This is a genomic window from Exiguobacterium alkaliphilum (assembly GCF_018138125.1).
GTDB lineage: Bacteria > Bacillota > Bacilli > Exiguobacteriales > Exiguobacteriaceae > Exiguobacterium > Exiguobacterium alkaliphilum.
Window position 1 is genome coordinate 1846380 of the sequence record NZ_CP073101.1, and the last position, 230686, is coordinate 2077065.

Consider the following 230686-nt stretch of genomic DNA (forward strand, 5'->3'; position numbering starts at 1 on the left):
AAAAAATGTCTTCCGGGTGGAGGGTTTTTCGTGCGCCAACTGCGCTGGGAAATTTGAGAAGAATGTCAAAAATCTTCCCGGAGTCCAAGATGCGAAAGTGAACTTCGGGGCTTCTAAAATTGCGGTTTACGGCGAGGCAACGGTCGAGGAATTGGAAAAAGCCGGGGCGTTCGAGAATTTGAAAGTTGCACCGGAAAAACCGAAACGTCAGTCGCTCCCGGAAGTGAACGTGGCTAAAGAGGACAAAAACGTTTTCCGGGTCGAAGGCTTTACCTGCGCCAACTGCGCCGGGAAATTCGAGAACAACGTCAAGCAGCTTCCCGGTGTCCAAGATGCCAAAGTGAATTTCGGCGCTTCAAAGATTTCCGTTTACGGGGCAGCCACCGTCGAAGAATTGGAGAAAGCCGGGGCGTTTGAAAACCTGAAGGTCGCTCCTGAAATTACAGGTCGGCCAGCTGGTTCGAAAACGGAAGCCGAAAAAGTGACAGTCAAAAAAGAGGACAACGTGCCGTTCTACCAAAAACATAGCACTTTGCTCTACTCCACCCTGTTGATCGTTTTCGGGTACATTTCCCAGTACGTTAATGGAGAAGAAAATTTGATAACCTCCCTCCTATTCGTGGCAGCCATTGTCATTGGTGGGTACTCGCTCTTCAAAGTCGGTTTCCAGAATTTAATACGCCTGGATTTCGACATGAAAACCCTCATGACCGTTGCCGTCATCGGGGCGGCTTTTATCGGCGAATGGGCGGAAGCGTCTATCGTGGTCATCCTCTTTGCGATCAGTGAAGCACTGGAACGCTATTCCATGGACCGTGCCCGCCAATCCATCCGTTCGTTGATGGACATTGCCCCGAAAGAAGCACTCGTCCGGCGGAATGGCCAGGAACAGCTGATTTCGGTGGACGACATTGTGGTGGGCGACACCATGATTGTCAAACCCGGACAGAAGATTGCCATGGACGGCACGGTGACCAACGGCTATTCGGCGGTCAATCAGGCGGCGATCACCGGGGAATCCGTGCCGGTCGCCAAAACGGTGAACGATGACGTCTTCGCGGGCACGCTGAATGAAGAAGGCTTGCTCGAAGTCAAAGTCACGAAGTTGGTTGAAGACACAACCATTGCGAAAATCATCCACCTGGTTGAGGAAGCACAAGGCGAACGGGCTCCTTCGCAGGCGTTTGTCGATAAATTTGCCAAATATTATACACCGATTATCATGGTCGTTGCTGCGCTTGTAGCCATCGTTCCTCCCCTTCTGTTTGATGCCAGCTGGGAAACCTGGGTCTACCAAGGATTGGCTGTGCTAGTCGTAGGCTGCCCGTGTGCTTTGGTCATTTCGACTCCGATTTCGATTGTATCTGCTATCGGGAACGCAGCGAAAAAAGGCGTTTTGGTAAAAGGCGGCGTGTATTTGGAAGAAATGGGCGCGCTGAAAGCCATCGCGTTTGACAAGACCGGCACCTTGACCAAAGGGGTTCCGGTTGTCACGGACTTTGAAGTGCTGAACAAGGGAATCAGTGAAAAAGAGCTGCTTTCTATCGTCACAGCACTGGAGTACCGCTCACAGCATCCCCTTGCTTCGGCCATCATGAAAAAAGCGGATGCAGAAAATATTTCTTATTCTTCGGTCTTGGTCGAGGACTTCTCATCCATTACCGGCAAAGGGATTAAAGGAACCGTCGAAGGAACCACGTACTATATCGGCAGCCCGATCCTCTTCAACGAGCTGGGCGCCGCAAGTGCCGATGAGAACTTGGAACAAAATGTAACAGCCCTTCAAAATCAGGGCAAGACAGCCATGATCATCGGAACGGAACAAACTATCCTCGCGGTCATTGCCGTGGCGGATGAAGTCCGGGAATCCAGCAAGGAAGTCATCCAGAAGCTGCACGACATGGGCATCAAGAAGACGATCATGCTGACGGGTGACAACAAAGCGACCGGTCAGGCCATCGGCCGAGAGGTCGGCGTCACCGAAATCCAGGCCGAGCTGATGCCGGAGGACAAATTGAATGTCATCAAACGCTTACGGGCCGAGTACGGCAAGGTGGCGATGATTGGAGACGGCGTGAACGACGCGCCGGCACTCGCCGCTTCTACGGTCGGGATTGCCATGGGCGGAGCCGGAACGGATACCGCTTTGGAAACGGCGGATGTCGCTTTGATGGGCGACGATTTGAGCAAGCTGCCATTCACGGTGAAATTGAGCCGGAAATCCCTGAATATCATCAAAGCGAACATTACGTTCGCCATCGGCATCAAGTTGATTGCGCTGCTGTTGGTCATTCCGGGCTGGCTGACCCTTTGGATCGCCATCATGTCCGATATGGGCGCTACCCTTCTGGTTGCACTCAACAGCTTGCGGCTGATGCGCGTAAAAGAGTAACGAAAAGAGCTTTCCAGCCAACTGGAAAGCTCTTTTCTGAAATACATAGTAGGGCACTGTAGACGTCAAGTTGAATTTGACACTTTTTGCTCGTTTGCCTTTTACACTTCTGCCGAAAACAATGATTTCCGGTTCCTCATCCGATGACTGTCGTCATCACTATGTATGATTGATTATTGCATTTAAAATGAGCCACTTGTGCATTCTTCTGAGCCACCGAGTGTGGACAACTGAGCCACTCAGTGCGGACACTATACCACTTATACGCTTGATGCCTTTTCTCCCCTATACTTGAGATGCATGCCGTCGGCATGACATTGAAGTATGGGGGTTTTGTTTTGATTGATGGTCGCAAGATACTGGAACTTCATTTTGATGGGATCAGTCAACGCACGATCAGTGCGAGCACCGGACATTCGAGGAACACGATGAGCGATGTGATTCAACGGGCCACAGAGCGTGGCATCGACAGCTTGAAAGACAGGATGACAAAAAAATGGCTGTATGAGTTCTTGTTCCCTGAGCGTGAACCGATGGAAAAGAGGCTGGGACATAACTCAGTAGATTTATAACAAAGAGGCCACCTGGAGCGACTTGTTCGCTCCAGGTGGCCTCTTGTCATTTTTATGGGTTCGTGCACGCATTTTGGACTAAACAGATAGGGGCGACCTCTGATAAAGTTAAAGTGACCAAACCATAACTTTGGAGGTGCCCCTATGTACAAAGAGTATACCATGAACCAATTGGTTTTGCCCCTAGATTTAGAAGTCCGTCTCCAGGAAAACGATATCGCCTTCGCTGTCCACGACCTTGTCGAACAGATCCCCGACGAGGCCTTCGAGCCGTTCTGGATGGGCTACACTCAATTGGACATAAATGAAGAGGTCGATTAGACTGAAACAAATTATGAACACGAGGAGAACATTAGACATGACAAAGAGAGCGCACCGCGTTTACACAGATGAATTTAAAGAACAGGTCGTCCAGCTCTATCTCAACGGGAAGCCGAGGATCGATATCGTTCGCGAGTACGATTTGACACCATCGGCACTGGGACGTTGGATCAACCAGAGCCGTACGACCGGTTCGTTCAAGGCAGAGGACAACCTGAGCGACGAGGCCCGTGAACTCCGTGACCTGCGCAAGCAAGTGAGGCAGCTCGAGATGGAGAACGACATTTTAAAGCAAGCCACGCTGATCATAGGACGAAAGTAACTGTCATCAAGAACAATATGCACAGATACTCGGTATCAGCAATGTGTAAAGTCCTGAAACTATCAAGAAGCACCTTCTACTACGAATCCAAGAGGCGACCGGCGGTCGACGATGTGACCGGTGATGTCATCGAGATTTTCCGCCGCAGTCGTGACAATTATGGGACGCGCAAGATCAAGGTCGAGCTACAGCGTATAGGGAAGCGTGTGTCACGCCGACGCGTCGGACGCATCATGAATGAGCAGGGGCTCGTGTCCTCCTACACCGTCGCACAATTCAAACCGAAACGAAGCAATCCTAACGAGTCCACGGTGAAAAACGAGCTGAATCGTGAGTTCCGTCAGGAAAAGGAACTGTCGGTCATCGTGAGCGATTTGACATACGTCAGGGTCCAAAACAAATGGAACTATGTCTGTGTATTTGTCGACCTATTCAATCGGGAAATCATCGGACATAGCGTCGGCGAACGCAAGGATGCGGACCTGGTGGCCCGGGCGATCGCAACATTTCCAGCTGACCTCCGTCGGGTGGGCATGTTTCACACCGACCGTGGGAGCGAGTTCAACAACAAACTCGTGAGCGACACGTTGCGTAGCTTCGGGATCCGTCGTTCGCTCAGTGACAAGGGGTGTCCTTACGACAACGCAGTGTCAGAGGCGACGTACAAGGTTCTCAAAATCGAGTTCGTCAAGAAGCAGACTTTCCCGAATCTGACGGTTCTCGACCGTGAATTACGTGATTACATACATTGGTTCAATAACATCAGAATCCATGGGACATTAGGTTACCTGACACCGAAAGAATACAAAAAAAGAGACCTCTTAAAAAATGTCTAGTTAAGTGTTGACAATCCAACCATCGTTCCACCGTCGTGTAAGGTAATCCGTATTCACGCGCTACATCTGAGATCGTCCTACCGTGGCAACGTTCTGCGATGCCTTTCCGGAACACCTCGGTGGAGGTGCGGACGAGCCCGAGACCGTAGTCATACACGAACGTCAAATCACAAGAGAAGCATCTTTGACGTGGGACATCCAGCTCAATCCAGAGTATACCGACGTTCCATGCGTGACCGTGTCGGAAGCGACGTCGCCTTTTCGAATGCAGGACTGTCTTTCTCTGGCAAAGCGGGCAAGGGATGTCGTGTCGATCCGGGATGACCGGGAAAACGTTCGGTTCTTCGTCTGAAGACATCTGGATCTGAAAAAGGTCTGGAAGTGGAAGAATTGACACTCCCACAGCTAAAGCAGTGGGATTCTGAAGTGCTCGTGCGAGCGCAGTCCATTTCTGTTTTGCTCAAGCCTTCAGATGAGGGTGTGCCATCACCCCTCCTGAGACAGACCCTATAGGTTCTCAGGCTGATTGACTGTTACTATCAACCACAGGTCGTTACAGGTGTGTCCACCTGATGTTTTAGCGTCTTTTGCATGACGACAGGCATCGTTTTACCGGTCACATGGTTTCGTGACCGAACCGGATACGATTCTCAAGGAGCGATGGACACGGGCGTTTTAGAGACTTGTACTTGTCTATGGGATATATATACCCGAATGTCGGATGTTTTTCACATCCGAACTCACGTTCATCCCATGCCTAAAGGCGGGCTATGCCCGGTATGGGCTTTCCTGCTCGTATAATCTGTAATTTGATAAACTGTTGGGACAAAGCGAAAACTCCAATCGTGGTTTGTCTAGGCAACAATTACGATACCGGGGTTTTCGCTTTTTTTCTATGTTCAATTCAAAATCTGATGGATTTTATGTGTCAACCACACCTTATGGTGATGAGCCTAATCATTTCAATCAATATCCAATTTATAACAAGAAGAAGAATTTAATTTGCGCATTTGTCTGCTAGGCATTTTATCGTTTGTGGCATGGATTTATATCCTCAGTCGTCAGTATTTGTATATAGAGACTGTCCTAATCGATCAAGACTATTTCATCATTGCGCTCATCGAACTCGAGACTTTCATGTATTTGCCCTTCCTCACGATGTTCTCCGTGATTCCACTCACTAGCGCAATCATTTCAGAATACACGATTCGCTATTTCAAGAATCGTGACAACCCGCGCCTATTCGGTTTACTCGCTGTCCTTTATACACTTGCGACGATTCATATGATGTGTGTGGTTTGGACGTTTTTTACGACTCCAACTTACTAAAGCTCATCAATCTTCCTTTCAAGTTGCAAGACCCATTCATCCAGATCCGATTCATCATGTAAGTAACCGCTGTCTCCGTCGGGTAAATCGATCCCGTTTAACCAGACAAGTGAATCAGTCGTCATGCCCACAATGAGGTCGTCATCTGACTGCTGAAGCACACGTCCGGCCCAATCGGATACGTCTTCCCGCGTCACTAAGCCCTCCTTCACATACAAAACCCATTTGATCATCTCTTCGAACGTCGGGGTATAACGTTTTCGAGGAAGTTCTTGTTCAGACAACTCTCCGCGCTTTAAACGTTGCGTCAAGAGCGATAGTCGCTCTGTAGTCGGGGCCCAGTTCATAACCGTTTCAATCGGTGTGCGAATCACATCACTCGGTCTCTATTCGTCGTTACAAAAAAATAGCTCCCCGTTGCCTAAATCGATAGTTAGCCAATTCCCATCGCTATCGTAACCAACGCGGATGAACCGCAAATCGGTTTCTTGTAAAGCACGAAGTTGTGCAGCGTCGGCCCTCGTTAACAGCGTTGCTTTTTTTGAAGCACCGACTATCGTGAACATCTGAAGTTCCATTTCCTCCTCACCTAAGGATGAAATGATGACTTGTTGCTCAAACAATGGCTCGCCCACCTTACCGTAACCAATCCTTGACGGAAGTCGACAACATCTCATCCACTTCGAACGTCTCATGACTGACGATGATGACGTAATTCGACTCGATGTTCACACCAATGGGGTCCCTAAAAAGTCCCCATACCCGATGATATAAAGCCCGTCCGGCCATGACTCCTCGTCGTCCTGATACTCCTCCTGTACTTCCTCGAAACGTTCACGCTCGTTAACGAATGCGAAGCGCGGCAATCCTTCCACATCTTCGAGTTTGATTTCGACTTCTTCTATCGGCAATAGTGCTTTCAATTCCTCTTTTGTCATTATTGTTCCACCTTTCTTTTTTTAGTCTAACTCCACCTGTTCATCTTGACACACTCTCCCTTTAGTGTAAAATTACACTTGTAAGTAAATGTAAATATAACCCTCATCAAGAAAGGGGTTCAGAAATGGCTAATTCAAAGAAATGCCTCGTCGTCTTGTCATCGGTCTATATACTCGCGTTCATCGTGAACTAATTCCATCCTTCATGTTTCCTGATGCAGAGATTCACCCAATTCATGCTTTCGCATCCGGCTTACTGCTCGTTTGCATGCTTGGGACGTATTTACTTCGAAACCGTGCCGCAAAACTGTTCATCATGGCTATTTTGTTCGCAAGTGTCACTGTCTTCACATTAAATAGCTTCGAAACATATATGTATGACATCGTGGTGTTGGACGCCTTGTTTGCGATTCAGTATCCGCTCTACATTCTTTTCGTGGCACCGCTGTTTGGACTCAATTACTTCCTGAACGTCAATCCGGAATACGTTGCTTTGCTTGTCTTTTTCATCGCGATTTTGTTGCTTATCGTTCATGAAGTAGCGGTGACACGATTCGATCGAGTCAAACAATGAACGGAAGTCATGTGACGCATCGTTTTCCAGCGGTGATGATTAGCGGCACGAGCCTTTTCATATCCATCGTTTACGTTTTGTTCTCTCCGAATTGGATTGGGCCAGGAGTCGTGTGGATACTTGGAACGGTAATATTATGGACAATCTCTTCAATCGGATTAACGGTTCACCTTGCCAAACATCGAGATTGGCATCTGTTGAAGTCCATTTTCGTTGGTATCGGCATACTCTTGATGTATGGATTCGTCTTCCTTTTCATGTTGTGGTGGTTTGTTGCCTCCAATATGAATCAAACGACATGACATATACTAGGAGGACTCATATGAACTTCTATATCGGCTCACGCTTCGCAAACATCGAACGAGTGAGAGCGCTGCGTGATCGCCTATTCTCGCAAGGTCACGCGCATGCATATGACTGGACGACGAACGACCGTGCCACGACACTTGAAAACTTGCGAGCCATCGGTACGAGTGAGTCTGAGGCCATCATGACGTCGGACTTGTCATCGTCTTACTGTCGGCCGGCAAAACAGCAGCCATTTCCAGCTCGGCATGGCTCTCGGTGCAGGTGTGACGGTGTTCATCCATGATGCCACGAATCGTTTCGACGATATTGAGATGACGAGCACGTTCTATCATCTACCTCATGTCGTCCAATTGACGGGACCGCTCGAGGACATGCCTCGGGCTATCACAGCCCATTTCGATGATACAGTGCGTTAAGTCGTCTTACCGCCCCGATTCAAAAAACGAGCCCATCGTCTCAATACAATGTTCTATAATGAATGTATATGACACCTTTGGTTGGTTATTCACCACAGATAGCGGGTAATTGAGGAGGTGGCTCATCTAGAGCCGATTCGAGACAGATGGGGGGATGAAAATGAAGCAATGGACCAATGAATCAATTTATTTATTCGGGCTCATCGCTTGTATGATTGTCGGCACGATGGCGTACACCGTCCTTTTGTCCGAAAGTAACACCGGCTTTCTCGGCTATTTGATTTTACCTGCCATCGTCTTATCTTCCCTCATCTTCGGGATGCGGGCCGGGCTGACCCTGTCTGTCACGCTTCTCCTCTTTTTATTCATCTATTTCCGATGGTTCTCATCCATCTATGAAGCAGGAAACGTTCAGTTTTTTAACGCCAGAGGTATCAGTTTTACGATTCTGCTGCTCGTCATGTCCATTTTGTCCGGCCTCGTTCATCAACTCGTGAAAAACGTGCAACTGTCACGGATCGAGTTAGAGGAACGGGCTCGACAGCTCGTAGCCGTCGATCCTGAGACATGGCTTGATAACGCCGAACGGTTTCGAATGGACTTGAGTGCGGAACGAGACCGTCTCATTCGCCACGGTGGCTCATTCTCAGTCTCGTTCATTCAAATCCATGAGCTGAGACAGTTCGAGGAACGGTTTGGACGGACCGAGTATGAATGGTTCTTGAACTACTTCAGCGACGAGCTCCATCTGGCCACAAGACGAACGGATCATAAGTACCGCGTCGCCCTAGACACGTTCGCCATCATCTATCCTCACACGTCCCCTGAGGCCGCCCGCGTCGTCCATGACCGGATTCGCCCGTTACTCGAACAGTACGAACTCCAAAGCGGTGAACGCGTGTCGTTGACTCATGAACATACGTTTTATGATGTGAATCGAGAAAATTGTAATACGGTCGTTGATAAAATCGTTGCGAAGGCATCGTCGACTAGTTGAGAAATACCTGATAATAAAACCTTGAATGATCGATACTTAATAAAAGTGCGCATTCAAGGTTTTTTGTGTCATCATATCGATTTCCCCCCACATTTAGCCGTTTCGATTCTCCATCACGACTGCTGTCTGTAACGTCTATCCAAGCCCATCATACGTAAACTCAGAATATCCATTTGGATACAGCATCAAATCCATCACAGAGTTAACCCAATTCAATTTCTTACCTAAATCGCTCTAGATGTTGCTCCATCTAGGTTGCCCGAAGAGCATTTTCATATGTATCGTTCGACCTTTTATCACTTCAGTTTATTATTGTTAATCGTTTCATCTCGTTACATTTCCGACTAAATGGAGAGGTTCCTTCCTTTGAATCGCCTCGATCACGCCTCCGGCAATCTCTTTATGCGTCAACCAGCGGCGCTCCCCCTTCACGACTTGAAAACCGAGTTGCACTTGGTGATAACGGACGTCTTCAGTGATCGTCAGCCCGTTTCTCACACCGCTCGAGTTGGCGCGGCTACCGAGAACATGGAACACGTCCGTTCCCCCTCGTAGTGCTGACAACACACACGTTAAGGCGTCAGCTGCGTCCGAATGAATCCAGGCAACGACCAAGTCGAAATCTCCATGATCCGCAATCGAACTTCGCAGCGCTTCTTTGAGACGCAAGTTGTCCCGATAGTCGACCAATACGGCAGACAGTCGGGCGGGCGCTTGTTCGGTCAACCGGCTCATTTTCTCGGCATCCCGTCCGATGATGGACACGTGATAGTCAACCTCTGCCAACCAAAGGACCGTCCCCGCCAGCATCCCGCTGCCGCCAATCACTAGCGCATGTTTCACGATGTATCTGTCCCTTCTGTACGTATATATGTGTGGAAAGGAATCCTGACTTACGAGAGCGAAATCTACATATAACATCCCCTCAAGGAGGCATGATTCCCATTCCATCGACCATCTTTTCCATCAAACCAATCGAGTCGCCACACGAACTCGATGAATCGTTCCCAGTCATGAACCAACTGCGCACCGACTTGACGCTCGACACGTATCGTGAGCTCGTCGCCGCCATGCGACCACAAGGGTATGAACTGTATGCGTTATACGCCGACGATGCGATTGTATCGCTTGCAGGGATTGAGCTCCGCGTCAATCTATATCTCGAGAAACACGTCTTCATTTACGACCTCGTGACGTGTGTGAACCATCGCTCGAACGGAGACGGCGAGATGTTGCTTCACTTCGTCCACGAATACGCACGCGACAGTGGTGCCAAATATGTCGCCCTCGAGTCAGGACTGACCCGGACCGAGGCGCACCGTTTTTATAAGGACAAGATGGATTATGCCATCACGAGTTATTCGTTTCGTAAACAGCTTTGAATTCTATGTAACGAAAAAGGAAGAGCCGAACGCTCTTCCCGTCTCTATTATATCGCGATTCTCGAACCAAAAACAGACTGTCTTCTCCTAAATTCATCCACTATACTGTGAAGACAACCTGACTGATGGAGAGATGAAGCATGACCGATGACATGAGACCGCTCGACCCCGGGCCGTTTTTCCACGGCACGAAAGCCGAACTGAAACTTGGGGACTTGCTTGAACCGAAGCGACGCTCGAACTATCAAGACAAGCAGTCGAACTACACCTATTTCACGGCCACCCTCGACGCCGCCAAATGGGGAGCCGAACTGGCGAGCGGTGAGGCTCGTGAGCGCATCTATCTCGTCGAACCGACGGGTCACTTCGAGAACGACCCGAACTTGACGGACAAGCGCTTCCCCGGCAACCCGACCCGGTCGTACCGGTCGAGCGCCCCGCTCAAAGTCGTAGCCGAACTCGGGGCGTGGGAACGCCACCCTGACGATGTGATCGCGCATATGCTCGACTCACTTGAGAAACTTCGACAAGCTGGAGAAGATGTGATTGACGACTGACACGAAGTAGAAACACCTTAAATAAATCATACAGGAAGCGCTGATATTCAGGAAAAATCGATTATGACAAACTTGATTCACGGATGGATCGAGTCAAACCACAATCTGAAGATTAATTTATCATGGGTTTCTCATAATATTGAGCGAATTCAATCACTATGACTGGCTGACCATCTTGATGAAAAGAAAGTAAAAATCCCACTCGCGATGGCTGAGAACACAATTTTAAAAAGAGAGTTGTGAGTAAAACCACCAATCACATATCCCTTCAGCTTTTGCAATAAAGCGGCTTCCGGAATCCAATCAATCACATAACCGATTCCTAACATTGAAGGAAGACTCATTAACAAGTACACCGAGACAAAAACGAGCATAAACGACTTCGTGTTCACCATCTTTACCTCCTTAGTTTTACGATAATCAAGTACTAAAAGAAAGCGGATGACATCAGTGTGTGATGCCGTCCGCTTTCTTTTGATTCATCTTTTGAAATGAGCCATCCGCATGCACAAGTGTGAACGGATCGGCCAGTGACGCTGCCGCCGCCTCAGCTTGAGACATCGTCTCTTCCGTGAGGACCGCTTCTTGTCTCCGTAACCGGAACGCCCGCTCTAGCCGACTCGTCAGCAAGTTACTAAGGAAGACGAGCAACGAGAGTCCCAGGGCCGGAACGAGGAACATATGGTTCGTCATCCACGTCGTCGCGGTGAACTGTGTGAAATAAAAACCGAACATCGATGACCATTCAAACAGTGTCGGTCGGACCCCTTCAAACAGAAAGACGGTCCCTCCGAAAAAGACGCCGAACAACGATATATGGATGAGCAACATCAATGTTTGTACGAATTGCTGCATGAAGACGATGACCAATGTTGGAACGAGATGCGGCCATAAGTGTCTCCTTGTCCGATGCCACACGCTGCCGCCTAACGTCTCGGCGACAATCATAAACTCTTGTTGGAGCAACTGCCGGATTTCTGTAATCAGGTACAGCGTGACGGCAGGTAGACCGAGAAACACGAAGACCGTCAATTGAAGCGTCACGCGATCAACTAGCGGTGGCACCATCGTCGAGTCTGCGAACAACAGGGACGAAAACAGCATCATCATGGCAAGAAGGGAAATCGGTAGAATCAAAAACCCATCTAACAGCATTTTGAAAATTCGGTTCAACCGTGCCCCGCGAAAGGCGAGCGGAATCCCGACTACTAATCCAAGCGCCATCCGTCCGAGCGCCACGGTCGCACAAATACCGACCGTCCATTTAAACCCTTCGATCATCATTTGAAACAAATCATTCCCAGCGCGGTCGGTTCCGAGCCACTGATCTTTGGACGGTTCGAGCGGTGGAATGCCAATCAACCGTCCCTCATCGGAGTAACGGTTCGGGAATTGATCGACTTGACCATCTCGAAAAATCGTATTTCCGATGCTTAACAATAGCAAGCCCATCAATATCGTAAAGACGATTAAGAAAACTGGGTCACGTAGCAGCGTACGACGCATCAAATCTCCCCTTTCCATGCTTTCGGGATAAGCCACTCCGCCAGTAAATCCAATATGAAGATTGGGATGTAGACGACCAACAAGATCACGAGTAGGATTGGCATCACAGGATTATAGACGACAAAACGGAAAATCCCTTGTACGTTGAACAAATATTCGATGATCAGGAGACTCGATAGCACCGTGATCAAATTCGAGCGGAAAAAGAGATAGAAGCGATACACCAAATTCGGAAGCAAGTGTTTCCAGAACAACCCTGCCGGCCGGACACCTTTGGCCCGCGCCAGCTCGAGAAACGGTGTCGCCTCCTCCTCGAGGATATGTTTCGTCAACCATTTGAGGAAGAAGAATAGAATGGTTAGCGTCAACGTCAAAATCGGTAGAAAACGTATGTATTCGGCAAATCCGCCAGCGACTTCAATTCGATCAAATCCGGTCGTCTTATGAATCGTGATCGCAAGATATTGTGAAAAAATGAGCCAAAATAAATCTGGAATCATCTCGAGCGTCTGGCTCGTTTGTTGGAGCACCGTGCGCACACGCTTCCCGCTCCGATAAAAGAAATAGGCGTACATAAGGGCGAACACAACTGAGACAACAAGTGATGTCGTAAAGATAATAAGCGTCTCTTTCATGAACGGACCGAGATCTGGCAATAACGGTAACTCGCGTTGCGCTGTGACGTTGAAGTATGTAATCTCATCGAGTTTCGCCAACTGACTGAATTGTTGTTGAATCCCGTACCAATAATTCGATGGCACGAACTCGAGTTGCACGACGAGCGACGGCAAAGCACTGATTGCTATCAATACGAAAATGGTGATGAAAAACTGAGCCGATTTTTGAGCAATCCAGTTCATTACGTTCTCCCCCTTTCAAAATATAAGTAGATTCTCATAACCGTTTCGAGCTTGCTTGTAGATCATAAACTATTGATTCCAAAGAGCCGATTCCAAAATAAAGCATATCCCTCATCCCAAAGTAAAATTTCCCCATTTACACTGTTATGATTTTATCATAATCATTTATGAATAAAACAATATTCCGAAAATTTCAGTAATTTAAATAGTCATTTGCTTCGACAGCTTCCACATTGAAATCGGCATTCTTTACAACTCAACGATATCCATTGCATTCACCCTATTGCTTTATCGAAAAAGTAGATTTCAAATAATAATTGAATTCATAGGATGAATGGCAGAAAAATCATTAAAAAAGTATCCTTCTAATCAGAAGAATACTTTAGTATGTTGAAAAGAGCGGATCGCCGTCTTTCGACTTCAACACATAGTCAACTCCAGTCGAATTCACTTTCGTCAACGTGACGGTACAATCAAACAACGTGCCCGGTCCATATGCGACGTCCTCCGGTATGTCTGGAAAATCGTAAGACTCCCCTTGAAACCAGAGTGTCACGCCGCCTTGTTTCGACTGATTGTCAACGACATAGCAACTCCCAGTTTCCGTCTCATAACGGCCAAGCGCGCGATCATATGTATCTGGTGCGGCAATCATAAAACAAACGATAGCTATGAAGACACTAAATATGGCTCCCAGCAATTTCATCAGTTTGCGCTCATTCCGCCATTGTGATGCATACATAAACGTCGAGAACACACACATGAATCCGACAAACCAAAACATAAATAATTGTGCCAACCTGATCACCTCTTTCACATTATACGAACATTGCCGAATAATGTTCCATCATCCTATCAGATTAAGGAGTCCTATATGGTCCACTTCCTCAAGTTACAATCTATCTCCATTTTGCTCGCGGTGCTGCTATTAGTGAACATTCAACTGCTCGCCAACAGCGGACGGCTCTATTTGATCATGGGTAATATTTATATGATGGTCATCACCGCTAGCGGTCTTGTTTCACTCGTCTTGTTCACGCGAGTCATCATCAAACGTGTCAGGCAACTCGCCACCTCTACTTGGAATCTATCGCTCTACGTCCTATGGATCCCTTATTTGGCGCTGTTCACCTATGTCTGGACACGAGTCATCCCTGCCCCTAGTGAAGCGGCATGGCCAGGTCCGGCCGTCGGACTAGTAATTATCGCGCTCACGTTCACGTTCCCACTCTATGTGTTTATCGTCCATATGATTGCCCGCTCCAAACAACGAACGACGTAACCAAAAAACGTGTGCAGCCAACGACGGTTGCACACGTTTTTCATGAGAGTTCCCGTCTTCGCTTCTGCCACGCCACAAGCAAGATGCTGATAATGACGAGCAGGAACCACGACGACAGCTTGCCAAGGTCGACGAGTGCCCAGCCGCTCAACTGGTTCGGATACGCCCAACCGTTATAGAACGTGACGATATTCTCGGCGAACCAGATAAAGCAAGCAATCAAAAAGAAAGCAACGACGACGGGCATCGTGAAGCGACGGTCGTCGAGCCGATACGTGACGAGGGCCCGACCGAAGACGAGAAAGACGAGCCCAATCAACACCCAGCGCAAATCGAGCCAAATGTGGTGCCAAAAGAAGTTGAAGTAAATCGCAATCCCGAGGCCGAACGCAATGAGCGGCGGTGGCATCTTGAGAAATTCCAAATCGAGTCGACGCCACGACTGGACGACGTAGCTACCGACGCTCGCATACATGAATCCCGCATAGAGCGGGACGCCGAACCATTTCGTCAACGCCTCGTCGGGATAGCTCCACGACCCCATTTGGACTTTGAACAGCTCGAGACCGAGCCCGATGACGTGGAACCAACTGATCACTTTCACTTCTTCCATCGTCTCGAGCCCGGTCTTGACGAGCACGACTTGGACGAACAGACACCAGATGAAGAGAACGTCGTAGCGCGGAATCGGAAAGTCGAACCATTTCGTCAACGCGAGTGCCCCGAAGATGGCGACCGGGAAGATACAACTGAGTGCTTGTTTGTAACCGAAAATGAATAAATACCGGAGACGTCGCACGGAATCACCTACAATTCGATGTATTCATAAAGGAATGACGACTCGCCGTCAAAGAAGCGCGGGTCATATAAACCGAGCCGCTCGTCATCCTCGACGACGACCACGAACGGCGACCACTGTTTGAGCGTGAGTGCCTCTTTGTTTTCAGCGAAGAGCGGATTCAAATCGGCATCGTCCGCACTCGTCAACTCGTATTGGACTTTGGGCTCTTGATAGACCGAGTCACTGTAAATTGACACCGACTCATCGGTCTTCGTGATGACGGTGAACTGGGTCGGGATGAACGAGGCCGACAGCGCCACCTCGTCGTGATTTGCGGCATACGACTGATACAAGTACGCGCCTTGTGCACTTTGAACCAATACGTGCACGACAATCGCGGACCAGGCGTAACGATACACCGTGTGACGGACGTCCACTCGACGTGCGATGAGCCAGGCAACGAAGAAGATGCCCCAATAGACGAAATCAACAATCGGGATGACGCCGAACGTGACCCGGACATCCGATAACGGTTCGAAGTAGCCCGTCCCCCAGGCGTTGAACAAGTCCGCCGTGTTATGGATGAACACGGACAAGAGTGCCCACCAGAAGTAACGGATATCGGTCACCTTGAACAAGACTCGTACGAGTATGTAAATGAGTAGCGCGAACAACGGGACGAGGAAAATCGAATGGGTGATGCCGCGGTGCCACATCTGATACATTCCTTCCGTGTCCCAAAGTCGCGAGATGACGTCACTGTCCGGGATTTGACTCCCGACGAGCGTCGTGACGAACAAGGCCCGTTTTTCGTTTGTTTGTAAGTCTCGCTTGTCGGCCGCCCCGTAGAGCGTCAGACCGAACAGCGTATGGGTGATGGTATCCAAAGGTCTCCTCCTTTTGGACGGAAAAGACATCCCCTCATGACGAGAAGGATGTCCGTCCTAGCTTATTTCTCTTGGTCCATTTTCATGGCGCGTCTTGCAACGACGGCGACAAAAATGACAGCGACAATCGGAATGATTAATGGCATCCAATCTAACATCCGCCTGTCCCCCTTCTACAAGTGTCGCAAGCAGTATATCATATCTTCAATTCAACCGTTTCAGTGAATGCTCGCTTTCGCATATCGGCTTGCCATCGATTCGATCGTCTCACGCATATGGTCACGGAGCGTCACCGGCTCGAGCACCTCGACTTGATTGCCGAGCGACAAGAGCCAAAAGACGAACCCGTCCGATACGGCCGCATCGAAACGAATGTGGAATCGATCGTTCACTTCCGTGATCGACACATCTTCCCCAAGTTTGTCGAAAATGACCGGGAGCACCCGTTCGTCAACGGCCAAGACGACTTCTTCATCGAGCCCGTTATACATATTGAACGACTTTTGGAAGTAGTCATCCGGCAAGTGATGTTTTTGACGCGGTGAGTCGTCTTCGACGATCTCTGAGTTGACGATTCGGTCGACCCGATAGTTGCGAATCTCCCCGATCGATTCGTCGATGCCGATCAAGTAATACTGCTCGTGGTTCCAGTGCAAATCGATCGGATTGACGACGTACCGTTCCCCGTCACGTCGAAGCGGGAACGTCCGCTTCGCAACGTCGAACCCGACGACGTCCGTATATTGGAACGAGATGGCTTTTTGTTCTTGAATCGCCCGTTGAATCCGGTCGATATGGTATGGAATATAGTTCACTTTCTTCTTCGGCGTCTTGATGATGGATTGGAGCGTCTCCGCTTCCGGGATGCTCGTCAAATTGCGGAGCTTGTCGACAATCTGCTCGGTCACGTCCTCAGAGATGAATTTAGCGGCGACGATCGCATCGACCATCATCCGCAGCTCATGGCTCTCGAACAAGCGGGCCGAATGCCAATATTTTTTGGCAAGACCGTTCTTCTCGAGCTCATCCTGCACCTCGAACCCCGAATCGGTCAATGCTTGGATGTCGTCTTTCACGGATTTTTTTGCTAACTTAGAAGTATCACCAATCGTAGATAAGTAGGCAAGCAGGTCCTCTAACGTCTTCGGATGATTGTCGTCCGTATGGCGTTCAAAGAACCGTCTTACTTCGAGTAACCGCTCTCGGTTGTTCACGGTATGTTCCCCTTTCACTTCTGTATATATAATATGTATAAAGAGACATTATCATGTTATTTCCATGAAATAAAGTTATTTTCCATTACATTTCGTTTAAGGAGGCAATCGTCGCTGTGAAACATTACGCCCACGTCAACGGCACGAAAATCGAATACATCGACCGCGGTCACGGTCCTGTCGTCGTTTTGATTCATGGTACCCAATCATCGAGTCTCGAACCGTACCATGTGGACCGGCTCGTCTTGTCTGGTTTCCGGGTCATTGTCCCATCTCGACCCGGTTACGGTGAGACTCCGTACTCATTTTCGGCGACGCCGCAAGCGTTCGCCGAGAACTTGCGCCAACTCATGCATATCATGAACATCGGCGCTTATCATGTGTACGGCATCTCCGCTGGTGGTCCGACTTCGATCGAGCTTGCCTCACGAAACGACCGGGCCCTCAGTCTGACGCTCGCTGCCGCCGTGACAAGTGAGGTCGACTTCCCTTATCGTCGCTGCATCAGTCGAAACATCGCCCAGCCGCTCTTCATCGCCGCCCAGTTCACGATGAAACAGTTCGTCTTCCGCGCGATTCAAAAACAGCCATTCGAGGCGACGGCCCGCATGATTCAGTCGACGAGCCTGCTCGCGTTAGATGCGATTCGCGATGAAGTGACACCGTACGACATCTTCCTATTGAAACGCGTCGCCAGTCAGATGGCGTTCGGACTCGGGGCGCAGTTCGACCTACGTCAACGCGTTCCGGACGAGGCGCTGCTCGGTGTGACGTGTCCGACGTATATCGTCCATTCAAAAAATGATAAAGCTGTGCCGGTGCGACACGCCCATCACGCCAAACGGCTCATCCCGCATGCACAGCTCACGATTTTGAACAGTCCGGGCCATTTGATTTGGATTGGTCGTCAAGCCAGGAAGAGCGAGCAACAAATCGAGCGTTTCATTCGTTTTAATTCGTAAGGCACCTGTTCAGGTGTCTTTTTTAGTCTGCTTCGAGTAGTTCAATCAGTCGATTGGTCACGTCTGCCGGAATGAGGTAAGCCGTGTCTGTATCGTCAGCATCGTAAAGGCTGCTCTCACCGTCCAGTTCATTGAGCCAGAGGTAATAGCGGTCAGTTTCCTCGTCCTCGAAGCGGACTTCGATATCGTATTCCGGCCCGACCACGTTGGCGATCCCCGGAATTCTCTCTGCCTCACGAAGCATATCTTCGAATACTTGAATCGCTTTCGGTTCGTCAAACGTGATGAAGTCATCCGTTTGGAAGCGGTTAAACCCATCCGATTCCGAGACGGTCACCGCTTTAATTCCGTCCGTCCGAAAATCGTTCGAGCCACAACCTGTCAACATGAACACTACCAATACTGGCGCTACGATTCGTTTCATTGAAAGCTTCACCATCCATCCCCTGTTCACTCATGCTCCAGCAGTCGAATCAGCTCGTCCGTCACGTCTGCCGGAACGAGATACACCGTATGCGTATCGTTCACATCCATAATGCTCGTCGGCATGCCTAACTCGCCGAGCCAGACGTAATAGCGGTCCACCGTCTCGTCTTGATACTGGACTTCCACATCATATTCAGGCGTTGCCATATTCACGATGCCAGGTTGTTGTTCCGCATTGCGAATCATGTCCGCGAACACTTTGACGTCTGCGAGCTCGTTATACGTGATGACATCGTGATCGTGGAACCGCCCGAAGTCGACCGACTCGGCAATTCTCACTTCTGTGACATCTTCTGCGATGAGCTCATTCGTGTCACATCCTCCGAGTAAGCCGACGGTCAAAGCGGCAATCCCCGTTATCCACTTCCCCTTACGTTTCATCTGACTTCACCTCCTTAAGTTGTCGACTTTCAATACGTAAAACTAGTTTCAAGGACCATGCTAGGTCAGGCGTCCACCTGTAGCGTCACAATTAAGCGGCCCGTGATGTCGGCCTCCACTTTATAGAGGCGGTGTGACTCGCTGACGTTCGAAAGGACACTCGGTGTCCCGTTACGCCCGAGCCAAAGTTGATAGCGTTCCACAGCATCGGCTTTATAGTGAATCTCGAGATCGAAATCCGGTTCACGCTGAACTGTCGTGTCCATCAACTCGTCCGCGTTGCGAAGCATAACCGCGAACACCTTGATGTCCTGCAGTCGATTGTATTCGACGAGGAACTGGTCGTTGAATCGGGGCCCTTCCACCGATTCAGCGACTTTCACATGATTCATCTCTTCAGCTTCAACTGCCTTGAATCTTTCTCTGCCATACCCATACGGTAGCGTAATTTTTCTCACTTCACTAATGAAATTCAACAGTCTACCCATCATATTCGACCTCCTATCTGTCTGATCATTTTACATACGCAAAACGTGTACAGAACGTTTCATTAATATCACTTTAAGCTTTTGACTTCTGCTTCTCCTTAGGCCGTTCTAAAAAGATTGGTAGCACGTTCAGTCCGATTGAGATGCTTGTCAGAACCCACCACGCTCGCCCCATGCCTGGAATGACGTCTGCCAACGCCGCCCAGTCTTCTGCTTCGACCCAAACCGCCAAATGGCTGTAGTCTGCGCATACCGTCAATGCAGTCAAAGACAATGCGACCGCCATCGTTAGCCTGTAGTCTTTCCCCACGCTGAACGTGTACAAGTTGAATAACGTCGCACCAATTGCCAGTAAACCAAATATAATCCACATCAGAGCATCACTCTCCATTATTTATGCAATTAATTACCTATTTTTACAGTAGCATAAGCAAAACGTGAAATCGTTACATTTCGGAACAACAAAAAAGCCGAGCCGAAGCTCAGCTTAATTATTCGTACGTCCAACCAATCAAGCTCGCAGTCGCCCCTTCATAGCGCAACTGTTTGTCGAGCTCGCTCGGGAACACGCGGAGCGTGGCGACGGCTTCACCGTCATTGACGAAACATTCGACGCTCGACGAATCGACGAAGAGATGGAGGGACGTGACGTCCATCACGTTCGTACGCGTCGTGCCAAATTCGGTCGCGAACGGCTCACCGGCGTTCGTCCGGTCAATCGTCAACTCACGATTCGACGCGTCGTACCGGATGACGAGCGACTCATCTCCGACTTGAAGCAGTTCGAGCGTGAAGTCCGATCCGTCCGTCGTCAGTTCGAGTTCGTAACGGTTCGGTGTCGAAGCACCCACCGCAGTCCCGGAGACGTTGACGAATTCGGCTTGGCGTAACTTTGTCATCGCTTGCACGGGACGTTGCTTGAGCATACCGTCCTCAATCGATAGTTCGCGCGGTAGCGTCAAGGCGTGTGCCCAACCGAACCGGTCCGTCGGATAGTCGATCTCCGGCAAGCCCATCCAACCGACGAGTAAGCGACGTCCTTCATGTTCGGTCGTCTGCGGAGCATAGAAGTCGAACCCGAAATCGAGTTCTTCGAACACACCGTGCTCAAACGTCAACGTCTCGAGGTCTAGCTTTCCGATGACGAACCCCGATTGATAAATGTTGTGATAGCGATGACCGTCTGGCTCGATGCCTTGTGGTGAGAAGACGAGGACGTGCTGACCGTTCAGTTCGAACATGTCCGGACATTCCCACATATAACCGAACGGGTCGAGACCCGTCTTCACTTCTCCGAGGAACGTCCAGTCGTTCAAGTCGCTCGAACGGTACAAGACGACACATCCGGTCTCGTTCTCACGCTGGGCGCCGACGATCGCATAGTAGGACCCGTTCTCAAGCCATACTTTCGGGTCACGGAAATGCTCCGTGTAGCCAGCCGGGACGTCCGGGATGGCGACGTTCCGTCGTTCGATTTTCCCGTCGCGTAACACGCCGATCAGTTGCGAGGCGTGACGCGTCCAGTCGTCCGTCCGGTGGTTACCCGTATACATGACGTGGAGTTCACCGTCAGCGACAAAGCCGCTGCCAGAATAGGCGCCATGCGAGTCTTCGGTCGTCTCTGGGACTAACGCCACCCCGCGATCGGTCCACGTGACGAGGTCCGTCGATGTGACGTGATACCAATGTTTCAGACCGTGTACCGGTCCGAGCGGGAACCACTGATAGAACATGTGATATTCCCCGTTAAAGTACGTAAAACCGTTCGGGTCATTGAGGAGGCCTGTCGGCGGTTGGATATGATAGCCGAACCGCCAAGGCGAGGCCGCCGTTTTCGTGCGGAGTGTCTCCATGTCGAGGGCACTCACGTCACGCAGCGAACGATAACGTTCCGCCTTCGTCCAAGTCATTCAAATCACTCCTTTGTTTTATGCGGCTTGTTTGACCGCGTCTTTTTTCGCCTGGCGCTTCGCGAGGACGAACGTCAAGCTGAAGGCGACAGCGAACGAGATCGCCATGCCGATGATATACGATACGATTGATGCCGGTGCGATCGAGATGATCCCCGGAAGACCAGCCGCACCGAGTGCGACAGCGAGGACTTCACGACCGACGATGAACGCCGAGGCGATTCCTGAACCGATGATGGCGGCGATGAACGGGTAGCGGAGTTTCAAGTTGACCCCGAACATGGCTGGTTCGGTGATCCCTAGAAGTGCCGAGATACCTGACGCAGAAGCGACACCTTTCATTTTCTTCTCACGTGTCAAGAAGAAGACAGCGAGTGTAGCCGCGCCTTGGGCGACGTTTGACATCGCAGCGATCGGGAAGATGAATGACCCGCCCGTCCGTGCGATATCGGCGAGAAGTTGCGTCTCAATGGCGATGAAGCTGTGGTGCATCCCTGTGATGACGATCGGTGCGTACAAGAGACCCATGACGAGACCGCCTAAGAAGCCGAGTGAGTCGTACGTCCAAACGAGACCATCGATAATCAAGTTCCCTGCTTCACGCGTGATTGGTCCGACAAAGGCGAACGTAATGAACGCTGTAAAGAGGAGCGAGAGAAGCGGTGTGAGCAGGATGTCGAGTGAGGCCGGCATAAATTTACGAATGTTGATTTCAAGCTTCGATAAGATATAAGCCGATACGAGTACCGGTAACACTTGACCTTGGTAACCGAGCTTCTCGATTTCAAATCCAAGGATGTTCCAGACCGGGATATCGCCGACTGTCGCTTGCGCGTAGGCGTTGACGAGATCCGGGTGAACCATGATCATCCCGAGCGCGGCACCGAGATACGGGTTGCCCCCGAACCGCTTGGCCGCGGAGAATCCGATTAGGACGGGCAGGAAGACGAAGGCGGCGTTGGCGAACGTATTGATCATTGCGGCGAGGTCGGCGATGCCAGGGTACTGGTCGATGAGCGAACTGCCGTCGAAGAACAAGTCCGGTGCTGTGAGCAAGTTATTGATCCCCATCAAGAGACCACCGGCGACGATGGCCGGGATGATCGGTACGAAAATATCAGATAGCATCTTCACGAACTGTTGGAGCGGGTTGCCTTTCTTCGCGCTCGCCGACTTGACGTCGCTCGTCGACATGTCGCCGAGTCCTGTCAATTGGGTAAACTCGGCGTAGATTTTATTGACCGTTCCTGTCCCGATGATGATTTGATACTGTCCGCCCGTCGAGAACGTCCCTTTGACGACGTCTAACGCGTCAAGTTTCTTCTCATCAACTTTCGACTCATCGTTCAAGACGAGGCGGAGCCGGGTGGCACAGTGGGCCGCTGCGGCGACGTTGTCTTTGCCGCCGAGCGCCTCTAAAATCGCTTCTGCTTCTTGTCTGTAGTTCATTCAGGTTTCCCTCCTAACAGTTGTTGAACACGTTGTGGTGATGGTATGGCTGGAATCGCGCCGTAAGCGGTGCATGTCAAGGCGCCGGTCACGTTCGCATATTCGATATCCTTCTGTAAACGCATATCATCGACGCCGAGCGTGGCGAGACGATACAAGTACGCGCCGACGAATGCGTCACCGGCCCCCGTCGAGTCAACGCTTTCAATTTTCACCGACGGGATGATGTCACGTAACTGACTCGTCGCAATCAATGTGCCGCGTGAACCGAGCGTGATGGCGACACGGCTTGCGCCGAGTTTGAGTAGTGCGTCGACCGCCTCGTCGAGCGTCTCGGCTCCGGTCAACAAGTGCGCTTCTTCTTCGCTCAATTTGACGAAGTCGGCCTCAGCGATGAAGTGGAGCGAGTCTTGTTTGAACGCCTCGAGGTCCGTCACGAGTGCGTCGCGATAGTTCGGGTCGAACGAAACGAACAGCCCATCGCGTTTCGCGAATTGCAGCAACTTGAAGTAGGCGTTCTTCAATTCACCGTCAAGGAGTGCCGTCGCCGAACCGAAATGGACGATATCCCCTGACTTGAACTGAGATAAGTCGATCGCGTCGAACGCATAATCGCCGTCACTGCCGCGTCGGAACGTGAAGTCACGCTCCCCGTCCGCTTGAATCGAGACGAACGCGAACGTCGTGTCGCCTGCTTCGACCAAATTGTCCGTGCCGACACCGTTCGTTTGGAGCGTCTCTTTCAAGAACTGTCCGAACGGGTCCGCCCCGACTTGTCCGAGGAAGCTCGATGCGCCCCCGTGCTTACTGACGACGGCCGCCACGTTCGCCGGCGCACCGCCCGCTTTTTTGACGAAAGTCGTGCCGTTGACGAGGTCGCTCGACGCGTCCTCGCACACCCAGTCAATCAATAGTTCACCAATGCAATGTACGGTATTCATCCGTCCACCTCCATAATCCTTCTGTCATCGTTCATTTATCGAACCGGTTCCAAAGTAAGATAAAAAATGTTGCGGAACCGGTTCCGCAACACAAATGTAATCCATTTAATTAAAAATGTCAACGCTTTCGCGCAGTTTTATCTCGAAATTTGTGAACGTTTTCATTGCGATGACATCACCTGTTAACAACTGGAGAATCATGTCAGCCGCTTTCGCTCCCGTCCTGCGATATGGAAGGTGTACTGTCGTCAGGGACGGATGCAATACCTCGGTGAAATCATAGCCACCAAATCCGCTCACCGAGACGTCATTCGGTACGGTCTTGCCGCTGTTGGCGAGCCCTTTCAATACACCGAGGGCGATATTATCGGTCGCACAGACAACGAGTGACGCCGCTTGCTCATGACCGATTTGTGCCCCAATCGGAATCGCATCCTCAATCTTGAACGTCGTCGTATACGTCTTGACGCTCGCGCCCGATTCGCTAAAGGCACGTAAAAATCCGTCGCGTCTCGCTTGGCCGACGGCGATATCATACTCCTCGACACCTACGTAGATAACGTCCCGATGGCCCCAGTCCATGAACTGCTTACCGAGTGCGTATGCCGCCTCATAGTCAGGATAAACGAGACTATGCACTGTCGCATGTTCCTGACCGATTAACAGTACCGGAATTTGAATCGCCTCGATCGCATGTAAATGACGTGGGGTCACCGTCGTCCCGAGCCAGATAATGCCGGCGACTTTCTGTTTTGCCAAGTTGTACAATTGCTCGATCTCGCGCTCGGTCTGTTGAGCCGTGTTCACGACGAGCATTTGATAGCCGCGTTCGGTCAACCGCTCGTCGATCCCCATCATCGTGCGAGAGGCGGCGTACGAGTCAAGACGCGGCACGATGACGCCAATCATCTTCGTCTGTTTCGATTTCAAACTTTGCGCGAACTGGTTCGGTTCGTAGTTCGTCTCTTGAATGACCCGCTCAATCTTCTCCCTTGTCGCCTGTCCGACCGAGCCTCCGTTTAAATAACGCGAGACCGTACTCTTTGCGACGCCTGCTAGCTTGGCGATGTCGTTGATCGTTACTTGTCTCATCTTCAAAACCCCCATACGAAAAAACTGACGCGTCAAACGCCGTCAGTTTAATGGTTTACTACATATCGTTTCTTAAAGTTCAAATAATAGAGTCCGTTCCGTTTCTCGAACCCGTTCTTCTCGAGCACGCGGCGCATCGCTTCTTGATGCGGGCTCGTCGGCGGGATCCCGGCACGGACGGTATGTCCGTCTTTCAAATCTGACTGTTCGAGCGCGAGACGTAACCCTTCCGTCGCATAGCCTTTGCCTTTGTATGGGTCGAACACCATCAAATCGAGCTGATACACACGTGCGAGCTTGAGCAAAAGTACTTTTCCTACGATCTTTCCATCAACGAGGATATCAAAATAAAAATCTTCCCCGTAGCTATGGTCAACGGCAGAATAGACATGTTCGGTGCCCATCTCTTCAAAGATGCCTTTCAGCTCCTCAGCTGAAATGCCGTATGAGCTCTGCCCATATTTCTGAAAATGTTCATATTCAATCTCATCAATTTGACGAATAGGTTGACGCACGATGTCCATCCCGTGCCCTCCTTAACAGTTATTCCGTATTCTTTCCACACTCATTATATACGAACTGCGACTTGATTCGCAAAAGATAACCGAAACGTCAAGCAGGTTCAATGTGAATATGAACCGAATCGACGGCATGCCGCTCATCGAGTTTTCTTTCAATCTCATCGCAAAGGTCATGCGCCTCGTCAACCGTCAACTCTCCATCAACCGCAATGGTGACGTCGAGCATAACATGGTTCCCGAGATGCCGACCCTTGATTTCACGCACTTCCTTCACCGATTCGAACTCGCCAATCGTCTCCTCGTACGCGTTCACGAGGTCCGGGGGGAACCCGTCCGACAGTTGATGCGTCGCATCTAAGAAGATTTGAATGGCCGTGCGGATAATCATCCCGGCAATCAAGACGGCGAGCACCGTGTCCATCCATGGCAGTTTGAAGTATGCGAACAAAACACCGAGCGTCGCCCCGATTGAGATCATCGCGTCGGCGAGATTGTCTTTCGCGGCGGCCTTCAAGGCAAGCGAGCGCGTCTTTTTAGCCAAGCTCGAGTTGTACGCATACACACCGAACATGACGAGCGCACTGATAAAGGCAACGACCGCTGCGAGCGGGTTCGGCTCAATGTATTCCCCCCGAAGCAAGTTCGCGACACTGTTCAGTAGGACGAACACCCCGACGGCGACCATGATGAGCGAAGCGACGAGTGCGGCGAGCGTCTCCATCTTGGCATGGCCATATTTATGTTCGGCGTCATGAGGCAACGCCGCAATCCGAATCCCGATATAGACGGCGATTGAGGCGATAATATCCGTCGTGTTGTTGAAACCGTCCGCAAGGACGGCCTCTGAGTTATAAATGATTCCGAAGACGACTTTTAATATAGATAGAATTAAATACGTCGTAATCGATAAAATCGCGCCTTTAAGCGCTTTTGGTGGATGATTCGTTGTGCCCATCCGCCCACCTCCCTTTTAGCCTAGTTAGTATATCAGCTGGGGTTTGAGTGGGTATAGAGAAACATTGTTTCCCATTCGCAAAATAAATGGAATATATTCCCGGTAGTTTCGTCTTACGAAAAATATGGTAAAGTAAACAAGAAGAGACCCTTGTGGTTACAACGCAAAAGAGGTGAAACATATGTTTACAGAACGTGATGGGATTAAATTAAGACTGGAACAAATTGACAGATTGTTGTCGGATTTGAATCGTGAGGCGAAGCAATTGATGGCACGTCTACGTGAACTCGATGCGAGTGGTGAAAACCCGCAGGAAGTGTCACTCAAACCTGAAGACCGTGACACGCTCAAATCATCAATTGACGAGACGCTCGAGGCACTTCAAAGCCGCTCGAAACGTCCAATCAATCCGAACGATGAAAAGAAAAAAGAATTGGCGACGCACAAAGCACTCATTGACGAATTGTCTGATCTACTCAGCAAGAAAAAGTGAGACGCGACCCGCGTCTCTTTTTCATGAAGGAGCGTTTTTATGTATATTGTCACGACTTGCCTGCGACCGACCGATTCGGTACGTGAACACGCTACACGCCACGCCACAGAGTACGGTGCGCGTTTCGTCGAGCGGAAGAAACAATCGATCGAGGCGCTGATGAATCGTTATGAGAAAGGCGTCCTCGTTTTTGATAAGCGGCGCGTCGAATATACGTCGCTCGGGACGACCGAACCGTTCTTTTTTCATCCTTCCAGCTCGGTCTTCCGTATTAAACAATTGCTACGCGGCGGACCCGACCCGCTCGTCGACACGGCCAAGCTCAAAAACGGCGACCGTGTCCTCGACTGTACGCTCGGCCTCGGTTCCGACTCAATCGTCATGAGCCATGCCATCGGACCAGACGGTCGCCTCACCGGACTCGAAAGTGAGTTCGTGACGGCGATGCTCGTCAAGGAAGGACTCAGCGTCTGGGTCGAGAAAGAGGATGCCATCAATCAGGCGATGCGCCGAATCGAGGTCATGCATGCAGACGCCCTCGCCTATTTGAAGACATGTCCCGATGACTCGTTTGACGTCGTCTACTTCGATCCGATGTTCGAGAAGACGATTTCAGAATCGGTTCATTTGAACCCGTTACGTTCACTCGCGAACACCGCCCCGCTAACAGACGAACTCATTCGAGAAGCGCGGCGTGTCGCCAAAAAACGAATCGTCCTAAAAGCGCATTTTGAGAGTGAATGGTTCAACGAGTACGGTTTTACGAGGATTATCCGAAAGACGTCAAAACTGCATTACGGATATATCGACATGGAGACAGACATCCTTTAGGGCTTATTGCCCAAATGGGACGAAAGTCTCTTTTTTTCGCTACCCATTTTCTGAATATTGACATTAATCAGACACAAGTCTAATGTTTACCCTAAGCTCACACAATTTCCCATTATTTACACAGGAGGTTAGTCCAGATGAAAAATCGTTCCATCCGCCGCACGACACTCGCGGCCGTCCTGACGTCAGCGATGACGGTCAGCGCCATCCCGGTCGCTGCAGGACCAACAAATGTCGCACCGGCCTTACCGTCGGCTAGCGAACACGCCCCGTTCGATCATCACATCATCGATGAGGAACGTCTCGCCAAAGCACTTGAGAATCGTGGCGTCATCAAGAAAGGCTTATCGGCTTCAGAACGCACGAAAGCGGTCGAGGCATATATCGCCAAGAAGCAAGGTGCGGCGCAAGACCCGCATAAGCATGACTTGAATGACAAAGCAGCCGCTGCCAAAGAGAAGATACATAACCAGTTCGAAAAAGAATCGAACCGTCTCCTCGACAAAGCGAAAAAGGGACAAGCGAACTATCGTAAAGGCAAGCCGAACGGTCAAGTCAAAGTCGACCCGGCGAAACAGGCTGGCTATAACGGCGCTGTGCGCGAAGACAAAGTACTCGTCTTACTCGTCGAGTATAGCGACTTCAAACATAACAACGTCGTCCAAGAGGAAGGCTATCTATATAGTGACAATTTCAGTAAAGAACACTATGAACAGTATATGTTCGGCGACGAGTCATTCGAACTGTTCAATGGTGATAAAGTCCAGACGTTCAAACAGTATTATGAAGAACAATCAGGCGGCAGCTACACTGTCGATGGAACGGTCTCAGAATGGTTGACCGTCCCGGGTACGGCGAAAGACTACGGCGCCGACCGTCCGACAGGCGGACATGACAACGCCGGGCCAGGACCACGTCAACTTGTCAAAGACGCGTTGAACGCGGCTGTGAAGAGCGGCATGAACTTGGCTGAGTTCGACCAATATGATCTATATGACCTTGACGGTGACGGCAACTTCAACGAGCCGGACGGCTTAGTCGACCACTTGATGATCATTCACGCGGGTACCGGCCAAGAAGCAGGTGGCGGTGTGCTCGGTGACGACGCAGTCTGGTCACACCGTTGGGTCGTCGGCAACAGTCCGTATCGCATCGCCGGTACAGAGGCAGCTGTCCCGTATTGGGGCGGACAAGTGGCCGCGTTCGACTACACGATTCAACCAGAAGACGGTGCAGTCGGCGTCTTCGCGCACGAATACGGTCACGACCTCGGGCTCCCAGATGAGTATGACACGCAATACACAGGTCAAGGCGAACCGGTCCAATCATGGTCAATCATGAGTGGCGGTAGCTGGGCCGGGAAGATCGCCGGTACTGAACCGACAAGCTTCTCTCCACAAAACAAAGAGTATTTCCAAAAGTTGATGGGTGGCAACTGGGCCAACATCACGGAAGTCGAACTCGATGATATTAACGCGCAAGGTTTCGTCTCTCAAATCGACCAATCAGTGACGAAATCGAACAACCCTGGCATCGTGAAAATCAACTTGCCAGATAAAAAGGTTAAAGGTATCGAGCCGAAGTTCGGGAAGTATTACTACTACTCGACTAAAGGCGACAACTTGCATACGGAATTGGCAATCCCAAGCGTGAAACTCGGAGCTGACGGGCAACTTGCCTTCGATACACGTTTTGAAATTGAATACGATTATGACTATCTCTATGTCAAAGCGCTTAGCGGCGGTAAAGAAGTCGTCCTCGACGTTTACGGTGACGACAACACAGGTAACGATGCAGAATCGACGAACGGTGAATGGGTCCGTAAGTCATACGACTTGTCACAATTCGCCGGACAAGACGTCTCGATTGTCTTCGAATACGTGACTGACGGTGGCCTTGCGCTTGAAGGCTTCGCACTCGACAACGTCTCGATCACGTCGGGCGGTGCAACATTGTTCTCTGACGACGCAGAAGGCGCGGAAGCGGTCAAGTTGAACGGTTTCGTTAAGTCGGACGGTTGGGATGAGAAGCCGCACTACTACTACTTGGAGTGGCGTAACCATGCCGGCGCTGATACGGGTCTCTTAAACGGCCGTGGCGTCAAATACAATACAGGTCTCGTCGTCTGGTATGGAGACGATTCGTTCTCAGACAACTGGGTCGGTGTCCACCCTGGCGAAGGCTTCATCGGTGTCGTCGATTCGCACCCTGAAGCATTGATTGGGAAGTTGAACGGCAAAGACACGGTCGCAGGCAGCACGCGTTACCAAATCGCGGACGCGGCGTTCAGTCTCGACAAGACGATTCCATGGTATATCAACTCACCGAGCCGTGGCATCTACGACTACAAAGCACAACCTGGCGTGAAACAATTCAATGACGCCAACACGTATATCAACTCGCTCATCCCGGACGCAGGTAAGAAATTGCCTAAGTACGGTCTCGTCGTCGACGTCGTCGGCGAAGCGAAAGACAACTCGGCCGGTGCCGTTTGGATTCGCAAACAATAACGACCCTGCCCCGCGCCGAAATGGACGCGGGGTCTTATTATTCTAAAAAAGCTTGAAATTGCTGAATGAACTGTGTAACATAATACGTGTAACGCCTCTGTAGGTTAGTGGCAGACCTCAGCAATGGTAATGCTGCAGCACGAGTTCGATTCTCGTCGGAGGCATCAAAAACACCGCTCAACCAAGCGGTCCAGAGCACTTCCTGTTTATGACAGGAGGTGCTTTTGTTTATTCGTGCACAGTTTGTGCCCAAAAGCGGTTTATCAGACGATTTTGATTGATTTGAATAAATCAGATATCTCTGACAGATTATCCGTCCATCGATGCCATAGCCTATCAGTCTTCTGGTTTAAAGCGACATCGTGATTTACTCATGCGTGACCTCTTTGTGACTTGAGGTCACATATTGAATCGTAGCCAGGAGTGTAACTTTGATAGACGACAAAAAACGCCCCGGAGGACGCTTAGATGCCCGTACTCAACTGAATTACCTGTCATCAATTATGAAGGGTATCGCTATCAATCTGAGTGGTGTATGACCACATCCCAATCAGATGAATCGCTCTCATCCAAAACTCGGGTGAGAGCTTTTCCATTCAGTCATGGAAACTGTCTTGACACGGTTTCCGTTCCTCTATAAACTTGAAAAGTTAAAAGTACCTATTGATTCGGAAGGAGCAACGTCCCAATGCTTAATGAATGGTTATGGATTCCTTCTGCCTTGCTCACGCTCGGCCTGCTCGTCCTCAGCTATAAGCTGTTCGGACGTGTCGGGCTGTTCGCCTGGATCGCGATGGCCTCGATCGTCGCCAACATCCAAGTGACGCAGCAGATTGTAATCGGCGGTTTCATCTTCACACTCGGGAATATCGTCTACGGTTCCCTTTATTTAGCGACAGATATCTTGAACGAGAAATACGGTCGTCATACGGCGCGTAAAGGCGTCTGGCTCGGTTTCTTCATCTTGATCGTCTCGACGGTGCTCATGCAGTTCGCCTTGCTTTATGAACCGTTCGAAGAAGCGCTCTTCATGCATGAGAGTTTCGAGGCGTTGTTCTCGATGCTCCCGCTCATCACGCTCGGTAGTCTTGCCGCGTATCTCGTCTCGCAGCTGTTCGACGTCTTCATCTACTCGAAGATTCGCGCGAAGACCGGTGAGAAAAAACTATGGCTCCGGACGACCGGTTCGACCGTCGTGTCACAGTTCATCGATACGCTCACGTTCTGTACAATCGCCTTTTGGGGCATGGAATGGGGCATCTGGTGGAATATTTTTATCACGACATACGTCGCAAAGTTCGTCATTGCCTGGATGGCCACACCGTTCATGTATTACGCGAAACGGACAAAGCCGCAAGAAGACGAAGCCGAAAAGGCAGCATAATGAAAAACGCCACGAAGAAGTCGTGGCGTTTTATTTTGCCCGAATCTTGAGTCGGACTGCATATGGTCTTGCATCTTCGACGGTAGACGTCTCTCGACAGACGGCGAGCGCAACGTAGGCGTCGATGGCGAGTGCTTCAATGGTATCTTCGGTCGTGCTGACCTCGAGTATGGTGTAAGGTGGCAAGCGTTCCATCTTGACCCACTCCCCGCGTTTTTTCACATAAACGACGGGCTCGTCGATCGAGTAACGTGTCAGTAACTCCTTGACGTTCACACGATTCCCTCCTTCGACCCAATCCTTGCCTCAATTATAGAAACTCGTTGCGTTTCTGTAAACCGTGCCTCCCGGAAATTGTCGCCCCTACCCTTCAACTTTTGGTTGGTTCAGCCGATACATGGAGTAGAGAAATGAGGTGAATTGATGCGTTATCGACGCCAAGAGACTTTTCGCTACATCCTACCAAATCCTCGTTTTATCCCGTACCGCCTCGTATGGGAAGACAAAGAATTGCATGACGGCGAAGCGATGTTGTTGAACATCAGCTCCCACGGTATGAAATTGCGTTGTGACTACCTCTTCCCTTTGTCTGAAGGGTTGAAAGTGACCGTCACCCTCGACCTCGTCCCGATGCTACAAGCAATCGAAGTGACGGGCCATGTCCGGCACCGCAGTCAAATGGGCAGCCTGTATGATTACGGCATTATGCTTGAATCGAGTGACGAAGAAGCGCAACAGCTCGTGACGATGATTAAATCCTATGCACGCGAAAACCAATGAGAGAGTGTCAAATCGACACTTTCTCATTTTTCGTTCTTTGAAAACGGGGTATACTAGTTGAAACAGGATTAGACGTGAGGTGTTGGCATGACGAGAAAGTTTTTATTGATTCCTTGGGGCGTGGCGATTGCCATCGCCGTCCTCGGACCGAACGAACCGTTCTCGAGCAGGTTCTTGCTCGATTTTCTGACGTATAACACGGACGTTTACGAAGGGTATTCCTTATCCTTATTCAGTATTTTGGGCGTGTATCCGCTCGCTTTATTCCCACTTATGTGGTCAGAGGTCAATCAATTACGTCCAAACCCGCTCTTACCGGCAGCGACCGGCTTCGTCGTCGGTGGTTTTATCATCGCGCCTTACTTGGCCTTCGCCCGGCAGTCGCCTTATCCGACACCAATCAAGCCGCTTCCGACACGAATCCTCGGCGTCGTCTTGCTCGCCGTGACGATCGGGTTATTCATCGCAGCCGCGACGACCGGTGATGTGAAGACATACTGGACATACGTGGAACAAAATCAGTTCGTCCGGACGATGACAGTTGACTTTTTCTTACTTGCCTTCATTCAAATCACGCTCATGAACCGTGACGCGAAGCGATACAAGATGAGCCTCTGGCCACTCCCTTACATCCCGCTATTCGGGTTGTTGTTTTGGCTCATCATTCGCCATAAGCAGCCGTTCAACGAAGCGCCAACAAGGCGCCCCCGGCACGCATAAGACACGGACGCCCGACGCGTAGATTACGTTATAGGGCGTCCGTGTTTCTTCTGTTGTTTGATTAAGGTATGATGGACGTTGAGACAAAAGCACTTAGAAAAGTGCAAGAGAAAGTGGGAATGAAACGATGCGTTATTTTAAAGTCATGACACATACGAACGACAAGCAAGAGGAAGTCATCCTCAGCGAATACCATAAAGTGCCTGAGAAAAAGGTCGACCAATTTTTAAAAGACATGCTCGAACTCGACATGTATGAAGAGAACGTCAGCTTAAAGGAGTGCCAAGTCGCCAAAGACCGTTGGGAATGCCCGGTCGGTGACTTCGTTATCGTCGAGTACTTCAACGAAAAAGAGTTTGACCGCATGAATGAGTTCAAGGCTGTCAAGAAAAAATGAACGCAAAAGGAGAGGACCTGATCGAAGGTCCTCTCCTTTTTGTTATTCGTTATCTTCTTCCGGGTCCGGGTCAGGATGTTGGGTCGGCGCCGGTTTTTTAGCTGGATCGGATTGTTCGTCTGGCTCCGGGTCTGGATGGACCCCTGGCTGAGATTCGTCACGTTTCATCAAGCAACCCTCCTTTGCGATAATTCATTCTTTCCACCGCGTCAGACTTCTGAAACGTCAGTGAATGTTTTTGTTGCCAATCACGCGACGCGAGATGGCTTTCTCGATTTCAACGATGACAAAGACGATGAACCCGAAGACGACGGGGAAGAACCAGTCACTAAGCTCGAGCGCGGCTGTTCCGAACAACGTATGCATGAACGGCACATACGTGATGAACAGTTGAAGCGCGATCAACAGGCCAGAGACGAGAAACGCAATCTTGTTATCGAAGAAATGGCGATTGAACGCTGGCGCGAGTTCCGTCCGACAGTTGTACAAGTGGAACAACTGGGCCATGACGATCGTGTTGAGCGTAATCGTCTGCAACTTCGCCGTCGAGAAATCATAGTCGGCGAGTAAATAGTTGATAGCGAGGCTCCCTCCCCCAATTAAAATCGAGACGAAAATGATTCGGAAGACGTAATACTTACTCAAGAGCGGAACGTTCGCCGGGCGCGGTGGGCGTTTCATCGTGCTCTCCTCAAGCGGCTCGAAAGCGATCGCGAGCGAGAGCGTGATGGCGACGACCATGTTGACCCATAAAATCTGAACCGGACTAAGTGGCGCGGAAGCCCCGAGCAAAATGCTCATCGCGACGAGGAGCGCCTGTCCACCGTTCGTCGGTAAGAGGAACAAAATCGTCTTCTTCAAGTTGTCGTAGACGCGACGCCCTTCACGGACGGCGTTGTAAATCGTTTTGAAGTTGTCATCGACAAGGACCATCTGCGACGCTTCTTTTGCGACCTCCGTCCCTTTAATCCCCATCGCAACCCCGATATCGGCCCGTTTCAGAGCCGGGGCGTCATTGACACCGTCACCGGTCATCGACGTGATGAGCCCGTTCTGTTGAAGCCCTTTGACGAGACGCAGTTTGTCGTTCGGGCTCGTGCGTGCGAAGACGTCGTTATGAACCGAGGCTTCTTTAATCTCCTCGTCGGACATGTTCGTCAATTCTTTCCCTTCGAGTGCCCCTTCGACTTCCATCCCGAGCTCACGGGCGATGGCGACGGCGGTGTCTTTATGGTCACCGGTAATCATCTTGATTCGAATCCCTGCGTCACGACAAGCCGCGACCGCTTCAATCGCCTCTGGGCGAGGTGGATCGACGATTCCGTACAGGCCAAGGAACGTGACTCCGTCCTCGACGTCTTCATGGTCGACCGTCTCTTTTGAAGAATCGACACGTTTGAAGCCGCCACCGAGTACACGCTGACCGCGGTCGGCGATCTCTTTCCGTTTCTCATCCCAATACGTACGGTCGAAATCAGCACTCTCCGCCATATCAAACAGACGATCCGGGGCCCCTTTGATGAAGATCATCCGCTCGTCTTTATAGTCGACGAGGGTGGCCATATATTTATATTCTGAGTCAAACGGAATCTTCGAGATGACTTTCAACCGTTCGATCGGTTGCTCGGCTTTCTCGGCGAGCGTTAACAAACACGCCTCGGTCGGGTCCCCGTTGACGACCCATTTGCCTTCCTCTTGATACAGTTGGGCGTCGTTACACGTCTTACCTACCGTGAGCAAATCGACCATCGAAGGGTCATCATCGAGGTCGAATGGTTGTCCGTTAAGCTCGAGGTTGCCGTCCGGGGCATACCCGCTCCCTGACACTTCGATATCATGGTTTGCCGTCACGACTTGTTTGACGGTCATTTCATTCTTCGTCAACGTCCCGGTCTTATCCGTACAGATGATGGAAACGGCACCGAGCGTTTCGACTGACGGCAGACTTCGTACAATCGCTTTCTTCTCGGCCATGTTGCGGACGCCGAGCGCGAGGATAATCGAGATGACGGCCGGAAGACCTTCTGGGATGGCAGCGACCGCAAGACCGATCGTCGTCAGCATCAGTTCGATCGGGTCATATTCACGGAAGAAATAGCCGAACGCATAAATGGCGATGGAAATGACGAGGATGGCGATTGACACCGTTTGACCGAACTTCGTCGTCTGACGGATGAGCGGTGTCTTCACGGTCTCGACTTCAGCGATCGAGGCGTTGATTTGACCGAGCTCCGTCCCTTCTCCGATGGACGTGACGAGTGCTTTCGCACTACCCGTCGCCACACTCGTCCCGGAGTAGATCATGTTCTTCCGGTCTCCGAGCACTGCGTCTTCAGGTACGACTTTAATCTTTTTCTCGACCGTCGTCGCTTCACCCGTCAGTGCGGATTCTTCCACTTTAAATTTTTCAGCCTGGATAACGCGGGCGTCGGCAGGTACTTTATCTCCTGCCGCGAGCACCATGACGTCGCCGACGACGAGGTCACTCGAATCGACTTGAATCTGTTTCCCGTCACGGATGACGCTCGCTTTCGTCTCAAGCAATTTTTTAATTCCTTCTAGTGCCTGTTCGGCTTTGTTTTCCTGAAGATACCCGACGACCGCGATGATTGTCACGACGAGCAAGATGACAATCGTGTCGATATATTCCCCGAGGAATCCGGTCACGACGGCGGCACCGAGAAGGACGTAGACGAGGACGTCATTAAACTGTCGTAAGAACTTGATGATTTCTGGCGTCTTCTCCTTCTCGGGTAACACGTTCTTCCCGTATCTTTCTTGACGGCTCGACACTTCCTCTTTTGATAGGCCGTTGTCGACGTCTGTCTCGAGATGCTCCCTCACCTGGTCCGGTTCGAGGGCGTGCCACTTTTGATTCTCGATCTCCATCTCTGCTTCTCCTCCTCAATTTCTTCTATCTAAATCTACTTCTACTTCATGTTTCCCACTCCGGCGCATCCTGACACATTTTCACACTTTTTTTCAGCACATTTTCATATTTGACCAACTATATTTTTCCAACCATTTGATTGGAAACGTTATCATCGGAATTTCTTATGTCAGTTCGATGAATTGGCTTTACAGGAGCGATCGAATGTTTAAATATAGAAGAAATACAAACAGAGAGAAAGAGGTACAACACCATGGTAATCATACAAGGGATAGCACTGTTACTATTGATTCTCGCACTTTTTACATTGTTCAGTTACAAGGCCCCGTTCGGCATGAAAGCGATGGGGGCGCTCGCCGGGGCCGCCATCGCCACGTTCTTGGTCGAGGCGTTCAACGCCTATGCGATCGGAGGGCTGTTGCCTCTCCCGCTCTATGAAGAGGTCGGCCAAGCCGCCGGGTCGCTCTCGGGACCGGCTGCCGCGGCACTCGTCGCCATCGCGCTTGGGATCAACCCGGTCTATGCGCTCATGCTCGGACTTTCCGTCGCTGGTTTCGGGATCTTGCCGGGATTCTTCGCCGGATATATCCTCGGATTGGTCGGTCGTCGGATGGATCGACACTTACCGGCCGGTGTCGACATGATCTTCTACGTCATCGTCATGGCACCGCTCGCTCGACTCGTCGCGATTGGCGTCGACCCAATCGTTTCGAACACGCTCGCCCAAATCGGGGCGGTCATCGAACTCGCGGCAACACAGAATCCGATTATTATGGGGCTCGTCCTCGGTGGAATCGTGACGGTCGTCTCGACGTCACCACTTAGTTCGATGGCACTCACGGCCATGCTCGGCCTGACTGGCGTGCCGATGGCCATCGCCGCGCTCGCCTTGACAGCATCGATCTCAATGAACTTTTTACTGTTCAAACGCTTGAATATCGGGACGAAAAAAGACCAGTTGTCGGTCGCGATCGAACCGCTCACGCAAGCTGACCTCATCTCGGCCAACCCGATTCCAATCTATAGCGTCAACTTTATCGGTGGCGCCATGGCCGGTCTCGTCGTCGCGATGACGGGAATGGTCAATAACGCACCGGGCTCGGCCGCAGGTGTCCCTGGCCTCCTCGTCATGTATGGGTTCAACGATTGGCAAACCGTCACCGTGACGGCTGTGATTGTCTTCGGGATTGGAATCGTCGCCGGTCTCGTCGGCAGCAAGCTCTTTAAAAACTTCCCGATCGTCTCGCAAAGCGAGAAGACGATTGAAGCAGAAGAAGCAGCATAAAAAAATTCGGACGTCCCACGGGACGTCCGATTTTTTTGGTTAGAAATCGATTGTACGTTGTTCGTCTGAAGACAAACGGGCCAGCTCGATGACTCGTGTCGTCAAGAGCGCGTCACTTAGCGGGACGAGCGGACGGCGGGCGATAAAACTAGCCGCGAGTTCCCGGTAAAAGTCGGTGTAACGACCAGACTCGATCGCGACCGCACTCGTCTCGTCTTGGCTGAGCGTTCCCGTCTCGAGGACGTCCGGCGACAGATTCCCGTTCCGCAGTGCCGCTTCTTGCGGGTCGAGCCCATGTTTGATGAAACTTCCTTTTGTCCCGTGCAACTCGAAACGAGGTGCCTCGCCGGCGATGAACGGATTCGAGCGCAGGTACACCCGCTTCTCTCCATGATGGAGCGTGATGAAGAAGCCGTCGTCCGATTGCCCTCCGTCGCGTTGAATCATCACGTCCGCATGCACCCGGTCTGGAACACCGAACAAGACGAGCGCTTGGTCAATCAAATGACTGCCGAGGTCGAACAAGATACCCGACCCAGGCCCTGCGTTCTCCCGCCACCGGTCACGGACGGCGGGCCGGAAACGGTCAAATCGGGACTCGAATACTTTCCAGTCCCCGAGTTCCCCCTTTTCAAGTAGCGCCTTGACTGTCAAGAAGTCCCCGTCCGTCCGGCGATTATGGAACACGTTGACGATGCCTCGACTGTTCGCCTCAAGGTCGCGGAGCTTCTCGCCTTCCTTGACGCTCAAGAACGCAGGTTTTTCGACGAGGACGTCTTTCCCGGCCTTTAAACACGCCTCGACCATGTCGTTATGTAGATGCGACGGCGTCGTGATGACGAACAGTGTCGCCTCACTCTCGAGTGCCGCCTCGAGTGACTCGTACACGGTCACATCTGGTAACTCGCGCTTCACGTCGTCCGGCCGTGATGAGACGACACCCGTCACGTTATATTCGTCTAACGCCTTTAAAAAAGGTAAATGAAACGTCGTCGCCGAGAATCCGAATCCGACTAAAATCGTGTTGATCATGTACTCTCCTCCTATCGGTCATCCTTTAGTATAGCAAAAAGAGAGGTCGTTTGACCTCTCATGCACTGACGCTCGCCTCGAGCTTGTATTCAAACGTATTGTACCCATTCCTCGAGCCGACATATACGAAGCCGAACCGTGGATAATAGTCGTTTAAAAACGCGTTGTCCGCGACACAGTCGAGACGGATCGGCTCGTTCCCGTCCGCTTCTTCGAGGACGTGTTGCATCAACCGTTGTCCGACCCCTTGCCCTTTCAACTGTTCGCTGACGACGATGCGGTGAATATATTGACCGCGCTCGCCATCTTCCCATAAGGCATGGTCCCACTCGTCCGGTGGAAGCAAGGCGATCGAGGCCAATATGGCATCTGCTTGTTCATATACATAAACGTCACCGCTAGCGATGTCGGTTTCTACCCGTTTCAACAAATCTTGCTCCAAATATTCCGTCCATTGGTCGCTTCCTTGTTCATTTAGCGCTACGGCTCGTTGTTCGATTAAGTTCGCGATGTTTGAGGCATCGCGTTTCGTCGCGAGTCGAATCATAACGTCCTCCTTAGTCATACAGTATTTGAAATACCACTATAACGGACGTGTCTGATCGATTTCAACCATCTTGCTTCATTAATCCGCCCGGAACAAGACGACCTCTCCCCCGTTCAACCGATAGCTGTACGTGAACGTCGCGTTCAAGCTGTGTGAGACGGAGCAATACCGGTCGACCGACAGCTCGATGGCGCGGCGGACGCGTTCTTCGGGCATATCGCCTTTGAGCGCATACAGAAGGTGAATCGCCGTGAACCGTTTCGGGTGTTCCGTCGCCCGGACGCCGTCAATCTCCATCTCGAACGTCTCGAGTGGTAGCCGCATCTTATGAAGAATCGAGACGATGTCGATTCCGGTGCATGTGGCCGTCGCCTGTAAAAGCATCTCGGTCGGTCGTGGACCGAGGTTCAATCCGCCGACGTCTTCCCCCGCGTCAAGCGTGACCCGGTGCCCCGATGGCGTCATCGATTCGAACGCCATTCCTTGTTTCCAGTCCAGTTTTATATGCATCTTGTTTCTCCCCCTTTGTTTCGATAGCATACTATTCCCCGTAATGAGGTATGATAATGCTAGATGTTCAAATTGTCGTTAGGAGAGTGGATTATGGATTGGTCCGTCATTATCAGCTGGGGATTGTATGTCGTCCTTGGGTTGAACTTATTATTCGCGCTCGCTGTCATCTTCGCCGAGCGCCGTGACGTCGGGGCCACCTGGGCGTGGCTCCTCGTCCTATTTTTCTTGCCGATTCTCGGCTTTATCGTCTATTTGTTTTTAGGACGCCAATTGAAGAAAGACAACTTCTTCAACTTGAGCGTCGAGGAGCGTTCGTTCCACTCGCTTCAAGTCGAGAGTCAAATCGAACAATTGCGCCGGAAAGAGACGGCGCTCCAGCAACCGTTATTCGAGAAGTATGAGCAACTGCTCGAGATGAACCTACGCTCCTCGAAATCACTCGTCAGCGTCCACAACAAGTCGTCCATCTTACATGATGGGGAACAGAAATTCAAGGCGCTTATGGATGACATCCGGAACGCCGAGACCGAAATCAATATCCAGTATTACATCATCCAGCGGGACGCCCTCGGCAAGGCGCTCATCCACGAATTGATCGAACGCGCCAAGGCCGGCGTCAAAGTACGTCTATTGTATGATGCCGTCGGGTCACGCAGCTTGCGGAACTCCGATTTTAAAGAACTGATCGCCCATAACGGTGAGGTCCGCGTCTTCTTTCCACCGACGCTCGGAATCATCAACTTCAAACTGAACAACCGAAACCACCGCAAGCTCGTCATCATCGACGGGAAGATCGGGTATGTCGGCGGTTTCAACGTCGGGACCGAATATCTCGGCCTCGTCGAGAAGTTCGGGTATTGGCGCGACACCCACCTCCGGGTTGAGGGTGACGTCGTCTATCATCTGCAGCACCGTTTCATCTTGGACTGGAACTATTCAGAACACGATAAGCACGACCCGGAAAACACGTTCTGTTTTGCCCGGCACGACATCTCGACCAAATCGCCGATGCAAATCGTGACGAGCGGTCCGAACTCGGACACGGAGCATTTGAAGAACATGATGATCAAAATGATCATGTCGGCGAAACATCGTGTCATCATTCAGACGCCATATTTCATCCCCGACGCGAGTTTCATGGACGCCTGCAAGATGGCGCTCCTTTCCGGCGTCGAGATGAACATCATGATTCCCGGGAAACCGGACCATCCGTTCGTCATGTGGGCGTCGCTGTCGTTCCTCGGCGAGCTGCTCGATTACGGGGCGAACGTCTATATGTACGACCAAGGCTTCTTACATGCGAAGACGCTCGTCGTCGATGATGAGATTGCGACGGTCGGGACGACGAACCTCGATGCCCGAAGTTTCCGCTTGAATTTCGAAGTGAACGCCCTCATTTATGACAAACAAGTCGCCCTCGAGCTCGCCTCGCTGTTCGAGTCAGATATTGCCGTCAGCCGACGCTACACGGTCGAAGATTACGCCGAACGGAAATGGACCGTCCGGATGCGAGAAGGCGTGTCACGCCTGCTCAGTCCAATCTTATAATGTCAGAATGGTCCGCTTCTCATCGGAGAACGGACTTTTCAATAGTGAACAATGAATAGGAGGAAGTATGTTGTCAAATCAATCCATATGTGAAGCCTGTCAGCACCGAACAGTCGATGTCATCGAGACGACCGATGACCCGGTTCAACCGTACCGTCTGTGCGCCTCGTGCCATGAACGACTGATGGACTATGCCTTGCGCCCGATCGAGTGGTACAACTTGGCAAGTGTACATGGATCGTTTAAGCCAATGCTACATGACGACTTATACGATGAAGATGGCACGGCGTGTCAACCGGAAACAGAAGTCATCGTGACGAGACAGGACTTGCCCCCTTCGCTTGAGCAAGCCCAATCCGATGTCGAGGCGCTCCTTTCGTTTGCCGTAACGAGGTGGTATGTCGAGGACGAAGTCATCAGTGCTTTGAAGCAACACGACGCGCTTGAGCTGCTCGATGCCTTGAAGACAAGATATGAGCAGACCCCAAACCTCGACGTGAAGGCCCGTCTGCTCGAAATCGTCGCTGACGTCATCCAAACACCGGCAGCCGACTGGGTACGCAGCCTCTGGCATGATGTCGACGTAGAGCTACTCGATTCACTCGCTTCTGCGACCGCGACCAGTCTACCGACCGAAGAAGGGTTGAAACGCGTTTACGACAAGTTGGACGCGATTGAACCGAAAGAACTTCCGAGTGTCGCATTCTTATGTTTATATCGTTTCCGTTCGCCTGACGTGCTCGATTGGATCGAGTCAAACTGTGACGCGTTCGATTCGAACTGGGCGAGACTCGCTGCCGTCAGCATGCCGACGTGGCATCGGATGAATGCCTGGTTAGAACGTGGACGGCCGTTCAGTTTAGTCGCGCTTGAAGCGATGGTCAGCTGTGTAGAAGGCCATGGTGGGTTGTATGTCGACACCCAATCGCCCCGCATCCTCGAGACGCATCTCGACGAAATCGAACCGGTGTTGACTGCGTACGAACGAAACGATTCCGTTCCCCGTGTGAGACGACAGGTCGCAATCCTCCTCCAAAATAAGGACGACATCTTTACGTGATTCAACTTAAGACAAAAGGGGGTGCCTCGTTCGCATCCTCTTTTTCTCTGCGTTGATTGACTAGCAGCACGTGCCTCAATTTTTGCATTCGATTTGACTAATCCTTGACAGTTTTTTAGATTCAGCACATTTCTCTATCTTTTTAGCTAATCCAATTCCAATTCAGGGTATAAAGTATCAATACGAACGTCCTAAGCTTTCAATTTCCACTCGGAAAGGAGGAAGTATGCGTTCGCGCATATGTCACCTATGGCTGATCCTAGAGACCAACATGAAGCAACTGCAGCACGAATCGATCCTTCCTCATGGGACGAACTTCCGGTCGGACTGTTCTCATTTGACCGGTCCGGCCGAATCATCAGCTACAACGAGGCGTTCATCGTACTACTCGGTCTGTCCGTGCATGATTACCCTTCATTTGAACGATGCACGTCTGTTCAATTGAATTTGAGTGAGGCAGCAGAACGCGTCTTGTCAGGCGAGACGGTCCGTCTTGCCGGATGGCACCATCGCTCGAACGAGCAGGCCCGCTTCCTTCGGACGACGATGTCGCCAAGTTTCCAGAACGACCGCGTGACCGGAGGCGTCGGCGTGCTCGAAGACGCGACCGAGCAGCGGCGTTACGAAGAACGGATGGAACAGCTGTCCTCCCTCGATCCGTTGACCGAACTGTACAACCGTAAGAAAGTGAGCGACTTGTTGATGGCCGTGGCCGAGCGTCCCGATGCCTCAACGGATGCCGCGGTCATCATGCTCGATATCGATTATTTCAAGCTCGTCAACGATACGTTCGGCCACCCGACAGGAGATCTCGTCTTACGCTCAATCGCCCAGCTACTCCGACGAAACATCCGGAAGACCGATGCGATTGGCCGCTGGGGCGGGGAAGAGTTTTTAATCGTCGCCCCGCATTCCTCACTCGCCGACGGGGTCCGTTTGGCCGACAAGCTCCGCCAAACCGTGAACGACGAACCGTTCGGGCCAGTCCCTCACGTAACGTGCTCGTTCGGCGTCAGTTCGTTCGCCGGCGGCAAATCGGTCGAGCAAGTGTTACAAGACGCGGACGAAGCGTTATATGCGGCGAAACACCACGGTCGGAATCAAGTCTCAAGCAAGCAATGAAAAAAGGCGTCGCGATTCTCCGAGTTTGGAGTTCGCGACGCTTTGTCGTTAAATCGTGAATCGTGAAACGAGTTCTTGTAGTTCTTCTACCATATCGGCGAGTGCTTTCGCGGATTGCGACACTTCCTCCATCGAACCGAGTTGATCTTCGGTCGTCGCGGCCACTTGCTTCGAGGCATTCGAATTCTCATCGGCGATGTGCGCGATTTGTGTCGCCGCCGCCGATACTTCTTCAACGTTCGCGGCGATCTCTTCGACCGTCGCCGTCACGTCCTCGATGCGCGGGGTCATCGCTTGCGTCCGGGCCATGATTTTATGGAACCGGGCCGCTGTGTTCTCCGTAGTCTCGAGCCCTGCTTTCGTATGAACCGACACTTCTTTCATCAAGACAACCGACTGTTCGGTCTCTTGTTTGATGCGTTCAATCAAATGGGCAATCTGTTTCGTCGACTGTTGTGATTGTTCGGCGAGCTTCCGTACCTCGCTCGCGACGACCGCGAACCCTTTGCCGTTCTCGCCGGCCCGGGCCGCCCCGATTGCTGCGTTCAAGGCGAGCAAGTTCGTCTGCGCCGGCCGCCATCTGTTGAATCGCACCGGCAATCTGTTCAGAGGACGCCGTGTTTTGAGCGGAATTGGCCATCAGTTCCTGCGACGATGCCGCCACTTGACCGATTGATGCATCAAGTCTTGAAACAATCGTCCGCAAAGATTGGGTCATCGCATTGAAACTTTCGGATACCCGCCCGATTTCGTCGTTTGAGTCAACCCGAATCTGTTCCGTCAAATCAACTTGTTGTACGCGTGCTGCCCCGGCGGTCAAACGATTGAGCGGACGAACGATGGAGCGAATGACGAAATAGAGTAGAGCCGACGCGATGAGAATCATCCCCGCGATGACCGCGAGCGTCGTCCACAAAATGCCGACCGTCTCTTGGTCGATCTCGGCTTCGTAAAGCGTACCGGCGACTTTCCAACCGGTCAGTCCGTTCGTCATGAAATCCATTTGTTTCGCGTCACCTTCGAGCGTATAGGCGAAGCTGTCCGCCTCTTTGCTGTAGAGCGGTTCGACCCAGTCGCCCGATGCCTCTTCCCCAGCTGCGAGCGTCGGATGGGTGACGAACCGCTCAGTCCGGTCGAGAATCGTGATATAGCCGTCTTTCCCGATTTGAATGCTCGCCGCGACGGCTGCGATGTCATTGACGTCGACATCGACCGCGATGACCCCTCGTCCATCAGTCGCTTCGCGCGACAAGGTGACCATCATCTTCTCTGACGCGGCGTCGACGTATGGGTCGGTGATGACGACTTGCCCAGCTGTCGCTTCGGCCGCCTCGTACCACGGACGTGTCCGCGGGTCGTAGTCATCCGGAAGTGTCTGTTCAGGATAGATGGTCATCTCGCCTTCGCCAGATGCATAATAGATGTTGGTGACTTTCGGATGTGTCGCCAAATACTCGAGGAGCTTCTCTTCTAATGCCAGATTGTCACCTCCCGACTCCTAGAGCGTCGCATCGATGCGCTCGGCAAAGAAATCGACGTCACCTTTAATCGGACCAATCAAATTGTTGATCTCGACATCCATCCGCTCCACACCCGAGTGGGCAGACTGCAAAATTTGATCTTTGATTTTCTGTTTCGCCTGACCATAGGCGACAAGTCCAATCAATAAAGAGGGAACGAGTAAAACGAGTGCAGACATGATAATCAATTTCTGTTTGATGCTGATCGTGCGTGTTGACTTTCGGTTCATAAAACAACTCCAATCTCGAGCGATTGATCGTCACGTTACTGACAACATCGGACGAAGTCTGTGTTTCTTTATAACCCTCACTAAAATGCTTCTTGCTAGTTAGAATGTTCATAATTGAAAACCTTTTCATTCCAACTGACAGTCAACAAACGACAAAAACACCTGCTTGCGCAGGTGCAAAGGCTGTGTTTGTGGAGCCTAATTATGCCTTTTTCCGTGTCGATTTATAAATAGCAAGAATGCCGATACAATCTTCTCATTCGAATAGAGCAATTAGCCATCGCGGTCATCCTGAAGAAACGACAAAAGTTGGTCTAACGTCGCTCTTAATCCGTTCAAATGGTCCTCTTTGCGAATGCCGCTCGGTACGTTCTCACAAACGACCGTTACGTTCGTCCCGTCATCAATTTCCTCGAGAAACCATGTTTGCATCATCTCACCTGAAAATGTGGGATCCTCGGTCTCGAATGTACCGGCCATGACAATCTTCTGATTCGTTTCGAGCTCGACGAATCGCCCTTTCGAGACGTCTGAATGTGAAGACGTCTTACCAGTTACGGTTTCATCTTCATACGTCAAAACGATACGATACATGCCACCGGCCTGTGGCTCAAACACGTCAATCTGCACGGACATTCCTTCCGGCGCCAACCAATTCTCAAGTCGCCTTGGATCGAGAAACGATTCATAAATCTCCTTAGAAGAAAACGGAATCCATTTTGATGACGTATCGATTCGACCTTTCAAAAACAAGCTCCTCTCAGTTTTTGATAAAAACTAAAAATGCCGAGATAATGTCTTCATAGGATTTTAACGGTTGGTACTTTATAGAATCTATAAAAGAGGCGATAGCATGCTGTTCCAATTCTATCCCATTTTAGAAACGTTTCATTTGTAAACGGGGTGTTGATCGGCTCATAGAAACCTAATTTGTCTATAACTAGACCATAGTCCGTCATGATGTTTAACACGTCGCGAGCTGTCTGTTGGTTCGTCTCGTGCTCGAAATGAAACTTCAACTGAATCGTATTCATACGCTATTCCCCTCCCCCCACTAGTCTTCAAGATATATAGCCAACTCACGCAACTCGTCTTGAAGTGACGAGAGATCAACCGCTGAATGAACACCCATCATGTAGTCGTATCCGATGAACACTTTGAACATATACGCTTCGTCTGAGCCTTCCGCTTTATGTTCTAACTCGGCGTATAGCCCATTCCTTAACATGAGTCGTAGTATGTTCGGGATGTGACGCCGCGATAGGACGTTGCCTGTCTTCATTTTTTTACGCATGTCTCTCATTCGAATCGGATAGAGCGCATTGAACGCACGTCTTGAAGAGGGGTGATACGCATAGTCATGGAAACGTCGCTCAAGGTAGGAGACGGTCAACGTTTTCACTCCCAAATCATCCATCATTCGCTCAATCGCTTCAATGTAATTGGCTTCCACACGTAGATATTCTTCAAGCGTGAAGACAATCCCGTCATACGTGTCACCGATGCATGACATATCGATCCATTCGTCAATCTTCCCTCTCGTGTCAGGATTGTATTTCGTCACACTGTATATATACATCCAGTCATCTTCTCCTTTTGATTGGAAGTCGTCAAAAAAGACGCGACAACGAGGTCACGTCCGTTCAAGCACCGATAATGGCATCATAATTGGCCTTCGTCCACCCGTAGGCGACTTCGCGAAGCGCGATTTCCCCGAACGTGCGCTCTTTTTCGTCAATCACTTCGCCTTGTTTTTGCTCGTAAAACGAGCGATACGGGTTCAACTCGAGCGCCCAGATGATCATCCCTGAGCTACTCATCGCTTCGACTGCCTTCTCGAGCAAACGTGAGCCGAGACCGTTCCCTTGATGTTCTTCGAGCACGTAGATGGCGTACACTTCATTCGAATGGTCTGGATACTTCCCTGTCCGCTCTGCGCCGTAAAGGACGAAGCCGACGATTTCTTCATCGACGACGGCGACATATCCGTCCACTTCCCGTTGCGAGAGGGCGTCGCGGACCTTCTCGGCCCACTCAACCGCGTTCGATGACAACTTCAATAGAAAATCGGTCGGCACGATGCCCCGATACGTCGTCCGCCAACCGTTCACTCGGACGCGTGCGATTCCATACGCATCTTTCGGTTCAGCTACTCGTATAATCATCTCGGCCCCCTCCTAGCACAAGTTTTACAAGTATTTTACCACAAATCGCCACCTTGCAATCCATTAGCCAAGCAAATCCAAAGACAATTTAGCGACAAAAAACGACCGTGGTCTGTCCACGGTCGTTCATCTTACGCGACGTCTTGTTTCGGTGTAGGTGTAGCGGTCGCAGTCGTAAGTGGTTTTTTCAAGAATGAAAGGAGGAGTGCTCCAATCAAGGCACCAGCGAGAATCGCAAGTGCGTAAAGCCCCATGCTCATGACGACGTTTCCGGCTCCTTCAAGGAGTGGGAAGACGAAGATGCCGCCGTGCGGTGCAGGCAATTGGATGGCGAAGAATGCTGACAATCCACCGGCGATGGCAGATCCGAGAATCGCTGACGGCAAGACGCGAATCGGGTCAGCCGCTGCAAACGGGATGGCTGCTTCCGTGATGAAGGATGCACCCATGACGTAGGCGGTCTTCCCTGCCTCACGCTCTTGTTTCGAGAACTTCTGACGTGCGAACACAGTCGATGCGAGTGCGACGAGAAGTGGCGGGACCATCCCACCGGCCATGACAGCCGCCATGACTTCCTGGTTTCCGGCCGTGAGGGCTGCTGTACCAAAGACGTAGGCGGTCTTGTTGATCGGACCACCCATATCGACTGCCATCATGCCTCCGACGATGACGCCGAGCAAGACGGCGTTCGCACCGCTCATGCCGTTGAGCACTTCCATGAGCCATGTCATGAACGCGGCAATCGGTTCGTTGACGACGAGTAACATGATCATCCCTGAGATGAATGAACCGAGTAGCGGGAACAAGAGAACTGGCTTGATTCCTTCAAGTGAGGCCGGCAAATTCGCGAGCGCACGCTTCAAGAAGACGACGACATAACCTGCGAGGAAACCGGCGATGAGACCACCGAGGAACCCTGCCCCACCCTCACTTGCGAGGAAACCGGCGACGAGACCTGGTGCAAGACCCGGACGGTCGGCGATGGACATCGCGATGAAACCGGCAAGGACTGGAACGAGGAACCCGAAAGCGGCGCCACCGATCGTCATGAGTTGTGCGGCAAATTCGTTGTATGACGGATCGTCCGGATTCGCCGAGTTGATGCCCCAGAAGAAGCTGAGTGCGATCAAGAGACCACCCGCGACGACGAGGGGAAGCATCGCTGAGACCCCGCTCATCAAGTGTTTGTATACACCGGTACGCTGTTCTTTTTTCTCGCCACCAGATTTACCAGTCGACTGATAAACCGGCGCATCTTGCTTCACGGCACGGTTAATCAATTCTTCCGGTTTCCGGATCCCTTGGGCGACCGGAACTTCGATGACGTGTTTGCCGGCGAAGCGGTCCATCTCGACCGCCTTGTCCGCCGCGACGATGATCGCTGTCGCTTTCGCGATGTCAGCCGACGTCAATTCATTTTTCACTCCGGTCGATCCGTTCGTCTCGACTTTCATCTCGACGCCCATCGCGTCCGCTTTTTGTTTCAAGCTATCGGCGGCCATGTACGTGTGCGCGATCCCTGTCGGACAAGCCGTGACAGCGAGAATGTATGGAGCGTCTTCGTTCACCGCTTTCGCTTCGACCGGAGCCGCTTCAGCCGCTTCTTTCTCTTCGATGGCCCGAATGACGTCATCGGCAGAAGTCGCAGCGTAAAGGCGTTCTTGGAAGTTCGGGTCCATAAGGAAGACAGATAATTTCGATAACGTTTCCAAGTGCTCATTGTTCGCATGCTCACCCGCTGCGATCATGAAGAACAAGCGGCTGTCTTGCCCGTCAAGCGCCTCATAATCGATGCCTTCCGAGCGTCCGAACGCGATTGCCGGCTCTTTGACCGCTTTCGTCTTCGCGTGTGGAATCGCGATTCCTTCTCCGAGACCGGTCGTGCTTTGCGCTTCACGCGCCAGGATGGCGTCACGATAGCCGTTCCGGTCCGAAAGTTTTCCGGCCCGGTCGAGCACGTCGACGAGTTCTTCGATGACGTCGGCTTTCGTACGGCTGCCGAGATTCAATTGAATCGTGTCCTTTTTGAGCAGATCCGTGATGTTCATGTTGTTTCCTCCAATCGAGATAGTGGGGTGACGTCGACTTCGCCGACCAAGCGGTCCACGTCTTGTTTCGTACAGAGGCCAAACGTATAGGCAGACGCGCTGCCGGTCGTCACCGCATAGCGGAACGCCTCCGACGCGTCGTGGTCGAGAATGTTGGCGACGAACCCGGCGACAAGCGAGTCACCTGCTCCGACCGAGTTGACGAGCTTCCCGTTCGGCGTATTGGCCGTATAGGCTCCGCTCGCGTTGACGAGCATCGCGCCGTCACCGGCGAACGAGACGATGACGTTCTGCGCTCCACGTTCGACGAGCTTCTCCGCAAAGGGGAGTGCCTGTTCGAACGTCTCGATGTCCGTATCGAACAGTTCGCCGAGCTCGTGATGGTTCGGTTTGATCATGAGCGGCTCGAGCGACAACACTTCGAGCATCGCTTCCTTCGTCGTATCGACGACGAATTCGGCCCCGTTGGCCCGTACCTTCTCGGCAAGCGTCCGGTAGAGCGTGCTCGGTAAGTTGCCCGGGATGCTGCCCGCGAGGACGACGATGTCACCTGGGCTCACGTGTTCGAACTGCTTCGTCAGCTGTTCGAGCTCGCTATCTTGAATGACGGGGCCGCTCGCATTGAGCTCCGTCTCTTCTTTGGCCCGAATCTTGACATTGATTCGGGTCTCGCCCGCGACTTCGATGAAGTCCGTTTGGACACCCTTGTCTTTTAGCGCTTGTTTAATAAATTCACCGGTCGATCCACCGACGAAACCGAGCGCGACCGTCTCGACATCATATTCACGCAAGACGAACGCGACGTTGATTCCTTTGCCGCCTGCGGTTTGTGTTGTCTCTTGAATCCGATTCACTTCTCCTAGCACGACTTCTGGTAACGTGACATAGTAGTCGATCGAAGGGTTGAGCGTTAACGTGTAAATCATTGGGCGTTCACCACCTTTGTAGTAGATTCGATTGAACGGACGTACGCGACATCTGACAGTGTGACGAGCGTCGCCGCCTCGAGCGGCGCGACTCGACTGAATGATCGTTTCCCGAATTTCGAGTCATCTGCCAAGATGTACGCCGTACGAGCGAGTTCAATCGCCGTTTTTTTGACGAGGGCTTCTTCTGGATCCGGTGTCGTATAACCGGCTTCAAGGTCGACGCCGTTGATGCCTAAAAATGCGAGGTCGACCCGATAGTTCATCATGCTCTCGCGGGCGTTATAGCCGACGAGCGCCTGGGTCGAGCGCTTTAGTTCACCACCGATGACGAACGTTTTAATATCGAGGTCGAACAAGTCGTTCGCAATCGGAAGACTGTTCGTGACGACGATGACTTGTTTTCCGGTTAAGAACGGGACCATCGCTTGTGTCGTCGTCCCGGCATCGAGGTAGACGGACATCCCATCCTCGATGAACGTCGCGGCCTTCCGTGCGATCGCGACTTTCTCATCGACGTGACGGTCACGCTTCTCTTCAAACGTCGGTTCTTCTTCCGGGTGAATGACGAGCGTGGCGCCACCGTGGACCCGTTCTAAATAACCTTCTGCCTCAAGATCGGTCAAATCACGACGAATCGTCGACTCTGACGCTTCTGTCAATTCGACCAATTCTTTCAATTTGACGATCCGTTGTTCCGATAACCGTTGCAAAATTAATTGATGTCGTTGTTTCGTTAACATCATATTCCCTCCGTAGTTATAATATAAAGCGTTTACATTCAAAAAACAATCAAAAACATTCATATTCGTTCATTTATTTTTTAATTGTCACAATTATAACATAAAAAACGGTCACCTAGTGACCGTTTTTGACTGTTCATTGTTGCTTTTGGAGCCATTCGTCAATCTTTTGGATTAAAACAGGGTGTAGCGGCGCCTCGATGGCATCACGATATTCTTTATGCAACTGAAGCAACGAGTGCGGCGTGGTCCGCTCGACGAGCAAGTGGTTCATGTCTTTCAAGATGTCGCTCGTAACGTCCCCTTTCGTCCTGACGGAATGAACGTGTTCCGGCGGGACTTGGACGTCACGGTCACCGGTGATGGCAAGGACCGGTACACGCACGTGCTCGAGCCGCTCGCGGACGTCATACGAGGCGTGCTCCCGAATCCACTTCGCATTGACGATTTGGCCTCGGAATTTGAATGAGGCGACGTTCGTCCGCAGCGAGCGTTCGAACAATTCATCTTGCCGTTTGCGCACTTTCGCCGGGACGCCGGTCAAGCGATAAAACATCCCTTTCAGTCTTTTGACGGACCCGATCTCATTGGCGAGCGCATCGGCTTGAAGCAAAAACATCTGTTTCGACGCGTCGTTAAATCCGGCTAAGAGAATCAAACCCGTCGCTTTCGTCTCGAGTTGAACGGCCGGTGCGATGACCGCCCCTTCGCTATGACCGAGAATGACGACGTCGGTCACCTCTGGCAAACGCTTGACTTGATTGACGACGGCGATCGCATCGTCGATCAAGTCGTGCAGCCCGACTTTGTTGAAGTCGCCGTCCGATTCGCCAATCCCTTGTTTGTCATATCGAAAGACGTTGACGCCCATCTCGAACAGTGCCTCTGCCAATTTTTTATACGTTCCGAACGACGACGGACCCATGTTCCCATCGCGGTCACTCGGTCCGCTCCCGCTCAAGATGACGACCGTCTTTCGCGGCGTGTCATGTAATTGCAGTGTTCCAATCAATTCACCGTAAGGTCTTGTAATCGTTAAGTTTTGTTCCATCGTATCGCCTCCTCTTTCATCATACCGGACATCACGAGACGTATCGAGCAAAACTGATGAACGGACAGGTGGGGCATCCCCATCCCTCTTCTTTGATTGTATAAGTTAAAAGGATAATACTACCATTTGTCGAAAGAACACATAGCGTCATCTGATGGAGACGACAAGTCAAATTACGAGAGGAATGAGAGAATGTTCGAAAAAATGGTTCGGTATGGCTGGAACGTCCTATCCGGTTTGTTTGTGTTGGCCTGTTCACTTTGGTTGAGCGGTCCAGGCATAGCCGAAACGGACACGCCAGACTATCGCTGGTATTTCATGTTATGGTTCCTGCTGTGGACGATTGGGTTCCTGTTGCAATTCAAGCAACGAACGAAATCGATGGGGTTGGTGCTCACGTTCATCCCGACGCTATATTATCTATTCCTTGCATTGCGGGCGATGGAACTTTTCTAGCATGCTTTGTCCATGCAGACGTCTTTGACCGAGCTCTAACTATGATTCAAGAAATATAAATGGATTAGGTCAACGCTTGTAGTGCGGAGGAAATATGAAGTAATGCATTGATCAGCTCATCGACGTGCCAAGCGATATAGCCGCTGCTGATCGCGATGATCGTGAGCATCGTCAGCTTATATATTTGAATTGTATCTTTCATTTGTCTCATCCTTTCATCAGTTAGATTTTCGAACCTCAATCCCTACAAACGAGCGTACCATGTTTCCATTATTATGTAATCAATGTACAGATTTGAATTACGATTTATGCACAACTGCGCAAACTTCTGACGGTCACGACATATACCCTCATCGCTTGGATAACTCGCTTCAAAATTACTCGTCTCTAGAAGTCTAATGAGTAAAAAGGACCGTAGACCATGTATCGTCTACAGTCCTTCATTCGTTTATTGTGTCGTTAACCACTCGACTAACCAGTCTACATGCTCGCGCATCGCGTCATCCGATAGCCGATCGATCGTGTCGTCCTCGGTAAAAACATCCTGGCTCGCTGTGAGCGAATCGTTCATCGAGATGACATCGATGCCGGCTTGTCGATATTCGTCTAAAATCGACACCCCTAAACTTCTCACTTCGACATCTTCAAACGCTGCACTGTCCATGAACGGATACGACTTCATGCCGTGCGTTTTGACGAAGCGGTCCGTATCCCCTGTCCCAATCAAGTCAAGCAACATGACGGTTCTAGTTGTCACGTCGCGCTCTTCCAACATGCCAAGGTAATGCGTGCTCGCCTCGTACCCTTCCCCGTACCCGTTCAAAAAGACGTAGCGAATCGTCGCCTTCGTCTTGACGTCATCCATCGCTTGAATGACTTGATACAGAATCGAGGCACCACCGAGGCCAGTTAACGCATGGTCCCCGTATCCACTGCTATCGAGTCGTGCCATCACAATCACTTCCTCATCTGTCGTCCCGGTCTGAACGAATTCCGTATAGGGCATTTCCGATTCATACGGTTCGATCGTCACGGTTTGGCCATCCGTCAGCATCTCGGCCGTTTCAGTCCCGACGCCGGTTCCATTAAAACGTAGCCAAGCCGACACATGGACGAATCCGAACTCATCCTGAGCATCTGGATGAGGCGTGATTAAGTAACCGGCTGCTCCCGCTTCTTTCAATTTCGTCAAGTAACGATTCGCCGCCTCATCATTGAGCACCTCACCATAATGGTCAAGGTGATACGCGTCATCCCGCGCCTCAAATGACGCCTCGGTCATCGGCAAGACGACGATTTTGTCGGTCACGTCAGGAATCGGTGCGTCCCATTCGATGTGGATGACGTCACCTTGAATCGGTTCTTCCACCATCATCGACGAGTATCCGTCGAACAGCTCATCTCCTATCGTGACGTCCGTATAAAACGTTTGGAACGGGGCATCGTGCATAAGACGATCCATGTTCAAATCAAGATCGACACCGAGCGATTCAAACAGCTCCGCATTTTCCCAACTATCGACATGACGGTCGTACGAGGCAAAATATTCGGCCGTCTCATACGGGCTATCGAGCGAGAGCGGGTTCACATATAAAAACGTGACATAAAGCGCATAAATGAAACTAAGGAAGGTGTTCATATAACGTATCTCCAATACTAATAAATAATTTCGACCAAGAAATTGTAAAGAATGGATAACTTGGCATATATTATTATAGATACGTTTTTTAAGAATTTGAATTTAATTTTTTACGAAATTCAATATATTTTTTCACTTTAAGTCTTTCGTCATGGACTGAACGGCTCCATGTATTCGTTCCGCTTCTTCCTACAATCGCCCACTCGGTAAAGCGAGAATCATTTCAAGAAGGTTGGTACTCCCTATGAATCCGGTTCAATGGAATCAAAAACGAAAAGAAAGACGCTACATGTACGCCTTCATCCTCCTCACTCTACTCAATACGGTGCAACATGCATATGACATCGGTTCTGACGCCTCTTCCCCATACCGACTCGTCGGTGGTCTCATTTTGTATGCGATCCTGCTCTATTTTGGGTTAAAAGAAAAAAGGTGGGCCGAGATCGCCATCAAGTTTGTCGTCTGGTTCAACGTCATCGCTTTACTCATCATCGTCTTGTTCATGGGACTCTCCCTGCTCGAATGAAAAAAGGCGGCCACTCGTTTGAGTGGTCGCCTGTGTTGGTTATACGCCTTCGTAAGCAGCGTACATGATCTCTTTCAATTCTTCAACGAGCGGCATTTTCGGGTTGGCCGTCGTACATTGATCTTCGAACGCGTCGACCGCCATCTTGTCGACTTTCGCGTCGAGGTCCGCTTTTTTGATGCCTTGTGCTTTGAACGAGAGCTTGATGTTCAAGCGCTGACCGAGCTCGATGACAGCTTGGATGAGTGACTCGACGCCTTCTTCCGTCGTGCTCGCTGGAAGTCCGAGGTAGCGCGCGATTTCTGCGTAACGCTCGTCGGCGATGAACGACTCATATTTCGGGAACGCCGCGAGTTTCGATGGTCGTGTCGCGTTGTAGCGGATGACGTGCGGCATGAGAATCGCGTTCGTCCGTCCGTGTGGGACGTGGAACTCGCCACCGATTTTATGTGCGATTGAGTGGTTGATACCGAGGAACGCGTTCGCGAACGCCATACCCGCCATTGTCGATGCGTTGTGGACTTTCTGACGGGCTTCGGCGTCACTTCCGTTCTCATACGCTTTCGGGAGGTAATCGAAAATCATCTTCATCGAACGAAGCGCAAGTCCGTCTGTATAATCGTTTGCCATGACTGAGACGTACGCTTCGATGGCGTGTGTCAACACGTCCATTCCTGTATCGGCCGTGATTGATGCTGGGACCGTCATGACGAACTCAGGGTCGACGATGGCGACGTCCGGTGTGATCGCGTAGTCAGCGATCGGGTATTTGACGTTGCGTTTCTTATCCGTGATGACCGTGAACGGTGTCACTTCAGAACCCGTACCTGATGTTGTCGGGATGGCGACGAACATCGACTTGTTGCCGAGCGTCGGGAACTTGTACGTCCGTTTGCGGATATCCATGAATTTTTGGCGAAGGTTCGAGAACTTCTCTTCTGGGCGTTCGTAGAAGAGCCACATGCCTTTCGCGGCATCCATCGGCGAACCGCCACCGAGCGCGATAATCATATCTGGTTGGAAGTGACGCATCGCTTCAGCACCGCGCATGACCGTCTCAACGGATGGGTCTGGCTCGACTTGGTCGAAGATGCGGTACTCGACGCCAGCAGGCAAGTTTTTGACGACTTTATCGGCAAATCCGAGTTTGACCATCATTTCATCCGTGACGATCATCGCCCGTTTTTTCGATGTGAGCGATTGAAGGTACTGGACTGAGTTTTTCTCAAAGTAAATCTTTTCAGGGACTTTAAACCATTGCATGTTCACGCGACGTCTCGCCACCTTTTTCACGTTGAGTAGATGTTTCGCCGTCACGTTCTCAGAGACGGAGTTTTTCCCGTATGACCCACAACCGAGCGTGAGCGACGGTGTCATTTCGTTATAGAGGTCACCGATCCCGCCGTGTGCCGTTGGCGAGTTGACGATGATGCGGCAAGCTTTCATCCGGAGTCCGAACGCGAGGATGGCGTCCTCGTCTGTCGAGTGAATCGCTGCCGTATGACCGAGGCCGCCGATTTCTAGCATCTTCTCAGCGATGGCGAACCCTTCTTCACGCGATTGAACTTTATACGCACCGAGCACCGGGCTTAATTTTTCATGTGAGAGAAGTTCTGTCGCACCGACCGTCTCGAGTTCGGCGATTAAGATTTTTGTATCGGCCGGGACTGTGAGTCCAGCTCGTTCGGCGATCCAGGCTGCCGGTTTCCCGACGATTTCCGGGTTGACCGCACATGAGTCTGTTTTGATGACGAGTGTCTCGAGTTTCGCTTTCTCTTCTGGTGAGCAGAAGTAGCAGCCGAGTGCCGTCATTTCCGCTTTCACTTCTTCATACACTTCTTGGTCGACGATAATCGCTTGTTCAGACGCACAGATCATACCGTTATCGAACGTTTTCGACAAGATAACGTCCGAGATGGCACGTTTCACTTTTGCTGTTTTGTCGATATAAGCAGGTACGTTACCTGGTCCGACACCGAGGGCCGGTTTACCAGTCGAGTAAGCCGATTTCACCATCGCCGCTCCACCTGTTGCGAGGACCATGGCGACGCCTGGGTGGTTCATGAGTGCTTTCGTCGCGTCGAGTGACGGTTTTTCGACCCATTGAATCAAGTGTTCCGGTGCGCCAGCTTCGATGGCTGCATCACGAAGGATGCGTGCCGCTTCGCTTGAACACTGTTGTGCCGACGGGTGGAAACCGAAGATGATCGGGTTACGCGTCTTGATGGCGATGATTGCTTTAAACATCGTCGTTGACGTCGGGTTCGTCACCGGTGTGACCCCAGCGACGACACCGACCGGCTCGGCGATGTACGTGATGCCGTTTTGCTCGTCGTCTTCGATGACGCCGACCGTCTTCTCGCCACGGAGCGAGTTGTAAATATATTCTGTCGCGAAGATGTTTTTGATCATCTTGTCTTCAAATACACCACGACCTGTTTCTTCATATGCATGTTTTGCGAGAGCGACGTGCTGTTCGAGTCCGGCGAGCGCCATCGCTTGAACGATCGCATCGATCTTCTCTTGGTCGAACGTCATCAACGTATCGAGCGCTTTATGCGCTTGTGTGACGAGCGTGTCGACCATCTGTTCTGCTGATGTCTCTACTACTGCTTTCTCTTTAACTGCCATGTTGGTTTCCTCCTCATGAATGAGAGCTGATAAGTCTGACTTGATGGAGAGCACGGGGCAATCAGTTAGTTCAAGAAGAGTTTGTGCTTTCCTTCACATTCATAGAATACACCGATTTTCCGATTTTGTGCGTGACAACAATGTGAACTATTTCACAAGATTTTTTAGAAGAATGAGGATAGGGATTGCTTTTTCAGATGATGCTCAGTAAAATCTAATTCGTTTTCATGAAAATAAGGTACAGACGATATGTAAACGCTTACAAAAGTTATGTCCACGATGCGACGAAAGCGCTGTGCAAAATGTCACGGAATGAGGATTGGTCGTCCAAGCCGTCCCCCACTCGTGTATAATGGGAAGTAGAACCTGATTAGGAAGTGAATAGACCTATGCCTAGACAAGATGCAGCCGATCAGTTCGTTAAACTGATCCCATTGATTCGTAGAAAATTACTTCGCCGCTCGGACTTGCCCCAAATCCCGAACTTGAACTTCTCTCATTTTCATCTATTGATGTTGATTGAAGACGAGGGTGCCGTCACAAACGGACACATTAGCGAGACGTTATCAATTGCCCCACCGAACGTGACGCCGCTCATCACGAAACTCGTCGATGAAGGATACATCACCCGCGTGCCGGACGAGCGTGACCGCCGCGTCATCTGGAATCAATTGACCGAGAAAGGCGAACAGGTCCTTCGGGAACGACGCGATTCCTTCCGCCGCCTGTTCGAAGATCGCCTCGCCTTTTTAGATGAGGACGAGACCGCACGATTGATTGATAGCTTGAAGACACTGACCAAGATTGTCGAGAAGATGGACAAGAGCGAGGGATGATTTTTACTCGTCAATGTCCCGCGCTTCTTATATAATCGACAGTGAATCAATCGAACTATGGAAAGAGAGATGACATGCAATGGGTCGTAAATGGAACAACATCAAAGAGAAAAAGGCGTCAAAAGACGCCAACACGAGCCGGATTTATGCGAAGTTCGGTCGGGAGATCTACATCGTCGCCCGCCAAGGCGAGCCAGATCCTGAACTGAATCAAGCGCTCAAGTTCGTCGTCGAGCGCGCGAAGACGTACAACGTCCCTCGTGCCATCATTGACCGCGCCATCGACAAGGCGAAAGGTGGCGACGAAGAGAACTTTGACGAGTTGCGCTATGAAGGATTCGGTCCGAACGGCTCGATGGTGATCGTCGACACGCTTACGAACAACGTCAACCGGACGGCGTCTGAAGTCCGTGCCGCGTTCGGGAAGAACGGCGGCAATATGGGCGTGAGCGGTTCGGTCGCCTACATGTTCGATGCCACGGCCGTCATCGGCGTCTCTGGCATGAGTGCGGACGACGTGCTCGAACTCATGATGGAACATGACCTTGACGTGCGTGACGTGCTTGAAGAAGAAGACACGGTCATCGTCTATGCCGAGCCGGAAGCGTTCCACGCCGTCCAAACCGCATTCAAATCAGCCGGTATCGACTCGTTCGAAGTCGCCGAACTGACGATGCTCCCACAAAATGAGATCACCCTCGACGATGCGTCGAAAGAGCAGTTCGAGAAGCTCCTTGACGTGCTCGAAGACCTCGAGGACGTGCGCCAGGTATATCACAACGTCGAATTATGACGAGCCAGCGATAACTTTTCGGAGTTATCGCTTTTTTCAACACTTGATTTGACAAGCATGGTCTCATATGTTAAATTTCAAAAGTCTTTATCATATTAAAGTGATAATAAGAGAAAGAGTTTTGAAGAAAGGTGTTGTCTTTTATGAACGCTGTCTTATTAGCAGTCATCGTTTTATTCGCGCTCGCCATCAGTCGCGTGCACATTGTCTTATCGCTCATCTTAGCCGCCATCGTCGGAGGGCTCGTCGGAGGGCTTGGCTTCAACGATACGCTCACCGCGTTTAGCGACGGGCTCGGCGGTGGCGCGTCCATCGCGCTCAGCTACGCGCTCCTCGGTGCGTTCGCCGTCGGTCTCTCGAAGACGGGACTCCCGGACGTCTTGGCCGAACGGTTGATCGCCATGTCCGGTCGTGACGTCACCGGGAAGAACGTCTTGTTCGTCAAGGCGCTCTTGCTGTCGCTCCTCCTTTTACTCGCGATCAGCTCACAAAACGTCTTGCCGATTCACATCGCATTCATCCCAATCGTTGTCCCGCCTTTACTCGTCTTATTTAACGAGTTGAAGCTCGACCGACGCCTCGTGGCGACCATTCTCACGTTCGGACTCGTCACGCCGTACATGCTCTTGCCTGTCGGCTTCGGGGGCATTTATTTGAATGAAATCTTGCTGCCGAACGTCGAGACGAACGGGATGGCCGTCGGCGACGTCAATATTGTCGGCATCATGGCCATCCCGGCTCTCGGTATGGTATTCGGTCTCATCGCCGCCTTCATCCACTATCGGAAGCCGCGCGACTACGAGACGATCGCACTCGGCCCGAAAGATTACGAGTTGCGTCAATTGAGCCCGTTGAAGATCGGATTGACACTCGCTGTCGTTCTCGTCGTCCTCGTCGTCCAGTTGCAGACCGACTCGATGATTGCCTCGGCCGTGACCGGTCTCGTGCTCTTGAGCGTGCTCCGGTTAATTCCTTGGTCTGAAGCCGATGACATCTTCACGAGCGGCATGCGCATGATGGCGTTCATCGGGTTCGTCATGATCGCGGCAAGCGGCTTCGCGGCCGTCATTCGTGAGACCGGGGCGATCGAGCCCCTCGTCAACGGTGCGTCTGGGCTCATGGGCGATTCGCAGTTCCTCGCAGCGCTCGTCATGTTGCTCGTCGGACTCGTCATCACGCTCGGAATCGGCTCGAGTTTCTCGACGATCCCAATCATCGCGGCCATCTTCGTCCCACTGTGCATCCAATATGGCTTCTCGGTCGAGGCGACGATCGCCATCATCGGGACGGCCGGCGCGCTCGGTGACGCCGGTAGTCCGGCGAGCGACTCGACGCTCGGCCCGACGAGCGGCTTGAACGCCGACGGTCAACACGACCACCTCCGCGAGACGGTGTGGCCGACGTTCTTACACTATAACATCCCGCTCATCGTTTTCGGACTGATTGCGGCGATGGTGTTGTAATCACTTTCGATTGCGCCGTGCATAGATCGTCCCGAGTAAGACGAGCACGAGCAAAAACCAAAATCCTGTATACATGAGGATCTCTGTAATCATCGCTTTCCTCCTGTGACAAAAAGATAAGGAGCGACGCTTGGCGTCGCTCCTTTTCATGATGAAGTTTTCAGCTCCGTTTGACAAGTTTCCAAGTAGGCGTCGACCTTTTCTGCCACTTCACGCCCTTCACGGATCGCCCACACGATCAGGCTTTGACCGCGCCGGGCGTCACCGGCGACGAATACGCCGTCAACGTCCGTGACGTAATCACGTTTTGACTCGACCCCGAGTTTTCTCAGTTCCGGCTCTGGTCGCTCGAAGCCGATAGCGACGAGGACGAGATCGGCCGGATACGTCTTCTCTGACCCTTCGACGACGAAGAACGTGGCGTGACCGTCGGGTTTAACGATTTTCTCCATCCGTTCCGTCTCAATGCCGACGACCTTGTCGCCTTCGGTCACAATCTGATTCGAGCGAATCAAGTACGTGCGCGGGTCCGCCTCGTATTGTCCGATTGCCTCGGCGTACGCGTAATCGGTCGACAGCGTATCCGGCTGGAGCGGCCATGGCCGTTCCGGCGACCGGTATAGCCCTTTCTCCGGGTGTTTCCCGAACTGCGTGACCGATGCCGCGCCTTGACGGATGGCCGTCGCGACGCAGTCCGCTCCCGTGTCGCCGCCACCGATGACGATGACATGCTTCCCTTCTGCGTCATGGCGTGGGTCTAAATCTTTTCCGTTCAACTGTTTCGTCGAAGCGGTCAAGTATTCCATCGCCAGTTCGATTCCTGAAGCGTCGTCCCCGTCGATGCCGAGCGTTCGTTGCTTTTGGGCACCGGTAGCTAAGATGACGGCGTCATACTCGCCCCGGAGCGCCTCGACCGTCACGTCTTCCCCGACGTTGACGCCTGTCTTGAATCGAATCCCTTCCGCCTCGAGCAAGTCGACGCGACGTCGGACAACGCCTTTGTCGAGCTTCATGTTCGGGATGCCGTAATACAAGAGGCCGCCGATTTCATCGGCTTTCTCGAGCACGGTGACCGTATGGCCGAGCTGGTTCAACTGGTCGGCCGCAGCGAGACCGGCCGGACCGCTCCCGATGATGGCGACGCGATACCCGGTACGCTGACGCACGTGACGAGGCTTGACCCATCCTTGTTCGAAGGCGCGGTCGATAATCGTCCGTTCGATTGACTTGATCGCAACCGGGTCTTCACTGATGCCGAGCGTACACGACCCTTCACAAGGCGCCGGACAGACCCGACCCGTGAACTCCGGGAAGTTGTTCGTCTCCATCAAGCGCTCGTAAGCACGGAAGAAATCCTGGTCGCTCACGAGTCTGTTCCATTCCGGGATCAAGTTGTGAATCGGGCAGCCGATCGTCTCTTGGCCAATCAGATCGCCGACATGACAAAACGGTGTGCCGCAGTCCATACAACGCTCGGCTTGCTTGACGATCGGACCGTCTTCCATCCGTGACGCATATTCCCCATAATCGTGAATCCGGTCCTTGACACCCCGTTCTGGGAGTGTCTCACGCGGAATGCTTAAAAAGTTGTGTCTCATACTGCCCCTCCTTCTGTGACGACTCGGAACAGTTCTAATGCCCGGTCGGCCTCGCTCAATTCAGGTCGCGTCATTTCGAGCTGACGCATCACATCGAGGACGTTCGCATAATCTCTCGGCACGACTTTGACGAAACGGCTCAGCTCGTTCTCAAACGAGTCGAGAATCAACCGCGCCTTGACACTGTCGGTGTGGAACTGATGAAGCTCGAGCAGCGAATAAATTTCTTCGGCGTCTTGATCCGTCAACGAGTCGACCGCCACGAGTTCGTGGTTGACGAGCTCGTCGTAGTCTTGATCGCCATACAAATAGGCGACCCCGCCCGACATACCGGCTCCAAAGTTGCGGCCGACCTGACCGAGGACGACGACCGTCCCCCCGGTCATGTATTCGCAACCGTGGTCACCGACCCCTTCCGTGACCGCGACGGCGCCAGAGTTACGGACGGCGAAGCGTTCACCGGCATGACCGTTGAAGAACGCCATCCCGCTCGTCGCCCCGTACAGGCAGACGTTCCCGGCGATGACTTGCTCGCTCTCGTCAAACGGGGCATGCTTTTCAGCGATGAGGGCGATTTTCCCGCCGCTCAACCCTTTGCCGACGTAGTCGTTCGCGTCACCGATGACCGAGATGGTGATTCCTTTCGGCAAGAACGCGCCGAGGCTCTGCCCGGCCGACCCGCTCAAGCGAATCGATATCGTGTCCTCGGCCAGTCCGACGTTCCCGTGCACCCGCGTCAGTTCCGAGCCGAGCATCGTCCCGACGGCCCGGTCCGTATTTCGGATTCGGCCGACGAAGAACGTCGGTTGGCCCGATTTGATGGAACGTGACACGGCCGGCATCAATTTTCGGTGGTCATACGACTTGAACGCCGGATGCGGCAGCTCTTCCTTCTCCGGAAGCGGCGTCGGCATGGCGATCATCGGGTGTAAGTCGAGCGATGACGCTTTCGCATGCGTTTGTTTCCATTCGCTCTCTTCGAGAAGATCCGTCCGCCCGATCACTTCATCGAGCGTGCGCGCGCCGAGCGACGCCAAAATCTCGCGGACGTCTTCGGCGAGGAACGTCATCAAGTTGACGACATGTTCTGGTTTCCCCATGAACTTCGCACGGAGGGCCGGGTCTTGCGTCGCGACACCGACCGGGCACGTGTCCAAGTGACAAGCACGCATCATGATGCAACCGAGGACGACGAGCGGAGCCGTCGCGAACGCATACTCCTCAGCGCCGAAGATGGCAGCGAGCACGATGTCGCGACCGGTCATGAGCTTCCCATCCGTCTCAAGGGTGACGCGGCCTCGGAGCCCGTTCAAGGCGAGGGTCTGGTGCGTCTCAAGGAGGCCAAGCTCCCACGGGAGACCGGTATGTTTAATCGACGTCCGTGGCGAAGCGCCCGTACCGCCATCATAGCCTGAAATGACGATCGTATCGGCGTTTGCCTTGGCGACACCGGCCGCAATCGTGCCGACACCCGATTTTGAGACGAGCTTGACACTAATCTTCGCGTTCGGGTTGACGTGCTTCAAGTCGAAGATGAGTTGCGCCAAATCTTCGATCGAGTAGATGTCATGGTGCGGGGGTGGCGAGATGAGACCGACCCCAGGAACGGAGCCACGGACCTCGGCCACCCATGGGTACACTTTGTTGCCTGGGAGTTGACCGCCTTCGCCGGGTTTGGCGCCTTGGGCCATCTTGATTTGAATCTCATCGGCGTGATACAGGTACTCGGCCGTTACACCGAAACGGCCGCTCGCCACTTGCTTGATGCGACTGACTCGTTCCGACCCATCCTCATCCGGGACGAACCGGTTGCGGTCCTCGCCGCCTTCACCCGAGTTACTCTTTGCCCCGATTCGGTTCATCGCGATGGCGAGCGTCTCATGCGCTTCCTTCGACAAGGAACCGAACGACATCGCCCCGGTCTTGAACCGACTGACGATAGAGGCGACCGATTCGACTTCTTCGAGCGGGACGGGTTGTCGCTCCGTGAAGCTGAACAACTGTCTTAAGAACTGCCCGGAAGACTCATGGAGACGGACGTATGCATCATAGTAACGTCGTTCATTCTCACGGCAGGCACGCTGCAGCAAGTGAATCGTCTTCGGGTTGAACGCATGCTCTTCCCCGTCGGCGCGCCACTGGAAGTCAGCCCCTGCGTCGAGTGGGCGGTCCCGGTCATAGGCCGCCACGTGTTGTGCCCGGCCTTCTGCTTCGATTGCCTCAAACCCGATTCCCGACAGTTGTGACGTTGTTCCCCGGAAATGCGTCTCCACAAGGCCCCGGTCTAACCCGACCGCTTCAAAGATTTGGGCCCCACGATAACTTTGTACGGTCGAGATCCCCATCTTCGACATGACTTTCACGATTCCGTCGACGGTGGCCGCTTGATAACGACGCACCGCTTCATCGAATGAGTGGCTGAGTTGGTTCGAACGGATTGCTTCGTCAATCGTCGCGTAGGCGAGATAAGGATAGACCGCGTCCGCGCCATAACCGATCAGTGCTGCCGCTTGATGGACTTCACGTAACTCGCCGCTCTCGCTGACGAGGCTACAGGACGCCCGTAAGTTCGAACGGATGAGTCGTTGATGGACGGCGCTCATGACGAGGAGCGCCGGCATGGCGATTCGCTCGGCGTTCGTACCGCGGTCCGATAAGACGATGACTTCCGCACCATCCCGGACTTTGGCCTCGACGCGCTCGAATAACGCTTCCAAGGACGCCTCTAAACCGCTCGCATACGTCGCATCGACACGGCTCACGCGCAGCTCTTTCTCGATGCCGACAAGCCGGGACGCATCTAAAATCGGATGTGCGAGCCAGACGCGGCGGGCATGGCCACGGCCGGTATGGACCGGGTTCGATTGCGGGCCAAGCCATGTGAACGTCGCGGTCACGATTTTTTCCCGCAGGGCGTCAATCGGCGGGTTCGTCACTTGCGCGAAGTGTTGTTTGAAATAGTGGAACAACGAGCGCGACCGCTCAGACAGGACAGCGACAGGTTGGTCATGTCCCATCGACCCGATTGGATCCTTCTTTTCATTGATGAGCGGTACCATATACTGCTCGATGTCTTCTTTCGTATAGCCGAAGGCACGTTGTTTGCGCTGCAAATCGTCGACAGGGGGCTCGACGACAGCCCCGTCCTCGACCGTCTTCATCTGCTTCAACCATTTGCCATACGGCTCGGCTCGCGCAATCGTCTGTTTGATTTCCGCGTCCGGGATGAGTCGTTTCGATTCCAAGTCAATCAAGAGCAGTTGCCCTGGCCGCAACCGTTCTTTCTTGACCACGTTTTCGGCTTGAACCGGGATGACGCCGCTCTCGGATGACAAAATCAACTCTCCGTCTGCCGTCTCGATGTAGCGCATCGGCCGGAGCCCGTTCCGATCGAGGATGGCGCCGATTTGCCGGCCGTCCGTGAACACGACCCCGGTCGGGCCGTCCCATGGCTCCATGATTGACGAGTGATATTGATAAAAGTCGCGTTTGTAGCGATCGATCGTGCCTTCGATGAACGGCTCCGGGATGAGCATCATCGCCGTGTGGGCGATTGAACGTCCCGTCCGTGTGAAGAACTCGAACGCGTTGTCGAGCATCGACGAGTCGCTCCCTTCTTCTTGCAAAACCGGGAATAGTCGCTCGACGTTCTCGTACAGGTCGGTCTCCGTCACCCCTTCACGGGCGCGCATCGCATCGATGTTGCCGCGTAACGTGTTGATCTCACCGTTATGGACGATCATCCGGTTCGGGTGCGCCCGTTCCCACGACGGGAACGTGTTCGTCGAGAAACGCGAGTGGACGATGCCGAACGCGCTCTTATAGAACGGTGACTGTAAATCGAGGTAGAACCTTTCGATTTGTTCCGGTGTGAGCATCCCTTTATAGACGATCGTCTTCGTCGAGAAGCTCGGCATATATAAATTTAACGTCTCGGTTTTTTCGATGCTGCGGCGTAGCTCGTAAAGCGTTCGCTCATTCGTCTCATAATCCAAAAACGGACAGGCGACGAACCACTGATATATCGTCGGCTGGGTCGTGCGTGCATGCTCACCGATCGCGAGCGGGTCGACGGGCACTTCACGCCAGGCGATTGTCGCGACATCGAGGTCTTCGGCGAGACGCTCCATCTGTTGTTGCTTCTCACTGAGCGCCGTCTCCTCCGGTTGGAAGAAAACCATCCCGACCGCGTAAAGTCCCGGTGCTGGCAAATTCATCGTCTGCAAGAACAACTCATGTGGAATCTCCGTCATGATGCCGGCACCGTCTCCGGCGTCGATGACCCCTTGCCCCCCGCGGTGCTCAAGTCGACATAGCATCGACAACGACCGACTGACAATCTCGTGTTTCTTCTCTCCATTCAGGTTGACGTATAGGCCGATGCCGCAAGCGTCTTTCTCGAATCGTGAATCGTATAAACTCGTCCGTTTCATCGAATCAACCCCTCTCTCGTACTGTTTCGTAAGTTTTATTTTGTTCTAAATATTCTGAAAAATCAAGAGAGATGTATACACTTTTGCATAATACCATCTCGATGTATTGAAGATGTAAGCGTATTAAATAGCTTTACCAAGCTTTTTCCGAAAACAACTTATAATAAATAAAGAATATTTATCCACTATATATATTAACTAACGAGTTCTTTTGACCACAAAAAAAGACGTCTTGCAGACGTCTTCCTAAACCGTTTTCCCTGTATGATGTAAGAACCCGCGTGGCCGTTTCCAAATAATCAAGCCGACATAACCGAGCGCGAGTAGGATGAGCGCGCTGACGAGGACGACGTAGAGCGTCGCGTTCTCGATTCGGGCAAAGATGGCGATATAAGCCCAAACGAACACGAGCGGATAGATGAAGTCACGGTGCCACCACATGAATACGAGGGCAAGGACGACGCCGACCATGAGCATGAGAGACGTCCAGGCCAGTTCATCGAGACCGAGCACCGTCGTGATGCGCTCGGTCTTCATGACGACGAACACGTTGACAATCGTCGCGACCGAGACCCACCCGATATAGAGCGAGAACGGAAGACGATCGAACCAGCTCGTCGATGTCCGAAAAGCGACATGGTACAGCCAAGCGAGCGTTCCTAAGAACAAGACCATGACGACGAGCGAAGCGATGAACCATTCGTTCGTGAACGTCAAGAGCCAAAGTCCGTTCAAGATACAAGAGACGAGAAAGCCCGCCTTCATCCGATTCGCCTGCCGGTTCGCGACCGACCCTTTCTTCAGTTGCAACACAAGCCAGACGGCGAGTCCGAGATAAATGAGTCCCCAAATCGAGAACGCGTATCCGGCCGGTTTGAAGAAAATATCAATTCGGTCCGACACGGCCGCATTGTCTCCGCTCGCGAAATAGTTGATGACGACGGTCGCCAAAAATGCCAACCAGTTGACCAATGGCCATTTTGATAAGTCCATATGCGCGATCTTCAAATGAAGATCTGCCACCTCCTTTTTCAACATAGTAATGTATACCCATGTGACTCCGCTCATACACAATCGAAAACGAAAAAAGAGACCCAGCGCTGGGTCTCAATGTGTTCAAAAATCGATGTGGTCCGGGTCTGGTCCGAGTCGCTCGTGTGTCGCCACGGTATCTAATTTCGCCATGTCGTCTGCATCCAGTTCAAAGTCGAAGACGTCAAAGTTTTCTTGGATACGATGTGGCGTGACCGACTTCGGAAGCGCGACGTTCCCTGTGTCGAGATGCCAACGTAACACGACTTGTGCCGGTGTTTTCCCATGCTTCTCAGCAATCTCGGCGAAGGCTGGGATGTCGAGGAATTTCCCTTGCATGAGTGGGCTCCACGCCTCGATTTGAATCCCTTCATCTTGGCAATATTCGACGAGGTCTGGTTGCGGCAACTGTGGATGCAACTCGACTTGGTTGATGAGCGGCGTCATCAGACCGGCCTCTTTCAACGCCTCGAGATGATGCTCTTTGAAGTTCGAGACACCGATCGCTTTGATTTTTCCGGCTTCATATAATTCAATCAACGCTTCCCACGCTTCGACGAACCCGTCGACTGGCCAATGGAGTAAACATAAATCCAAATAGTCCGTCTCGAGTCGAATGAGTGATTCTTCAAACGCCTCTTTCGTCCGGCCTTGGCGGATCTCCTCGTTCCAAATCTTCGACGTCAAAAAGATATCGCTACGATTGATGCCGGATGCGTGAATCCCTTTGGCGACCCCTTCTTCGTTCTTATAGACGGCAGCCGTATCGATATGACGATACCCGACCTTAAGTGCCTCAGCGACCGCGTCAGGCGCCTCTGTCTCATTGTCGACTTGCCAGACACCGAATCCGATCATCGGGATTTGAACCCCGTTGCGTAACGTTACGAATTGCATACACTCATTCCCCTTTCAGCTGTTCGAGCTGATTGTATCATACCCGAGAACTTATTCCGAAAAACTAAATCGTCAAATCTTTTCGAGTGAATCGCGCATAACAGGCGACAACCGCCAACGCAAGCAGACCGACCAGGACAAGGAACGACAACGTCGGGACATCACCTTGCAGTTGTGCGTTAGCATCGAACAAACTGAAGACCGACAGGCGTTCGAGCCATGCGAACGTATCGCTGAACCCAGAGAAGATGTTGGCGATTAAAAACAGGGCGAACAACCCGCCGGTCACCATATACGAGCGACTGCTGTCGTCGAACAGGCTCGCGATGACGAACGCAATCGTACCGAGGACGAATAACAATAGCCCCGCATTCAACTGTAACGTCCACATGACACCATAATCGATTCCGAGATCAAACAAGAGATCGGCAACTGTGAGGCTGAGGCCGTTTGACGCGACGAACAAGACGGTCGCAAACAACAACACGATGAGGCTCGCTGTGACGTAGGCGCTCCGGGAAATCGGTGCCGCCAAATACAACATGACCTCACCCGAATCGACCGGTTTCGCCATGAGGCGTGAGGCAAACGTCAAGGCGAACAAGATGGCGAGCACATAGAAGATGAGGCCATAGTAGTTTCCGGCGAGTAAGTTGACGACGTTGTCCATCGCGATGCTCGGATCGATTTTAAATACCTCGAGCAGTTCCGGCGGCAACGAATCAAGTTTCCCTTCGATGAGGCCGGTCTCTTGAATCGACGGGAAGACGGCCGCTAAAAAGAACAGATAGAGGCTCGTCCCGAACGCGTACCCGAAAATCCAGCTCCGATTCTGCTTGAATAACGAATGGACTAACGTCATGACGTCACCTCCCCATAATATTCCATGAACATATGCTCGAGCTCGTCGGCACCGCTTGTGAGCGATTTCACCTCGAACGATGTCAACGTCGCGATCAATGCGTTCAACTCATCCGATGTTGAGACGGTGACGGTGACGGTACGCCCGTCACGAATCCCGACCTTGTCCGCTAGCGCCTGCGCCTCGACTTCACTTTTCAGACCGATTTGGTACGCTTTCACGCTCCGTCGCTTCAGTTCATCTATATCGGCCTCGATGATGATCCGGCCGTCTCGAATGAGCGCCGCCCGGTCACACGTCTTCTCCATTTCCGGAAAGTGATGTGAGCTCATCAAAATCGCCTTCCCGGCTGCCTTCTCAGCGAGTACCCATTCAATCAGTCGCTCTTGCATGAGCGGGTCAAGCCCGCTCGTCGGCTCGTCGAGTACGTAGACCGGGACGTCTTTCATTCAATCGATTGGAAACACCGTCTCACCAATCGGGTAAAGCGACATGTCGAGCTCACAGTCCCCTGTCAGGACAAGGTCAGCGAGCACTTTGCCGATGAACGGTCCGACCGTCAGACCCGAAGAGCCGAGTCCGTTCGCGACGACCAACTGTTCCGCTCCAGGGAGTCGACCGAGCACCGGAATCGAATTCGGCGTGACGGGACGCAATCCGACCCGCGTCTCGACGAGCTCTGCTTCAGCGAGGCCCGGGGCCGATTCAAGTCCTTTCGCGAGCACTTCGTGAACGCCGACGGCTGTCGGTCGGACGTCAAAGCCCTTCTCTTTCTCATGCGTCGAGCCGATGACGACCTTGCCGTCTTCGAACCCGAGCAAGTAACGTCGACGTGGCGGCATCGCGACAGGCCAGTCGGACGTATCCGTGTCCGGTAGCTTCACGTGGACGATTTGCGCTTTTTCCGGCTTGACACTCGTCGTGTAGCCGATCGGCTCGAGCAATTCCTTCAGCCACGCCCCGCAGGCGAGAATGATTTCATCCGCCTCATAACGCACCCCGTCGCATAAGACGTGATAACCGTCTCCTTTGACGAGTTGCGCCGACCCGTTGACGACGTTTACCCCGCGCTTGATGGCGACGCGCTCGAGCGCGGACCGGATTCGCTCCCCATCGACACGCGCCCCACCTTCGACGAGAAGCGCCTCATAGTCTTCGGATAGTGGAGGGAAGAGCGAACGTGCCGCTTCGACAGACAATCGTGTCAACTTCCCAATTTCGGGGGCATCTTCCCGCCGGACTTTCGTCCGTTCAAGCATTTCGTTCAGCTTTTTATCTTCATGTAAGGCGAGCGTCCCGACCCGTTTGTAGCCGGTGTCCGTCTCGCCCGCCTGCAGCAACGCATCGACGACTTCCTTGTAATAGCGTGCCCCGCCTTTTGCCAAGGCATACCACGCTTTATTTCGGCGTTGCGCGATCCACGGACAGACGATACCCGCCGCCGCGTCGGTTGCCCGACCGGCGTCTTTCCGGTCGATGACCGTCACGTCTGCTTTTCCGGCCAAATGATACGCAGCCGAGATTCCGACGATGCCGGAACCGATAATGACTATTTTTTTCATGTCGATTCGTTCCTTTCTTCCTGAAAAAATCACCGGCCAAATGGCCGATGATTTTAGTCCCGATTTGCGAGTCGATACAACAAGTCGAGCAATTCGATATAGAGCCAGATGAGCGTCACAATCAATCCAAACGCCGCGACCCACTCGAGATGCTTCGGTGCCCGCGCTTCGACTTGACGAGCGATAAAATCGAAGTCGAGAACGAGCGCGAGCGAGGCGATGATGACAATCACGAACTGGACACCGATCGCGAGCGGCGAAGAGCCGGTCATGAACGGGAGCCCGGTCCCGAAGAAACTCATCCCGATTTGGAAGAGATACAATAGCATGACCGTGAAAATGGCGGCCATGATGCCGGCGCGGAACTTTTGCGTCACTTTGACAAGTCCGGTCGAATAGACGAACCACATCGCGAATGCGACGATAAACGTCGTCATGACGGCACGACCGACGATTCCCGGCGCCATCGATTCGAAAAAGTACGAGACCGTTCCGACGAAGACCCCTTGGATAATCCCGTAAAGTGGTGCAACGACAGGTGCCGTATTCGGTTTGAACGTGATGACGAGCGCAAGCACCAAGCCGAGTACGGCTGACCCGATCATGAGCGGGAAGAGAAGTCCTTCCCCAATCGTCGGCACGAGCGTCCACATGACGCCAGCCGATGCGGTAACGAGCATGAGCAGCGTGAAAATTTTAGACCACGTGCCGGCCTTTGTCATCGGCGCGGTCGCGTAAGCGGTGGATTCCATTGATTTGCGAAGAATTGGATTAGATTTAAGCAACGTTCATAAGCTCCTTTGTTTGTTAGCGCTGTGCCATGACATCGACGAAAGCGCGCATATAGTCTGGAAGATCAGGTGGGCGACGACTTGAGACGATATGTCCGTCCACGACGACCGGCTCATCATGCCAAATCGCTCCGGCGTTCTCCATGTCGTCTTTAATGCCCGGCGTACTCGTGACGTTGACGCCTTCTAAAATATTCGCCGAGATTAAGACCCAGCCCGCGTGGCAGATTTGACCGATTGGACGTTTCTCTTCGTGCATATAACGGACGAAACCTTTCACCGAGTCGAAGCGACGCAACAAGTCTGGCGACCAGCCACCAGGCACGAGAATCGCATCGAACGACGTGATATCGACGTCTTCAAATGCCACATCCGACTTGGCCGGGACCCCGTACTTTCCTGTGTAGACGTGCGCCCCTTTCTCGCCGGCGAGGATGACGTTTGCGCCCTCTTCACGTAGGCGATGGACCGGATACCACAACTCCAAGTCTTCGAAGTCGTCACTGACAATCTGCAAGACGTTCTTACCTTGTAATTTCATCGAATCCCTCCCTTTCATTTCCTTCACAAGTATACCCTAAAAGCTACGCCGCGAAAACAAAACGATTGGTTAGTCTGACGTCAATTCATTCGGCCGCACGACGCTCACGATGACGTTCCCGACCTTCCCACCCGCATCGACGTAACGATGGGCCGAGACGATTTCCTCAATCGGATAGATCGAGTCAATGACCGCTTTTATGTGCCCTTTGTCGAACAGCTCGTTCAAGAAAGTCAGGTCGTCTTTCCGTTCACTCGAGACGCCTTGACCGGCGACGGAACGAAACTTCCCGCCCGCTCTGACGTGCTTCCGAGCGATCCGCTTATCGATTTTTCCGGCCGCATCGAACACGGCATCATACGTGAGTAGCCTGCTGTCGTATCCTTCCGTCTTATAATCAATCAAAACGTCAGCACCTAACCGTTTCACGAGTTCGAAGTTTCGCATTTGACAGACTGCCGTCACGTGAGCCCCGAAGTGTTTGGCGATTTGGACGGCCATCGACCCGACTGCTCCCGATGCCCCATAAATCAATACGGTCTCCGCTTGTTCGATGTTCACCTTGCGTAAAAAATGGAGGGCGGTCGTTCCACCGAACGGCAGGCTCGCCGCTTCCTCATAACTTGCATGTCGTGGCATGTGTTCCACACATTTATGCGCTTTAATACACGCATATGCCGCGTAGCCCCCGAATCGCATTCCCGTCAGCGCATAGACCCGGTCCCCTGCCTTGAACGTGTTGACACGTGTTCCCGTCTCGACGACTTCGCCTGCCAAGACGACACCTAAAATCGGTTGACGCGGTGCTTTGAGTCCGACGGCAATCAGCATCGGAAGTTTGCCAGCGGTCGGGACGTCGAGCGCCCGGAGCCGACGGTCGCCTGAATGGACGGCTGTCGCATGGACTCGAATCAATAGTTCATCGGTCTTCGGAACAGGCTCGTCCACTTCATGAAGCTCGAGCACATCTGGGGGGCCGTACGCGGTACAGATGACTGCTTTCATCCTATCCCTCCTCATGAATCTGAGTCAGCGAAATCGTCTTTTCCTTTAGTCTTCTTTTTCCGATATTCGCTACATGAAACATTCGGAGAGAAATCGATATTTAGAACGATTTGCCCGTAATCATCCATCGTTTTCCCAATATATTGTGTTATAATGAGTGCGACTTTTTGAATATCTAGAATGAGAAAGGGGATTTCCCACATGAAGCAATACCATGATTTATGCGCCCATATCCTCGAACACGGGGTCGTCAAAGAGGACCGGACTGGTACCGGGACGACGAGCGTCTTCGGTTATCAAATGCGATTCAACCTTCAGGACGGGTTCCCCCTGATCACGACGAAAAAATTACATACCCGTTCCATCATCCACGAACTCCTTTGGTTCATTTCAGGAGAGACGAACGTCAAATATTTGCAAGACAACGGAGTCCGCATCTGGAACGAATGGGCAGATGAGGACGGCAACCTCGGACCCGTCTACGGTGCCCAGTGGCGCTCGTTCCCGAAACCGGACGGCACGAGTGTCGACCAGCTCGCCCAAGTGATTGAACAGATTAAGACGAATCCCGACTCGCGTCGTCTCATCGTCTCGGCTTGGAACCCCGGTCAACTTGAAGACATGGCGCTACCGCCATGCCACCTATTGTTCCAGTTTTATGTGGCGGACGGCAAGCTATCGTGCCAGCTCTATCAGCGGAGCGCCGACACGTTCCTCGGTGTCCCGTTCAATATCGCGTCCTACGCCCTACTCACACATATGGTCGCGCATGTGACTGGCCTTGAGGTCGGGGACTTCGTCCATACGCTCGGCGACGCCCATATTTATCATAACCACCTCGAGCAAGTAAACCTTCAGTTGACACGCGAACCACGACCGCTCCCGCAACTAAAAATCGTTCGGGATGTCACCTCGATCGAGGACTTCCGGTTCGAGGACTTCGAAATTGTCGATTACGATCCGCACCCACACATTAAAGGAGCCGTCAGCGTATGATCATCCACGTCGTCGCCTATGGCCTCAACCGCGAAATCGGAAAAGACAATGCGTTGCTTTGGCGCTTGCCAGATGACTTGAAACAGTTCAAAGCCATCACGACGGGACAGACGATCGTCATGGGCCGCAAGACTTACGAGTCGATTGGTCGCGCTCTCCCGAACCGGCGAAATATCGTCGTCACGTCCGACACATCGTTTAAGGCCGACAATATCGAAGTTTGGCATAATCTCGAGCGGCTAAAAGACGAAGCGAAAGAGCATGATTTATATGTCATCGGTGGTGCCACGTTGTATGAGCAGACGATGCCGTGGACGGACCGCTTCTACGTCACGGCCGTCGATGGGTCGTTCGAGGCGGATACGTTCTATCCGACGCTGCCGGACGTCGTCGTCACGTCCGAACAGTTCCATCCGGCCGATGAGCGACACGACCACAGCTTCACGTTCTACCAATACGACAGAAAAGACATCGATTGAGTTCGATGTCTTTTTTAGTCCGGCAACTTTTCGAGCCACTGTTCAATTTTCTCGGTGATGGCAGCCTCACTATCCGCCTCAGACACGTCGTCATATAGCCCAATCTCCGCCGCCGTCCGCGATGTCACGGCCAAAATATGGCTATATTTTCCCCGTTGTTCTTTCACGGCCGACAGTGTCCGCGCCTCATTCGATCCTGATTCATCTAGCACGAACATTTCAACGTGATCGTTACAGACGTATGCCCCGTATGGACGATACACGACTTCATAGCGCCGATGTTGCTTCGGTAACTGGTCGGCCAAACGAGCATACTTTCTCGGGCTCATCGTGACGTAGGCGAGGCGTTTCTCCTCGCGGACGGCTGTCGAGTATCGGATAATGCGGTTACGTCCGTCCCGCTTCGCCTTGTAAAGCGCCTCGTCCGCGTACGCGCACCATTCACCGAGTGTCAGACCGGTCTCGCACACACGAGTGTACCCGATCGAGACGGTGAGATGATGTTCATAAGAGAACGTCATCTGTTCGATGCGCGTCCGGACACGCTCGAGTACGGCATCGACGATTTGTCGGTCCGAGACGTTCAAGATGACGAGGAACTCTTCGCCCCCATACCGAATCAGTTCATCACTTGAGCGAATGGCGAGCCGAATCTCTTCGGCGACGCGATGTAACACTTCGTCTCCATACGCATGACCGAACGTATCGTTCAATTGCTTGAAGTGATCGATATCGAGCAAAGCGAGCGTGAAACTCTCACCTGAACGCTCTAGCCGGGACATGAACCGGCCGAACGTCGCTTTCAAATATTTACGGTTGAACGCACCGGTCAACTCATCGACGAGGAGTGCTTTCGAAACGAGCCGCGCTTTTTCGATATGATGTCCGAGCCGGACGAGGCGCTCTTCCATCGGGATCCAAGACTCCCAATAGTCATCGAAGCCATATGAATACGCCGCTAGCCGGTAATGTTCGTTCGTACCGATGACGATGAGCGGGACGTATAGCTTCTTCATCTTGCTGACGAACGACTGGATGTCGCGCTCTCGGAAGTTCGACCAAAGCTCGACGTCCATCATGATCGCTTTCGGGACGTCCTCGTAATCATATTCGACCGCTTCGGCGAGCGTTTGTAAAAAAACTGGCCGCGCCCCGAGTTTTTCGACACGTGGTTTGTATCGACTGAACGTCGAGAAACTCGTCGATAAGATAAGGACGAGGTCTTCGTCTTCTTGGTCAATGCCGAGAATCGTATGTATGTATCGTTTGACGGGGGCAATCAAAGCCGTCGCCTCCGCTTGGGATAGGACAGCCGGCAAATCACGTGCATCCGCTTCAACTCGGCTGAAAATCTCGAGTAAATGCATGAATCGCCGCTTCTTCACTTCGGTTTTCATCCAATCCAATAAATAGTCGATGTCTTGTTTTGGCAGTTGGCGCGCTTCTGTCAACTTGGACAAGATCTCGTGTATACGAGCTGTAGGTTGATGCAACATTCCCGACCCCCCAGTTTCGTTCTCCCCGAAATTCGCTTCTGTCTTCGATTATGCGACTTTGCCCACGAAAATACAACTATTTCCTCATTTTATTCCTATTGTTTGACAGATAGTTAGTACTTACGTCCTAAATTACCATAGAGAAAGGACGACCTTGCGGCCGCCCTTGTTTTATTTTTCAACTTTTAAGTTTGGTGACGTCATCTCTTCCGGACGAATCCACTTGTCAAATTGTTCCTCACTGAGAAGACCCGTTTTCAGCGCCGCTTCTTTAAGCGATACGCCTTCTTTGTGAGCAAGTTTCGCGATTTTCGCCGCATTTTCATAACCGATGTGCGGATTGAGCGCTGTGACGAGCATGAGCGAGCGCTCCACGTTATGGGCGATCACGTCACGATCCGGCTCGATGCCAACCGCGCAATGCGTATCGAACGAGTGCAGACTGTCCGTCAACAGGCGGCACGTCTGCAAGAAGTTATACATGATGACGGGCTTAAAGACGTTCAACTCGAAGTTCCCTTGGCTCGCGCCGAATCCGATTGTCGCGTCATTGCCGAGCACCTGCGCGGCGACCATCGTCAACGCTTCACTTTGCGTCGGGTTCACTTTACCTGGCATGATCGAGCTACCCGGCTCATTTTCAGGAATGGTAATCTCTCCGATGCCGGCACGTGGTCCCGAGGCGAGCCATCGGACATCGTTCGCGATTTTCATCGCGTCCATGGCAACTGCCTTCAACGCGCCGTGTGTGAAGACGAGCTGGTCATGACTCGTGAGCGCATGGAACTTGTTCACTGCCGTCACGAACGGTTTACCGGTCTCGTGTGAAATCTTCTCCGCGACGACTTCCCCGAAACGCGGATGGGCGTTGATGCCCGTTCCGACAGCCGTACCCCCGAGCGCAAGTTCCGTCAACGGTTCGATCGTCCGCTCAATCATCTGTTTCGAGAGTTCGAGCATACGCACCCAACCGCTAATCTCTTGCCCGAGCGTGACGGGAGTCGCATCTTGAAGATGGGTACGACCAATCTTGACGATATCCATGAATTCATCGGCCTTACGCGCGAGCGTCCCGTGCAGCGCGTCGATCGCGGGGAGGACGTGATCCTCGACCGCCAAGATGGCCGCGATATGCATCGCGGTCGGATACGTGTCGTTTGAACTTTGCGACTTGTTGACGTCGTCGTTCGGATGAATCGTGAGCGCTTGACCGCGCGCCTTCAATAAGTCGTTCGCCAAATGGGCGATGACTTCGTTGACGTTCATGTTCGACTGCGTCCCAGAACCGGTCTGCCAGACGACGAGCGGAAACTCGGCATCGTGTTTCCCTGCGATGATGTCATCGGCCACTTCGGCGATGACATCGGCCTTCTCTTGTTCGAGGACGCCGAGTTCGGCATTGGCGAGCGCGGCTCCTTTTTTCAAGATGGCAAAGGCGTAGATGACCTCGATCGGCATCTTCTCCGTCCCGATTTTAAAGTTCTCTAGGCTGCGCTGTGTCTGTGCGCCCCATTTCGCCGAAGCTAGAACGTTGATCTCCCCCATCGTGTCCCGTTCAATCCGATAATCCATGAAAATTCCCCCTCTTTTTTTGACTACGCTTTCATTTTAGCGAAACTTTTGCAAAAAAGAAATCATTCCCCCTGCAATTGACAAAAAGTCGGGCCAACGCCCGACTTTCACTCCATCATTAATGCTCGTTTCGCCACATCATGGGATCGATTCTCCGCACGCGGAATCCACTTGATGAACTTATGTGGCAACTCGTCATAGAGCGTTAGCGCTTTAACGAACAAAGGACGCATTGTTTGATCTTTTAAGAACCGCTGCTCAAGGGCGCGCACGACCGTCTCCGCATCCGAATATATCATGAACGTCGTCTCACCTTCGAGCTGGTGCGCGTGTTCGAGCGCAAAGTCGAGGGCGGCAAGTTCAGCCTGAACGCTCGTCAACCCTGACACTTTCTTCATATACGTCGACACCGTGCCGTCAGTTTGCCGCAGCCAGACACCGAGTCCGTTCAGAGCGGTCTCTTGATTCGTGGCGGCGTCAAAATAGATGTGAACCAAAGCGATACGCCTCCCAGTCCATCTCGATTGGGGCATGAATGTCGATGAGCGAGAGCTGTTTCGACAACTTCGCCACGCCTTCCTGTCCATCGAGCTTCTTTGAGAACTTCCGGTGCGCCTCGAGCAGTTGATCATGCTTCAATCGATCAAATAGCACTTCGACCGTATCATACGACTGAACGAGAATCGTCGCTGTTTTCGGTCCGATTCCGCGAACACCAGGGATGTTGTCCGACGCGTCGCCTTGGAGCGCCTTCACATCGACGAATTGGAGCGGTTTGATGCCGTAGAGTGACTCGAACAGCGTCCCGTTCATAAGCACTTCTTCCCCTTTTTTCGGTACGATTTGAAAGACCGAGTCCGATAACAGTTGGTGCAGGTCGCGGTCCGACGAATAGAGGTACGACTCGCCCGGGAAGTGTGTCGCCACCGCCCCCATCAAGTCGTCGGCCTCATAGCCGGCAAGTTCCGACTGGAAAATGCCTCGTTCCGTCAAGGCCGCCCGTAATTTGACGTAGTCGTCGAATAACGGTTCCGGGAGTCCGGTCCGCGTCGCCTTATACTCAGGGAAAATGGCGAATCGATGTGTCGATTCACGCGGCCCGTCCCAAAAGAAGGCAATGTGGGAGAAGTCATTCGTCCAGCCATCGACTTTTCGAAGCAATCCTTTCACTGTCACATCAGGGTCGAGCGCCCGGCGACGCTCTGTCGCGAAGTAATAACGTGACAACAAGTTGAACCCATCTACTAACATCAGTTTCACGTCTCAACCACCTCACAAGCATGTAATCCGCGAGCGAGCGCTTCACGGTCAAGTTCCTTCCCAATCCAGACGAACACGGAACGGGTGTCGTCACTCGGTTCGTTCGCGAACGTCGCACCCATCAACTGGTTCGTCGCCTGAACGACGAATTTGGATTGTTCCCCGTCAAGTCGGACAATCGCCTTCAAGCGATAGAGCTGATCTTCATAATGCATGAGCACCTCTCGGACGTAACGCGTCACACGCTCCCGGGAAAGCGGAACATCTGTCGTCAACGTGACGGCACGGAGTGTTGCCACGGAGCCGTGACCTTCCGTCAACGTGGACAGCTGTCGCTCATCGACACGAGACAGTTGGAACGTATCCTCGAGCAGATCGTAGTCCCCTTCCGTTTGTACCGTCTCGACGACACGAACGGTCGGGTTGATTGTACGAATCCTTTCATGCGCCCGTCTGAGCACCGCTTCGTCCACGAGGTCCGTCTTATTTAACAGGATCACATCGGCATAAGCGATTTGGTGAATTCCTTCTATAAACAAGTCCCGGTCCATTTGACTCGCATCGACGACCGTCAAAATCGCGGTCAGCTTGAAATGAGTTCGTAAATAGTCATCATAGTAAATCGTCTGGATGATCGGGGCCGGATCGGCGACGCCCGTCGTCTCGATGACGATTCGGTCGAACGTCTTGTCTTTGGCCGCGAGCTGATAAAACGTCTTGCTCAAATCGTTTTGAATCGAGCAGCAAATGCAGCCGTTCGATAGTTCGATTTGCTCTTGGTCCATTTGGACAATCAGTTGCTCATCCAAATTGATGGAACCGAGCTCGTTGACGATGAGCAAGATACGCTCGTTCGTCGCCGCGAGCAGCCTGTTCATATAAGTCGTCTTACCGGCGCCTAAAAAACCGGTCACAAGTTGCACGGGAATCATTGCAAAAACCTCACTTCATAGATTGTCATGGACACGCGCCCACTTCTCATACCGAGCGTCGAGCAGGTCGATGAGATGGAGCAGCCACGCTTCAGCCGTCACCGGGAGGACGCTCGATCCCCATTCCCGCTTTCCATGATGGGACAAAATCATATGCCAAATCCGATGATGGACATCAAGCGGTAACGTGACGCCAGACTGACGCTGGCTCTTCTCGAACAACAGCCCTCCATACGGCATATGACCGATTAGACTGCCCATCGGATTGATGGAAATCCCTGTCGTCTCGCTCGTACCCGAGACGGCAAACAAGTTCTCGAAGCGACGCGGTGACGACAATAGATGACTATATTCATACAGTTTGCCGATATCGTGGAACAAAATCCCGAGGGCGAGTTCATCCCACCGAAGCGGTTCTTTCAGCTCGGCGACCGCCTCACACGCCGCATACAGCGACTCGAACGTCCCTTTGAACGCCTGCTCGACTTTCACACCGTTCATCGTATTCCATACGTCTACTTTGTGCAACTGCTCGGCCTCTTTGATGACACGGAACGCCATCGCCAAGTAGTCGTCTTGCTCCTGAATCCGATAGCCGAGCCGAAGCATGCACGTCGTGTGCTTCAACAACCCGCCGGCATAGTTGTGATGATGATACAAGGCGGCCGGGGCCAAGACGAAGTCGTCCCATACGTCCTCGAGCAGGGCATTGGCAATCTTTTGGGCGTCTGGAGATAGCGTCCCAAGGATTGCGAACAATTCGTCCGCGAACGCGTCAATCGTCTCGTCATTTGGCAGGCCAGGTAAGAGCGAGACCGCTTCGTCGCGAGAGATTGCTTGCACCTTGTCAATCGTGATGGATTTCGCGCCATCCGGTTTCGGGTAGACGTCGATTTTCCCTGACAGGGCGACGACACCCGACTCGTAAATCGGCAATAGCTGATCCTCATTGCCACGCAGCCAATGCTTCGCGCGAATCAAACCGCTCGCCGTCGTCACGTTCAACTGAAGCCACTTCGCCCCCGACTTACTTTCTTTCACCTCGACCGTGCTGACGAGCGCTTTCATATCGACGGGCGTCCCGTCCGTCAAATCAGCCAAGCGCACGTCCGATTGCTCCATGGCCGGGATTTGGTAAATATTTCGGTCAAACCCGTCCCCTGTGACTCGTTCGATTTGTTGATAATAGTTCATCATAGCCCCTCCTTCGCATCTGTGCCCATTGTACCGTTTTTCATTAGGCTAGGCGAACATACTTTCGTTGTAGGTCGAAAAAAATCTCGGATTTCATTGAAAGCGCTTACGAGTATTGATACGATAGAGTTAGTTATAAAAAGGGGGAATCGAAATGATTTCATTGATAGACACGTATGAACGGCTCATCGCGACGGGGGAAGCGACACGTTATGCGAGTGAACATCCGACGACTGAACAAATCATCAAGGCAGCCGCCTGCCCGGTGCCTGAGGCTGATCTCGAACGAATCGTCTCCGGTCACGCCGGGAATCCATATACGCACGATGCGGTGTTCGAATCGATTATCACCCATGAGCTAAAAGGCGCGATGGCGACGCTCCTCGTCCTCGGTTATCCAGTGCAGACACCGCTCGCTAAAGCTCTCGTCTTGTCCGCCTTCGCCCGGACGAACCGTATGAACATTGAAAAGTTGAAAGAGCTCAGCCACGCCGACCTGCTCGTCCGAATCCAGTCGGCGGAGCGGTCATGGAAGCGCACGTTCGCCCACTTGTATCGGTCCAAACCGTCACAGCTTTGCGACCAACTCGACTCGATCTTTGGCGGTTGTGCCATCCACCGCGTGCTCGAGGCGGTCGGTCATGACAAAGACGTAAAAACAGCATAAAGAAAGAGCGGTCCCCGGGCCGCTCTTTCTTTATGGCTTATCCTTCTGTCACTTCCACCGCATCTGGTTCATACAGCGTAACGTTACGGGCTGGTGAAAACGTTGAGATCGCATGTTTATAAATCAACTGTTGGCGCCCTTCCGACTCAACGATGACCGTGAAGTTGTCGAACGACTTGATGACTCCCCGAATTTGAAACCCACTCACTAAAAACACGGTCGTCGGTACCATCTCTTTACGCAACTGATTCAAAAAATGGTCTTGGATGTTATAGCTTGCCTTCATGTTGCATTCCCCCTAGTCTGTGTCTCTTTCAAATAATCGGAATTTTCGAAAAAACCCCTCAACTTCATCATAAATATTTTTATACGATAGTTCAAATGATTTTCTTCCCATATCCACCCAAATCCCATCAAATTGATGACGGAACCACGTCAATTGTCGTTTGGCGAATTGCCGCGTATGTTGTTTTAGCGTCTCGCGCATCCGCTCTTCCGTGATGCGACCTTCGATGTAAGGGACGACTTCTTTATACCCAATAGCCCGCATCGCCTGTGTATTCCCATATCCTGCGTCAAGGAGATGTTTGACCTCATCGACTAAACCCGTCTCGACCATGACATCGACGCGCTCATTGATTCGCTCATAGAGAACGTCCCGGTCAGCGTGTAAGACGAACAGCTTATAGGCATAATGTTCGGACGGGGCGCTATCGACTGCTTGACTGTCCCCTTGCATCGCGACTTCAAGGGCGCGAATGACACGACGCACGTTATTCGGATGGATTTGTTCGGCCCGTCTCGGGTCGAGTTCACGTAACCGCTCATGCAGCGCGTCCGCGCCGAGGCGACTCGCCTCGTCTTCAAGCGACGCTCGCAGCGCCTCGTTCACTGGCCGTTCAGCGAACTCATAATCATATAAGATAGATCGAATGTATAGTCCGGTGCCACCGACGAGAATCGGCAGTTTACCGCGGGCATAAATATCGTCAATCGCCTGACGTGCCCGTTGTTGAAACTTGGCGACGCTCATCGGTTCATCGGGGTCACAAATGTCAATCAAATGGTGCGGGATTCCTTCCGCCTCCTCGACCGTCACTTTTGCCGATCCAATGTCCATGCCGCGATACACTTGTACCGAGTCACCGGACACGATCTCTCCGTTGAATGCTTTTGCTAACTCGATTCCAGTCTTCGTCTTACCGACCGCCGTTGGTCCGACAATCACGATGACGGGTGTTTTTTCCATCCAGCTCACTCCTCAAACGAAAGACCGCTCCAGGAAGGAGACGGTCAGTCAAATTCTTCGTTTAATTGTATCATCAAATACGACGGCAAACAGCATCCAACCACATAATAGCAAGCCGAGCAATAAAACTAGTCCATCACTCATTCGTGTCCGCCTCCTTTGTTTCTCCATTCCCACTCTTCACATATTAGACACAAATTAATACGCAAAAAAAAAGATGCTCGCTCGGAGCATCTTCATAAGGTCACTTCAATCAAGCGGTATCGCCACATCGTGAACCCGAAGTAGAGAACCGCTGTACCACTCGCAGCCCACCACATAATCGTATATAGCGGTGTTGCCAGTCCAGACATTCCGACCATTGCCGGTACGATCAACGTCAACCAACTTAAGACGAGCGCGACCCGTGACGTTACCGCATCGATCGGTCGCCCGAGCCCCATGCCGAGGAAGAAGAGCGCCCAAAGGAACGCCCAAAACGTCCACATCGCCCCGTCCACAAAATCAGCCCGTCCGAAGCCGATCCCTGCGTAAAACAATGCGGCAATCGCGACGAAAAGGGAGAACCAACCGACGCCGCGACCGTCTAAGTCATACAAGAACGTGACACCGACGTATAAATAAGTGAATGCGAACAAATAAATTCCTGCATAACCGAACACTTCGGCCGGTGTCGCATGGACGACGAGCCATGTCGCGATGAACGCTTGCAATAGACCGGTGAACAAGCTGAACACGCCGGCGCTTCTCACGTCGACTTTCCCGAACAAGACGAGACTATTTAAAAATAGCGCCACGCCACCAAACAATAAACTGATATTCCCCACGTGCATTACTCCTTTGTACAGATGTCAGACGTCTTTCGATATGTCCACTGTACTGTGAATTCGCTTTCAATGCAAGAGGGGAAATTGTTGTTCACGAGAACGCCTTGATTCACTCGCTCTCAAGCGTCCGGATGGCCTCGTCAATCTTTTCTTGTTCTTCTTCCGTAAACGTCGGAAACTCGGGATTGATTTGCTCTAACACGTCAATCATGACCGAAGAGACGATATAACGGGCGTACCATTCGTCATCGGCCGGGAGCACATACCACGGGGCATGTTCCGTCGCCGTCTTCGAGAGCATGTCGGCAAAGATGGCCTGATAATCGTCCCAATACTGTCGCTCCCTGACGTCACTAAAGGAAAACTCCCAATTTTTCTTCGGGTCTTTTAACCGTTCCAGCAAGCGGTCTCGTTGTACATCCTTTGAGACGTTGAAGAAGAACTTAATGATTTCGAACCCATTCTCATGCAAGTAGCGCTCAAAATCATTGATTTGGCGATAACGCACCGACCAAACCTCCTCTTTGTCGGTCTCATCCGGAATCGCTTCTTCCCCGAGCAAATCGTGTACTCGGGGGGCAATGACTTCCTCGTAATGGGAGCGATTGAGGATACCGACCTGCCCGCGTTCTGGCATCAAGTCGTGCATGCGCCACAAATAGTCATGTTTCTTTTCTTTTTCGGACGGTTTTTGGAACGCGTTCGTCTTTAACCCTTGGGCGTTCAAGTTCGAAAAGATATAGCTGATCGCTTCGTCTTTTCCACCGGCATCGAGCGCCTGTAAGACGACGATGACTCCCGTCTCCGCCTCGGCATATAGTTTCCAATGCAGTTCTTTCAATCGTTCGATGCTTTCCGGGATCAGTTTGTTTTGCAATTCATCGTCAGTCGGTCGGTCGGAAACGGATGTATCGAATTCCTCAAGTCGCCGTGTTCGTTGTTGATCAATTTTATATGCATCAAAATCATTCATTCGGGCTCACCTCACTTTTTTCATATCCCTTCTTTATACCCAAAAGTTCAGAGTCCATATCGCCCACAAAAAAACATCGACCCCTTGCGAAGTCGATGTCTGCCTATCAATTGATGCCGACCGCGTCGAACGACTTCGCCGCCGCGATGGCTTCCGGGCTCGTCGCACCGTACAAGTCTTTCGCTGACTGCACGACCGCCTGACGGAGGCTCGAGAAGTTCGAGGACGGTGTCAAGTATACCGTGAGCGCACGGTAGTAAATGTCACCCATCTTCATGACGCCCACGCCTTGGACCGAGACGCCGTAATGCGTGCCACCGTTACCAAGCAAGTAGGCTGCCTTGTTGACGATTCCTGAGTTGATATGGACACCGCCATTATCTTGCGTACCCGTGTAACGTTTTGAATAGTGATCTGGGTCCCCGTAAGCGGCAGGGTTCGCCATTGAGCGGAGTCCGTCACCAGCAACGCCTGGCGTATAGATGTCTTCCCCAATCAACCAGTCAAAGTTCGAGCCGACACTGTACTCGGCGACCGTCCCGAAAATATCTGAAATGGCTTCGTTGATGGCCCCAGACTCGTTTTGATAGATCAGTCCTGCCGTGTACTCCGTGACGGCGTGAGACAATTCGTGCGCGACGACATCAAGCGCCCCTGAAAGGTACGTGAACGTTTGCCCGTCCCCGTCCCCGTATACCATCTTGCTACCGTCCCAGAACGCGTTATTGTAACTACGGCTATAGTGGACCGTTGAGTTGAGCGCGGCACCGTTGTTGTCGTAACTGTTCCGTCCATACGTGTTCTTGAAGAAATCATACGTCTTCGTCGCGTTGACATGCGCGCTGACTGCTGCCCGGTCATACGTCGTATTCAAGACGTTATCGAGGTCGGCCCAGAGCGATCCCGGCAAGAGGGTCCGGTTCTTCGCATCATACGTGTAAATTCCTTTACCACGAGTCGAGTCTTGAAGATAGTAATACGATCCGCTCTTCGTCGTCTTGAACGTCTGGCTTTGGCCGAGAACATCGATGCCTGTTCCCGTGTACGTCGTGCCAGTCACACCGTTAATAGGCTTCGCATGCGCCAATTGGTTGAACTTGTTGACGACTTCTCCGCTCGCTGCGTCGATGAAGTACGTCCAACGTGACGGCTCGTCCGCGTCAAGAATCGTTCCCGTCACTTCATACGCGTAGACGGCCGAGTCGCCTTGTGGATAGACGACGAGTTCCGCTTTCGGTTCAAGCTCATAGGCGCCTTGATGACCGACGAGCTCTTTATAGCGGTTGATTGCTCTTTGTTCGTTCAACTTGATTGACTTATGTAATCCTTTGACAGCTTTCGTGTCATCGACGACCGTCTTCAATTGCCCCGCTTCATCGACAACGCCGACGACGATGCCACCGAAGACCGGTACCCCGTCAACAGTCTGTTGTAACTTGACGACTTGACCGACTTTGTCTTGCTTCGACTCGAGCGTCTTGAACTGCCCTTTCGCTTTCGCATATTCTTTGACGATTGTCGTCGGTGCCTCGTTTGACGGTTTCGTCAACGTCCCTGATTTGAGTTCGCTCGCCCCGACGAGTTGCGGTACGAGTAAGACGCCGGCGATGATGGATGTGGATAATACTTTTTTCATTTGTGTGTCCCTCCTTATGTGGTGATTCAAACTTTACATAGTTTCACACAATTAAGATATCCAACCATTTGATTATTTTGATAATTTAAAATATTAAGTAAATATGACTACTCGTACATCAGGACAGCGCCTTTCTCACTGTATAAAAAAAACGTCACCCGTAACGGGCGACGTCGAATCAATATACATCTTTTTGCGTGAAATGGTAAAACGCGTAAGCGAGTGCCGCCAGTGACCAGAGCGTAATCACGATAAGCGAGAACGGTAACGTCATCCCATCAATCGGTGGCGCTTGACCTTCGAGATAGGTATGAAGACCGAAGTTGACGTTGACGAGGTACTTCGAACTGTCCCAGTTCGAACCGAGCGACGTCAAAAGCGGACCCGAGATGAGGACGGCCATCATGATACCAATCCCGGTCGCCGTGTTTTTGACGATGACCGACACCATGAGTGCGATCGTCCCGACCGCGGCGACGACGAACCAGGCGAGGCCGACGGACATGAGTAGATATTGCCACATCGGCAGCGTATGGACGAAGTCGGTCGAGAACGTACCGGTCGGCGAGGCTTGGAATCCGGTCAGTATCGGCGCGGTCCAACCGTCCCAGCCGAGCACGATACCGGAAATCGCATAACTGACGAGCGCCGTGATGAAGATGAGGAGCGACGTATAAAGAAGCGTCGTCATCCATTTCGCAAGCAGGATCTTGAAGCGCCGGACCGGTCGCGACAAGAGCGTCTTAATCGTCCCGTCGTTATGCTCGCCGCTGACGATATCGGCCATCAAGACGATGATGAAGAGCGGCAGGACGAGCGTCGTCCCTTGGGAGAAGAAGACGCGCATGAACGTCGGTGCCCCCGGGTAACTCGGGTTAATGTCGTTATCTAAGTAATATTGGTTCTGTTGCACCCGAAATTCGAGGATTTGCCGGAACTCGTCTTGGACGTTCGCCGAGGCGAGCCGGTTTTGCGTGTCGATAATCTCTTGCTGCAAATCGACGCGCCAATCAATCGTTCCCTGTTCTTCCCGCTGCTTCTCGATCTGTCGATAGTTCGCATACGTGAACATCGAGACGAGGACGACGAGAATCGTCGAGACGACCAGCAAGCGTCGTTTGCGATGAATCTTTAACACTTCGTTTCGAATCAATCCGATGATTGAAGGATTAGACAATGTGGTCACCCCCGGTCAACGAAATAAACAACTCTTCGAGCGTTTGGACGCGTCGCTCTAGACCGGAGACCGCGACGTTGCGCTCGAGTAAATAGCGGTTCAAGTCGGCGGTGTCCTCCAAGTTCATCGAGACGCGAATCGTTCGTTCATCGATGACGTCGGCTTGGGTCACCGACTCGAATCCGCGCACAATCGGGAGCGCCTCGAAGCTGTCCGGCACATGAACGTCGACCGTCGAGGCGAGCTCGTTGATCAAGTCCCCGACCGTGCCGACTTTGACGATTTTGCCGCGAGACATGATGGCGACGCGGTCGGCGAGCAGTTCGATTTCCGCTAGAATGTGGCTCGAGACGAGCACGCTTAAGCCCGTCTCTTCGACGAGTCGGCGGATGAAAAGGCGCAAGTCCCGAATCCCCATCGGGTCGAGTCCGTTCGTCGGCTCATCTAAGATCAAGACGCGCGGGTTGTTGAGGAGCGCTTGGGCGATCCCAAGCCGTTGCCGCATCCCGAGCGAGTACGTCTTCACTTTGTCATCGATTCGTGCCGTCAAATCGACGAGGTCAATCACTTCTTGGATTCTCGCCTCAGTCACATCCGGCAACATGCGGGCGAACACTTCCAAGTTTTCACGACCACTTAAAAACTTGTACAGTTCTGGGTTTTCGACAATCGCCCCGATTTGGTTCATCGCTTGGACGAATTCTCGTTCGACGTTATAGCCGCAGATCGAGACGGTCCCGTTCGTCGGTTTGATTAAACCGACAATCATCCGAATCGTCGTCGTCTTCCCGGCCCCGTTCGGACCGAGGAAGCCGAACACTTCGCCAGGAAACACGTCGAACGACATATTGTCGATAATCGTCTTTTTCCCAATCACTTTTGTCAATTGATCAATCTTCAATGTTGGTTGCATCGTCTCACCTCTTTTCCATTCTAGCGGAGACGATGCCAGTCTGTCCTATTCGAACATTCACATAGGGCACGTTCACGTTTTTTTGATATGATGAGAACAACGAAAGTGAGGTCATCAGATGAAAAACCGAAAGTGGTACGCGTTTTTAATCGGCTCGATTTTTCTAACAGGAACGGCTCTATACGGCCTATGGATCGGTTATCAAGATATCGTTCATCCGCCAGAACGGACGCTCTCGGTCAACGGGGATGCCCGCCCTGCACCAGAAGGTGACGTGTTCGTCGCCCTCGGTGACTCGCTCACACGCGGTGTCGGCTCGACGTCGGGCGCCGGATACGTGCAACCCGTCAGCCGGGCATTACAAGAAGACGGCATCCGGTCACAGAACCTAGCCGTCTCGGGAGCTCGCACCGAGGACTTACTCGCTCAGCTCGAGCAGCCCGAAGTACGACGGACAATCGAGAACGCTCGATACATCACCTTGACGATCGGTGGAAACGACTTGTTCAACCGCGGCGAGAACGTCGATAATTTCGACTCGGTCGACATCACCCAAGTCGTTGCCGATGCGAAGACGAACTTGAATACGATTTTCACCGAAATCCGCAACCTGAACGATTCAGCTCAAATCATTTACATCGCGCTATACAATCCGTTCCAAGACAATGAGAACGGGGAAGCGTTCAATCAACTCATCCTCGATTGGAATGCGTCGGCCGCACAGTTCGCGAACGCGCAACGCATCGACGTCATCGACCCGTTCGCCTACGTTTCCGACGTGTCACGGGACCTTGCGACCGATCAATTCCATCCGAGCGACCGGACGTATGAGAAGTTCGCGGACGATGTCTTGTTCCTACTCGATTGAAACAAGCCTGATCATGACGATCAGGCTTGTTTTTCGTAGTCGATATACCATGTCCCATCTATTTCACGCATACCCGTCCCATACCAGCCGTCCTGTAACAGACGCACTTGTCGTGCCGTGTCAGCCATCTCGACGGATGTGACGAGTCCATCCCCATGCCAACCGGTGTGTAGCTCTCTCATGAAGATGTAGCGCCATTTCCCCCCATATTTCGGCTTCAGCGCGCCAATCCGAAGTCCAAGGGCGAACTTATCTTTCAAGCTCGGAATATTGAACGGGGCGACCGTCGCACAGACGAGATCGAATCGGACGTCTTGGCTAAACGCCTCCATCAAGAGGTGGCCGAGATGTTGTTGCAGGCGATAACCCCGAAACGACGGATGGACGTTCGTCACTTCCTGATAGATGATGCGCTCGAGTGAGTGTTCTGGGTACCCGATGTCCCGGCCGAGATGCTCTGCATCGATTGGCGGGATGAGGAGCGCGCGAAACGCGATTAAATCTTCGTCCCGATATGCCCCGATGATGGTTCGGTCTGCCAATAGTTTTTGAAACTCGCCAGTCGTGAGCGCTTGATAGTGAGCGGACTCGGTCAATTCGTCAATGACCGCTCGTTGGACGGACTCGATGGCGGGCAAATCCTGTTCCGTCAAATGGCGAACGTGTAACGTGAGACCGTTCCAAACCCCAGACCACATCAGCCCGTCACCTCATACCGCGCCGTCGCCAACTGCTCGAGGACGGCCTCATCGACTTCGATCCCGAGTCCGGGCTGTTCGTTCAAGCGGATGAACGGCAAATCGTACTGCAAGTTCCCGACATCTTGTGCGAACCGGAGCGGGCCCGTCAATTCGACGGAACGTACGATTTTACTTGAGAAGGCGACATGGAAGCCCGCACTCGAGGCGATGGACGACTCGACCATCGACCCGATTTGACACTCGATTCCTGACATTTCCGCGATATGGACGAGCTTTTTCGCCGGATAGATCCCACCGCACTTCATCAGTTTGATGTTCACTTTGTGTGCCGCCTGCATGAGCGTCAACCGGCGCATCTCAGGCATGCCGCGCACTCCTTCATCAATCATGATCGGGACGACACTTTTCGCTTTCACTTCGGCCATCCCCTCGAAATCGTCGGCCCGAACCGGCTGTTCGATCCAGTCGAGCGCATACGGGATGAGCTGCTGCATCGCCTGTAGCGTCTTCCCGGCATTCTCCCAGCCTTGGTTCACGTCGACGCGAATCGGGACGTCCGGTCCGACCGCGCGTCGGACCGCGGCGACGCGCGCGACGTCAGAGGCGACGTCGACCCCGACTTTCATCTTGATGGACGTGTAACCGGCATCGAGTTGCTGCTTCGCTTCCTCGGCCATCGCATCCGGGTCACCGATACTGAGGACATGCGTCACGGGGAAGGCGTCATGATAACGCCCACCGATCAAGTCGTATACCGGAAGACCAAGCTTCTTCCCGACGAGGTCGTGGCACGCGATGTCGAGTGCCGCTTTCGCGGCGGGCACGTCCCGGATGGACCGGTCCATCACATCGTGAATCCGTTCCATATGCATCGGGTTCTCCCCAATCAACTGTGGTCCGAGCAAGCGATGGATGATTGAAATCGTGCTCTCTAGCGACTCACCGGTAACATGCTCATCGGCGACCGCTTCGCCGTATCCGACACGACCGCAAGCACTCGTCAATTTGACGATGATGGACGGCATATCCTCATAGCGGTGATAGCTGACGACGAATGGGACTTTTAGTGGGAAACGGACGGCAAACACTTCAATCTTCTCAATTTTCATACATAAGCTCCTTTACTTCTGTCGTATCGTTAGTTATATTGTCGTTAAATAGTCGTTAAATTGCAAGGAGGAGTTTTCATGGCCATCCATCTCGCGCTCGTCGGGTCCGACACGTTCGTCTCGACCGTCATGCGCGCCGTCTCGTTCGATGACGTCCGGTTCAGTCCGTTCATCTATCACCATCCGAAAGAAGCGGCCACCATCGCACAACAGCTCGGATCGTTCGACGCCGTCTTCTTCTCCGGTTCGTTCCCGTATGCATACGCCCTTCCCTATTTGAAGGAAACACTCGCGCATCACGTCGTCCAAGACGAGACGGTGCTTTTGACGACACTTTTACATGCGAGCGTTACGCAGCACGTCCCGCTCGATCGCTTGACGATGGATGTGAACGATCCGGAACGATTGGCGTCAATCTTCGCCTCTTTACCGGACATGGCTCGACCGAACGTCATGAAAATCGATCCCGACGTCTCCTTTACGGACGTGTTCACGTTTCATGCGTCGAAGCAACCTCATGACGCCTCGCTTGCCGTGACGAGCATCGAGCGCGTCCATCGCGAGTTGCTTGATGCCGGATATAACAGCCAGCTCATGATCGAACCGACACGTACGATTGTCGTTCACGTTGAAAAGCTGATCGAGCGGGTCCGGCACGCCCAGGCCGATGCGGCCCAATTCGCCGTTGTGCTCTATGCCTCGACGACGCCTGGGCTTCAAACCTACCTTGCCGCGTTGCCACATCACGGGCATGTCGAGGTCCATTCCGACACGACCTCACTCCTCACCACAAAAGGTGTGATTGAACGGGCGTTACAAATCGAGACACTCGCCCCTTCCGATGAGGAGACAAAAATCGGAATCGGGTATGGGCCTGACTATCAGACGGCCCATGATCACGCGACAATCGCCATCTCAGCCTCGACGCATCACCCGATCCGAATCATCGACGCGTCGAAAAAGTTGTCGTTCCCCGGAACAGACGAAACAATCGCGTACCGCGTGACAGAAGACCGGGCGTTCGACTTGATGAAACGACTCGGAATCAGTCCGGCGAACGTGAGTAAAATTATCGGCTTCGCCAAACAGACACATGAGTTTACCGCCAAAGAGATGACCGCTTACCTTCACGTGTCGCGCCGGACGACGGAACGGCTCATCAAAAAGCTGTTTGATGCCGGCTACGTCGAGGTGATTGGCGAAGAGATGAGTTATGCGCAAGGAAGGCCTCGTTCCGTTTATAAATTCAAGCTGCCAACGTAAAGGACGCGTCAGACGACGCGTCCTTGTTTATTGCGCTTGTCGCTGATCATCCGGTGGGACAGTCTGTAACACATGGAGCTTCGCGATTGTGAAGCCAGTAAACGCATAGATGACCGAGATGACTGGGACGATGAAGTTCAACACGGCGTATGGCGCGTATTCGAACGCCCCGACGCCGAGCGTTCCGAGGATGAACACGCCACATGTGTTCCATGGGATAAAGACGGACGTGAGCGTCCCCCCGTCCTCGAGCGCACGCGACAAGTTCTTCGATTGAAGCCCCATCTTCTCATATGCACCGGCGAACATGCGAGCCGGTACGACAATCGATATGTATTGCTCGGAACATGTGGCATTCGTCGCGAACCCTGCCAAAATCGTCGACGCAATCATCGAACCGGCCGTCTTCGCAAGCTTCACGATTTGATTCATAATCGACTGGAGCATACCCGAATATTCCAAGATTCCGCCGAACGTCATCGCGACAATCGTCATCGACACGGTATACATCATCGCGTCTAACCCGCCTCGACTGAACAAGTTGTCGACGAGTTCGGTCCCCGTATTGATGACGTATCCGCTCTGCAACGCCCCGACACTGTCCGCGAGCGTCCCGCCTTGAATGACATATTGAGCGAGAAACCCGAGCGCGATCCCGACGACGAGGGCCGGAATCGCCGGCACTTTTTTCGCAACGAGTACAATGACCGCGAGCGGGATCAACAAGAGCCATGGTGAAATGAAGAAGCTGTCTTGCAAGATCGCGAGCGTCTGAGTGATGTCTGATGAATCGGTCCCCGACTCACTAAACCGTCTGCCGAGCCAAAAGTAGACACCGAGCGCGATTAACAGGCCCGGAACCGTCGTATAGAGCATATGACGGATGTGTTCGAACAAGTTTGTATGCGTCAAGCCGGCAGCCAAGTTCGTCGTATCCGACAGCGGTGACATTTTATCCCCGAAATAGGCACCGGAAATGACCGCCCCCGCGACCATCGCTGCCGGAATCCCCATGCTGAGTCCAATCCCCATGCCAGCGACACCAATCGTCCCCATCGTCGACCATGAGCTTCCAATCGATAATGCGACGACCGCACAAATCAAACAGATCGTGACGAGAAAATAAGCCGGCGAGATAATCGTCAAGCCGTAATAAATCATCGTCGCGACGATGCCACCCCCAATCCATGCCCCAATCGTCAAACCGACGAGAATGATGATGACGACCGCCGGCAAGGCGAGCCGGATCCCTTTGTACATCATCTCTTCAATCTCTTTCCACTTAAAGCCATGCATGTAGGCGACCATCGATGCCACCGCCGTCCCGATGATGAGCGGGATATGTGGTCCTTGCTCGAGCAATACAATCGCCACGAGCATGACCCCGATCATGACAAGTAGCGGCAAGAGCGCCCATCCGAGTTTCATTTCTTGCTTGTTCCCCTGTTCCATCCAATTTCCTCCCCGTTAGCGAATAATTCAGAATTGTCGTTATATTGTCGCTAATAGGATTATGATAACGCTTACATTAGACGTTGGCAATAACAAAAAGACGAAAGCGATTCGCTTCCGTCTCATTTTTCTGTGGCAGCCCGGCGCAACGTATCCGCTAACAAGACTGCCCCTTCCTGTAGAACCGACCGATCGAACGTCATGTGCGGATGATGCAACCCCGGCGTCAAGTTGGCGCCGATGCCAATCATCGTTGCGTCGAGTTCCGGTTTTTTCACCGTATAAAAATGAAAATCATCACTCCCGGACGTCACGATCCGTTCGACGAGCGCCTCTTTTCCGTACCGACTCGTAATCGCATCCGTCGCATGCCGGCTCGAGCGTTTGCCGACGACGGCTCCAGGTGTGAAGTCTTGCCACTCCCACTCGAGCGTCACCCCGTGAAGCGATTCAATCTGATGCAGCATTGTCTCGACCCGGTCACGCAAGGCGAGCAATTCCTCGTTCGATTGGGCCCGTACGTCAATCGAGAACGTGGCGTTCCCAGGGATGATGTTCACGTTGTCGCTGCCGGCCTGCACCCCGGTCAACTTCACAGAATGAGGTTCGAACGGCGACAGATAGATGTTTTTCAACTGTTGATGAATCGTGAACATGACGTCGAGCGCGTTTTGTCCTTGGTGCGGACGTGCCCCGTGCGCGTCGTCGCCGATGACCTTGCCTCTTAAAAAGATGGCGGCCCCGTGTTGAATCGTCGCCGCGAACTGACCGAGCGCGAGCTCCTCGATTGGACGCAGATGGATCCCGTATAGTTCCGTCACATCGATCAAGGCGCCTTTCTCAATCATCGCGAGCGACCCGTTGCCTTGCTCTTCTGCCGGTTGGAAGATAAAGCGGATCCGTTTTTGTAACGGCTCATCTTTCAAAAGATCGAGCGCGCCGAGCACCATGCTCATGTTCGCGTCGTGACCACACGAATGGTTTGCCTGAAACGTCCCATCGACTTGTTGCCATAACGCATCGATATCGGCCCGGACGGCGATGACGTCTTCGCCGTCCCCAATCTCTGCCAACACGCCCGTGACGTCATCGAACGTGTCGTGCGATACGCCGAGCGAGGTCAAGATCGTTGCAATCGTCTTCGTCGTCTCGACTTCTTTCCAGCTCACTTCCGGATGCGTGTGAAAGTGGTCGAACCACGTCAATACGTTCGTAGCCATGACTTTCCCCCTCCGTATGTACTAAATTTTTTTAATTCCTTTAATGAGCACCCATTGCAGCGGTAAACGGAGCCACGTTACCCAGTTCGGGATCGTCTTTCCGCCGATTCGCGACGGTTTCAGCGCCATGTTGATGTTCGCCGGGAAGACGGCGAGCAAGAAGGCCGGTCCCGTCCGCTTGACGAACCGTGTGCCCCGATTCAGCAGCAGCAACGTCCCGTACACAATCTCGATCACGCCGCTCACTTGGACCATGAACCGTTTGAACGGCCAAGCCTTCGGGATGATGGACATGAAGGCACGCTCGTTGACGAAATGCATGACGCCGGCGCCTAAAAATAATATGCCATAGAAGATACGAAGCAAATGAATCCCTCCTTTTTTCTAAGCATATCAAAAAAGGCGGGCAAGATGCCCACCTTTTAGAGTGCTGAACCGTTCGCATTTTGAATCTCGACGTCCACCGTCTCGGTCTGACCGTCACGAATGTACTCGATTGACACCGTCCCGTCCGTATCGCGAACGAGTTCGCTCCGGAGGTCGATGAACGACGAGACGTCCTGGTCGTTGATTTTGACGATGACGTCACGGGCTTGAAGTCCGGCTCGTGCTGCTGAACTGTTCGCCTGCACATCGATGATAATCGTCCCGTTCGTCACCGATTCCGGTAAGTTGATCTGTTCGGTCAAGTATCCAGGCGGAAACTCCGACACGTCGCGGAGCGAGACCCCGAGCGACGGATGGTTCACCTCGCCCGTCTGCTCGATTTGGTTGATGAGCGGCAAGGCGATATCGATTGGAATCGAGAAGCCGACCCCTTCCACGGCATCTGTCGCGATTTTCATCGAGTTGATGCCAATCAATTGACCCGCCTCATTGATGAGGGCGCCGCCTGAGTTACCAGGGTTGATGGCCGCATCGGTCTGAATGACCTCGGCGTTGAAATCGGCTTGTCCGTTCTCATCCGTGTCGACCGGTACAAGTCGGGACGTCGACGAGACGACACCACGCGTCACCGAGTTTTCGAACTGACCGAGTGGGTTGCCGATGGCGATGACGGTCTGTCCTGGCTTCAACTCGCCGGACTTACCGATATTGATGACGGCTGGCACGTCGGCCGCATCGACTTTCAAGACGGCCAAGTCATACGTCGCATCGCTGCCCATGAGCGTCGCATCCGCCGTCTTCCCATCGTTAAACGTGACCGTCAATCGGTCAGCCCCGTTGACGACGTGATGGTTCGTGACGATATATGCAGCGTCGCCTTCTTTTTTATAGATGACCCCAGAGCCGACACCGGCCTCGACCGACTGGCTCGAGAAACCTTGCGTCGCGAAATTGTTCACGGTCACGACGGCCGGTTGCGCGGCAGCGACGGCATCCGTCACCGACGTGTCCCCGACGTTCGAGGACGTCTGAAGCGGTGTCCCTTCCGAAGTGACGGCCGTATCGTTCACGTTCGACACCGGTTGGTCGAGAAACGGGAACGCGACCGCCCCGGTCACGAGCGCCCCGATGACCCCTCCGACAAATCCCGGGAACATCCGTCCGAGGAAGGACGGTCTCGCCGGCCGTTCCACTCGCGGTGGTTCGGGCGAACGTGTCGATGACCCGATTTCCGTGTCGAGCCATTCGTCGCGTCGTTTATCTTCAGGTGTGTGATCATTTCGTTCCATATTGATTCATCTCCTCAATGATGTTTCCTCTAATCTCTATGTTGATTATAATCGGAACCAATCCGCTCATCGAGAATTGACGGAGCGTTTACAAGATTCTTCACAATTTGCGTCAATGTGTTAGACGATGATATTTCGTAGCGAACCAATCCCCGAGATGGATACCTCGACCGTGTCGCCTGTCTGTAAATAGACAGGTGGTTTCATCCCATGGCCGACACCAGCAGGCGTTCCGGTCGCGATGATGTCCCCGGCTTCGAGCGTCATTCCTTTTGACAGCGTCCGAATCAATTCTTCAATCGGCCGAATCATGTCGGCGGTCGTGCCGGCTTGTCGAAGTTCCCCGTTCACGGTCGTCTCGATCGTGAGCGGGAATGAGAGCTCGTCCGGTGTGACGACGTAAGGGCCAATCGGACAGAACGTATCAAACGACTTGCCGCGGAAGAATTGGACGTGTTGTTTTTGCACGTCTCGCGCCGTAATGTCGTTTAAGACCGTGTAGCCGAAGATGTGTTCCTCGACGTGTTCGATATCGCGGCCCGACTTGCCGATAATGACGGCAAGCTCCCCTTCATAATCGAGCTGGTCGGTCAGCTCCGGATGTCGTTCGACGACTGCGTCTGGACCGACGACCGATGTCGGCGCCTTCGTGAAGATGACGAGCTTCCCGGCCCCTGCCGTGTCCATCTCTTTCACGTGTTCTTCGTAATTCTTTCCGATACAGATGACGTTTTTGAGCGGACGGTACGGTGCGAGCAGTTTGACCGATTCGAGCGGATAGCGCGGTGCGACGTCTAGGTCGACGTCTGGCTCGAACTCACGGGCGATGACTTCTAACAATGCGTTCGTATGTAATTGATTACTGACGTCATACACGTTCGTCCCTTCGACGATCCCAATCGCTACTTCCCCGTCACGTTCATATGTACACCATTTCATGTAAATTCCCCCTTTTTTATGAGTATACAAAAAATCGAGGCGATTCGCCCCGATCACACTTTGTTCAAAAAAATGATGCGCTGATTGCTCGAACCTCGAAACCGGAGCGATCGGTCCTTTAGGGACTCGATGAATTTCCCGTCGACGAGCACGTCGGCTTGATTGAGCACGTCCGTCACGTGTTCGTCATTCATCTGTTCAAGTAACTCAAGCGTATACCCGGTATAAACCCAAACGTTTTTTGCCAATCGCTTGCAGCCCCGAACGAGAGCCGCCAACTCTTTCGGTTGCATAAACGGTTCACCGCCTGAAACGGTAACCCCGTCCCACCCAGACACTTGGATCTGTTCTAGAAGTGTCTCAACTGACACCTCTTCCCCGCCGGCTGGATTCCATGACTCCGGGTTGTGACAGCCTCGGCAGTGATGCGGGCAGCCCGCTGTAAAGACGACGGTACGGATTCCCGGCCCGTCGACGACCGAATCTTCAATGACGGATAGGACGCGCATCATGTTTCACCCTCGCTCGTTCTTCTTCCCGTTTTGCCGAGTTCCATCGATCCATTGTGCCGACCAAATATCCTGTGATACGGCGAATACGCTCAATTTGCTCGGACTCCCCGCAAGTCGGGCATGCTTCATCAATGATGCCTTCAAGTCCGCAATTCCCACAACGATCGACCGGGTGATTGATCGACCCATAGCCAATGTCATGTTTACGCATCAGTCTAACGATTGCCTCGACGGCTTCCGAATTATGGGCAAGGGAACCATCGACTTCGACATACGTGATATGGCCAGCGTCACAAAGGGCATGGTAAGGCGCCTCAATTCTAATTTTTTCACGAATCGAGACATCTTTATAGACTGGCACGTGGAACGAGTTCGTGTAGAACGCGCGGTCGGTCACGCCTTCAATCATCCCGAACGCTTCCTGATCTTTCACGACGAACTTGCCGGACAACCCTTCCGCCGGGGTCGCAAGGAGCGAGAAGTTTAGATCATATCGGTCGGCCGCTTCTTTCACCCGCTCGGCTAGATGCGTCACGATCTCTAGGCCAAGTCGTTCAGCTTCTCGCGACTCGGCATGGGTCGACCCCAATAGAACCTGTAACGTCTCGGCCAGCCCGATAAAACCGACCGAGAGTGTACCTTGCTTCAATACGTCGCGGACCTCGTCATCCGGAGCGAGCGTCTCGCCGCCACGCCAAACATGTTGCGCGTAAAGGAAACGGAATTCATCGGCTCGGCGTTTGCACTGGTATTCGAACCGGTCGCGTAATTGCTCGATTGCGATGTCGAAATAGTCGTTGAGCATACGATAGAACGCTTTGATGTCAGATGAAACGAGGGCCATCTTTACCAAGTTCAGTGTCGAGAACGACAAGTTTCCCCGTCCGATCGACGTCTCAGCGCCGTGCCGATTGCCCATCACGCGTGTCCGGCAACCCATATAGGCGACCTCGGACTCCGGCGTACCGTCATTGTATTGCGCGTTGAACGGGGCGTCGATGAAGGAAAAGTTCGGGAACAGCCGCTTCCCTGTCACTCGACAAGCGAGTTTAAACAAGTCGATGTTTGGGTCTCCCTCATGGAAGTTGACGCCTTCTTTTACTTTAAAAATTTGAATCGGGAAGATCGGTGTCTCGCCATTCCCGAGACCGCGTTCGGTCGCGCGTAACAGTTCCCGAATAAAAATTCGGCCCCATCGTGACGTATCCGTCCCATAGTTGATGGAAACGAACGGAACTTGCCCACCGCCACGGGAATGCATCGAGTTGGCGTTGTGGATGAACGCCTCGCACGCTTGATACGTCGCCGTAATCGTCTCTTCTTCCGCAATCGTACGCATCTCGGTGTCCGTCAACTCGACCGGGAGATGACGGAGTCGTTCGAGGTGACGTTCATACGTCTTCTCCACATAGGGAGCTAAATCAACGTCAAACATTGGGAACGCCTGTCCTCCGTGCTGCATGTTCTGGTTCGCCTGAAGGATAATCGAGGCGAGTGCCATCGCCGACCGGATGTCTTTCGGGGGCCGAATCGTCCCATGTCCGGTGTGAAAGCCGTTCATTAGCAAGTCACCGAGCGGAATTTGGCAACACGTCGTTGAGCCCGTCACGTAATAGTCTGCATCGTGAATGTATAAAAAATTATCGGCGACCGCACGTCGCGAGCGTTCGGACAACAAGTACGTCGTCGCGAGTTCTTTTGACACTTCCGAGGACAAGCGAGCCAGCTTCCCGAGCGGCGACTTGCCGTCCACGTTCGCGTTTTCTTGGACCAAATCCTGGTCAGGGAGGACACAGACATCTTCATACAATCGAATTAAATTCACCCTGCAACACCTCACTATATATTGAATCCATTCGCTGTAAACAGCGAACCAATCATCTATATATAGATTATGTCACGTTCGCAGGCATTTATGCGGGACGACTTTGTGACATCTTTATAGGGCAAACATGACAAAAAACAGCCGAACCCTAGGCAGGGACTCGACTGTTACGATTCGTGATATAAGTCATACTTCTTTAGCAGGTTTGACGATCGTCAACTCGACTTCTTCTGACTCTTGGGCTTCCCGCAATCCTTTCGCGTTCAACCACGTATAGATGGCCCCCATGAACAAGGCACCTCCGATGATGTTTCCGAACGTCGCCGGAACCAAGTTGTGAATCGCCCCGGCGAAACTGATTGTCTCTGGGTGCGGGACGACGAGCGTGAGCGCGAACAAAACGAAGTTCGCGATGACATGATCGAATCCTGAAGCGAAGAAGACCGCGACTAGGAAGATCATCGAGAAGATTTGCGCAAATTCATTTTTCATTTGTTTCGGCAAGAAAATCGCCAGGCAAACCATCCAGTTACAGAAGATGGCACGGAAGAAAATCTCGACCGTCGTATGGTGCATCTTGCTCTCGACGACGGCGAACAACCAGTTGTTCATCCCAAGTTCTTGAATGATTCCGGTCGGGGCAAGCAATATGGCGAACAAAATTCCGCCGACTGCATTCCCAACAAAGCACAATAGCCAGACGAGCATCGTATCACTGAGCGTCGTATATCCGCGCAACGTCGACGTCGTGAAGTACATCGTATTCCCCGTGAACAGCTCAGCTCCCCCATAAATGATCATCACGAGTGCGATCCCGAACGAAAAGCCGCCAATGAGCGTCGTGAACGGCGAATCAAGCAGATACATGCCATTGACGACTTTTAGTGTGAAGATGGCGGCGAACCCGATAAAGATCCCGGCGAGCATCGCCCGTAAAAAGTATTCCATTGGCCGATAATGAATCATGTGCGATGACGCCTGGGCTTTTTTTCGCAATGATTCAAGTGCATGGATTTCCATTGATGCCATGTCACAAACCCTTCTTTCTGTTTGAATGAACCTTTATAATAAGAACGAACGTGTGAAATCATTAACAATATAAGCCCGAATCCAATAAATTGCAATCGACCTTGGATCATGTTGACACATTTTTCACATCGTAATCGTTTACATATGTCGGATTTGTGACGAAAAAAACGACCCTTCGCAAAGGGTCGTTCGATCGAGCTTATTCTTTGTCTTCAGACTTCTCTTCAGACTCTTCCGAAGATGCTTCAGCCGACTCTTCTTCAGTCGCTTCAGTTTCACCTTCTTGCGTAGTATCTGTGTCTGCTTCAAGCTCTTCAAGTGATACCGGCTCATTAACCGATGCGATTTGAAGTTCGCCATCCGAGACAACCTCGTAGTCTTTGTTTTCTGGAATGTCCGCTACCGTCACCGAGTCACCGATGCCAAGTTCAGATACATCGAGTTCGATGCGCTCTGGGATGTTGGCAGGTGTGGCCGATACCGTGACTTTATAGAGCGTTTGTGCCAAGAAGCCGCCTTCTTTGACACCTTTCGCGTCGCCGACGAGCGTGACGTCCGCTTCGACTTCTGTTGCTTCGTCCATCTTCACGGCCATGAACTCGACGTGCTTATACTCGTTCGTGAACGGGTCAACTTCCGTCCCGTGAACGAGCGTGTTCACTTTCTTGCCGTCGATGTTGAGTTCGATCAAGGCGTTATCACCATGCTCACGAAGGATTTTACGAAGTGCCATCTCTTCAAACGCGACTGGTGTGCTCTCGACTTTGTAGCCGTAAACGACACCTAGCACTTTTCCTTCTTTGCGTAAGTTTGCACGGACCGATCGTGGTCGTAACTCTCGTTTCGTTACATTAAGCTTGTCTGCCATAATCTTTTCCCCCTACTGGTTAATGGATCATGTCTACATCTTGAGGGTGAGGCAGTGAAAGAGCCACCTCTCAACCTCGATGCGTTGAGCGACATGTGTATAATGTTCCCACGTCACGCATCGGGTAAACGTTACAGACCGTTAAAAAAGATTACAACGTTGTCACATGACACGCTTAAACAGTTTCTCAAGTTCGTACGTACTCCATTTAACAAGGATTGGGCGACCGTGCGGACACGTGTAAGGCGACGCTGTCTCCGACAAGTCGTGAATCAGTTGGCGCATCATCTCGACGTTCAACGGATGGTTCGCTTTAATCGAACGTTTGCATGCCATCAAAATGGACGCCTCCTCGCGATATTTGGCAAGGTCAATCGAACGATCGCGAATCGCCATCTCGACTAAATCCCGAACCGTTCCTTCAAGGTCGTGTTGCGGATACCACGTCGGAATCTCTCGGACGAGGAACGTGTTCCCCCCGAACGGCTCGAGTTGAATCCCGGCCTCTTCTAAGAGCGGCAGCACTTCTTCGATGGCGAGCGCTTCTTGCTGGGTGAATTCGAGCGTGAGCGGTAACAAGAGTAGCTGGTACTCTTTCCCCGGATTCCCGAGTTGTTCATAGAACAGTTCATACTTGATCCGTTCTTGCGCGGCGTGCTGGTCGATGACGTACATGCCGTCCTCGCCGCCACAGACGATATAACTCGCGTGTAATTGCCCGATGACGTCGAGCTCGGGGAGCCGCTCCGTCTTCTGTTTCATCGGGGTGGCCTCCGAATCAGGCTCGTGCCTCGGCGAGACTTCCTTGTTCAAAGGCGTTGGTGCCCACTGGCTCGGCGACGTGATCGGTTCACGTGGTATCGGGTAGTTCCATGCCGGCTCTTCTTTCACTTCAGGCGAGCGCTCGACGGTAAAGTCGAGTCGCGCTTGTTCCGTCTGGGCGCGTTCCACTTTCGGTTTCGGTTGGACCGTCGGGATGAGGCGTTGCTCACGAAGCGTCAGTTGGACCGTGTCTCGAATCAATTGACATAACTCTTTTTCTTTTGAGAGCCGGACTTCGCGCTTCGTCGGGTGAACGTTGACATCGATCAACATCGGGTCCATGTTCACTTCGAGCACAGCGATGGGGTAACGGCCGATCGGGAGTAGCGTGTGATAGCCTTCGAGGACGCTTTGGGTGAGGGCGAAGTTTTTGATGCTGCGTCCGTTCAAGATGAGCGTCACGTATTGTTTATTCGAACGGGTCACTTCCGGACGGACGAGATACGCGCTCAAACTATAGTCGTTCGTCTTGCTCGACGCCGTCACGATTTGAGAGGCGACTTGGCGTCCGTAGATGGCGAGCATCACTTGTTTAAGGTCGCCGTTTCCGTTCGTCCGCAACAACTCCTTGTCTTCATGATAGGCTGCAAGACGAACCTCTGGATGAGACAGGGCGATACGATTCAACGTATCCGTGATGCTCGCGAGTTCGGTCGCCGATGTCTTCAAATATTTCAACCGGGCCGGCGTATTGTAAAACAGCTGGCTGACCGTGATCTCCGTTCCGACGTTCATTGCCGCAGGCTTCGTCTCGGTCAAGACCCCTCCCTCGAGCGTCATCTCAAATCCGACCTCTTCAGCGCGGCGTGACTTGAGCGTGACGTGGCTAACCGAGGCGATCGACGCGAGGGCCTCGCCTCGGAAACCGAGCGTTCGGATGCGGAACAAGTCATGCTCGTCGCGAATCTTGCTCGTCGCGTGACGGAGAAAAGCGCGCGGTGCGTCATCTTCATAAAATCCGTGTCCGTTATCCCGGACTTTGATGAGCCGAATCCCGGCCTCGACGAGCTCGACCTCAATCTTCGTCGCGCCGGCGTCAATCGCATTCTCAACGAGTTCTTTGACGACCGAGGCGGGTCGCTCGACCACCTCGCCCGCCGCGATTCGGTTGGCTAACTGTTCAGGGAGTTCTTGAATGATTCCCATCGTCTCATCCTTTCTTCGCAGCTTGTTGTAGCGCATAGAGCGCCTGCATCGCCTCAATCGGATTCATGGCGAGTAAATCGAGCGCGAGCAGTTCGTCTGTTAAACTGTCCGATTTCTCGAACAAGGACAGCTGGGCCACATCCGTCTCACTTGTCGGGCGTGTTTCTCGCTTCGCTTCATCCGGCGCCGGTTCGGCTTCGAGGTGCTCTAAAATGGACCGGGCCCGGTCAATCAAATCTGCCGGCAAGTCGGCCAACTCGGCGACGTGAATCCCATACGATTTATCCGCCTTGCCTGGGTGGACCTCGTGCAAGAAGACGACGCGACCATCACGTTCGACTGCGCGGACGTGCACGTTCTCTAGCGTCGAGATCGTCTGTTCCAACACGGTCAACTCGTGATAGTGGGTCGAGAAGAGCGTCTTCGCGCCGATCGTGGCCGCGATATATTCCACGATCGCTTGCGCGAGCGCCATCCCGTCATATGTCGACGTCCCGCGTCCAATCTCATCGAGCAAGATGAGGCTATGTTCCGTCGCTTCCGTGACGGCTTGACGTGTCTCGGTCATCTCGACCATGAACGTCGACTGGCCGCTGACTAAATCGTCGGCTGCCCCGATTCGCGTGAAGATACGGTCGAACAATGGGAGCTCGGCCGCTTCGGCCGGGACGAACGAACCGATCTGATGCATGATGGCGATGAGTGCGAATTGACGCATGTACGTCGACTTACCGGACATGTTCGGTCCCGTGATGAGGAGCATCCGCCGCGAGTCGTCAAGCGTCAAGTCGTTCGCGACGTACTCGCCGCGCCCGAGCACCGTTTCGATGACAGGATGGCGGCCGCGGTCGATTTGAACATGTTTCGCCGTCGTCGGGCGAACGTAATCCCGTTTTTCGGCGACGATGGCGAGACTGAGCAAGACGTCGAGTTCACTGAGCGAACGGGCAAGCCGCTGCAACGGTTTCGTCTCGCGCTTGACCTCGTCTCGAAGTGCCACGAACAAGTCATACTCGAGCGTGCAACTCTTCTCTTCGGCCCCAAGAATGAGCGCCTCTTTTTCTTTTAATTCCGGTGTGACGTAACGCTCGGCGTTCGTTAGGGTCTGTTTCCGTTCATACCGCCCTTCCTCGAGCAGCTTCGCGTTCGCTTTCGTGACTTCAAGATAGTAACCGAACACACGGTTATAACCGATTTTGAGCGACTTGATTCCGGTCGCAAGACGCTCTTGTTGTTCAAGGTTGGCAATCCACGTCTTCCCGTTCGCTTTCGCTTCGAGCAGTTCGTCGAGCTCGCTCGAATACCCTTCTCGAATCATGCCGCCTTCCTTCGTCGAGATGGGCGGTGCGTCGACGAGCGCTCGGTGAAGCAATTCCGCTAATTCCTCAAACGAATCGAGTTCCGCATCGATTTGACGAAGCCTTGACGCCGTCACCGCTTGTAACAGGGCGCGCACGTCCGGGATGCGGGATAACGTATCGCGCAACTGCACGAGGTCGCGGGCGTTTGCCGTCCCGTATCCGACCTTGGCGACGAGACGCTCGATATCGTATACGTACTTCAACTGCTCGCGGAGTTGGTCACGTAACATGAAGTCGTCTAACAAGTTTTCGACCGCATCGAGTCGCGCTTCTATCGCCCCTTCCGTATAGAGCGGTTGTTCGAGCCAACGTTTTAATAGTCGCCCTCCCATCGCGGTCGTCGTCTCGTCTAACAGGGCGAGGAGCGACCCTTTCCGTTCCCCGGAACGGGCCGAGCGGAACAATTCCAAGTTTCGGGCCGTGTTGGCGTCAAGCTGCATGTGCTGCTCGACTTCATAGGCAACGGCAGGTTGCAAGTGGTCGAGCGAACGTTTTTGTGTTCGTGTCAAATACGCGTATAGCAAGGCGAACGCGTCTCGTTGCGCCTCGTCTCTAGCGTCAACGGCCAAGTCGCTATCGATCCGGTCGGTTTGAACCGAGAGTGGGATCCCGAGCGGTGCCAACACGTCCTTCAAACGTTCGTCCGAGACGAGCACCTCGTTCGGGAGTAGCCCTTCCATCTCACGGCGAACGGCTTCTCGCGTCGGCAAGGTCGTGAGCCAAGATTCACCTGTCGTCACATCGCCGCGTGCCACCCCGTAGCCGAGTGGATGGTTCGTCACCGCGACAAGATAGCGGTTCTCCTTGTCACCGAGGGCGGCCATATACGTCCCAGGTGTGATCACTTGGATGACTTCCCGTTTGACGAGCCCTTTCGTCGCTTTTGGATCTTCCATCTGTTCGCAGATGGCGACGTTAAACCCTTTTTCAATCAACTGTTCGATATAAATCGCGGCCGAGTGATGGGGCACGCCACACATCGGGATTGGATGTTCCGCGTTCTTCCCGTTCTTCGATGTGAGCGTCAATTCGAGTTCTTTCGCTACGATTTGCGCGTCTTCAAAGAACAGCTCATAAAAATCGCCAAGTCGATAGAACAAAAAGGCGTCTGGATGGTCCGCCTTGATTGAGAAGTATTGTTTCATCATCGGGGTTTGATGTATGATTTCCATTTTTTTCACCTCTAGAAATTAGAACAGCTGACCAGAGGCCAGCTGTTTGTTAGTATCCGCAGCCGCCGCGTGATTTCTCGGCCGCCATGCCACTTCCTGTTTTACCAGCGAGTACGTCGCCGTCTGTCGATTCGATGATGCGGTCGGTCACTGAGTTCGCAAGCGTCACCGTCACGTATTGAAGCAGGTCGTTCACCTCAACTTGCGTCTCTTGGAACGCTTGGACGACCGGGATCGCGTCAAGCTCGTCCATTGCTTTGTCGATTTTCTGTTCGACTTTCGCGAGGGCCTCTGTCTTCCCGTAGTGTTGACAGTTGACCGCTTCTTTTTGCAAGAACTTGATGCGTTTGATGAGCGTTTGCACGCGTTCGCTTTCGTTCACTTTCGTCTCTGCTTCTTTGAAACGCGCCACTTCTGGCGTCTTCGCGAGAAGTTCGGCCAATTCTTTTGCTTTTTCAATCACTTGTTGGTCAGTCACGTTCGTAAACCCCTTTGCTGTCTATAATGTGATCGCACGAAACGTGCGCGAGTGTTCTCCATCATTCTACCATGAACGAATTCGGAAAGGTACATCATGGATTCAGTTCAAGCGTTGCTTTTTCGTACCATGTCGACGTGGGGAATCCCGTCCTCATCGTATTCATCGCTCGTCCGCTCGAACCCGAAACTCGCATAAAACGGTTCGACATACGTCTGCGCTTGTAAGTAGAGGGTTTCTCCCCCGTAATCGTTGACCGCGGCCTGCATCAATTGACGCGAATAGCCGTTGCCCCGATGCCCCGGTCTCGTCACGACCCGGCCGATTGCAATGGGTAAAGCGTGAACTAAAACACGCAAGGCCGCGACGACTTCGCCCCCTTCTTCCACCCAATAATGGACGGCATCGAGGTCTTTCCCGTCAACCTCCTGATATGCACATTCTTGTTCAACGACAAACACTTCCGTCCGTAGGGCAAGGAGCGCGTACAGCTCACGCGTCGTCAGTTCATCAAATCGCTTTTTCATCATCTTGCATCGTCTCCTTATAACGTCACGCCGAGCGCCCGGGCCACGTGCAACCCGCTCGTCATCGCGCCAATCGTCCCTGCGCCTGGAAACACCGTGTCCCCGCAGACAAAAAAGTCCGGAAGATTCGTCCGATAACTCGCGGCATGAAACAATGATTGACGCGGCGTCTGTGCATAGCCGCCGACGGCACCGTTCGGGCGTTTCGTATACTTCACCCAGGCGCCCGGTCCTCCTGGAAGCATGAGATTCGTGTGCCCCGACCAACCTGGGAATCCGATGCGCACAGCCTCAATCAAACGCTCGGTCCATTCATGTTCCAGTTTCTCATAGACGGCGCGCTGTTTCCAATCCTTCCATTCCGAAAGGTCGACGTGGGTCGACACCGTCACCGTCCGCTCGGGCTTGTCGGTACGCAACACGTCGCCGCCTGCTGACATCGACAAAAACGCATGGCCGCTCGGTAAATGCTCCGTATACACTTGTTGGAACAATGGCCGGTTCAAACAGACGTGTTCTGGGAGCGTAATATATAGACTAAACGTGCCCCACTGCGAACGGCTCAAGTGACGCCGATATTGGCGCTTGAACGATTTCGCGTCCTTCCCGGTCAGTAGTTGACTCGTCGCCTCGAGCGGGATGGCCGATACGACCGTATCGACGATGTCGAGCCGACCGCGCCGATCCGTCAGCAACCAACCGTCACTCACCGGTTCGATCGAGGTGATGTGACGACCAAGTAGTGCTGTCCCGCCGTCTCGACGAAGTGCGCGTTCGAGCGCGTGGGCAAGTTGATACAGTCCCCCCTCGACGTAAAACGCGCCTTCGTGGTAAATCGACAAGGCGACCGCGGCGAGCAGATGGCTCGCGTCTTTCGCCCCTGTCTGCAGACTGTCGAGCAAGATCCCATCAATAAACTGTTCGAACACCGTCCCGCTCAGCTGATGACGGGCAAGCGTCTTTTGCAACGGACGATAGAGTTTCGGCGCGACGGCGACAAGCTGTGGATTTAGTCCCTCCACCGCGACGAAGACGTCTTGTCGACTACGAAACGGCAAGGCCGGCAACCGTTCAAACAATGGACGGAGCGTCTCAAAGTCTCGCCACATCTCTTTCATGAACGCGCGGACATGGTTCGCCTCACTCGGAAACTTATTTTCGAGTTCACGTAAGAAACGATCGCGGTCCTGATCATAGACGACGGTCCGGTCGAGCAAGTGAACCGCCATGACTTCCTGTAACGGCCGAACCGGGACCGTCTCTTCTAAATGGCGCAATACGCGGTCATGGAGCCCGCCCGGCTCAAACCCCATACCGAGCGTCGCCCCGGCCGGAAACAAGTAGTCGCCTCGCTCGAACTTGCCGGCGCAGCCGCCCCATTCCCGTGACGCCTCATAAACCGTCACCTCATGTCCGTGCCGTTGTGCGAGGGCGGCAGCCGTCAACCCGGCAATCCCACCTCCAATGACTCCGATACGCATATCCATCCCCTCCTACGTCCATCATACATGGCAGACGTTCAATCGTGATGATTCGACGTGTCGGCTCGATGTTTTTCGGGCTAAAGGCAGGGTTCTTTCGATTGATGGCGAAAAAATCGATAAAGGACAGGTGAAGGCATATGCGAAGTCGGGTCATCATTTACTTATTGATTCCCATCTTGATTTTTATCGGTATTCTCATCACACCGGCATCGGAAGAATCACAAAAAGTCGCCACGATGACGGCCGTCAACATTCAAGAGATGATCCCTTATGAACGCGAGTATACGGCGCAACAAGTGTTACTGGAGAAAACGAATGACGGACGTGAAGCGAAGATTGAAGAATGGCGGCTCGAACGAGGGGCTCGTACGACGTATAGTTACGTCCTGAGACTACAGGGGTTTGAGACGGTCATTCAAGTCGATGCCGGGGCAGCCAATACGCGTTCGGATGGCTATTACGCCATGCAGGCGCACAGCCCAGTCTTCGAGGCGGACGAGCCGCTGTCGATCGGTTATCCAATCATCCTATTCGCAACGGAGCAACGGCTCGTATTGAATCAAATGGAAGTGCGGGTCTTATACGAAGAGGACGGCGTCATAGAAAAATGGCGTATCCTAGAATCAGAAGAATCATGATATTCAACATGCGAGAGGTAATTTCTAATGCAAAGAAGATTCCTCATTGCGCCTTCCCGCTGCCGACACGACTATATTTCTCGACTTGCCGAGGACCGTTTGGACGTATCGCGTCTTGAAGCGCATGCTGTCCGATCACGGCCAGACACGTCCGGACATGGGCTCCGGTTGTGAGGAACGGTTCGACCCGAAGTTCTTGAAGTCGGTGTGGGATTATCCGAAGTCGCAGCGACCAGTGATTCGACAGCATTTACACAAACTTGAATCCGAAAAAGACATCATGATTCTGCGTTCACGGGCCGAAGTCCGTCGTTTCGTAGCGAATCAACTGGAGGCGAATCCATGAATCCAATTCTCCCAGAAATCGGGACCGTCTTTATTCCCGTCCGCGACGTTGCGACGTCCCGGGACTGGTATTGTCAGCTGTTTGATTTAGCGACAGATGGAGACATCCTGTTCGGACATCTTTATGTCGTCCCGTTAAACGGACCAAATCTCGTACTCGATAGTAAGATTTTTTCTGAAGCGAACGTCATCCAGACGCCACTTTTCCATTTGAACACGCCGGATATCCACCAAGCATACGCGCATATGGTGCAACGACAAATTGACATTTTAACCCCGATTGAACACGACCATTGGTTTCATTTCAAAGACCCGGATGGAAACGTCCTGATGATGTGCCAATGCTGACGGGGGGAGTAGGAGCATACGAACGAATCCGACGCGCTTATCCGTTACGTCGATGAGACGCTCTCCCCGTTCGGCGGATTCACCATCGGGAAATCAAACGAAACGTGAGGATACCCTATGTTTTTTCTTCAAATGTCCGGTTTCCCCGGGTCAGGCAAATCGACGCTGTCTCGCGAAATCGCCAGACGACTGGATGCGGTCATCGTCGATCACGATGTCACGAAGACGGCACTGCTCGAATCAACCGCACAACACTCGCTCGACCCCGGGCTGGCCGGAAAAATCGCTTATGATCTCGATTGGGCGCTCGTCGAGTTCCATTTGTCTTTAGGGCGAAACGTCATTTTGGATAGCCCTTGTCTATATGACGTGATGATTGAGCGCGGCCTAGCGATTACAGAAAATAGCGGAGCCACTTATCGATACGTCGAGTGTCTCGTCGATGACATCGATGAAATCAATCGCCGGCTGCGGGAACGAAACCGGAAGCTCAGTCAAATCAGAAGCGTGTCACCAGAAGATTTTCATCGGACTGTCGCAGGTAGTAAAAAACCAGCGCATATGCATACGCTTACAATCGACACGAATCGCCCGCTCGAGACATATTTTTCTGACATTATCGCCTATCTTCAAGCGATTGATTGAACACCTGTTGCATCCTGCGCCTTCAGATCGGATGCATTTTTTTAATTGCTTTTGTATTTTTATACTTTACAATTAATAATCATACATATACACTTAGTCTCATATCGTGAAGGAGGAATTATTATATGAAGAAATGGTTGTTAACAGGAGCACTCGTCGTGAGTGCCATCGCACTTGGAGCTTGCAGTCAAGAGACGACGGGCGAAGAGAAAAAGACACTCGTCATGGGGACGAGCGCCGATTACTTCCCATATGAATTCGTCGACACGGCCAACGGGGACGCCATCGTCGGATTTGATATCGAGATTGCCGAAACCATCTCGGAACGTCTCGGGTATGAATTAAAAATTGAGGACATGGACTTCGGGAGTCTACTCGGTGCACTTAACGCCGGTCGGGTCGACTTTGTCATGGCCGGCATGACGCCGACCGAAGAGCGGAAGCAAAACGCCGCCTTCTCAGACATCTATCTATCCGCGACGAACTTGATTATGTCAAAAGACGAATCGCTCCAGTCGATTGAAGCGCTCGCCGGCAAAAAGATTGGCGTCCAAACGGCTTCGATTCAAGAAAACATCGCTAAAGAACAAGCACCAGACGCAGAGCTCGTCTCATTGAACAAGATTCCTGAAATCGTACAAGAACTGAACACAGGTCGAATCGATGCGATGGTCATCGAAGACACGGTCGCCCAGAAATACTTAGACCAAGATCAAGGATTCTACACATTCGCGTTGAAAGAAGATGGCGAGAAAGGGTCAGCGGCCGCCTTCAAGTTAGACGACGACTTGCGTGACCAGTTCAATGACGAGCTGCAGAAGATGATGGAGTCAGGTGAAATCGATGAATTGACGAAGAAATGGTTCTCGATGGAGCCGACGGAATGAGACAAGTCTCATTGCCGATTTATCCGGTCACCTATCCGTCCGGGTTTCGCTTGAATCAAAACGAGAGCCAGTTCCCGGTCCCGGACCGTATCAAACAGCAACTGTCTTCCATATCGTTCGATGACTTACACGAGTATCCGGTTCAGCCGATTGATGAGCTATTTACGCGTTACGCCGCCTATGCCGGGGTCGAACCGAATCAGCTGCTCGTCGGATGTGGTAGTGACGAGATGATTCATGTCGTCACGCAGGCGCTCTTGTCGCCTGAAGACGTCGTCTTGTCTCCAAGTCCGGATTTCGCCCTCTATCCGATTTTTACAACGATTGCGCACGGACGCCACCTTCAAACGAACGATTTGTCATTCGACGGTCTCATCGCATCGGTGACGGAGCATGAACCAAAGCTACTGTTGCTGTCAAACCCGAACAATCCGACCGGAAAACGATGGACCGTTGCCGAGCTGAGCGAACTCGCTAGTCGCGTGCCGTATCTTGTCGTCGACGAGGCGTACATCGATTTCACGCCGGACGCGAGCATGGTTTCACGTCTCGATGCTTTCCCGAACGTGATCGTGCTTCGGACGTTATCGAAGGCGTTCGGTCTCGCCAACATCCGTCTTGGTTTCATGGTGACAAACAGCGACCTGGCGAGTTACTTCCGGCAGTTCGTGCCACCATTCAACGTGAGTGGCTTTAGCGCGAAAATCGCGAACCTGTTTCTAGCGGACGCTTCATACGTGCAAGAGGCAATCGCGTGGCATCACCACCTACGCGAGCAATGGTTTGAATTGCTCTCGAAAGTGGGCGACGTCTATCCGTCTGAGGCGAACTTCCTCTATGTGACGGTCGACGAGCCTGAAGCGTTGTGGCAACATCTCGCTTCACATGGGATTCACGTCTCGCGCCAAGCGACCGGGATTCGGGTCACACTCGGTAACAGTGGTGCACTCGAGGCGACTCGAGGAGCATTGACGAAATGGAACGTCATCATTCCTTCATAAAAACACGCCCAGAACCGTCGGAATCCAATCGACGCGTTCGGGCGTGTTTTGTTGTGGTGTCTTAAGATATCGTCTTGATGACGCGTGCCGGGTTACCCCCGACGACCGCTTTAGCCGGAACATCCTTCGTGACGACCGCGCCGGATGCGATGACCGCGTCGTCGCCGACCGTCACACCTGGATTGAGGATGGCGCCTCCACCAATCCAGACCCGATGCCCGACTGTCACCGGTTTCCCGAACTCGACGCCGGAGATGCGCTCGGTCGGGTCGAGTGGATGGGTCGCCGTATACACGTGTACACCCGGTCCGAGCATACAATCATCGCCGAAACGAATCGGACAAATATCTAAAAAGACGCAGTCAAAATTCGCAAAAAAGCGCTCCCCGAGATGAATGTTGTAGCCGTAGTCACATTTAAACGTCGGTTCGACATAATACGATTCCCCCGTCGTACCGAGCAATTCTTTCAGTGCGGCTTTACGTGTCTCCAATTCGTCAATCCCGGCCGCATTGAAGCGTTCTGTCAGGCGTCTCGCGTGTTTCCGGTCCGCCACGAGTTCCTTGTCGCCTGCTAAGTATCGTTCGCCACGAATCATCTTCTCTTTTTCCGTCAATATGATCTCCCCCATTTCCATTCCAGTATAGAGGAATTTATGAAAAAACGGGGAATAGAGTGATGACGACATAGAGGAGGAAGCGACATGAAACGGATTCTTGATTGCAAAGCCAGTGATTTTTTAACGTTCAACCGTCACGACTTACTTGCCTCGATTCAAAAAGCAGAAGGACGGACCGTCCTCGCCGAGGTCATCCCAACGGTCCAACCGCTCTACCCGGAAGTGACGAACGCGGAACTCGCCCGGGCGTTCGGTGCCGACATGATTCTGTTGAACATGCTCGACGTGTTCCACCCGTATATTAAAGGACTAGAAAGTCACGCTTTATTCGGGAACGTTCCCGGGGAGTCGATGTCCGACAATCCGATTCTCGAATTGAAACGGCTCGTCGGACTACCGATCGGCGTCAATTTGGAGCCGGTCGACTTTTCTGAGAAGTCGGCGGATATGTATGATGTGAAACAAGGACGGCTCGCGACACGGGAAGCGTTCGCGAAAGCGTCTGAACTTGGCATCGACTTCATCTGCCTGACCGGCAACCCGAACACCGGTGTGACGAACGAGGCCATTGAACAAGCCATCATCAGTGCCCGGCAAGAGTTCGCTGGCGTCATCATCGCCGGAAAGATGCATCAAGCCGGGGTCGGTCGGGTCCTTGACCGTGAAGCCTATACGCGCTTCGCCGAGGCTGGAGCGGACATCATCCTCATTCCAGCACCAGGAACCGTGCCTGGTGTTCGTGAGGACGAGTTTTTCGAAGTCACCCGCGATATTCAAGCACTCAATAAGCTCGTCGTCGCCGCCATCGGGACTTCGCAAGAAGGGGCCGACGAGGCGACGGTTCGGGAGATTGCCTTATCCTCGAAACGTGGCGGGACGGACGTGTTTCACATCGGGGACGCCGGACTGTCTGGCATCGCCACACCGGAAAATATTCAAGCGTTATCGATTGCCATCCGTGGCCGACGTCATACGTACATCCGTATGGCCGCCTCGGTCAATCGCTAAAAAAGGAACGGAGCCTCGTGGCTTCGTTCCTTTTCGTTTTTACCAGTCTTCGACGTCCCGACGTGGTTTCGCTGGTGTCGTCGTGCCGTGCCGCTCACTGAGGAGCGTCTCGACGTCTTCAAGCGAGACGCCTTTCGCTGCGAGCAAGACGAGCAAGTGATAGATCACGTCGGCCGCCTCTTCGACGACGTTCTCGTCCTGTAATGCTGCAATCACGACCTCGAACGACTCCTCACCGAACTTCTTGGCGATTTTGTCGACGCCTGACTCGAACAAATACGTCGTATACGATCCGTCTTTCGGTGTCGTCTTCCGTTCTTGAATCAACTTCTCGAGTTCATGAATCATCCTTCCACCTCCGTGAAAAAGCAACTTCGATTGCCCGTATGACACGTCGGCCCATTGGCCCGGGCGCGGACGAGGAGCGCGTCTTGATCGCAGTCGACGTGAATGCTCTCCAGTTCGAGCGTATTCCCGCTCGACTCGCCTTTCATCCAAAGTCGGCCTTTCGAGCGCGACCAGAATGTGACCGTGTTCGTCTCAAGCGTCTGTTGAATCGCCTCATCGTTCATATAGCCAAGCATGAGCACGGCGTTGTCTTCCGTCGAGACGATGATCGCTGGAATCAGTCCGTTGTCATCGTAACGAACCGCATCGGCAAGTTGTGATCGCTGCATACGTGCTTCACCTCTTCCACTGTCGTTTTTCGGTCATGTAGAATCGAAGCGAGTAGCGCCGCATCGACACGTTCGAGCGCGTCGACGACGTGATTTGCGTTACCGGCCCCGCCTGACGCGATGATCGGAATATCGACCGCATGGCGCAGAAGCTCGAGAATCGCTAAATCATATCCGCTCTGCTTCCCGTCTTGGTTCATCGACGTGACGAGCAGTTCACCTGCCCCGAGTTCGGCGACTCGTTTCGCCCAATCAATCGCGCGCAGTTCCGTCTTCTGTTTGCCGCCATACGTGTAGACGAAGTACTCCCCGTCCTCGAAGCGAACGTCGATGGCGACGACGATACATTGTGACCCGAAACGTTCGGCCGCCTGTTTAATCAAATCCGGTGACTCGACGGCGAGCGTATTGAGCGACACTTTGTCCGCCCCTGCTTTTAAAAGCGAAGAGATGTCTTCAAGCGAACGGATGCCGCCGCCGACCGTGAGCGGGATGAATACTTTCCGGGCGACGGCACTGACGACATCGAGCATCGTCTGGCGGCGCTCGGTGCTCGCCGTGATATCCAAAAAGACGAGTTCGTCGGCACCAGACGCATCATAATATTTCGCGATTTCGACAGGATCGCCGATGTCACGTAGCGCCACGAATTCGACGCCTTTGACGACACGGCCTTCTTTTACATCGAGACATGGGATGATTCGTCGTTTAAGCATGACGCGCCTCCCACTCAATTAATTGGTCGAGACTGACTTTCCCTGAAAGCAACGCCTTTCCGACGACGGCCTCGTCAATCTGTGCGTCGCTTAGTGCCTGGACGTCTGCCTCTGTCGTCACGCCGCCTGAAGCGATGAGTGTGACCGAGACGGCTGCACGGAGCGCACGCATCCGCTCGAGGTTCGGGCCGTTTAACTTTCCGTCCGACCCGATATCTGTGTAGAGAATCGTCTTCACGCCACGAGCGACCAAATCGTTCGCGGCATCGATATCGCGTAACGTCGTCGCCTCTTGCCAGCCGTTGACGGCGACCATCCCGTCGTACGCGTCAAGCGCGACGGCGATGCGGTCACCGTATTTGACGAGCGCCGCATCCAAGAAATCTGGATCCGTGAACGCCTTCGTCCCGAGCAGGACGCGGTCGGCCCCGGTCTCCATGACAGCATCGAGTGCTTCGACTGAACGGATGCCCCCGCCCGTCTGGACGAAAAAGCCACATTCTTTCGCGAAACGGACGACGTTAAGGTGTCTCGGCTCGCCCGCTTTCGCTCCCTCGAGATCGATCAAGTGGAGCATCGGGACGCGCCCTCGCCATTCCTTCAACTTTTCATAAGGGTCCCCGTACTGTTCTTCCGTATTGAAATCCCCTTCTGTCAGGCGGACGATTTTACCATCGATTAAATCAATTGCCGGTAGTAATCTCACGTTCGACCGACTCCTTCCATTCTTGTAATAAACGTAATCCGAACGTCCCGCTCTTCTCCGGGTGAAACTGCATCCCCGTGACGAGACCGTCTTGGACGATGGCCGGGACGCGCTCGCCCATATAGTCGGCTGACGCAACGATATTCGCCTCATCCGTCACGACGTGATACGAATGGACGAAATACACGTCCTCATCGCGTAAAATCGAGTTCCATCCGACGTGTGGCAACCGCTTCGCCCGCATCCGTTCGACCCGTCCTTCGATGAGCCCGAGTCCTTCAGTCAACATACCTTCCGTACTCGAGTCGAACAATAACTGCATCCCGAGGCAAATGCCGAGGAACGGTTTCTCCGTCGCCATCTGTTTCAGCAATGGCACGAGCCCCGTCGCATGGAGCGATGCCATCGCTTGTGGGAAAGCACCGACACCTGGTAGCAAGATGGCATCCGCCGCCTCAATCTCAATTGGATCGTTCGTAATGACAACGTGACAACCGATCGCCTTTAATGCCCGCTCGACATTGAAGACGTTCCCCATCCCATAATCAATGACCGCGACGTTCATCCTTCGATCCGTCCTTTCGTTGAAGGCAGACGGTTCGACCCGTCTTGTCCAATCGCCTCGGCGAGTGAGCGACCGAACGCCTTGAATAATCCTTCGACCATATGGTGCGAGTTCGAACCGTAGAGCACCTCAAGATGGAGCGTCAAACGGGCGTTCATCGCGACCGCGCGGAAAAACTCTTCGGCAAGCTCTGTATCAAAGTCGCCAAGCTTTGGATTTTTGATGTCGGCGTTAAACACGAGGAACGGCCGGCCCGACACGTCGACGACACTGCGTGCGAGCGTCTCATCCATCGGGAGGTAGCTCGTACCGTAACGGCGAATCCCGACTTTGTCACCGAGCGCCTCTAAAATCATCTGGCCGAGGGCGATCCCGACGTCTTCGACCGTATGATGGGCATCGACCCACGTATCCCCTTCGACTTGGACCGATAAATCGACTTGGCTATGGAAGGCGAACAACGTCAGCATATGGTCGAAGAACCCGACACCCGTTTGAATATCGCTCTGTCCCGTCCCGTTCAAATCTAGTTTCAGTTCAATCTTTGTCTCGTTCGTCTCACGCTTCGTTTCAGCTGTTCTCAAGTGAACTCACCTCTTCTATCGTTTGTTGAATCAATCGATACGCCTCATCCGTCCCCGCACTGACTCGGATGCCGTCGGAGAAGGCCCGGACGTGGACCCCGTGTTGGAGGAATCGCTCCGCCCACATCTCACTGTCCGGTGTTTGGACGTATAGGAAATTGGCGCGGCTCGGAAGGATTGTCCCGACCGGTCGTAAGAGCCGTACCAACTTTTCACGTTGCTCGTTATGGAACGCCACGGCGTCTCGGATGTATGCCGAGTCCTCTAACACGACGGCGGCGACGGCGGCACTCAAGCCGCTCACGTTGAACGGCGAACGGAAGCGATCGATGTTCGCGATTAACGTCTCGTCTGCGATCATGAATCCGATTCGTAAGTTCGCCAAACCGAACGCTTTCGAGAGCGTCCGCAGGATGATGACGTTCGGATATGTCTCGAGTTTTAATGTGAAGGCATCCATCATCGTGAAGTCGATATACGCCTCATCGACGACGAGATACGGCACGCGCGACGCGAGCGTCTCGAGCTCGTCATGCGTCCACATTTTCCCGGTCGGATTGTTCGGGTTCGAGACGAGGACAAGCTTCGGCTCGTTCGCCTCGATCGTCCGGATGAGCGAGTCAAACGACAATCCGTCTTCATCCGGTTGAACGAACTGCCCCCGGGCGATTTGTGTGTAAATGCCATACATCGAGAAGTCCGGGAGCGGTGCGACGACGAGGTCTTCGACGTCGAGGAGTGCTTGGCAAAGGATGGCGAGCAACTCATCGCTGCCGCTACCGACCATCAGTTGCTTCACGTCGACACCCGCATACTCGGCATAACGTTGTTTCAGGCGAATCAACTCGTCGACCGGATAACGGCTTAAACCGGTCAAGTCGATTGAACGAATCTTGTCTTGGATTCGCTCGGGAAGTTCGGATTGGCTCTCGTTTTGATTTAACGCATGTCCCTTGACCGCATGTGGGACGTAACGCGGAATCGTTTCGTATCGTTGTCTCATACGTCCTCCAATCTGGCCGCCATCGCTCGAGCGTGCCCTTCTAACTGTTCTTGTTTGGCGATTCGGATGGCAGCCCGTGTCACCGTCTCGTCGAGTTCCGTCATTTGCAGGAACGTCTGACGCCGATAGAAGTCATCGACCGACAGCCCGCTCGAGAATCGAGCCGTCCCGCTCGTCGGCAAGACATGGTTCGGTCCAGCGATATAGTCACCGAACGCTTCGGCCGCCTCGTGACCAAGGAAGAATGAACCACCGTGACGAATTTGTTTCATATAATCGTCCGGGTTCTCGACGGCGAGTTGGACGTGTTCAGCCGCCATCTCATTCGCCTGGCGAATCGCCTCATCTTTTGACTTCACGACCACACCACCGCGTTCGAGCGCCTCGATGGCGATGTCTCGTCGGGGGAGGTCGCTCAGTTGACGTGCGAGCTCTTCCTTGACGGCGCGAGCCATCCGGTCCGTCGAGACGAGCGCGAGCGCCGTCGCCTCGACGTCGTGCTCGGCTTGGGCGAGGAGATCGGCCGCGACCCATTTCGGATTGGCCGTCTCGTCGGCGATGATGAGCACTTCGGAAGGTCCTGCCACCGAATCGATGCCGACGATGTGAGAGACGAGCGCTTTCGCGGTGGCGACGTAGGCGTTCCCCGGGCCGACGATTTTATCGACCGGCCGAATCGTCTCCGTGCCGAACGCGAGCGCCGCGACCGCTTGGGCGCCACCGACGAGATAGCATTCATCGGCCCCGGCGATTTTAGCGGCAATCAATAAGGAGACGTCAATCCCGTCCGGTTTTGGCGGTGTCACCATGACGACACGTTTCACGCCGGCCACTTTTGCCGGGATGACGTTCATGAGGACGCTAGACGGATAGACGGCCGTCCCGCCCGGAACGTACACACCGACCGAGTCGAGCGGCATGTAACGGCGGCCCAGTCGGAACATCTCGTCTTCGAAGACGTCGTCGTCTCGGCGTTGGCGTTCGTGAAACGCACGGATCCGCTCTGCGGCGAGCGTCAGCGCGTCCGTCAGCTCGTCATAAGCCGGCGGTGGTGTGAACGTAGTCAAATCGACAGCTTCGATTTGGTTGACGCCATCAAACTTAACCGTGTATTCGAGGAGTGCCTCGTCTCCTCTCGTCTCGATGGCCTCAAGAATCGGTTTGACCGCTTCAGCCCAAGTTTCACGTCGTGTCCGGTTTTGTGAGCTCATGCGCCTTCCTCCTTGCTAAGACGACGAATCCATGCCTTCAATTCGTCCGGATCGTTCGCGAGCGCCGTCTCACTCGTGATGAACTTGGCGTTAATATCAAAAATCGTCTCGTATTCTTCAAGGTCGTTCGCCCGAAGCGTCGCCCCCGTCTCGACGATGTCGACGATGCAGTCGGCAAGGCCGGTCAATGGAGCGAGTTCGACGGACCCGTTCAAAGCGATCACTTCGACGTTTTGTCGCTTCGATGCGAAGTGCGAGATGGCGATGTTCGGATATTTGCTCGCGACTTTCAACTTCTTCGTCCCGTTTTTCCGTTGTTTCGGGCCACACACCGCCATTCGGCAGCGACCGAACGGCAAGTCGACGACTTCGAGGACACCAGGTGTCTTCTCACGTAAAATGTCGCCGCCGACGACGCCGACGTCTGCCGCGCCGTGCATGACGTATTTATAGACGTCGTCGCCTTTGACGAAGATGAACTCGTGCCCGTCGACTTCGACCGTCAACTCACGGCCGCGTTTCTCCGGCCAGACGGTCAATCCGACTTGTTCGAAATAGTCTCGTGCCGCTTTTTCGATGCGACCTTTCGCGATTGCCACTTTCATGAGATCACCTCACCTAACTGTTCTAAATCGAGTGATAATCCGAACGCTCGACGCGATTGGCCAAAGTGACCGTAAAGCGAGTCATAGCGTCCGCCAGACAAGACACGACGACCGTCCATCGTTCCGGTGACGGTCAGTCCCGAATAGTAATCGAAGTCGCCCGTCTGTCCGAAATCGTAGGAAGCGTTCAAACCGATGGCCCGTAAATGCTCGACGGCACGCTCGACGTCTTCAATGTTACCCGTCAGGCTCGAATCGGCTTCTTGTTTCAATTCCTCAACGGCCGAGTCGCCAATTAAAAATGGCAACTTGGCGATGAGTGGATAGTCGTATGTCACGGCAAGCTCGCGGAGCGACTCGAGGTTTCGGAGCGCCAAATACTGTCTGAGCGTCCGTTCCGGTATGCCGGCCGCCTCGGCGATTGATGCGACGAGTGCGGCCGAACCGACTTGAATGCGCAATCCTCGGCGAGGCATGATGTCTTTTGTCATCGACAAGAACGATTCAATCAATTCCGTGTCGGCCGCCTCACCGTCAATCCATTCGAGCCCGAGTTGTTGCCGTTCGTGCGGCTGGCCCGAATGTTTCGGGGTCCGGCGGTATACGGCACCGGCATAGGCGACGCGCATCGGTTCGTTCCCATCTGCCAGTTTCCGTGCGATTTGAAGCGTATAGTCTGGTCGCATGACGAGCAACTCCCCATCGTTGCCGAACAACCGATAATAGGCCGATTCATCGAATAAGGCGAGATCTTGGTAATGCGAATAGTACTCGACGAGCGGCGGCTCGATGACGCGATATCCGTTCGTCGTCGCTTGTTCGAGGAAAGAGAGCATCCATTGTTTCGGACGTACGACGTCCACGTCTTCTAATTCATGCCATCCTTCCGGGATGGAACCTTTCGTATTGAACCAAATCATCTGTATCACCCTTTATCTTATTATCACTTTACCAAACTAAAGTAGTGTGTTAAATTTATCAAACGAAGCCGGTGCTGTCAACCGGTGAAATGGAAAGGATTTGTTACTCGATGATTGACTTTACCCATGATGGCCACATCCATACCCCATTTTGTCCGCACGGTTCGACGGATGCGTTAGAGGCATATGTAAAAGCCGCCCGCACGCGTGGTCTAAAGACGATCACGTTCACGGAGCACGCGCCGCTCCCGGCCGGATTTGTCGACCCGACGCCGGACCAAGACTCGGCGATGTCGCTCGAGACGCTCCCCGAATATCTGGATCAGGTCGCGCGGTTGAAACAAGCTTATGCCGACGTCCTGGATATCCGAGTCGGTTTAGAGATTGACTACCTGCCTGGTTTCGCGGAAGAGACGATCGCCTTACTCGAGCCGTTCGCAAACCGGCTGGATGAGACGATTCTGTCCCAGCACTTTCTGTTAGATGACGGCGACTATTTACCGGTCGACTTCTCGCTCGAGACGTTTGATGTGCTCGTGAAACGTCTCGGCTCGTTCGAGGCGGTCGTACGCGCTTATTACGAATCGCTAGAGGCCGGGCTTAGATTTGAATGGGAACGATTGAACGTGCGACGAATCGGACACTTGGATTTGCCGATCAAATACGAAAAACAATATGATTGGGAACGTGAACATGTCAAAGACATCGAGACGCGTCTGTTACGGACGATTCAAGTCCGCGGATTCGGTCTCGATTTGAACACAGCCGGTCTTCGGAAAGTGGATTGTGGGAAAGTCTATGCGGAAGCCGTCGCCGTCGACGCGATTGCGCTCGGCATTCCATTCGTCCTCGGTTCTGACGCCCACGTCGCGATGGATGTCGGCCGTGATTTTGAAGATATACAAAAAAAAGCCACGTTCCGTTGAACGTGGCTTCTTTAACAGCGATCTAGCTATCTAGATCCCCATGTTTGGTTGTCGATAACGATATGGCGTTCCATTTCTTCATCTATTGATAATAGTAACATACTGAATTCGTGATGCAAGTAAAAAATAAAAAAAGATGGCACAGAGGCCATCTTTATACCATCATCGCCGCATACAAGCCTTTCAACTCTTCCGTTGCCACCTCGTCCATCTGCAACGCCACAAGTTCGACGAATTGTAAGGCCGGGTCTGTGTCGCCTGACATGCGTACGATTTCGGCTGCCGCATCGTCAAGTGCGAGCAAGATGCCCGATACACCGAGTGTCGGATAGTAACGGAGTAGCGCGCGGACGTGCTTCATCTCCGAGATGTCGTTCCCGTTAATTTTGAGCGCCTTGACCGCCAATTCCTTATGCGTCCCGATCGCGAATTTATCTTCCCACACTTCTTCGAGTGTGATTAACGCTTCCACTTCATAGGCACCATCTGTGAAACGAACTAGTTTTTCCATGTTCCATATCCCCTCTCGTTAATCTACTTTCATTATAAAAGATGATGTCAGGAATAGATTGTGAAATATTGAACATTATGTGTAAACTTTGTCTCACTTGACGGACACAAATGGCTACAGGCCAAAAAAAGGCCCCTCCGAGGAGGGGCGAATAATGGAAGAGTAAAACACCATTGGCAGTACATTAATAATATAACACCGAATGTAAACGTTTACAATGTGTTTTTATAACTTTTTTCAAGCGGCAGATGAACGACCTCGATCCCGCTCTCTCGCATTAAATCGAGCCCGTCCCCATGCTCGTATCCAACGGCGTAGACGACACGTGCGACGCGGGCCGCAATCAAGGCGAGCGAACAGGCATGGCAGGGCGAGTGTGTGACGTATGCCGTCGCCCCGAACGCGTTCGTCGAATCGGCAGCGAGTTTTCCGATCGCATTGATCTCGGCATGAATCTCATGTTGCTTCGACCAATTGTGGTGCTCATATGGGTCCGCGCATTTAACAAATGTCACACCGTCATGTACGAGCTGGATTGCCGGCTCCATCAAATCGACGGCATCGTCATGTACATACTCCGCTCGCTTGTAAAAACCGTCCGCTCGTTTTAAAAAGATCTCGTTGCAGTTCGTGTGACCAGGCGGTGTCCCGTTCAACCCAATCGAAATCGGCTTCTCCGCCTTCACGATGACACAGGCGACACTTTTAGAGGCACATTTTGAATGCCTTTCAGCCATCATGTCAGCAAACTGTAACCACGTCTCATCCCACAATCGTTGTTTCTCCATATGTATCCTCCTTAAGGAAAAGGAAAGTCCGATTGCTCAGACTTTCCCGGGTCAATATCCTGTGTCTTTCGGTAACTCTTTGTTTTTCGCGGCAATCTCGATGACTTTCTCTTTCAACTCATGTTCCATCCGATCGAGTTCACGCTCGGCGTCACGACGCTTCTGCTTTCCTTCTTGCTGGATGCGGAGCGTCTCGTCAAGTGTCGACAAGAGGTTCTCGTGAGCCACTTTAAGCGACTCAACCGAGACGATCCCCTTCTCGTTCTCTTGAGCGATTTCAATCGAAGAATCTTTCAACATCTTCGAGTTTTGTTCGAGCAACTGGTTCGTCGTCTTCGTCACATCTTGTTGCATCCGGAGCGCCGTCTTCTGACGCGTCAAGCTGAGCGCGAGGACGACTTGGTTCTTCCAGAGCGGAATCGTGTTGACGACGGCCGACTCGATTTTTTCAGCTAAGATTTGGTTGTTTTGTTGAATGACACGGATTTGCGGCGCCATCTGTAGACTGATCGTACGGCTCAGTTTCAAGTCGTGTAGTTTCTTCTCGAAACGGTCGGCGAGTTGAATCATGTCGTTCAGCTGTTGCAACTTCACTTGATCTTTCGACACTTCGACTTCATGACGGAGCGGTGCGATTTCGTACTCACGGACGTGATCGAGTTTCGTCTCCCCTGCCGCGATGTAGACGTTCAGTTCTTCGAAGTATCGCTTGTTCTTATCGTACATCTGATCGAGCATCGTGATATCTTTCATCAACCCGAATTTGGCGCGGTCCAAGTTATGGATGACTTCTTCGAGATAGACGTTCATCTTCTCGAACTGGAGCTTATAGTTCTCCGCTTTCTTTTTAGCACGACCGATGAGTGGCAAGTTATCGACAAAGCTCTTTTTCTCAGGTTGAAGCATATCCGGGTCCATCTTGCGTACGTTTTGCATCAAGTCGGACAATAGCTTCCCGGCGTCGCCACCGTCTTTCATACGAACCTCTGTCAAGATTTGATCTGAGAATTGAGACAGCTCACGCTGGACGTTCGAGCCGAACAACATGACAGAGTCCGTCTTCTTTATATCAATCGACTCAGCGAGGCGGGTAATCCGCTCACGGTGCTGATCCGGCACGTCCGGTTTCGCTTGGATGGCAGGCACCTCGTGTTTCGCGGTCATTGCCGACCAGTCCATCGATGGGTCAGAAAATGATTCTGTCTCCGTCTTTGTCTTCGTCTCTGACGTGAGTTCTTCTTCTGGCCATGACTGCCAGTTCGTTTCATTCGATGAAGTCATGCTTTTTTCTCCCTTCAGGTTGATCGGCCAACACGCGTTCCATCATAATCAACTCGCGTTCGAAATCGACAGCGTCATCTTCAAGCAGACGACCGCGCTGTTCTTTGAACTTGTCGACGATGAGGCGCATATTCGTGATCAATTGCTCTCGTGTCTCTTCTTGAATGACGACACGTTTTCCTTCTAGCTCTTTAAACTTTAAGACGACAGACACGAGCGAGTCCAAATAGAACGTGAACAAGTCACGCACATGTTTGGCGTCTTGTGGGTTTTCGAATAGCTCGGCAAACAACTCGTGCGCTTCTTTCGAGACCGCCTTCATTTCACGACGCACCTCAAGGTCTTTTATGTCTGGGAGCACGCGGTCGATTTGTTGCAACTTCTCGTACCCTTGTTCGATGGTGCGCTGTAAGAACTGTAACTCTAAGTCGTCCGTCGCTTCGAATTGACGGACTGGTGCTGGCTCTTCGATCGGCTTTAAAATACGTGATCCGACGAATGTCTCTTCTTCGTCAAGTAGTAGTTTCTTTTTCGCTCGTTTGGCTATCGGCGCTGGATTTCGGTTCCGTCGCTTATTCGTCGACCATACTTCGTTCAAAACGAGCGCTCCGACAATGATGAATAGCCAAGAAAAATCGAATACACTGATGGCAAAATATAAAACTGCCCCGGTCAGGGCCCATTTCATCCATGTCTTCATTCGTTTCACCTCATCTCGTGATACTTCTATTGTACCTTACGTCACCATTCAAAAAAAGTTTCGTCATCTTTATAAGCTTACCATAATACACTTTTCACCTTCCTCGGTCGCAAGGACGAAAAAAAGCAAGGGAAATCCCCTTGCTTACATGTTAAACCACGTCGACACCATGACGATGGCGACCGTGACTGGAATGACATAACGAATCAAGAAACGCCATACCGGATAGAGTTTTTTGCCTGTGTCTGACGTTTGAATCTCTTCTTGTAAAATGCGTTGGTCGACGATATAACCAACGAAAATGGATGTGAGTAACGCACCTGTTGGCATTAAAATGTAGCTGACAACGTAATCCATCACATCGAAGAACGTCATTCCATCAAAGAATTGTAACTCGCTCATCACACCGAACGAGAGTGCAGACGGAATACCGACGGCGAAGACGCTGGCTGCAGCTAAAAGCGTCACGTTTCGTTTCGAAATAATCTCTTTCTTCTCATTCAGGCGGTCCGTCACCCCTGCAACGACGACTTCGAGCATCGCAATCGACGACGTGATTGAAGCAAACGTGAACAAGAGGAAGAACAAGACCATGAAGAATCCGCCGAGCGGCACTTGATTGAAGACGGCCGGCAAGACGACGAACAACAACGCTGGGCCTTCAGCCGGATCAAGTCCTGATGCGAACACCGCTGGGAAGATTGCAAGACCAGCAAGCAACGAGACCATAATATTCAACAGGACGATCATATTAGCCGAGCGATTAAGTGTGCCTTTCGTCTGGATGTAAGAGGCATACGTCAACATCGCCGCCACACCGAGCGAGAGCGAGAAGAACGCTTGACCGAGGGCAAACAATACCGAATCTCCTGTCAGGGCCGAGAAGTCCGGCTGCAAGAAGAAGCGGACCCCTTCCATCGCCCCGTCAAGCGTCAACGAACGGATGACGAGCACGATAAAGCTGACGAAGAGAAGCGGCATCAAAATCTTGCTCATGCGCTCGATTCCAGCTTCGACACCTTTTAAGACGATTAACAGCGTGATGAATAAGAATAAAAATTGTCCGAAGACCGCAATGCCTGGTGATGAGACGACGTCCCCGAAGACGGCACCAAACTCGTCAGGCGAACGACCGTTGAGCGTTCCACTTAAGCCGAGACCGACATAAATGAGTACCCAGCCGCCGATGACACTGTAGAATGAGAGCAGTAAGAAACATGCGATGACACCTAAGTACCCAATCAAGGACCAACGGCCGTGACCAAGTTTTTTGAAGGCGAGCAACGCCGTACGTTGTGTCGAGCGTCCGACGATGAATTCGCCGATTAATAGTGGTAGTCCGAGCAAGAGCGTAAATGCCAAAAACATGAGCAAAAAGGCGCCGCCTCCACTTGTGCCGGTTACGTATGGAAATTTCCAAATCGCTCCGAGACCGATTGCCGACCCTGCGGCCGCTAAGATGAATCCAATTTTTGAGGCGAACGAGTTTTGCGCCATTCCTATCCCTACTTCCTGTTTTCATTTCATTTTCATAATAATATTGAAATACTAACATGGTTCCCATATGAGAACAACAAAAAAAGAGAAAAGTCTGAATTCTTTTCTCTTTCCGTCTATGCTTCGCCTGCGACAAGAAACGTCAATTCTCTCGGGAGGACAGCGATCTGCAGTTCATTCGCCTCAAAATGTTCCCCATCCACATCGATGATTTGTGTATCCCGTAATCGCACGATCAAGTTACTCATCTGCAAGTGTATCCATTCGTCCGATGCCTGCTCGAGGCCAAACTGTTGCGCCAATAGTTGTCGAATCATCGGAAAGCCGATGGCGGAACTGTGGACGACTTCGACATAGCCGTCATTGAACGACTGTGTCTGTAACTTCGTCGGCACGGTCCCAAGGTAAGCGCCGTTGCCGATGTAGAGAAAACTGACCGGACCCTCATGAACGATCTTCCCATCCTGTTCGATTTGAAGGTCGAACGGGTCGGCTTCTCGAAACTGGCGAATCGTCGCTAAAAAATAACCGATGGACCCGAGCGATTCTTTTTGCAACGGATCGATTTGACGTGACGTATCGGCGATAAGGCCGACACCGATAAAATTCAGCCCATATCGGTCATTGACGCGCATGACGTCGACCGACTCGGCGTGACTCATCTTCAAAATCCGTGCGGCTTCGACGGGTTCGACCGGTAAATCGAGGGCACGTGCGAAATCGTTGCACGTGCCTCCCGGTATCAACCCGATTTTAGGCCGGTTTTTCCTATCAAGCTGCATCAATCCGTTGACGACTTCATGAAGCGTCCCGTCCCCACCGATGACGAGCAAATGGTCGTAACCACCGCTTGCCTCGGCGAAGCGACGCGCGTCCCCTTCTGCGTTCGTCTTCAATATATGAATTTCAGTGTAGAGCGACTCCACCGTGGCAATGACTTCGCCGAGCATCGTCTCATGCGTACCGGATGTCGGGTTTGAGATGACGAGCGCATTCATAAGAGCCCCGCTTGTTCTAAGAAATCTTTGGCGACATCATAGGCGCGCTCGTTTCCATAGGCGACGCGTCGGTTCAGTTCAGACATCTCCTCATCCGAAATGAGCCCGGCAAGCTGATTAAGCGCATCCTCGATTTCTGGATGTTCTTCGAGCGTCTCCGCCTTCATAAGAGGTGCCCCTTGATACGGCGGGAAGAACTGTTGATCGTCTTCTAAAACGACGAGGTCGTTCTCCGCGATATCCGGGTCGGTCGCATACGCATCGACTAAATTGACGTCCCCTCGCGAAATCGCCCGGTAACGCAGTTTTTGTTCCATTGATGTGACCGATGGGAAGTCAAGGCCGTACGCTTGTTGTAAGCCCGGATAGCCGTCTTCTCGATCCGTGAATTCGAGGGTGAAACCGGCACGGATGTCATTTTGGACGTTACGCAAATCTGAAATCGTATTGATGCTTTCCGACTCTGCATAGTCACGAGGAATCGCGATGGCATACGTATTGTTGAACTGCATCGGTTCGAGTAACACGTACCCGTCATCGGCGAGGGCGTCGCGTGCTTGTTCATACACTTCTTGTGCGTCGTTCGAGTTCGGTGTCTCATTGACGAGGCTCGCGAGTACCGTTCCCGTGAATTCAGGATAGATATCTACATCTCCACTTCGAAGAGCGCCCCAGACGAACGTCGTCTCACCAAAGTTCGGGCGGACCGAGACGCTCAGGTCCGTGTCTTCCTCAATGAGCAACTTGTACATATTCATCAAAATCTCCGGCTCAGGGCCTAGCTTCCCAGCCACGACGAGGTCGGTCTGCTGGGTGCGTCCGAACGCGAGTGGTGCCGCGATGATGAGCGCGAGAACCGCCGAGACGGCAATTAGTTTTGTCCGATTACGTGTCGCCGTCGCACCTTCCATCTGACGTAGTAAGAAATCAAACAAGAGCGCGAGGATTGCAGCGGGGATTGCCCCGAGCAAAATCAAGTAATTATCATTTCGGTTGATCCCGAGCAAGATTAGCGTCCCGAGCCCACCCGCCCCGACGAGCGCCGCGAGTGTGGCCGTCCCGACGATGAGGACCATCGCCGTCCGAATCCCGGCCATGATGACGGGGAGGGCGAGCGGGAGTTCCACTTTCATCAAACTTTGGTTCGGCTTCATCCCGCAGGCGCGGGCCGCCTCGAGGAGGGATTTATCCACTTCATTCAACCCGGTGAACGTATTGCGAAGAATCGGCAGTAGCGCATACAACACGAGGGCGATCGTGGCTGGTAACGCCCCGATGCCGACGAGTGGAATCATGAGACCGAGTAACGCCAAGGATGGAATCGTCTGGATGACGGCTGTGACGCCGATTGCCGTCTCCGCGACTTTTTTGCGCCGCGTCAGCCAAATCCCGAGTGGAACAGCAATCAAAACAGCAATCAAAAGCGAGACGACCGATAGTTGTAAATGCTCGACGAGCGCTTCAATCAGTTCTCCACGTCGATTTTGAAACGTTTCAAGCATCGACCTCACCTCTTCTTCGTTGAGTAAATTCAAGCACGAACGGGTCGTCGCTAGCACGAATCTCAGCCGGTGTTCCGACGACGACGAGTTGTCCGTCCCGCATGAGCGCGATCCGGTCACCGAGTTTCATCGCTTCTTCGATGTCGTGGGTGACGAACAAGATCGTCTTTCCGAGTTCATCGTTCAACCGTTTGACGTCATCTTGAAGCTGCCCCCGACTGATCGGGTCAAGCGCCGAGAACGGCTCATCCATGAGAATGACTTCAGGGTCAGCCGCAAGCGCCCGCAGTACACCGACACGTTGTTGTTGCCCACCGGATAGTTCGGTCGGTTTTTTCTCACGGAGCACCGGGTCGAGTCCGGCGATATTCATCAGTTCCGTGACGCGATCTTTCGTTTTTTGTTTCGGCCATTTCAATAAGTCGGGAACGACCGAGATGTTTTCTTCTACCGTTAAATGAGGGAATAAGGCAATCTGCTGGAGCACATAGCCGATATTGCGACGCAGTTCGTAAATATCGAACTGATAAATCTCTTTCCCGTCAATCAGGATTTTACCATCCGTATGATCGATGAGACGATTCACCATCTTCATCGTCGTCGTCTTGCCACATCCTGACGGCCCGATCAATACGAAGATCTCCCCTTTTTGTACCGTCAAATCTAAGTCTTTCACGGCCAATGTCCCATCGTCGTAACGCTTGGAAACATTTTGAAATTCTATCAACACAATCCCTCCTCGGCTCATTCCTGTTATGGAAAGTCAAATATTAGTATGCCCGAATAACGGCTCTTTTAAACAACAAAAGGTTCTCCCGAATGGAAGAACCTGTCTTGGTCGATTTAGTTGATGGTGACTTGGATATGACGGCGACCCCATTGGATGGCTTCATCTTTCGTATCGACGAGCAAATCGACAATGTTTCCTTTGATTCGACCGCCCGTATCGAGTGCGATCGCATCTCCGATCCCCTCAAGGTGTACGACTGAGCCGAGTGGGATGACCGAAGGGTCGACAGCGATGATTCGCATACCGTTGTAATAAATCGAGTCGGTCACGTCATGGCCCGTTGCCGTCAAGACACGGCCGTTGTATGAACCGTTGTCAGCAGCATCGTTCGTGTAGGCGGTCGATTCGACTTGCAGGACGTTCGTTGCGACTTTCATCGAGACCGGCCGCGCGCTTGGAGCCGCCTCCGCTTTTGCTTCTTCTTTCTCTGCACGTGCAGCTTCAGCTTCTTTCGCCGCTTTTTCTGCAGCCTGTTTCGCCTCACGCTCAGCTTCCTCTTCAGCTACTCGCTTCGCTCGTTCAGCCTCACGTTTCGCTTGCTCCGCTGCGCGTCGTTTCTCTTCTGCGAGCTGCGCTTCACGCTGACGCTTTTGTTCCGCTTCACGTTCCATCGCTTGGCGTTCTAGTTCAAGCGGGTTTTGGACAATCTTTTGTTCCGTGCCGATTCCGATTTGCGCGGCTTCAGTTGCGGACGCGACGGCGAATAAGCCTGTCATGGAGATGAAAAGGACGATCATATATTTAATGAATTGATTCATGGTTGATTAGCACCTTTCGCATTATGTAACGAACAGATCTTAATTTACCATGATTGGTCACACACGTGTGCGATTCATACCGAAGTGAAATATTCCTGACATATGACTTTTAAAATCGTTACAGATTGTAATATTTATATAAAACGGCGTCACAAAGCCATCAAACAAAAAAATTACAGAACCGTTACAACAAAGTGTGTAACGAATCTGTAATCTGTTTGCAAAACTTATTCGGCTTCGATTGGCCGCAACTCATGAGCTCGGACCATCCCCCAAGGAGCGATATCGACGTCGACTTCGAACGTTTTCGCGCCTCGGATCAAGTCGGCTTCATCGTCCGTCACTCGATAAGAGCTCAAATCGTCGACATAAACTCGGCGATCGAAATAGTTCGCTCGAATCCCGCCGAAGAACGGTCTCGAACTGACGCGGTCAACCGTCGCATATCCGTCCTCTCCGGCTTTGAACGTCACATAGACGGTACCAGATTCGACGTCTTGACGTCCTTCGAACGCGTCATACTCTAAATAAATCGAGTCCCCGAAAAACGGGTCATACGGCTCATAAGAAGTCGCCTTGAACGTATACGTCTGACCGAACCACGAGACCGCATAGACGAGCAAGACGAATCCGACGGCGATGAGCACTTGTATAATCGGTAAGAGCCAAGGTGTCATGCGTTTCATGTCCGTACATCCCCTCTCGTCCGGTTACGCCACCACAGAGCGAGCGACAATCCGAATACGATGAGCGCCCCGATCAAGAAGAAGAGCGAGATGTCGAGACGATCCCACACGTAAATGAAGTAAATCGTCATTTGAACGATTAAAAAATAGATGAAAGCGAGCACAATCGGTTTACGTTGATGGTCTTGCCAGACGAGGTAACCGAGCGCGACGACTTCGAGTAGGACGGCGAGCAGAATACCTGAATCGTTGAATAATGAGAACGGGATGACAGCAAGCAGACTCACCCACATCAGCTCAGGACGCCGGTGCAATAAATAAATCCCGACGAGAGCGGCCGATATGACCGTCGCTTCAATGACGGACGGTGGACGCTGGGACAGCCATCCTTCCGTCGCATTGATGAGATAGCCAATCGAGAGGATTGCTGCGACGAACAAGTACAAATAGTTCCATTGCGCACGTTCACGATAGATGAGAAACAGCACATGCATGATGACGAGTGCCCATAACGGCCAAAAGCGACCCTCATAGTTCGCGTATTGTCCGATTATGATGAGAAGGCCGTAGAAACCAAACCACGCGAAGATGCGGTCAAGCTCATGATTGGTGTAGTGGAACCAAACCCACGTGATGATGAGACCGAGCAAGATGAGCGTCAAGCCGATGCCTTGAAAGCTGTTCGTAATCGCCATAAACCCTCCGAGTGCCGCGATGAACGTGAAAATCGGATGTTGATAGATGAGCCGATGCAACACGGCGATACCGAACATGAGCCAAAACAAGAGCGGGAGTTGCGAGGACAAGTTATACGTCGTGAAGATGACGATCATTGTCGCAACGAAGAAGACGATGCCGAGGACACGGAACAATGTCACAAAGCGCTGTGCCCGTGTCTTCACTTGTTCGGCCGCCACATACATGCCGACCATGATAACGAGAAAAATCGCCACTTTTAGAAGGTCCGGGATGGCCTGCCAATTCGCAGCGACAAAACTGAACAGACTGAGCGCAAGTAAAATCGAACCGATGATCACGAGGATTGGCGGGTTGTGTTCTCGCTTGTCACGTACCGCCAATCGTTCATGTTCATAATCGACGAGCCGTTGCCCCGTCGCTTCATCCAACAACCCAGCCTCTTTCCATTCACGTACTTTTTTGTCAATGGACACCGGAATCATCCCTTTCGGATCAAAGGTCAGCTAGCGCGTTCAATCAATTCCAATTCTGATTTGAGTAAAACTTGTTTTTCAAATTCAAGTCCTAACTGTTGAAATTCTTCCATGATGGAAACGTCCCCGATGACTGTATTGGTCAGTACGGCAGTCACTTCCGCGACCCATCCTTCACGCGTTGATTTTACGATATCACCCACAACGAATTCTACAGACACACCCATTCACTTCCAATCTTAAATTTGTTTCTATCATTATAACGAAATTATATCCGTTTGAATACGTTTTCTTTTATGTGTTTAATGAATTGTGACAATATTTTTCCAGTAAGTCCCCAAATAATGTAGTCCTCATGTTCATAAAAAGGTTCTCTCATTTTAATTACCCGTTTTTCGTACGCTTTAGCATTCGCCATCCGGTCAAACGGAATATTTTGATCCGGATTCATCGTCCACTCCATCTCGCCGTGGAACGGGTCGATGTAAAGCAACGTTTCGACCGGGACCGTGAAGAGATGGTCGACTTCATCTGTCAGCTTGACGTCCGGCACGACAGGGATGATCCCGACGAACGGATAAATCAATTGACGATGCGGCGTCGCAAGCGGTTGCAGACGGCCGATGACTTCGATGTCTGCCTGCGGGAGCGTCAACTCTTCGCTCGTTTCACGGATGGCGGCTTCAAGCGGCGTCTCCCCTTGGTCCAACCGCCCGCCTGGGAACGCGATTTCTCCTGGTTGTCGCCGCATCGTATGAGCACGGACTTCAAAGACGACGTGCCACACCCCATCGACTTCGGTTAACGGAATTAAGACCGCCGCCGTCTGTTCATAATTCTCTTCCATTGAGAAGCTGTCACGCAGCTGAGTTTCATTGATTGACGAATCCTTCATTCCGAGTCACCTCACTCCTTATGTTTTCTACACTTCCACCGTTGTCTCCTCGTTTAAACGTGCCCAATGTCGGAAATATCAATATTAACGATAGGAGATGGTAGATGTGGACCAACAAGTAGACGTTTTGATTGTCGGTGCGGGCCCGACCGGCCTCACCCTCGCCTTGACCCTTGCTCGTTATGGGATCTCGTTCGAGATTATCGACCGCAAGACGACCCCGTCGAACAATTCGCGGGCAATCGGGATTCAACCGCGGACGATTGAGGTGTTCTCACGGCTCGACGTCGCTAAAGAGGTGCTCGATCGCGCTCGCACGATCGAGAAAGGAAACCTTTACTTTTCCGGGCAGTGGACAGCCAAGCTAGAGTTTTCAAGGCTTGTCACCCCTTACCCGTTCGTGACGCTGCTTCGTCAGAATGAGACGGAAGCGATTCTTGAACAAGCGCTCAATCGTCACGGCCACTTCGTGCGAAGAGGTGAGTCGCTCATCTCGCTCACCCATTATCCGTCACGTGTACTCGCCCATCTCGAGGGCGACACCCCGCGGACGATTGAAGCGAAGTACGTCGTCGCGGCCGACGGTGCGAACAGCTCGATTCGTCGGATGCTCGCCTTGCCGTTCAGCGGCAAATCGTTCAAAGAGTCTTGGGTGCTCGCGGACATGAAGGCGAGATGGAATATCTCACGTGAGGAAGTGCATATCTTCTTTTCAAACCGTGGGGTGCTCGAAGTGTTCCCGTTGACAGACGATACGATTCGAATCACCGGGAACCTCGCAAACGACGAATCGTTCGACGAGTCAAAATTACGTGAATTGGTCGAACAACGGAGCCATATGCCCGTCGAAATCGATGAAGTCGAATGGTTCTCCTTGTTCCGGGTTCACAACCGGATGGTGGACGCGTTCATTCATAACCGGGTCATCTTGATGGGGGATGCGGCACACATCAACTCACCTGTCGGCGGGCAAGGGATGAACACCGGGATTGCCGACTCGTTCAACCTCGGTTGGAAACTATGGCTCCACCTGAAGGCCGGTGCCTCTTTTGGTGTCGTTTCGACGTATCGGGACGAACGGGAACACGTCGCGCGGAACGTCCTGCAGACGACGAACGTCGCGACCGAAGTGTTGCAGACGACGTTACCGATGCTTTTGCCGTTTCAAGCGCTCGGTGCGGACGTCTTCACCCGCGTCAACTTAATCAACCAAAAGATCACGGAACGTATTGCCCAGCTCCATCTCTCGTATCCGTCCCACTCCCGAATCCCGTTTCAACGAGTCGCGGAAGGGAAAATCTTCCCTGAAATCGAAATGATTCGAACGGATGACGGGATGCGCCAGAAGATTTCAGAAGTCGCGGACGGACGGTTCCAAGTACTCGTCCTCGATGACGGGTCCCGCGATTCGGCAGCACTGTACGACTATTTGAATGAGCATCAATCCTTTTTCCAAATCATCACGCTGTCGAAGACGAGCCGTCCCTTCTTCGACCAGGGCAACGAACTCGCCAAGTCGTTCTTCATGCGACGAGGCGTCCTCGTCATCCGCCCGGACGGCTATCTCCTCCATAAGCAACGGCATTTACGTCTCGCTCCGCTCCAAGAGAAGATGAGCGACTGGCTCCCGTTCGCATGACGCAGAAACGCTCGACTCTCAATTGGAGTCGAGCGTTTCTTTGTTGTAATACAAGATGCCCGGGGCAGAGAGCGTCAAATCATAAAACGCCTCGAACGCCTCGATGTCTTCAAGTTTTCGGAAATCGACCTTATTCGTCTCGCTGTTTGGGATGGCGACGATAATCCCTTCCGCCGTCGACTTGATCATCCCAGTCTGACCGTTATGGATTCGGATATAGAGCACATGTTCCTTCTCGAGCAGTTGAACCGCCTCGCGGCGTGATTGAATAGACGTTTTCACAAAATCCCCCTCTTCTTCTTTGAGTATACCGGGGAAAGTCGGTTGCTTTCAACCGTCGACCTCGATAAACTATTGTAAAGAAGGGGTGGAAGCTGTGGATATGGTTTGGACTGATGTTAGGACTTTAATGATTGTCGTGCTCGGTACGCTATTTGTCATTCTCGTAGCGGTTCGCACGATTCGGAACGTACGTTGGGTCCGTTTTGGCGAGGCGTTCGGGAAACAAGGCGAGGCATTGCTTGAGGATTATGCGTACTTGACCGAGAAAGGCATCGAGTGTCGGGTCGAACAAGGCTTGCCGACAGGACGGTTGTTTCGACCGCTCGCTAAAAACTTAGACGACCGGGTCGCGCTTTTCGTACATCGAAAAGATGAGGCCGCGGCGCGGAAATTGCTCAAATAAAACAACACCCTATCGCAGCGGGCTCAAGAGGCCCGGTTGCGATAGGGTGTTTATTTATGTACTTGTCGCTCTGAACAATAGTACGCGATTTGTTTGATGGTCGGCTCCGTCAACAGTTCGAGCTTCGTCTTAGAGATGACGTCGTCGACGATTTCGAACGACGATGCGCAGTTCGCGCGAAGTCGTTCGACCTTCAGTCGGCTCGTCTCGGGGAAAATCAGGAACGACGTGACCGGCACGGCTTGTCCGCACTGTCTTTTCAAACGACCACGGATTTGTTTCGTGATACCATCGAGCTCTTGAATCGGATGTGGGTGGATGGTCTTCCAACCGAGCGATGTCTCGTGACGGCATTCCCGATTCGACATGTGAACGGCCGAAGTCGTCCGATTGACTTGAACCAAAAACACACCTTTTGGCCCGACGAGGACGTAGTCGAACAACGTTGCATCCATCTCGACATGCTCAATCATCATCCAATCAAACCGGCACGTTTGCCGTAAAATCTCGACAAGCTCCTCAGTGTACGATTTAGCCGGTTCAATCACTTCCACTTTCGTGCGGAACAATCCTTTCGTCTGTCGTTTTTCCGGTTCTTTCGGTGCGGCCGTCAACACGTGCAACATCGCATCCACCTCCTCTCCTTATTCGCTCGGTCCGACTTGCTTGCCGAAGACGGCTTTTTCCAAGTTTGAAATACGTCGCAGCATATCATAGTTCGAGGCGACCGGTTGTGACGCTTTCACCGGTTCGCCTTGATCGCTCGATCCGCGGCGGAGCGACTCATTCTCTTGACGTAAGCGTTCGATTTCTTTCGCCATCTTCTCATAGTCACGGATGACGACGTCGAGAAATTGGTCGACCTCTTCTTGCGAATACCCACGGAGGGCTGTCTTGAATTCTTGTTTATAAATCACTTCTGCTGTTAATTCCGTTTGCATCGTCTTCACTCCCATTGTTGTTCCCATTGTTTTTCTTCTTCAATGACCCGTAAGTCCTCAGGTGTAATCAAGAATAGCTCCATATGCTGTTTCCGTTTTGCCCCTTCGACGAGAAATCGAGGGCTTCCCCCCGTCTCTTCGTCAAACAAGCTGATGAGTCCTGCTGCTTTATCCAAAAAGAATGCAGTTTTTGCCCGAAGTTGGCTCGGGTCCTCATACGGACGTTGGGTCAACGGCTCAAAGAAATCCGCTTCGAGCTGAAGTTGGATGAACAGCTCCTGCTCATACGGCTTATACCGCTCCTCCATTTCCAAAAATGGAGGAAATACGGCAATCTTGATTGGATACGTTTCCCTTAACTCTAACAATACTTGTCCAGCCCACAATTCACAACCGTTTGTCCCACTAAAGATGAACCATTCCCCACCGAGCTCAATCGCTTCTACGATTTTGCGGCGATACGCCTCCTGAATGATTTCGATCCCTGGATGGTCGGCTTTGAAGATTCCTAGCTCATGCGGGCGATAACCGGTAATCGCGACGACTTTCATAAGCGCTTCCTTTCTAACCGGGCGAGCCGGTGTTGTAATTCACGTTGGGCACGGAATGCCGTCTGCTTCAACACCGTCCGCCTTGCTTCGACGAGTTCGAGGGCACGATTCGTATAGACGATGGCACGGTCGATGTCTTTTGTCTGATGCTCAGCATGCTTGGCGAGTTCCGTTAGCGATTCGATGGAACCGACTTGTTCAAACAACGGCAACGCCTCGTCGATTTTACCGGTGCGCTTTAAAAGCATCGCCTGACGCATTTTCGCCAGTTTCGACGGGTTATCGAGTTGCGCGTACGTCTTCAAGGCCGCATCCTCATTTCCGAGGTCGCTCAACCAGTGCGCCCGCTCTTCCCCGAACATTAACCCATCGCCTTCGACGAGATGCGTGAGGCGGGTGTAGAGCGAAACGAGGCTCAAACAGTCGGCATGATGGTGTTCGATGACCGGACGTAAAATGTCCGGTTCTCGTTCTTTCACGTATTGGAAATAATGCATCGGGGCCAAAAAGCCCGGTAAGTCGTCAACGCGTTCATGCCCGAAGTGGGCTTCGACCGCCTTCAACGAAACAGATTCGAGCGTCGGTTTTAACAGCCGTCTCGATGCGTGCAACAAATCGACGTGTCCGACTGCTGGGAGTTCCTTCACTTTCGACTTCACGAACGTATGGCGTGTCTTGATTTGCGGCCAGTCAAACGACTTTCCGTTATAGGTGACGAAGCGGACCTCATCACCGATATCGTTCAAGAAATGATAATAAAACGCCGTCTCAAACGCCGGGTGGGGCAACACATACTGCACCATCTCGAGATGCCCTTCATGGATGCGGGCAAACCCGATTAAAAAGATGGACGTCCCCGACCCTCGTAGCCCGGTCGTCTCCGTATCCATGAACAGCACGCGATCGGTCGGGACGTCCACCGCAAAAAACGGATGCGTCGCCTCACGGACGGCTCGTCGAGCTTCTCCATATGTGAAGTCGTGATACATCGACTCGAGCGGATACATCTCTTTCAAGCGGACGCACCATTCTTTTTCGAACGTCAAAATCTCCCCACCGAGCGCCTTCCATTTCGCTTGTTCGACATCATCAGGCGTTTCGATTTGTTCTTTCGTTTCTGTCGTTTTAATCAAACGTGCTAATTTTGCTTTCATATCGTTCCTTTCAAGGCATGCAACTGATTGACGACCTGCTGTTTGAAGTCCCCGTAGCCGACCATCCCGACACAACTCGGACAGCCGCTCGCACAAGGGCAATCCTCGACGGTGCGCACTGCCGCCTCAAGGACAGCGTCGGCGTCACGATAGAGCGCCTCGCTCAACCCGATTCCGCCCGGATAACGGTCATACAGGAAGACGGTCGGTTTCGACGTATGGGTCGCCTTCATTTGAAGCGTCGTGAACAAGTCATGGCTGTCACACATGAGATATAACGGGGCGAGACGGCGTAACAAGTCACTCACCGCCTCGAGCTGGTCTTCCATATCAGCTTCCGAGTATGCGTAGCGCTCATCGAGCGTGAACCAAGTCGCCGTCGTGTGTAGCTCGCGTTCCGGCAGATGAATCGGGCCAGATCCGATATTCTCATGCGTCCCGAACTTGATTTTTTTGAACAACGTGGCCATCGCGATGACCGAAACCTCGCCAAACGTCTTCACTCCGTCCGATTTGTTCTCTTCTAGCACTTTCAGTTCGACAGCCAAGTTCGCGTCGGTGTAATAATCGACATCGACTTGCCGCACGTACGCCTTCTTCTCTTCGAAGTCGAGCTTTTCGACTTGATATTGTTCGGCACCATGCAAATAAATGGCTTCGTCATGCAACAACGTCATCGCGCTGAACGTATCCATCTCGCCGATGACGGCGTGTTTGGCCGTCTGGTCGACGATGACGACGTTTTCCTGATCCGACGTACGGAGTGAAATCTCGTGGGCCGGGAACGAATCCGTCATCCAGTAGTACTTATCGGCCCGCTCATGGAGGACTTGGGCGTCCGTCAAGAAATCGAGGATGTCTTCCGTGTCGACCGTCCCGAACCGTTCTCCTTTATGGAACGGCAACTCGAACGCCGCACACTTCAAATGATCGACGAGGATGATGAGATTGTTCGGGTCGAGTCGCGCCGCCTCCGGTGAACGATCCAAAATCAAATCGGGTTGCTCGACGACGAGCTGGTCGAGCGAGGACGACGAGGCGACGAAGATGACGAGCGACTCCGAATGCCGTCGGCCGGCCCGTCCGGCTTGTTGCCAAAGCGAGGCGACGGTACCGGGATACCCGTTCAAGACACACGCTTCCAATTGCCCGATATCGACGCCGAGTTCGAGCGCGTTCGTCGAGACGACCGCTCGAATCTCCCCGTCGCGGAGCCGGCGTTCGATTTCACGGCGTTCGGACGGCAAATAGCCGCCGCGATATCCGACAATCGACTTCGGTCCGAGCTCACGCCGTGTCAACTCTTGGAGATACGTCAACAGCACCTCGACGCGGACGCGGGAGCGGGCGAAAACGATCGTTTGAATGTCGGCCTCGACGAGCTTTGACGCGATCCGCTTCGTCTCGAGCGTGGCGCTACGGCGGATGCCGAGCGCCTCATTGACGACAGGCGGGTTATAGAAAATTAAATGCTTCTTTCCTTGTGGCGCACCGTTTTGGTCGACGAGGACGACATCTTCCTCGGTCAACCGTTCGGCCAACTCGACCGGGTTCGCAATCGTCGCCGACGTCATGATCCACTTCGGATGGCTCCCGTAATAGGCGCAAATCCGCTTCAGCCGTCGGAAGACGTTCGCGACGTGACTGCCGAATACGCCGCGGTACGTATGAAGCTCATCGACGACGATATACTCCAAGTTCTCGAACAAGCGAATCCACTTCGTATGGTGCGGCAAGATTCCCGAATGGAGCATGTCTGGATTTGTGATGACAATGTTACCGGCATCACGTACTTTCGTCCGAGCTGCCGGTGCCGTATCCCCGTCATAGGTGAAGCAGCGCAAGTCGCCTTCGAGCGCCTCGACCATCGACATGAGGTCGGTGTTTTGATCTTGAGCGAGCGCTTTGGTCGGATATAAGTAAAGCGCCCGGGCCGTCGGCTTCTCAATCATTTTTGAGAGCACCGGCAAATTGTAACAGAGCGTTTTCCCCGAAGCGGTCGGGGTGACGACGACCGTGGAATGGCCGCGTGCCGTCTGTTTAATCGCTTCGGCTTGGTGTGTGTACAACTTGTCGATGCCGCGCTCGTTCAAGACGCGCACGAGGTCGCGTGGAACGCTTGCCGGAATGTCCGCGAACTTTGCGGGACGGGCGTCGACCGTATGCCAGTTCGTGACATGACTATTGAAGCCTGGGTCGGTCTTGAGCGTTTCAATCATCTCTTCGACGGAACGCTTCTTTCGCATAAACTCACCTTCTCCTATCAAGAATTCGAAGGTGCAAGACGCTCCACGATGTCTTTCACTTGCCCGATCCGTTCGTCGCGAACGAGGCGATGAACGGCCGGCAACCGGAGCACTTCCATCGTGTTGAATGCGGCCGCCACATGTTCGTTCTCTTCCTCGAGGCGCTTGATCGCATCGTCATATAACAGATGCGTCGATCGGCCGAACAGGACGATGGTATGTAGCTTCGTGCATTTCGAATGGACCGCCTGTAAATGTTTCGTGTAGCGTTGCACCGCTTTATAGTAGTCATCGTGCGCCACGAGCGCACGACGTTTTCCGCGCAATAGTTCAGGATAAAATCGTTCGTCACCGAGAAACATCGTCTCGATCCCGATTCGTTTTAAATGCGAATGGCCCGCCGCGAGCGCGACGTCTCGATCATCCAACAAACGTCCAAACGGGATGGACTCCCCGAGGAGGAGGCGTCCCATCTTCAAACCGTTGACACCGTGAAGCGGGAGACCTTCGTCATCCTCTTGCAGTCGATCGATTACAAATAACACTTTCATCTTACGTTTAAGAGAGAGTTGTACCATTTGTCACCATCCTATTCGCTTTTTTTTCATTATAGCAAACGGAACAGAAAAACAGGGCGATTTCAATCGCCCTGTGCGTGTTATTCATTGTTGCGGTCACTGTTTCCGTTCTCACGTCCACCGTTCCCATTGCCGCGGTTCTCGTTTGAGTCAGACGATTCTGAGTTGGACTGCCGTTCAAGGTCTGTTCCCGACTCTTCTTCCGCTGGAGGTTCTTCCTCCGTTGCCGGTTCTTCCGTCGTCTCTCCCGAGTCGCTGTTGTTGCCGTTATTGCCATTGTTGCCGTTATTATTGCCGTTGTTACCGTTCCCGTTATTGTCGTTCGACTGTTCCTCTTCGGTCGGCTCTTCAGCCGGCTGTTCCGTTTCCGGTTCCTCTTCTTCTTCAGCCGGTTCTTGATTACGTTGAACCGTATACTGGGTTTGAAGCGGGCTCGACTGTTGCTCGCCGACGAGCGGATTCGTCGCCGTCGCGACAATCGTAAACGTGGTCGTCCCGTTCGTCAGACCAGAGATGTCGACACTCGTGTCTGACGTCGTGGCGACGACGCGCTCACTTCCGTCCGGTCGTTTCTCCGTCACGGTGAACGAAAGGTTTTGATACCCGTCCGCTTGCACCGCTTCCGTATTATACGACCATGTCAACGTGCCGCGGTCCGCCGGGATGTCGTAATTGATCGACGCGCCGGTCGGTGCCGGGAGCTTGTCCGGTTCGAGGTCTTTCGGCTTCGTCCCTTTGACGTACAGCTCGTTCCCGAGCGACAATACCGACTCCGGTTGCTGGAACGCTGCCGGACGACCGTTCGCGTTCGTCACTTCTTGCATCATATACTCGAAGTAGAACTGCGCGTAGTTCGGACTCATTACCCTTTCAGCCGTCTCGTTTGAACGACCGGTCCAGACGGAAATCGAGTAGTCGGTCGTATAGCCGGTGAACCATTTATCCATATCTTTGTTCGTCGTACCGGTCTTACCGGCGACGTCATACGGGAAGGCACCTGGTTGATACGTCCCGATTGAGGTGCTGACGACGTCACGGAGCATGTCTGTGAGCATGTACGCCGTATAGTCTTCCATCGCTTGTTTCGCTTTCACCGGCGAGTTGATCGTCGAGCCGTCATTGAACTCGATTTTTTGAATCAAGTGCGGCTTCGTGTACATCCCGTTCGTCCCGAGTGCAGCGTAAGCGGCCGCCATCTGCGACGTGCTCGCCTCGGCCGTACCGAGCGCGTTCGAGGCGTTCATCTCGTCGCCAGACATCGACGGTTCGATTCCGACGTTTTCGACGAACGATTTGATTGCATCTTGACCGAACTCGTCACGTACTTCATAAAAGGCGCGGACGGCCGGTGTGTTCGCTGAGATTGTCAAGAAGTAGCGCATCGTATTCGAGCCACGATACCCTTCATAGTAGTTGATTGGATTGTAATCTTCGTCTTCGAACGGGGCGTCACGGAGTACTTTCCCCGTCGACCATTGGCCGTTCTCAATCCCAGGGCCGTAGTCGAAGAACGGTTTCGCCGTCGACCCGATTTGGCGCTTTTCGCGTGAGAAGTCACGATAGTTTTTGTCACCTTGCTCCGCTTGTTGGCTGTCAATCAAGGCGACGATTTCACCCGTCTTCGTATTGAGGACGGTCGCCCCCATCCGTAGGTCTTCCGGGAAGACGTTTTCGACGTTCATGAAATCGACGTTGTTCGATTTGATGTCGTTGTTGAACTTCGTATGCAAGTCTTTATCGATTGACGTATACACTTTGAGCCCTGCGCCATAAATGTCTGCCTGTTCGAGGCCATAGTCTTCCTCGAGCTCGGCTTGGACGCGCGCATAAATCGCACGCGTGTACGACTCGCCGTCCGTCTGTGGTGCCGGCGAGATGACGTCCGCGATCTCGACGTTGAGCGCTTCATTGTATTGCTCTTCCGTGATATGACCGTCACGCTTCATCGCGGCGAGCACTTGCTCTTGACGATAACGCGTCAGTTCTTGGTCACCACTGATTGGGTCATATGCGCTCGGACGCTGTGGCAGACCGGCGAGGATTGCGGCTTCCTGATAGTTCACTTCCGATACAGGCTTGTTGAAGTAAGCCTTTGAAGCCGACTGTACCCCGTATCCGCCTGAACCGTAATAGTTGATGTTCAAGTACATTTCGAGAATCTGCTCTTTTGAATATTCACGTTCGAGTTTGATGGCGAGCCATTGCTCTTGAATCTTCCGCTTCATACTCTTCTCACTCGTGAGCATCGATTGTTTGATCAGCTGTTGCGTAATCGTCGAGCCACCCTCGGACCCGAACCCGCTCGTCAAGTTGGCGAGGACCGCCCCGCCGATTCGGCGGATGTCGATTCCGTTATGTTCGTAGAAACGACGGTCTTCAATCGAGACGACCGCTTGTTGCATCACTTCAGAGATATCATTGATTGACACGTATTCGCGAACTTGGCCGCTTTCGAGCGGTTCCCCATTCGCTGAGATCAGTTGAATCGGATACGTCTTCACCAACTTCTCTTCGTCGAGCGGTGGTGCGGTCGCGATTGCATAGGCGGAATACGCGCCCGCCGCGACAACGCCGATAATGAATAGTAATGTTGCGAGTAAAAGAATACGGCGCCAGATCGGCTTCTTCGTTTTCGGTTTTGACTGTTTCGTCGTCTGTTTACGTTTATTGGTCGTCGTGTCTTGCCGACGTGCCACCCGACTTCGTTCCATTCATGATTCACTCCTTCTATTTCAATCGAGCCATGCTTCTAGCGCCGCCAAATAATCGACGGCCGGCATCGCCCGGGTTGGAACTTCGATTGCATGTTGTTCAATGAAGCTGAGCGGGATTGATTTTCGTCCCGTCTCACGTTGTGCCCACCAGTCTAACAACTGGTCTGCTGACAGCACATATTGCGTATTATAGCGGCTAAACCGGATGATGACAAAGCAAATCCCTCCATGTTTCATACAATCACGCATGTGTGTGATTTGATGGTCATGAAAGTTACCGAGTGGGAACGACGTCTTATTGTTCGTCTCTTTCGCTTCGAAATCGATATATTTGCCGCGATACACCCCGTTATAGTCGGTCGTCGACGCTTGTTTGAAATACGCTTCCGTCACTTTCGCGGCGCTCCGTTTCGGATAATCGACTTTGACGATCTGTAGTGGCGTCGGTTTCTTATGGATGACCGCCTTGCCGTGGATTCGATAATACTCGTTCGTCTCGTTGAGCAGCGTCTCTAAGTTCATGCCTCGGTTCGCATACGTCGGACGCTCCGAGCGAATCGGTGCCCGACTGTCGGTTGATGCTTTCTTTCCGTTCGGATAGTGGAACATGTCGTCACCCCTACAACTCATTTTAGCAGGTTGGCCCACTCGTTCCTTCCGTCTAAGGTCTGATTGTCGAGTTCTGTCGCTCGACTGTCTCGTGGATTTTCCGCAATGCATATCGTACCAAACTCTTGTATGTTAAACTAGTATGTAGTGTATTGTGTAGTCAAATTGACACAAGCTTGTTATCATGCTACTAAATACTTTTCTACAATAAGTCTTCTACTAGTTAACCCTTTCATCAATCCGATAAACACGATTGATGAAACTTTTAAAAAATAGAGGCGCTTGAGATGAAAGAGATAAAGCTGTGTTGGAGGGGTACGATGGATAACGGAAAGAAGTACGTGATGTTTGTCGATGAGACGGGTACACCGAAGGGAAATACGCAATTTAATTTGACGGGTGTCCTCATGGAATACAAGTATGCGATTGACGCCGACGAGGCCGGAATGCCGTGCGAGCTGAAACGTCGTCTTCACGCGTTCAAGCGAGACGTGTTCAAAACGGAAAACATCCCGCTTCATCTGAAAGAGATTTTAAAGGCCGAGCATCCTTACGGAAAAGAGGATGGGATCACGATCGATATGCTCCGTGACTTCTGGAACAAGTTGCCGGACTTCTTGCGTGACATCGACTGTACAATCGTCAGCGTCGAAGTCGATAAACAGAAGTTACAAGACTTTTACTCGACACCGAAAGATCCTTATGTCGTCGCGTTCGCGCACTTGATGAAGTCGTTTTACGCGTTTTTAGAAGAGACCGAGGCGGTCAGTGCTCGCGTCGTACTCGAATCGCGTGACGATTATCAAAATTTGCTCATTCAAAAGGCATTCTTTGACATTTTTAACTCTGGAACGGTTCACCTCGATGTCGAAAAAAGTCGACAAAAAATCAAAGGCTTCATCTTCTCTGAGAAGCAAAATACGATTTATCAGTCCGGTCTCGAAATCGCAGATCTCGTCTGTCTGCCACTCTCGCGCGTTCGCCGCGGGGTCATCGAAGTCAAACCACGGTTCGTCCATTATGGGGATGAGAACCGCATCTTTAAAGCAATCAAGGACAAGATTTACATCCGTAAAGAAAGTCCGGACCAAGATTTCCGCAACTGGGGCTTCAAAAAAGTCCCGATTACGAAAAAACGCCGCGAATGGAGCGACCATCCGTGGAATCACTAAAAACTGCCTCGTAGCAAGCTACGAGGCAGTTTTTATGTCGCTTTTACCGACTTCATCCGCTTCTTGCCTTCCCGGCACATGTGCAGGAGCGGGCACGTCTCACAAGCCGGGCGTTGCGCCTTACAGTGATACCGTCCAAAGAAGATGAACTGATGATGCAGCTGCGACCATTCTTCACGTGGGAATTTTTTCATGAGCGTGTCTTCGACTTGGCGGACGTTGTCTTTCCAGCGACAAATCCCGAGTCGTTTCGAGACGCGCTCGACGTGCGTATCGACGGCGAACGCCGGCTCATGGAACGCGACCGACAAGACGACGTTCGCCGTCTTGCGACCGACGCCAGGCAACGCCTCGAGCGACGCCCGGTCGTCCGGGACAATCCCGTCATGAAGCGTCACGATTTGCATCGATAGCGCCTTCACGTTCTTCGCTTTGTTCCGATACAATCCAATCCGTTTGATGAGCGACTCGATTTCTGAAACGTCGGCCGCTGCCATCGCTTCGACAGTCGGGAACGCCTCAAAAAGCCCTGGCGTCACTTTGTTGACGAGCGCGTCCGTCGCCTGAGCCGATAACGCGACGGCGACGACAAGCTCGAACGGATTGCGATGCGTCAGCTCACAGTGCGCATCCGGGAACATCTGTCGCATCGTGTCTGATACTTCGTTTAGTTGGGCCCGGGTCAACATCATTTGTTCCTCCGTTGATATTCGACGACATCCTCAAGCGACTGGACGTTATGGTCTTGCCAGACGCGCAAGATTTTATCCATGTACTTGAAATTCCGCACGTTCCGGAGTTTTGCTTCCCGAAGGGCGGCCAGCATCAACTCTTCGCTAAACCCGTCTTCGGTCAGCCAGCCGACGATTTGCTCGATTTCAAACGGGGTGATCGTCCCGAATTCGCGCTCGAACGTATGAATCAAGTTCTCATTCAACGCATGCGGCGTCTTGACGGTCACCGTCTCCTCCTCGAGCGCTTCGAACAACGGTAACAGGCTGTATCGTTCCACGTCAGCCGAGGCATCGATGGCAATCAATTCTTTTTGCAACAAACCGAGCAAGACGGCACGTGCTTCATGCTCGGCCACGTTCATCCGTTCCCCGAGCTCGCTCGGGAGCGGCATCTCGATACCTTCCCCGGTCAGTTCGAGCAAGTGGACGACGAGACAAAACTCGACCGGGCTAAGGTCCAGCCGGCGTGCGTCCGTGAACAATTTACGCGGGACGACGACCGGGCTCTGTTCGAACAGTTTGATTAGACTATGTGCATTCATGGCGCACATCCTTTCTAAACACATCAATCGGGGAAGACGTCAAACGTCATCCCCGATTCGGCGATTATTATGGGTGAATCCGGTTCAAAAGACGTGGGAACGGAATCGCTTCGCGGATATGCTCGATTCCGCTAATCCAAGCGACGGTGCGCTCGAGACCGAGTCCGAAACCTGAGTGCGGCACTGAACCGTACTTCCGGAGCTCGAGATACCAGTCGTACGCGTCCGTCTCATCGAGGCCTTCTTTGATGATTTCTTCTTTCAAGCGGTCATAGTCGTCTTCACGCTGTGAACCGCCGATAATTTCTCCGTACCCTTCCGGTGCGATCAAATCGGCACAGAGGACGAGATCCGGGTTCTCCGGGTCGACTTTCATATAGAACGGCTTAATCTCTTTAGGCCAGTGCGTGATGAATACCGGCTTGTCATGTGCGTTCGCGATGGCCGTCTCGTGCGGTGCACCGAAATCGTCGCCATACTCGATATCATCGAATCCTTCGGCTTTTAGGAACGTGATTGCGTCCGCATAACGGATGCGTGGGAACGGTGCTTGAACTTTCTCAAGCTTCTCCAAGTCGCGCCCGAGCAGTTCGAGCTCGTTGCGGCAGTTCTCAAGTGCCGACTTCGCCAAATACGAGACGTAACGCTCTTGAAGGTCGAGACTCATATCATGATCGAAGAACGCCATCTCAGGCTCGATCATCCAGAACTCGATTAAGTGACGACGTGTCTTCGATTTCTCGGCGCGGAACGTCGGGCCGAACGAGAAGACTTTTCCAAGCGCCATTGCCGCGGCTTCCATGTATAGTTGTCCTGTCTGAGACAAGTATGCCGGTTGACCGAAATAGTCCGTTTCGAACAACTCCGTCGTCCCTTCCGGCGCGCTTGACGTGATGATCGGCGGGTCGATTTTGACGAATCCTTCTTGGTTGTAGAACTCATACGTCGCCCGAATCAATTCGTTCCGTACTTTCATGATCGCGTGCTGGCGACGCGAACGGAGCCAGAGGTGACGGTTGTCCATCAAAAACTCCGTCCCATGCTCTTTCGGCGTGATCGGGTAATCGACCGATTCGGCGATCACTTCCATGTCTGACACTTCAAGTTCAAAACCGAGCGGCGTGCGGCCACCGTCTGACTTGACGTTCCCTGTCACCCAGACCGATGTCTCTTGCGTCACACCTTTGGCGAGTGCGAACAGCTCTTCGGCCACATCGGCTTTGACGACGACGGCTTGGGCGAACCCGCTCCCGTCCCGGAGCTGAAGGAACGCGATTTTCCCGCTCGAACGTTTATTGGCAATCCATGCACCGACGCGGACCGTCTGTCCTTCGTAATCTTTAAATTGGTTGATTGAAATAGTTGTCATTGTCGTTTCCATCCTTTCGCTTATCGAGCGTTCTCTTTAATGAAAGCTTCCACTCGATCGAGCGCTTCTAATACTCGCTTTAACTCCGTCGCATAGGAGAGTCGTACGTAATCGTCTTGACCGAAGCCAGAGCCCGGGACGAGCGCGACGAACGCTTCACCGAGGACAGCCTCGCACCAAGCGTCGACCGAGTCGTATCCGCTCATCGATGCCGCTTCTTTGGCGTTGGCGTATAAGTAAAATGCACCTTGTGGTTTCAAACATGTGATTCCTGGAATTTGAATCAATCGGTTATAGACGATGTCGAGGCGTTCCTCGAACGAGACACGCATCATCTCAACGTCATCTTGCGGCCCGTTATACGCTTCGACCGCGGCTGCTTGCGCGACGGACGTCGGGTTCGACGTCGAGTGCGAGGCGAGGTTCGTCATCGCTTCGATAATCGTTCGGTCACCGAGCGCATAACCGATGCGCCACCCTGTCATCGCATGCGACTTCGAGACGCCGTTGATGATGATTGTGCGTTCGCGCATACCCGGAAGTGTCGCAATCGAGACGAACCGGTCATCTCCGTAGACGAGCTTCTCGTAAATCTCATCGCTGACGACGAGCAAATCGTGGCGTTTGACGACGTCCGCGAGTTCTTCGAGTTCCTGTTCGGTATAGATCATGCCGGTCGGGTTGGACGGGCTGTTCAAAATGACCGCTTTCGTCCGATCCGTGATGGCCGCTTCGAGCGAAGCCGGCGTCAATTTGAACGACGTCTCTTCCGTCGTCTCGACGTACACCGGTTCCCCGTCCGCGAGTTTTACTTGTTCCGGGTAACTGACCCAGTACGGGACCGGGATGATGACTTCGTCCCCTTCATCAAGAATCGCTTGGAACAGGGCATACAAGGCATGCTTCGCCCCAGAGGCGACCATGACCTCGTTCCGTTCAAAGACGAGGTCACTGTCGCGCTTCGTCTTGTCGATAATCGCATCTTTCAATGCAACCGTGCCCCCTGAAGGCGTATATTTCGTATCGCCTTCCCGGGCAGCGCGGCAAGCCGCATCGATGATTCGGTCTGGCGTGTTAAAGTCCGGCTCGCCCGCCCCAAGACCGATGACGTCTTGTCCTGAAGCCTTGAGCGCTTTCGCTTTCGCCGTGATGGCGAGCGTCGTCGACGGCGTCAATTGTTTAACCCGTTTTGCCAATAGATGTTCCATCGTGATCCCCCTCTACTTATAACGACGCGTCCGTCAGTTCGACCCGTCGGATAAATTCTCCAGTTTGAAGCGTATAGTATGAATACGTGTATGACGCGTTCGCCTTTGTCACCACTTCGACTAAGGCACGTTCATCGAAGCCATATGTGCAGCTGACGAGTGTCCCGCCCGTCTCTGCGAGTGAATCGTTACAAATTTGATCCAAATCAACGTTCGTCACGTCACGGACGACAATCGGTTGTTCCTCATCGACCGGAACGAATAGGACGTTTTCTGCGTTCTCGAAGACGACGTAAGGTTCAGTGCCGTTATAGAGCGTCGCCCGATCGACTGTCACGCCTGCTTGCTCCGTCTCAAGACGTTCTCTTGCCTCGCCGATCATGGCATCTTTCACACGCTCGGTGTGGCCGATCGTGAACCAATACACACCACTAAAGACGATGACGACACCAATCAGTGCCGTCACGAGTGCGATCACTACTTTTGACTTACGTGTCATTCCGTCCGATAGATGGTGAACACCATCTCTTCTTTCTTCGGATCATTTACTTTTTTCTCTAACGCCAAACCAAACATTAAATCTTGGCCCTTGAGCGTCCGATTCAACAAGTCGACGATTTTATAGACGTCTGCGGTCGGCTCGATGCGAACGGTCGCGAGCGTTTCGATATTTGAATTCATGGTCCATCCTCCTTCGAACACTATACCCATCATTATAAAACGATAACTTCTTCATGCCTAGCGTTATCTGTCATTTCCTAGGCCGGTCTTCGCTTTGTCGTCCAAAAAAAGTTCAAGTTCTGCGAGCGCCGTCTCGATTGGTCCTTCGATTCGGTCGACGGCGGGCAGACTATTGAGGAATTGCTTGCCGTAACGCGTCGTCTCGACACGGCGGTCAAAGACGAAGATGGCGCCGTAGTCGTCTTTCGAACGAATCAACCGGCCGACCCCTTGTTTGAAACGGATGACGGCCTGTGGCAAGGACAGTTCAAAGAATGACGATTTTCCGGTCGCCTCAATCTTCTCACCCCGGGCTTGCATGACGGGCTGGTCCGGCGGTGCGAACGGTAGCCTGACGATGATGAGACACGTGAGCGCCTCGCCTGGGATGTCGACGCCTTCCCAAAAGCTAGCCGTACCGAACAAAATCGACTGATCGATGCGCTTGAACTGCTTCGTCAACCGACTTCTCGATCCGCCGCTGACACCTTGGGCGAGAAGCGTATATGCTTCGTCGAGTTGGTCTTTCACCGCCTCATGCGTCAGGCGTAGCAGTTCGTTCGAAGTGAACAACACGAGCATGCGCCCTTTTGTGACGTTGGCAATCTTTGCGATGGCGTCCGCGGTCTGTTCGACGAACTGTGGGAGCGGCACTTCATTGATGAGCGGGAGGTCGGACGGGACGAACAGCTTCGCCTGCCGTTTGAAATCAAACGGCGACGGCAAGACGACGCGCCGCACGTCTTCCCCGTCTAACCCGAGCCGACGCTCGATGAAGCCGAACCGTCCCGACACCGTCATCGTCGCCGACGTCAAAATCGTCGGCCGCTTGTTGAACAGCCGCTCGTGGAGCAACGGACCAATCTCGACCGGTTGCGTGTAAACCGAAGTCAGCTTTCGATTCGCTAGGTTCAGCTCGACCCAACTGACCGAGTCGTCATCCCGGGCGAGCATCGTCTCGAACAAGACGCTCTCGAGTTCGCGCACATCCCCGATGAACGCCTTGAAGTCCGCGATGATGGCCCGTTGCTTGAACGTCATATGTTCTTTATGTTCATCAAGAAGGCGGTGCATCTGCCGGAGCGACATCCGCAATGTCCGTAGTTTCGATTCGAGTCGTCTCGCCACTTCCCGAATCGGCTGGAAGGCGTTCCCTTCCCGTTCAAAGCGCACCGTTTGACGCGGCTCTTTCTTCTTGCCGAGCGAGTAAAGCGCCGTCAATAGGTCATCGAGCTCCGCGTCGACTCCTGCGAGCGCGACGTCCGTGTCACGGCTGAACGCCTCCGTCTCTTCTGACACCGACGTCAGATCGGCGAGTTGCAACAACCGTGAGTGAAACTTCCCATCGGCCCCGTACCCGAACCATTTGAACACACGGTCGAATTGGAGCGCATCGAACGTGACACCGAAATGATGGGACGCGACTTCCTCAACTTGGTGCGCCTCGTCAAGGACGAGCGGTGTATCGGTCGGCAAAATCCCGGCCTGATGCTGAAGGTCGGAGAATAAGAGCGCATGGTTCGTCACGATGATATCCGCCTCTTTCGAGCGCAAGACGGCCCTTGTGAAGAAGTCCCGGCCATACCATGGGTCGAAGCGCCCGAACTCCGAGGCCGCGTCCGCTTGAATCAACCGTTTGAACGAGGCAGGCCCTTGTGTGGCCGCTCCAGGTAGCGATAGCTCCTCTAGGTCGCCCGTCTCGGTCTCCGTCAACCAGACGAGCACCATCGCTTTGCACATCCCCGTGAGCAGTCCGTCCGTCTTTTCCTCGAGGACCGCCTCGAACTTCCGTAAATCGATGTAGTTGCGGCGACCTTTCAACAGCGTGAACGCCACTTCCGGGAATATCGCCTGTAAAATCGGCAAGTCCCGATTGAGCAGTTGTTCCTGCAATTGAATCGTATGTGTGCTGACGACGACGGGCCGCTTCGTCTCGAGGGCATGGTGTGCACTCGGGATGAGGTAGGCGAGCGTCTTCCCTGTCCCCGTCCCCGCTTCGACTAACAAGGTCGCCTCGTCGTCGAGCGCCTTGTAGACGTGCCGCATCATCTCGAACTGACTTTGCCGCGGTTCGAACTGATGGAACAATGACGGAAGCGTCTCTTCGATCGTCCGATGGAGGAACGGCTCGAACGGTTCGCGTTCGACCGCTTCGACGTGTGCGTCCGTCAGACGTCTCAAGGCAATCTTGCGATGAATGTCATAATTCGTTTCGTCATCCGGACGAATACCGACCTCGACAATCAACTCATCGAGTAACGGTTCGATGTTGCTCGTCCAAGACTCCGACAAGCGCCGGAGCTGTTTGAGCGTCACGACCGGCAGATCTCGGAGCCGTTCGATTTGACGGATGAACAGCTCTGCCGTAGCCTCGGCATCACTGAGCGCCCGGTGCGCATCCGTATGCACCAGGTCGAACGTGTCGGAGAGCGCCTCGAGGGCGTGACTTTCAAGGGTCGGGTAAAGGATTCGGGCCAGTTCGACCGTGTCGATGGCCCGTCCTTCAAAGCGCATATACCCGGCCTGCTCCAAACTTTCATTTAAAAAATTCAAATCAAACGTGACGTTGTGGGCGACGAAGATGCGCCCGTCTAACATCTTCCATATGTCGGGAATGACCTCTTCAAACGTCGGGGCATCCGCCACATCACGATCGGTGATCGTCGTCAACTGCGTGATAAAGGGTGGGATCGGACGACTCGGTCGAATCAAGGTACTGTAGCGCTCAATCACTTCACTCCCTTGTACGACTACCGCCGCGAACTCAATCAGTTCGTCGCCGGATTTAACGGAATGACCGGTCGTCTCTAAATCCACTATCACATAAGTGTCCATAACATCCATCCCATCTTCGGCACGCGCGTGCTTGCTATCTGTCTCATCTTACCATAGAACGAAAGACGAAAAAACGGGGACGCCTATACTAGACGCCCCCGTTCGCTTCACAATACTGTGTGTGCAATCTCTTCATAGAGCAATTGGTCGACCTCGTTGCGTTCGTTCAAGACGGCCACTTTCGGACGATGCATTTTCGCTTCTTCCGCCGTCATTTGACCATACGCCATGATGATGACGACATCGCCGACTTGGAAATGTCGCGCTGCGGCCCCGTTCAAACAAATGACGCCTGAGCCGCGCTCGCCTTTGATGACGTATGTCTCGATGCGGGCCCCGTTATGGTTGTTCGTGATGTGCACATGTTCGTTTTCCATAATGCCGACCGCATCCATCAAATCCTCATCGATCGTGATGGAGCCGACGTAATGCAAGTTCGCCTCGGTGACGGTCGCCTTGTGTAGTTTCGCGTGCATAAATGTTCGAATCATTCGATTCATCCTCTCTTCCAAATCACATTATCAATCAGGCGGGCCCGTTCGAACTGCACCGCCACGGCAATCAATAGTTCGGTCGATGCCGAGGTCGCCTCGGTCAACGTCGGATAGTCTTTCACTTCGACATAGTCGATCATGCTATTCGGAATGTTTTGCAACCGTTCCTCGAGTCGTGCCATCACGTCTCGGAGCGGCTCGCCGTCTTCAAGCGCGTCGTACGCATCGGTCAAGGCGCGGTTGATTTCGCTCGCATCCGTTTTTTCCACGTCTGACAGATAGACGTTCCGTGACGACTTCGCGAGGCCCGACGGTTCGCGAATAATCGCACAGCGACGAATCTCGACCGGGACGAAATAGTCGCGGACGTAACCTTCGATTAGAGCGACTTGTTGCGCATCCTTTAATCCGAAATAGGCGCGTGTCGGACGGACGAGATTGAACAGCTTCGATACGACGGTCAAGACGCCATCGAAATGACCGGGACGACTCGCCCCGCATAAGACGTCCGCGCCGGTCCGTACCGTCACCCGTGCCATATCGAGCGGATACATCGTCTCGGTCGTCGGATAGAACAACACGTCGACACCTGCCTCACGGGCGAGCGCCTCGTCTCGCTCAAAGTCACGCGGGTAACGGTCAAGGTCCTCGTTTGGCCCGAACTGGGTCGGGTTGACGAAGATGCTCATGACGACGAGATCGTTCTCGGCTTTGGCCGCCTCGACGAGACTGAGGTGTCCTTCATGTAAATAGCCCATCGTCGGGACGAAACCGATCGTCCCGGCGTCTGTCAACAGTTGCTGCAACGCGCTCGGTGTCGTGACGATGTTCATGCCTTGCCCCCGTAGAGCGTGTCGAGCAAAGACTCGTCCATCGTGAACGTGTGCCGCTCGAGCGGGAATGAACCGTCTTTCGTCGACTCGACATAATGGCGAATTGCCGTCGTCGCCACTTCGTTTACATCCGCATACGCCTCGACGAACTTCGGCAGCCGGTCGACTCCGTATTTCAAGATGTCGTGATAGACGAGCACTTGCCCGTCCACATCGGCACCGGCACCGATTCCGATGACCGGGATTGTAAGTGCTTCCGCAATCTTCTTCGCGAGCTGGTGCGGCACACATTCCAACACGAGCATCTTCGCACCGACGCGCTCAGCCTCGAGACTATCGGCAATCAACTGTTCGGCATCCTCAAGTGACTTGCCTTGTACTTTATAGCCTTCGAGCACGCCGACGGATTGCGGCGTCAAGCCGAGATGGGCAACACACGGCATGCCGACTTTCGTCAGCCGTTCGATCGTCTCGAGCACCTCGCCCGCTCCTTCGAGCTTGATGGCGTCGGCTTGGCCGTCTTGGAACAAGGATGCGGCCGCTTGGAGCGTCCGGTCAAAATCCCCGTGATAAGTCGCAAACGGCATATCGACAACGACGAACGTGTCACGTGCCCCGCGGCGTACCGCCTTGGCGTGATGAATCATGTCTGCCGTCGTTACCGGAATCGTCGAGTCATAGCCGAGCACGACCATCCCGAGCGAATCCCCGACCAAGATGATGTCGACACCAGCGGCCTCGGCGAGTTTTGCCGACGGATAGTCGTAGGCGGTCAACATGACCAATTTCTCTTCTTGTTTCATCTTTTTGAGTAGTGATGTCATCGTGTGCATAAGTTCTCCTCCTAAATGGGAGACAGGAAAGTAAAAGCGCCTTCTTATCGACAAGAAGGCGCACGAAAGCAAACTCAATGATTGAGTGTCCTTCTGTCCCTGTCAAAATGATCAAGGCAGACAATAAAATGTGAGTGACGGTCTGCAGTCCGGTACACTTCGCGAGCGATAGCGTCCGGCACATTCATTATAGACCACGCACCGCTTTCATTCAATCATTCCAAACCGCGATTTCCGCTGAGTAAATCGGTTCGACTCCGGCTTCCGTCTCAAGTAGTAGCGCGCCTTCTGGTGAGATGCCACGCATGACGCCAGTCTTCGTCTTTCCAGCCGTCTTTAAAGAGATGGTCTCGTTGAGATAGGCGGCGTTTTGGAGCCAATGTTCCTGGATTGGACGAAATCCCGTCTCAAGAAACAGCTCGTACTCGGACTCGAGATCTTCTAACAAACGAGCGAGCAATTCGCTCCGACGATGGATGACGCCTGTCTCTCGCTTCAGTGACGTTGCCCGATGAAGCAGTTCCTCTGGAATCGTGTTACCGTTGACGTTGAAGCCGAAGCCGAGGATGACCGCTTGTATCCGGTCGCCCTCGGTTTGCATCTCCGTCAAAATCCCGCCGATTTTCTTCCCGTTCAAGAGCAGGTCGTTCGGCCATTTGATCGTTGCGGCAATCCCTTCACGGTTGAGAGAGCGGGCGAACGCGCTCGCCGCCATGAGGGTCAACTTCGACGCGTCACGAATCGGCAAGTCCGGACGTAAAATGACGCTCGCCGCAATATTGACCCGGCTCGGATTGTACCATTGTCGTCCGAGTTGTCCGCGGCCGGCCGTCTGTTCTTCGCTGATGACAATCGTCCCTTCCGCCGCCCCTCGTTGAGCGAGCTCGTGGGCGATCCGTTGCGTCGTGTCGACTTGGTCGTACGCGTGAACGTGTTGCCCGAAACGGCCACGCCGGACGGAGACGAACGCCGTCTCATCGAAGCGGTCGTTCTGCTCAAGCAATTGATACCCTTTTCGTGGAATCGTCTCGATCGCGTAACCGTCTTGTTTTAACGTCTCGATATGCTTCCAAATAGCGGTACGTGAAATATTTAATTGCCGGGCCAACTCCTGCCCGCTCCAAACCGCCCCGTCTTGCAAGAGGCTCAAGACCTTTCCTCGTGTCGAAGCCATGCGCCTGCCTCCTTCCGTAAAATCGTCTCCTCGTTCGAGAGCTCGCCGTGGAGCACCACTCGTTCCAGATGGGCAAGTAACTGTTTAATCGTCGCGCCTTTCGCCCCGATGGCGATGGCGTCACGACCATCGAAACGAAGCTCACTGCGACGTTGAATCGGCAATGCCCGCTTCAACTCGAGGGCCCGGTCCGTCCGGCCTTCCATCCGTAAGTACGTGTCGAGCGTCGCCTCGGGCGTGTCGTAAATCGCGAACGTGTCGAGGCCGGTCGAGAGCAACCTAGCGAGCCGACTTGCTTCACGTTTGGTCGCGTTCGACCGTTTCCAGGCAGCGAGCCAATTCGCGTCACCGACATGGTGAAGGAAGAGCGCCCAGCCGCCGAGCGCGTTGACCGGTCTCCGGTCGTCGTCGATGACCTTTTCCAAGAGATGGCGATCCATATCCGGCAAGTGGGCATGAATCCCGGCCGCCATGAGCGACGAGAGCGCCCGCTTATAGGCCGGACCCGCCATCAGCTTCTCGAACTCGATGGCGATGCGCTCCATGGCGATATGGCGAAGCTTGTGCCCGAGCGCCGAGGCTGCGCGGACGAGTTCCTCGTCGAGTGTGAAGTCGAGCTGGGCCATAAAACGGAACGCCCGCATGATGCGGAGGGCGTCCTCGTCGAACCGTTCGTACGGGCTCCCGACGGTTCGGATGACTTTCGCTTCGAGGTCGAGCCGTCCGCCGAACAAGTCGACGACGTTGCCGTCGTGGAACGCCATCGCGTTCATCGTGAAATCGCGTCGGAGCAAATCCTCCTCGAGTGAGACGCCGAGGGCGACGTGGTCGGGGCGACGCGAGTCGGAGTACGTACCTTCCGAGCGGAACGTCGTCACTTCGAACGGGTGATGGTCTAAGATGACCGTCACCGTCCCGTGGTCAATCCCGGTCGGCACCGCCTTCGGGAAGAGCGCGAGCACCTCGTCCGGGAAGAGCGACGTCGCGATGTCGATGTCGTCCGGCAAATGTCCGAGCATATAATCCCGGACGGCGCCGCCGACAATATACGCCTCGCCGCCGCGGGCGTTAATCGTTTCGATAATCTGTTTTGCGTATTCCCACTCTGTCATACGCGCACCACCCGTTCATAAAGTGATTCGTAGGCGGACACGATATCGGCCGAAGCGAACTGTTTGGCCCGTTTCAACCCGTTTTCCCGTAACCGCATCTGTAGCGCCTTGTCGAGCAAGATGTTCTCGAGCGCTTTTGTCGCCCCGGCGACGTCACCACGGGCGACGACGAACCCTTCCGCCCCATCGGTGATCACTTCCGGCAAGCCGCCGGCGTCCGAGACGACCGACGGGATGCCCGTCGCCATCGCCTCGAGCGCGACGAGACCGAACGCCTCTTTATCCGATAACAGGACGTGCACGTCACTGATCGCTAACAGTTCCGCGACTTGTTCTTGCTTCCCGGCGAAGATGACGTCTTGCTCGAGCGACAACTCGCTCACTTGGCGGCGCATCGCCCCCATGAGCGGGCCGTCCCCGACGAGGAGCAGTTTCTTATCCGGCACGTCCATCCGGTCGAACGCTTCGAGGACGAGATCGATCCGTTTCACTTGGCGGAAGTTCGAGACGTGGATGACGACATGGTCCGATTCGGTCAAGCCGTAACGTTCCCGAAGTGACGAATCATCGAGCGGACGGTACACCGACTCGTCGATGAAGTTATGGATGACGTCAATCGACAAGTCGGACCCGATCCGTTCGAGCGTCTCTTGCCGCAGGCTATCGGACACGGCCGTGATGGCGTTCGATTGCCGAAGCCCGTATAGGATGGCCGGTTTCAGCTCCTCATCCTCCCCGAGGACGGTAATATCGGTCCCGTGTAGCGTCGAGACGATCGGGATGTTCGTCCCGGCCATCTCGCGCCCGAGCGCGGCACAGACGGCGTGCGGCACGGCGTAATGCGCATGGATGACGTCGAGACCGAACGCCTGGATGACGCTCGCGATCTTCGAAGCGAGCGTAATGTCGTACGGTGGATAGCGAAACACCGAATATTGATTGATCTCGACCTGATGGAACGTGATGTTCGGATGATACGCGTTCAATCGGAACGGGATGCTCGACGTGATGAAATGGACGTCATGGCCGCGGTCGGCGAGCTTCATCCCGAGCTCGGTGGCGAGAATGCCCGACCCCCCGACCGATGGATAACAGAGGACACCAATCCGGAGCTTCATGCGAGCCCACCCGCCTTCCTGACGGCGTAAGGCTTGACGGTCATCAAGCCTTCGGCGTACGTCGTCCCGATTAAACTGCCGAAATGCCGCTCCCGGGCCCGCACGCGCTCGATGTATTCATCTGTGAGCGGGGTGCGGACGCCGTCGACGGGCATGAATTGGCTCTCATACGCAGACAAGGCACGCAGCTTCGTCTCCATCGTCTCGCTGATGTCGATGCAGACGTCAGGCGTCTCGAGCGCGTTAATCATATATTGATAGACGCTGTCCGGTCGATACGCCGGCACGTCCGGTAAGTATTTACGAATCCCGGCGTTAAAGAGCGCCTCCTCGACGAGCCGGGCACAGGCCCGATGGTCGGGATGACGGTCGACGCCGTACGGATACAAGACATGCGTCGGACGCTCGGTCCGAATCAACCGGACGAGCGTCTCGATTTGGATTTCGTCCCCGGTCAGTCCACGGTCCGGGAACCCGAGATTGAGGCGACGAACCCCGAGCACGGCGTCGGCGTATCCCGCCTCGACGGCGCGCGTGTCGACGTCCCCGTTCGAGGACAGCTCGGCCCGCGTCAAATCGACATAGACGACCTCGATGCCGTCGCGTCTCCATTGGGCCGTCATCCCGGCGATACCGATCTCGATATCGTCCGGATGGGCCCCGATTGCTACTATTTTCATAATCAATCACCTCTTCTGTGAAAAGTATATCGGACTCCTCCGCGAATGTCATATGTAGAGGGTAGGCAATCGAGAGGTTTTTCGAGTACTCTAGGAAATGGGAGGTGAACGAAATGACGGTCCAGTTACCGATTCGTTTTCGCAATATTATCTTTATCTTAATTGGTTCTTTCATTTTTGCGTTCGGGGTGTATCACTTCAACGTACAAAACAATTTGGCCGAAGGTGGCTTCACCGGGATCACGTTGATTCTGCGCGGCTTGTTCGACTGGTCGCCCTCGATCACGAACTTGGCGCTCAACATCCCGCTCTTCTTCGTCAGTTATAAGCTGCTCGGGCGGACGACGTTCATCTATACGCTCATCGGGACGTTCAGTTTCTCGCTCTGGTACGCGCTCGTCGCCAAGTACTCGAACCTCGTCATCGATTTGACCGACGACATGGTGCTCGCGAGCTTGTTCGCCGGGCTCTTCATCGGCGTCGGCCTCGGCATCATCTTCAATAACGGCGGCACGACCGGCGGCGTCGACATCATCGCCCGCCTCGTCCAGCGCTATGTCGGATGGTCGATCGGGAAGACGTTCCTCGTCTTCGACTTCTTCGTCATCGTACTCAGTTTGACGTATCTCGACATCCGCGAGGCGATGTACACGCTCCTCGCCGTCTATGTCGGGGCTCGCGTCATCGATTCGATGCAGGAAGGAACGTACGCCGGCAAGGCCGCGATGATCATCAGCGACCATCGGACGGCGATCGCTGACGGCATCCACGCGACGATGAATCGTGGGACGACACGCCTCATCGCCAAAGGTGGCTACTCGAACAAAGAGCTCGAGGTGCTCTATGTCGTCGTCGGTCGCAACGAGGTCAACCGCCTGAAGACGATCGTCAAACAGATCGACCCGCACGCCTTCGTCACGTTCCATCACGTGTACGAGGTCGGCGGGGAAGGCTTCACGTTCGACGAGAATCGGGTCCCACTGAAGTAATCGAAACCTCAGAGACATCAAACAAGCCACCGGCAGCGAACTCGCTGCCGGTGGCTTGTTTTTTTAACGGTTGTTCGCCTCGTCATCTTTCGATTCGGACGATCTCAAAGTCGAGCGTCCCGCCCGGTGAAACGATTGAAACGGTTTGGCCGACGACGCCCCCGATTAACCCGCTACCGAGCGGCGACGTGTCGGCAATCGTGCCTTTCGCCAAATCGGCTTCGTGTTCACCGACGATGCGGTACGTCTCTTCATCCCCACCGGGTATCTCGCGGATGACGACGCGGCTGCCGAACGCGACGACGTCTGAGCGGCCCGTCTCGACAATGACGGCATGAGCGAGTAGCCGCTCGAGTTCGACGATCTTTGACTCGATCCGCGCTTGTTCCCGGACCGCGTCCATATACGTCACGTCTTCTCGAAAATCACAGAACTTCCGGGCCGCCTTGACGCGTTCGAGCGCCTCGCGCCGGCTGTCGCCTCGCAGCGTCTCGAGCTGTTCCTGCAAGCGGTGGCGCCCCGCTGTCGTCAATTGTGGTTGATGCATCGGTTGCTCCTTTCGAAAGCGAAATGAAAAAATCCCGTCACGTGGACGGGACTGATGATTCTACTCATCACGTGGCATGAAGACGATGAGCGCCAAACGGATGAGTTCCGCGACCGCGACGAGCGTGGCGGCGACATATGTCCAAGCTGCGGCGTTGAGCACTTTTCGTGCGCCTGACTCTTCGTTCGCCGTGACGATCCCGTGGCTCGTCAATTCGGCCATCGCCCGTTTCGAGGCATCGAACTCGACCGGAAGCGTCACGAGTTGGAACACGACCGCACCGAGCATCATGATGACACCGAGCTGAGCGAGTCCTAAGGCACCTAACAAGAATCCGCCGAGGAGGAGCGGGAACGACAAGTTCGACGTGATGTTGACGACCGGGACGAGACGATGGCGGACGCGCATCATCTTATAGTCGGTCGCATCTTGGATGACGTGCCCGATCTCGTGCGCCGCGATGGCTGCTGACGAGATCGTCGAGCCTTGATACACTTCACGTGACAAGCGGACGACTTTGTTGACCGGGTCGTAATGGTCGCTCATCAGTCCGTCGACCATCTCGATGCGTACATCGTTGACACCGTTTTGCTTCATGATGAAGTCTGCGACTTGCGCGCCGGTGACACCGCTTTGGAGGCGTTGCTGTAAAAATTTCTTATACGTACTTTTCACTCGCATCTGAGCCCATAGCGGGATGAGCATAATCAGTGCAAGATAGAAAATATAACCACCTAATGACATTTTCTATATCACCTCTGCGTGTATTTGATAGTTCAATTTTACATTCTCATGACCTTATTATCAAGTGAAGTGCGTAGGACGAGCACATATCCCACAAAAAAACACAATCCTGTCAGCCAAAACGACCCGTATCCGATCCACATGATATGTTCGGCGAGCGCGGGGTAACGTGGCCATTGGCCGAGCACATAATCGACGACGTCGTTATGGATGACCCAAACGAGCGTCAACACGAACGAGCGTATCGTCCACGTCATGAACGGGGCGTAAAGGAGCGCCTGGACGGCCATGGCGCCGTGCGACACCATGAGCATGAGTGCCATGAGCACCGTGAACGTGTCGGCATCACTACCGAGCGTCCGTAAAAACAAGACGTTCATGACGACGGCCCAGACACCGTATTTGATTAAAGTAATGAAGGCGAGCGTCTCTAGGAGTGGCGATCGCTTGCCGAAAATCCAAAGACCGAGCACGACCGTGAAGAAGAGCGAAGCCGTCGGACTATCCGGCACGAACGGCCAGTAGATGAGCGGCGTATCCCGCAGTTGTGGCTCGTACCAGATGTAACCGTAAATCGTACCGAGCAAGTTGATGACGAACAACACGCTGAGCACGGCTTTATGTCTCAAGAAAGGATACCAAACGTTATGTAACATGTTCAAACCGTCCTTTTTTCCTTATTGTAGCGCGAGCCGAAGGGAAAGTAAAAACGCGCGGCCCAATTGGACCGCACGCGTTGGATTACTGGTTGTTTTCGCCGCCTTCACCGTATGAAGCGATGAATTCAGCCATAGCTTGAAGATCTTCATCCGAACCGTCCCATTGACCGGCTGGCATCGCGCCAATCCCGTTCACAGAGATTTCGGCAATCTCTTCTGCCGAGTAAGTCGTACCGACGAGCGGTGGGGCTGCAGCGCCACCTTCTAGGTTTTGACCGTGACAGTTGACACATGATTGGGCCGCATAGATTTCATAACCCGGGGCCGCCGTGTCAATCTCTGGGCCTTCACCTGGGACGACAAGGATACCTTGCTCATGGACTTGGTCCCAGTGCGTCGTTTGTACCGACTCCCACGTCAAGTAGACGATCGAAAGGATACCAAGCAACATGAACGTTGTCGAGACTGGGCGTCTCGCCGGTCGGCGCTCGAGCCCTTGGTCAAGCCATGGTGCAATCAAAAGCGCCGTAAAGGCGATTCCCGGCATGATGACCGTACCGAGTAAAATCCAATCCCCTGCTGCAAACTGATATTTGAGCAATTGATACAAGAACAAGAAATACCAGTCCGGAAGTGGAATATATGACGTGTTCGTCGCATCAGCGATGTTTTGAAGTGGCGCAGCTTTAACAATCGTCAAAGCAATGAATCCGATCAAGAAGACTGATCCGACCATCCACTCTTTAAGCAAGAAGTTCGGCCAAAACGCTTCTGTGCGTCCTGGGTATTCTGAATAGTCTTTTGCAATGTTCTGTTTCCGATTCGAGATTCCTACTCGAGAGTCGGTCACAAATTTCATCCCTTTACCGCGATGCATATCGTTTCTCCTCCTTTTTGTCTTCGAATCGGCTTAAAGCGGTCCAGATATTCCTTGTTTACGAATCATCAAGAAGTGAGCCCCAAGGAGTCCGAACAAGGCCGCCGGTAAGAAGAAGACGTGAATGGCGAAGAAGTTCGTGAGCGTCCGGGCGCCGACGATCTCACCACCGGCGAGAAGCGTTTTGGCGATGCCACCGATGACCGGGACACTCTCAGCAATCTGAAGCGTAACTTTCGTCGCGAACAACGCTTTCATATCCCAAGGCAACAAGTAACCTGTGAGACCGAGCGCCAAGACGACGAAGAAGAGCAAGACGCCGACGACCCAGTTGAGTTCGCGCGGCTTTTTATAAGAGCCTGTAAAGAATACGCGGAGCGTATGCAAGAACAACATGACGATCGCAACCGATGCGCCCCAGTGATGCATCCCACGGACGATTTGACCGTGTGCGATCTCGTTTTGTAAGTAGTAGACCGACGCGTGCGCGTTGATGATGTCAGGTACGTAATACATCGTCAAGAACATCCCTGACAAGATTTGAATCACGATCGTAAAGAACGTCAAACCGCCGAAGCAATAGACAAATGCTGAAAAGTGATGGGCAGGGTTGACGTGTTCTGGTACTTCATGGTCAGCGATGTCGCGCCATAACGGCGTGATGTCGACGCGTTCATCGACCCAATCATAAATTTTTTGTAACATCGGCTATTCCCCCTCTCACAACTGTGTGACCGGACTGCCCAAGTATAGGAATCCGTCTTTTTCTTCTTTTTCATAACGGGCAAGTGGTGATGTCGGAGGCGTACCTGGAATGTTCGTCCCGTCCTTCGTATAACGACCGAAGTGGCACGGGCAGAAAAATTCTGTTGGACGCGTCGGATCGCCGCCGTATCCTACTTGACAGCCGAGGTGCGTACAGATCGGAGACAAGGCGATCACCTCTCCGCTCTCATCTTTGAAGACCCATGCTGAGAGCGTCTCTTCGAACTCATACCATGCATCTTGCGTTTGTTTTTTAAAGTCGACACGTTGCGGCTCAGTCGTGATGTCATCGAGACTCATCACTCGAACTTTGTCACCCGCATCCGATCTTTTAAGTACCGGATCGATTGCAAAGTTGACCATCGGACTGATCAATGTTGCCGCCATAAAGCCACCTACTCCAGTCAGTGTGTACGTTAAGAACTGACGGCGCGTGACTTTTGACCCTTTTTGAGCCATTTCGTTCCCCCCTCATTCGTGTGCATAACCCCATAATTCTTTATGCATTCTTCACAAAAATTTCTCACTCAACAAAATAGTATATCAATAAAACCTCTACGTCAACCGCTTCATGTCGCCATCCAACGGGCAGAAAGCTCTGTGATGACTTGTGTCGCAAAATTTTGAACCATCGTGTGCGACTGCTCGCCCGACATCCCTTTCAACGCTAACGGCGGCACGAATATGATCGGTAAATCGAACGCTTTGAAGCGGACGTCTGAAGAGATGAACAACACGTGAGAGAAACCCGACGCCGTCGCTCTCTCGAGGACGGTCTCCGCAAGTAAAGAGCCGGTTTCCACGTCGACGTAACTAAGCGTCGGGCAGAGCATCGTTCGTCCAGAGAGCTGTCGTTCCGTCTCGAGCGCCACCGCCTGGATGACCTCGTTCCCTTCAGCTTTACGAACCATCTCCTCGTCGAACGCGAGTTCGACGAGCGGGACGACGAGCGTATCGACGTATTGTCGTTCCGTGAGCGACTTTCGCGCATCAATACTATCGAACCTCATCTTTCCCCTCCTCTCTAGACATGATTCATCATGTCTATTGTATCGCACCTCCGTTCATTGCTTGTTCAAACTTATGAACGAAATGTGAAATTATTGTGTATTCCTACGTCATTAATATACCAAAAAACAAGCGCTACCCATAACGGAAGCGCTTGTTTTTCCTAAAATAATTTTGAGGCTCGAACTTGATGGAGTTTACTCGTCAAGTTGCGGAACAACTTCTCATCACGTCGGTCGAGCGCCTCGTCGATTTCGACGAGCAATCGTTCTTCCTCGAACTGGGCGACCGAGGCACGGATGACGGTCTGTGCCGATGTCGTCACTTCGTCTTTTACTTCGGCAACGGGTTCGAACGGGTTCGGCTCGACAATGTCAATCCAATTCTCGTCAATCATCATGCCCTGGAAATTGAGTTCGACGTAAATCGCACCGTCATGGAGGCGAATGTCATGATACGCCTTCTCCGGATTGACCGTGACGAGGTCGCCGCGACGATATCGGAAAGGTTCCCCGTCAAAGCCGTACGCTGTCATCACGAGGCTTCGCGGGGCGACGGACGCGTTCGTCACAAAATGGACGTTGCCGAGTTTCTCTGGATGCCTGAGCCAATAATCGATAATCCATTTGGCCTCTCGCTTACGCAACGTATGATGAGCGAGGAATCGCTTTAAAAAGTTCTTTTTCCGCTCCACCATGTGACCCCATCTCCTTTTTTATCGATTAATCGCGGTCCGCCAACGAGTCAAGCCGTTCTTCGAGCGCTTGACGGTCGTCCACGTCGACGGTGAGCGCAAGCGTTTGCTCTAGCGTACGCTTCGCCTTATCGCGCTGTCCTTCTTCTACTAACAGTGTAGCCCATTCGGTCGCAAAAGACACGTCCTCTTTATAAACGTCTTCAATCGATTCATATAAAACGACGGCGTCTTCGTACGCCTCGAGTTCATAGGCGGCTTTTGCCTTGTACCACGTCATGAGCGGTGATGTCGAGTGGTCTTCGAGGGCGTCGATCGTCTCGATGACGGCATCCATGTCCCCAGCTTCAAACAAGACGGACAAGAGCAACTCAGTCGCTTCGAGCGATTCCGGATTCAAGGCGAGCGCTTCACGCAGCTCGTTTACCGCTTCGTCGGTCGCACCTTGACGCAAGAACAGTTTTGCCTTCACCGTCCGTAACTCGTCGTTATAATCGTCTCGTTCAATCCCGTGGCTAATCATCTCGAGCGCCTCATCGATTCGTCCGAGCGCCTCGAGCGCTTCCGTATAGGGAAGATAGAGCGACGTGAAGTCCGGGTCCATCGTCCGCAACTCCTCGAACTGTTTGACCGCGACCTCGTCACGCCCGATGCGGTGGGCCGTCATCGCATGCCCGAACACGGTATTCAAGTTTCGGCCCGTCGACTTCTCGAATTCGACGAGCGCCTCTTCGAACGACCCGATCATCGTGAGCGCCTCGGCGTAATCGGCCTGATAATCGATCTCTTCAGGCAACGCCAGATGCGGCAGTCGCGCATAGAGCGGGACGGCTTGTTCAAATGAACCAATCGACGCGTACAATTCAGCGAGCCCGTAAATAAGGAGCGGCTCATCCGGATTCGTCTCGAGTGCCTCAAGTAGTTTTTTGACGGCGACTTCGTCGAGTCCTTGCGATTGATACAAATCGGCCAATAAGACGAGACTGCGGACGTGTGCCTCTCGATCTTTCGTGTCGACTTTCTCGAGCACGGCAATCGCTTCTTCTTCCCGGTCGCTATCAAGATATGCCTCGGCGAGCGACAACGCCACGTGCGGATTCCCCGCATAATCGACGTAAAGCGCGGCTAGGACGTTCACCGCGCGGTCGGCGAGTCCGAGCTCGAGATAAAGATCGGCGATGGCTAGCCGGTCTTCGTCCGAGCCCTCTTTTTCAAGCGATTCGAGATGGTGCAGGGCGTGTTCTGTCTCCCCGGCCTCGAGCATCTCGACAATATGGTTCAATTCTGATTCATCTAACATTGATCTTCCTCCTACCGACAACAACTATTGACGTTATTCTATCTCACGACCGAGCCGTTGTAAATCTTGATGAAACTGCGGGTAACTGACATCCGAGACATCCATCCCATGAATGTGGACAGGATCGTCCGTCAAAAGCGCCGCAATCTGCAGCATCATCGACAGCCGATGGTCGCCAAACGCATCCACGTCCCCACCTCGAATCGGACTCGGGCGGACGGTGAACCCGTCCTCAGTCTCTTCGATGTCGACACCGAGCGTCTTCAGTTCGGTCACGACCGTCCGGATGCGGTCCGTCTCTTTCACACGCAGTTCGCCTGCGTCTCGCACAGTCGACGGGCTTGTCGCCTGTGACGCGACGAGGGCAAAGAGCGGCAACTCGTCGATTTGATGCGGAATCGCCTCGCCGCCTAACTCGATGCCGCGAAGCGTGCTCGTCGAGACCGTCACATCGGCGACCGTCTCCTCTCCGAGCGGGCGCGCCCGCTCAATCGAAACGGACGCGCCCATCCGTTCAAGCGTCCGCAAAAAGCCGATGCGCGTCTCGTTCAAACAAACATCGACTGTCGTGACTCGACTATTCGGGACGATGGCCGCTCCGGCCCAAAAGAATGCAGCCGACGACGGGTCGGCCGGGACGTGGACCGTCGCTCCCTTCAATCCACCCGGGTCGAGTCGGATCACTCGTACCCCGTCCTCGATCGTCACATCGATGCGACCGCCGAACAGTGGCAACATCCGTTCCGTATGGTCACGCGACAACATCGGCTCTCGCACGATCGTCTCTCCCTTGGCCCGAAGCCCTGCCAGCAAGATGGCCGATTTGACTTGGGCGCTCGCGACAGGCAACGTGTAGTCGATGCGGCCCAGTTCGCTTCCTCGGATGCGAATCGGGGCGTAATCGCCTTCGATATCGGCCCCACGCTCACGTAGCGGTACCGTGACACGTCCCATCGGCCGTTTCGAGAGCGATTCGTCACCCATCAACTCATACGTCCCGTCAAACCCGACGAGCAGTCCAGTGAGGAGACGCATCGTTGTCCCCGAGTTGCCGCAGTCAATCGTCGTCGACGCCATCTTGTCCGTTCCCGTGATGACGACCCGGTCAGCTCGTTCCTCCACCGTCGCCCCGAGGCGACGCATGGCCTCCATCGTCGACCGGCAATCGGCTCCAAGGAGCGGGTCATGAATCGTCGTCACACCATGCGCGACGGCACCGAACATGACAGCGCGATGCGTGATCGATTTGTCACTCGGGACACGAATCCGTCCTGTCAATCCCATGCTACATCCATCCTTTCAGTTGATTGAAGGCGGCGATGAGGCGATCGTCTGACACCGGTTCGACCGTGACGGTTTCACCGAGCAAGACGAACCGGACTTCACCGCCGCGATTTTTTTTATCCCGTCCCATTAACGTCCGATAGTCTTCAAATGGACGCCAGGCGACCGGTGTAACTTCGTTCGCTGTCATCCAGTCTGCTAACCGCCTCGCCCGGTCCGTGTCCCCGTTCAAAAGGAAGGCATACACCATCCCATACAGGACGGCCTCTCCATGGGCGAGCCGATACCGTTCACTCGTCTCGAGCGCATGGCCGAACGTATGGCCGAAATTGAGCCACGCCCGAACTCCTGCTTCTCGCTCGTCCGCCTCGACGATGCGACGCTTCACTTCAATGCCTCGCGCGAGCCACTCCGTCCAATCGATCGGGCCCGTCAAGGCGTCGAACAACGCATCCTCGAACGACGCCTCGAGCACATGCTCAGAAAGATACGCATGCTTGATCAGTTCGCCGAGACCGCTCCGGACGTCACGTTGCTGTAACGTCTCGAGTCGCGTGACGTCGTAGTGGACGCCCATCGGTTGATAGAACGCACCGATCGCATTTTTGGCGAGCGGATGGTTGACGGCGACTTTTCCGCCGACGGCCGAATCGTGCGCCAGAATCGTCGTCGGGACTTGGATGTAACGGACGCCCCGCATATAGACGCTCGCCAAAAAACCGGCCAAATCCCCGACCATGCCGCCGCCGAAGGCGAGAACGATCGTATCGCGGTCACATCCGGACGTCAATCCTTCGGAGACGAGCCGTTCGATGACGGAAAGCGACTTCGATTCGTCGCCTGGTGGCACGACCGACCAGACAATGTCTTGATGGACGGGCGCCAGCCGTTCTCGAAACGTCTGGCCATGGAGTCGGTCGACCGTCTCATCGGTCACGACCCAAACCGTCGAACCAGAAAAAGCTTGAACGCGGTCGAGCCAAGCATCACCGCGTTCAATCGTCACATCATATGGGGTCGACGCATCGACGCGAATCGTCACCATGTCCGAATCTCCTCACGATACGTCGCGACTCGGTTTTGTATCCGTTCCACCGTATCGTGCCCGAACGTTTCACACAGCTCACGCGCAAGTTCGAAGGCGACGACCGCTTCGACGACGAGCGAGGCGGCCGGGACGGCACACGCGTCACTGCGCTCGATTTGAGCGAGGAACGGCTGTTTCGTCTCGATGTCGACCGACGGGAGCGGTTTGTATAGGGTCGGGATCGGTTTCATGACGGCCGTGCAGACGATCGGCATCCCCGTCGTCATCCCGCCTTCAAAGCCGCCAAGGTGATTCGAGAGTCGAGTGTAACCGGTCTCGTCATAGGCGATCGGGTCCATCACTTCCGAACCCGGACGATACGCCATGTCAAACCCGTCCCCGAAAGCGACGCCTTTGATGGCGTTCACGCTCATGACCGCCTGAGCGATTCGCGCATCAAGTTTCCGGTCGTGCTGAACGTAGGAGCCGAGTCCCGGGATGACACCGTGGACCTCAGTCGTGACGACGCCTCCGAGGGAATCCCCCGCGGCTTTCGCCTCGTCAATCAAGCGCATCATCTGATCTGCCGCTTCCGCGTCGTACGTGCGGACGGGTGACGCCTCGACCGCTGAGATGAGCGCCTCCTTCGAGTCCATCGTTTTCACGGCCGCGACGCCGCCAATCACTTTCACATAGCTGAGCACGCTCATCCCGACGGCGGCAAGCAACTGCTTGCTGATGGCGCCGACCGCGACGCGGGCTGCCGTCTCACGGGCGCTCGAGCGCTCGAGCACGTCGCGAAGGTCGCGATGGTCGTACTTCAATCCTCCGACGAGGTCGGCGTGCCCTGGCCGTGGGCGGACGACCCGCCGCTTCACCTCGGCGTCATCTGCGATCGGCTCCGCTTGCATGACGTTCCGCCAATGCGTATGGTCCTTGTTCTCAATCCAAAGCGAGATCGGGGCACCCGTCGTCCGTCCGTGACGAATCCCGGCCCGGACGTCCACGCGATCCGATTCGATTTGCATCCGCCGGCCACGTCCGTATCCCGATTGTCGTTTTTTCAATTCTTCATTCACCAAGTCGATGTCGACGGAGAGGCCCGCCGGCACTCCTTCAAGAATGATGGTCAATCCAGGACCGTGTGACTCTCCTGCCGTCAAATAACGCATACACGCCACCTCACTCTTCGTATTTTTCGTAAAAGAAACTTTGCTTCATCCGGTAGCCGTAACGTTTCGGTTGGAAGATTTGCTCTGTCCCGCCGACGAACAACACACCACCCGGACGCAACGAGCGATGAAACGATTTGTACACTTTCTCTTTCGCTTCCTCCGTAAAGTAAATCAAGACGTTGCGGCAGACAATCAAATCGAAGTTTCGTTCATAGACGTCCGCTAACAAATTGTGCTTTTTGAACGTGACGAGCTTCTTTATGTCTTCTGCGATATAGTAATCGTCGCCCCGCCGTGTGAAATAACGTTGTCGGTACTCGGCCGGCAAGTCGACGAGAGCCCGTTCATGGTATTTGCCTGCTTTCGCTTTCTCGATGACGATGTCGTCGAGGTCGGTCGCGGTAATCGAGAATTGGGCAGGTGACAGATGTTTAGATAAGAGCATCGCGAGCGAGTACGGCTCTTCCCCTGTCGAACAGGCGGCGCTCCATACGCGTAACTTCCCTTGGCTCTTGCGGATGAGTTCTGGCAAAATATCCTCCTCGAGCTGTTGCCAACGGACCGGGTTCCGATAAAATTCGCTCACATTGATTGTCATCCGGTCTAAAAACTCTTCGTACAGGCCGCGGTCGGCCTCCATCGCTTTGAAGTACTCGATGAACGTGGCATAGCCTTTCTTCTCGCGGAGGGCAATCATCCTGCGCTTCATCTGTGCCTCTTTATATAAGTTCAAATCAATCCCAGACTTTAAGTAAAATTTTTTCACGAAGATGGCATAATCATTTATCACCAGTTCCAACCTCAATTCTTCCTCATTTCCTAGTTCTCGATGCCGCGTAAGCGCTTCAACGGCAACAAAAAAAGGGACAGGTGACCCCGTCCCTCGTTCTCGTCATGAAACGTGCGATGCTTCAGAGACGAACCAAAGCGCCAACTCCCGCTCGGCACTCTCGGCAATGTCAGACCCGTGAATCACGTTTTGTGACATCGTCGCGGCCAAGTCGCCCCGAATCGTGCCCGGTTGCGCGTCGAGCGGGTTCGTCTTCCCAATCATCATGCGTGAGACGGCGATGATGTTCTCACCTTCCCATTCCATCGCGACGACCGGACCTGACGTCAAGAAGTCGACGAGCTCGCCGAAGAACGGCTTCTCCTTATGTTCCGCATAATGCGCTTCTGCGATTTCTACAGACGGTGTAAGCATTTCGAGACGGTTCAACGTGTATCCTTTGTTTTCAAAGCGCGAGATGATTTCCCCAATCAAGCCACGCGCTACGCCGTCAGGCTTCACCATTAAAAATGTCTTTTCCATTCCCCTAATCCCCCTAAATCGATATGTGTACGATGTACTCTATAAGTGTACACGGTCACTCTCGTTATTGAAAGGGGTTACAACGTGCAAATTACCATTTCCGTTTCCCGATATATTCGGCAATCTCGATGAGCGAACGTTTGTCTGACACGTCCGGGAGCGGCTCGAGCCGTTTGATGGCCCGGCGAACGTAACGATCGATCGTCTGTTGGCTCCGTTCAAGCGTCCCATTTTGCTGTACCTCGCGGACGAGCGCGGCCGTCAAATCAGGGGTCGACGTGCTGTCGACTCGCGATAAGCGCTCGTAAAACCGACCATCTTCGGCCGAATAGAAGAGCGGCAACGTCTTATGGCCGTGCTTCAAATCTTCACCGACCGGTTTCCCGAGCTGAAAGCTCTTCGCTGTGAAGTCGAGTAGGTCGTCCGTCATTTGAAACGCCATGCCGATGTCATACCCGAACAGACGTAACTGCTTGACGACTTCTGGCGACGCGCCCGAGACGATTGCCCCAGCGGCACAACTCGTCTCGATGAGCAGCGCCGTCTTTCTAGCGATTCGGTCCAAATACCGTTTCGGTGACTGCGACCAGTCGTATTGATCTTGGATTTGATTGATTTCGCCGATACAAATCAATTCCATCGTCTCTGCCATGAGTTGCATCACTTCCGGCGAATCGACTTCGGAGACGAGGCGGATCGCCTCGCCGAACAGCGTGTTTCCCGTGTACATGGCGACACGTTCATCATACCGTTCCATGACGGTCGGCTTGCCGCGTCTGAGCGTCGCATCGTCGATGACGTCGTCATGGACGAGCGAGGCCATGTGGATGAGCTCGAGACTAGCCGCTACTTTCGTCAATCGAATGTCATTCTGCTGACCGAACGCGGCACTCAAGAGGACGAAAGCCGGACGAATCCGTTTCCCGCCCGCGTCTAACAGTTGCCTCGACGCCGCATCGATGACGGGATGGTCCGTATGCACACGTGTCGACAAAAAGCGGTCGATTTGATCGATTTCACGATTCATGTGACGATATAGTCGTTTTAAAGACATCGGTTACCACTTCTTCCCTAAGTGCATCGCACATGCACCACCGGAAAACGGTTTGACCTCGACTTGTTCGAACCCAGCCGTCTCGAACATTCGCTTCAATGTGAGGCGGTCCGGGAACGAGTCGGTCGACTCTTGCAGCCATTTATATTGGTCATAGGAACCGGCGAACAGCTTGCCAAAGAGCGGCATGACCGTACCGAAGTAAAATCGGTACAGCTCGCTGAAGAGTGGCGCCGTCGGTTGGCTCGTCTCGAGGCAGACGACCGTGCCGCCCGGTTTCAAGACGCGATGCATTTCGCTTAGCACCGTCATATAGTCCGGGACGTTACGAAGGCCGAAGCCGATTGTCACAAAATCAAACGAGTCATCGCCAAACGGCAACGCCATCGCGTTTCCGTGAACGAGTTCGATGTTCGGATATTGTTTTACTTTCTCGTGACCGACCGCAAGCATGTTCTCCGAGAAGTCTAACCCTTTGACGACCCCCGTGTTTCCTGCCGCTTCGGCGAGTTGAATCGTCCAGTCAGCCGTCCCACAACAGACGTCGAGACATTTCGCGCCCGGGAACACTTGCATCCGTCGCATCGTCGCTCTGCGCCACCACTTGTGGAGCCGGAAACTGATGATCGAGTTCATCGTATCGTAGCTCGGTGAGATGGATTGAAACACATCATATACTTTTTGCTCTTTTTCTTTCGGTTGCAACACGTAACATCCTTTCCGTTCTAAGCGACAGCATGCGCCAAAAGCGCCGATAGCTGCTCTCGTTGTTCTTTATGCAATGTCTTCGCTCTTTGTTCGATGATTTGTTTTCCGTACGACGTCAAATACGTTTGACCGATCAATTCAGCGAACGTCTTGACGAGGCCAAAGTTGGCTTCCATCCATGTCGATACAGAAATCTCGTCGTCTAAAGCGAGTGTGCATTTAGCCCCGTTGACGAGTTGGACGGTCCGGCCGAAGCGATCACTGAAGTCGGTCGGGAATCGTGCCAATATTTTATAAAATTGAGCCGATGCGAAGTCTCCGGCGAGCACGTTCAACTGGCGCGCCAAAGAACCGTTCGGACAATCCTTCACTTGATCGTGCAACTCGAGTGCCTGATGGGCAAAATACGTGGCTAGCACGAGCTGTTGTTGTTCGGTTGATTCTTCGTCAATCAATTCGACCATCCAACGAAGTAAAGGCATGTCGACTGCGGGCACAATCTCGTGTCTCGTCAAATACGGATGGGTCATGCGTTGTTCGATTTGACGAGCAAGGTCGGTGACAACGCTTTCGTTTGTCCACTGTTCCATGCTATCCCCCCTCGTCCTCTTCGTTGTCATTCTGACATAGTATAGCACATTTTCGTCACATTCACGCCATGTGAACTCGTAAACGGACACAAAAAAAGCCGCCTTTCGGCGACTTATGTAATGCCTATTATTTGACCGCGTCTTTGAGCGCTTTACCTGCTTTGAAGGCAGGGACTTTGCTCGCAGGGATTTCGATATCTTCTTTCGTACGTGGGTTGCGACCTTTACGGGCAGCACGCTCACGAACTTCAAAAGTACCAAAACCGATCAATTGAATTTTCTCACCGTTTTGGAGTGCTTCAGTGATTGATTCAAATGTAGCTTCAACAACTGTCGTCGCTTCTTTTTTAGAAACTTCGGCTTTTTCAGCAACTGCTTGGATCAATTCAGTCTTGTTCATCACGATTCACCTCCTCTCACAGAGAGTTTACGGGATTAATCATATCGTACAAACGTTGATATGACAACATTTTTTAAGTGAAAAGCCCATATTCACGACGCTTCGTCGATCAGTTGTTTAAAAACTCGACTTCGCCTTGTTCATTAATCGTATAGCCTTGCGAATAAGCTGGGGCGAATGGTGAATCATTGTAGAGCAAATACCGAATATCCTCGCCGACTTCTGGCGTCACATCCGTGTTTTCGAGCTTGGCCGCGATGTCTTGGCGATAGTCGACGAATAGCTGTCCGCTCCCGTCGACGTAGATCGGTAACTCGTTATCGGAGTATGGGCTCGGGATCGTCGGTTCTTCGGCGACGAAGATGAGGTCGTAGTTGAGCGTAAATTGATTTTTACCGACCGATCCGGCAAACGGGAACTTCCCTTCCTTCGCCCGGTACGCGTTAATGTTCGTCTGCAACTGCTGTAGCCGCTCGGTAACCCGTAAATCAATCAGCTTGACCGTCGGTTCGTCCTCGACGTCGACGAGGACGTATAAGAACAGCCCACCCCCTTCAAAACTGTTCGCCGGCGGGTCGGCCATATACCCTGGGACAAGACGTCCGAATTCGATTGGATACCGTTCCATGAGCGGTGTCTCGGCCGGCTTCGTTTTAATCGGCAACACCCCGGTCGTCTCTTTGAACGAGTCGACGGCCGTTTGGACCGAACGAATCTGTTCTTCGTACGGGACGTTGTCGACACGGTTTGACTGCGGGTACATACACCCGCTCAGAACGGTTACCGCCAACAGACTGACAACTACTAACATTCGTTTCAACGGTTCAACCCCCTGTCGGCCCTGAAGCGACCACGTAAATCATAATGAGCGTTCCAAATAAAAAAATGACGAATGCGACGACGCGCACGAGCGCCCCGAACCAACCAGATAGTTTCGTGTGGCTGACAGCGACCATGAGCGCCGCGATGGCGAACGCCCCGATGCCGGCGAATGAAATCCACATCTTGATGAGTGACGGTGTCACGTTGATCCCCTCGACTTTCTCTCTAATTCTCTCTCCGTACATTAGTGTAGCAAAAAAAAGCAAGGAACTGAACGAAAACGTCAGTCCCTTGCCATTTCATCGCCTTCGAAATGGAACACTTGCTCCATCTCGTGTTTTTGCGGGCGTCGCATCAACTTCTTCACTTCATCGTGCGGGCTCTTGTTCTCGAACAAGACGTTATAGAGCGCCTCCGTGATCGGCATCTCGACGCCGGCCTCACGGGCGAGCGTGTGCGCGGCCTCACAGGCGCGCACCCCTTCGACGACCATACCCATTTGCCCGAGCACGTCTTCGAGTTTTTCCCCGCGTCCGATGGCGTTACCTGCGCGCCAGTTACGACTGTGCTGCGACGTCGCCGTGACGATCAAGTCACCGATGCCGGTCAAGCCGGAGAACGAGGCCGGATTGGCCCCGAGCTTCACACCGAGACGGGCAATCTCGACGATGCCGCGCGTCATGAGCGCCGCTTTCGCGTTATCGCCATAGCCAAGACCGTCCGTCATCCCGGCAGCCAAAGCGATGATGTTTTTGAGCGCACCACCATACTCGGCGCCAATGACGTCCGAATTCAAATAGACACGGAACTGGTCGTTCGTGAGCAACTCTTGAATCTCGTCGGCGACGTCTAAGTCCTCGCACGCAATCGTGATCGTCGTCAATTTGCGGACGGCGACTTCTTCGGCGTGCGTCGGACCTGTCAAGACGCCGATGGCCCGCCGTTTCGACGGGTCAATCTCTTCAGCGATAATCTCAGACAGACGCTTATGCGTCTTCGGTTCAATCCCTTTGGCGGCGTGGACGATGACGGCCGGTTCCGTGAGGAGCGTGTTCAGCTCGCGGGAGACCGGACGAATCGCCGAGCTCGGAACGACGAGGAAAATGATGGACCGTCCGGCAATCGCCTCTTTCAAATCGGTCGTCGCTCGAATCGACTCCGGAAGCGGAGCGTCCTTCAAATAAGTCGAGTTCGTATGTGACGTATTGATCTCGAGGACGTGATCCTCTTCACGGCCGTAGAGCAAGACGTCGTGACCATTATCAGCGAGGACGAGCGATAACGCCGTTCCCCAGCTCCCTGCGCCGATGACAGCTACTTTTGCCATAGGAGGCACCCCCATTACTAGTTTTTCTGACGAGCCACGATGTGGACCGGTGTACCGGTGAAATCAAATGCGCGGCGAATCTGGTTATCTAGATAACGTTTATACGAGAAGTGGAGCAACTCAGGATCGTTGACGAAAAGAACGAACGTCGGCGGCTCGATGGCCACTTGCGTCGCGTAGTTGATCTTGAGTCGTTGCCCTTTGTCCGTCGGTGTCGGGTTCATTGCGACGGCATCGACGATGACATCGTTCAAGACACTCGTCGAGATACGGCGACGATGTGATTCGGCCACTTCGTTGATGACCGGGAGGAGCGTCTGCAACCGTTTCGATGTGAGCGCCGATAAGAAGACGATCGGTGCATAGTCGAGGAACAAGAATTCTTTACGGATCTTCTCTTCCATTTTCTTCATCGTCTTGTCGTCCTTCTCGACGGCATCCCATTTGTTGACGACGATGACGATCGCTTTCCCTGCCTCGTGGGCGAGTCCGGCGACACGTTTGTCTTGCTCGATGATACCTTCTTCGCCATCGAGGACGACGAGGACGACGTTCGAACGTTCAATCGCCTTTTGGGCACGCATGACACTGTATCGCTCTGTCGATTCGTATACTTTTCCGCGCTTGCGCATCCCGGCCGTATCGATGATGACGTACTCTTGATTGTCGCGTGTGAACGGCGTATCGATCGCGTCGCGCGTCGTACCGGCCACGTCCGAGACGATGACGCGTTCCTCACCGAGGATCGCGTTCGTCAAGCTCGATTTCCCGACGTTTGGACGTCCGATGAGCGAGAAGCGAATGACGTCTTCGTTATATTCGTACTCGTCTTTGTCTGGTGCGAGCTCGAACACTTTGTCGAGAAGGTCACCAAGACCGAGACCGTGCGTTCCCGAGATTGGGAACGGGTCGCCAAACCCGAGCGAATAAAACTCATACATGAGGTCGCGCATCTCGAAGTTATCGACTTTGTTCACGGCGAGCACAATCGGTTTGTTCGAACGGAAGAGCAAGTTCGCGACTTCCTCGTCCGCTGCCGTGATGCCTTCGCGTCCGTTCACCATGAAGATGATGACGTCCGCCTCATCGATGGCGAGTTCGGCCTGATGGCGCATTTGAACGAGAATCGGTTCGTCACCGACCTCGATCCCGCCTGTGTCGATTAGATGAAACTTTCGGTTCAACCACTCACCCGTACCGTAAATACGGTCGCGTGTCACGCCCGGCTTATCATCAACGATCGATACGCGATCTCCGATAATCCGGTTGAAAATCGTGGATTTCCCAATATTCGGGCGGCCGACGATGGCCACTGCTGGAATTCCCATAAAAAACACCTCTCTAACTTTCATTCAATAAATACTCGTTTCTAAATGCAACTGTACTATCATATCACAGCACTATTTCGGTGACCATACAAAAAGAAGCGGGAGCATGACTCCCGCTTGAACGACCGTCTTATTTAGAATCGTCCGAAGACTCTTCGCCCGTTAGTTCCGAGACGGAGAATCCTCCTTGGTCACTGTATTCTTCGAGGAGCGCCTGGTCTTCGTCACGTGACGATTCGGCTGACTCGAGTGCGCGCATCGACAGCGAGATTTTTTTCTCGTCGAGATGGACGTCAAGCACTTTCACTTTCACTTCTTGCCCTTCTGTCAACACTTCAGATGGGGTCGCGATATGTCGATTCGCGATTTGCGAGATGTGAAGCAACCCTTCGACTTGCGGTGCGACTTCAACGAACGCACCGAACGTGACGAGACGTTTCACTTTCCCTTCGATCACGTCACCCGGTTGAATCTGACCTTCAATCGATTCCCACGGGCCTGGTTGCGTCTCCTTGATTGACAATTTGACTTTCTCATTGTCAAGGTCAAGGCCGAGCACTTTCACTTTCACTTTGTCGCCTTCGGTCACTACGTCACTCGGTTTCTCGACACGACTATGCGCCATCTCGGAGATGTGAACGAGACCATCGACGCCACCGATGTCGACGAACGCACCGAAATCAGTGAGACGTTGGACCGTCCCTTCGATGATTTGGCCGACTTCAAGCGACTCGAGCGTCTCCGCTTTCTTCGCGCTCATCTCCGCTTCCGCGACTGCTTTATGCGAGAGAATGACGCGGTTCTTCTCACGGTCGATTTCGACGACTTTAACCGTGATTGGTTTATGCAAGTAAGAAGAGAAGTCCTCGACGAAATGACTTTCGACGAGCGAGGCCGGGATGAAACCGCGGATGCCAATATCGACGACAAGACCGCCTTTGACTTTATCCTTGACCATGACTTCAAATACTTCACCTGATTCGTATTTTTCGACGATTTGATCCCAAGCTGCCTCGGCATCCACGTCCTTCTTCGATACGACAACCTCTTCGTCCGTGACTTTCTTCACTTTCACACGGATTTCGTCGTTGACATGGAGTGATTCGTTTAAATCGTCTAAATGCATGCTTGATACTTCGCTGATTGGCAAAATCGCCTCGGTTTTATACCCGATATCGATTAACGCTTGCTTGTCCTCGATTTTGACGACTGTACCGGTCACGATTTGACCTCGATTAATTTCAAAATCAGGCATATCTTTCATTTCTTCGACCATTCCAACACTACCCCCTCACGATGAGTACAAAAAGGAGCGCCCAAAGGCGCTTAACACCTAGTATAAACTTCTTATAATTCCGAAGATTTGTCAAGGTGTTATCAGATTAGTACCTTTCCTCAAGCCAGATTAAACCTGAATTTACCGAACGTTCCGTGAATGCTCGATGTACAGTTCACTGATACGCTCCATGATCAAGTCCGCCGCTTCCTGCGCACTCGCTTTATTCGCCTTGAGCGCGGTCAAGTCGAGCGGTTCGCCGATGACGACTTTCAGCTTCGTCCGGAACTTGTATCGGCCGATGATGGCGATTGGCAACACGGCCGCCTCAGAGCGCAAGGCGAAGAAGCCGACACCCGCTTGAGCCGTACCGAGCGTCCCGTCTTTCGAGCGGGTACCTTCCGGGAAGATCGAGATGAGTTCGTTCTCTTTCAACTTTTGCAAAACGACACGAAGGGCTTGACGGTCCCTCTCGCCACGCGAGACCGGAATCTGACCGGCCCGGTTGAGGATATGTTTCAGCACCGGGACACCGAACAGCTCTTTCTTCGCAAAGAAGCGAAGCGGACGCTGTTTCGGAATCGCGATGGCGAGTAAGACCGGGTCCCAGTTCGACTGATGGTTCGAACAGACGAGCACCGAGCCGTCGGCCGGGACGTTGTCACGTCCGATATACTCGACACGGAACATGAGTTTTTGAATCAATGCGACGGCGGCACGGGCGACCCGATACATGCCGAACGGTCCGTTGTTGAGCGGTTTCATCGTTTCACCACCTGCTTCATCAATCGTTCAATCGCTTCGACGACACCGTCGATTGACAGCTCGGTCGTATCGAGATAGTGCGCATCATCGGCCTGACGAAGCGGAGCTACCTCACGCTCGGAGTCACGCTTGTCCCGGAGGGCGATTTCACGCTGCAATTGCTCGAGGTCGCTCGGCAATCCTTTCGATACGTTCTCATCATGGCGGCGGCGGGCCCGTTCTTCGACCGTGGCGGTCATGAACACTTTCAAATCGGCACCCGGTAAGACGTGCGTCCCGATATCGCGACCGTCCATGACGATGCCGCCCTCTTTCGCGAGGTCGCGTTGCAAGTCCATCAACGCGTCCCGGACTTCCGGTTGACGGGCGACGAAACTGACGTTGTTCGTCACTTCGCTCGAGCGAATCAAATCGGTCACTTCGGTCGCACCGTCGAAGACGCGTTGCCCAGATTCACTCGGCACGAGGCGAAGGTCCATCTCGGCGATCATCGCGGCAAGTGCTGGCCCGTCCTCTAAACCGACATGCTCGTTCAAGGCGCGATACGTGACGGCCCGATAAATGGCACCTGTATCGATATAGACATAGCCAAGTTTTTTGGCCAACGTTTTGGCAATCGTGCTCTTTCCGGCTCCAGCCGGTCCATCTAATGCAATTTGTAACGGTTTCATCATAAAAATTGGGTATCGGCATTGTCCGACACCCGCCTCCTCTCGGTCATTTGTTCCGAGAACATCATAACAGTTTTTTATCGTGAAGAAAATACAGAGCCGGTCCGTTTTCTCGCCTCGAGCTGGGCGCGGAAACAGTAACGTAAAATCGTCTCTTGATCGCGTGGTGCCAAGTCCTCGAAGCAAAGTGACAACTCTTGCTTGACGGTCTGGGGCTTGATTCGGACGAGCCGACTCTTCACCCGGAACGTCTGCGGCATCCCCCGCTCATCCTCGATACTGAAGACGACGACGAGCGAGTCATCCACTTCGATTGGCGCCCGGTTGGCGACGATGCGCATCCCGCCGGCCGACACGTCGAGTGACGTCGTCTCGAACGTCGGGAAAGCTTGACCGTCGACAGCGAGGACGGTGACGTTAATCATTTCAGGGACGCGTAGGTACTCGCGGCGCTGCACCCGTTTGATTTTCTTCTCGTCCGGCAATTTGAACGCGTAACGAAGCGTCAACTGCGCATCGCTCAATCGCTTCAGGACGACCGTGTCAAACGCAAACAATTGCTCCTCGCCTTTAAAGAAATAAACGCGTAACGCCTCTTCTTCATGAAGGAAGAATGTCTTCAACGTCGCCGTCTCGCTCGGTGACTCGATCCAGACGACACCGTCTTGGATGGCGGCGATTTTTGTCTTCCCCTCGCTTCTCCCCTCAACTTCAATCCGTAACTCTTGACCTACTTTTAACATGACTCCATTCCCCTTTTAGCTATTTAAATTGACGACGATTCGATTGATTGGCGGCCCGGACGAGCAACAGGGCGACCATCCATAGCACGACGATATAGAGTACGGCCGGCACTTTGTTCGTCGGTTCGATGAGCAGAATATAGTCGAACACGCCGTGCATGAGCGTGGCGACGGCGACGGCGAGAAAGAGCCAGAGCCGCTCCCGGGCCGAATGTTTCGCCCGGCCGAGACAAAAGCCCATCGCCACAGCGAACAAGGCGTGGCCGCTAACCGGCAGGACGGCCCGCCAAATCGCGATTTCGAGTGAGTCGTACACCCATAAATATAGAAAATTCTCTAATGTGGCGAAGCCGAGTGAACAGGCGACCGCATAGAGAATCCCGTCGTAGTAATCATCGAAGACTTTATGTATGTATATTGTATAATAAATCATGAACCACTTAAAAAACTCTTCTAACAACGCGGTTGCCACGAACGCTTTCCAAAACGGGCTCGTCAACACGCCTTCTTCTTCGAACGCGTATTGGATGAACATGATCGGGAAAACGAGGACGGCTCCGGCAACGAACGAACGGATCACATAGCCGAGCGGTTCCGCTTCCAATTCATGTCGAAGATAGAAATAGGAAAGAAGGGCGAACCCTGGCGCTACCGCAGACAAGGCGATTGCAATCATGACGCATCTCTCCTCTCTAACGTTAAGCATACACCGAAACGGGAAAAAGAAAAAGCAGAAAACGCCTAGAAATTGGAAAAAACGAACAAAAAAAGTTGGAGGTCCTCTATGAACCATTTACTACTCATCCACACCGGCGGCACGATCGCCATGTCTCAGTCGGGAACAGGGCACGTCTCGCCGAGCGATATCAACCCAATCGATGCGACGCTGCCGAAAGCGACGGATATCGCCCGCATCACGACGAAACACTTCTCGAACATCCCGTCGCCGCACATGACGCCGGCGAAGATGCTCGAGCTCGCCCACTTCATCGCCCAAGAATTGACGCAAGACACGTACGACGGGGTCGTCATCACCCACGGCACGGACACGTTAGAAGAGACGGCTTACTTTCTCCAAATCACGCTCGGTGCCCCGGTGCCGATCGTGTTGACCGGGGCGATGCGCTCATCGAACGAGATCGGCTCGGACGGTGAGTTCAACTTGATCACGGCGCTTCGTGTCGCACGGAGCGAGGCCGCGCGCGGCAAAGGCGTACTCGTCGTCTTCAACGGCGAGATTCATTCGGCGTTCAACGTCACGAAAACACATACCTCGTCGGTCGACACGTTCAAGTCGGTCCACTTCGGGAATGTCGGGATGGTTACGAAAGACCACGTCCTCATCTACAGTCAACCGATGACGCGGCAAGCGAAGATGATTCCTTCGATCTCGAAGCGGGTCGCCGTCTTAAAAGTCGTCGCCGGCATGGAACCCGATTTGCTCGAAGCCGTGCTCGACCTCGGCTATGACGGGCTCGTGCTCGAAGTGCTCGGTCAAGGGAACGTTCCGCCGACAATCGTCCCTGCCCTCGAACGGCTCGTCGCCCACATCCCGGTCGTCATCGTCAGCCGTTGTTTTAACGGCATCGTCCAAGACGTATACGGCTATGAGGGCGGCGGCAAACAGTTGAAAGACATGGGAATCATCTTCTCGAACGGATTGAACTCTCAAAAAGCAAGACTCCGTCTGCTCGTCGAACTCGAGGCCGGCTCGTCTCAGCCTGTCATGGAGCACAGTTTCAGCTTCCAGCAGTGAACTTGCCAACATCGTCTTACTTCCATACAATGAGGGATGAGGTGATTTCATTGAAGAAACAGGCGATCATCGTCGGCGCCGGCCCTTGCGGCTTGTCGGCGGCCATCGAACTAGAACGGATCGGCATCTCGTGCACCGTCATCGAACGGGGCAACATCGTCGATGCGATCTACCATTATCCGACCCATCAGACGTTTTTCTCGTCTGCGAACCTACTCGAGATCGGGGATATCCCGTTCATCTGTAAAGATTTGAAACCGAGACGCCAAGACGCGCTCGTCTATTACCGTGAAGTCGTGAGCCGGATGAATCTCGACGTCAAGCCGTTCGAGACGGTGACATCGATTGACAAAGAAGACGGACGATTCACCGTCACGTCGCATCATGAACGGCACGGGACGACAGTACGGACCGCCGACTATGTCGTCCTCGCGACGGGCTACTACGGCCGCCCCCGGAATCTTGATGTACCGGGCGAGGAGCTACCGCACGTCTCGCATTACTTTAAGGAAGCGCATCCGTATTATCGGCAACGCGTGATCGTCATCGGCGGCAAAAACTCCGCCGTCGACGCCGCCATCGAGCTCGAGAAGGCCGGCGCGCACGTGACGGTGCTCTATCGGGGCGACGGCTACAGCCCTTCGGTCAAACCGTGGGTGCTCCCGGCGTTCGACTCCCTCGTGCGGCACGAAAAAGTTCGTTACGAACTCGAGACCGAAATCGTCCGCATCGAGACGGACCGCGTCGTCTATCGCCAGCACGGGGTCGAAAAGAGCGTCGCGGCCGACCACGTCCTCGCGATGACCGGTTATTTGCCCGACCACGGCCTGTTCGCCGAGTCTGGCGTGACGATTGACGACGAGACGGGTGTCCCATCGTTTGACGAAGACACGTACGAGACGAACGTCGAAGGCCTCTTCATCGCCGGTGTCGTCGCTGCGGGTAACGATGCCAACAAGATCTTCATCGAGAATGGACGGTTCCACGGAAAAGCCATTGCCGAGACGCTTCGGGAGCGTAACGGTGTGACATCCTAAACGACAAAGAGGGAAGACCTGACGAATCGGGTCTTCCCTCTTTGTCTATGGCTAGATTTAAACCCAGCCGCGGAAACGTGACGCTTCCGCCATCTTACGGACGCCGACCATATAGGCGGCGAGACGCATGTCGACTTTACGGGCCGAAGCCGTATTGTAGACGGTGTTGAATGAGTGGACGAGCACTTTTTCAAGCTTCTCTTCGACTTCTTCCTCCGTCCAATAGTAGCCTTGGTTGTTTTGCACCCACTCAAAGTAAGAGACCGTCACACCGCCGCTCGAGGCGAGCACGTCCGGCACGAGCAAGATGCCACGCTCCGTCAAGATGCGGGTCGCTTCGTTCGTCGTCGGTCCGTTCGCAGCCTCGACGACGATCGAGGCTTTAATGTTGTCAGCGTTCGTCTCCGTGATTTGGTTCTCAATTGCAGCAGGCACTAAAATGTCACAGTCGAGTTCGAGCATTTCTTGGTTTGAAATCGTGTTCTTGAAGAGCGTCGAAATCGTCCCGAACGAGTCTCGACGGTCGAGGAGGTACGGGATATCGAGCCCGTTCTCGTCGTGGATGGCACCGTAAGCGTCACTGATGGCGATGACTTTCGCACCGGCGTCATACATGAACTTCGACAAGAAGCTTCCCGCGTTCCCAAACCCTTGAACGACGACGCGCGCTCCTTTCAACTCGATGCCACGACGAAGCGCGGCTTCGCGAATCATGATGGCGACCCCTTTCGCCGTCGCCGTCTCACGACCATGAGACCCGCCGAGGACGAGCGGCTTCCCTGTGATGAATCCTGGTGAGTTGAATTCATCGATTCGGCTGTATTCATCCATCATCCACGCCATGATTTGCGAGTTCGTGAACACGTCCGGTGCCGGGATATCTTTTGTCGGACCGACGATTTGACTGATGGCTCGGACGTAGCCCCGGCTCAGACGTTCGATTTCTCGGAAACTCATTTCACGCGGGTCACAGACGATTCCACCTTTTCCGCCACCGTAAGGAAGGTCGACGATTCCGGCTTTCAAGCTCATCCATACCGACAACGCCTTCACTTCGACTTCCGTCACGCTCGGGTGGAAGCGGATCCCACCTTTCGTCGGACCGACAGCATCGTTATGCTGGGCCCGGTAGCCCGTGAAGATTTTTGTCGAACCGTCATCCATGCGGACCGGGATGCGGACGGTCAACATCCGAAGCGGTTCTTTCAACAGCTCATACATCTCTTCCGGGTAGCCGAGCTTGTCGAGTGCCTCGTGAATGACCTCTTGTGTCGATTCAAGGATGTTCTTTCGTTTTTGATGACCTTTTTCTTGATCCGTAATCATGAAGGTTTCCTCCCCTAAGTTGTCAATTCTCCCCCAAGAATCAACCTCGTATTCGATTAAAAGTATAGCCGATACACGACCAATTTGAAAGGGTTTTACAAAAATAATGAAAGCGTTTTCTAAAAGAAAAAAGAAGGGTGTCCCCCTCTTATTTTTCTAGCGCTAACGAGATGAAACGTTCGAGCAGCTCGCCATATGAGATTCCGACGGCGCGCGCGCTGTCCGGGAACAGGCTAAGCGGCGTCATCCCCGGTAGCGTGTTCGTCTCGAGAATATAGGCGAGGCCGTCTTCTGACACTAAGAAGTCAGACCGCGAATAGCCGGCACAACCGAGCGCCTGATGCGCGAGCACGGCCGAACGTTGAACTTCTTCCGTCAACGCCTCAGGCAGTTCAGCCGGACAGACGTGCACCGAGCCACCTTCTGTATATTTCGACTCGTAGTCGTAAAACTCATTTTTTGGGATGATCTCGATGACCGGCAGTGCTTCTTCGTGACCGAAGTTCCCGATGACCGGTACGGTCAACTCTCTCCCTTTAATGTACTGCTCGACCAACACGGCCGTATCGCACTCGAACGCTTTCGCAATGCCGTCGCGAAGCATCGTTTCGTCCATCGCGATCGTCAATCCGTTCGATGAGCCTTCTTGGGCCGGCTTGACGACACAAGGGAACTCTCCGCCCCACTCGGCCACTTTCGCATCGACGTGGGCCGGGCTCTCGACGAGTACGTCGCGTGCGACGCGGATGCCCGCTGCCGCAAAGATGATTTTCGCCCGTGCTTTATCCATCGCTAGTGCCGATGCCAAGACACCTGATCCTGTGTAAGGCAAATTCGCCATCTCAAGAAGCGACTGGACACGCCCGTCTTCCCCGTACTTGCCGTGGAGCGCGCTCAACACGACGTCCGCTTCAAGCGTCAACAACTCACGCGCCCGCTCAGGGTGAAAATCGATGGCGACGACGTCATGACCTCGTTCTTTCAGCGCCTCGATCATGCCTTTTCCGCTCGTGAGCGAGACTTCACGCTCTCCTGATACTCCTCCATATAACACAGCGACTTTCATCTTATCTCTCCTTCGACTTTCAACTGAAAAATTCAAGTTTTATCATACCACGCATGACGAAAAAACAATAGAAACAGAACGGTGAAAAAGCCGTACTCACGCGAACGTATCGTACAGCTCTTTCACCGCTTGAACGGATTGAATTGTCTTCCCATACTCGAGCATCATATACGGGCTCACGGTCGTCGTCTTGCCGTACTCGGACAAGATGGCGGCGAGCCGCTCCTCGACTTGCGGGTTCAACACTTCTGCGAAATGCAAATAGTAGTGCCCGTCATAATGGTAGAGCGCGCCGCCATGGTCCGTCGCATGCATATGCGGGTATAGGCTGACCGACGCGTCAATGACGTCCTCGATGTCCTTAAACTGATAGATCAAGTGATGAATCACATCGATCGTCAAACGGATCTCGACTTGTTCTTGGTCCGCCTCGGACTCGAGCGCGCCGACTTTTTGCACGTCGATGACGATCCCGTCGCGGGGAAACATCGTCACGTTCAAATCGACGGCACCTTGCGGGCTGAACCCGTATTCGGCTTCCGCCGTCTCGAGCAACTCGCGCCAAAGCTCTTGTCCGGTCTCCCCGACAATCGTGTCAATCGCGATGCCACGAAGCGATAACTCGTTGGCCGTCAAGTAGACCCGTAAATGTTCTTTTGTTTGTTTTTCAAATCTCAAACGAAAACCTCCAAACACTAGTCGTTGCTACATATTAATAAGCTACTCTCGTTTGGCCGAACTGTCAAATAGTTGAAAGCCACTCCGTCCACGCTTCAGGCGAATTGCCTAAAAATGAGCTTCCGAACCGATCCGCGTGCTGGCTGACGGCGTATCCGCCGACACCGATGACGAGGTCCGTATGCTCCGCACGGACGTACGCCATCGCCTCCTCGAGCCCGTTCAAATGTTCGGTCAACGTACATGAGAAGATTAGGCATTTGGCGTCGATATCGTGTAACGCCGTGCCCAAATCTTCTTTCGGGATGCCTGAGCCGAGGAAAATGACGTCATAGCCATGCTGACGCAAATAGAGCGTCACGAACAGGAGGCCAATCTCATGCATCTCGTCGGGAGCGCACACGCAGACGATTCGCGGCAAGAACGGGTTCATCGGCATCTGGAGCGACAACGTTGACAGCCTCGAGCGAAGAAACGCCGTCGCAAAATGTTCATGGGCGATGGTGATCGTGCCGTTCTCCCAACGCGTCCCGATATCCATCAGCAACGGGCCGATAATATCTGTCGTCACTTTCTCAAAACTGAACGTGTTGAAGGCCCGGTTAATCAAATCGTGGGCTTGTCGCTCATCAAACGTCAGTAGCGCCTCCATCAGCCCGTCCTTTAACTCTTCGTCGTAAAGACGGTCCGGCTTCGGTTCGGGTGCTTTATGCAGCTGTTGAATCGCTTGGGAGACGGTCAACCCTTCGCGTTGCTTCTCGACGACCCATTTGATTTTTTCGACATCTTGTTCTGAATACAGACGGTGCCCCGATTCGGTCCGGCTTGGGACGATGAACTGATAACGTCGCTCCCACGCCCTAATCGTCGTCGGGTTCACTCCGGTGAGTGATGCGACCGTCTTTATGGAGTATTTTGGCATCACAGCCCCACCTCTCCTACTAGTCTTCTCTTTCAGTATAGACCGCCCGTCGGTACTTCGCCTGTTTTATTGTGCAATTTCATAAGAAATTGGTGAACCACTTCCAAACTTTCACGGAAAGGAATTGTCTTACAGTCAAATCCATAAAAAAAATACGGCCGTTCCGCCGTATTATCAAAAGAAGATTGCATGACGTCCTATATATAAAAATGCCAATATAATAGCAAACATGGAAAGGGTCAGCATCATGGCAAGAGGCCGCTTCAGCCAATTGTCATTCAGTTTTTCTTTACGCTCGTGTTCTTGTCGTGCCGATCGAGACGGCAACGTATCCACCACTTTTTCACGGAGTGAATCCGCCTGGTTCCGATGTCGCAACGCACATCCTCCTTTACCTTTTTTATCATTTTACTATGATATCATTCAAAGGAAAAGATACGGCTCAACCGATGTTTCCAATCTGTCACATTTTTAGACACAACTTGCTCGTTTTCCGGGAAAGCGATGGGGCCGCAGACGTCACAGCACGGCTCTTGGTCAATCGGTTGCTCAGAGAAGTAACGGAGTAAATAATCGCGGCGACACGTCTTGATGAGCGCATAGTCAATCATTTGACCGAGTTGACGATACCGGTCGCGTTTTCTCTCCTTTACCCAATCCACCGCGCCGGCAAGCGTCCGTTCTGAGAGCATCTGTTTCAAGAGCCCGAATACCGGGTCTTCCTCGTTCATCCGGAGCAGGCGCGGCAAGTGAGATAGACTCGTCCCGTTCTCGCGTTCGAAATAGGCGACCCGGATGTCTTTTTCTTTCGGATACTGCTGGTCAATCAAAAACTGTTGAATCCGCTCATCTCCGTCTGCGTACAACAATACCGCGAACGCAGCTTCCCCGTCGCGGCCGGCCCGACCAATCTCTTGCATATACGCCTCGAGCGTCGCCGGCAGCTGGAAGTGAATCACGCTTCGGACGTTGTCTTTATTGACGCCCATCCCGAACGCGCTCGTACACACCATGACAGCGACCTCATCCCGTAAAAACTGGGACTGGACGAGCCGGCGATCCTCGGTCGACATGCCGCCATGATAAAACAAGGCGTCGTCGAGCGAGAGGGCGAGCGATTCCGCCTCACGCCGTGTCGCCGTGTAGACGACGGCCGGTTTCGGCACGTCGCGCACGAGTTCGACCAAACGCGGCAGCTTCTGTTCGCCGAGGAGACGTTCGACGATGAGCCGAATCTCCGGACGGTTCGCCGAATGGACGAATTGGGCCGGATTGAACAGCGCCAACTTCTCGATGATGTCCTTCTTCACAGCCTCAGGCGCCGTCGCCGTGACGGCCATGCACTGTGGGCTGCCGAGCTGTTTACGGAGCTCGCCGAGTCGTGCGTATTCCGGTCTGAACTCATGCCCCCACTGCGAGATGCAGTGCGCCTCGTCGATGACGAGCATCTGAATCGGGGTGCGCGCGAGCGCCCTCGTCACGTGTGGCACGGCGAGCTGTTCCGGAGAGAGATATAAGAAACGGTATCGCTTCAAGTGGTTCAAAATCGCTTGCTTCTCTTCGAGCGTCTCCATCGAAGTCAGCCGCGCCACGCCACGTTCCCCACGCTCACGGATATGAAGCATCTGGTCCTCGATCAATGACAAGAGCGGCGAGACGATAATCGTCAAGCCGTCGTTCTTAATATAGGACGGTAGCTGGAACGTCAACGACTTGCCGGCCCCCGTCGGCATGATGGCGAGCACGTCCTGCCCGTCTGCGACTGCTTCGATGACGTCGCGCTGCCCTTCTCGGAACGCGTCATAGCCGAACACCCGCTTCAATGTTTTTTCATACAAACGTCTCACCTCGTTTCAACCTCGCGAACACGAGTCGGATTTGATAATAGCTGATCGTCTCGATTTGGTCGAACACCGGCTTGAGCGCCCAGCTATCCGGTTCCCGCATTTGCTCGACCATGACGATCTGTTCTGTCGGCACGAACTGGTCGAGCGGGAACGCCTCGAGATACATCGCCATCTCGACGACGTGATCTTCAATCGTCGACGTGCGCAAGCGCCGAATCGATTGGACTTGATTGAACGTCCGACCGCCGGCGAACAGTTCGTATGATTCCCGGGCCGACAGCGTCATCCGTTCCGTCGTGAGACCGGACGTGAACCCTCTCAGTTTCGCGTCTTCCGGCAAGTGGTGCAACAGCGCGCTCCACCCTGCCAAAAAATAGAGCCGTGCCGTCCGGGCATCGACGTCGAGGAGTGAAGCGATTTGTTCATACGTATATCCGGTCTCGAACGCGCCGGTGAATCGATAGACGACCGCCGTCGCATACGGGTCACCGACTTCATCGAGAGCCGTCTCGAGCTCTTCATGAAACGCTTGGATGAGCGGGCGCCAATCCCGCTCTGTCCGGACGACTTGCTTCACCCAGCGCTCGGCGTGCCGGTCGGCTTGGACAGGGTAAAACGTGCGCTTATGTTCGAGCGACATGAACGTTTGGATGAACAGACTGAGCCGTTTCCACGTCATCGTCGCATAGTCTCGCTGTTCCCCACCGAGACGTTCGAACAAATCACGGACGGCTTCTGGAGAAGCAAGCATAGCGCCGGCTTCCGTCAAGCTGAAGCTCGAGCGGTTGAGCCAGCCTCGTTTCTCGAACGAGGCGAGCAGTTTCTCGTAATCGTACTTCGTGTAAGGGAACAGCCCAAAGATCGGTTCGAGGTCATAAAAGAATGCATCTTGTAACGTCGTCGCCGAACGTTTACCGTTCAACACATGAAACAGACTGCGCTCACTTCGCTCTCCTTTCAATCGGTCAATCGCGAGGAGCAACACCCCGTCAGCCAAGTGCACCATCGGCCCACCTCCTTCTCAATCATTATCCTTCCAAAACGATGTTCGTTTCCTCATTGAAATAATCGGGTATGTAGACTACAATTACTCATAGTCAGTAGTAAGTCGATTTCCATGGAGAGAGACGAAACGTATGGAGGGTTAAGAATGGCAAAATTTACAATTGTTGATAAAGATACATGCATCGCGTGTGGAGCTTGCGGAGCCGCCGCCCCGGACATCTTTGACTATGATGACGAAGGCCTCGCCTTCAACTTGATGGATGACAACACGGGTACGATCGAAGTCCCAGACGAGTTGTACGAAGACTTGATGGACGCGTTCGAAGGTTGTCCGACCGATTCAATCAAAGTCGCCGATGAATCATTCGACGGAGACGCACTCAAATACGAATAAGCGGAGAGAGACATGTGTGTCCAAGACATACATGTCTCTCTTTTCTTTTTATCGGGCCGCTTTACGGAACCCGGCCGCCTCCGCTTCTCGTTCCGTGCAAAATAGTACTTCCGGCACCGTCCGCTCATAGCTGGCGCCGCCCGGGACGTGGTAAATCTTCTCGCCGTCCCGATTGATGTTACCTTTAATGTCACACTCGTCCGTCTCGCGAGTCGATTTAGCCGGATCAGTCGCCTCGTGGTCGAAGCCGTTCCCGGTCACATAATTCTCAAGACTCCAAATGCCGAGCAACTGTCGGCGCGCGGCCCGCTCGACGTCCCGGAACGCATCGACGTGTTGCGTGTTCGGCGCATAGACGTAAGCGACGCGGGCAAGGCCCCGACGCAACAGTTCCTCGTTTACCATCACCCCGTCATACCAGACGTAGGCGAGCGTACGCTGATACCGGTCGTAGCGCCCGACATCATATTCGAGCGTGATCGTATCCCCCTCTGGAAGCCAGCGTGAAACGAACGCTTTCGCCGCCTCCCCGAACGGTTGGACCGGAAGCGTCGGATGGCTCGTCTCCGGTGTGTCGACGAGCAAGAGGCGAATCGATTCCGTCGCCCCGTTCTCGAATTCGACTTTAAGCGTATCGCCGTCGACGACACGGTCAAGCGTGACCGTCTCGGTTTTCCCGACCGGGCGCCTCACTTGCTGCGTCACGCTAGCACTCGGATAGTCGGCTTCGAGCTCGGTCAGCGACTCCGGCGGGTCGATCTGCGGACCGAACCAATCATCGGCCGTACACCCGGAAAGGATGAAAGTCAGCACGAGGACGAGCGTCCAGTACCACCATGTTTTCAATTGTCTCACCTCTTTATGAGTATAACAAAAAAGGTTGTTTGACGCTTCCGTCAAACAACCTTTCCTAAAGAGGACAGATGTCCTTTTTTTCGTCATCGTTTCCCTTTAATATACGGGATACCGACAGACTTTGGTGCATCGGCACGACCGACGACACCGGCAAGGGCAAGAATCGTGAGCGCATACGGCGCGATCAAGAGCAACACTTGCGGCACGTTATTGATGACCGGCAAGTTGCTACCGATAATCGAGAGCGCTTGCGCGAATCCGAAGAAGAGACCGGCGCCGAGCGCACCGAGCGGATTCCATTTCCCGAAAATCATCGCCGCGATGGCGAGGAACCCTTGTCCGACGATCGTCGTCGCACTGAAGTTCGTCGTGACCGTTACGGCATAGACTGCACCAGCCAAGCCACCGAACGCACCTGAGAGCATGACGCCCATGAAGCGCATCTTTGTGACATTGATTCCCATCGTATCCGCCGCCATCGGGTGTTCCCCGACCGAGCGAAGACGAAGGCCGAACGGCGTCTTGAAGATGACGAACCAGACGACGAACGCGAGCGCGATGGCGATGAACGACGTGTATTGAACGTTGACGAAGAACATGCGGAGAACCGGAATGTCCGATAAGAACGGCACGTTCTCTTTTGCGATCCGGTATTGGATAAAGTCGGTCTGCCCTTTATTGTAAAGGACACGGACGACGAAGATCGCAAGTCCGATTGCAAGCATGTTGATCGCGACACCAAGGACGGTCTGGTCCGCCCGCCATAGAATTGCCGGGACTGCCAAAAAGAGGGAGAACAGTGCCCCGATGACCATCGCCACTAAAAGCGAGATCCATGGGCTCATTCCACCTAGACCCATACTTGTCAGCGTCAACGTCGTGATGATCCCGGTCGCTGCCCCAATGACCATGATTCCTTCAAGTGCGATGTTGACGACACCCGACCGTTCACTGAAGATGCCACCGAGAGCGGCGATGATGAGTGGAGTCGCATAGGCAAGTGCAACCGGTACGACGATATAGAGGACTTCTAAGAAGCTCATTTTTTCTCCACTCCTTTCTTACGATTTCCTTTAAGTTTCTCAATGACATAGTTCAGTGCATAACCAGACGCCACGAAGATAACGATAGCGGCGATAATGACTTTGACGAGCTCAGACGGGATGTTCGCCCCGAGCTGCATCGCGAGTCCACCGATGTTGAGGCCGGCGAACAACAAGGCCGCCAAGACGACACCGACTGCCGTGTTCGCACCGAGAAGCGCGACCGCGATCCCGTCGAATCCGACGCCAGTGAACGACGCGCTGAGCGTCATGCCGTTGAACGTCCCGAGACCTTCCATCGCACCGGCGAGGCCGGCGAACATACCCGAGATGACGAACGACAAGACGATGTTGCGATTGACGCTCATCCCCGCATATTGCGAGGCGTGCTTGTTGAACCCGACGGCACGAAGCTCGTACCCGAGCGTCGTCCGTTGCAAGATGTAGTAATAGACGACCGCGGCAAGGACGGCGATGAGAATTCCCCAGTGCAAGCGCGAGAACGTCGTCAATTCCTGAAGGAGCGGTGACGAGAGGGATGCCGATTCTCGAATCGATTCCGTCCGTTCATTCGTCACGCCGATGACGCTCCGTAAAATCGCGTTCGTCGTATAGAGCGCGATGTAGTTCATCATAATCGACGTGATGACCTCGTGGACGTGGAACTTCGCCTTGAGGAAACCTGGCACGAACGCCCAGGCGGCCGCAGCGAACATCGCGGCGAGCAAGGCGAGTGGCAAGTGGAGGAACATCGGCAAATCGAAGTTGATTCCGACATACACCGCCGCCACCCAGCCGATCAACACTTGGCCCTCGACCCCGATGTTGAAGAGGCCGGTTCGGAACGCGAACGCGACCGCGAGACCTGAGAAGATGAGCGGTGCCGCCGCACGCAGCGTCTCACCGATGGCGTACGGGCTACCGAGCATGCCGTTAAACAGCGACGAGAAGCCACGAACCGGGTCGTAGCCGCCGATGAGCATGACGATTGCGCCGACGAATAGCCCCATCAAGATGGACAGTAGCGGGATGAGCAGTCGATTGAGTCCTAGCTTGTTCATACTGTTTCTTCCCCTCTCTTACCGCCGGCCATCAAGAAGCCGAGCTCTTGCTCTGTCGTTTCTTTCGGGTCGCGAATCCCGACGATCTTTCCTTCGTACAAGACGGCGATTCGGTCCGATACGTGTAGAATTTCTTCAAGTTCGAACGAAATGAGGAGCACGGCGCGCCCTTTCTCCCGTTCTTTGACGAGCTGTTCGTGAATGAACTCGATGGCTCCGACGTCGAGACCGCGCGTCGGTTGCGCCGCGATCAGCAGGTCCGGAGACCGGTCGACTTCACGGGCGATAATCGCTTTTTGTTGGTTACCGCCAGAAAGCGCACGAGCCGGCACGTCGACTGATGGAGTTCGGACGTCAAACTTCTCAATTAACGCTTTCGCCTTCTCGGCGACGGCTTTATAGTTCATCGAGCCGCGTTTTGAGAAGGGTTCTTTGTAATACGTTTGCAAGACCATATTGTCACGAATCGAATAGTCGAGCACGAGACCGTGCTTATGCCGGTCTTGCGGGATATGACCGACGCCCGATTCCGTCACTTTTCGAGGTGTGAAGCCGGTCACGTCATTTCCGTTTAAGAAAATCTTACCGCCCTCGGGTTTCTTCAACCCCGAAATCGCTTCAATCAATTCCGTCTGACCATTGCCATCGATTCCGGCGATCCCGAGGATCTCTCCTGAGCGGATTTGTAAATCCAAGCCTTCGACGACTTCGATGCCGCGACTGTCTTTGACGACGAGCTTTTGGATGTCGAGGACGACTTGCTGTGGATCTGCCTTGGAATATTCCGCATCAAAGTTGACTTCCCGTCCGACCATCATCTCGGCGAGACGGTCTTCGTTGACCGTTTCATCGATGTCGACCGTGCCGATGTAACGACCGCGTCGGATGACCGTGCAGCGGTCTGCCACTTGCATGATCTCTTTTAGCTTGTGGGTGATCAAAATGATCGACTTTCCTTCTTCGATGAGACGCTTCATGATTTGAATGAGTTCTTGAATCTCTTGAGGCGTCAACACGGCCGTCGGTTCATCAAAAATTAAAATCTCGGCTCCACGATAGAGCGTCTTCAAAATTTCCACACGCTGCTGCATCCCGACTGAGATGTCTTCGATTTTTGCATCCGGGTCGATTCGGAGTCCATACTGCTCCGAGATGTCCATTACTTTTTTACGCGCCGTGGCCCGGTCGACCGTCAACCCGCTCTTCGGTTCAGAGCCGAGGATGATGTTTTCTGTGACCGTAAACTTCTCGACGAGCATGAAGTGTTGGTGCACCATGCCGATGCCGAGATCGTTGGCGATGTTCGGATTTTCAATGTTCACCTTTTCTCCGCGTACACGAATCTCTCCGCCCTCAGGCTGATAGAGACCGAACAAGACGTTCATGAGCGTCGATTTTCCGGCACCGTTCTCGCCGAGCAACGCATGAATCTCGCCTTTACGAAGTTGAAGGGTGATATTGTCGTTGGCTACGAACGTACCGAACTCTTTGCGAATATTGAGCATTTCAATAACATATTCCAAGAAAGTCCACTCCTAACTTTAAGGAAAGGGGAACCACATGGGTCCCCCCTAACTCAATGATTTATTCTACTGTTTTCATGAACTCTTCGAACTCAGCGTCTGTCGCAGGTGCAGTAAGTTCGCCGTCGATCAACTGTTGGCGATACTCGTCTACTTGCGAGAGGATGTCAGCCGGAACGTGCTTATCAGATGTTTCAGCAATCCCGACACCGTCATCTTTCAAACCGAACTCGATGATTTCTCCACCTGGGAAGTTCCCTTCCATCGTCTGTTTCGACACTTCATACGTCGCCGTATCTACACGTTTAACCATTGAAGTAAGCGTAACGTCTTCTGGGAGGCCTTCTTCGTATTGGTCACGGTCAACCCCGATGACCCATACTTCTTCGCCGTTCTTCTTACGGTTCTTCGCTTCTGTGAATACCCCTACACCCGTTCCGCCGGCAGCGTGATAGATGATGTCAGAACCAGCGCCATACATACCTGATGCGATCGCCGTTCCTTTTTCAGCCGAGTTGAAGTCTTCCGCATATTTCACATCAATCGTTGCATCTGGGTTGACGGCCATGACGCCCGCTTTAAATCCATTTTCGAACTTCTTGATCAAGTCAGACTCGACGCCACCGATGAAGCCGACTTTGTCCGTTTCAGTCATGAGACCGGCGATGACACCGACGAGGAACGATCCTTCTTGCTCTTTGAACGTGATTGACGCGACGTTCGGTGCGTCAACGACCATGTCGACGATCGCAAAGTTGTTGTCCGAGAATTGTCCAGCAACCGTCTGGATGTCTTCAGCCATCAAGAAGCCGATACCGTAAATCAAGTTGAAGTTGTCACGAGCCAATTGCTGCAAGTTTGGCTGGTAGTCCGCTTGTTTTGACGATTGGAGGTATTTGAAGCCTTCGTTCTCCGTCAAGTTGTTGTCTTCACCGAACTTCGTGAGACCTTCCCAAGCTGATTGGTTGAACGACTTATCATCTACGCCGCCCGTATCCGTTACCATCGCTACTTTGAAGTCGCCAGCTTCGCTGCCGCCGCCTTCTCCGTTTGAAGCACCTTCATTGTCGTCGCCGCCACATGCTGCGAGTACTGTCGAGAGCGTAAGACCTGCTGCTAAAGCTGAGAGAATCGTTTTCTTCTTGTTCATCATCGTCGTGTTTCCCCTTTCGGATCATAACAATTTAGGTTGTCATGTTGTCAGTAGTCTTTACACCGGTATAAGAAAGCGCTTTCACGCTGTTCCCCAAAAATAACCTTTCCGAACTTCGTGAACGCGTGTTACACGCGTTTGCGGACGACATGGAAGTCAAAGCGGTCCGCTCGGAAAAAGTTTGCCGAATCGAGCAACGGTAAGTCGCTTTCATCGTAATGCAATTGCTTTAACGCAAGTAACGGTTGGTCCGTTTGAAGTTGTGTCGAGATTTCCGCGCTCACACTCGGTTCGATGTGCGTGATCGCATAGGCGACCCGACGTCCTACCTCTTGTTCCAGCGCGTCAAATAACGATTTTCCTTCTGTCAATGCTTCAGGATTAGAAACGAGATGTGCGGGAATCTTGTCCACACAGTATACGACCGGTGTCTCGTCCGCATAGCGAATCCGGACGATCCGATAAATCGGAGAATTCGGTTCGATTTTTAGACGCTCGGCTTCTCTCTCTGTCGCTAACACCTTTTCGGCCACCAATACTTTTGTTCCCGGTGTCATTTTGGCGCGCGTGATCATGTCCGTTACGCTAAACAGCTCTTCAATCCCCGACGTGAACGGAGGTTTGGAACTGATGAACGTCCCGACGCCATGTTTACGCACAACAAATTTCTCGTCTTCAAGAATTCGAAGCGCTTCGCGGAGTGTCGCACGACTGACCCCAAGTTGCTTCGATAACTCGAATTCTGAAGGAAGCTTTTCTCCTTCACGATAGACACCCTCATCGATATCCTGCTTGATTTTCTCAATCACGCGGAGATAGAGCAAGCGATGATCGAGCTTAATCGACATGGGCCTCACCACCTTTACCTTTTGTTACCAGTGCTCAGACATCTGACGTATGAATGCCCTTGCCAATATTAAGTATAGGGATTCCAGAATTAGAACGCAATACTTTTTGTTCGGAATCAAGGAAATATTTTAATCTTAAAGGATATCGCATGCCTCGTAGTCTATATTACCTGTTCGCTCCCGCTTTGAAAAGATTTTGTAAAATGAAAACGGTATTAAAAAATGAAAGCGGTTCAACCGTTTCAGTAGTATGTCGGATTAGGTATTATAGACCAGATGTGCTATATCATTCCCGCTCATTGCGCGTTTCTTATGAATTCGGTATTCATTTCAATTATACCGATAAATAATTAAAAAACGAACGATTAGATTATATTAAATCCAATCGTTCGTTTTTAAATTTTACCCTTCCGACTCATTGACGAGTACTTTCCGTGGTTTCGATCCTTCTGACGGACCGACATACCCCGCTTGTTCTAGCGAATCGATCAATCGTGCAGCTCGATTATAGCCGATTCGGAACCTCCGTTGAATCATCGACGTCGAGGCCGTCTCTTGCGTCATAATGAACTGGACGACTTCCCCGAACAACGAATCGTCCGAATCGATCGTCGTCACTTCTTCTTCTTTCGGCATCATCGCCTCGACGTACTGGGCGCGTTGCTGGGCGATGACGTGGTTGACGACTGTCTCGACCTCTTGGTCCGATACAAAGGCACCTTGGACACGAATCGGTTTGTTCATCCCGTTGGCGAGCATGAGCATGTCTCCACGCCCAAGCAACTTCTCGGCCCCGCCTCCGTCGAGAATCGTTCGTGAATCCGTCTGTGATGAGACGGCAAACGCGATCCTTGACGGAATGTTCGCCTTGATGACGCCTGTGATGACGTCTACGGACGGCCGTTGTGTCGCGAGCACCATATGAATGCCTGCGGCCCGGGCCATCTGTGCAAGGCGCATAATGGCGTCCTCGACGTCATTCGACGCGACCATCATCAGGTCGGCGAGCTCATCGACGATGACGACGATGAACGGCAGTCGCTTCGCATCTTCATCCTCGGACTTGTCGACGAGTTCATTGTAGCCCTCGATATTCCGCACGCCGTACCGGCTGAACAGCTCATAGCGCCGTTCCATCTCGGCAACGACTTGCTTGAGCGCCTGTGCCGCCTTTTTCGGGTCGGTGACGACCGGCGTCAACAAGTGTGGGACACCGTTATAGACGTTCAACTCGACCATCTTCGGGTCAATCATCATCAATCGGACCTCATCCGGCCGGGTCCGCATCAAAATCGACACGATCATGCCGTTGATACAGACCGACTTCCCCGACCCCGTCGACCCGGCTACGAGCAAGTGCGGCATTTTGTTCAAGGCGACGGTAACCGTCTCGCCACTGATGCTGCGCCCAAGCGCGACGAGTAACGGTGACGCCTCACGTTTGACCGTATCGGCCTCCAGCACTTCACGTAAGCACACCGGGGCGACCTCTTGGTTCGGCACTTCAATCCCGATGGCCGCCTTGCCCGGAATCGGCGCCTCGATGCGAATGTCTTTCGCCGCCAAAGCGAGCGCCAAATCATCGCTTAGCGAGGTGATTCGGCTCACTTTCACACCGATGTCCGGTTGGAGCTCATATTTTGTGACGGTCGGTCCGAGATGGATCTTCAACACTTTCACCCCGACGCCGAACGACTTGAGCGTTTGGACGAGTTTCGTCGCATTCGCTTTCAATCGTGCATTCTCACCCGACAAGTCGGTGACGACCGGCTCGGACAAGATGGTGAACGTCGGGAGCTCGTACGTGTCAGACACGTCTTGCGCTGCCGTCATCATCATATCCTCGGTCGGCATGTCCGCCACTTCATCTGCACGATCCGTCGTGCTCGCGTCCTGTTTTTGTTCCCGCTTCTCGGCAACGACTTGTTCACTGAACCCAACGATTGGGATGTCGTGCATCGTCACAGCATCCGGTTCCGGCTCGATTTCCGGCGGGTTACTCGACGCCTCGGCGTCGCGAGGGACAGCAGGCGTCGCTTTCTTCCGTGCCGGTGCCGTTTTCCGTTCAGGCCGTTCCCGCTCCTGCCACTCTTGTTTGATCGCTTGGCCAGACTCGAGCAGTCTCCGACCGACACTGTGCCAAATCGATGGCGAAAGTAGAGAGATTCCGACGACGAGACAGATGATGCCGAGGAAAATAATGCCGAAGTCGGAGAGTAAGTAATGGTTCAGCTCATAGAGCGCGCCGTTGATCGCCCCACGCTCGGCTCCCCAGACGAGATCGCCAAACAATAGAAAGGCGAGGAACAACAAGAAGATCCCGGCCCGCTGGCTCGGCCGCCAATCGCTCAACCCGATGAGCAAGGTGAAGCCGATGGCGAGATACGTCAACGCTCCCCAGCCACCGAACAACGTGGCAGCGAGCAGCGATGTCCGGGCACCGACCCAGCCGAACTCGAATAATGAAAAGATGAACGCTGTCATCGCAAGGACGAACGCGCCCCATCCATATGTACGCCAAGGAATCGGTTGTTTCTTGCGGGCTCTCGGAGCCGGTCGTTTCCGTTTTGGCGGAGTCTTTCTCGATTTTTGAGCCACCTTTTTCTGTGTCACTTTCGATTCCTCCTAAAAAAAGAAGGCAAAAGTCAGATGACTTTTGCCTCAATTCATTATATCTCCATGATGATCGGCAAGATCATCGGACGACGTTTCGTCTGCTCGAACAAGAAGACGCTGAGCCGCTCACGAATATTTGATTTCAATTCGGTCCAATCGCTTCCAGCTTGGAGACTCTTCTCGATTTGCTTTGTGACGATTCGGTTCGCCTCAGAAATCATCTCTTCGGACTCACGCATATAGACGAATCCGCGGGAGATGAGCTCTGGGCCTGAAATCAATTTCTTTTGTTTCCGGTTCAACGTGACGACGCAGAGCACGACGCCATCTTGCGACAAGAGGCGACGGTCGCGAAGAACGATGTTCCCGACGTCTCCGACACCGATTCCATCAATCAAGACGTTTCCGGCCGGCACTTTACGGCTCATACGCGCTTTGCGTCCGGTGAACTCGACCACATCGCCTTTTTCGACGATGAAGATGTTGTTCGATTTGACACCGACTTGTTCCGCGAGTTTCGAGTGCGCCATTTGCATCCGATACTCCCCGTGAATCGGGAGGAAGTACTTTGGTTTGACGAGGTTGAGCATGAGCTTCAACTCTTCAGCCGAACCGTGTCCCGATACGTGTACTTTCCGTTGGTTGTAGATGACGTTCGCGCCCGAGCGGAACAAGAGGTCAATCGTTTTTGAAACCGACTTCTCGTTACCCGGGATCGGTGTCGCAGCGATGACGACCGTATCATTCAAGCGAATATTCACTTGTTTATGCGCGTTCCGTGCCATCCGTGTCAACGCTGCCATCGGTTCCCCTTGTGAACCGGTCGTCAAGATGACAACTTTGTTGTCAGGCAAACGGTTCACTTGTGACAGTTCAACGAGCGTTTTTGGCTTGAAACGAAGGTAGTTCAACTTTTGGGCCACTTCGACGATGTTGACCATGCTGCGGCCGACGACCGCGACTTTCCGGTCGTTCGCTTCCGCCGCTGCGAACACTTGTTGCAAACGATGGACGTTCGAGGCGAACGAGGCGACGATGACGCGCCCTTCCGCCTGATAGATGACGTCGTTCAATTCGGCACCAACGATTGACTCCGATCCGGTTTGACCCGGACGTTCCGCGTTCGTCGAGTCTGATAACAAGGCGAGGACCCCTCGCTGCCCGATTGCGGCCAATTTATTGAAATCAGACTGTTTCCCATCGACCGGTGTATAGTCGAATTTGAAATCGCCCGTATGGACGATTGCCCCTTGAGACGTTTGGATGCAGACCCCTACGCAGTCGGGAATCGAGTGGTTGACGCGGAAGAACGTGATGAAATGATCAGCGATAGTCAATTTCGTTTTGGCGTCGATCAATCGAAGGTCGACTTCTTTAAGTAAGCCTGCCTCTTTCAATTTGAGCTCGATCAAACCGAGCGTCAACTTCGTCCCGTAGACGGGGACGTGTTTCAAATCGCGGAGCACATAACTGAGTCCACCGATATGGTCTTCGTGACCGTGCGTGATGAAAATGGCACGGACACGGTCTTTATTCTCTTTCAAATACGTAATGTCAGGGATGACGATATCAATCCCGAGCATCTCATCGCCTGGGAACATGAGACCGGCATCGATGACGAAGATGTCGTCGTCTAGTTCCACGACGTACATGTTCTTCCCGATTTCGCCTACGCCTCCAAGCGCAAAGACGCTAATGTTCTCTGTCTTCTTCTTTGACACTAACAAAAACCTCCTAGATGATTCATATTCTGGTTCGTCCACTTATCGCTATTGAATATTGTATCGGAAAACGGCTTCATTGCCAACATTTCCGTTCAATCGACTAGAGGTTTTAAAACATCGGCGAGCGGCATCGTCGCTTGTTCCCCTGGCCGCTTGCCTGCTGCGAGCTGTCGAATCGACAATCCGAAGTCCATCTGCAGGTGCGGATAGTCGGGGAAGTCACGCCAATCGCCGCCCCACTCGAATCCGAGCGCCTTGCCGAGCTCACCGAGTTCTTGCCAGTCGGGCACACCGGAACGATTGTGGTCAGATGACAAATCATAGTCGGCCCGGTTGTCATGGATGATGACGAAATCGACGGCGAGTCCATAGTTATGGTAGCTCTGTCCGGCCTTGGCGTTCGTGACGATTTGGCCAGGCTCCGATCGACCTTGCGCATAGAGCGCGTTTTGCTCGTCTTCGGAGCGATAACCGGACGTCAGGCGAACCTCGAGCCCAAGGCACGAATAAGCGAGTCGGACAAACGTCTCGCTTCGTTCCCGGACGTGCGGATGTAAGTTCGAGAAGGCGCGCTCACTCCGCTCGACAATCGGCTGCTCGGCTTGTGGTGCCCGATTGCACATCCCTGCCTCAAACGATGGCTCATCCACCCATGGCATCGGTCCTGGACGTGAAAACGAGTACGCCAAGAAGATGCCGACGAGAAACGCGACCATCGCGAATGTCAAGACACCGGTCCACTTCATCGTCTGAACCGTTTACGGAGTCCTTTGACGAGCGGAAGTCCTTTTTCGAGGGCGAAATAGAGCGGACGATTCAAGACGAGGTCGAACTCTCCGACTTTCTCAATCATGTCACTGCCCCACCCTGACTTAAAGGCGTAAAGTCCCGCGTATTCATCATCCGGGTCCGTTTTACCGGAGACGCCGCCGAAATCGTACCGTTCGGCACCGCTCTCTTTTGCGGCTTGCATCATCGTCCATTGCATGAGGTGGTTCGGCATGAATTCACGGAACTCGTTCGATGACGCGCCGTACAAGTAGTACGAGCGGCGACCGGCGAGCGTCAACAGACCACCCGACAAGACGAGGCCGTCCGGATAGCGCTTGTCGAGTTCGACGAGCTCCGGCAACGCTGTCTCGATTTTTTCAATCTGTTCGCGTGTCTGTTTCTCGCGATTCGTCAAGCTCGACCGTTTCTTCTCGACGGTCTCCTTCTCGAGCGCCCGCTCGATTTTCGCGAGCTCTCGCGTCGCTTTCTCGAGCGTCTGTCGCTGTTGCTCGAGGGCAAGGCTCGGCTCGAGTTTCGTCAAGAACAGGCGGGCGTCATTCGGTTGAAGGCAGTCATACAGGTTCTCGAAGTAATCGAGTCCGCGCGTGGAAAACCCGTCCCGTTCCCCTGTCACTTTCATCAACTCGGCGAACGTCTTCAGACCGTCACGACCGACCTCGGTACAGACGATGCCTTTCTTTTCCGCGAGCCGAACGTTATAGCGGAACTTATGATGAAACTTCCCGAAAATCTCTTTCTCGCTCGGGCGCAAATCCGTCTCCATCGTGAAGCGGGGCTGTGCATAATCGAATCCGCCGCCATACCCTTTATGAATAAAACCGAGCTCGGTCATCTCCGTCATCAAGCCCGGGACTTCATCGCGGTCGATGTTCGGGTCGATTTTGATCGTGATGGCACGTCGGTCTTTCGCGACACGTTTCGCCTCTTCGGTCAATACTTTGAGCGACTCTGTGTCGTCATAGTCGACGACGAAGCCACGCGGGGCGTAACATAGCGTGAACGGGAGCTTCGGCACTTGTTTGAACAATAACAGGGCGACCCCTGTCGTCGTTCCGTTCGTCCCGACGGCGATGCGTTCTCCTGACCAACCGTTTTGACGCTTGACGCTGGCCCAACTTGAAAGTTGGAGCAAATCTCCCCGGTCATGGGCTTTGACGAAATCGTCATGCTGTTTCTCTGTCAAACTGATAGGTTGTACTGCCATAAATCATGATTCCTCCGTCTTCAAGATTGTCGCTCGAACAATTTTCTCTTCATCGAGCGGAATTTTTTCGTTGCCGATGATTTGATATTTTTCGTGCCCTTTTCCGGCCAAGACGACGATGTTCGTCGGTTTCGCGAGGCTTGCCGCATATCGGACCGCTTCTTCACGGTCACCAATCTCGACGAAGTTGTCGTGCGTCATGCCTGAAGCGATGCCGCTCGTGATGGAGTCATATGCTTCAAAGCGGGGGTCATCCGTCGTGATGACGACCGTGCCGGCGTACTTTGAGGCCATCTGGCCCATCGTCGGTCGTTTCGTCACATCACGATTGCCGCCCGTCCCAATCAAGAAGATGATGTCTTCCTTCGGGACGCCGACGAGCGATTTCAAACATTGCTCGATACCATCCGGCGTGTGGGCATAGTCAGCGTAGATGTTATAACCAGGCACGTCGAGCCGTTGCATCCGCCCTTTGGCCGGATGAATCGCCTCGAGCGCCTCAATAATCTTCGCGAGCGAATAACCCGCAGCGAGCAGACACCCTGTCGCAAGGAGAATATTGTACACGTTGAAGCGTCCGATGAACTGAACCGTCACCGGCAAGCTCTCCCCTTGATAGTGAAGATGGAAACTCGTATCAGACAACGTCTGCACGATATTCGTCGCCAAGACGTCAGCCGGGGCGTCGATGCCGTATGTCATGACACGCGCACCCGTCATCGTCTCATAGAGCTTGCTATATGGATCGTCCGCATTCAAGACGGCGACTTTGCCACGGGACGCGATTTGACCGAGCTGGGCGAAGAGCAACCCTTTCGCACGGGCATAATTATCAAACGTGCCATGGAAGTCGAGATGGTCATGGGTCAAGTTCGTGAAGCCGACGATATCGAAATCGGTGCCGATGACACGGCCGAGTTCGAGCCCGTGTGACGACACTTCCATCATGACGTCCGTCACCCCTTCGGCCTTCATCTGCGCCAACAGTTGCTGCAGTTCTGAACTTTGCGGCGTCGTGTTCTTGCTCGGTACGACCCGGTCGTTGATGCGGACTTCGACCGTCCCAATCAAGCCGGTACTATGCCCGAGCTCTGCGAGGACGTCGCGTAAAATCGTCGTCGTCGTCGTCTTCCCGTTCGTCCCGGTGATGCCGAACATGCGCATCTGTTCTGACGGGTAGCCATAAAATGCTGAAGCCAACAGTCCGACGGCTCTCGAGCTGTCCCGGACGACCAAGTTCGGTACCGGCACGTCGAGCGGACGTTCGCTGACGATGGCGACGGCACCGCGTTCAACGGCGGTCGCGGCGTAGTCGTGTCCATCGACCGTGTACCCTTTGATCGCGACGAACAGCGTCCCGGGGACGACTTCGCGCGAGTCGGTCGTCACGTGGGTCACGTTGATGTCAGCGTTTGATAGTTGGTTAATCAATTGAATGTGTTTTGCTAAATCGGTTAAGTTCAAGTCTTTCCCTTCTTTCACCTGTATCCTGTCCAAAGTAAAGAATACCTCTTAATCAGTGTAGAGAACTTACAATTCGGTTTCAAGTCAGTCTTCGGACGGAAGGACATAAGATTTGGCAGGAGCATGGCTGAGCACTTCACGAATGAGGGCGTTCACGTCACGCGTCTCGATTCGGTCTACTTTATCGAGGACGACATCGATCGGTTCCACCTCATCTAATAGGACGAGGTTGCGGCCGTTGCGATTCATCCGCGCGCTCGTGCTCTCATTGCCGAGAACGAGCGAGCCTTTCAGTTGCCGCTTCCCTTTCTCGACTTCGTCGTCCGTCAAGCCGCTCGTCTTCAACGCCGCGAGTTCACGGTCCATAATCGACTCGACTTGGTCGAGCGTGTCTTTCGACGTCCCGATATAGATCGTGAACGTCCCGTGATCGTCGAACGTCGTATAATACGAATAGATTGAGTAGGCGAGCCCTTGTTCTTCGCGAATCGACTGGAACAAGCGGGATGACATCGTCGCCCCGATGGCGTTGTTCAGCAGGGCCAGGTGCGGTAACCGGTCATCGGTCGCGGCAATCGCCTCGAAGTTCCAACAGAGATGGGCTTGCTCGGTCTCTTTTTCTTTTTTCACGACCTCGGCGTGTAGCGTCGGTACGGTCGATTCTTTCGAAGATTCCCCTGTTGGGAGACCGGCAAACCTCGCTTTAACGGCCTCGATGAGTTCATCCGGCACGTGTCCGGCAATCGACACGACGACGCGGTTGCCTGTATACCGTGTTTCCACGTATCGAAGCAACTGGTCGCGGGTGAGGCCGAGCACGCTCGACTCCGTCCCAAGAATCGGTTCGGCCAGCACGTCGTCTTGATAGACGGCCGTTGCGAGCAGTTCGTGGACGAGGTCTTCCGGTGTATCTTCATACATTTTGATTTCTTCGAGTACGACGCGTTTTTCCTTCTCGAGTTCGGCTTCATCGAAGACCGAGTTGAATAGCATGTCCGCGAGCGCGTCAAACGCGATCAAAGCGTGGTCGTCGAGCGTCTTCACGTAATAACACGTATGGTCTTTCGATGTGAAGGCGTTGACGCTACCACCGAGCTCGTCGAAGAACGAGGCGATTTCTTTCGCCGACCTCGTCTTCGTCCCTTTAAATAGCATGTGTTCAATCAAATGACTGATTCCAATCTCGGACTTGTCTTCAGTGCGCGTCCCGGCTTTGATGAACACCCCGGTCGACGTGCTCCGGACGTCTGCCATCGGTTCGATGACGATGCGGACGCCGTTGTCTAATGTGATCCATTCCATCTTATCACTCCTATGAAAAAGGCCATCGCGATAGACGATGGCCAGCATGAATTAGTTTGTCGATCTTGGCGGGCGACGATCTCCGTCACGACGCGGCGGACGGCTATCACGTGGTGGGCGACTCTCACGTTGCGCTTTCCGTTTCGCTTCGTAAGCTTCGCGTTCCTCCGGTGACAATCCTTCAAGGATGAGCACTTTGTGTGAAGCGTTGACGCGGCCTTTGTCATCAATCTCTGTCACGCGGACTTTGATTGTATCGCCAAGTTTGACGACGTCTTCGACGTTCGCGACACGCTCTAAGCTGAACTCTGAGACGTGGACGAGTGCGTCCTTCCCTTTGAACAATTCGACGAACGCACCAAACTTCTCAATCCGGCGGACGGTCGCGTCGAACTCTTCGCCGACGACGACTTCACGGACGATGTCGCCGATGAGCGCCATCGCCATGTCGATGCCGTCTTGGTCGGTCGAGGCGATGAACACCGTTCCGTCCTGTTCGATATCGATTTTGACACCGGTTTGGTCGATGATGCTGTTGATCATCTTCCCACCTGGCCCGATGACGTCGCGAATCTTGTCCGGGTTGATCGTCATCGTGACAATCTTCGGTGCATACTTCGACAACTGCGGACGTGGCGCCTCGAGCGTCTCGAGCATGTGGCTCAAGATATGGAGACGGCCCACACGCGCTTGTTCGAGTGCCTCGACCAAGATGTCACGTGTGATTCCTGCAATCTTGATATCCATCTGAAGTGCCGTGATTCCGTCTTTCGTTCCCGCGACTTTAAAGTCCATGTCGCCGAGGTGGTCTTCGAGCCCTTGGATATCCGTGAGGACCGTGTAGTGTTCGCCTTCCATGATGAGACCCATCGCAATCCCGGCAACCGGGGCCTTGATTGGTACACCAGCGTCCATGAGGGCGAGCGTCGAGCCACAGATTGAAGCCTGTGAACTAGAACCGTTCGACTCAAGCACTTCCGACACGAGACGAATCGTGTACGGGAAATCCGCTTCCTTCGGGATGACCGGGAGCATCGCACGCTCACCGAGTGCCCCGTGACCGATTTCACGACGACCTGGTGCCCGGACCGGACGCGCTTCACCGACCGAGAACGGCGGGAAGTTGTAATGGTGCATGAAGCGTTTGTTCTCTTCGAGACCGATGCCGTCGATGATTTGCGCATCACCGATGACGCCGAGTGTCGCGACCGACATGACTTGCGTCTGACCGCGTGTGAACAAACCGACGCCGTGGGCGCGCGGCAACAAGCCGACTTCCGAAGCAAGCGGGCGAATCACGTCAGGACGGCGACCGTCAGGACGGACCTTCTCGACTGTAATCAAGCGGCGGACTTCATCTTTGACGAACTTGTTCAAGATGCCAGACACTTCTTTCAACTTGGCCGGCTCGTCCGCGAGACGCTCTTCGTAAATCGCGACGTACTTGGCGATGACTTCATTGATCGCCTCGTCACGGGCATGCTTCTCTTCGACTTGAACGGCCTCGACGATTTCAGAGCGGGCCGCTTCGAGCTCAGCTGACAACGTCTCGTCAAACTTCGACACGGTATATTCGAATTTCGGTTTCCCGACAGCTGCGACGATCTCGTTTTGGAACGCGACGAGCTTTTTAATCTCATCGTGACCGAACAAGATTGACTCGAGCATGATGTCTTCTGAGACTTCGTTCGCACCTGCTTCAACCATGTTGATGGCGTCAGCCGTACCAGCGACTTGAAGCTCGAGTTCTGTCTTTTCGAGTTGTTCCGTCGTCGGGTTGACGATGAACTCGCCATCGATGCGGCCGACCGTGGCACCGGCAATCGGTCCGTCAAACGGGACGTCCGAGATTGAAAGGGCGACCGACGTTCCGAGCATACCAGCCATCTCTGCCGAGCAGTCAGGGTCGTTTGACATGACGTAAATCATGACTTGGATATCGTGACGGAATCCATCCGGGAAGAGTGGGCGAATCGGACGGTCGATGAGACGTGACGTCAAAATCGCGTTCTCACCAGGACGACCTTCCCGACGAAGGAATCCTCCTGGAATTTTACCGACCGAATACAGTTTTTCTTCGTAGTTGACCGTAAGCGGGAAGAAATCTAAATCTTTTGGTGCTTTCGATGCGGTTACCGTGGCGAGCACGACCGTGTCACCGTAACGCACGAGCGCCGAACCGTTCGCTTGTTTCGCGAGTTGGCCGACTTCTACAGATAGCGGACGTCCGCCCCATTCTGTAGAAAATACTTGTTTCGTACCTAACATGAACATTCTCCTCTCAAACCTTATCTAGTTTATTATGTAACTCATTCCTACGAATGTCTAATGATTTTCCTTTTAAAAAAAGAAGAAACGGACTAGGAACAAATGTCCCAGCCCGTCACGTGGTCCGGTCGGATTAGCGACGAAGACCAAGGCGTTGAATCAATTCACGGTAACGTGTAACGTCCTTGTTACGAAGGTACGTAAGCAAGTTACGGCGACGTCCAACCATTTTCAAAAGACCGCGACGTGAGTGGTGGTCTTTCTTGTGTGTACGAAGATGATCGTTTAATGTGTTGATTTGTTCAGTCAATACTGCAACTTGAACTTCCGGTGAACCAGTGTCACCTTGTTTTGTCGCGTATTCCGCGATGATTTCATTCTTACGTTCTTTTGAGAGTGCCATTTGCCTCTCCACCTCCAATTAAATAAAATTGCCGCGTTGCCGAGCCGACGTTGGTGAATCGATCAGCCAAGCGAAACGGTGTACTTTGCGTACCAAAATAGAATACAGGAGTCCGTGTTTAAAGTCAAGATAGGATTGAGCGGGCCGTCGTCTCGTCTTGCTTCAACTGCGCGATGAGCGAATCGAGGCCGTCGAACGCCCGCTCGTTGCGAATGAATCGGACCCATTCGATCTCAATCAATTGTCCGTATAAGTCCTCAGAGAAATCAAACAAGTGACTCTCGATTGAGACGTCGCCCGTGTCATAAAACGTCGGGCGCCGCCCGACGTTCGTCATCGCATGAAACGTCCGACCGTCACGCAACCGGACCCGCGTCGCGTACACGCCGAGCCGTGGCATGACGTAAGAGGCGTCCATGACGACGTTCGCCGTCGGGTATCCAATCGTGCGTCCGCGGGCATCTCCGTGGATGACTTCCCCACAAATCACATAAGGGGAACCAAGCAGCGTTGCCGCCGCATCCACTTCCCCGGCACCGAGCAGTTTTCGAATCCGGGTCGACGAGACTTTCTCCCCACCCTCGGTCTGTTCATTGACGACCGACGTCGTGAAGCGACCGCGGGCATGGAACGGCATCGTCTCCATTGTCCCTTCCCCGAACTTGCCATACGAATAATCAAATCCGGCCGTCACGTGGACGGCACCGGCGCCAATCAAATAGTCGTCGACAAACTGTTGCGGCGATAGGCCCGCGAGTTCTTTCGTGAACGTCAAGACGAGGCAGCGTTCGACTCCGAGCGATTCGATGCGCTTCAACTTGCGCGAGAGCGGCGTGATGTAACGCACCGCGTTCGGTTTGTTGGACAGCACTTGCTTCGGATGTGGGTCGAACGTGACGACCGTGACCGGTACGTTCAGCCGCTCCGCTTGTTCCTGCGCATGGCGAATCACGGCTAGATGGCCCGTGTGGACACCATCGAAGAATCCGAGCACCATGACCGAAGGGACAACGTCCGGCGTCTCGGGATATGTGAGATGTATCGTTTCCATACTTTCGTTTCCCCCTTAGTCGATCGTCAACATGACCTCGACTGTTGCGTCTGTCGTTCCGTCAAGCCGTCGGTAGAGGGCGAGCGGAATTCCTTCTTCATTATAGACAGTAAACAGCTCGAATTCGAGCGAGACGTCGTTCAACTTGCCGCCGTTACGGATATACCGTTCCCGGTTCGCCGCAATCGTCATCGTCGGCCAGCGTTTGATGACTTCTTCGAGCGGGATGACATAGTGCATCCGTTCCTCGACCGTCTCAAGCGCCATGAGCGTCTCAAGGCTGACTGCGGCCGCTTCATCGAACGAACCCGACATGGTTCGGCGAAGGTCGCTCATGTGCGCCGGATACCCGAGCTGTTCGCCAATTTGAACGGCGAGTGTGCGGATGAACGTCCCTTTCCCGCAGTCGACTTCGATTCGGAAACGACAGACGTTGTCATTGAACGTAAGTTCGCTCGTCCTTACGAGTTGGTGAATCTCGACCATCCGGCGCGGCCGTTCGACCGTTTGCCCTTTCCGAGCATACTCATACAGCTTCTTACCGTTCACTTTGACGGCCGAGTAGTAAGGGGGGATCTGTTCAATCGTTCCGGTCAGCGTCTGTAGGACACGATCGACGTCTGCGGCCGTGAACGCCGTTGCCTCGACGTCACGCGCCTCGACGACTTCGCTATGGGCGTCCTCGGTCATCGTCGCCGTCCCAATCGTCACCTCGGCAACATATCGCTTCCCTTCGTCCGTCAAAAAGCGTGATAACTTCGTCGCCCGACCGAGACAAATCGGCAACACCCCGGTCACTTCTGGGTCGAGGGTGCCCGTATGGCCCACTTTTTTCGTTTGGAATAACTTGCGCAGTTTGAAGACACAGTCATGACTCGTCATGCCGGCATCTTTATCAAGGATGAGTACTCCTGTCGGTTCCATGTTTTTCCCTCCACATGAAAAAGGGAGACGTGAGTCCCCCTTTCCATTATTCGCCTTTGTTCAAGTCGCGAATCAACGAGTCGATATGGCTACCATATGCGACCGATGAATCGTACGCGAACGTCAATTCCGGTGTTTTCCGAAGACGGATGCGGCTGCCGATTTCACGGCGGATGAAACCGCTCGCCTTATCGAGTCCTGCTTGCGTCTCTGCCTTTACTTCAGCGTCGTCTCCGAGCACGGTATAATAGGCGGTCGCTTGTTGCAAGTCTCCCGTCACTTCGACGCTCGTGATCGTCGCGTTCTTCGTACGCGGATCGCTCACTTCACGAAGTAAAATGTCTGTGATTTCTTTACGCATCTGTTCAGCGACGCGTTGGGCACGAATGTTCATACGTGTTCCCTCCTCGCTTTATTTCCGTTCGACTTCTTTCATGACGAACGCTTCGATGACGTCTTCGACTTTGATGTCATCAAACTTCTCGACTTTAATTCCACACTCATAACCTGTCGCAACTTCTTTGACATCATCTTTGAAGCGGCGGAGCGTGTCGAGTTTGCCTTCGTAGACGACAATCCCGTTACGGATGACGCGGACACCGGCGTCACGTGAGATTTTACCTTCCGTGACGTAACATCCTGCGATCGTTCCGACTTTTGAGACTTTGAAGACGTCACGGACTTCAACTTGTCCTGTGATCTCTTCAACGAACTCTGGGTCGAGCATCCCTTTCATCGCGCTCTCGATCTCTTCGATGGCGTTATAGATGATGCGATGGAGACGCATTTCAACGTTCTCTTGTTCCGCCATAGAACGGGCATTCCCGTCAGGACGGACGTTGAAACCGATGATGATGGCGTTCGCAGCTGAGGCGAGGATGACGTCACCTTCTGTGATCGCACCGACACCTTGGTGGACGATGTTAACTTTGACGCCTTCGACGTCAATCTTACGGAGTGACCCAGCGAGTGCTTCCGCTGAACCTTGAACGTCCGCTTTGATGATGACGTTCAAGTCTTTCACTTCGCCTTCTTGAATCCGGCTGAACAAGTCGTCAAGGCTGACTTTCGCCGACTCACGACGCTGTGATTCGAGGTAACGTTGGTAACGTTTTTCCCCGATGGCCCGTGCCTTCTTCTCGTCTTCAAACACGATGAACTGGTCACCGGCTTGCGGAACGTCGTTCAATCCTGTGATTTCGATCGGTGTCGATGGACCGACTTCTTTCACACGACGACCGATATCGTTGACCATCGCCCGGACACGACCGAACGTGCTGCCGACGACGATCGAGTCTCCGATGCGAAGCGTTCCGTGTTGAACGAGAAGCGTCGCGACTGGACCACGGCCTTTGTCGAGCTTCGCTTCGATGACCGTACCTCGGGCTGGCATGTCAGGCGTCGATTTGTATTCTTCGACTTCTGAAACGAGAAGGATCATCTCGAGCAACTCGTCGATGCCTTCACCTTGAAGGGCTGAAATCGGAACGAAAATCGTTTCGCCGCCCCACTCTTCAGGAATCAATCCGAATTCAGTCAACTCTTGTTTGACGCGGTCGGGGTTCGCCCCTTCCTTGTCCATCTTGTTGACTGCGACGATGATTGGAACGTTCGCCGCTTTCGCGTGCGAAATCGCTTCTTCTGTCTGTGGCATGACACCATCATCCGCTGCGACGACGATGATCGCGATGTCCGTCACTTCGGCCCCACGAGCACGCATCGTCGTGAAGGCGGCGTGACCAGGTGTGTCGAGGAACGTGATCTTCTTGTCGTTGACTTGTACTTGATACGCACCGATATGCTGTGTGATGCCACCTGCTTCGCCGGCAACGACTTTCGTGTTCCGAATCGAGTCGAGAAGCGTCGTTTTACCATGGTCGACGTGACCCATGATCGTCACGACTGCCGGGCGTTCTTCAAGGTCATATTCTGAGAAGTCGACTTCGACCGTCTCAAAGTCGATTTCATCGACGACGACCTCTTTCTCGACTTCAAACCCGAACTCTGATGCGAGCAATTCAATCGTCTCGTCATCGAGCGTTTGGTTGATCGTCGCCATGACACCAAGACCCATCAACTTCATGATGATCTCGTTTGGCTTTTTATTCATTTTCGAGGCCAAGTCCGATACGCTCAAGACGTCCTCATACTTGATGACGTTGCCCCTTTCCGCCTCTTGTGCGAGACGCGCAGCTTTCCGTTGGCTCGTCTTCGAGTTTGGATCCGCTTCTTGCGGGATGGCTGCCTTCGCCGGCTTGCCTTTCCCTTTACCGCGTTTCTTGTTGCGGTTGTCGTTCCGGTTGTTCCCACCGAAACGGTTGCTTCCGCCGCGGTTTGATTGATTGCCTTGCGGAGCAGCTTGACGCGTTTTTGGCGCTTCTTTCTTCTCTTGCTTCGGTTGCTCTTTCGGCTGTTCAGTCGCCGCTTTCGGTGCCGCTTTCTGTTCAGCCGCACGATATTTCTCAGGGTTAAAAATTCGATCCAATTGTTTCACCGATTCCTCATCTAAAACAGCCATATGATTCTTCACCGGCTTGTTCAATTTTTCGAGCTGGGTAATAACTTGTTTACTTGTTACGTTCTGTTCTTTTGCAAATTCATAGACGCGTTTTCCCAAAGCATCCACCTCCGTTAATAGTTACGAGAGAAGTTGCTTAAGCTTGTTCGCAAATCCGGATTCGGTCACTGACACGACGACCCGCATATCTTTCCCCATGGCAGCGCCGATCGTATATCGGTCGCTCACTTCCACGTAAGGAACACCATACGATGTACATTTGTCGGTGACCCGTTTTCTCGTTGACGGTCCTGCGTCTCCGGCAAGGATGACGAGCTTGGCGCGGCCAGCCCGAATATCCTTTAATACAAACTCTTCTCCCATCGTTACTTTCCTCGCTCTTGCGGCAAGGCCTAACAATGATTCCCACTGGCTCATGAGACGTCTCCTTCAACTGCTTGTTTCAGCTGTTCATAAAGTGTCTCATCCGTCTTCACTTTCAAATGATGGTCGAGCGTCCGTTTTTTCTCTGCTAAACGGATGACGTCCATCTGTTTCGACAAGTATGCGCCTCGTCCGTTCATCTTCCCGGTCGGGTCGATGACGACGTCGCCTTCAGGCGTCCGGACGACACGAATCAAGTCTTTTTTCGGTAACATCTCTTGCGTGACCACACATTTGCGCAAAGGAAGTTTCTTTTGCTTCATGATCATTCCTCTTCTTTTACCGTCGTCGACTCAAGCACTGTCTCGTCAGCCTGTTCCATTTCATTGTGAACAATTTCTGGCTCCGATTCAACTTTTTCGGCGTACGTATCGAACAAGTCGAGCGCTTCCGCATCCGTTTCGCTCTTAATGTCGATCTTCCATCCTGTCAACTTGGCCGCAAGGCGCGCGTTTTGACCACGCTTCCCGATTGCGAGCGACAATTGATAGTCCGGGACGACGACCGTCGTCGACTTGGCCGGTTCATTTACATAAACCGCCACGACTTGGGCCGGGCTCAGTGCGTTTTTCACGAACTCTTTCGGGTCTTCCGACCAGCGAACGATATCGATTTTCTCACCGTTCAACTCATCGACAATCGTTTGGACACGCTGCCCTTTCGGACCGACACACGCGCCGACCGGATCGACGATGTCGGAATGGACCGCGATCTTCGAACGGTCCCCCGCCTCACGCGACACCGACATGACGTCGACCGTCCCGTTCGCGATTTCCGGCACTTCGAGTTCGAATAGACGACGGAGGAGGCCCGGGTGCGTCCGCGACACTTGAATCGCAGCGCCAGAACCTTTCGTCGTCGAGTCGACTTTCGTCACGTACACTTTGATTCGGTCATGAATCTGGTACGATTCGTTCGGCATCTGTTCGTTCGGTGTGAGCACCGCCTCGATGTTGTTCTCAAGGCCGATATACAAGTTGCGCGGATCGAAACGTTCGACGATTCCCGTCATGATCTCGTCTTCTTTGTCCGCGAAGTGGTTGTAAATCCGCTCACGCTCGGCTTCGCGCATCTTTTGCGTGACGACTTGTTTCGCCGTCATCGCCGCGACGCGACCGAAATCGCTCGGCGTCACTTCTTCCTTGTGGAAGTCACCGAGCTCGTAGTTCGGGTCGATTTCGTGCGCTTCTTCGAGCGAGAGCTGTTGCTCCGGCTGCGTGAGACGCTCGACGACTTCAAGCAAGGCGAAGACGCGAATATCGCCTGTCACTTGGTCGAACTCGACTTTGACGTGTTCGTTCGGGTTGGCGACATTTCGGCGATATGCCGAGATGAGCGCTTGCTCGAGCGCATCGATGATGATGTCTTTCTCGATCCCCTTTTCTTTTGCAATCTGTTCGATTGTTGTGAGTAATTGTGGCCCCATCTTTACCTCTCCTTAACTAAACGTGACCGCTAGGCGGGCTTGTGCAATTTTGTCTACTGGTAGCGAGATCGCTTTTTTACGTGTCTTGATTTTTGTCTCGACGACAGCCGTTTCACCGTCGTACGCCGTTAAAATACCTTCGAACTCTTTGGCACCCTCGATTGGGGCGAACGTCTTGATGTAGACGTTTTTTCCAATCGCCCGTTCAAAGTCGACCGGTTTCTTGAGCGGGCGCTCCGCACCGGGACTCGAGACGTCAAGATAATAGGCTTGTTCGATCGGGTCGGTTTCGTTTAGTTTCTCCGAGAGTTGTTCGTTGATATTGACGCAATCATCTAAATCGACGCCCCCCGGCTTGTCGATGTAGACGCGCAAGAACCAGTCTGGACCTTCTTTCACGAATTCAACGTCGACTAATTCCATGTTCGCTTGCTCGACGATCGGCAAAGCGATGGCTTCGACGACCTCTGTTATTTTGGACACTCTCATCCCTCCTTCTTGGCTTTTACATACAAGAAAGGAGTAGGGTTCCCTACTCCTTTCCGTCGTAGTATCCAACTTTGTTCGATACTAATATATCATATTTTCCCGATTCTCTGCAACTTACACCCCAAAATCAAAGAATGACAGCTGGTTCTCATCCGGCAGGCCTTCAAGACATTTCATCGTGTCGAGCGTCTCGATAATCGTTTTCGATAACTTGGCCCGTTTCCGGAGATCTTCTTTTGACAAGAACTGACCTTCGGCCCGTGCCTCGACGATGGCCTTGGCCGCATTCGTCCCTAAACCGTCGACTGCGTTGAACGGCGGGATGAGCGTGTTGCCTTCAATCAAGAATTCGGTCGCGCTCGAACGATATAAATCGATGTTTTGGAACTTCATGCCCCGCTCGAGCATCTCGAGTGCGAGTTCGAGCACGGTATGAAGCCCTTTGTCTTTCGCCGTCGCATCGAATCCTTTTTCGCGGATATCCGACATCGCTTTCCGGACGGCTTGCGACCCTTTGATCATCGCCGACAAATCGAAGTCGCCGGCCCGGACCGTGAAGTACGTCGCGTAATACAAAATCGGATGATGGACTTTGAAATACGCGATGCGGACGGCCATCAAGACGTACGCCGTCGCGTGCGCTTTCGGGAACATGTACTTAATTTTCTTACACGAGGCGATATACCATTCCGGTACCGCGTTCGCGCGCATCTCGGACTCCATCTCCTCGGTCAAGCCTTTCCCTTTTCGAACCGACTCCATGATTTTGAAGGCGAACGACGGTTCAAGTCCGGCGTAAATCAAATAGACCATGATGTCGTCTCGACACCCGATGACGTCTTTTAACTCACACGTACCGTTGTAAATCAATTCGTTCGCGTTCCCGATCCAAACGTCGGTCCCGTGAGACAATCCTGAGATTTGGACGAGCTCCGAGAACGTCGCCGGCTTCGTCTCTTCGAGCATCTGCCGAACGAACTTCGTCCCGAACTCAGGGATGCCGAGCGTCCCCGTCTTCGATTCGATTTGTTCCGGCGTGACGCCGAGCACTTCCGGTGATGAGAAAATCTTCATGACCGTCGGATCATCCGTCGGAATCGTCAGCGGGTCGATGCCCGACAAATCTTGGAGCATCCGAATCGCGGTCGGATCATCGTGCCCGAGAATGTCGAGCTTGAGCAAGTTGTCATGAATCGAGTGGAAGTCGAAATGGGTCGTCTTCCATTCAGACGTCTTGTCGTCAGCCGGATATTGAATCGGCGAGATTTCCGCGATGTCCATATAGTCCGGGACGACGATGATTCCGCCCGGGTGTTGCCCGGTCGTCCGTTTGACACCGGTCACACCGGACACGAGCCGATCGACTTCGGCGTTCCGATAAATCTTATCGTTCTCGGTCGCATACCCTTTCACGTAACCGTACGCCGTCTTGTCAGCAATCGTCCCGATTGTCCCGGCACGATAGACGTACTCTTCACCGAACAATACTTTCGTGTAGGCGTGGGCGTGCGGCTGATATTCCCCAGAGAAGTTCAAGTCGATATCCGGGACTTTATCCCCTTTGAAACCGAGGAACGTCTCGAACGGGATATCGTGGCCGTCTTTCTTATACCACGTGCCGCATTCCGGACACTCCTTGTCCGGCAAGTCATATCCTGAACCGACCGACCCATCATTGAAGAAGTAAGAATGCTTACACTTCGGACAGACGTAGTGCGGTGGGAGCGGATTGACCTCGGTAATCTCGGTCATCGTCGCGACGAGACTCGAACCGACCGACCCCCGTGACCCGACGAGGTAGCCATCGTCGAGCGACTTCTTCACGAGTTTATGCGAAATGAGATAGATGACGGCGAACCCGTGACCGATAATCGATTTCAGTTCTTTCTCGAGTCGGGCCTCGACGATTTCCGGAAGTTCCTCGCCATAAATCGAGCGAGCCATGTCATAGCTCATGTTACGGACTTCGTCGTCCGCCCCTTCAATCTTCGGGGTGAACAGCTCATCCGGGATGATTTGAATCGACTCGATTTGGTCGGCGATCGCGTTCGGGTTCGTGATGACGATTTCACGGGCCAGTTCGTCGCCGAGGAACTTGAACTCTTCCATCATTTCCTTCGTCGTCCGGAAATGCGCGTGTGGGAGTTCTTTACGCGCGTTAATGAAGTTCGCCCCACCTTGCGTCCGAATCAAGATTTCACGGTACGAGCGGTCCGTCCGGTCGAGATAATGGACGTTCCCCGTCGCACAGACAGGCAGATTTGCTTGCTTCGCGACACGAATGATCCGTTTGATGATGTCACGGAGCTCGAGTTCGTTCGCGACGATTTCTTTATCGATTAAATGTAAATAAAGCGCCGGCGGATGAATCTCGATAAAGTCGTAGAACGCCATCATCTTCTCGAGTTCTTCGTCCGACTTGTTCAGCGCCGCGTCAAAAATCTCACCGTTGTCGCAGGCCGATCCTATCAAAAGGCCCTCTCGACGTTTGATGAGTTCAGAACGTGGCATCCGGGCCATCCGGAACAAATAGTCGATATGTGAGAGCGAGATCAACTCATACAAGTGACGTAATCCAGGTTTCTTATTTTTCGCATAAATCGTCGCATGGAATGGCCGAATCTTCGAGACGTCACTCCCGACTTTCGCGTTGAGCGAGCGGTGCGTCTGCATCTCGAACATCTGCTTGGCGAGATCGAGCAGCTTCATCAATAGATAAGCCGTCGCCTCGGCATCGTATATCGCCCGGTGGTGCTGGGTCAATTCGATGTCGAATCGTTTGGCGAGCGTGTTCAGTCGATGGTTTTTGAGCGTCGGCAAAATCGTCCGCGCGAGCTCGAGCGTATCGATGACCGGATAGTCGTCCGGCTCATGGCCACCGCTCCGGAGCGTCGCCTCGAGGAAGCCCATATCGAACGCCGCGTTATGCGCGACGAGGATACTGTCGCCGCACCAGTCGACGAACTGTTTCGTGATCACTTCCGGGTCCGGCTGACCATGGACCATGTCGTCAGTGATGCCCGTCAACTCGATCGTCGTCGCCGAGAGCGGATGTTTCGGGTCCGCGAACGCCTCGAAGCGGTCGATGATTTCCCCGTCTTTAATCTTCACCCCGGCCAGTTCGATAATCTTGTTATAGACTGCCGAAAGACCGGTCGTCTCGACGTCGAAGACGACGTATGTCGCATCGTCGAGAGCGATATCGGTCGGATGGTAGGCGACCGGGACACCGTCATTGACGACGTTCGCCTCGACGCCGAACAGCACTTTAATATCGTTTTTCTTGCCCGCGTAATACGCCTCAGGAAACGATTGGACGCCGGCGTGGTCCGTGATCGCGATGGCGCGATGTCCCCATTTGGCGGCTCGGGCGACGAGCGCCGACACGTTCGTGACGGCATCCATCTGGCTCATCTGCGTATGGGCGTGCAGCTCGACACGTTTCTCACCGTCCCACTCGTCACGGACAGGCTCGACTTTCACTTCTTGGAGCTGCGAGGCCATCATGCATAGTTCGCGCATGAAGCTATCGTCTTCGACACGTCCCGCCGCTTGAATCCACATGCCTTTTTTGACGGCGCTGAGCATGCGGTCGTCATCATCGTCACGGGCGAACACTTTGACGATGAGCGAATCGGTATAGTCCGTCATCTTGAACGTGAACAGTTTCTTCCCGCTCTTCAATTCTTTTCGTTCGGCCGAGAAGACGAGTCCACGAATGGCGACGCGTCGTTCTTCTTCGATGATCGTCTTAATTTGGACGATTTCATCTTTAATCAGCGCACCCATGCGCACCTCGGTAACCGGCTCCTCGTTCGACTCGGTCGTCTTGGCGAACTGGGCGGCGAGCGCCATTTTCGCTTGTTCGATGTCTTCCTGAACGACTTGCTCGCGGAGGGCTTGGTTCGCTTCCACGTCTTCTGAGAACTGGGCTTGGCACGGCTTTTTCGTGAAGCCGTACGCACTGTACAGCGCCTGGACTTCTTGACATAACTCTTTATCGACATAACTCGCCTCAGGTGCGGAGCGCACGGGGATGAGCAGTTTATTTTGCATAAAACGCGGTTGGACGGAGGCGAAGTACGTACGCATCGCCCCGGACACTTGACTCAGTTCGCTGACGATACGCGGCCAGTAGTCGATATAATCGGCGTCTTTGCCGCCCTGTACCGTCGTGAAGCGCGCATACACCTCATCGGCGAACGTCGCATAACGATTTTCAAGTCGGCTCATGAACAGCTGGTGCACCTCATACGGCAACACACGTTGCAACCGAAAATGGAACGTCCACGTCCGCCGTTGTTTATTGACGACGAGCCGTGTCAACTCGGCACCGTCAAATTGATCGGTCTCGGTCGTGATGCCGAGGTCATTCAGTAGCAATAACATTTTTTGATTGGCTTCCACGGGTCAGTAATCCCCCCTTATCGTTCAACATCGACAAATGAAGGTGACGGCGTGAACCGTCACCTTCATGTCATCATTGGAGTGCGTCTAACTGTGCGGTCAAAACGGCTGCTAGGTCGTCGACAGTTGTCTCGATGACTTCACCTGTCGTACGAAGCTTCACTTCGACGACACCTTCACCGGCCTTTTTCCCGACGTTGATTCGAATCGGGAGGCCAATCAAGTCCGCATCGGCGAACTTGACGCCGGCCCGTTCTTTACGGTCGTCGTATAAGACGTCATATGACGCTGACAATTCCTTGTACAAGCGGTCGGCGAGCGCGAGTTGCGCCTTGTCTTTCGCGTTGATCGCAATCAAGTGCACATCGAACGGCGCGATGCTCTTCGGCCAGACGATGCCACGGTCGTCATGATGCTGTTCGACGACCGCCGAGAGCGTACGCGACACCCCGATACCGTAACAACCCATGATGAGTGGCTCGGCCCGTCCTTCTTCGTTCAAGAACGTCGCACCCATCGCTTCTGAGTAACGTGTACCGAGCTTGAACACTTGTCCGACCTCAATCCCGCGGGCGAAGCGGACCGGCCCTGACTCGTCAGGTGCCAAATCGCCCTCGACGACGAAACGGAGGTCGTGGAACGTCAAGTCAGCCAAGTCACGTTCCGCGTTGACGTGCAAGAAGTGTGTGTTCGCCTCGTTGGCGCCACATACCGCGTCGACCAAATACTTGACGGCGTAATCGGCGACGACTTTGACCGGCGAATCGATCGGCCCGAGCGTTCCTGGTTCACAACCGAACAAGTCGATGATTTTCGCTTCTTCTTCCATTTGAATATCGAGTCCACCGAGTGCGTTCTTCACTTTCACATCGTTCGCCTCGTGGTCGCCGCGGACGATCGCCATGACCGTCTCGCCATCGACGTTGAAAAGGACCGACTTGATCGTCGTCTTCACATCGACGTCAAGGAAACGTGCCACGTCTTCAATCGTCTTGTGCTCTTTCGTGTCGACTTTTTCAAGTTCTGCGACCGTTCCGGCTTGCATCTCATACCGGTCGAGCGTCTCGGCCATCTCGATGTTCGCTGCGTAGTTCGAGCTGTCCGTATAGACGATCGTGTCTTCCCCGATTGCGGCGAGCGCTTGGAACTCGTGCGTGTCTTTCCCGCCAATCGCACCTGAATCGGCAACGACTGGGCGGTACTCAAGCCCGACCCGGTCGAAGATGCGCGAATAGGCGTTATACATGTTGTCGTACTCTTCGTCTAAACCGGCTTGGTCGGCATGGAACGAGTACGCGTCTTTCATCAAGAACTCACGACCTCGGAGCAACCCGAAACGCGGTCGACGCTCGTCGCGATATTTCGCTTGAATCTGATACAAGTTGACCGGCAACTTTTTGTATGAGTTCAACTCGTCGCGAACGATTGACGTGATGAGTTCCTCGTGTGTCGCACCGAGGGCGAAACGACGGTCATGACGGTCCGTCAGACGCATGAGTTCAGGACCGTAAATGCCCCAGCGCCCCGTCTCTTCCCAAAGCTCGGCTGGCTGGATGGCCGGCATGAGCAACTCTTGTGCGCCCGCACGGTTCATCTCTTCACGAATGATGGTCTGGATATTTTGTAATACTTTGTGACCGAGCGGCAAATACGAATAAATGCCGGCTGCGTTTTGACGAATGAACCCGCCCCGGACGAGCAGTTGGTGGCTGACCGCCTCGGCGTCAGCTGGCACTTCCCGGAGGGTAGGCATAAGCAATCTCGATTGTTTCATAGGTATCAACGTTTCCCTTCTCTAACACGTTCTATTTGAAAAATGATTGAATATCGTTCCACGTGACGATGAGCATCAACAGCATCAACAGTGCGAAGCCGATGAAATGCACAAAGCCTTCTTTTTTCGGGTCGATCGGCCGACCGCGCACCGCCTCGAAGAAGAGGAAGATGAGTCGACCTCCGTCGAGTGCCGGGAGCGGCAACAAGTTGAAGATGGCCAAGTTGACGGAAAGTAGAGCCGTCCAGTTGAGGAGCATAATCAGCCCGCTCGCTGCGACTTCATCCGTCATCCGGACGATCCCGACCGGTCCGGCAAGTTGGTCGACACCGACTTGACCGGTCACGAGGTCTCCGACGGCAGAAAAGATGAGCGTCGACATCGTCCACGTCGTCTCAGCACCCGTCGTGAACGCTTTCGTCGGAGAGCGTTCGAGCGCGTTCGTCACCCCTAAAATTCCGACCGTCTCACCGTTTTGTTCGAGCGGTTGCGGTGTGAGCGTGACCGTCTGTTCGGTCCCGTCTCGGACGTACGTCACTTCAGTCGGGACATCAGCACGATCGGCGAGCGCTTCACGTAAGTCGGCCCAGTTATCGAGCTCGTTCCCTTCGATTGAGATGATTTCGTCTCCCGCCATGAGCCCGGCTTGTGCTGCGGCCGATTCTGGCTGTACGGTACCGATTTGGCCGTCATCCGTCGGCGTGCCTTGGACGAGGCCGACGATGACGAGCAGGATGAAGGCGAGGACGAAGTTCATCGCCGGACCAGCCGCGATGGCGAGCACGCGTTTCCACACGGACTGCGCCCCGAACGTCCGGTCGTACGGTGCAATTTGAATTTCCATCCCTTGGTCGACGAGAAGCGTCTCGCGCTCAAGTTCGTACACACGGACTTCCTCATCGACGAGCAATTGGACTTTCAATTCCCGAATCGAATCAAATTTATCGACCGTACCGACGACATGGACATCCGTCGCCTGGTCCGGCTGAAAGTAGACACGGTCGACCGTGCCGGCTGCTGTCAGACGCAGACCGACATGTTGCCCGGCTTTGACTTCGATCGGTTCAAAATCTTCCCCTGCCATCTTGACGTAGCCCCCAATCGGCAACAGCCGAATCGTGTAGAGCGTCTCGTTTTTTCTGAATGACAGAATTTTCGGCCCGAAGCCGATTGCAAATTCATGACAGAGAATTCCTGCCCGTTTCGCCATGACGAGGTGACCCCATTCATGCACTGAAATGAGAACACCAAACATCAAAACGATGGCGATAAAAGTCGTCATTGTTTATTCCCCACCTTCACTTTCCTTGCTGAATCTGTAATCGAACCGCACGGTCAACTTCTAAAATGTCCGCGAGCGTCGGTTCCGCAATGATTGTATGGGCGTCCATCGCCTGTTCGACGAGCCGTTCGATGTCTAGAAAGGCGATCTCGCCGTTCAAAAACTTCTCCACGGCCGCCTCGTTGGCGGCATTGAGTACCGTCGGCATCGACCCGCCGGCCCGGCCCGCCTCATAGGCGAGGCGAAGAGCCGGATAACGTTCGAAATCGGCTTCTGCGAAATGGAGCGTCCCGATTTCTCTCAAGTTTAACCGCTTGCTCCCTTCGATTTCAAGCCGTTTCGGTGCAGCGAGGGCATAGAGGATTGGACCGCGCATATCCGGGGTGCCGAGCTGGGCGATGACGGCCGCGTCTTTATATTCGACCATCGAGTGAATAATCGATTCACGATGGAGCACCACTTCAATATCATTATAGTCGATATCGAACAACCAGTGCGCTTCGATGACTTCAAGCCCTTTATTGAACATCGTCGCCGAATCGATCGTGATTTTTGCCCCCATCGACCAGTTCGGATGATTGAGCGCCTCGTCGACGGTCACCTCGGCGAGCTGTTCCCGCGACTTGTCACGGAAACTCCCTCCTGAGGCAGTCAAGATGATTTTCGCGACGTCTTCTCGGCGCTCCCCGTTCAAGCATTGAAAAATCGCTGAATGTTCGCTGTCGACCGGAAGCAAGTTGATGCCGTGCTCTTTGACGGCGGCCATGACGAGATGCCCGGCTGTGACGAGCGTCTCCTTATTCGCGAGCGCGATGTCTTTCCCGGCTTCAATCGCAGCGAGCGTCGGCTCGAGACCGACGGCACCGACGACCGCCGTCACGACCACGTCCGCCCGTTCTGCCGTCGCACATTCAATCAACCCTTCTAGTCCGATGAAAAAGAGTGGTTCGTATGTAAGGCGGGGCTTCAACTGTTCGAGTACTTCAATCGATTTGGCCGATACGTATTTCGGGCGAAGCCGGTTAATCCACTCCTCCGCCACTTCAACGTTCGTCCCAAACGCGTACGCCTCTAATTCAAACAAGTCGGGGTGCTGTTCGATGACGTCACACGTTTGTACGCCAATCGATCCAGTCGCCCCGAGTAAGCTGATTCGCTTCATCTTGACACTCCCTTATAACAAATTAAAAATCCAAATGACGGTAAAGACGGCAATCATGCTATCGAACCGGTCCAAAATCCCGCCGTGTCCCGGTAAAAGGTGCCCCGAGTCTTTCACCCCATAGTGGCGTTTATACGCCGACTGGACCAAATCGCCGAGCTGGCCGACGACCGCGACGACGAGGGCGAGAATGATCACTTCCCAAAGCGGCAAAATCGGATCGACGAGAATAAACGCGATGCCGATGACGATCCCGGAAAGAATTCCGCCGACCGCCCCTTCGATCGTCTTATTCGGACTGATGGACGGCCAAAGTTTCGTCTTCCCGATCGCTTTCCCGGTGAAATAGGCACCGGAATCGGTCGCCCAGATGATGAACAAGACGAGCAACACTTTACTCAGTCCGTCATCCGATAATCGCACGAGCGCGAAGCTCGTAAACCCGATGACGAGATAGACGGCGGAGACGAAATAAAAACTGGCATCTTCATACGTGAACCGATTTTTCGTCACGACGGTCCAAAACAGAAGCAACGTCAAACCGAGAATCATCCATTGGTTGACGGACATCGGCAGTTCGTTCATATCCATCTGCCGTTCGAGCAACATCATGACGAACGGGAAAGCGACGAGCAGTGCGGTGACGAGAAACGGGAAAGCGGTCAGTTTGTGACGCCGCATCAACGTGAATTCACTCAACCCAATCAAAGCGAGCACACCCATCAAGATGACGAACGGGCTGCCGCCGAGGGCGATGAGCGTGACGAAAATCGCGCCGGCCCAAAGTCCGGTAATAATTCGAGTCTTCATATTAGACACCACCAAATCGACGCGTCCGGGCATTGTATGCCGCAATCGCCTCTACGAAATGGTCGCGCTTAAACTCTGGCCATAAGACGTCCGTGAAATGTAGCTCGGCATACGCCCCTTGCCAAAGCAAGAAGTTCGAGAGCCGTTGCTCCCCGCTCGTCCGAATGATTAGATCAACGTCCTGTATGTTCGTCATGAGTCGTTCCCCAATCATCGCGTCATCGATGTCTTCCGGCAAAATCCGGCCGGCAGCCACGTCCATGGCGATGAGGCGCATCGCTTGAACGAGCTCATCGCGCCCACCGTAATTGAGGGCGAACACGAGGTCAAGTCCTGTATTCGTCGCGGTCCGCGTCCGCGCCTCCTCGACCGCTTCACGTGTGCCGCGCGGCAATTTTGACACGTCGCCGGCCACAAGGACACGGACGTTTTGTTCATCGAGTTCGTTTAAATCTGTCTCGAGAAACTGCTTCGGCAACTTCATCAAGAAGTTGACTTCTTCTTCAGGGCGCGTCCAGTTCTCGGTTGAGAACGCATAGAGCGTCAGCGACTTGATGCCAAGCTCTTGCGCCGTACGGACGGACTCGCGCACCGATTTCATCCCTTCCCGGTGACCCATGATGCGCGGGAGCCCACGTTTTTTCGCCCAACGGCCATTGCCGTCCATGATGATGGCGACGTGTTCGGGAATGCTCAGTTCCGCTTCGGTCTTCGTTTTAGGATTCACCCATTTAAACATACTCTGTCCTCCTGATTGTATGAAAGAGGGACCCTCTCAATAAAAGGGTCCCCACACAGCTTTTTGGTATACCACTTCCGTGATTACACTTCCATGATTTCTTTTTCTTTCGTCGCTGCAGACTCATCAATCTTTTTGATGTACGAATCCGTTAACGCTTGGACGTCGTCCGCATAACCACGGAGATCGTCTTCCGTCATCTCGCCGTCTTTCTCGAGCTTTTTCAAGTTCTCGTTGGCGTCACGGCGAACGTTACGGACAGCGACTTTCGCTTCTTCCGCATACTTCTTCGTGATTTTAACGAGTTCTTTGCGTCGCTCTTCCGTCAAAGCTGGGATAGCAAGACGAATGACCGTCCCGTCAGATGATGGTGAGAGACCGAGGTCCGCTTTTTGAATCGCTTTCTCGACTTCCGATACCATTGACTTATCCCACGGTTGAATCAAGAGAAGGCGGGCTTCTGGCGTGTTGATGTTGGCCACTTGGTTAAGTGGCGTCGGCACACCGTAGTAATCGACTTGGACCGGATCCAAAATCGAAGCGCTGGCACGACCTGTGCGAAGCGTTCCAAAGTCGCGTTTGAGTGCGGCGTGGGCTTTCTCCATTTTTTCTTCAGCAGTTTTCAACACTTCGTTTACACTCATGAATTGATTCCTCCTACTACCGTCCCGATATGTTCCCCGAGTACGACACGTTTAATGTTTCCTTCTTCAAGCAATGAGAATACAATTAGTGGAATGTGGTTATCCATACAGAGTGATGTGGCTGTCGAGTCCATGACTTGAAGTCCGTCTTTAAGCACGTCCAAGTACGTGAGCGTCTCATATTTCACCGCTTCCGGGTCAAGTTTCGGGTCAGCCGAATAGACACCGTCCACGTTGTTTTTCCCCATCAAGATAACGTCTGCCTCAATTTCAGCTGCGCGAAGCGCTGCAGTCGTATCGGTTGAGAAATACGGGTTTCCGGTACCGGCTGCGAAAATGACGACCCGCCCCTTTTCAAGGTGACGCATCGCACGGCGACGGATATACGGTTCAGCGACTTGACGCATTTCAATTGATGTTTGGACGCGCGTTTGGACACCGTTCGTTTCAAGGCTGTCTTGAAGCGCGAGTGAGTTAAGGACAGTTGCGAGCATGCCCATGTAATCGGCATTCGCCCGGTCCATCCCGAGTTCACTCCCAGTCTTGCCGCGCCAAATGTTTCCGGCACCGACAACGACGGCCACTTCGACGCCCATAGCGACGAGTTCTTTGATTTGTCCAGAAATCGAGTTGACAATCGATGGATCGATTCCATACCCTTGATCACCTGCGAGCGCTTCTCCACTCAATTTTAACACAATTCTCTTATATTTCGGTTCCATACTTTGCCTCCTCTTGCTTGAAAAAAGGGAACACGCTCCCTTAACGAACTAACTCAAGGTTATACAGACGTGTTCCCAATTTTGAATGCATCACGTGTGACGCAGATTATTTTTTAAGTTGGTTCATTACTTCTTCAGCAAAGTTTTCTTCGCGTTTTTCCATGCCTTCGCCGACTTCGAAACGTACGAACGAGTTGACACGGCCGCCTTTAGACTCTACATATTTCCCAACTTTGAAGTCAGCGTCTTTGACGAATGTTTGGTCGACGAGGCAGATTTCCTCGAAGTACTTGTTCATGCGTCCTGCGATCATCTTCTCGACGATGTTCGCTGGCTTCCCTTCGTTGAGGGCTTGTTCAGTCAAGACTTTCTTCTCACGGTCTGCTTCTTCAGCTGATACTTGGTCACGTGTCGCGTAAAGTGGACGTGCTGCAGCAACGTGCATCGCGACATCTTTCGCAACTGTCTCGTCAGTCGTACCGTCGATGATGACGACCGAACCGATGCGCCCGCCCATGTGGAGGTACGTGCCGAATACAGCATCGTCAGCTTTTTCAAGAACAGCGATGCGACGGAGTGAGATTTTCTCTCCGATTGTCGAAGCTTCTTCTTGAATGTGCGTCTCAAGCGTTTTGCCAGCGACGAATTCAGAAGCGAGCGCTTCTTCAACTGTCGATGCGCCTGAAGTGAGGACAGCTGTCGCCACGTCAGATACGAGTGTTTGGAACTTCTCGTTCTTCGCAACGAAGTCCGTTTCTGAGTTTACTTCGACGAGTGTAGCTTTGTTGCCGTCAACCGCTACTGCTGTCAAACCTTCTGCTGCGATGCGGTCGCCTTTCGCTGCCGCTTTCGCGATTCCTTTTTCACGAAGGAAGTCGATTGCCGCTTGCATGTCACCGTTTGTTTCAGTGAGTGCTTTTTTGCAATCGAGCATACCTGCGCCTGTTTTTTCACGAAGTTCTTTTACCATTGCTGCTGTAACTGCCATCGGAAATTCCTCCTTGTAACATTACAAATTTTAAGAAGAAGGCACGGTGCCTTCGTATACATGTCCTAAAAAAAGGTGATAAAAGGCTTTCCCTTTATCACCTGTTGTCTAACTGATTACTCAGCTTCTGTAGCTTCTGCTTCAGGTGCTACAGCTTCTTCAGCAACTTCTTCTTCACCTTGCTTCGCTTCGATGATCGCGTCTGCCATCTTAGAAGTAAGCAATTTAACCGCACGAATCGCATCGTCGTTCGCTGGGATAACGTAGTCGATTTCGTCTGGGTCACAGTTTGTATCAACAATCGCAACGATTGGGATGTTCAATTTGTGAGCTTCTGCAATCGCGATACGCTCTTTGCGTGGGTCAACGATGAAGAGAGCATCTGGAACGCCTGGCATATCTTTGATTCCGCCGAGGAACTTCTCAAGACGCGTCATTTCTTTTTTCAAGATGATGACTTCTTTCTTAGGAAGTACTTCGAACGTGCCGTCTGCTTCCATTTTCTCAAGCTGCTTCAAGCGGTTGATACGCTTTTTGATTGTTGAGAAGTTTGTGAGTGTTCCACCCAACCAACGCTCATTGATGAAGTACATACCTGAACGGAGTGCTTCCTCTTTGATCGTGTCTTGAGCTTGTTTTTTCGTACCGACGAAGAGGACGTTTCCGCCTTCTGCCGCGAGTTCACGAACGAAGTTGTACGCTTCGTCTA

240 protein-coding genes, 1 tRNA gene and 1 pseudogene (2 of these 242 only partly in view) are annotated in these 230686 nt (G+C 53.1%); 49 read left to right on the forward strand and 193 right to left on the reverse strand.

Annotated features, from left to right (window positions below; all coding sequences use genetic code 11):
• From KB235_RS09525 to KB235_RS09540, 4 genes are all read left to right on the forward strand, one after another.
• A protein-coding gene (locus tag KB235_RS09525) for a heavy metal translocating P-type ATPase (protein ID WP_211779511.1) crosses the window boundary here: on the forward strand, positions 1-2392 show its 3' portion. Its footprint begins 29 nt before the window's first position; 2392 of the gene's 2421 nt are visible here — the last part of the coding sequence; the start codon falls outside the window, past its left edge; it ends in the stop codon at positions 2390-2392.
• 338 nt (positions 2393-2730) lie between these two features.
• On the forward strand, positions 2731-2964 hold the full coding sequence (locus KB235_RS09530) for a hypothetical protein (protein ID WP_211779512.1): 234 nt from the start codon (positions 2731-2733) through the stop codon (positions 2962-2964).
• A gap of 162 nt (positions 2965-3126) precedes the next feature.
• Positions 3127-3285 carry a hypothetical protein gene (locus KB235_RS09535; protein WP_198662332.1) on the forward strand — a complete coding sequence of 53 codons (159 nt, stop codon included), beginning with the start codon at positions 3127-3129 and terminating at the stop codon, positions 3283-3285.
• 37 nt (positions 3286-3322) lie between these two features.
• Positions 3323-4443 (forward strand): IS3 family transposase gene (locus KB235_RS09540; protein ID WP_211779513.1). Its coding sequence is split into 2 segments (ribosomal slippage): positions 3323-3572 and positions 3572-4443, totalling 1122 coding nucleotides; the frame shifts between segments, so codons are not numbered across the junction.
• Here the strand turns inward: KB235_RS09540 and KB235_RS15845 are convergent.
• From KB235_RS15845 to KB235_RS09560, 4 genes are all read right to left on the reverse strand, one after another.
• Positions 4370-4801 (reverse strand): helix-turn-helix domain-containing protein, encoded by a 432-nt coding sequence (locus tag KB235_RS15845; RefSeq protein ID WP_420842162.1) that lies wholly within the window; start codon positions 4799-4801, stop codon positions 4370-4372. The two genes, KB235_RS09540 and KB235_RS15845, sit on opposite strands and share 74 nt — an antisense overlap.
• A gap of 967 nt (positions 4802-5768) precedes the next feature.
• Complete coding sequence (locus tag KB235_RS09550; RefSeq protein ID WP_211779515.1) at positions 5769-6146, reverse strand: hypothetical protein; 378 nt, start codon at positions 6144-6146, stop codon at positions 5769-5771.
• A gap of 12 nt (positions 6147-6158) precedes the next feature.
• Positions 6159-6395: a hypothetical protein gene (locus KB235_RS09555; protein WP_128124231.1), complete on the reverse strand. Its 237-nt coding sequence runs from the start codon at positions 6393-6395 to the stop codon at positions 6159-6161.
• Between the two features lie 105 nt (positions 6396-6500).
• Positions 6501-6710, reverse strand: coding sequence for a hypothetical protein (locus tag KB235_RS09560; RefSeq protein WP_211779516.1), 210 nt, complete (start codon positions 6708-6710; stop codon positions 6501-6503).
• A gap of 205 nt (positions 6711-6915) precedes the next feature.
• On the opposite strand from KB235_RS09560, the gene KB235_RS09565 reads away from it, so the two are divergent.
• The 4 genes from KB235_RS09565 to KB235_RS09580 all read left to right on the forward strand — a co-directional run bounded on the left by KB235_RS09565 (position 6916) and on the right by KB235_RS09580 (position 9006).
• Positions 6916-7284: a hypothetical protein gene (locus tag KB235_RS09565; protein WP_211779517.1), complete on the forward strand. Its 369-nt coding sequence runs from the start codon at positions 6916-6918 to the stop codon at positions 7282-7284.
• A 322-nt stretch (positions 7285-7606) separates the two neighbouring features.
• On the forward strand, positions 7607-7876 hold the full coding sequence (locus tag KB235_RS09570; RefSeq protein ID WP_211779518.1) for a hypothetical protein: 270 nt from the start codon (positions 7607-7609) through the stop codon (positions 7874-7876).
• Positions 7863-8009, forward strand: coding sequence for a hypothetical protein (locus KB235_RS09575; protein ID WP_158570795.1), 147 nt, complete (start codon positions 7863-7865; stop codon positions 8007-8009). The genes KB235_RS09570 and KB235_RS09575 overlap by 14 nt, the downstream gene beginning before the upstream one ends.
• Positions 8010-8169: 160 nt before the next feature.
• Entirely contained in the window at positions 8170-9006 is an 837-nt protein-coding gene (locus tag KB235_RS09580; RefSeq protein ID WP_211779519.1) for a GGDEF domain-containing protein, read from the forward strand.
• Positions 9007-9330: 324 nt separating this feature from the next.
• On the opposite strand, the gene KB235_RS09585 is transcribed toward KB235_RS09580, so the two are convergent.
• The gene (locus KB235_RS09585; RefSeq protein WP_211779520.1) at positions 9331-9849 is read right to left on the reverse strand and encodes a Rossmann-fold NAD(P)-binding domain-containing protein; all 519 of its coding nucleotides are present in this window, start codon (positions 9847-9849) and stop codon (positions 9331-9333) included.
• Between the two features lie 92 nt (positions 9850-9941).
• On the opposite strand from KB235_RS09585, the gene KB235_RS09590 reads away from it, so the two are divergent.
• Entirely contained in the window at positions 9942-10388 is a 447-nt protein-coding gene (locus KB235_RS09590) for a GNAT family N-acetyltransferase (protein WP_246514182.1), read from the forward strand.
• Between the two features lie 140 nt (positions 10389-10528).
• Positions 10529-10945, forward strand: coding sequence for an NAD(+)--rifampin ADP-ribosyltransferase (gene arr, locus KB235_RS09595; RefSeq protein WP_211779521.1), 417 nt, complete (start codon positions 10529-10531; stop codon positions 10943-10945).
• Positions 10946-11094: 149 nt separating this feature from the next.
• On the opposite strand, the gene KB235_RS09600 is transcribed toward arr, so the two are convergent.
• From KB235_RS09600 to KB235_RS09615, 4 genes are all read right to left on the reverse strand, one after another.
• Positions 11095-11337, reverse strand: a complete 243-nt coding sequence (locus tag KB235_RS09600; RefSeq protein ID WP_211779522.1) for a hypothetical protein — start codon at positions 11335-11337, stop codon at positions 11095-11097.
• Between the two features lie 55 nt (positions 11338-11392).
• Positions 11393-12451 (reverse strand): ABC transporter permease, encoded by a 1059-nt coding sequence (locus KB235_RS09605; RefSeq protein ID WP_211779523.1) that lies wholly within the window; start codon positions 12449-12451, stop codon positions 11393-11395.
• Entirely contained in the window at positions 12451-13311 is an 861-nt protein-coding gene (locus KB235_RS09610) for an ABC transporter permease subunit (protein WP_211779524.1), read from the reverse strand. Before KB235_RS09610 ends, KB235_RS09605 begins: the two co-directional genes overlap by 1 nt.
• Positions 13312-13693: 382 nt before the next feature.
• Positions 13694-14110 carry a hypothetical protein gene (locus KB235_RS09615; protein ID WP_211779525.1) on the reverse strand — a complete coding sequence of 139 codons (417 nt, stop codon included), beginning with the start codon at positions 14108-14110 and terminating at the stop codon, positions 13694-13696.
• Between the two features lie 75 nt (positions 14111-14185).
• Here KB235_RS09615 and KB235_RS09620 point away from each other — a divergent pair, with 75 nt between their 5' ends.
• Complete coding sequence (locus KB235_RS09620; RefSeq protein ID WP_211779526.1) at positions 14186-14593, forward strand: hypothetical protein; 408 nt, start codon at positions 14186-14188, stop codon at positions 14591-14593.
• Between the two features lie 40 nt (positions 14594-14633).
• Here KB235_RS09620 and KB235_RS09625 read toward each other — a convergent pair whose 3' ends face one another.
• The 3 genes from KB235_RS09625 to KB235_RS09635 all read right to left on the reverse strand — a co-directional run bounded on the left by KB235_RS09625 (position 14634) and on the right by KB235_RS09635 (position 17475).
• Positions 14634-15392 carry a DUF817 domain-containing protein gene (locus KB235_RS09625; RefSeq protein WP_211779527.1) on the reverse strand — a complete coding sequence of 253 codons (759 nt, stop codon included), beginning with the start codon at positions 15390-15392 and terminating at the stop codon, positions 14634-14636.
• An 8-nt stretch (positions 15393-15400) separates the two neighbouring features.
• Entirely contained in the window at positions 15401-16261 is an 861-nt protein-coding gene (locus KB235_RS09630) for a metal-dependent hydrolase (RefSeq protein WP_211779528.1), read from the reverse strand.
• Between the two features lie 218 nt (positions 16262-16479).
• Entirely contained in the window at positions 16480-17475 is a 996-nt protein-coding gene (locus tag KB235_RS09635; protein ID WP_024370350.1) for a helix-turn-helix transcriptional regulator, read from the reverse strand.
• A 116-nt stretch (positions 17476-17591) separates the two neighbouring features.
• Here KB235_RS09635 and KB235_RS09640 point away from each other — a divergent pair, with 116 nt between their 5' ends.
• On the forward strand, positions 17592-18437 hold the full coding sequence (locus tag KB235_RS09640; protein ID WP_211779529.1) for an alpha/beta fold hydrolase: 846 nt from the start codon (positions 17592-17594) through the stop codon (positions 18435-18437).
• Between the two features lie 22 nt (positions 18438-18459).
• Here KB235_RS09640 and KB235_RS09645 read toward each other — a convergent pair whose 3' ends face one another.
• The 10 genes from KB235_RS09645 to KB235_RS09690 form a co-directional block, all read right to left on the reverse strand.
• A complete protein-coding gene (locus tag KB235_RS09645; RefSeq protein ID WP_211779530.1) occupies positions 18460-18861 on the reverse strand; it encodes a YhfM domain-containing protein in 402 nt (133 codons plus the stop codon).
• 26 nt (positions 18862-18887) lie between these two features.
• Complete coding sequence (locus KB235_RS09650) at positions 18888-19304, reverse strand: YhfM domain-containing protein (RefSeq protein WP_211779531.1); 417 nt, start codon at positions 19302-19304, stop codon at positions 18888-18890.
• A gap of 65 nt (positions 19305-19369) precedes the next feature.
• Entirely contained in the window at positions 19370-19696 is a 327-nt protein-coding gene (locus tag KB235_RS09655) for a YhfM domain-containing protein (protein WP_246514183.1), read from the reverse strand.
• Positions 19697-19865: 169 nt separating this feature from the next.
• Positions 19866-20165 carry a hypothetical protein gene (locus KB235_RS09660; RefSeq protein WP_211779533.1) on the reverse strand — a complete coding sequence of 100 codons (300 nt, stop codon included), beginning with the start codon at positions 20163-20165 and terminating at the stop codon, positions 19866-19868.
• 118 nt (positions 20166-20283) lie between these two features.
• Complete coding sequence (locus KB235_RS09665) at positions 20284-21702, reverse strand: sucrose-6-phosphate hydrolase (RefSeq protein ID WP_211779534.1); 1419 nt, start codon at positions 21700-21702, stop codon at positions 20284-20286.
• 18 nt (positions 21703-21720) lie between these two features.
• Complete coding sequence (locus KB235_RS09670; RefSeq protein ID WP_211779535.1) at positions 21721-23151, reverse strand: sucrose-specific PTS transporter subunit IIBC; 1431 nt, start codon at positions 23149-23151, stop codon at positions 21721-21723.
• Complete coding sequence (locus KB235_RS09675; protein ID WP_211779536.1) at positions 23148-24092, reverse strand: carbohydrate kinase family protein; 945 nt, start codon at positions 24090-24092, stop codon at positions 23148-23150. Before KB235_RS09675 ends, KB235_RS09670 begins: the two co-directional genes overlap by 4 nt.
• A gap of 105 nt (positions 24093-24197) precedes the next feature.
• A complete protein-coding gene (locus tag KB235_RS09680) occupies positions 24198-25184 on the reverse strand; it encodes a LacI family DNA-binding transcriptional regulator (protein ID WP_211779537.1) in 987 nt (328 codons plus the stop codon).
• 47 nt (positions 25185-25231) lie between these two features.
• Positions 25232-25708 (reverse strand): GNAT family N-acetyltransferase, encoded by a 477-nt coding sequence (locus KB235_RS09685; protein WP_211779538.1) that lies wholly within the window; start codon positions 25706-25708, stop codon positions 25232-25234.
• Between the two features lie 88 nt (positions 25709-25796).
• Positions 25797-26660 (reverse strand): cation diffusion facilitator family transporter, encoded by an 864-nt coding sequence (locus KB235_RS09690; RefSeq protein WP_211779539.1) that lies wholly within the window; start codon positions 26658-26660, stop codon positions 25797-25799.
• Between the two features lie 181 nt (positions 26661-26841).
• Here KB235_RS09690 and KB235_RS09695 point away from each other — a divergent pair, with 181 nt between their 5' ends.
• The 5 genes from KB235_RS09695 to KB235_RS09715 all read left to right on the forward strand — a co-directional run bounded on the left by KB235_RS09695 (position 26842) and on the right by KB235_RS09715 (position 31878).
• Positions 26842-27153 carry a hypothetical protein gene (locus tag KB235_RS09695; RefSeq protein ID WP_034807168.1) on the forward strand — a complete coding sequence of 104 codons (312 nt, stop codon included), beginning with the start codon at positions 26842-26844 and terminating at the stop codon, positions 27151-27153.
• Positions 27154-27192: 39 nt separating this feature from the next.
• Positions 27193-27984 (forward strand): class I SAM-dependent methyltransferase, encoded by a 792-nt coding sequence (locus KB235_RS09700; protein WP_211779540.1) that lies wholly within the window; start codon positions 27193-27195, stop codon positions 27982-27984.
• A 137-nt stretch (positions 27985-28121) separates the two neighbouring features.
• Positions 28122-30494: an immune inhibitor A domain-containing protein gene (locus tag KB235_RS09705; RefSeq protein ID WP_211779541.1), complete on the forward strand. Its 2373-nt coding sequence runs from the start codon at positions 28122-28124 to the stop codon at positions 30492-30494.
• A gap of 93 nt (positions 30495-30587) precedes the next feature.
• Positions 30588-30658: transfer RNA gene (locus KB235_RS09710), tRNA-Thr, on the forward strand.
• Positions 30659-31182: 524 nt separating this feature from the next.
• Entirely contained in the window at positions 31183-31878 is a 696-nt protein-coding gene (locus KB235_RS09715) for a queuosine precursor transporter (RefSeq protein WP_211779542.1), read from the forward strand.
• Between the two features lie 30 nt (positions 31879-31908).
• Here KB235_RS09715 and KB235_RS09720 read toward each other — a convergent pair whose 3' ends face one another.
• Positions 31909-32154, reverse strand: a complete 246-nt coding sequence (locus tag KB235_RS09720; protein WP_034804670.1) for a hypothetical protein — start codon at positions 32152-32154, stop codon at positions 31909-31911.
• 147 nt (positions 32155-32301) lie between these two features.
• On the opposite strand from KB235_RS09720, the gene KB235_RS09725 reads away from it, so the two are divergent.
• The 3 genes from KB235_RS09725 to KB235_RS09735 all read left to right on the forward strand — a co-directional run bounded on the left by KB235_RS09725 (position 32302) and on the right by KB235_RS09735 (position 33775).
• Positions 32302-32658, forward strand: coding sequence for a PilZ domain-containing protein (locus KB235_RS09725; protein WP_211779543.1), 357 nt, complete (start codon positions 32302-32304; stop codon positions 32656-32658).
• An 87-nt stretch (positions 32659-32745) separates the two neighbouring features.
• Complete coding sequence (locus tag KB235_RS09730) at positions 32746-33378, forward strand: hypothetical protein (RefSeq protein ID WP_211779544.1); 633 nt, start codon at positions 32746-32748, stop codon at positions 33376-33378.
• Between the two features lie 127 nt (positions 33379-33505).
• Entirely contained in the window at positions 33506-33775 is a 270-nt protein-coding gene (locus KB235_RS09735; RefSeq protein WP_235193371.1) for a hypothetical protein, read from the forward strand.
• A 42-nt stretch (positions 33776-33817) separates the two neighbouring features.
• On the opposite strand, the gene KB235_RS15775 is transcribed toward KB235_RS09735, so the two are convergent.
• Positions 33818-33943, reverse strand: coding sequence for a hypothetical protein (locus tag KB235_RS15775; protein ID WP_034815346.1), 126 nt, complete (start codon positions 33941-33943; stop codon positions 33818-33820).
• A gap of 57 nt (positions 33944-34000) precedes the next feature.
• Entirely contained in the window at positions 34001-36664 is a 2664-nt protein-coding gene (locus tag KB235_RS09740) for a cation-transporting P-type ATPase (protein ID WP_211779545.1), read from the reverse strand.
• Between the two features lie 254 nt (positions 36665-36918).
• Here KB235_RS09740 and KB235_RS09745 point away from each other — a divergent pair, with 254 nt between their 5' ends.
• The gene (locus KB235_RS09745) at positions 36919-37950 is read left to right on the forward strand and encodes a PTS sugar transporter subunit IIC (RefSeq protein ID WP_211779546.1); all 1032 of its coding nucleotides are present in this window, start codon (positions 36919-36921) and stop codon (positions 37948-37950) included.
• Between the two features lie 39 nt (positions 37951-37989).
• Here KB235_RS09745 and KB235_RS09750 read toward each other — a convergent pair whose 3' ends face one another.
• The 3 genes from KB235_RS09750 to KB235_RS09760 all read right to left on the reverse strand — a co-directional run bounded on the left by KB235_RS09750 (position 37990) and on the right by KB235_RS09760 (position 40039).
• Entirely contained in the window at positions 37990-38982 is a 993-nt protein-coding gene (locus KB235_RS09750; protein ID WP_211779547.1) for a Gfo/Idh/MocA family protein, read from the reverse strand.
• A 58-nt stretch (positions 38983-39040) separates the two neighbouring features.
• Complete coding sequence (locus KB235_RS09755) at positions 39041-39529, reverse strand: GNAT family N-acetyltransferase (RefSeq protein WP_211779548.1); 489 nt, start codon at positions 39527-39529, stop codon at positions 39041-39043.
• 78 nt (positions 39530-39607) lie between these two features.
• The gene (locus tag KB235_RS09760; protein WP_211779549.1) at positions 39608-40039 is read right to left on the reverse strand and encodes an OsmC family protein; all 432 of its coding nucleotides are present in this window, start codon (positions 40037-40039) and stop codon (positions 39608-39610) included.
• A gap of 93 nt (positions 40040-40132) precedes the next feature.
• Here KB235_RS09760 and cls point away from each other — a divergent pair, with 93 nt between their 5' ends.
• The 3 genes from cls (at position 40133) to KB235_RS09775 (ending at position 43772) form a co-directional block, all read left to right on the forward strand.
• The gene (gene cls, locus KB235_RS09765) at positions 40133-41590 is read left to right on the forward strand and encodes a cardiolipin synthase (protein ID WP_211779550.1); all 1458 of its coding nucleotides are present in this window, start codon (positions 40133-40135) and stop codon (positions 41588-41590) included.
• Positions 41591-41657: 67 nt separating this feature from the next.
• Positions 41658-42650, forward strand: coding sequence for a hypothetical protein (locus KB235_RS09770; RefSeq protein ID WP_211779551.1), 993 nt, complete (start codon positions 41658-41660; stop codon positions 42648-42650).
• A 249-nt stretch (positions 42651-42899) separates the two neighbouring features.
• A complete protein-coding gene (locus KB235_RS09775) occupies positions 42900-43772 on the forward strand; it encodes a GGDEF domain-containing protein (protein WP_051690261.1) in 873 nt (290 codons plus the stop codon).
• 48 nt (positions 43773-43820) lie between these two features.
• Here the strand turns inward: KB235_RS09775 and KB235_RS15700 are convergent, their stop codons facing one another.
• The 10 genes from KB235_RS15700 to KB235_RS09815 form a co-directional block, all read right to left on the reverse strand.
• Positions 43821-44309 (reverse strand): methyl-accepting chemotaxis protein, encoded by a 489-nt coding sequence (locus KB235_RS15700; protein ID WP_246514419.1) that lies wholly within the window; start codon positions 44307-44309, stop codon positions 43821-43823.
• Entirely contained in the window at positions 44194-45222 is a 1029-nt protein-coding gene (locus KB235_RS15705; protein WP_246514184.1) for a methyl-accepting chemotaxis protein, read from the reverse strand. The genes KB235_RS15700 and KB235_RS15705 overlap by 116 nt, the downstream gene beginning before the upstream one ends.
• 48 nt (positions 45223-45270) lie before the next feature.
• On the reverse strand, positions 45271-45522 hold the full coding sequence (locus KB235_RS15710; RefSeq protein WP_246514185.1) for a hypothetical protein: 252 nt from the start codon (positions 45520-45522) through the stop codon (positions 45271-45273).
• Between the two features lie 273 nt (positions 45523-45795).
• The gene (locus KB235_RS09785; protein WP_211779552.1) at positions 45796-46269 is read right to left on the reverse strand and encodes an SRPBCC domain-containing protein; all 474 of its coding nucleotides are present in this window, start codon (positions 46267-46269) and stop codon (positions 45796-45798) included.
• Positions 46270-46576: 307 nt separating this feature from the next.
• Entirely contained in the window at positions 46577-47101 is a 525-nt protein-coding gene (locus KB235_RS09790; RefSeq protein WP_211779553.1) for a hypothetical protein, read from the reverse strand.
• Positions 47102-47165: 64 nt separating this feature from the next.
• Positions 47166-47687 (reverse strand): GNAT family N-acetyltransferase, encoded by a 522-nt coding sequence (locus tag KB235_RS09795; RefSeq protein WP_034815332.1) that lies wholly within the window; start codon positions 47685-47687, stop codon positions 47166-47168.
• A gap of 131 nt (positions 47688-47818) precedes the next feature.
• Positions 47819-49735, reverse strand: a complete 1917-nt coding sequence (locus KB235_RS09800; protein ID WP_034804698.1) for a PTS fructose transporter subunit IIABC — start codon at positions 49733-49735, stop codon at positions 47819-47821.
• On the reverse strand, positions 49732-50661 hold the full coding sequence (gene pfkB, locus KB235_RS09805) for a 1-phosphofructokinase (RefSeq protein ID WP_034804701.1): 930 nt from the start codon (positions 50659-50661) through the stop codon (positions 49732-49734). Before pfkB ends, KB235_RS09800 begins: the two co-directional genes overlap by 4 nt.
• Positions 50658-51404 carry a DeoR/GlpR family DNA-binding transcription regulator gene (locus KB235_RS09810; protein ID WP_034804704.1) on the reverse strand — a complete coding sequence of 249 codons (747 nt, stop codon included), beginning with the start codon at positions 51402-51404 and terminating at the stop codon, positions 50658-50660. Before KB235_RS09810 ends, pfkB begins: the two co-directional genes overlap by 4 nt.
• A gap of 136 nt (positions 51405-51540) precedes the next feature.
• Positions 51541-52455 (reverse strand): alpha/beta hydrolase, encoded by a 915-nt coding sequence (locus tag KB235_RS09815; protein ID WP_211779554.1) that lies wholly within the window; start codon positions 52453-52455, stop codon positions 51541-51543.
• A gap of 192 nt (positions 52456-52647) precedes the next feature.
• On the opposite strand from KB235_RS09815, the gene KB235_RS09820 reads away from it, so the two are divergent.
• On the forward strand, positions 52648-52911 hold the full coding sequence (locus KB235_RS09820) for a hypothetical protein (RefSeq protein WP_034804710.1): 264 nt from the start codon (positions 52648-52650) through the stop codon (positions 52909-52911).
• Between the two features lie 64 nt (positions 52912-52975).
• On the opposite strand, the gene KB235_RS09825 is transcribed toward KB235_RS09820, so the two are convergent.
• Both KB235_RS09825 and KB235_RS09830 read right to left on the reverse strand, forming a co-directional pair.
• A complete protein-coding gene (locus tag KB235_RS09825; protein WP_156028770.1) occupies positions 52976-53113 on the reverse strand; it encodes a hypothetical protein in 138 nt (45 codons plus the stop codon).
• A 246-nt stretch (positions 53114-53359) separates the two neighbouring features.
• On the reverse strand, positions 53360-54550 hold the full coding sequence (locus KB235_RS09830) for a M28 family peptidase (protein WP_211779555.1): 1191 nt from the start codon (positions 54548-54550) through the stop codon (positions 53360-53362).
• A 244-nt stretch (positions 54551-54794) separates the two neighbouring features.
• On the opposite strand from KB235_RS09830, the gene KB235_RS09835 reads away from it, so the two are divergent.
• Positions 54795-55076: a hypothetical protein gene (locus KB235_RS09835; protein ID WP_211779556.1), complete on the forward strand. Its 282-nt coding sequence runs from the start codon at positions 54795-54797 to the stop codon at positions 55074-55076.
• Positions 55077-55115: 39 nt separating this feature from the next.
• Here KB235_RS09835 and adhE read toward each other — a convergent pair whose 3' ends face one another.
• A complete protein-coding gene (gene adhE / locus KB235_RS09840; protein WP_211779557.1) occupies positions 55116-57707 on the reverse strand; it encodes a bifunctional acetaldehyde-CoA/alcohol dehydrogenase in 2592 nt (863 codons plus the stop codon).
• 389 nt (positions 57708-58096) lie between these two features.
• Here adhE and KB235_RS09845 point away from each other — a divergent pair, with 389 nt between their 5' ends.
• The 3 genes from KB235_RS09845 to KB235_RS09855 all read left to right on the forward strand — a co-directional run bounded on the left by KB235_RS09845 (position 58097) and on the right by KB235_RS09855 (position 60799).
• A complete protein-coding gene (locus KB235_RS09845) occupies positions 58097-58543 on the forward strand; it encodes a MarR family winged helix-turn-helix transcriptional regulator (RefSeq protein ID WP_211779558.1) in 447 nt (148 codons plus the stop codon).
• 79 nt (positions 58544-58622) lie between these two features.
• Positions 58623-59336 carry a YebC/PmpR family DNA-binding transcriptional regulator gene (locus tag KB235_RS09850; protein ID WP_034815325.1) on the forward strand — a complete coding sequence of 238 codons (714 nt, stop codon included), beginning with the start codon at positions 58623-58625 and terminating at the stop codon, positions 59334-59336.
• Positions 59337-59479: 143 nt separating this feature from the next.
• Positions 59480-60799 (forward strand): Na+/H+ antiporter family protein, encoded by a 1320-nt coding sequence (locus tag KB235_RS09855; protein ID WP_034804719.1) that lies wholly within the window; start codon positions 59480-59482, stop codon positions 60797-60799.
• A 146-nt stretch (positions 60800-60945) separates the two neighbouring features.
• Here KB235_RS09855 and KB235_RS09860 read toward each other — a convergent pair whose 3' ends face one another.
• The 10 genes from KB235_RS09860 to KB235_RS09905 form a co-directional block, all read right to left on the reverse strand.
• The gene (locus KB235_RS09860; RefSeq protein ID WP_211779559.1) at positions 60946-62397 is read right to left on the reverse strand and encodes a glutamate synthase subunit beta; all 1452 of its coding nucleotides are present in this window, start codon (positions 62395-62397) and stop codon (positions 60946-60948) included.
• Positions 62394-66830 carry a glutamate synthase large subunit gene (gltB, locus tag KB235_RS09865; RefSeq protein WP_211779560.1) on the reverse strand — a complete coding sequence of 1479 codons (4437 nt, stop codon included), beginning with the start codon at positions 66828-66830 and terminating at the stop codon, positions 62394-62396. The genes KB235_RS09860 and gltB overlap by 4 nt, the downstream gene beginning before the upstream one ends.
• 246 nt (positions 66831-67076) lie before the next feature.
• A complete protein-coding gene (locus tag KB235_RS09870; protein WP_245175461.1) occupies positions 67077-67838 on the reverse strand; it encodes a V-type ATP synthase subunit I domain-containing protein in 762 nt (253 codons plus the stop codon).
• 108 nt (positions 67839-67946) lie between these two features.
• Positions 67947-68759 (reverse strand): aldo/keto reductase, encoded by an 813-nt coding sequence (locus KB235_RS09875; RefSeq protein ID WP_211779561.1) that lies wholly within the window; start codon positions 68757-68759, stop codon positions 67947-67949.
• Between the two features lie 64 nt (positions 68760-68823).
• Positions 68824-69621, reverse strand: coding sequence for an ABC transporter permease subunit (locus tag KB235_RS09880; protein ID WP_211779562.1), 798 nt, complete (start codon positions 69619-69621; stop codon positions 68824-68826).
• Positions 69618-70070 (reverse strand): AAA family ATPase, encoded by a 453-nt coding sequence (locus KB235_RS09885; protein WP_211779563.1) that lies wholly within the window; start codon positions 70068-70070, stop codon positions 69618-69620. The genes KB235_RS09880 and KB235_RS09885 overlap by 4 nt, the downstream gene beginning before the upstream one ends.
• A complete protein-coding gene (locus tag KB235_RS09890) occupies positions 70071-71183 on the reverse strand; it encodes an NAD(P)/FAD-dependent oxidoreductase (protein ID WP_034815318.1) in 1113 nt (370 codons plus the stop codon).
• A gap of 53 nt (positions 71184-71236) precedes the next feature.
• Positions 71237-71968, reverse strand: coding sequence for a Bax inhibitor-1/YccA family protein (locus KB235_RS09895; protein WP_034804744.1), 732 nt, complete (start codon positions 71966-71968; stop codon positions 71237-71239).
• A gap of 22 nt (positions 71969-71990) precedes the next feature.
• The gene (locus KB235_RS09900) at positions 71991-72515 is read right to left on the reverse strand and encodes a type 1 glutamine amidotransferase domain-containing protein (protein ID WP_034815317.1); all 525 of its coding nucleotides are present in this window, start codon (positions 72513-72515) and stop codon (positions 71991-71993) included.
• A gap of 69 nt (positions 72516-72584) precedes the next feature.
• Positions 72585-73520, reverse strand: coding sequence for an NAD(P)-dependent alcohol dehydrogenase (locus KB235_RS09905; RefSeq protein ID WP_211779564.1), 936 nt, complete (start codon positions 73518-73520; stop codon positions 72585-72587).
• A 201-nt stretch (positions 73521-73721) separates the two neighbouring features.
• Here KB235_RS09905 and KB235_RS09910 point away from each other — a divergent pair, with 201 nt between their 5' ends.
• Both KB235_RS09910 and KB235_RS09915 read left to right on the forward strand, forming a co-directional pair.
• Positions 73722-74516, forward strand: a complete 795-nt coding sequence (locus KB235_RS09910) for a thymidylate synthase (protein ID WP_246514186.1) — start codon at positions 73722-73724, stop codon at positions 74514-74516.
• On the forward strand, positions 74513-74995 hold the full coding sequence (locus KB235_RS09915; RefSeq protein WP_211779565.1) for a dihydrofolate reductase: 483 nt from the start codon (positions 74513-74515) through the stop codon (positions 74993-74995). Before KB235_RS09910 ends, KB235_RS09915 begins: the two co-directional genes overlap by 4 nt.
• 14 nt (positions 74996-75009) lie before the next feature.
• Here KB235_RS09915 and KB235_RS09920 read toward each other — a convergent pair whose 3' ends face one another.
• The 6 genes from KB235_RS09920 to KB235_RS09945 form a co-directional block, all read right to left on the reverse strand.
• The gene (locus tag KB235_RS09920; RefSeq protein ID WP_034815312.1) at positions 75010-76491 is read right to left on the reverse strand and encodes a GGDEF domain-containing protein; all 1482 of its coding nucleotides are present in this window, start codon (positions 76489-76491) and stop codon (positions 75010-75012) included.
• 171 nt (positions 76492-76662) lie between these two features.
• Entirely contained in the window at positions 76663-78063 is a 1401-nt protein-coding gene (gene fumC / locus KB235_RS09925) for a class II fumarate hydratase (protein ID WP_211779566.1), read from the reverse strand.
• 107 nt (positions 78064-78170) lie between these two features.
• The gene (locus KB235_RS09930; protein ID WP_211779567.1) at positions 78171-78560 is read right to left on the reverse strand and encodes a reverse transcriptase-like protein; all 390 of its coding nucleotides are present in this window, start codon (positions 78558-78560) and stop codon (positions 78171-78173) included.
• A complete protein-coding gene (locus KB235_RS09935; protein WP_034815494.1) occupies positions 78541-79314 on the reverse strand; it encodes a 5'-3' exonuclease in 774 nt (257 codons plus the stop codon). The genes KB235_RS09930 and KB235_RS09935 overlap by 20 nt, the downstream gene beginning before the upstream one ends.
• 5 nt (positions 79315-79319) lie before the next feature.
• A complete protein-coding gene (locus KB235_RS09940) occupies positions 79320-80255 on the reverse strand; it encodes a CobW family GTP-binding protein (RefSeq protein ID WP_211779568.1) in 936 nt (311 codons plus the stop codon).
• 15 nt (positions 80256-80270) lie between these two features.
• Positions 80271-81449, reverse strand: a complete 1179-nt coding sequence (locus tag KB235_RS09945) for an HD domain-containing protein (protein WP_211779569.1) — start codon at positions 81447-81449, stop codon at positions 80271-80273.
• Positions 81450-81603: 154 nt separating this feature from the next.
• On the opposite strand from KB235_RS09945, the gene KB235_RS09950 reads away from it, so the two are divergent.
• Positions 81604-82116, forward strand: a complete 513-nt coding sequence (locus KB235_RS09950) for a hypothetical protein (protein WP_211779570.1) — start codon at positions 81604-81606, stop codon at positions 82114-82116.
• Positions 82117-82153: 37 nt separating this feature from the next.
• Here the strand turns inward: KB235_RS09950 and hfq are convergent, their stop codons facing one another.
• The 7 genes from hfq to KB235_RS09985 all read right to left on the reverse strand — a co-directional run bounded on the left by hfq (position 82154) and on the right by KB235_RS09985 (position 88891).
• Positions 82154-82402, reverse strand: coding sequence for an RNA chaperone Hfq (hfq, locus tag KB235_RS09955; protein WP_012726185.1), 249 nt, complete (start codon positions 82400-82402; stop codon positions 82154-82156).
• 12 nt (positions 82403-82414) lie between these two features.
• Entirely contained in the window at positions 82415-83365 is a 951-nt protein-coding gene (gene miaA, locus KB235_RS09960; RefSeq protein WP_034804775.1) for a tRNA (adenosine(37)-N6)-dimethylallyltransferase MiaA, read from the reverse strand.
• A gap of 236 nt (positions 83366-83601) precedes the next feature.
• Positions 83602-84192: an AmiS/UreI family transporter gene (locus tag KB235_RS09965; RefSeq protein WP_211779571.1), complete on the reverse strand. Its 591-nt coding sequence runs from the start codon at positions 84190-84192 to the stop codon at positions 83602-83604.
• A 109-nt stretch (positions 84193-84301) separates the two neighbouring features.
• Complete coding sequence (locus KB235_RS09970; protein WP_211779572.1) at positions 84302-85165, reverse strand: PPK2 family polyphosphate kinase; 864 nt, start codon at positions 85163-85165, stop codon at positions 84302-84304.
• A 106-nt stretch (positions 85166-85271) separates the two neighbouring features.
• Positions 85272-86801, reverse strand: coding sequence for a M4 family metallopeptidase (locus KB235_RS09975; protein WP_211779573.1), 1530 nt, complete (start codon positions 86799-86801; stop codon positions 85272-85274).
• Between the two features lie 178 nt (positions 86802-86979).
• Positions 86980-87978: an ABC transporter permease gene (locus tag KB235_RS09980; protein WP_034815298.1), complete on the reverse strand. Its 999-nt coding sequence runs from the start codon at positions 87976-87978 to the stop codon at positions 86980-86982.
• Positions 87971-88891 (reverse strand): ABC transporter ATP-binding protein, encoded by a 921-nt coding sequence (locus tag KB235_RS09985; protein ID WP_034815297.1) that lies wholly within the window; start codon positions 88889-88891, stop codon positions 87971-87973. The genes KB235_RS09980 and KB235_RS09985 overlap by 8 nt, the downstream gene beginning before the upstream one ends.
• Before the next feature lie 118 nt (positions 88892-89009).
• On the opposite strand from KB235_RS09985, the gene KB235_RS09990 reads away from it, so the two are divergent.
• Complete coding sequence (locus KB235_RS09990) at positions 89010-89759, forward strand: GDSL-type esterase/lipase family protein (protein WP_211779574.1); 750 nt, start codon at positions 89010-89012, stop codon at positions 89757-89759.
• Positions 89760-89779: 20 nt separating this feature from the next.
• Here the strand turns inward: KB235_RS09990 and KB235_RS09995 are convergent, their stop codons facing one another.
• Both KB235_RS09995 and KB235_RS10000 read right to left on the reverse strand, forming a co-directional pair.
• Complete coding sequence (locus tag KB235_RS09995; protein ID WP_034815295.1) at positions 89780-90457, reverse strand: GNAT family N-acetyltransferase; 678 nt, start codon at positions 90455-90457, stop codon at positions 89780-89782.
• A complete protein-coding gene (locus KB235_RS10000; protein ID WP_211779575.1) occupies positions 90457-91569 on the reverse strand; it encodes a mandelate racemase/muconate lactonizing enzyme family protein in 1113 nt (370 codons plus the stop codon). Before KB235_RS10000 ends, KB235_RS09995 begins: the two co-directional genes overlap by 1 nt.
• 78 nt (positions 91570-91647) lie before the next feature.
• Between KB235_RS10000 and KB235_RS10005 the strand changes: the two genes are divergently transcribed.
• Entirely contained in the window at positions 91648-92832 is a 1185-nt protein-coding gene (locus KB235_RS10005) for a hypothetical protein (protein ID WP_211779576.1), read from the forward strand.
• A 27-nt stretch (positions 92833-92859) separates the two neighbouring features.
• On the opposite strand, the gene nhaC is transcribed toward KB235_RS10005, so the two are convergent.
• From nhaC to KB235_RS10075, 14 genes are all read right to left on the reverse strand, one after another.
• The gene (nhaC, locus tag KB235_RS10010; protein WP_420842163.1) at positions 92860-94260 is read right to left on the reverse strand and encodes a Na+/H+ antiporter NhaC; all 1401 of its coding nucleotides are present in this window, start codon (positions 94258-94260) and stop codon (positions 92860-92862) included.
• A gap of 146 nt (positions 94261-94406) precedes the next feature.
• Positions 94407-95504 carry an amidohydrolase gene (locus tag KB235_RS10015; protein ID WP_211779578.1) on the reverse strand — a complete coding sequence of 366 codons (1098 nt, stop codon included), beginning with the start codon at positions 95502-95504 and terminating at the stop codon, positions 94407-94409.
• Positions 95505-95525: 21 nt separating this feature from the next.
• Positions 95526-95870, reverse strand: coding sequence for a DoxX family protein (locus KB235_RS10020; RefSeq protein ID WP_081852651.1), 345 nt, complete (start codon positions 95868-95870; stop codon positions 95526-95528).
• Between the two features lie 56 nt (positions 95871-95926).
• Complete coding sequence (locus KB235_RS10025; RefSeq protein WP_081852650.1) at positions 95927-97180, reverse strand: S1C family serine protease; 1254 nt, start codon at positions 97178-97180, stop codon at positions 95927-95929.
• A 120-nt stretch (positions 97181-97300) separates the two neighbouring features.
• A complete protein-coding gene (locus tag KB235_RS10030) occupies positions 97301-98119 on the reverse strand; it encodes a fumarylacetoacetate hydrolase family protein (protein ID WP_034815288.1) in 819 nt (272 codons plus the stop codon).
• A 53-nt stretch (positions 98120-98172) separates the two neighbouring features.
• Positions 98173-98628 (reverse strand): anaerobic ribonucleoside-triphosphate reductase activating protein, encoded by a 456-nt coding sequence (nrdG, locus tag KB235_RS10035; protein ID WP_211780952.1) that lies wholly within the window; start codon positions 98626-98628, stop codon positions 98173-98175.
• Entirely contained in the window at positions 98606-100456 is a 1851-nt protein-coding gene (locus KB235_RS10040) for an anaerobic ribonucleoside triphosphate reductase (protein ID WP_081852649.1), read from the reverse strand. The genes nrdG and KB235_RS10040 overlap by 23 nt, the downstream gene beginning before the upstream one ends.
• A gap of 186 nt (positions 100457-100642) precedes the next feature.
• Positions 100643-101476, reverse strand: coding sequence for a formate/nitrite transporter family protein (locus KB235_RS10045; protein WP_034815488.1), 834 nt, complete (start codon positions 101474-101476; stop codon positions 100643-100645).
• Positions 101477-101684: 208 nt separating this feature from the next.
• Positions 101685-102353, reverse strand: a complete 669-nt coding sequence (locus KB235_RS10050; RefSeq protein WP_029335235.1) for a 50S ribosomal protein L25/general stress protein Ctc — start codon at positions 102351-102353, stop codon at positions 101685-101687.
• Positions 102354-102515: 162 nt separating this feature from the next.
• The gene (mutL, locus tag KB235_RS10055) at positions 102516-104321 is read right to left on the reverse strand and encodes a DNA mismatch repair endonuclease MutL (RefSeq protein WP_211779579.1); all 1806 of its coding nucleotides are present in this window, start codon (positions 104319-104321) and stop codon (positions 102516-102518) included.
• 4 nt (positions 104322-104325) lie between these two features.
• Positions 104326-106854, reverse strand: a complete 2529-nt coding sequence (mutS, locus tag KB235_RS10060; RefSeq protein ID WP_034815280.1) for a DNA mismatch repair protein MutS — start codon at positions 106852-106854, stop codon at positions 104326-104328.
• A 49-nt stretch (positions 106855-106903) separates the two neighbouring features.
• Positions 106904-107332, reverse strand: a complete 429-nt coding sequence (locus tag KB235_RS10065; protein WP_034815278.1) for a YlbF/YmcA family competence regulator — start codon at positions 107330-107332, stop codon at positions 106904-106906.
• A 107-nt stretch (positions 107333-107439) separates the two neighbouring features.
• The gene (locus KB235_RS10070; RefSeq protein ID WP_211779580.1) at positions 107440-107862 is read right to left on the reverse strand and encodes a GNAT family N-acetyltransferase; all 423 of its coding nucleotides are present in this window, start codon (positions 107860-107862) and stop codon (positions 107440-107442) included.
• A gap of 14 nt (positions 107863-107876) precedes the next feature.
• Complete coding sequence (locus tag KB235_RS10075; RefSeq protein WP_034815273.1) at positions 107877-109340, reverse strand: phytoene desaturase family protein; 1464 nt, start codon at positions 109338-109340, stop codon at positions 107877-107879.
• Between the two features lie 140 nt (positions 109341-109480).
• Between KB235_RS10075 and KB235_RS10080 the strand changes: the two genes are divergently transcribed.
• The 6 genes from KB235_RS10080 (at position 109481) to KB235_RS10105 (ending at position 113207) form a co-directional block, all read left to right on the forward strand.
• A complete protein-coding gene (locus tag KB235_RS10080; RefSeq protein WP_034815271.1) occupies positions 109481-109981 on the forward strand; it encodes a hypothetical protein in 501 nt (166 codons plus the stop codon).
• Between the two features lie 46 nt (positions 109982-110027).
• On the forward strand, positions 110028-110327 hold the full coding sequence (locus KB235_RS10085; RefSeq protein ID WP_211779581.1) for a P-loop NTPase family protein: 300 nt from the start codon (positions 110028-110030) through the stop codon (positions 110325-110327).
• Entirely contained in the window at positions 110324-110674 is a 351-nt protein-coding gene (locus KB235_RS10090) for a VOC family protein (RefSeq protein WP_034804848.1), read from the forward strand. The genes KB235_RS10085 and KB235_RS10090 overlap by 4 nt, the downstream gene beginning before the upstream one ends.
• A gap of 117 nt (positions 110675-110791) precedes the next feature.
• Positions 110792-111319, forward strand: coding sequence for a P-loop nucleotide/nucleoside kinase family protein (locus KB235_RS10095; RefSeq protein WP_211779582.1), 528 nt, complete (start codon positions 110792-110794; stop codon positions 111317-111319).
• Positions 111320-111444: 125 nt separating this feature from the next.
• Positions 111445-112206 (forward strand): transporter substrate-binding domain-containing protein, encoded by a 762-nt coding sequence (locus tag KB235_RS10100; RefSeq protein WP_211779583.1) that lies wholly within the window; start codon positions 111445-111447, stop codon positions 112204-112206.
• Positions 112203-113207, forward strand: a complete 1005-nt coding sequence (locus tag KB235_RS10105; RefSeq protein ID WP_211779584.1) for a pyridoxal phosphate-dependent aminotransferase — start codon at positions 112203-112205, stop codon at positions 113205-113207. The genes KB235_RS10100 and KB235_RS10105 overlap by 4 nt, the downstream gene beginning before the upstream one ends.
• Positions 113208-113268: 61 nt before the next feature.
• Here KB235_RS10105 and KB235_RS10110 read toward each other — a convergent pair whose 3' ends face one another.
• Entirely contained in the window at positions 113269-113826 is a 558-nt protein-coding gene (locus KB235_RS10110) for a maltose acetyltransferase domain-containing protein (protein WP_034804959.1), read from the reverse strand.
• Between the two features lie 84 nt (positions 113827-113910).
• Between KB235_RS10110 and KB235_RS10115 the strand changes: the two genes are divergently transcribed.
• On the forward strand, positions 113911-114834 hold the full coding sequence (locus KB235_RS10115) for a DUF7916 family protein (RefSeq protein WP_211779585.1): 924 nt from the start codon (positions 113911-113913) through the stop codon (positions 114832-114834).
• Between the two features lie 39 nt (positions 114835-114873).
• On the opposite strand, the gene hisE is transcribed toward KB235_RS10115, so the two are convergent.
• The 10 genes from hisE to KB235_RS10165 are packed head-to-tail and all read right to left on the reverse strand — an operon-like array spanning position 114874 to position 121821.
• The gene (hisE, locus tag KB235_RS15850; RefSeq protein ID WP_029335255.1) at positions 114874-115182 is read right to left on the reverse strand and encodes a phosphoribosyl-ATP diphosphatase; all 309 of its coding nucleotides are present in this window, start codon (positions 115180-115182) and stop codon (positions 114874-114876) included.
• A complete protein-coding gene (hisI, locus tag KB235_RS15855) occupies positions 115179-115511 on the reverse strand; it encodes a phosphoribosyl-AMP cyclohydrolase (RefSeq protein WP_034804863.1) in 333 nt (110 codons plus the stop codon). The genes hisE and hisI overlap by 4 nt, the downstream gene beginning before the upstream one ends.
• Positions 115460-116227: an imidazole glycerol phosphate synthase subunit HisF gene (gene hisF, locus KB235_RS10130; protein ID WP_034804865.1), complete on the reverse strand. Its 768-nt coding sequence runs from the start codon at positions 116225-116227 to the stop codon at positions 115460-115462. Before hisF ends, hisI begins: the two co-directional genes overlap by 52 nt.
• Positions 116220-116933: a 1-(5-phosphoribosyl)-5-[(5-phosphoribosylamino)methylideneamino]imidazole-4-carboxamide isomerase gene (locus KB235_RS10135; protein ID WP_211779586.1), complete on the reverse strand. Its 714-nt coding sequence runs from the start codon at positions 116931-116933 to the stop codon at positions 116220-116222. The genes hisF and KB235_RS10135 overlap by 8 nt, the downstream gene beginning before the upstream one ends.
• A complete protein-coding gene (hisH, locus tag KB235_RS10140; RefSeq protein WP_211779587.1) occupies positions 116911-117498 on the reverse strand; it encodes an imidazole glycerol phosphate synthase subunit HisH in 588 nt (195 codons plus the stop codon). Before hisH ends, KB235_RS10135 begins: the two co-directional genes overlap by 23 nt.
• Positions 117495-118082, reverse strand: a complete 588-nt coding sequence (gene hisB / locus KB235_RS10145) for an imidazoleglycerol-phosphate dehydratase HisB (RefSeq protein WP_034804875.1) — start codon at positions 118080-118082, stop codon at positions 117495-117497. The genes hisH and hisB overlap by 4 nt, the downstream gene beginning before the upstream one ends.
• Complete coding sequence (locus KB235_RS10150) at positions 118069-119085, reverse strand: pyridoxal phosphate-dependent aminotransferase (protein WP_211779588.1); 1017 nt, start codon at positions 119083-119085, stop codon at positions 118069-118071. Before KB235_RS10150 ends, hisB begins: the two co-directional genes overlap by 14 nt.
• Complete coding sequence (gene hisD / locus KB235_RS10155; protein ID WP_034804882.1) at positions 119082-120296, reverse strand: histidinol dehydrogenase; 1215 nt, start codon at positions 120294-120296, stop codon at positions 119082-119084. The genes KB235_RS10150 and hisD overlap by 4 nt, the downstream gene beginning before the upstream one ends.
• On the reverse strand, positions 120293-120901 hold the full coding sequence (gene hisG, locus KB235_RS10160; RefSeq protein ID WP_034804884.1) for an ATP phosphoribosyltransferase: 609 nt from the start codon (positions 120899-120901) through the stop codon (positions 120293-120295). The genes hisD and hisG overlap by 4 nt, the downstream gene beginning before the upstream one ends.
• Positions 120898-121821, reverse strand: coding sequence for an ATP phosphoribosyltransferase regulatory subunit (locus tag KB235_RS10165; protein WP_034804886.1), 924 nt, complete (start codon positions 121819-121821; stop codon positions 120898-120900). Before KB235_RS10165 ends, hisG begins: the two co-directional genes overlap by 4 nt.
• 110 nt (positions 121822-121931) lie before the next feature.
• Here KB235_RS10165 and hisJ point away from each other — a divergent pair, with 110 nt between their 5' ends.
• Positions 121932-122747, forward strand: coding sequence for a histidinol-phosphatase HisJ (hisJ, locus tag KB235_RS10170; protein ID WP_034815246.1), 816 nt, complete (start codon positions 121932-121934; stop codon positions 122745-122747).
• 154 nt (positions 122748-122901) lie between these two features.
• Here hisJ and KB235_RS10175 read toward each other — a convergent pair whose 3' ends face one another.
• The 13 genes and pseudogenes from KB235_RS10175 to KB235_RS10235 form a co-directional block, all read right to left on the reverse strand.
• A complete protein-coding gene (locus KB235_RS10175; protein ID WP_211779589.1) occupies positions 122902-123258 on the reverse strand; it encodes a hypothetical protein in 357 nt (118 codons plus the stop codon).
• 212 nt (positions 123259-123470) lie between these two features.
• Positions 123471-124046, reverse strand: coding sequence for a deoxycytidylate deaminase (locus tag KB235_RS10180; protein WP_211779590.1), 576 nt, complete (start codon positions 124044-124046; stop codon positions 123471-123473).
• A 51-nt stretch (positions 124047-124097) separates the two neighbouring features.
• The gene (locus tag KB235_RS10185; RefSeq protein WP_034815239.1) at positions 124098-125327 is read right to left on the reverse strand and encodes a toxic anion resistance protein; all 1230 of its coding nucleotides are present in this window, start codon (positions 125325-125327) and stop codon (positions 124098-124100) included.
• A complete protein-coding gene (locus tag KB235_RS10190; protein WP_034804896.1) occupies positions 125311-126027 on the reverse strand; it encodes a 5-bromo-4-chloroindolyl phosphate hydrolysis family protein in 717 nt (238 codons plus the stop codon). Before KB235_RS10190 ends, KB235_RS10185 begins: the two co-directional genes overlap by 17 nt.
• A gap of 144 nt (positions 126028-126171) precedes the next feature.
• Positions 126172-127524 carry a sodium-dependent transporter gene (locus KB235_RS10195; RefSeq protein ID WP_211779591.1) on the reverse strand — a complete coding sequence of 451 codons (1353 nt, stop codon included), beginning with the start codon at positions 127522-127524 and terminating at the stop codon, positions 126172-126174.
• A 116-nt stretch (positions 127525-127640) separates the two neighbouring features.
• Positions 127641-128522 carry a diacylglycerol/lipid kinase family protein gene (locus KB235_RS10200; RefSeq protein WP_211779592.1) on the reverse strand — a complete coding sequence of 294 codons (882 nt, stop codon included), beginning with the start codon at positions 128520-128522 and terminating at the stop codon, positions 127641-127643.
• Positions 128519-130024 (reverse strand): ABC transporter permease/substrate-binding protein, encoded by a 1506-nt coding sequence (locus tag KB235_RS10205; RefSeq protein WP_211779593.1) that lies wholly within the window; start codon positions 130022-130024, stop codon positions 128519-128521. Before KB235_RS10205 ends, KB235_RS10200 begins: the two co-directional genes overlap by 4 nt.
• Before the next feature lie 13 nt (positions 130025-130037).
• Positions 130038-130751 (reverse strand): annotated as a pseudogene (locus tag KB235_RS10210) (ABC transporter ATP-binding protein); the annotation flags it as partial.
• Positions 130752-130867: 116 nt separating this feature from the next.
• Positions 130868-131572 carry a 3D domain-containing protein gene (locus KB235_RS10215; protein ID WP_211779594.1) on the reverse strand — a complete coding sequence of 235 codons (705 nt, stop codon included), beginning with the start codon at positions 131570-131572 and terminating at the stop codon, positions 130868-130870.
• Between the two features lie 227 nt (positions 131573-131799).
• Positions 131800-132258 carry a GDYXXLXY domain-containing protein gene (locus tag KB235_RS10220; RefSeq protein WP_034804911.1) on the reverse strand — a complete coding sequence of 153 codons (459 nt, stop codon included), beginning with the start codon at positions 132256-132258 and terminating at the stop codon, positions 131800-131802.
• A complete protein-coding gene (locus tag KB235_RS10225; RefSeq protein WP_211779595.1) occupies positions 132255-133439 on the reverse strand; it encodes a DUF2157 domain-containing protein in 1185 nt (394 codons plus the stop codon). Before KB235_RS10225 ends, KB235_RS10220 begins: the two co-directional genes overlap by 4 nt.
• A 17-nt stretch (positions 133440-133456) precedes the next feature.
• Complete coding sequence (locus KB235_RS10230; RefSeq protein WP_034804917.1) at positions 133457-133657, reverse strand: DUF2187 family protein; 201 nt, start codon at positions 133655-133657, stop codon at positions 133457-133459.
• A 41-nt stretch (positions 133658-133698) separates the two neighbouring features.
• Positions 133699-134325, reverse strand: coding sequence for an NUDIX hydrolase (locus tag KB235_RS10235; protein ID WP_051622512.1), 627 nt, complete (start codon positions 134323-134325; stop codon positions 133699-133701).
• 97 nt (positions 134326-134422) lie between these two features.
• Between KB235_RS10235 and KB235_RS10240 the strand changes: the two genes are divergently transcribed.
• The gene (locus KB235_RS10240) at positions 134423-135964 is read left to right on the forward strand and encodes an FAD-dependent monooxygenase (RefSeq protein ID WP_051690257.1); all 1542 of its coding nucleotides are present in this window, start codon (positions 134423-134425) and stop codon (positions 135962-135964) included.
• A gap of 18 nt (positions 135965-135982) precedes the next feature.
• Here KB235_RS10240 and KB235_RS10245 read toward each other — a convergent pair whose 3' ends face one another.
• The gene (locus tag KB235_RS10245) at positions 135983-136246 is read right to left on the reverse strand and encodes a hypothetical protein (protein WP_034804921.1); all 264 of its coding nucleotides are present in this window, start codon (positions 136244-136246) and stop codon (positions 135983-135985) included.
• Positions 136247-136346: 100 nt separating this feature from the next.
• Between KB235_RS10245 and KB235_RS10250 the strand changes: the two genes are divergently transcribed.
• Complete coding sequence (locus tag KB235_RS10250) at positions 136347-136649, forward strand: hypothetical protein (protein ID WP_246514187.1); 303 nt, start codon at positions 136347-136349, stop codon at positions 136647-136649.
• 50 nt (positions 136650-136699) lie between these two features.
• Here the strand turns inward: KB235_RS10250 and KB235_RS10255 are convergent, their stop codons facing one another.
• From KB235_RS10255 to recU, 8 genes are all read right to left on the reverse strand, one after another.
• On the reverse strand, positions 136700-137275 hold the full coding sequence (locus KB235_RS10255) for an NERD domain-containing protein (protein WP_034804925.1): 576 nt from the start codon (positions 137273-137275) through the stop codon (positions 136700-136702).
• A gap of 18 nt (positions 137276-137293) precedes the next feature.
• Positions 137294-137590, reverse strand: a complete 297-nt coding sequence (gene gpsB, locus KB235_RS10260; RefSeq protein ID WP_246514188.1) for a cell division regulator GpsB — start codon at positions 137588-137590, stop codon at positions 137294-137296.
• A 5-nt stretch (positions 137591-137595) separates the two neighbouring features.
• Positions 137596-138141, reverse strand: coding sequence for an SLOG family protein (locus tag KB235_RS10265; protein ID WP_034815216.1), 546 nt, complete (start codon positions 138139-138141; stop codon positions 137596-137598).
• Positions 138138-139295 carry a ribonuclease H-like domain-containing protein gene (locus KB235_RS10270; protein ID WP_211779596.1) on the reverse strand — a complete coding sequence of 386 codons (1158 nt, stop codon included), beginning with the start codon at positions 139293-139295 and terminating at the stop codon, positions 138138-138140. The genes KB235_RS10265 and KB235_RS10270 overlap by 4 nt, the downstream gene beginning before the upstream one ends.
• A complete protein-coding gene (locus KB235_RS10275) occupies positions 139292-141541 on the reverse strand; it encodes a DEAD/DEAH box helicase (RefSeq protein ID WP_034804932.1) in 2250 nt (749 codons plus the stop codon). The genes KB235_RS10270 and KB235_RS10275 overlap by 4 nt, the downstream gene beginning before the upstream one ends.
• A 17-nt stretch (positions 141542-141558) precedes the next feature.
• The gene (locus KB235_RS10280) at positions 141559-142119 is read right to left on the reverse strand and encodes a hypothetical protein (protein WP_235193374.1); all 561 of its coding nucleotides are present in this window, start codon (positions 142117-142119) and stop codon (positions 141559-141561) included.
• An 80-nt stretch (positions 142120-142199) separates the two neighbouring features.
• Positions 142200-144830: a transglycosylase domain-containing protein gene (locus KB235_RS10285; protein ID WP_211779597.1), complete on the reverse strand. Its 2631-nt coding sequence runs from the start codon at positions 144828-144830 to the stop codon at positions 142200-142202.
• 21 nt (positions 144831-144851) lie between these two features.
• Positions 144852-145442 (reverse strand): Holliday junction resolvase RecU, encoded by a 591-nt coding sequence (gene recU, locus KB235_RS10290; protein WP_034815212.1) that lies wholly within the window; start codon positions 145440-145442, stop codon positions 144852-144854.
• A 320-nt stretch (positions 145443-145762) separates the two neighbouring features.
• Here recU and KB235_RS10295 point away from each other — a divergent pair, with 320 nt between their 5' ends.
• Positions 145763-146614: a DUF3800 domain-containing protein gene (locus tag KB235_RS10295; RefSeq protein WP_246514189.1), complete on the forward strand. Its 852-nt coding sequence runs from the start codon at positions 145763-145765 to the stop codon at positions 146612-146614.
• Between the two features lie 32 nt (positions 146615-146646).
• Here KB235_RS10295 and nth read toward each other — a convergent pair whose 3' ends face one another.
• The 14 genes from nth to bshB1 all read right to left on the reverse strand — a co-directional run bounded on the left by nth (position 146647) and on the right by bshB1 (position 160266).
• Complete coding sequence (gene nth, locus KB235_RS10300) at positions 146647-147303, reverse strand: endonuclease III (protein WP_211780954.1); 657 nt, start codon at positions 147301-147303, stop codon at positions 146647-146649.
• Entirely contained in the window at positions 147303-147890 is a 588-nt protein-coding gene (locus KB235_RS10305) for a DnaD domain-containing protein (RefSeq protein WP_211779599.1), read from the reverse strand. Before KB235_RS10305 ends, nth begins: the two co-directional genes overlap by 1 nt.
• Positions 147891-147957: 67 nt before the next feature.
• Entirely contained in the window at positions 147958-149259 is a 1302-nt protein-coding gene (asnS, locus tag KB235_RS10310; protein ID WP_034809104.1) for an asparagine--tRNA ligase, read from the reverse strand.
• 20 nt (positions 149260-149279) lie between these two features.
• Positions 149280-150467, reverse strand: a complete 1188-nt coding sequence (locus tag KB235_RS10315) for a pyridoxal phosphate-dependent aminotransferase (protein WP_034809106.1) — start codon at positions 150465-150467, stop codon at positions 149280-149282.
• Positions 150468-150483: 16 nt separating this feature from the next.
• On the reverse strand, positions 150484-150966 hold the full coding sequence (locus KB235_RS10320) for a hypothetical protein (RefSeq protein ID WP_034809109.1): 483 nt from the start codon (positions 150964-150966) through the stop codon (positions 150484-150486).
• Positions 150963-151148 carry a YpmA family protein gene (locus KB235_RS10325; RefSeq protein ID WP_021067223.1) on the reverse strand — a complete coding sequence of 62 codons (186 nt, stop codon included), beginning with the start codon at positions 151146-151148 and terminating at the stop codon, positions 150963-150965. The genes KB235_RS10320 and KB235_RS10325 overlap by 4 nt, the downstream gene beginning before the upstream one ends.
• 63 nt (positions 151149-151211) lie before the next feature.
• Complete coding sequence (gene dinG / locus KB235_RS10330; RefSeq protein WP_211779600.1) at positions 151212-154022, reverse strand: ATP-dependent DNA helicase DinG; 2811 nt, start codon at positions 154020-154022, stop codon at positions 151212-151214.
• A 107-nt stretch (positions 154023-154129) separates the two neighbouring features.
• On the reverse strand, positions 154130-154513 hold the full coding sequence (panD, locus tag KB235_RS10335) for an aspartate 1-decarboxylase (RefSeq protein ID WP_034809114.1): 384 nt from the start codon (positions 154511-154513) through the stop codon (positions 154130-154132).
• A 5-nt stretch (positions 154514-154518) separates the two neighbouring features.
• A complete protein-coding gene (gene panC, locus KB235_RS10340) occupies positions 154519-155349 on the reverse strand; it encodes a pantoate--beta-alanine ligase (RefSeq protein ID WP_211779601.1) in 831 nt (276 codons plus the stop codon).
• Positions 155346-156182: a 3-methyl-2-oxobutanoate hydroxymethyltransferase gene (panB, locus tag KB235_RS10345; protein ID WP_034809119.1), complete on the reverse strand. Its 837-nt coding sequence runs from the start codon at positions 156180-156182 to the stop codon at positions 155346-155348. The genes panC and panB overlap by 4 nt, the downstream gene beginning before the upstream one ends.
• A 211-nt stretch (positions 156183-156393) precedes the next feature.
• Positions 156394-157356: a biotin--[acetyl-CoA-carboxylase] ligase gene (locus KB235_RS10350; RefSeq protein ID WP_211779602.1), complete on the reverse strand. Its 963-nt coding sequence runs from the start codon at positions 157354-157356 to the stop codon at positions 156394-156396.
• A complete protein-coding gene (locus tag KB235_RS10355) occupies positions 157329-158468 on the reverse strand; it encodes a CCA tRNA nucleotidyltransferase (protein WP_211779603.1) in 1140 nt (379 codons plus the stop codon). The genes KB235_RS10350 and KB235_RS10355 overlap by 28 nt, the downstream gene beginning before the upstream one ends.
• Positions 158465-159586, reverse strand: coding sequence for an N-acetyl-alpha-D-glucosaminyl L-malate synthase BshA (bshA, locus tag KB235_RS10360; RefSeq protein WP_034815199.1), 1122 nt, complete (start codon positions 159584-159586; stop codon positions 158465-158467). The genes KB235_RS10355 and bshA overlap by 4 nt, the downstream gene beginning before the upstream one ends.
• Complete coding sequence (gene bshB1, locus KB235_RS10365; protein ID WP_211779604.1) at positions 159583-160266, reverse strand: bacillithiol biosynthesis deacetylase BshB1; 684 nt, start codon at positions 160264-160266, stop codon at positions 159583-159585. Before bshB1 ends, bshA begins: the two co-directional genes overlap by 4 nt.
• Positions 160267-160379: 113 nt before the next feature.
• On the opposite strand from bshB1, the gene KB235_RS10370 reads away from it, so the two are divergent.
• Positions 160380-161255, forward strand: coding sequence for a YitT family protein (locus KB235_RS10370; protein ID WP_034815197.1), 876 nt, complete (start codon positions 160380-160382; stop codon positions 161253-161255).
• 82 nt (positions 161256-161337) lie between these two features.
• On the opposite strand, the gene KB235_RS10375 is transcribed toward KB235_RS10370, so the two are convergent.
• The 27 genes from KB235_RS10375 to prsW form a co-directional block, all read right to left on the reverse strand.
• Positions 161338-161802 (reverse strand): GreA/GreB family elongation factor, encoded by a 465-nt coding sequence (locus tag KB235_RS10375; protein WP_211779605.1) that lies wholly within the window; start codon positions 161800-161802, stop codon positions 161338-161340.
• A 60-nt stretch (positions 161803-161862) separates the two neighbouring features.
• Positions 161863-162546: a zinc metallopeptidase gene (locus KB235_RS10380; RefSeq protein WP_034809132.1), complete on the reverse strand. Its 684-nt coding sequence runs from the start codon at positions 162544-162546 to the stop codon at positions 161863-161865.
• Between the two features lie 38 nt (positions 162547-162584).
• Positions 162585-163202 (reverse strand): DUF1405 domain-containing protein, encoded by a 618-nt coding sequence (locus tag KB235_RS10385; RefSeq protein ID WP_211779606.1) that lies wholly within the window; start codon positions 163200-163202, stop codon positions 162585-162587.
• Positions 163203-163287: 85 nt separating this feature from the next.
• A complete protein-coding gene (locus KB235_RS10390; protein WP_034809138.1) occupies positions 163288-164082 on the reverse strand; it encodes a menaquinol-cytochrome c reductase cytochrome b/c subunit in 795 nt (264 codons plus the stop codon).
• A 33-nt stretch (positions 164083-164115) separates the two neighbouring features.
• A complete protein-coding gene (gene qcrB, locus KB235_RS10395; RefSeq protein ID WP_021067209.1) occupies positions 164116-164787 on the reverse strand; it encodes a menaquinol-cytochrome c reductase cytochrome b subunit in 672 nt (223 codons plus the stop codon).
• 15 nt (positions 164788-164802) lie between these two features.
• On the reverse strand, positions 164803-165306 hold the full coding sequence (locus KB235_RS10400) for a QcrA and Rieske domain-containing protein (RefSeq protein ID WP_034815195.1): 504 nt from the start codon (positions 165304-165306) through the stop codon (positions 164803-164805).
• A gap of 110 nt (positions 165307-165416) precedes the next feature.
• Positions 165417-165857 (reverse strand): DUF2487 family protein, encoded by a 441-nt coding sequence (locus KB235_RS10405; protein WP_034809142.1) that lies wholly within the window; start codon positions 165855-165857, stop codon positions 165417-165419.
• A 161-nt stretch (positions 165858-166018) separates the two neighbouring features.
• On the reverse strand, positions 166019-166552 hold the full coding sequence (locus tag KB235_RS10410; protein ID WP_034808558.1) for a ReoY family proteolytic degradation factor: 534 nt from the start codon (positions 166550-166552) through the stop codon (positions 166019-166021).
• A gap of 25 nt (positions 166553-166577) precedes the next feature.
• Entirely contained in the window at positions 166578-167849 is a 1272-nt protein-coding gene (locus KB235_RS10415; RefSeq protein WP_211779607.1) for a tetratricopeptide repeat protein, read from the reverse strand.
• Positions 167850-167882: 33 nt separating this feature from the next.
• Positions 167883-169133, reverse strand: coding sequence for a 3-phosphoshikimate 1-carboxyvinyltransferase (aroA, locus tag KB235_RS10420; RefSeq protein ID WP_034808554.1), 1251 nt, complete (start codon positions 169131-169133; stop codon positions 167883-167885).
• A gap of 1 nt (position 169134) precedes the next feature.
• On the reverse strand, positions 169135-170178 hold the full coding sequence (locus KB235_RS10425; protein ID WP_211779608.1) for a 3-dehydroquinate synthase: 1044 nt from the start codon (positions 170176-170178) through the stop codon (positions 169135-169137).
• Complete coding sequence (gene aroC, locus KB235_RS10430; protein ID WP_211779609.1) at positions 170172-171332, reverse strand: chorismate synthase; 1161 nt, start codon at positions 171330-171332, stop codon at positions 170172-170174. Before aroC ends, KB235_RS10425 begins: the two co-directional genes overlap by 7 nt.
• A 10-nt stretch (positions 171333-171342) precedes the next feature.
• Positions 171343-172122, reverse strand: a complete 780-nt coding sequence (locus tag KB235_RS10435) for a CheR family methyltransferase (RefSeq protein ID WP_034808572.1) — start codon at positions 172120-172122, stop codon at positions 171343-171345.
• A gap of 105 nt (positions 172123-172227) precedes the next feature.
• Entirely contained in the window at positions 172228-172647 is a 420-nt protein-coding gene (ndk, locus tag KB235_RS10440) for a nucleoside-diphosphate kinase (RefSeq protein ID WP_211779610.1), read from the reverse strand.
• 91 nt (positions 172648-172738) lie between these two features.
• Positions 172739-173701, reverse strand: coding sequence for a polyprenyl synthetase family protein (locus KB235_RS10445; protein ID WP_034815184.1), 963 nt, complete (start codon positions 173699-173701; stop codon positions 172739-172741).
• 3 nt (positions 173702-173704) lie between these two features.
• Positions 173705-174406: a demethylmenaquinone methyltransferase gene (locus KB235_RS10450; RefSeq protein WP_034808547.1), complete on the reverse strand. Its 702-nt coding sequence runs from the start codon at positions 174404-174406 to the stop codon at positions 173705-173707.
• Positions 174407-174426: 20 nt separating this feature from the next.
• Positions 174427-174999, reverse strand: coding sequence for a heptaprenyl diphosphate synthase component 1 (locus KB235_RS10455; protein ID WP_211779611.1), 573 nt, complete (start codon positions 174997-174999; stop codon positions 174427-174429).
• Between the two features lie 127 nt (positions 175000-175126).
• Positions 175127-175399, reverse strand: a complete 273-nt coding sequence (locus KB235_RS10460) for an HU family DNA-binding protein (protein WP_024370177.1) — start codon at positions 175397-175399, stop codon at positions 175127-175129.
• Between the two features lie 109 nt (positions 175400-175508).
• Positions 175509-176210 carry a hypothetical protein gene (locus tag KB235_RS10465; RefSeq protein ID WP_209325624.1) on the reverse strand — a complete coding sequence of 234 codons (702 nt, stop codon included), beginning with the start codon at positions 176208-176210 and terminating at the stop codon, positions 175509-175511.
• 13 nt (positions 176211-176223) lie between these two features.
• Positions 176224-176424 (reverse strand): DUF2768 domain-containing protein, encoded by a 201-nt coding sequence (locus tag KB235_RS10470; protein WP_034808542.1) that lies wholly within the window; start codon positions 176422-176424, stop codon positions 176224-176226.
• Positions 176425-176504: 80 nt separating this feature from the next.
• Positions 176505-177548, reverse strand: a complete 1044-nt coding sequence (locus KB235_RS10475) for an NAD(P)H-dependent glycerol-3-phosphate dehydrogenase (RefSeq protein WP_034815180.1) — start codon at positions 177546-177548, stop codon at positions 176505-176507.
• Between the two features lie 17 nt (positions 177549-177565).
• A complete protein-coding gene (gene der / locus KB235_RS10480) occupies positions 177566-178876 on the reverse strand; it encodes a ribosome biogenesis GTPase Der (RefSeq protein ID WP_034808538.1) in 1311 nt (436 codons plus the stop codon).
• Positions 178877-179006: 130 nt separating this feature from the next.
• Positions 179007-180152 (reverse strand): 30S ribosomal protein S1, encoded by a 1146-nt coding sequence (gene rpsA / locus KB235_RS10485; protein ID WP_211779612.1) that lies wholly within the window; start codon positions 180150-180152, stop codon positions 179007-179009.
• A gap of 141 nt (positions 180153-180293) precedes the next feature.
• Positions 180294-180917 (reverse strand): lysophospholipid acyltransferase family protein, encoded by a 624-nt coding sequence (locus KB235_RS10490; RefSeq protein WP_211779613.1) that lies wholly within the window; start codon positions 180915-180917, stop codon positions 180294-180296.
• Positions 180914-181591, reverse strand: a complete 678-nt coding sequence (cmk, locus tag KB235_RS10495) for a (d)CMP kinase (RefSeq protein WP_034808535.1) — start codon at positions 181589-181591, stop codon at positions 180914-180916. Before cmk ends, KB235_RS10490 begins: the two co-directional genes overlap by 4 nt.
• A gap of 74 nt (positions 181592-181665) precedes the next feature.
• Complete coding sequence (locus KB235_RS10500) at positions 181666-182331, reverse strand: flagellar brake protein (RefSeq protein WP_211779614.1); 666 nt, start codon at positions 182329-182331, stop codon at positions 181666-181668.
• 19 nt (positions 182332-182350) lie between these two features.
• A complete protein-coding gene (gene prsW, locus KB235_RS10505; protein ID WP_034808532.1) occupies positions 182351-183007 on the reverse strand; it encodes a glutamic-type intramembrane protease PrsW in 657 nt (218 codons plus the stop codon).
• 108 nt (positions 183008-183115) lie between these two features.
• Here prsW and KB235_RS10510 point away from each other — a divergent pair, with 108 nt between their 5' ends.
• Both KB235_RS10510 and KB235_RS10515 read left to right on the forward strand, forming a co-directional pair.
• Positions 183116-184087 carry an asparaginase gene (locus KB235_RS10510; protein ID WP_034808531.1) on the forward strand — a complete coding sequence of 324 codons (972 nt, stop codon included), beginning with the start codon at positions 183116-183118 and terminating at the stop codon, positions 184085-184087.
• A 29-nt stretch (positions 184088-184116) separates the two neighbouring features.
• Positions 184117-185124: a YpdA family putative bacillithiol disulfide reductase gene (locus KB235_RS10515; RefSeq protein WP_034815169.1), complete on the forward strand. Its 1008-nt coding sequence runs from the start codon at positions 184117-184119 to the stop codon at positions 185122-185124.
• 57 nt (positions 185125-185181) lie between these two features.
• On the opposite strand, the gene KB235_RS10520 is transcribed toward KB235_RS10515, so the two are convergent.
• The 7 genes from KB235_RS10520 to KB235_RS10550 all read right to left on the reverse strand — a co-directional run bounded on the left by KB235_RS10520 (position 185182) and on the right by KB235_RS10550 (position 191969).
• Positions 185182-186450, reverse strand: coding sequence for a Glu/Leu/Phe/Val family dehydrogenase (locus tag KB235_RS10520; RefSeq protein ID WP_211779615.1), 1269 nt, complete (start codon positions 186448-186450; stop codon positions 185182-185184).
• A gap of 148 nt (positions 186451-186598) precedes the next feature.
• Positions 186599-187516: a D-alanine--D-alanine ligase gene (locus tag KB235_RS10525; RefSeq protein WP_211779616.1), complete on the reverse strand. Its 918-nt coding sequence runs from the start codon at positions 187514-187516 to the stop codon at positions 186599-186601.
• 96 nt (positions 187517-187612) lie between these two features.
• Positions 187613-188194 carry an adaptor protein MecA gene (locus KB235_RS10530; RefSeq protein WP_034815164.1) on the reverse strand — a complete coding sequence of 194 codons (582 nt, stop codon included), beginning with the start codon at positions 188192-188194 and terminating at the stop codon, positions 187613-187615.
• 64 nt (positions 188195-188258) lie between these two features.
• Entirely contained in the window at positions 188259-189116 is an 858-nt protein-coding gene (locus KB235_RS10535) for a MerR family transcriptional regulator (RefSeq protein WP_211779617.1), read from the reverse strand.
• 174 nt (positions 189117-189290) lie between these two features.
• A complete protein-coding gene (locus KB235_RS10540) occupies positions 189291-189494 on the reverse strand; it encodes a hypothetical protein (protein WP_034808518.1) in 204 nt (67 codons plus the stop codon).
• A 41-nt stretch (positions 189495-189535) separates the two neighbouring features.
• Positions 189536-190963 carry a RecQ family ATP-dependent DNA helicase gene (locus KB235_RS10545; RefSeq protein ID WP_246514190.1) on the reverse strand — a complete coding sequence of 476 codons (1428 nt, stop codon included), beginning with the start codon at positions 190961-190963 and terminating at the stop codon, positions 189536-189538.
• Positions 190947-191969: a YpbB family protein gene (locus KB235_RS10550; protein WP_081825892.1), complete on the reverse strand. Its 1023-nt coding sequence runs from the start codon at positions 191967-191969 to the stop codon at positions 190947-190949. Before KB235_RS10550 ends, KB235_RS10545 begins: the two co-directional genes overlap by 17 nt.
• 144 nt (positions 191970-192113) lie before the next feature.
• On the opposite strand from KB235_RS10550, the gene KB235_RS10555 reads away from it, so the two are divergent.
• Positions 192114-192362 (forward strand): ferredoxin, encoded by a 249-nt coding sequence (locus tag KB235_RS10555; protein WP_021067177.1) that lies wholly within the window; start codon positions 192114-192116, stop codon positions 192360-192362.
• Positions 192363-192410: 48 nt separating this feature from the next.
• Here KB235_RS10555 and KB235_RS10560 read toward each other — a convergent pair whose 3' ends face one another.
• The 32 genes from KB235_RS10560 to rpsB all read right to left on the reverse strand — a co-directional run.
• Positions 192411-193217, reverse strand: coding sequence for a thermonuclease family protein (locus KB235_RS10560; protein ID WP_211779619.1), 807 nt, complete (start codon positions 193215-193217; stop codon positions 192411-192413).
• 83 nt (positions 193218-193300) lie between these two features.
• A complete protein-coding gene (locus KB235_RS10565; protein ID WP_211779620.1) occupies positions 193301-194260 on the reverse strand; it encodes an ABC transporter permease in 960 nt (319 codons plus the stop codon).
• Complete coding sequence (locus KB235_RS10570; RefSeq protein ID WP_034815157.1) at positions 194257-195321, reverse strand: ABC transporter permease; 1065 nt, start codon at positions 195319-195321, stop codon at positions 194257-194259. The genes KB235_RS10565 and KB235_RS10570 overlap by 4 nt, the downstream gene beginning before the upstream one ends.
• Positions 195318-196844: an ABC transporter ATP-binding protein gene (locus KB235_RS10575; RefSeq protein ID WP_211779621.1), complete on the reverse strand. Its 1527-nt coding sequence runs from the start codon at positions 196842-196844 to the stop codon at positions 195318-195320. Before KB235_RS10575 ends, KB235_RS10570 begins: the two co-directional genes overlap by 4 nt.
• A gap of 61 nt (positions 196845-196905) precedes the next feature.
• Complete coding sequence (locus tag KB235_RS10580; protein ID WP_211780955.1) at positions 196906-197994, reverse strand: BMP family lipoprotein; 1089 nt, start codon at positions 197992-197994, stop codon at positions 196906-196908.
• Positions 197995-198125: 131 nt separating this feature from the next.
• A complete protein-coding gene (locus KB235_RS10585) occupies positions 198126-198845 on the reverse strand; it encodes a GntR family transcriptional regulator (RefSeq protein ID WP_034815154.1) in 720 nt (239 codons plus the stop codon).
• Between the two features lie 402 nt (positions 198846-199247).
• Positions 199248-201458 carry a DNA translocase FtsK gene (locus KB235_RS10590; RefSeq protein WP_246514191.1) on the reverse strand — a complete coding sequence of 737 codons (2211 nt, stop codon included), beginning with the start codon at positions 201456-201458 and terminating at the stop codon, positions 199248-199250.
• A 56-nt stretch (positions 201459-201514) separates the two neighbouring features.
• A complete protein-coding gene (locus KB235_RS10595) occupies positions 201515-203182 on the reverse strand; it encodes a ribonuclease J (RefSeq protein ID WP_034808812.1) in 1668 nt (555 codons plus the stop codon).
• A gap of 95 nt (positions 203183-203277) precedes the next feature.
• A complete protein-coding gene (locus KB235_RS10600) occupies positions 203278-203931 on the reverse strand; it encodes a M15 family metallopeptidase (protein WP_211779622.1) in 654 nt (217 codons plus the stop codon).
• Positions 203928-205181: a lipid II:glycine glycyltransferase FemX gene (locus tag KB235_RS10605; protein WP_211779623.1), complete on the reverse strand. Its 1254-nt coding sequence runs from the start codon at positions 205179-205181 to the stop codon at positions 203928-203930. Before KB235_RS10605 ends, KB235_RS10600 begins: the two co-directional genes overlap by 4 nt.
• A gap of 3 nt (positions 205182-205184) precedes the next feature.
• Positions 205185-206645 (reverse strand): UDP-N-acetylmuramoyl-L-alanyl-D-glutamate--2,6-diaminopimelate ligase, encoded by a 1461-nt coding sequence (locus tag KB235_RS10610; protein WP_246514192.1) that lies wholly within the window; start codon positions 206643-206645, stop codon positions 205185-205187.
• Between the two features lie 84 nt (positions 206646-206729).
• A complete protein-coding gene (locus KB235_RS10615) occupies positions 206730-207947 on the reverse strand; it encodes a M16 family metallopeptidase (protein WP_034808818.1) in 1218 nt (405 codons plus the stop codon).
• A 51-nt stretch (positions 207948-207998) separates the two neighbouring features.
• A complete protein-coding gene (gene pnp, locus KB235_RS10620; RefSeq protein ID WP_211779624.1) occupies positions 207999-210215 on the reverse strand; it encodes a polyribonucleotide nucleotidyltransferase in 2217 nt (738 codons plus the stop codon).
• A gap of 133 nt (positions 210216-210348) precedes the next feature.
• Positions 210349-210618 carry a 30S ribosomal protein S15 gene (gene rpsO, locus KB235_RS10625; RefSeq protein ID WP_015881433.1) on the reverse strand — a complete coding sequence of 90 codons (270 nt, stop codon included), beginning with the start codon at positions 210616-210618 and terminating at the stop codon, positions 210349-210351.
• Positions 210619-210742: 124 nt separating this feature from the next.
• Complete coding sequence (locus tag KB235_RS10630) at positions 210743-211669, reverse strand: bifunctional riboflavin kinase/FAD synthetase (RefSeq protein ID WP_211779625.1); 927 nt, start codon at positions 211667-211669, stop codon at positions 210743-210745.
• A 15-nt stretch (positions 211670-211684) separates the two neighbouring features.
• On the reverse strand, positions 211685-212593 hold the full coding sequence (gene truB, locus KB235_RS10635; RefSeq protein ID WP_211779626.1) for a tRNA pseudouridine(55) synthase TruB: 909 nt from the start codon (positions 212591-212593) through the stop codon (positions 211685-211687).
• 46 nt (positions 212594-212639) lie between these two features.
• Positions 212640-212987, reverse strand: coding sequence for a 30S ribosome-binding factor RbfA (gene rbfA / locus KB235_RS10640; protein WP_034808825.1), 348 nt, complete (start codon positions 212985-212987; stop codon positions 212640-212642).
• Positions 212988-213005: 18 nt separating this feature from the next.
• Positions 213006-215210, reverse strand: coding sequence for a translation initiation factor IF-2 (infB, locus tag KB235_RS10645; protein ID WP_211779627.1), 2205 nt, complete (start codon positions 215208-215210; stop codon positions 213006-213008).
• Between the two features lie 21 nt (positions 215211-215231).
• Positions 215232-215528 carry a YlxQ family RNA-binding protein gene (locus KB235_RS10650; protein WP_034808829.1) on the reverse strand — a complete coding sequence of 99 codons (297 nt, stop codon included), beginning with the start codon at positions 215526-215528 and terminating at the stop codon, positions 215232-215234.
• Complete coding sequence (gene rnpM / locus KB235_RS10655) at positions 215525-215797, reverse strand: RNase P modulator RnpM (RefSeq protein WP_034808831.1); 273 nt, start codon at positions 215795-215797, stop codon at positions 215525-215527. Before rnpM ends, KB235_RS10650 begins: the two co-directional genes overlap by 4 nt.
• Before the next feature lie 2 nt (positions 215798-215799).
• Positions 215800-216960, reverse strand: coding sequence for a transcription termination factor NusA (gene nusA / locus KB235_RS10660; RefSeq protein WP_034808832.1), 1161 nt, complete (start codon positions 216958-216960; stop codon positions 215800-215802).
• Between the two features lie 12 nt (positions 216961-216972).
• On the reverse strand, positions 216973-217443 hold the full coding sequence (rimP, locus tag KB235_RS10665; RefSeq protein ID WP_034808833.1) for a ribosome maturation factor RimP: 471 nt from the start codon (positions 217441-217443) through the stop codon (positions 216973-216975).
• A gap of 120 nt (positions 217444-217563) precedes the next feature.
• A complete protein-coding gene (locus tag KB235_RS10670; protein ID WP_338032661.1) occupies positions 217564-221838 on the reverse strand; it encodes a PolC-type DNA polymerase III in 4275 nt (1424 codons plus the stop codon).
• A gap of 91 nt (positions 221839-221929) precedes the next feature.
• On the reverse strand, positions 221930-223630 hold the full coding sequence (locus KB235_RS10675) for a proline--tRNA ligase (protein WP_211779629.1): 1701 nt from the start codon (positions 223628-223630) through the stop codon (positions 221930-221932).
• A gap of 31 nt (positions 223631-223661) precedes the next feature.
• Positions 223662-224912, reverse strand: a complete 1251-nt coding sequence (rseP, locus tag KB235_RS10680) for an RIP metalloprotease RseP (RefSeq protein WP_211779630.1) — start codon at positions 224910-224912, stop codon at positions 223662-223664.
• A 16-nt stretch (positions 224913-224928) separates the two neighbouring features.
• Entirely contained in the window at positions 224929-226074 is a 1146-nt protein-coding gene (gene dxr / locus KB235_RS10685; RefSeq protein ID WP_211779631.1) for a 1-deoxy-D-xylulose-5-phosphate reductoisomerase, read from the reverse strand.
• 12 nt (positions 226075-226086) lie between these two features.
• Positions 226087-226884 carry a phosphatidate cytidylyltransferase gene (locus KB235_RS10690; RefSeq protein ID WP_211779632.1) on the reverse strand — a complete coding sequence of 266 codons (798 nt, stop codon included), beginning with the start codon at positions 226882-226884 and terminating at the stop codon, positions 226087-226089.
• A 1-nt stretch (position 226885) separates the two neighbouring features.
• The gene (locus tag KB235_RS10695; protein WP_034808845.1) at positions 226886-227623 is read right to left on the reverse strand and encodes an undecaprenyl pyrophosphate synthase; all 738 of its coding nucleotides are present in this window, start codon (positions 227621-227623) and stop codon (positions 226886-226888) included.
• Positions 227624-227706: 83 nt separating this feature from the next.
• Positions 227707-228267, reverse strand: a complete 561-nt coding sequence (gene frr, locus KB235_RS10700; RefSeq protein ID WP_034815126.1) for a ribosome recycling factor — start codon at positions 228265-228267, stop codon at positions 227707-227709.
• The gene (gene pyrH / locus KB235_RS10705; RefSeq protein ID WP_034815124.1) at positions 228264-228989 is read right to left on the reverse strand and encodes a UMP kinase; all 726 of its coding nucleotides are present in this window, start codon (positions 228987-228989) and stop codon (positions 228264-228266) included. The genes frr and pyrH overlap by 4 nt, the downstream gene beginning before the upstream one ends.
• Positions 228990-229095: 106 nt before the next feature.
• On the reverse strand, positions 229096-229977 hold the full coding sequence (gene tsf, locus KB235_RS10710; protein ID WP_034808852.1) for a translation elongation factor Ts: 882 nt from the start codon (positions 229975-229977) through the stop codon (positions 229096-229098).
• Positions 229978-230093: 116 nt separating this feature from the next.
• Positions 230094-230686, reverse strand: the 3' portion of a protein-coding gene (gene rpsB, locus KB235_RS10715) for a 30S ribosomal protein S2 (protein ID WP_021067146.1). 148 nt of this gene lie beyond the right edge of the window; only the last 593 of its 741 coding nucleotides appear in the window; its start codon lies beyond the right edge, outside the window — the gene reads right to left on this strand; the stop codon is at positions 230094-230096.

What these genes read in the sequence shown, in the direction of transcription:
- KB235_RS09535 (WP_198662332.1), top strand. Translation starts at nt 3,127, where the DNA reads ATGAACCAATTGGTTTTGCCCCTAGATTTAGAAGTCCGTCTCCAGGAA.
- KB235_RS15845 (WP_420842162.1), bottom strand. Translation starts at nt 4,801, where the DNA reads ATGTCTTCAGACGAAGAACCGAACGTTTTCCCGGTCATCCCGGATCGA.
- KB235_RS09560 (WP_211779516.1), bottom strand. Translation starts at nt 6,710, where the DNA reads ATGACAAAAGAGGAATTGAAAGCACTATTGCCGATAGAAGAAGTCGAA.
- KB235_RS09565 (WP_211779517.1), top strand. Translation starts at nt 6,916, where the DNA reads ATGTTTCCTGATGCAGAGATTCACCCAATTCATGCTTTCGCATCCGGC.
- KB235_RS09570 (WP_211779518.1), top strand. Translation starts at nt 7,607, where the DNA reads ATGAACTTCTATATCGGCTCACGCTTCGCAAACATCGAACGAGTGAGA.
- KB235_RS09580 (WP_211779519.1), top strand. Translation starts at nt 8,170, where the DNA reads ATGAAGCAATGGACCAATGAATCAATTTATTTATTCGGGCTCATCGCT.
- KB235_RS09590 (WP_246514182.1), top strand. Translation starts at nt 9,942, where the DNA reads ATGATTCCCATTCCATCGACCATCTTTTCCATCAAACCAATCGAGTCG.
- arr (WP_211779521.1), top strand. Translation starts at nt 10,529, where the DNA reads ATGACCGATGACATGAGACCGCTCGACCCCGGGCCGTTTTTCCACGGC.
- KB235_RS09605 (WP_211779523.1), bottom strand. Translation starts at nt 12,451, where the DNA reads ATGCGTCGTACGCTGCTACGTGACCCAGTTTTCTTAATCGTCTTTACG.
- KB235_RS09610 (WP_211779524.1), bottom strand. Translation starts at nt 13,311, where the DNA reads ATGAACTGGATTGCTCAAAAATCGGCTCAGTTTTTCATCACCATTTTC.
- KB235_RS09620 (WP_211779526.1), top strand. Translation starts at nt 14,186, where the DNA reads ATGGTCCACTTCCTCAAGTTACAATCTATCTCCATTTTGCTCGCGGTG.
- KB235_RS09645 (WP_211779530.1), bottom strand. Translation starts at nt 18,861, where the DNA reads ATGAAACGAATCGTAGCGCCAGTATTGGTAGTGTTCATGTTGACAGGT.
- KB235_RS09650 (WP_211779531.1), bottom strand. Translation starts at nt 19,304, where the DNA reads ATGAAACGTAAGGGGAAGTGGATAACGGGGATTGCCGCTTTGACCGTC.
- KB235_RS09655 (WP_246514183.1), bottom strand. Translation starts at nt 19,696, where the DNA reads ATGAATCATGTGAAAGTCGCTGAATCGGTGGAAGGGCCCCGATTCAAC.
- KB235_RS09660 (WP_211779533.1), bottom strand. Translation starts at nt 20,165, where the DNA reads ATGTGGATTATATTTGGTTTACTGGCAATTGGTGCGACGTTATTCAAC.
- KB235_RS09665 (WP_211779534.1), bottom strand. Translation starts at nt 21,702, where the DNA reads ATGACTTGGACGAAGGCGGAACGTTATCGTTCGCTGCGTGACGTGAGT.
- KB235_RS09670 (WP_211779535.1), bottom strand. Translation starts at nt 23,151, where the DNA reads ATGAACTACAGACAAGAAGCAGAAGCGATTTTAGAGGCGCTCGGCGGC.
- KB235_RS09675 (WP_211779536.1), bottom strand. Translation starts at nt 24,092, where the DNA reads ATGAATACCGTACATTGCATTGGTGAACTATTGATTGACTGGGTGTGC.
- KB235_RS09680 (WP_211779537.1), bottom strand. Translation starts at nt 25,184, where the DNA reads ATGAGACAAGTAACGATCAACGACATCGCCAAGCTAGCAGGCGTCGCA.
- KB235_RS09685 (WP_211779538.1), bottom strand. Translation starts at nt 25,708, where the DNA reads ATGGACATCGTGCGTCAACCTATTCGTCAAATTGATGAGATTGAATAT.
- KB235_RS09690 (WP_211779539.1), bottom strand. Translation starts at nt 26,660, where the DNA reads ATGGGCACAACGAATCATCCACCAAAAGCGCTTAAAGGCGCGATTTTA.
- KB235_RS09695 (WP_034807168.1), top strand. Translation starts at nt 26,842, where the DNA reads ATGTTTACAGAACGTGATGGGATTAAATTAAGACTGGAACAAATTGAC.
- KB235_RS09700 (WP_211779540.1), top strand. Translation starts at nt 27,193, where the DNA reads ATGTATATTGTCACGACTTGCCTGCGACCGACCGATTCGGTACGTGAA.
- KB235_RS09705 (WP_211779541.1), top strand. Translation starts at nt 28,122, where the DNA reads ATGAAAAATCGTTCCATCCGCCGCACGACACTCGCGGCCGTCCTGACG.
- KB235_RS09715 (WP_211779542.1), top strand. Translation starts at nt 31,183, where the DNA reads ATGCTTAATGAATGGTTATGGATTCCTTCTGCCTTGCTCACGCTCGGC.
- KB235_RS09725 (WP_211779543.1), top strand. Translation starts at nt 32,302, where the DNA reads ATGCGTTATCGACGCCAAGAGACTTTTCGCTACATCCTACCAAATCCT.
- KB235_RS09730 (WP_211779544.1), top strand. Translation starts at nt 32,746, where the DNA reads ATGACGAGAAAGTTTTTATTGATTCCTTGGGGCGTGGCGATTGCCATC.
- KB235_RS09735 (WP_235193371.1), top strand. Translation starts at nt 33,506, where the DNA reads ATGCGTTATTTTAAAGTCATGACACATACGAACGACAAGCAAGAGGAA.
- KB235_RS15775 (WP_034815346.1), bottom strand. Translation starts at nt 33,943, where the DNA reads ATGAAACGTGACGAATCTCAGCCAGGGGTCCATCCAGACCCGGAGCCA.
- KB235_RS09740 (WP_211779545.1), bottom strand. Translation starts at nt 36,664, where the DNA reads ATGGAGATCGAGAATCAAAAGTGGCACGCCCTCGAACCGGACCAGGTG.
- KB235_RS09745 (WP_211779546.1), top strand. Translation starts at nt 36,919, where the DNA reads ATGGTAATCATACAAGGGATAGCACTGTTACTATTGATTCTCGCACTT.
- KB235_RS09750 (WP_211779547.1), bottom strand. Translation starts at nt 38,982, where the DNA reads ATGATCAACACGATTTTAGTCGGATTCGGATTCTCGGCGACGACGTTT.
- KB235_RS09755 (WP_211779548.1), bottom strand. Translation starts at nt 39,529, where the DNA reads ATGATTCGACTCGCGACGAAACGCGATGCCTCAAACATCGCGAACTTA.
- KB235_RS09760 (WP_211779549.1), bottom strand. Translation starts at nt 40,039, where the DNA reads ATGCATATAAAACTGGACTGGAAACAAGGAATGGCGTTCGAATCGATG.
- cls (WP_211779550.1), top strand. Translation starts at nt 40,133, where the DNA reads ATGGATTGGTCCGTCATTATCAGCTGGGGATTGTATGTCGTCCTTGGG.
- KB235_RS09770 (WP_211779551.1), top strand. Translation starts at nt 41,658, where the DNA reads ATGTTGTCAAATCAATCCATATGTGAAGCCTGTCAGCACCGAACAGTC.
- KB235_RS09775 (WP_051690261.1), top strand. Translation starts at nt 42,900, where the DNA reads ATGGCTGATCCTAGAGACCAACATGAAGCAACTGCAGCACGAATCGAT.
- KB235_RS15710 (WP_246514185.1), bottom strand. Translation starts at nt 45,522, where the DNA reads ATGAACCGAAAGTCAACACGCACGATCAGCATCAAACAGAAATTGATT.
- KB235_RS09790 (WP_211779553.1), bottom strand. Translation starts at nt 47,101, where the DNA reads ATGTATATATACAGTGTGACGAAATACAATCCTGACACGAGAGGGAAG.
- KB235_RS09795 (WP_034815332.1), bottom strand. Translation starts at nt 47,687, where the DNA reads ATGATTATACGAGTAGCTGAACCGAAAGATGCGTATGGAATCGCACGC.
- KB235_RS09800 (WP_034804698.1), bottom strand. Translation starts at nt 49,735, where the DNA reads ATGAACATCACGGATCTGCTCAAAAAGGACACGATTCAATTGAATCTC.
- pfkB (WP_034804701.1), bottom strand. Translation starts at nt 50,661, where the DNA reads ATGATTTACACGTTAACGCTCAACCCTTCGATCGACTACTATGTCACG.
- KB235_RS09810 (WP_034804704.1), bottom strand. Translation starts at nt 51,404, where the DNA reads ATGTTAACGAAACAACGACATCAATTAATTTTGCAACGGTTATCGGAA.
- KB235_RS09815 (WP_211779554.1), bottom strand. Translation starts at nt 52,455, where the DNA reads ATGGAACAAAACTTAACGATTACAAGACCTTACGGTGAATTGATTGGA.
- KB235_RS09820 (WP_034804710.1), top strand. Translation starts at nt 52,648, where the DNA reads ATGTTCGAAAAAATGGTTCGGTATGGCTGGAACGTCCTATCCGGTTTG.
- KB235_RS09825 (WP_156028770.1), bottom strand. Translation starts at nt 53,113, where the DNA reads ATGAAAGATACAATTCAAATATATAAGCTGACGATGCTCACGATCATC.
- KB235_RS09830 (WP_211779555.1), bottom strand. Translation starts at nt 54,550, where the DNA reads ATGAACACCTTCCTTAGTTTCATTTATGCGCTTTATGTCACGTTTTTA.
- KB235_RS09835 (WP_211779556.1), top strand. Translation starts at nt 54,795, where the DNA reads ATGAATCCGGTTCAATGGAATCAAAAACGAAAAGAAAGACGCTACATG.
- adhE (WP_211779557.1), bottom strand. Translation starts at nt 57,707, where the DNA reads ATGGCAGTTAAAGAGAAAGCAGTAGTAGAGACATCAGCAGAACAGATG.
- KB235_RS09845 (WP_211779558.1), top strand. Translation starts at nt 58,097, where the DNA reads ATGCCTAGACAAGATGCAGCCGATCAGTTCGTTAAACTGATCCCATTG.
- KB235_RS09850 (WP_034815325.1), top strand. Translation starts at nt 58,623, where the DNA reads ATGGGTCGTAAATGGAACAACATCAAAGAGAAAAAGGCGTCAAAAGAC.
- KB235_RS09855 (WP_034804719.1), top strand. Translation starts at nt 59,480, where the DNA reads ATGAACGCTGTCTTATTAGCAGTCATCGTTTTATTCGCGCTCGCCATC.
- KB235_RS09860 (WP_211779559.1), bottom strand. Translation starts at nt 62,397, where the DNA reads ATGAGACACAACTTTTTAAGCATTCCGCGTGAGACACTCCCAGAACGG.
- gltB (WP_211779560.1), bottom strand. Translation starts at nt 66,830, where the DNA reads ATGAAACGGACGAGTTTATACGATTCACGATTCGAGAAAGACGCTTGC.
- KB235_RS09875 (WP_211779561.1), bottom strand. Translation starts at nt 68,759, where the DNA reads ATGCAATTCGTAACGTTACGCAACGGGGTTCAAATCCCGATGATCGGA.
- KB235_RS09880 (WP_211779562.1), bottom strand. Translation starts at nt 69,621, where the DNA reads ATGACGTTAGTCCATTCGTTATTCAAGCAGAATCGGAGCTGGATTTTC.
- KB235_RS09885 (WP_211779563.1), bottom strand. Translation starts at nt 70,070, where the DNA reads ATGAAAGACGTCCCGGTCTACGTACTCGACGAGCCGACGAGCGGGCTT.
- KB235_RS09890 (WP_034815318.1), bottom strand. Translation starts at nt 71,183, where the DNA reads ATGAAAAAAATAGTCATTATCGGTTCCGGCATCGTCGGAATCTCGGCT.
- KB235_RS09900 (WP_034815317.1), bottom strand. Translation starts at nt 72,515, where the DNA reads ATGAAATTACAAGGTAAGAACGTCTTGCAGATTGTCAGTGACGACTTC.
- KB235_RS09905 (WP_211779564.1), bottom strand. Translation starts at nt 73,520, where the DNA reads ATGAAAGCAGTCATCTGTACCGCGTACGGCCCCCCAGATGTGCTCGAG.
- KB235_RS09910 (WP_246514186.1), top strand. Translation starts at nt 73,722, where the DNA reads ATGAAGCAATACCATGATTTATGCGCCCATATCCTCGAACACGGGGTC.
- KB235_RS09915 (WP_211779565.1), top strand. Translation starts at nt 74,513, where the DNA reads ATGATCATCCACGTCGTCGCCTATGGCCTCAACCGCGAAATCGGAAAA.
- KB235_RS09920 (WP_034815312.1), bottom strand. Translation starts at nt 76,491, where the DNA reads ATGTTGCATCAACCTACAGCTCGTATACACGAGATCTTGTCCAAGTTG.
- fumC (WP_211779566.1), bottom strand. Translation starts at nt 78,063, where the DNA reads ATGGATTATCGGATTGAACGGGACACGATGGGGGAGATCAACGTTCTA.
- KB235_RS09935 (WP_034815494.1), bottom strand. Translation starts at nt 79,314, where the DNA reads ATGTTAGTAGATGGGTTCAACTTGTTGTCACGTTATTACTTCGCGACA.
- KB235_RS09940 (WP_211779568.1), bottom strand. Translation starts at nt 80,255, where the DNA reads ATGATTCCCGTGCAACTTGTGACCGGTTTTTTAGGCGCCGGTAAGACG.
- KB235_RS09945 (WP_211779569.1), bottom strand. Translation starts at nt 81,449, where the DNA reads ATGAACTATTATCAACAAATCGAACGAGTCACAGGGGACGGGTTTGAC.
- KB235_RS09950 (WP_211779570.1), top strand. Translation starts at nt 81,604, where the DNA reads ATGATTTCATTGATAGACACGTATGAACGGCTCATCGCGACGGGGGAA.
- hfq (WP_012726185.1), bottom strand. Translation starts at nt 82,402, where the DNA reads ATGAAGGCAAGCTATAACATCCAAGACCATTTTTTGAATCAGTTGCGT.
- miaA (WP_034804775.1), bottom strand. Translation starts at nt 83,365, where the DNA reads ATGGAAAAAACACCCGTCATCGTGATTGTCGGACCAACGGCGGTCGGT.
- KB235_RS09970 (WP_211779572.1), bottom strand. Translation starts at nt 85,165, where the DNA reads ATGAATGATTTTGATGCATATAAAATTGATCAACAACGAACACGGCGA.
- KB235_RS09975 (WP_211779573.1), bottom strand. Translation starts at nt 86,801, where the DNA reads ATGAAAAAAGTATTATCCACATCCATCATCGCCGGCGTCTTACTCGTA.
- KB235_RS09985 (WP_034815297.1), bottom strand. Translation starts at nt 88,891, where the DNA reads ATGCAACCAACATTGAAGATTGATCAATTGACAAAAGTGATTGGGAAA.
- KB235_RS09990 (WP_211779574.1), top strand. Translation starts at nt 89,010, where the DNA reads ATGAAAAACCGAAAGTGGTACGCGTTTTTAATCGGCTCGATTTTTCTA.
- KB235_RS09995 (WP_034815295.1), bottom strand. Translation starts at nt 90,457, where the DNA reads ATGTGGTCTGGGGTTTGGAACGGTCTCACGTTACACGTTCGCCATTTG.
- KB235_RS10000 (WP_211779575.1), bottom strand. Translation starts at nt 91,569, where the DNA reads ATGAAAATTGAGAAGATTGAAGTGTTTGCCGTCCGTTTCCCACTAAAA.
- KB235_RS10005 (WP_211779576.1), top strand. Translation starts at nt 91,648, where the DNA reads ATGGCCATCCATCTCGCGCTCGTCGGGTCCGACACGTTCGTCTCGACC.
- nhaC (WP_420842163.1), bottom strand. Translation starts at nt 94,260, where the DNA reads ATGAAACTCGGATGGGCGCTCTTGCCGCTACTTGTCATGATCGGGGTC.
- KB235_RS10015 (WP_211779578.1), bottom strand. Translation starts at nt 95,504, where the DNA reads ATGGCTACGAACGTATTGACGTGGTTCGACCACTTTCACACGCATCCG.
- KB235_RS10025 (WP_081852650.1), bottom strand. Translation starts at nt 97,180, where the DNA reads ATGGAACGAAATGATCACACACCTGAAGATAAACGACGCGACGAATGG.
- KB235_RS10030 (WP_034815288.1), bottom strand. Translation starts at nt 98,119, where the DNA reads ATGAAATGGTGTACATATGAACGTGACGGGGAAGTAGCGATTGGGATC.
- nrdG (WP_211780952.1), bottom strand. Translation starts at nt 98,628, where the DNA reads ATGCGCGTCCTATCCGTCATTGAAGATTCGGTCGTCGACGGGCCGGGA.
- KB235_RS10045 (WP_034815488.1), bottom strand. Translation starts at nt 101,476, where the DNA reads ATGGAAATCCATGCACTTGAATCATTGCGAAAAAAAGCCCAGGCGTCA.
- KB235_RS10050 (WP_029335235.1), bottom strand. Translation starts at nt 102,353, where the DNA reads ATGGCAGACAAGCTTAATGTAACGAAACGAGAGTTACGACCACGATCG.
- mutL (WP_211779579.1), bottom strand. Translation starts at nt 104,321, where the DNA reads ATGGGAATCATTCAAGAACTCCCTGAACAGTTAGCCAACCGAATCGCG.
- mutS (WP_034815280.1), bottom strand. Translation starts at nt 106,854, where the DNA reads ATGGAAATCATACATCAAACCCCGATGATGAAACAATACTTCTCAATC.
- KB235_RS10070 (WP_211779580.1), bottom strand. Translation starts at nt 107,862, where the DNA reads ATGATGAAAAAGCGATTTGATGAACTGACGACGCGTGAGCTGTACGCG.
- KB235_RS10075 (WP_034815273.1), bottom strand. Translation starts at nt 109,340, where the DNA reads ATGCGTATCGGAGTCATTGGAGGTGGGATTGCCGGGTTGACGGCTGCC.
- KB235_RS10080 (WP_034815271.1), top strand. Translation starts at nt 109,481, where the DNA reads ATGCGAAGTCGGGTCATCATTTACTTATTGATTCCCATCTTGATTTTT.
- KB235_RS10090 (WP_034804848.1), top strand. Translation starts at nt 110,324, where the DNA reads ATGAATCCAATTCTCCCAGAAATCGGGACCGTCTTTATTCCCGTCCGC.
- KB235_RS10095 (WP_211779582.1), top strand. Translation starts at nt 110,792, where the DNA reads ATGTTTTTTCTTCAAATGTCCGGTTTCCCCGGGTCAGGCAAATCGACG.
- KB235_RS10100 (WP_211779583.1), top strand. Translation starts at nt 111,445, where the DNA reads ATGAAGAAATGGTTGTTAACAGGAGCACTCGTCGTGAGTGCCATCGCA.
- KB235_RS10105 (WP_211779584.1), top strand. Translation starts at nt 112,203, where the DNA reads ATGAGACAAGTCTCATTGCCGATTTATCCGGTCACCTATCCGTCCGGG.
- KB235_RS10115 (WP_211779585.1), top strand. Translation starts at nt 113,911, where the DNA reads ATGAAACGGATTCTTGATTGCAAAGCCAGTGATTTTTTAACGTTCAAC.
- hisE (WP_029335255.1), bottom strand. Translation starts at nt 115,182, where the DNA reads ATGATTCATGAACTCGAGAAGTTGATTCAAGAACGGAAGACGACACCG.
- hisI (WP_034804863.1), bottom strand. Translation starts at nt 115,511, where the DNA reads ATGCAGCGATCACAACTTGCCGATGCGGTTCGTTACGATGACAACGGA.
- hisF (WP_034804865.1), bottom strand. Translation starts at nt 116,227, where the DNA reads ATGCTTAAACGACGAATCATCCCATGTCTCGATGTAAAAGAAGGCCGT.
- hisH (WP_211779587.1), bottom strand. Translation starts at nt 117,498, where the DNA reads ATGAACGTCGCGGTCATTGATTATGGGATGGGGAACGTCTTCAATGTC.
- KB235_RS10150 (WP_211779588.1), bottom strand. Translation starts at nt 119,085, where the DNA reads ATGAGACAACGATACGAAACGATTCCGCGTTACGTCCCACATGCGGTC.
- hisD (WP_034804882.1), bottom strand. Translation starts at nt 120,296, where the DNA reads ATGAGCTCACAAAACCGGACACGACGTGAAACTTGGGCTGAAGCGGTC.
- hisG (WP_034804884.1), bottom strand. Translation starts at nt 120,901, where the DNA reads ATGAAAGTGGCAATCGCGAAAGGTCGCATCGAAAAAGCGGCACGAGAC.
- KB235_RS10165 (WP_034804886.1), bottom strand. Translation starts at nt 121,821, where the DNA reads ATGATTTGGTTCAATACGAAAGGTTCCATCCCGGAAGGATGGCATGAA.
- hisJ (WP_034815246.1), top strand. Translation starts at nt 121,932, where the DNA reads ATGATTGACTTTACCCATGATGGCCACATCCATACCCCATTTTGTCCG.
- KB235_RS10175 (WP_211779589.1), bottom strand. Translation starts at nt 123,258, where the DNA reads ATGGAAAAACTAGTTCGTTTCACAGATGGTGCCTATGAAGTGGAAGCG.
- KB235_RS10180 (WP_211779590.1), bottom strand. Translation starts at nt 124,046, where the DNA reads ATGGAGAAACAACGATTGTGGGATGAGACGTGGTTACAGTTTGCTGAC.
- KB235_RS10185 (WP_034815239.1), bottom strand. Translation starts at nt 125,327, where the DNA reads ATGACTTCATCGAATGAAACGAACTGGCAGTCATGGCCAGAAGAAGAA.
- KB235_RS10190 (WP_034804896.1), bottom strand. Translation starts at nt 126,027, where the DNA reads ATGAAGACATGGATGAAATGGGCCCTGACCGGGGCAGTTTTATATTTT.
- KB235_RS10195 (WP_211779591.1), bottom strand. Translation starts at nt 127,524, where the DNA reads ATGGCGCAAAACTCGTTCGCCTCAAAAATTGGATTCATCTTAGCGGCC.
- KB235_RS10200 (WP_211779592.1), bottom strand. Translation starts at nt 128,522, where the DNA reads ATGAATGCGCTCGTCATCTCAAACCCGACATCCGGTACGCATGAGACG.
- KB235_RS10205 (WP_211779593.1), bottom strand. Translation starts at nt 130,024, where the DNA reads ATGCTTGAAACGTTTCAAAATCGACGTGGAGAACTGATTGAAGCGCTC.
- KB235_RS10215 (WP_211779594.1), bottom strand. Translation starts at nt 131,572, where the DNA reads ATGAATCAATTCATTAAATATATGATCGTCCTTTTCATCTCCATGACA.
- KB235_RS10220 (WP_034804911.1), bottom strand. Translation starts at nt 132,258, where the DNA reads ATGAAACGCATGACACCTTGGCTCTTACCGATTATACAAGTGCTCATC.
- KB235_RS10225 (WP_211779595.1), bottom strand. Translation starts at nt 133,439, where the DNA reads ATGATTCCGGTGTCCATTGACAAAAAAGTACGTGAATGGAAAGAGGCT.
- KB235_RS10230 (WP_034804917.1), bottom strand. Translation starts at nt 133,657, where the DNA reads ATGGGTGTGTCTGTAGAATTCGTTGTGGGTGATATCGTAAAATCAACG.
- KB235_RS10235 (WP_051622512.1), bottom strand. Translation starts at nt 134,325, where the DNA reads ATGAAGGATTCGTCAATCAATGAAACTCAGCTGCGTGACAGCTTCTCA.
- KB235_RS10240 (WP_051690257.1), top strand. Translation starts at nt 134,423, where the DNA reads ATGGTAGATGTGGACCAACAAGTAGACGTTTTGATTGTCGGTGCGGGC.
- KB235_RS10250 (WP_246514187.1), top strand. Translation starts at nt 136,347, where the DNA reads ATGGTTTGGACTGATGTTAGGACTTTAATGATTGTCGTGCTCGGTACG.
- KB235_RS10255 (WP_034804925.1), bottom strand. Translation starts at nt 137,275, where the DNA reads ATGTTGCACGTGTTGACGGCCGCACCGAAAGAACCGGAAAAACGACAG.
- gpsB (WP_246514188.1), bottom strand. Translation starts at nt 137,590, where the DNA reads ATGCAAACGGAATTAACAGCAGAAGTGATTTATAAACAAGAATTCAAG.
- KB235_RS10265 (WP_034815216.1), bottom strand. Translation starts at nt 138,141, where the DNA reads ATGAAAGTCGTCGCGATTACCGGTTATCGCCCGCATGAGCTAGGAATC.
- KB235_RS10270 (WP_211779596.1), bottom strand. Translation starts at nt 139,295, where the DNA reads ATGAAAGCAAAATTAGCACGTTTGATTAAAACGACAGAAACGAAAGAA.
- KB235_RS10275 (WP_034804932.1), bottom strand. Translation starts at nt 141,541, where the DNA reads ATGCGAAAGAAGCGTTCCGTCGAAGAGATGATTGAAACGCTCAAGACC.
- KB235_RS10280 (WP_235193374.1), bottom strand. Translation starts at nt 142,119, where the DNA reads ATGGTACAACTCTCTCTTAAACGTAAGATGAAAGTGTTATTTGTAATC.
- KB235_RS10285 (WP_211779597.1), bottom strand. Translation starts at nt 144,830, where the DNA reads ATGGAACGAAGTCGGGTGGCACGTCGGCAAGACACGACGACCAATAAA.
- recU (WP_034815212.1), bottom strand. Translation starts at nt 145,442, where the DNA reads ATGTTCCACTATCCGAACGGAAAGAAAGCATCAACCGACAGTCGGGCA.
- KB235_RS10295 (WP_246514189.1), top strand. Translation starts at nt 145,763, where the DNA reads ATGGATAACGGAAAGAAGTACGTGATGTTTGTCGATGAGACGGGTACA.
- nth (WP_211780954.1), bottom strand. Translation starts at nt 147,303, where the DNA reads ATGTTGACCCGGGCCCAACTAAACGAAGTATCAGACACGATGCGACAG.
- KB235_RS10305 (WP_211779599.1), bottom strand. Translation starts at nt 147,890, where the DNA reads ATGAATGCACATAGTCTAATCAAACTGTTCGAACAGAGCCCGGTCGTC.
- asnS (WP_034809104.1), bottom strand. Translation starts at nt 149,259, where the DNA reads ATGACAACTATTTCAATCAACCAATTTAAAGATTACGAAGGACAGACG.
- KB235_RS10315 (WP_034809106.1), bottom strand. Translation starts at nt 150,467, where the DNA reads ATGGAACATCTATTGGCAAAACGGGTTAAACAATTGACGCCGTCGACG.
- KB235_RS10320 (WP_034809109.1), bottom strand. Translation starts at nt 150,966, where the DNA reads ATGACACGTAAGTCAAAAGTAGTGATCGCACTCGTGACGGCACTGATT.
- KB235_RS10325 (WP_021067223.1), bottom strand. Translation starts at nt 151,148, where the DNA reads ATGAATTCAAATATCGAAACGCTCGCGACCGTTCGCATCGAGCCGACC.
- dinG (WP_211779600.1), bottom strand. Translation starts at nt 154,022, where the DNA reads ATGGACACTTATGTGATAGTGGATTTAGAGACGACCGGTCATTCCGTT.
- panD (WP_034809114.1), bottom strand. Translation starts at nt 154,513, where the DNA reads ATGATTCGAACATTTATGCACGCGAAACTACACAAGGCGACCGTCACC.
- panC (WP_211779601.1), bottom strand. Translation starts at nt 155,349, where the DNA reads ATGAACATCGTCACGACACCGAGCGCGTTGCAGCAACTGTTGACAGAC.
- panB (WP_034809119.1), bottom strand. Translation starts at nt 156,182, where the DNA reads ATGCACACGATGACATCACTACTCAAAAAGATGAAACAAGAAGAGAAA.
- KB235_RS10350 (WP_211779602.1), bottom strand. Translation starts at nt 157,356, where the DNA reads ATGGCTTCGACACGAGGAAAGGTCTTGAGCCTCTTGCAAGACGGGGCG.
- KB235_RS10355 (WP_211779603.1), bottom strand. Translation starts at nt 158,468, where the DNA reads ATGACAGAGTGGGAATACGCAAAACAGATTATCGAAACGATTAACGCC.
- bshA (WP_034815199.1), bottom strand. Translation starts at nt 159,586, where the DNA reads ATGAAGCTCCGGATTGGTGTCCTCTGTTATCCATCGGTCGGGGGGTCG.
- bshB1 (WP_211779604.1), bottom strand. Translation starts at nt 160,266, where the DNA reads ATGAAAATAGTAGCAATCGGGGCCCATCCGGACGATATCGAGATCGGT.
- KB235_RS10370 (WP_034815197.1), top strand. Translation starts at nt 160,380, where the DNA reads ATGACGGTCCAGTTACCGATTCGTTTTCGCAATATTATCTTTATCTTA.
- KB235_RS10375 (WP_211779605.1), bottom strand. Translation starts at nt 161,802, where the DNA reads ATGCATCAACCACAATTGACGACAGCGGGGCGCCACCGCTTGCAGGAA.
- KB235_RS10380 (WP_034809132.1), bottom strand. Translation starts at nt 162,546, where the DNA reads ATGTCATTAGGTGGTTATATTTTCTATCTTGCACTGATTATGCTCATC.
- KB235_RS10385 (WP_211779606.1), bottom strand. Translation starts at nt 163,202, where the DNA reads ATGTTACATAACGTTTGGTATCCTTTCTTGAGACATAAAGCCGTGCTC.
- KB235_RS10390 (WP_034809138.1), bottom strand. Translation starts at nt 164,082, where the DNA reads ATGCATCGCGGTAAAGGGATGAAATTTGTGACCGACTCTCGAGTAGGA.
- qcrB (WP_021067209.1), bottom strand. Translation starts at nt 164,787, where the DNA reads ATGTTACAAAAAATTTATGATTGGGTCGATGAACGCGTCGACATCACG.
- KB235_RS10400 (WP_034815195.1), bottom strand. Translation starts at nt 165,306, where the DNA reads ATGGCTCAAAAAGGGTCAAAAGTCACGCGCCGTCAGTTCTTAACGTAC.
- KB235_RS10405 (WP_034809142.1), bottom strand. Translation starts at nt 165,857, where the DNA reads ATGAGGTTCGATAGTATTGATGCGCGAAAGTCGCTCACGGAACGACAA.
- KB235_RS10410 (WP_034808558.1), bottom strand. Translation starts at nt 166,552, where the DNA reads ATGGTGGAGCGGAAAAAGAACTTTTTAAAGCGATTCCTCGCTCATCAT.
- KB235_RS10415 (WP_211779607.1), bottom strand. Translation starts at nt 167,849, where the DNA reads ATGTTAGATGAATCAGAATTGAACCATATTGTCGAGATGCTCGAGGCC.
- aroA (WP_034808554.1), bottom strand. Translation starts at nt 169,133, where the DNA reads ATGGGATTGACAGGACGGATTCGTGTCCCGAGTGACAAATCGATCACG.
- KB235_RS10425 (WP_211779608.1), bottom strand. Translation starts at nt 170,178, where the DNA reads ATGGTGACGATTCGCGTCGATGCGTCGACCCCATATGATGTGACGATT.
- aroC (WP_211779609.1), bottom strand. Translation starts at nt 171,332, where the DNA reads ATGCGTTATTTGACGGCAGGAGAGTCACACGGTCCTGGATTGACCATC.
- ndk (WP_211779610.1), bottom strand. Translation starts at nt 172,647, where the DNA reads ATGGAAAAGACATTTTTAATGGTGAAGCCTGACGGCGTAGCGCGTGGC.
- KB235_RS10445 (WP_034815184.1), bottom strand. Translation starts at nt 173,701, where the DNA reads ATGTCTTTAAAACGACTATATCGTCACATGAATCGTGAAATCGATCAA.
- KB235_RS10455 (WP_211779611.1), bottom strand. Translation starts at nt 174,999, where the DNA reads ATGGAACAGTGGACAAACGAAAGCGTTGTCACCGACCTTGCTCGTCAA.
- KB235_RS10460 (WP_024370177.1), bottom strand. Translation starts at nt 175,399, where the DNA reads ATGAACAAGACTGAATTGATCCAAGCAGTTGCTGAAAAAGCCGAAGTT.
- KB235_RS10465 (WP_209325624.1), bottom strand. Translation starts at nt 176,210, where the DNA reads ATGTTAGTAGTTGTCAGTCTGTTGGCGGTAACCGTTCTGAGCGGGTGT.
- KB235_RS10475 (WP_034815180.1), bottom strand. Translation starts at nt 177,548, where the DNA reads ATGGCAAAAGTAGCTGTCATCGGCGCAGGGAGCTGGGGAACGGCGTTA.
- der (WP_034808538.1), bottom strand. Translation starts at nt 178,876, where the DNA reads ATGGGAATTCCAGCAGTGGCCATCGTCGGCCGCCCGAATATTGGGAAA.
- rpsA (WP_211779612.1), bottom strand. Translation starts at nt 180,152, where the DNA reads ATGGTCGAAGAAATGAAAGATATGCCTGATTTTGAAATTAATCGAGGT.
- KB235_RS10490 (WP_211779613.1), bottom strand. Translation starts at nt 180,917, where the DNA reads ATGAAACCGCTCAACAACGGACCGTTCGGCATGTATCGGGTCGCCCGT.
- cmk (WP_034808535.1), bottom strand. Translation starts at nt 181,591, where the DNA reads ATGATGAAACCGTTACAAATTGCATTAGATGGACCGGCTGGAGCCGGA.
- KB235_RS10500 (WP_211779614.1), bottom strand. Translation starts at nt 182,331, where the DNA reads ATGTTAAAAGTAGGTCAAGAGTTACGGATTGAAGTTGAGGGGAGAAGC.
- prsW (WP_034808532.1), bottom strand. Translation starts at nt 183,007, where the DNA reads ATGATTGCAATCGCCTTGTCTGCGGTAGCGCCAGGGTTCGCCCTTCTT.
- KB235_RS10510 (WP_034808531.1), top strand. Translation starts at nt 183,116, where the DNA reads ATGAACCATTTACTACTCATCCACACCGGCGGCACGATCGCCATGTCT.
- KB235_RS10515 (WP_034815169.1), top strand. Translation starts at nt 184,117, where the DNA reads ATGAGGGATGAGGTGATTTCATTGAAGAAACAGGCGATCATCGTCGGC.
- KB235_RS10520 (WP_211779615.1), bottom strand. Translation starts at nt 186,450, where the DNA reads ATGATTACGGATCAAGAAAAAGGTCATCAAAAACGAAAGAACATCCTT.
- KB235_RS10525 (WP_211779616.1), bottom strand. Translation starts at nt 187,516, where the DNA reads ATGAAAGTCGCTGTGTTATATGGAGGAGTATCAGGAGAGCGTGAAGTC.
- KB235_RS10535 (WP_211779617.1), bottom strand. Translation starts at nt 189,116, where the DNA reads ATGCCAAAATACTCCATAAAGACGGTCGCATCACTCACCGGAGTGAAC.
- KB235_RS10550 (WP_081825892.1), bottom strand. Translation starts at nt 191,969, where the DNA reads ATGGTGCACTTGGCTGACGGGGTGTTGCTCCTCGCGATTGACCGATTG.
- KB235_RS10555 (WP_021067177.1), top strand. Translation starts at nt 192,114, where the DNA reads ATGGCAAAATTTACAATTGTTGATAAAGATACATGCATCGCGTGTGGA.
- KB235_RS10565 (WP_211779620.1), bottom strand. Translation starts at nt 194,260, where the DNA reads ATGAGCTTCTTAGAAGTCCTCTATATCGTCGTACCGGTTGCACTTGCC.
- KB235_RS10570 (WP_034815157.1), bottom strand. Translation starts at nt 195,321, where the DNA reads ATGAACAAGCTAGGACTCAATCGACTGCTCATCCCGCTACTGTCCATC.
- KB235_RS10580 (WP_211780955.1), bottom strand. Translation starts at nt 197,994, where the DNA reads ATGAACAAGAAGAAAACGATTCTCTCAGCTTTAGCAGCAGGTCTTACG.
- KB235_RS10585 (WP_034815154.1), bottom strand. Translation starts at nt 198,845, where the DNA reads ATGTCGATTAAGCTCGATCATCGCTTGCTCTATCTCCGCGTGATTGAG.
- KB235_RS10600 (WP_211779622.1), bottom strand. Translation starts at nt 203,931, where the DNA reads ATGAAGTGGACCGGTGTCTTGACATTCGCGATGGTCGCGTTTCTCGTC.
- KB235_RS10605 (WP_211779623.1), bottom strand. Translation starts at nt 205,181, where the DNA reads ATGGCAGTACAACCTATCAGTTTGACAGAGAAACAGCATGACGATTTC.
- KB235_RS10615 (WP_034808818.1), bottom strand. Translation starts at nt 207,947, where the DNA reads ATGGAATGGATCACATTAGACAACGGCGTCCGCATCGTCATCGAACCG.
- pnp (WP_211779624.1), bottom strand. Translation starts at nt 210,215, where the DNA reads ATGTTAGGTACGAAACAAGTATTTTCTACAGAATGGGGCGGACGTCCG.
- rpsO (WP_015881433.1), bottom strand. Translation starts at nt 210,618, where the DNA reads ATGGCACTCTCAAAAGAACGTAAGAATGAAATCATCGCGGAATACGCG.
- KB235_RS10630 (WP_211779625.1), bottom strand. Translation starts at nt 211,669, where the DNA reads ATGGAAACGATACATCTCACATATCCCGAGACGCCGGACGTTGTCCCT.
- truB (WP_211779626.1), bottom strand. Translation starts at nt 212,593, where the DNA reads ATGGAACCGACAGGAGTACTCATCCTTGATAAAGATGCCGGCATGACG.
- rbfA (WP_034808825.1), bottom strand. Translation starts at nt 212,987, where the DNA reads ATGAACATTCGTGCCCAACGCGTCGCTGAACAGATGCGTAAAGAAATC.
- KB235_RS10650 (WP_034808829.1), bottom strand. Translation starts at nt 215,528, where the DNA reads ATGAGCCAGTGGGAATCATTGTTAGGCCTTGCCGCAAGAGCGAGGAAA.
- rnpM (WP_034808831.1), bottom strand. Translation starts at nt 215,797, where the DNA reads ATGAAGCAAAAGAAACTTCCTTTGCGCAAATGTGTGGTCACGCAAGAG.
- nusA (WP_034808832.1), bottom strand. Translation starts at nt 216,960, where the DNA reads ATGGGGCCACAATTACTCACAACAATCGAACAGATTGCAAAAGAAAAG.
- KB235_RS10670 (WP_338032661.1), bottom strand. Translation starts at nt 221,838, where the DNA reads ATGTTATTGCTACTGAATGACCTCGGCATCACGACCGAGACCGATCAA.
- KB235_RS10675 (WP_211779629.1), bottom strand. Translation starts at nt 223,630, where the DNA reads ATGAAACAATCGAGATTGCTTATGCCTACCCTCCGGGAAGTGCCAGCT.
- rseP (WP_211779630.1), bottom strand. Translation starts at nt 224,912, where the DNA reads ATGACGACTTTTATCGCCATCGTTTTGATGTTTGGTGTTCTCATTTCA.
- dxr (WP_211779631.1), bottom strand. Translation starts at nt 226,074, where the DNA reads ATGAAGCGAATCAGCTTACTCGGGGCGACTGGATCGATTGGCGTACAA.
- KB235_RS10690 (WP_211779632.1), bottom strand. Translation starts at nt 226,884, where the DNA reads ATGAAGACTCGAATTATTACCGGACTTTGGGCCGGCGCGATTTTCGTC.
- KB235_RS10695 (WP_034808845.1), bottom strand. Translation starts at nt 227,623, where the DNA reads ATGTTTAAATGGGTGAATCCTAAAACGAAGACCGAAGCGGAACTGAGC.
- frr (WP_034815126.1), bottom strand. Translation starts at nt 228,267, where the DNA reads ATGAGTGTAAACGAAGTGTTGAAAACTGCTGAAGAAAAAATGGAGAAA.
- pyrH (WP_034815124.1), bottom strand. Translation starts at nt 228,989, where the DNA reads ATGGAACCGAAATATAAGAGAATTGTGTTAAAATTGAGTGGAGAAGCG.
- tsf (WP_034808852.1), bottom strand. Translation starts at nt 229,977, where the DNA reads ATGGCAGTTACAGCAGCAATGGTAAAAGAACTTCGTGAAAAAACAGGC.